The organism is Caulobacter segnis ATCC 21756, assembly GCF_000092285.1.
Taxonomy (GTDB): domain Bacteria; phylum Pseudomonadota; class Alphaproteobacteria; order Caulobacterales; family Caulobacteraceae; genus Caulobacter; species Caulobacter segnis.
Map to the genome: position 1 here is coordinate 718,429 of NC_014100.1, position 228,668 is coordinate 947,096.

At 68.5% G+C, this 228,668-nt stretch carries 184 protein-coding genes, 2 tRNA genes and 17 pseudogenes (2 of these 203 only partly in view); 116 read left to right on the plus strand and 87 right to left on the minus strand.

All coding sequences use genetic code 11. The features are described from left to right. Together CSEG_RS03445 and folP are read left to right on the plus strand one after the other, a co-directional pair. On the plus strand, positions 1-1,813 hold the 3' portion of the coding sequence (locus CSEG_RS03445) for a hybrid sensor histidine kinase/response regulator (protein ID WP_013077874.1). The gene continues 209 nt to the left of window position 1, outside the view; the window shows 1,813 of its 2,022 coding nt (coding positions 210-2,022); its start codon lies off the left edge, out of view; its stop codon occupies positions 1,811-1,813. Positions 1,814-1,823: 10 nt separating this feature from the next. Then, entirely contained in the window at positions 1,824-2,651 is an 828-nt protein-coding gene (folP, locus tag CSEG_RS03450; RefSeq protein WP_013077875.1) for a dihydropteroate synthase, read from the plus strand. Here folP and CSEG_RS23680 read toward each other — a convergent pair. Together CSEG_RS23680 and CSEG_RS23685 are read right to left on the minus strand one after the other, a co-directional pair. Beyond that, complete coding sequence (locus tag CSEG_RS23680) at positions 2,648-3,367, minus strand: glycoside hydrolase family 127 protein (RefSeq protein WP_208854796.1); 720 nt, start codon at positions 3,365-3,367, stop codon at positions 2,648-2,650. The two genes, folP and CSEG_RS23680, sit on opposite strands and share 4 nt — an antisense overlap. Before the next feature lie 73 nt (positions 3,368-3,440). After that, positions 3,441-4,580 (minus strand): annotated as a pseudogene (locus CSEG_RS23685) (beta-L-arabinofuranosidase domain-containing protein); the annotation flags it as partial. Between the two features lie 195 nt (positions 4,581-4,775). On the opposite strand from CSEG_RS23685, the gene thiD reads away from it, so the two are divergent. The 3 genes from thiD (at position 4,776) to CSEG_RS03470 (ending at position 7,095) form a co-directional block, all read left to right on the plus strand. Then, positions 4,776-5,606, plus strand: a complete 831-nt coding sequence (thiD, locus tag CSEG_RS03460) for a bifunctional hydroxymethylpyrimidine kinase/phosphomethylpyrimidine kinase (protein WP_013077876.1) — start codon at positions 4,776-4,778, stop codon at positions 5,604-5,606. Continuing rightward, positions 5,603-6,187, plus strand: coding sequence for a nucleotidyltransferase family protein (locus CSEG_RS03465; RefSeq protein WP_013077877.1), 585 nt, complete (start codon positions 5,603-5,605; stop codon positions 6,185-6,187). Before thiD ends, CSEG_RS03465 begins: the two co-directional genes overlap by 4 nt. Before the next feature lie 86 nt (positions 6,188-6,273). Next, a complete protein-coding gene (locus CSEG_RS03470) occupies positions 6,274-7,095 on the plus strand; it encodes a PhzF family phenazine biosynthesis protein (protein ID WP_013077878.1) in 822 nt (273 codons plus the stop codon). A 6-nt stretch (positions 7,096-7,101) separates the two neighbouring features. On the opposite strand, the gene CSEG_RS03475 is transcribed toward CSEG_RS03470, so the two are convergent. Beyond that, the gene (locus CSEG_RS03475) at positions 7,102-7,452 is read right to left on the minus strand and encodes an MATE family efflux transporter (RefSeq protein ID WP_013077879.1); all 351 of its coding nucleotides are present in this window, start codon (positions 7,450-7,452) and stop codon (positions 7,102-7,104) included. Positions 7,453-7,581: 129 nt separating this feature from the next. Next, positions 7,582-9,586, minus strand: a pseudogene (locus CSEG_RS03480) (ATP-binding protein). Here CSEG_RS03480 and CSEG_RS03485 point away from each other — a divergent pair. From CSEG_RS03485 to CSEG_RS03530, 9 genes and pseudogenes are all read left to right on the plus strand, one after another. Further along, on the plus strand, positions 9,558-9,992 hold the full coding sequence (locus CSEG_RS03485; protein ID WP_322348910.1) for a hypothetical protein: 435 nt from the start codon (positions 9,558-9,560) through the stop codon (positions 9,990-9,992). The pseudogene CSEG_RS03480 and the gene CSEG_RS03485 sit on opposite strands and share 29 nt — an antisense overlap. Positions 9,993-10,051: 59 nt before the next feature. Next, positions 10,052-10,468 (plus strand): hypothetical protein, encoded by a 417-nt coding sequence (locus tag CSEG_RS03490; RefSeq protein WP_013077882.1) that lies wholly within the window; start codon positions 10,052-10,054, stop codon positions 10,466-10,468. A 135-nt stretch (positions 10,469-10,603) separates the two neighbouring features. Next, positions 10,604-11,779: a phosphoserine transaminase gene (locus CSEG_RS03495; protein WP_013077883.1), complete on the plus strand. Its 1,176-nt coding sequence runs from the start codon at positions 10,604-10,606 to the stop codon at positions 11,777-11,779. Between the two features lie 132 nt (positions 11,780-11,911). Then, positions 11,912-13,492 carry a phosphoglycerate dehydrogenase gene (serA, locus tag CSEG_RS03500; RefSeq protein WP_013077884.1) on the plus strand — a complete coding sequence of 527 codons (1,581 nt, stop codon included), beginning with the start codon at positions 11,912-11,914 and terminating at the stop codon, positions 13,490-13,492. Between the two features lie 141 nt (positions 13,493-13,633). After that, complete coding sequence (locus CSEG_RS03505; RefSeq protein ID WP_013077885.1) at positions 13,634-14,002, plus strand: VanZ family protein; 369 nt, start codon at positions 13,634-13,636, stop codon at positions 14,000-14,002. Between the two features lie 78 nt (positions 14,003-14,080). Then, positions 14,081-14,867: pseudogene (locus CSEG_RS03510) on the plus strand (ImuA family protein). Positions 14,868-14,991: 124 nt separating this feature from the next. Next, on the plus strand, positions 14,992-16,446 hold the full coding sequence (locus tag CSEG_RS03515; protein ID WP_013077886.1) for a Y-family DNA polymerase: 1,455 nt from the start codon (positions 14,992-14,994) through the stop codon (positions 16,444-16,446). Positions 16,447-16,578: 132 nt separating this feature from the next. Further along, positions 16,579-19,827 carry an error-prone DNA polymerase gene (locus tag CSEG_RS03520; protein ID WP_013077887.1) on the plus strand — a complete coding sequence of 1,083 codons (3,249 nt, stop codon included), beginning with the start codon at positions 16,579-16,581 and terminating at the stop codon, positions 19,825-19,827. Between the two features lie 257 nt (positions 19,828-20,084). After that, on the plus strand, positions 20,085-21,101 hold the full coding sequence (locus CSEG_RS03530; RefSeq protein WP_013077888.1) for a Cif family virulence factor: 1,017 nt from the start codon (positions 20,085-20,087) through the stop codon (positions 21,099-21,101). A gap of 101 nt (positions 21,102-21,202) precedes the next feature. Here CSEG_RS03530 and CSEG_RS03535 read toward each other — a convergent pair whose 3' ends face one another. Next, a complete protein-coding gene (locus CSEG_RS03535; RefSeq protein WP_013077889.1) occupies positions 21,203-22,858 on the minus strand; it encodes a long-chain-fatty-acid--CoA ligase in 1,656 nt (551 codons plus the stop codon). Between the two features lie 208 nt (positions 22,859-23,066). On the opposite strand from CSEG_RS03535, the gene CSEG_RS03540 reads away from it, so the two are divergent. After that, entirely contained in the window at positions 23,067-24,830 is a 1,764-nt protein-coding gene (locus CSEG_RS03540) for a response regulator (RefSeq protein ID WP_013077890.1), read from the plus strand. A 1-nt stretch (position 24,831) separates the two neighbouring features. Here the strand turns inward: CSEG_RS03540 and CSEG_RS03545 are convergent, their stop codons facing one another. Together CSEG_RS03545 and CSEG_RS03550 are read right to left on the minus strand one after the other, a co-directional pair. Next, the gene (locus tag CSEG_RS03545; RefSeq protein ID WP_013077891.1) at positions 24,832-26,271 is read right to left on the minus strand and encodes a serine hydrolase domain-containing protein; all 1,440 of its coding nucleotides are present in this window, start codon (positions 26,269-26,271) and stop codon (positions 24,832-24,834) included. A gap of 88 nt (positions 26,272-26,359) precedes the next feature. Continuing rightward, entirely contained in the window at positions 26,360-27,859 is a 1,500-nt protein-coding gene (locus CSEG_RS03550) for a bifunctional aminoglycoside phosphotransferase/ATP-binding protein (RefSeq protein ID WP_013077892.1), read from the minus strand. A gap of 144 nt (positions 27,860-28,003) precedes the next feature. Between CSEG_RS03550 and CSEG_RS03555 the strand changes: the two genes are divergently transcribed. After that, positions 28,004-28,627 carry a TetR/AcrR family transcriptional regulator gene (locus CSEG_RS03555; protein ID WP_013077893.1) on the plus strand — a complete coding sequence of 208 codons (624 nt, stop codon included), beginning with the start codon at positions 28,004-28,006 and terminating at the stop codon, positions 28,625-28,627. 2 nt (positions 28,628-28,629) lie between these two features. Here the strand turns inward: CSEG_RS03555 and ilvD are convergent, their stop codons facing one another. Beyond that, positions 28,630-30,483 carry a dihydroxy-acid dehydratase gene (ilvD, locus tag CSEG_RS03560; RefSeq protein WP_013077894.1) on the minus strand — a complete coding sequence of 618 codons (1,854 nt, stop codon included), beginning with the start codon at positions 30,481-30,483 and terminating at the stop codon, positions 28,630-28,632. A gap of 98 nt (positions 30,484-30,581) precedes the next feature. Here ilvD and CSEG_RS03565 point away from each other — a divergent pair, with 98 nt between their 5' ends. After that, a complete protein-coding gene (locus tag CSEG_RS03565) occupies positions 30,582-31,475 on the plus strand; it encodes a LysR family transcriptional regulator (protein ID WP_013077895.1) in 894 nt (297 codons plus the stop codon). Positions 31,476-31,606: 131 nt separating this feature from the next. Here the strand turns inward: CSEG_RS03565 and CSEG_RS03570 are convergent, their stop codons facing one another. The 3 genes from CSEG_RS03570 to CSEG_RS03580 form a co-directional block, all read right to left on the minus strand. Beyond that, positions 31,607-33,496 carry a nucleoside-diphosphate sugar epimerase/dehydratase gene (locus tag CSEG_RS03570; RefSeq protein ID WP_013077896.1) on the minus strand — a complete coding sequence of 630 codons (1,890 nt, stop codon included), beginning with the start codon at positions 33,494-33,496 and terminating at the stop codon, positions 31,607-31,609. An 86-nt stretch (positions 33,497-33,582) separates the two neighbouring features. Beyond that, positions 33,583-34,803 (minus strand): molybdopterin molybdotransferase MoeA, encoded by a 1,221-nt coding sequence (locus tag CSEG_RS03575; RefSeq protein ID WP_013077897.1) that lies wholly within the window; start codon positions 34,801-34,803, stop codon positions 33,583-33,585. Between the two features lie 183 nt (positions 34,804-34,986). Beyond that, complete coding sequence (locus CSEG_RS03580; protein WP_013077898.1) at positions 34,987-35,826, minus strand: ferredoxin--NADP reductase; 840 nt, start codon at positions 35,824-35,826, stop codon at positions 34,987-34,989. Positions 35,827-36,247: 421 nt separating this feature from the next. Here CSEG_RS03580 and CSEG_RS03585 point away from each other — a divergent pair, with 421 nt between their 5' ends. Continuing rightward, positions 36,248-36,667 carry a hypothetical protein gene (locus CSEG_RS03585; protein WP_013077899.1) on the plus strand — a complete coding sequence of 140 codons (420 nt, stop codon included), beginning with the start codon at positions 36,248-36,250 and terminating at the stop codon, positions 36,665-36,667. Positions 36,668-36,677: 10 nt separating this feature from the next. Here the strand turns inward: CSEG_RS03585 and CSEG_RS03590 are convergent, their stop codons facing one another. Next, positions 36,678-36,866, minus strand: coding sequence for a hypothetical protein (locus CSEG_RS03590; RefSeq protein ID WP_013077900.1), 189 nt, complete (start codon positions 36,864-36,866; stop codon positions 36,678-36,680). Positions 36,867-37,204: 338 nt separating this feature from the next. Between CSEG_RS03590 and CSEG_RS03595 the strand changes: the two genes are divergently transcribed. The 6 genes and pseudogenes from CSEG_RS03595 (at position 37,205) to CSEG_RS03615 (ending at position 39,195) form a co-directional block, all read left to right on the plus strand. After that, positions 37,205-37,280: transfer RNA gene (locus CSEG_RS03595), tRNA-Trp, on the plus strand. 60 nt (positions 37,281-37,340) lie between these two features. Further along, complete coding sequence (secE, locus tag CSEG_RS03600) at positions 37,341-37,658, plus strand: preprotein translocase subunit SecE (protein ID WP_041538165.1); 318 nt, start codon at positions 37,341-37,343, stop codon at positions 37,656-37,658. Positions 37,659-37,668: 10 nt separating this feature from the next. After that, positions 37,669-38,226, plus strand: a complete 558-nt coding sequence (gene nusG, locus CSEG_RS03605) for a transcription termination/antitermination protein NusG (protein WP_010921038.1) — start codon at positions 37,669-37,671, stop codon at positions 38,224-38,226. 111 nt (positions 38,227-38,337) lie between these two features. Beyond that, positions 38,338-38,523: a hypothetical protein gene (locus CSEG_RS03610; protein WP_013077902.1), complete on the plus strand. Its 186-nt coding sequence runs from the start codon at positions 38,338-38,340 to the stop codon at positions 38,521-38,523. Between the two features lie 115 nt (positions 38,524-38,638). Continuing rightward, positions 38,639-38,725, plus strand: a pseudogene (locus CSEG_RS23110) (hypothetical protein); the annotation flags it as partial. An 83-nt stretch (positions 38,726-38,808) separates the two neighbouring features. Beyond that, positions 38,809-39,195, plus strand: a complete 387-nt coding sequence (locus CSEG_RS03615) for a hypothetical protein (protein WP_013077903.1) — start codon at positions 38,809-38,811, stop codon at positions 39,193-39,195. A 149-nt stretch (positions 39,196-39,344) separates the two neighbouring features. Here CSEG_RS03615 and CSEG_RS03620 read toward each other — a convergent pair whose 3' ends face one another. Together CSEG_RS03620 and CSEG_RS23115 are read right to left on the minus strand one after the other, a co-directional pair. After that, positions 39,345-40,874 (minus strand): serine hydrolase domain-containing protein, encoded by a 1,530-nt coding sequence (locus CSEG_RS03620; RefSeq protein WP_013077904.1) that lies wholly within the window; start codon positions 40,872-40,874, stop codon positions 39,345-39,347. Positions 40,875-40,999: 125 nt separating this feature from the next. Beyond that, positions 41,000-41,131 (minus strand): annotated as a pseudogene (locus CSEG_RS23115) (hypothetical protein); the annotation flags it as partial. Positions 41,132-41,452: 321 nt separating this feature from the next. Between CSEG_RS23115 and CSEG_RS22440 the strand changes: the two are divergent. The 3 genes from CSEG_RS22440 (at position 41,453) to CSEG_RS23120 (ending at position 43,008) form a co-directional block, all read left to right on the plus strand. Then, positions 41,453-42,187 (plus strand): hypothetical protein, encoded by a 735-nt coding sequence (locus CSEG_RS22440; RefSeq protein WP_157038965.1) that lies wholly within the window; start codon positions 41,453-41,455, stop codon positions 42,185-42,187. After that, complete coding sequence (locus tag CSEG_RS03630; protein ID WP_013077906.1) at positions 42,184-42,849, plus strand: hypothetical protein; 666 nt, start codon at positions 42,184-42,186, stop codon at positions 42,847-42,849. The genes CSEG_RS22440 and CSEG_RS03630 overlap by 4 nt, the downstream gene beginning before the upstream one ends. 66 nt (positions 42,850-42,915) lie before the next feature. Then, positions 42,916-43,008, plus strand: a complete 93-nt coding sequence (locus tag CSEG_RS23120; protein WP_227878917.1) for a hypothetical protein — start codon at positions 42,916-42,918, stop codon at positions 43,006-43,008. A gap of 80 nt (positions 43,009-43,088) precedes the next feature. On the opposite strand, the pseudogene CSEG_RS23125 reads toward CSEG_RS23120, so the two are convergent. Next, positions 43,089-43,211: pseudogene (locus tag CSEG_RS23125) on the minus strand (hypothetical protein); the annotation flags it as partial. A 119-nt stretch (positions 43,212-43,330) separates the two neighbouring features. Here CSEG_RS23125 and CSEG_RS03635 point away from each other — a divergent pair. From CSEG_RS03635 to CSEG_RS03650, 4 genes are all read left to right on the plus strand, one after another. Next, positions 43,331-44,674, plus strand: a complete 1,344-nt coding sequence (locus tag CSEG_RS03635; protein ID WP_013077907.1) for a KAP family P-loop NTPase fold protein — start codon at positions 43,331-43,333, stop codon at positions 44,672-44,674. A gap of 278 nt (positions 44,675-44,952) precedes the next feature. Beyond that, a complete protein-coding gene (gene rplK, locus CSEG_RS03640) occupies positions 44,953-45,384 on the plus strand; it encodes a 50S ribosomal protein L11 (protein ID WP_013077908.1) in 432 nt (143 codons plus the stop codon). A gap of 4 nt (positions 45,385-45,388) precedes the next feature. Beyond that, positions 45,389-46,075 (plus strand): 50S ribosomal protein L1, encoded by a 687-nt coding sequence (gene rplA, locus CSEG_RS03645; RefSeq protein WP_013077909.1) that lies wholly within the window; start codon positions 45,389-45,391, stop codon positions 46,073-46,075. A gap of 253 nt (positions 46,076-46,328) precedes the next feature. Next, complete coding sequence (locus CSEG_RS03650; RefSeq protein ID WP_053463720.1) at positions 46,329-47,621, plus strand: TIGR03862 family flavoprotein; 1,293 nt, start codon at positions 46,329-46,331, stop codon at positions 47,619-47,621. Between the two features lie 130 nt (positions 47,622-47,751). Here the strand turns inward: CSEG_RS03650 and CSEG_RS03655 are convergent, their stop codons facing one another. Both CSEG_RS03655 and CSEG_RS23130 read right to left on the minus strand, forming a co-directional pair. Beyond that, positions 47,752-49,098 (minus strand): alpha/beta fold hydrolase, encoded by a 1,347-nt coding sequence (locus tag CSEG_RS03655; protein WP_013077911.1) that lies wholly within the window; start codon positions 49,096-49,098, stop codon positions 47,752-47,754. Positions 49,099-49,164: 66 nt separating this feature from the next. Then, positions 49,165-49,297 (minus strand): annotated as a pseudogene (locus CSEG_RS23130) (hypothetical protein); the annotation flags it as partial. A 334-nt stretch (positions 49,298-49,631) separates the two neighbouring features. On the opposite strand from CSEG_RS23130, the gene rplJ reads away from it, so the two are divergent. From rplJ to CSEG_RS03670, 3 genes are all read left to right on the plus strand, one after another. Next, entirely contained in the window at positions 49,632-50,150 is a 519-nt protein-coding gene (gene rplJ, locus CSEG_RS03660; RefSeq protein WP_013077912.1) for a 50S ribosomal protein L10, read from the plus strand. Between the two features lie 44 nt (positions 50,151-50,194). Continuing rightward, complete coding sequence (gene rplL, locus CSEG_RS03665) at positions 50,195-50,578, plus strand: 50S ribosomal protein L7/L12 (protein WP_010918385.1); 384 nt, start codon at positions 50,195-50,197, stop codon at positions 50,576-50,578. Positions 50,579-51,025: 447 nt separating this feature from the next. Continuing rightward, the gene (locus tag CSEG_RS03670; protein ID WP_041538167.1) at positions 51,026-52,030 is read left to right on the plus strand and encodes an alpha/beta fold hydrolase; all 1,005 of its coding nucleotides are present in this window, start codon (positions 51,026-51,028) and stop codon (positions 52,028-52,030) included. Positions 52,031-52,040: 10 nt separating this feature from the next. On the opposite strand, the gene CSEG_RS03675 is transcribed toward CSEG_RS03670, so the two are convergent. Continuing rightward, entirely contained in the window at positions 52,041-53,135 is a 1,095-nt protein-coding gene (locus tag CSEG_RS03675) for a sensor histidine kinase (RefSeq protein ID WP_013077914.1), read from the minus strand. Positions 53,136-53,350: 215 nt separating this feature from the next. Between CSEG_RS03675 and CSEG_RS03680 the strand changes: the two genes are divergently transcribed. The 4 genes from CSEG_RS03680 to rpoC all read left to right on the plus strand — a co-directional run bounded on the left by CSEG_RS03680 (position 53,351) and on the right by rpoC (position 63,493). Beyond that, positions 53,351-54,382: a WD40/YVTN/BNR-like repeat-containing protein gene (locus CSEG_RS03680; RefSeq protein ID WP_013077915.1), complete on the plus strand. Its 1,032-nt coding sequence runs from the start codon at positions 53,351-53,353 to the stop codon at positions 54,380-54,382. Between the two features lie 218 nt (positions 54,383-54,600). Further along, entirely contained in the window at positions 54,601-54,759 is a 159-nt protein-coding gene (locus CSEG_RS03685; protein ID WP_013077916.1) for a hypothetical protein, read from the plus strand. A 295-nt stretch (positions 54,760-55,054) separates the two neighbouring features. Continuing rightward, positions 55,055-59,125 (plus strand): DNA-directed RNA polymerase subunit beta, encoded by a 4,071-nt coding sequence (rpoB, locus tag CSEG_RS03690; protein WP_013077917.1) that lies wholly within the window; start codon positions 55,055-55,057, stop codon positions 59,123-59,125. Between the two features lie 177 nt (positions 59,126-59,302). Next, a complete protein-coding gene (gene rpoC / locus CSEG_RS03695) occupies positions 59,303-63,493 on the plus strand; it encodes a DNA-directed RNA polymerase subunit beta' (RefSeq protein WP_013077918.1) in 4,191 nt (1,396 codons plus the stop codon). 130 nt (positions 63,494-63,623) lie between these two features. Here the strand turns inward: rpoC and CSEG_RS03700 are convergent, their stop codons facing one another. The 3 genes from CSEG_RS03700 to CSEG_RS22445 form a co-directional block, all read right to left on the minus strand. Then, positions 63,624-63,809, minus strand: a complete 186-nt coding sequence (locus CSEG_RS03700) for a DUF3008 family protein (protein ID WP_013077919.1) — start codon at positions 63,807-63,809, stop codon at positions 63,624-63,626. Positions 63,810-63,931: 122 nt separating this feature from the next. Then, a complete protein-coding gene (locus tag CSEG_RS22805; protein ID WP_013077920.1) occupies positions 63,932-64,297 on the minus strand; it encodes a DUF883 family protein in 366 nt (121 codons plus the stop codon). A gap of 115 nt (positions 64,298-64,412) precedes the next feature. Next, positions 64,413-64,868: a hypothetical protein gene (locus CSEG_RS22445; RefSeq protein WP_013077921.1), complete on the minus strand. Its 456-nt coding sequence runs from the start codon at positions 64,866-64,868 to the stop codon at positions 64,413-64,415. A 204-nt stretch (positions 64,869-65,072) separates the two neighbouring features. On the opposite strand from CSEG_RS22445, the gene CSEG_RS03715 reads away from it, so the two are divergent. The 4 genes from CSEG_RS03715 to CSEG_RS03725 all read left to right on the plus strand — a co-directional run bounded on the left by CSEG_RS03715 (position 65,073) and on the right by CSEG_RS03725 (position 68,816). Beyond that, positions 65,073-66,872, plus strand: a complete 1,800-nt coding sequence (locus CSEG_RS03715) for a methyl-accepting chemotaxis protein (RefSeq protein WP_013077922.1) — start codon at positions 65,073-65,075, stop codon at positions 66,870-66,872. Between the two features lie 178 nt (positions 66,873-67,050). Continuing rightward, the gene (locus tag CSEG_RS23135; RefSeq protein ID WP_244264921.1) at positions 67,051-67,476 is read left to right on the plus strand and encodes an NAD-dependent epimerase/dehydratase family protein; all 426 of its coding nucleotides are present in this window, start codon (positions 67,051-67,053) and stop codon (positions 67,474-67,476) included. Between the two features lie 54 nt (positions 67,477-67,530). Then, complete coding sequence (locus tag CSEG_RS23140; RefSeq protein WP_227878883.1) at positions 67,531-68,346, plus strand: SDR family oxidoreductase; 816 nt, start codon at positions 67,531-67,533, stop codon at positions 68,344-68,346. Beyond that, positions 68,346-68,816, plus strand: coding sequence for a DUF2269 family protein (locus tag CSEG_RS03725; RefSeq protein WP_013077923.1), 471 nt, complete (start codon positions 68,346-68,348; stop codon positions 68,814-68,816). The genes CSEG_RS23140 and CSEG_RS03725 overlap by 1 nt, the downstream gene beginning before the upstream one ends. A gap of 68 nt (positions 68,817-68,884) precedes the next feature. Here CSEG_RS03725 and CSEG_RS23145 read toward each other — a convergent pair. After that, positions 68,885-69,023: pseudogene (locus CSEG_RS23145) on the minus strand (hypothetical protein); the annotation flags it as partial. 11 nt (positions 69,024-69,034) lie between these two features. Then, positions 69,035-69,922 (minus strand): LysR family transcriptional regulator, encoded by an 888-nt coding sequence (locus CSEG_RS03730; RefSeq protein WP_013077924.1) that lies wholly within the window; start codon positions 69,920-69,922, stop codon positions 69,035-69,037. Between the two features lie 88 nt (positions 69,923-70,010). Between CSEG_RS03730 and CSEG_RS03735 the strand changes: the two genes are divergently transcribed. Next, entirely contained in the window at positions 70,011-70,961 is a 951-nt protein-coding gene (locus CSEG_RS03735; RefSeq protein ID WP_013077925.1) for an NAD-dependent epimerase/dehydratase family protein, read from the plus strand. Between the two features lie 12 nt (positions 70,962-70,973). On the opposite strand, the pseudogene CSEG_RS03740 reads toward CSEG_RS03735, so the two are convergent. The 3 genes and pseudogenes from CSEG_RS03740 to CSEG_RS21875 form a co-directional block, all read right to left on the minus strand. Continuing rightward, positions 70,974-72,037 (minus strand): annotated as a pseudogene (locus tag CSEG_RS03740) (alpha/beta fold hydrolase). Positions 72,038-72,079: 42 nt separating this feature from the next. Next, complete coding sequence (locus tag CSEG_RS03745; protein ID WP_013077927.1) at positions 72,080-72,850, minus strand: hypothetical protein; 771 nt, start codon at positions 72,848-72,850, stop codon at positions 72,080-72,082. A gap of 146 nt (positions 72,851-72,996) precedes the next feature. Then, a pseudogene (locus CSEG_RS21875) lies at positions 72,997-73,261 on the minus strand (hypothetical protein). Positions 73,262-73,284: 23 nt separating this feature from the next. On the opposite strand from CSEG_RS21875, the gene rpsL reads away from it, so the two are divergent. The 5 genes from rpsL to CSEG_RS21435 all read left to right on the plus strand — a co-directional run bounded on the left by rpsL (position 73,285) and on the right by CSEG_RS21435 (position 79,029). Then, positions 73,285-73,656, plus strand: a complete 372-nt coding sequence (gene rpsL / locus CSEG_RS03750; RefSeq protein ID WP_004624021.1) for a 30S ribosomal protein S12 — start codon at positions 73,285-73,287, stop codon at positions 73,654-73,656. Positions 73,657-73,668: 12 nt separating this feature from the next. Next, on the plus strand, positions 73,669-74,142 hold the full coding sequence (rpsG, locus tag CSEG_RS03755) for a 30S ribosomal protein S7 (RefSeq protein WP_004624018.1): 474 nt from the start codon (positions 73,669-73,671) through the stop codon (positions 74,140-74,142). A 116-nt stretch (positions 74,143-74,258) separates the two neighbouring features. Continuing rightward, the gene (fusA, locus tag CSEG_RS03760; RefSeq protein WP_013077928.1) at positions 74,259-76,337 is read left to right on the plus strand and encodes an elongation factor G; all 2,079 of its coding nucleotides are present in this window, start codon (positions 74,259-74,261) and stop codon (positions 76,335-76,337) included. Between the two features lie 120 nt (positions 76,338-76,457). Beyond that, complete coding sequence (tuf, locus tag CSEG_RS03765) at positions 76,458-77,648, plus strand: elongation factor Tu (protein ID WP_013077929.1); 1,191 nt, start codon at positions 76,458-76,460, stop codon at positions 77,646-77,648. Positions 77,649-77,907: 259 nt separating this feature from the next. After that, positions 77,908-79,029 (plus strand): alpha/beta hydrolase-fold protein, encoded by a 1,122-nt coding sequence (locus CSEG_RS21435; protein WP_013077930.1) that lies wholly within the window; start codon positions 77,908-77,910, stop codon positions 79,027-79,029. A gap of 494 nt (positions 79,030-79,523) precedes the next feature. Here CSEG_RS21435 and CSEG_RS03775 read toward each other — a convergent pair whose 3' ends face one another. Further along, entirely contained in the window at positions 79,524-80,576 is a 1,053-nt protein-coding gene (locus tag CSEG_RS03775; protein WP_013077931.1) for a DUF5694 domain-containing protein, read from the minus strand. Between the two features lie 541 nt (positions 80,577-81,117). Further along, positions 81,118-83,319 (minus strand): catalase, encoded by a 2,202-nt coding sequence (locus CSEG_RS03780; protein WP_013077932.1) that lies wholly within the window; start codon positions 83,317-83,319, stop codon positions 81,118-81,120. A gap of 226 nt (positions 83,320-83,545) precedes the next feature. Between CSEG_RS03780 and CSEG_RS03785 the strand changes: the two genes are divergently transcribed. Further along, complete coding sequence (locus CSEG_RS03785; protein ID WP_013077933.1) at positions 83,546-84,532, plus strand: sensor histidine kinase; 987 nt, start codon at positions 83,546-83,548, stop codon at positions 84,530-84,532. 5 nt (positions 84,533-84,537) lie between these two features. Here CSEG_RS03785 and CSEG_RS03790 read toward each other — a convergent pair whose 3' ends face one another. The 4 genes from CSEG_RS03790 to CSEG_RS03805 are packed head-to-tail and all read right to left on the minus strand — an operon-like array spanning position 84,538 to position 90,719. Further along, entirely contained in the window at positions 84,538-85,020 is a 483-nt protein-coding gene (locus tag CSEG_RS03790; RefSeq protein WP_013077934.1) for a GNAT family N-acetyltransferase, read from the minus strand. Position 85,021: 1 nt separating this feature from the next. Then, positions 85,022-88,144 carry an efflux RND transporter permease subunit gene (locus CSEG_RS03795; RefSeq protein ID WP_013077935.1) on the minus strand — a complete coding sequence of 1,041 codons (3,123 nt, stop codon included), beginning with the start codon at positions 88,142-88,144 and terminating at the stop codon, positions 85,022-85,024. Continuing rightward, positions 88,144-89,208 carry an efflux RND transporter periplasmic adaptor subunit gene (locus CSEG_RS03800; RefSeq protein ID WP_013077936.1) on the minus strand — a complete coding sequence of 355 codons (1,065 nt, stop codon included), beginning with the start codon at positions 89,206-89,208 and terminating at the stop codon, positions 88,144-88,146. Before CSEG_RS03800 ends, CSEG_RS03795 begins: the two co-directional genes overlap by 1 nt. A gap of 11 nt (positions 89,209-89,219) precedes the next feature. After that, positions 89,220-90,719 carry an efflux transporter outer membrane subunit gene (locus CSEG_RS03805; protein ID WP_407642852.1) on the minus strand — a complete coding sequence of 500 codons (1,500 nt, stop codon included), beginning with the start codon at positions 90,717-90,719 and terminating at the stop codon, positions 89,220-89,222. Between the two features lie 234 nt (positions 90,720-90,953). Between CSEG_RS03805 and CSEG_RS03810 the strand changes: the two genes are divergently transcribed. Beyond that, positions 90,954-91,634, plus strand: a complete 681-nt coding sequence (locus CSEG_RS03810) for an FABP family protein (RefSeq protein ID WP_013077938.1) — start codon at positions 90,954-90,956, stop codon at positions 91,632-91,634. Between the two features lie 143 nt (positions 91,635-91,777). Here CSEG_RS03810 and CSEG_RS03815 read toward each other — a convergent pair whose 3' ends face one another. The 4 genes from CSEG_RS03815 to CSEG_RS03830 all read right to left on the minus strand — a co-directional run bounded on the left by CSEG_RS03815 (position 91,778) and on the right by CSEG_RS03830 (position 97,156). Further along, positions 91,778-92,893 (minus strand): hypothetical protein, encoded by a 1,116-nt coding sequence (locus CSEG_RS03815; protein WP_013077939.1) that lies wholly within the window; start codon positions 92,891-92,893, stop codon positions 91,778-91,780. 128 nt (positions 92,894-93,021) lie between these two features. Further along, complete coding sequence (locus CSEG_RS03820; RefSeq protein WP_041538170.1) at positions 93,022-94,257, minus strand: TetR/AcrR family transcriptional regulator; 1,236 nt, start codon at positions 94,255-94,257, stop codon at positions 93,022-93,024. Between the two features lie 248 nt (positions 94,258-94,505). Continuing rightward, positions 94,506-94,754, minus strand: coding sequence for a hypothetical protein (locus CSEG_RS03825; protein ID WP_157038966.1), 249 nt, complete (start codon positions 94,752-94,754; stop codon positions 94,506-94,508). Between the two features lie 485 nt (positions 94,755-95,239). Next, entirely contained in the window at positions 95,240-97,156 is a 1,917-nt protein-coding gene (locus CSEG_RS03830) for a PAS domain-containing hybrid sensor histidine kinase/response regulator (RefSeq protein WP_013077942.1), read from the minus strand. A 120-nt stretch (positions 97,157-97,276) separates the two neighbouring features. Here CSEG_RS03830 and CSEG_RS03835 point away from each other — a divergent pair, with 120 nt between their 5' ends. The 5 genes from CSEG_RS03835 to CSEG_RS03855 all read left to right on the plus strand — a co-directional run bounded on the left by CSEG_RS03835 (position 97,277) and on the right by CSEG_RS03855 (position 104,479). Further along, positions 97,277-98,503, plus strand: coding sequence for a serine hydrolase domain-containing protein (locus CSEG_RS03835; protein WP_041538171.1), 1,227 nt, complete (start codon positions 97,277-97,279; stop codon positions 98,501-98,503). A 552-nt stretch (positions 98,504-99,055) separates the two neighbouring features. Then, positions 99,056-101,134, plus strand: a complete 2,079-nt coding sequence (locus CSEG_RS03840) for a 3-hydroxyacyl-CoA dehydrogenase NAD-binding domain-containing protein (protein WP_013077944.1) — start codon at positions 99,056-99,058, stop codon at positions 101,132-101,134. 134 nt (positions 101,135-101,268) lie between these two features. After that, complete coding sequence (locus CSEG_RS03845) at positions 101,269-102,819, plus strand: class I adenylate-forming enzyme family protein (RefSeq protein ID WP_013077945.1); 1,551 nt, start codon at positions 101,269-101,271, stop codon at positions 102,817-102,819. 119 nt (positions 102,820-102,938) lie between these two features. After that, positions 102,939-103,922, plus strand: a complete 984-nt coding sequence (locus tag CSEG_RS03850; protein WP_013077946.1) for a DegT/DnrJ/EryC1/StrS family aminotransferase — start codon at positions 102,939-102,941, stop codon at positions 103,920-103,922. A gap of 56 nt (positions 103,923-103,978) precedes the next feature. Then, the gene (locus CSEG_RS03855; RefSeq protein ID WP_013077947.1) at positions 103,979-104,479 is read left to right on the plus strand and encodes a DUF2199 domain-containing protein; all 501 of its coding nucleotides are present in this window, start codon (positions 103,979-103,981) and stop codon (positions 104,477-104,479) included. A gap of 210 nt (positions 104,480-104,689) precedes the next feature. Here the strand turns inward: CSEG_RS03855 and corA are convergent, their stop codons facing one another. From corA to CSEG_RS03870, 3 genes are all read right to left on the minus strand, one after another. Then, entirely contained in the window at positions 104,690-105,658 is a 969-nt protein-coding gene (corA, locus tag CSEG_RS03860; protein ID WP_013077948.1) for a magnesium/cobalt transporter CorA, read from the minus strand. A gap of 10 nt (positions 105,659-105,668) precedes the next feature. Further along, the gene (locus CSEG_RS03865) at positions 105,669-106,688 is read right to left on the minus strand and encodes an adenosine deaminase (RefSeq protein ID WP_041538172.1); all 1,020 of its coding nucleotides are present in this window, start codon (positions 106,686-106,688) and stop codon (positions 105,669-105,671) included. A 126-nt stretch (positions 106,689-106,814) separates the two neighbouring features. Further along, positions 106,815-107,711, minus strand: a complete 897-nt coding sequence (locus CSEG_RS03870) for a LysR family transcriptional regulator (RefSeq protein ID WP_013077950.1) — start codon at positions 107,709-107,711, stop codon at positions 106,815-106,817. 123 nt (positions 107,712-107,834) lie between these two features. On the opposite strand from CSEG_RS03870, the gene CSEG_RS03875 reads away from it, so the two are divergent. Then, on the plus strand, positions 107,835-108,578 hold the full coding sequence (locus tag CSEG_RS03875) for an SDR family oxidoreductase (protein ID WP_013077951.1): 744 nt from the start codon (positions 107,835-107,837) through the stop codon (positions 108,576-108,578). Positions 108,579-108,592: 14 nt separating this feature from the next. After that, positions 108,593-109,486, plus strand: a complete 894-nt coding sequence (locus CSEG_RS03880) for an SDR family oxidoreductase (protein WP_013077952.1) — start codon at positions 108,593-108,595, stop codon at positions 109,484-109,486. Positions 109,487-109,625: 139 nt separating this feature from the next. On the opposite strand, the gene CSEG_RS03885 is transcribed toward CSEG_RS03880, so the two are convergent. The 3 genes from CSEG_RS03885 to CSEG_RS03895 form a co-directional block, all read right to left on the minus strand. Beyond that, entirely contained in the window at positions 109,626-110,522 is an 897-nt protein-coding gene (locus CSEG_RS03885; protein WP_013077953.1) for a pirin family protein, read from the minus strand. Positions 110,523-110,618: 96 nt separating this feature from the next. Further along, positions 110,619-111,896, minus strand: coding sequence for an MFS transporter (locus CSEG_RS03890; RefSeq protein ID WP_013077954.1), 1,278 nt, complete (start codon positions 111,894-111,896; stop codon positions 110,619-110,621). Positions 111,897-111,964: 68 nt separating this feature from the next. Further along, positions 111,965-112,462: an Lrp/AsnC family transcriptional regulator gene (locus tag CSEG_RS03895; RefSeq protein ID WP_013077955.1), complete on the minus strand. Its 498-nt coding sequence runs from the start codon at positions 112,460-112,462 to the stop codon at positions 111,965-111,967. Positions 112,463-112,604: 142 nt separating this feature from the next. On the opposite strand from CSEG_RS03895, the gene CSEG_RS03900 reads away from it, so the two are divergent. Then, positions 112,605-116,045 carry an indolepyruvate ferredoxin oxidoreductase family protein gene (locus CSEG_RS03900; RefSeq protein ID WP_013077956.1) on the plus strand — a complete coding sequence of 1,147 codons (3,441 nt, stop codon included), beginning with the start codon at positions 112,605-112,607 and terminating at the stop codon, positions 116,043-116,045. A 223-nt stretch (positions 116,046-116,268) separates the two neighbouring features. On the opposite strand, the gene CSEG_RS03905 is transcribed toward CSEG_RS03900, so the two are convergent. Next, entirely contained in the window at positions 116,269-117,441 is a 1,173-nt protein-coding gene (locus tag CSEG_RS03905) for a DUF418 domain-containing protein (protein ID WP_013077957.1), read from the minus strand. A gap of 150 nt (positions 117,442-117,591) precedes the next feature. Here CSEG_RS03905 and CSEG_RS03910 point away from each other — a divergent pair, with 150 nt between their 5' ends. The 3 genes from CSEG_RS03910 (at position 117,592) to CSEG_RS03920 (ending at position 120,131) form a co-directional block, all read left to right on the plus strand. Next, positions 117,592-118,704, plus strand: a complete 1,113-nt coding sequence (locus CSEG_RS03910; RefSeq protein ID WP_013077958.1) for an NAD(P)/FAD-dependent oxidoreductase — start codon at positions 117,592-117,594, stop codon at positions 118,702-118,704. Between the two features lie 202 nt (positions 118,705-118,906). Further along, positions 118,907-119,950, plus strand: a complete 1,044-nt coding sequence (locus tag CSEG_RS03915; RefSeq protein WP_041538174.1) for a glycosyltransferase — start codon at positions 118,907-118,909, stop codon at positions 119,948-119,950. Between the two features lie 104 nt (positions 119,951-120,054). Then, positions 120,055-120,131 (plus strand) — tRNA-Met (locus CSEG_RS03920). Between the two features lie 42 nt (positions 120,132-120,173). On the opposite strand, the gene CSEG_RS03925 is transcribed toward CSEG_RS03920, so the two are convergent. Continuing rightward, entirely contained in the window at positions 120,174-120,455 is a 282-nt protein-coding gene (locus tag CSEG_RS03925) for a BrnA antitoxin family protein (protein WP_013077960.1), read from the minus strand. After that, entirely contained in the window at positions 120,406-120,687 is a 282-nt protein-coding gene (locus CSEG_RS03930; protein ID WP_013077961.1) for a BrnT family toxin, read from the minus strand. The genes CSEG_RS03925 and CSEG_RS03930 overlap by 50 nt, the downstream gene beginning before the upstream one ends. Before the next feature lie 143 nt (positions 120,688-120,830). Between CSEG_RS03930 and CSEG_RS03935 the strand changes: the two genes are divergently transcribed. Next, a complete protein-coding gene (locus tag CSEG_RS03935; protein WP_013077962.1) occupies positions 120,831-121,292 on the plus strand; it encodes a hypothetical protein in 462 nt (153 codons plus the stop codon). Here CSEG_RS03935 and CSEG_RS03940 read toward each other — a convergent pair. The 4 genes from CSEG_RS03940 to CSEG_RS03955 form a co-directional block, all read right to left on the minus strand. Next, positions 121,258-122,226: a glycerophosphodiester phosphodiesterase family protein gene (locus CSEG_RS03940; protein WP_106907283.1), complete on the minus strand. Its 969-nt coding sequence runs from the start codon at positions 122,224-122,226 to the stop codon at positions 121,258-121,260. The genes CSEG_RS03935 and CSEG_RS03940 overlap by 35 nt on opposite strands. Before the next feature lie 157 nt (positions 122,227-122,383). Beyond that, complete coding sequence (locus CSEG_RS03945) at positions 122,384-123,772, minus strand: glycoside hydrolase family 47 protein (RefSeq protein ID WP_013077964.1); 1,389 nt, start codon at positions 123,770-123,772, stop codon at positions 122,384-122,386. 172 nt (positions 123,773-123,944) lie between these two features. After that, on the minus strand, positions 123,945-125,348 hold the full coding sequence (locus CSEG_RS03950) for a sensor histidine kinase (protein WP_041538463.1): 1,404 nt from the start codon (positions 125,346-125,348) through the stop codon (positions 123,945-123,947). A 74-nt stretch (positions 125,349-125,422) separates the two neighbouring features. After that, positions 125,423-125,881, minus strand: a complete 459-nt coding sequence (locus CSEG_RS03955; RefSeq protein ID WP_013077966.1) for an Lrp/AsnC family transcriptional regulator — start codon at positions 125,879-125,881, stop codon at positions 125,423-125,425. A 107-nt stretch (positions 125,882-125,988) separates the two neighbouring features. Between CSEG_RS03955 and CSEG_RS03960 the strand changes: the two genes are divergently transcribed. Together CSEG_RS03960 and CSEG_RS03965 are read left to right on the plus strand one after the other, a co-directional pair. Further along, positions 125,989-127,194 (plus strand): methionine gamma-lyase, encoded by a 1,206-nt coding sequence (locus CSEG_RS03960; protein WP_013077967.1) that lies wholly within the window; start codon positions 125,989-125,991, stop codon positions 127,192-127,194. 85 nt (positions 127,195-127,279) lie between these two features. Further along, on the plus strand, positions 127,280-127,612 hold the full coding sequence (locus CSEG_RS03965) for a PilZ domain-containing protein (protein WP_013077968.1): 333 nt from the start codon (positions 127,280-127,282) through the stop codon (positions 127,610-127,612). A gap of 77 nt (positions 127,613-127,689) precedes the next feature. Here the strand turns inward: CSEG_RS03965 and CSEG_RS03970 are convergent, their stop codons facing one another. The 3 genes from CSEG_RS03970 to CSEG_RS03980 all read right to left on the minus strand — a co-directional run bounded on the left by CSEG_RS03970 (position 127,690) and on the right by CSEG_RS03980 (position 133,422). Then, positions 127,690-128,124, minus strand: a complete 435-nt coding sequence (locus CSEG_RS03970) for a helix-turn-helix domain-containing protein (RefSeq protein WP_013077969.1) — start codon at positions 128,122-128,124, stop codon at positions 127,690-127,692. 775 nt (positions 128,125-128,899) lie between these two features. Continuing rightward, a complete protein-coding gene (locus CSEG_RS03975; RefSeq protein ID WP_013077970.1) occupies positions 128,900-130,429 on the minus strand; it encodes an ATP-binding response regulator in 1,530 nt (509 codons plus the stop codon). A gap of 167 nt (positions 130,430-130,596) precedes the next feature. Continuing rightward, a complete protein-coding gene (locus CSEG_RS03980; RefSeq protein WP_013077971.1) occupies positions 130,597-133,422 on the minus strand; it encodes a TonB-dependent receptor in 2,826 nt (941 codons plus the stop codon). Between the two features lie 476 nt (positions 133,423-133,898). Between CSEG_RS03980 and queC the strand changes: the two genes are divergently transcribed. The 3 genes from queC (at position 133,899) to CSEG_RS03995 (ending at position 135,744) form a co-directional block, all read left to right on the plus strand. Beyond that, positions 133,899-134,630 (plus strand): 7-cyano-7-deazaguanine synthase QueC, encoded by a 732-nt coding sequence (gene queC, locus CSEG_RS03985; protein ID WP_013077972.1) that lies wholly within the window; start codon positions 133,899-133,901, stop codon positions 134,628-134,630. Positions 134,631-134,673: 43 nt separating this feature from the next. Then, positions 134,674-135,306, plus strand: a complete 633-nt coding sequence (gene queE, locus CSEG_RS03990) for a 7-carboxy-7-deazaguanine synthase (RefSeq protein WP_013077973.1) — start codon at positions 134,674-134,676, stop codon at positions 135,304-135,306. Between the two features lie 72 nt (positions 135,307-135,378). Beyond that, the gene (locus CSEG_RS03995; protein ID WP_013077974.1) at positions 135,379-135,744 is read left to right on the plus strand and encodes a 6-pyruvoyl trahydropterin synthase family protein; all 366 of its coding nucleotides are present in this window, start codon (positions 135,379-135,381) and stop codon (positions 135,742-135,744) included. Positions 135,745-135,897: 153 nt separating this feature from the next. Here the strand turns inward: CSEG_RS03995 and CSEG_RS04000 are convergent, their stop codons facing one another. From CSEG_RS04000 to CSEG_RS04025, 7 genes and pseudogenes are all read right to left on the minus strand, one after another. Beyond that, a complete protein-coding gene (locus CSEG_RS04000; RefSeq protein ID WP_041538464.1) occupies positions 135,898-136,110 on the minus strand; it encodes a hypothetical protein in 213 nt (70 codons plus the stop codon). 83 nt (positions 136,111-136,193) lie between these two features. Continuing rightward, the gene (locus tag CSEG_RS04005; RefSeq protein WP_013077976.1) at positions 136,194-136,730 is read right to left on the minus strand and encodes a response regulator; all 537 of its coding nucleotides are present in this window, start codon (positions 136,728-136,730) and stop codon (positions 136,194-136,196) included. 144 nt (positions 136,731-136,874) lie between these two features. Next, positions 136,875-137,966 (minus strand): chorismate synthase, encoded by a 1,092-nt coding sequence (gene aroC / locus CSEG_RS04010; RefSeq protein WP_013077977.1) that lies wholly within the window; start codon positions 137,964-137,966, stop codon positions 136,875-136,877. 169 nt (positions 137,967-138,135) lie between these two features. Continuing rightward, a pseudogene (locus CSEG_RS23150) lies at positions 138,136-138,237 on the minus strand (hypothetical protein); the annotation flags it as partial. Then, a complete protein-coding gene (locus CSEG_RS04015) occupies positions 138,234-139,562 on the minus strand; it encodes a M56 family metallopeptidase (RefSeq protein ID WP_013077978.1) in 1,329 nt (442 codons plus the stop codon). The pseudogene CSEG_RS23150 and the gene CSEG_RS04015, both read right to left, overlap by 4 nt. Positions 139,563-139,637: 75 nt before the next feature. Beyond that, complete coding sequence (locus CSEG_RS04020; RefSeq protein WP_013077979.1) at positions 139,638-140,981, minus strand: M56 family metallopeptidase; 1,344 nt, start codon at positions 140,979-140,981, stop codon at positions 139,638-139,640. Continuing rightward, the gene (locus tag CSEG_RS04025; protein WP_013077980.1) at positions 140,981-141,355 is read right to left on the minus strand and encodes a BlaI/MecI/CopY family transcriptional regulator; all 375 of its coding nucleotides are present in this window, start codon (positions 141,353-141,355) and stop codon (positions 140,981-140,983) included. The genes CSEG_RS04020 and CSEG_RS04025 overlap by 1 nt, the downstream gene beginning before the upstream one ends. Before the next feature lie 423 nt (positions 141,356-141,778). On the opposite strand from CSEG_RS04025, the gene CSEG_RS04030 reads away from it, so the two are divergent. Continuing rightward, positions 141,779-141,982: a hypothetical protein gene (locus tag CSEG_RS04030; protein ID WP_013077981.1), complete on the plus strand. Its 204-nt coding sequence runs from the start codon at positions 141,779-141,781 to the stop codon at positions 141,980-141,982. 62 nt (positions 141,983-142,044) lie between these two features. Continuing rightward, positions 142,045-143,007, plus strand: a complete 963-nt coding sequence (locus CSEG_RS04035; protein ID WP_013077982.1) for a bifunctional helix-turn-helix transcriptional regulator/GNAT family N-acetyltransferase — start codon at positions 142,045-142,047, stop codon at positions 143,005-143,007. Here CSEG_RS04035 and CSEG_RS04040 read toward each other — a convergent pair. Both CSEG_RS04040 and CSEG_RS04045 read right to left on the minus strand, forming a co-directional pair. Continuing rightward, the gene (locus tag CSEG_RS04040) at positions 142,940-143,686 is read right to left on the minus strand and encodes an EAL domain-containing protein (protein WP_053463723.1); all 747 of its coding nucleotides are present in this window, start codon (positions 143,684-143,686) and stop codon (positions 142,940-142,942) included. The two genes, CSEG_RS04035 and CSEG_RS04040, sit on opposite strands and share 68 nt — an antisense overlap. A gap of 125 nt (positions 143,687-143,811) precedes the next feature. Continuing rightward, a complete protein-coding gene (locus CSEG_RS04045; RefSeq protein ID WP_013077984.1) occupies positions 143,812-145,131 on the minus strand; it encodes an omega-aminotransferase AptA in 1,320 nt (439 codons plus the stop codon). Between the two features lie 78 nt (positions 145,132-145,209). Between CSEG_RS04045 and CSEG_RS04050 the strand changes: the two genes are divergently transcribed. The 21 genes and pseudogenes from CSEG_RS04050 to CSEG_RS04140 all read left to right on the plus strand — a co-directional run bounded on the left by CSEG_RS04050 (position 145,210) and on the right by CSEG_RS04140 (position 172,143). Then, positions 145,210-145,881 carry a GntR family transcriptional regulator gene (locus tag CSEG_RS04050; RefSeq protein ID WP_013077985.1) on the plus strand — a complete coding sequence of 224 codons (672 nt, stop codon included), beginning with the start codon at positions 145,210-145,212 and terminating at the stop codon, positions 145,879-145,881. A gap of 64 nt (positions 145,882-145,945) precedes the next feature. Next, on the plus strand, positions 145,946-147,436 hold the full coding sequence (locus CSEG_RS04055) for an aldehyde dehydrogenase (RefSeq protein WP_013077986.1): 1,491 nt from the start codon (positions 145,946-145,948) through the stop codon (positions 147,434-147,436). A 4-nt stretch (positions 147,437-147,440) separates the two neighbouring features. Beyond that, on the plus strand, positions 147,441-148,886 hold the full coding sequence (locus CSEG_RS04060) for an NAD-dependent succinate-semialdehyde dehydrogenase (RefSeq protein ID WP_013077987.1): 1,446 nt from the start codon (positions 147,441-147,443) through the stop codon (positions 148,884-148,886). After that, a pseudogene (locus tag CSEG_RS23690) lies at positions 148,883-149,045 on the plus strand (hypothetical protein); the annotation flags it as partial. The gene CSEG_RS04060 and the pseudogene CSEG_RS23690, both read left to right, overlap by 4 nt. 4 nt (positions 149,046-149,049) lie before the next feature. Continuing rightward, entirely contained in the window at positions 149,050-150,438 is a 1,389-nt protein-coding gene (locus CSEG_RS04065; RefSeq protein ID WP_053463724.1) for an aspartate aminotransferase family protein, read from the plus strand. A gap of 142 nt (positions 150,439-150,580) precedes the next feature. Continuing rightward, positions 150,581-151,960 (plus strand): glutamine synthetase family protein, encoded by a 1,380-nt coding sequence (locus tag CSEG_RS04070; protein ID WP_013077989.1) that lies wholly within the window; start codon positions 150,581-150,583, stop codon positions 151,958-151,960. 80 nt (positions 151,961-152,040) lie between these two features. Next, positions 152,041-153,147 (plus strand): ABC transporter substrate-binding protein, encoded by a 1,107-nt coding sequence (locus CSEG_RS04075; protein ID WP_013077990.1) that lies wholly within the window; start codon positions 152,041-152,043, stop codon positions 153,145-153,147. A gap of 148 nt (positions 153,148-153,295) precedes the next feature. Continuing rightward, positions 153,296-154,204 (plus strand): ABC transporter permease, encoded by a 909-nt coding sequence (locus tag CSEG_RS04080; protein WP_013077991.1) that lies wholly within the window; start codon positions 153,296-153,298, stop codon positions 154,202-154,204. An 85-nt stretch (positions 154,205-154,289) separates the two neighbouring features. Further along, positions 154,290-155,219: an ABC transporter permease gene (locus tag CSEG_RS04085; protein WP_083778348.1), complete on the plus strand. Its 930-nt coding sequence runs from the start codon at positions 154,290-154,292 to the stop codon at positions 155,217-155,219. Positions 155,220-155,379: 160 nt separating this feature from the next. Next, a complete protein-coding gene (locus CSEG_RS04090; RefSeq protein WP_083778349.1) occupies positions 155,380-156,531 on the plus strand; it encodes an ABC transporter ATP-binding protein in 1,152 nt (383 codons plus the stop codon). Between the two features lie 3 nt (positions 156,532-156,534). Continuing rightward, positions 156,535-156,633, plus strand: a pseudogene (locus tag CSEG_RS23155) (hypothetical protein); the annotation flags it as partial. A gap of 58 nt (positions 156,634-156,691) precedes the next feature. Continuing rightward, positions 156,692-157,462 (plus strand): gamma-glutamyl-gamma-aminobutyrate hydrolase family protein, encoded by a 771-nt coding sequence (locus CSEG_RS04095; RefSeq protein WP_013077994.1) that lies wholly within the window; start codon positions 156,692-156,694, stop codon positions 157,460-157,462. Further along, positions 157,459-158,862: an aspartate aminotransferase family protein gene (locus CSEG_RS04100; RefSeq protein ID WP_013077995.1), complete on the plus strand. Its 1,404-nt coding sequence runs from the start codon at positions 157,459-157,461 to the stop codon at positions 158,860-158,862. Before CSEG_RS04095 ends, CSEG_RS04100 begins: the two co-directional genes overlap by 4 nt. Next, positions 158,859-160,256 carry a glutamine synthetase family protein gene (locus CSEG_RS04105; protein WP_013077996.1) on the plus strand — a complete coding sequence of 466 codons (1,398 nt, stop codon included), beginning with the start codon at positions 158,859-158,861 and terminating at the stop codon, positions 160,254-160,256. The genes CSEG_RS04100 and CSEG_RS04105 overlap by 4 nt, the downstream gene beginning before the upstream one ends. Before the next feature lie 120 nt (positions 160,257-160,376). Next, on the plus strand, positions 160,377-161,618 hold the full coding sequence (locus tag CSEG_RS04110) for an NAD(P)/FAD-dependent oxidoreductase (RefSeq protein ID WP_013077997.1): 1,242 nt from the start codon (positions 160,377-160,379) through the stop codon (positions 161,616-161,618). Positions 161,619-161,808: 190 nt separating this feature from the next. Next, on the plus strand, positions 161,809-163,827 hold the full coding sequence (locus tag CSEG_RS04115; RefSeq protein WP_041538177.1) for a tetratricopeptide repeat-containing sulfotransferase family protein: 2,019 nt from the start codon (positions 161,809-161,811) through the stop codon (positions 163,825-163,827). Between the two features lie 131 nt (positions 163,828-163,958). Further along, positions 163,959-166,328, plus strand: a complete 2,370-nt coding sequence (locus CSEG_RS04120) for a TonB-dependent receptor (protein WP_013077999.1) — start codon at positions 163,959-163,961, stop codon at positions 166,326-166,328. Positions 166,329-166,461: 133 nt separating this feature from the next. Then, positions 166,462-167,748, plus strand: coding sequence for an APC family permease (locus CSEG_RS04125; RefSeq protein WP_083778350.1), 1,287 nt, complete (start codon positions 166,462-166,464; stop codon positions 167,746-167,748). Next, complete coding sequence (locus tag CSEG_RS04130; RefSeq protein WP_013078001.1) at positions 167,745-169,031, plus strand: Xaa-Pro dipeptidase; 1,287 nt, start codon at positions 167,745-167,747, stop codon at positions 169,029-169,031. The genes CSEG_RS04125 and CSEG_RS04130 overlap by 4 nt, the downstream gene beginning before the upstream one ends. 227 nt (positions 169,032-169,258) lie before the next feature. Beyond that, positions 169,259-171,595, plus strand: coding sequence for a TonB-dependent receptor (locus CSEG_RS04135; RefSeq protein WP_013078002.1), 2,337 nt, complete (start codon positions 169,259-169,261; stop codon positions 171,593-171,595). A gap of 311 nt (positions 171,596-171,906) precedes the next feature. Beyond that, positions 171,907-172,143, plus strand: a complete 237-nt coding sequence (locus tag CSEG_RS04140; protein WP_013078003.1) for a hypothetical protein — start codon at positions 171,907-171,909, stop codon at positions 172,141-172,143. A 290-nt stretch (positions 172,144-172,433) separates the two neighbouring features. On the opposite strand, the gene CSEG_RS04145 is transcribed toward CSEG_RS04140, so the two are convergent. The 5 genes from CSEG_RS04145 to CSEG_RS04165 form a co-directional block, all read right to left on the minus strand. Next, positions 172,434-173,033: a TetR/AcrR family transcriptional regulator gene (locus tag CSEG_RS04145; protein ID WP_013078004.1), complete on the minus strand. Its 600-nt coding sequence runs from the start codon at positions 173,031-173,033 to the stop codon at positions 172,434-172,436. A 151-nt stretch (positions 173,034-173,184) separates the two neighbouring features. Then, positions 173,185-174,324 (minus strand): aromatic ring-hydroxylating oxygenase subunit alpha, encoded by a 1,140-nt coding sequence (locus CSEG_RS04150; protein ID WP_013078005.1) that lies wholly within the window; start codon positions 174,322-174,324, stop codon positions 173,185-173,187. Between the two features lie 151 nt (positions 174,325-174,475). Continuing rightward, a complete protein-coding gene (locus CSEG_RS04155) occupies positions 174,476-176,119 on the minus strand; it encodes a phytoene desaturase family protein (protein WP_013078006.1) in 1,644 nt (547 codons plus the stop codon). Between the two features lie 195 nt (positions 176,120-176,314). After that, entirely contained in the window at positions 176,315-179,383 is a 3,069-nt protein-coding gene (locus CSEG_RS04160) for an efflux RND transporter permease subunit (protein WP_013078007.1), read from the minus strand. A 2-nt stretch (positions 179,384-179,385) separates the two neighbouring features. Further along, complete coding sequence (locus tag CSEG_RS04165; protein ID WP_041538179.1) at positions 179,386-180,471, minus strand: efflux RND transporter periplasmic adaptor subunit; 1,086 nt, start codon at positions 180,469-180,471, stop codon at positions 179,386-179,388. 75 nt (positions 180,472-180,546) lie between these two features. Between CSEG_RS04165 and CSEG_RS04170 the strand changes: the two genes are divergently transcribed. Continuing rightward, complete coding sequence (locus tag CSEG_RS04170; RefSeq protein WP_013078009.1) at positions 180,547-181,194, plus strand: TetR/AcrR family transcriptional regulator; 648 nt, start codon at positions 180,547-180,549, stop codon at positions 181,192-181,194. Between the two features lie 50 nt (positions 181,195-181,244). Continuing rightward, on the plus strand, positions 181,245-181,442 hold the full coding sequence (locus CSEG_RS04175) for a hypothetical protein (protein WP_013078010.1): 198 nt from the start codon (positions 181,245-181,247) through the stop codon (positions 181,440-181,442). Positions 181,443-181,465: 23 nt separating this feature from the next. Here the strand turns inward: CSEG_RS04175 and CSEG_RS04180 are convergent, their stop codons facing one another. Next, positions 181,466-181,828, minus strand: a complete 363-nt coding sequence (locus tag CSEG_RS04180; protein ID WP_013078011.1) for a nuclear transport factor 2 family protein — start codon at positions 181,826-181,828, stop codon at positions 181,466-181,468. A gap of 23 nt (positions 181,829-181,851) precedes the next feature. Beyond that, positions 181,852-182,607, minus strand: coding sequence for an SDR family NAD(P)-dependent oxidoreductase (locus tag CSEG_RS04185; protein WP_013078012.1), 756 nt, complete (start codon positions 182,605-182,607; stop codon positions 181,852-181,854). A 117-nt stretch (positions 182,608-182,724) separates the two neighbouring features. Here CSEG_RS04185 and CSEG_RS04190 point away from each other — a divergent pair, with 117 nt between their 5' ends. Beyond that, positions 182,725-183,630 carry a LysR substrate-binding domain-containing protein gene (locus CSEG_RS04190; RefSeq protein WP_013078013.1) on the plus strand — a complete coding sequence of 302 codons (906 nt, stop codon included), beginning with the start codon at positions 182,725-182,727 and terminating at the stop codon, positions 183,628-183,630. Here CSEG_RS04190 and CSEG_RS04195 read toward each other — a convergent pair. Beyond that, positions 183,620-184,984 (minus strand): aminotransferase-like domain-containing protein, encoded by a 1,365-nt coding sequence (locus tag CSEG_RS04195; protein ID WP_167535115.1) that lies wholly within the window; start codon positions 184,982-184,984, stop codon positions 183,620-183,622. The genes CSEG_RS04190 and CSEG_RS04195 overlap by 11 nt on opposite strands. A gap of 50 nt (positions 184,985-185,034) precedes the next feature. Between CSEG_RS04195 and CSEG_RS04200 the strand changes: the two genes are divergently transcribed. After that, complete coding sequence (locus CSEG_RS04200; protein WP_013078015.1) at positions 185,035-185,445, plus strand: DUF983 domain-containing protein; 411 nt, start codon at positions 185,035-185,037, stop codon at positions 185,443-185,445. A gap of 128 nt (positions 185,446-185,573) precedes the next feature. On the opposite strand, the gene CSEG_RS04205 is transcribed toward CSEG_RS04200, so the two are convergent. Beyond that, positions 185,574-186,020, minus strand: a complete 447-nt coding sequence (locus CSEG_RS04205) for a carboxymuconolactone decarboxylase family protein (protein ID WP_106907058.1) — start codon at positions 186,018-186,020, stop codon at positions 185,574-185,576. Positions 186,021-186,141: 121 nt separating this feature from the next. Between CSEG_RS04205 and CSEG_RS04210 the strand changes: the two genes are divergently transcribed. After that, entirely contained in the window at positions 186,142-186,999 is an 858-nt protein-coding gene (locus CSEG_RS04210; RefSeq protein WP_013078017.1) for a sigma-70 family RNA polymerase sigma factor, read from the plus strand. 116 nt (positions 187,000-187,115) lie between these two features. Here CSEG_RS04210 and CSEG_RS04215 read toward each other — a convergent pair whose 3' ends face one another. After that, complete coding sequence (locus CSEG_RS04215; RefSeq protein ID WP_013078018.1) at positions 187,116-187,424, minus strand: polyhydroxyalkanoic acid system family protein; 309 nt, start codon at positions 187,422-187,424, stop codon at positions 187,116-187,118. A gap of 118 nt (positions 187,425-187,542) precedes the next feature. Between CSEG_RS04215 and didA the strand changes: the two genes are divergently transcribed. Then, positions 187,543-187,749, plus strand: coding sequence for a DNA damage-induced SOS-independent cell division inhibitor A (didA, locus tag CSEG_RS04220; protein WP_013078019.1), 207 nt, complete (start codon positions 187,543-187,545; stop codon positions 187,747-187,749). Positions 187,750-187,789: 40 nt separating this feature from the next. Next, positions 187,790-188,791 carry an N-acetyl-D-Glu racemase DgcA gene (dgcA, locus tag CSEG_RS04225; protein WP_013078020.1) on the plus strand — a complete coding sequence of 334 codons (1,002 nt, stop codon included), beginning with the start codon at positions 187,790-187,792 and terminating at the stop codon, positions 188,789-188,791. Positions 188,792-188,947: 156 nt separating this feature from the next. Here the strand turns inward: dgcA and CSEG_RS04230 are convergent, their stop codons facing one another. Next, positions 188,948-189,889 carry a winged helix-turn-helix transcriptional regulator gene (locus tag CSEG_RS04230; protein ID WP_013078021.1) on the minus strand — a complete coding sequence of 314 codons (942 nt, stop codon included), beginning with the start codon at positions 189,887-189,889 and terminating at the stop codon, positions 188,948-188,950. Between the two features lie 98 nt (positions 189,890-189,987). Between CSEG_RS04230 and CSEG_RS04235 the strand changes: the two genes are divergently transcribed. Together CSEG_RS04235 and CSEG_RS04240 are read left to right on the plus strand one after the other, a co-directional pair. Further along, positions 189,988-191,211: an acetyl-CoA acetyltransferase gene (locus tag CSEG_RS04235; protein WP_013078022.1), complete on the plus strand. Its 1,224-nt coding sequence runs from the start codon at positions 189,988-189,990 to the stop codon at positions 191,209-191,211. A 196-nt stretch (positions 191,212-191,407) separates the two neighbouring features. After that, positions 191,408-192,193 (plus strand): DUF1295 domain-containing protein, encoded by a 786-nt coding sequence (locus CSEG_RS04240; RefSeq protein WP_013078023.1) that lies wholly within the window; start codon positions 191,408-191,410, stop codon positions 192,191-192,193. A 130-nt stretch (positions 192,194-192,323) separates the two neighbouring features. On the opposite strand, the gene CSEG_RS04245 is transcribed toward CSEG_RS04240, so the two are convergent. The 3 genes from CSEG_RS04245 to CSEG_RS04255 all read right to left on the minus strand — a co-directional run bounded on the left by CSEG_RS04245 (position 192,324) and on the right by CSEG_RS04255 (position 196,460). Continuing rightward, positions 192,324-193,076 (minus strand): DUF72 domain-containing protein, encoded by a 753-nt coding sequence (locus tag CSEG_RS04245; protein ID WP_013078024.1) that lies wholly within the window; start codon positions 193,074-193,076, stop codon positions 192,324-192,326. Between the two features lie 199 nt (positions 193,077-193,275). Next, complete coding sequence (locus CSEG_RS04250; RefSeq protein WP_013078025.1) at positions 193,276-194,664, minus strand: L-serine ammonia-lyase; 1,389 nt, start codon at positions 194,662-194,664, stop codon at positions 193,276-193,278. A gap of 140 nt (positions 194,665-194,804) precedes the next feature. After that, positions 194,805-196,460 (minus strand): M28 family metallopeptidase, encoded by a 1,656-nt coding sequence (locus CSEG_RS04255; RefSeq protein ID WP_013078026.1) that lies wholly within the window; start codon positions 196,458-196,460, stop codon positions 194,805-194,807. 104 nt (positions 196,461-196,564) lie between these two features. Between CSEG_RS04255 and CSEG_RS23695 the strand changes: the two are divergent. Next, positions 196,565-196,642 (plus strand): annotated as a pseudogene (locus CSEG_RS23695) (hypothetical protein); the annotation flags it as partial. Position 196,643: 1 nt separating this feature from the next. Here CSEG_RS23695 and CSEG_RS04260 read toward each other — a convergent pair. Together CSEG_RS04260 and CSEG_RS04265 are read right to left on the minus strand one after the other, a co-directional pair. Beyond that, positions 196,644-197,849, minus strand: a complete 1,206-nt coding sequence (locus CSEG_RS04260) for a DSD1 family PLP-dependent enzyme (protein ID WP_013078027.1) — start codon at positions 197,847-197,849, stop codon at positions 196,644-196,646. 144 nt (positions 197,850-197,993) lie between these two features. Continuing rightward, positions 197,994-198,971: a threonine ammonia-lyase gene (locus CSEG_RS04265; RefSeq protein ID WP_041538181.1), complete on the minus strand. Its 978-nt coding sequence runs from the start codon at positions 198,969-198,971 to the stop codon at positions 197,994-197,996. A gap of 155 nt (positions 198,972-199,126) precedes the next feature. On the opposite strand from CSEG_RS04265, the gene CSEG_RS04270 reads away from it, so the two are divergent. The 5 genes from CSEG_RS04270 to CSEG_RS04290 all read left to right on the plus strand — a co-directional run bounded on the left by CSEG_RS04270 (position 199,127) and on the right by CSEG_RS04290 (position 205,310). Next, positions 199,127-199,750, plus strand: coding sequence for an acyloxyacyl hydrolase (locus tag CSEG_RS04270; RefSeq protein WP_013078029.1), 624 nt, complete (start codon positions 199,127-199,129; stop codon positions 199,748-199,750). Between the two features lie 123 nt (positions 199,751-199,873). Then, positions 199,874-201,160 (plus strand): adenylosuccinate synthase, encoded by a 1,287-nt coding sequence (locus tag CSEG_RS04275; protein ID WP_013078030.1) that lies wholly within the window; start codon positions 199,874-199,876, stop codon positions 201,158-201,160. A 309-nt stretch (positions 201,161-201,469) separates the two neighbouring features. Continuing rightward, complete coding sequence (locus CSEG_RS04280; protein WP_227878884.1) at positions 201,470-203,116, plus strand: ATP-binding protein; 1,647 nt, start codon at positions 201,470-201,472, stop codon at positions 203,114-203,116. 155 nt (positions 203,117-203,271) lie between these two features. Next, the gene (locus CSEG_RS04285) at positions 203,272-204,420 is read left to right on the plus strand and encodes a hypothetical protein (RefSeq protein WP_013078032.1); all 1,149 of its coding nucleotides are present in this window, start codon (positions 203,272-203,274) and stop codon (positions 204,418-204,420) included. Positions 204,421-204,503: 83 nt separating this feature from the next. Beyond that, positions 204,504-205,310: a response regulator gene (locus tag CSEG_RS04290; protein ID WP_013078033.1), complete on the plus strand. Its 807-nt coding sequence runs from the start codon at positions 204,504-204,506 to the stop codon at positions 205,308-205,310. An 87-nt stretch (positions 205,311-205,397) separates the two neighbouring features. On the opposite strand, the gene CSEG_RS04295 is transcribed toward CSEG_RS04290, so the two are convergent. Continuing rightward, on the minus strand, positions 205,398-207,698 hold the full coding sequence (locus CSEG_RS04295; RefSeq protein ID WP_041538182.1) for a TonB-dependent receptor plug domain-containing protein: 2,301 nt from the start codon (positions 207,696-207,698) through the stop codon (positions 205,398-205,400). A gap of 123 nt (positions 207,699-207,821) precedes the next feature. After that, a complete protein-coding gene (locus CSEG_RS04300) occupies positions 207,822-208,538 on the minus strand; it encodes an alpha/beta fold hydrolase (protein WP_013078035.1) in 717 nt (238 codons plus the stop codon). Here CSEG_RS04300 and CSEG_RS22810 point away from each other — a divergent pair. Then, a pseudogene (locus CSEG_RS22810) lies at positions 208,518-208,700 on the plus strand (hypothetical protein); the annotation flags it as partial. The gene CSEG_RS04300 and the pseudogene CSEG_RS22810 overlap by 21 nt on opposite strands. 74 nt (positions 208,701-208,774) lie before the next feature. Here the strand turns inward: CSEG_RS22810 and rpoH are convergent. Together rpoH and CSEG_RS22455 are read right to left on the minus strand one after the other, a co-directional pair. Then, on the minus strand, positions 208,775-209,671 hold the full coding sequence (rpoH, locus tag CSEG_RS04305; protein ID WP_082769603.1) for an RNA polymerase sigma factor RpoH: 897 nt from the start codon (positions 209,669-209,671) through the stop codon (positions 208,775-208,777). After that, entirely contained in the window at positions 209,668-209,772 is a 105-nt protein-coding gene (locus CSEG_RS22455) for a hypothetical protein (RefSeq protein ID WP_106907060.1), read from the minus strand. Before CSEG_RS22455 ends, rpoH begins: the two co-directional genes overlap by 4 nt. Positions 209,773-209,860: 88 nt before the next feature. On the opposite strand from CSEG_RS22455, the gene CSEG_RS04310 reads away from it, so the two are divergent. Both CSEG_RS04310 and CSEG_RS04315 read left to right on the plus strand, forming a co-directional pair. After that, entirely contained in the window at positions 209,861-210,220 is a 360-nt protein-coding gene (locus CSEG_RS04310) for a phage holin family protein (protein WP_013078037.1), read from the plus strand. Between the two features lie 178 nt (positions 210,221-210,398). Next, complete coding sequence (locus CSEG_RS04315) at positions 210,399-212,231, plus strand: putative bifunctional diguanylate cyclase/phosphodiesterase (protein WP_013078038.1); 1,833 nt, start codon at positions 210,399-210,401, stop codon at positions 212,229-212,231. A gap of 12 nt (positions 212,232-212,243) precedes the next feature. Here CSEG_RS04315 and CSEG_RS04320 read toward each other — a convergent pair whose 3' ends face one another. Both CSEG_RS04320 and CSEG_RS04325 read right to left on the minus strand, forming a co-directional pair. After that, positions 212,244-213,266: a beta-eliminating lyase-related protein gene (locus CSEG_RS04320; protein WP_013078039.1), complete on the minus strand. Its 1,023-nt coding sequence runs from the start codon at positions 213,264-213,266 to the stop codon at positions 212,244-212,246. Positions 213,267-213,435: 169 nt separating this feature from the next. After that, positions 213,436-214,584, minus strand: a complete 1,149-nt coding sequence (locus tag CSEG_RS04325; RefSeq protein WP_013078040.1) for an epoxide hydrolase family protein — start codon at positions 214,582-214,584, stop codon at positions 213,436-213,438. 53 nt (positions 214,585-214,637) lie between these two features. Here CSEG_RS04325 and CSEG_RS23165 point away from each other — a divergent pair. Next, positions 214,638-214,727: pseudogene (locus CSEG_RS23165) on the plus strand (hypothetical protein); the annotation flags it as partial. A gap of 42 nt (positions 214,728-214,769) precedes the next feature. Here the strand turns inward: CSEG_RS23165 and CSEG_RS04330 are convergent. Then, positions 214,770-215,666 carry an EamA family transporter gene (locus tag CSEG_RS04330; protein WP_013078041.1) on the minus strand — a complete coding sequence of 299 codons (897 nt, stop codon included), beginning with the start codon at positions 215,664-215,666 and terminating at the stop codon, positions 214,770-214,772. Between the two features lie 153 nt (positions 215,667-215,819). Here CSEG_RS04330 and CSEG_RS04335 point away from each other — a divergent pair, with 153 nt between their 5' ends. Then, on the plus strand, positions 215,820-216,875 hold the full coding sequence (locus CSEG_RS04335; protein WP_013078042.1) for a DUF2855 family protein: 1,056 nt from the start codon (positions 215,820-215,822) through the stop codon (positions 216,873-216,875). Between the two features lie 214 nt (positions 216,876-217,089). Here CSEG_RS04335 and secA read toward each other — a convergent pair whose 3' ends face one another. Continuing rightward, positions 217,090-219,858, minus strand: a complete 2,769-nt coding sequence (gene secA, locus CSEG_RS04340) for a preprotein translocase subunit SecA (RefSeq protein WP_013078043.1) — start codon at positions 219,856-219,858, stop codon at positions 217,090-217,092. A 204-nt stretch (positions 219,859-220,062) separates the two neighbouring features. On the opposite strand from secA, the gene CSEG_RS04345 reads away from it, so the two are divergent. Beyond that, a complete protein-coding gene (locus tag CSEG_RS04345) occupies positions 220,063-221,052 on the plus strand; it encodes a peptidylprolyl isomerase (RefSeq protein WP_013078044.1) in 990 nt (329 codons plus the stop codon). A gap of 12 nt (positions 221,053-221,064) precedes the next feature. Next, the gene (gene argJ, locus CSEG_RS04350) at positions 221,065-222,540 is read left to right on the plus strand and encodes a bifunctional glutamate N-acetyltransferase/amino-acid acetyltransferase ArgJ (RefSeq protein WP_013078045.1); all 1,476 of its coding nucleotides are present in this window, start codon (positions 221,065-221,067) and stop codon (positions 222,538-222,540) included. Here argJ and CSEG_RS23700 read toward each other — a convergent pair. Next, a pseudogene (locus tag CSEG_RS23700) lies at positions 222,518-222,681 on the minus strand (hypothetical protein); the annotation flags it as partial. The gene argJ and the pseudogene CSEG_RS23700 sit on opposite strands and share 23 nt — an antisense overlap. A 35-nt stretch (positions 222,682-222,716) precedes the next feature. Between CSEG_RS23700 and CSEG_RS04355 the strand changes: the two are divergent. Together CSEG_RS04355 and CSEG_RS04360 are read left to right on the plus strand one after the other, a co-directional pair. Beyond that, on the plus strand, positions 222,717-223,199 hold the full coding sequence (locus CSEG_RS04355) for a hypothetical protein (RefSeq protein ID WP_013078046.1): 483 nt from the start codon (positions 222,717-222,719) through the stop codon (positions 223,197-223,199). 85 nt (positions 223,200-223,284) lie between these two features. Continuing rightward, positions 223,285-223,851, plus strand: coding sequence for a hypothetical protein (locus tag CSEG_RS04360; protein ID WP_013078047.1), 567 nt, complete (start codon positions 223,285-223,287; stop codon positions 223,849-223,851). A gap of 137 nt (positions 223,852-223,988) precedes the next feature. Here CSEG_RS04360 and CSEG_RS04365 read toward each other — a convergent pair whose 3' ends face one another. Continuing rightward, a complete protein-coding gene (locus CSEG_RS04365) occupies positions 223,989-226,538 on the minus strand; it encodes a glycosyl hydrolase 115 family protein (RefSeq protein WP_227878885.1) in 2,550 nt (849 codons plus the stop codon). Positions 226,539-226,708: 170 nt separating this feature from the next. Here CSEG_RS04365 and CSEG_RS04370 point away from each other — a divergent pair, with 170 nt between their 5' ends. Next, positions 226,709-227,473, plus strand: a complete 765-nt coding sequence (locus tag CSEG_RS04370) for an ABC transporter ATP-binding protein (protein WP_041538185.1) — start codon at positions 226,709-226,711, stop codon at positions 227,471-227,473. After that, positions 227,473-228,668, plus strand: the 5' portion of a protein-coding gene (locus CSEG_RS04375; RefSeq protein ID WP_013078050.1) for a hypothetical protein. The gene runs 355 nt beyond the window's last position; the window shows 1,196 of its 1,551 coding nt (coding positions 1-1,196); it begins with the start codon at positions 227,473-227,475; its stop codon lies beyond the right edge, outside the window. Before CSEG_RS04370 ends, CSEG_RS04375 begins: the two co-directional genes overlap by 1 nt.

Here is a 228,668-nt window from a genome sequence, read left to right on the forward strand (position 1 = left end):
CGAGGCCTTTCCGATCGCGCAGGGCGCCGAGCTGCTGGCGCGGGGGCGGCTGGGCGAAAGCGTGGTGCTGGAAGGCGTACCGTTCATCCGGTTGGGCCAGGAGGCGTGGTGCAACCTTCTGGCCTCGCCGGTCCGCGACGAGGACGGCGTCGTGCGCGGCGTTCTGGTCCACTGCAACGACATCACCACGCGCGTGCTCGACGATCGGGCGCGCCTGGCCGACGAGCGTCGCTACCGCGCGCTCTTCGAGTCGATGGACGAGGGCTTCTGCGTCATCGAGTTCCTCGACGGGCCGCATGGTCCGAACAGTGACTACATCCACATCATGGCCAACGCCGCCTATGAGCGGCACGCGGGCATTCCCAACGTGGTGGGCCAGAAGCTGCGCGAGATGGTGCCGGACGAGGCCGACGCCTGGGTCGCCCGCTATGGCGCGGTGTTGCGCACCGGCGAACCGATCCGCTTCGAGCAGGAACTGGTCGCCACCGGGCGTCATCTGTCTCTGTCATCGTTCCGGATCGAACCGCCGGAGCTGAAGCAGGTGGCGGTTCTGTTCCAGGACGTCACCGACCGCAAGCGCACCGAGGCGGCGCTGCGCCACCTGAACGAGACGCTGGAGGCGCGGATCGCCGAAGCGCTGGAGGAGCGCGAGCGCACCGAAGAAGCGCTCCGCCAAGCCCAGAAGATGGAGGCCGTGGGCCAGCTGACCGGCGGCTTGGCCCACGATTTCAACAACCTGTTGGCCGGCATCTCGGGCGCTTTCGAGATGATCGGCGCGCGGCTGGCCCAGGGGCGGACCGGCGATGTCGAGCGCTATCTCGCCGCCGGGCAGGGCGCGGCGCGTCGGGCGGCGGCGCTGACCCACCGTCTGCTGGCCTTCTCCCGCCGCCAGACCCTGGCCCCCAAGGCCGTCATCATCAACCGGCTGATGGCCGACTTCGTGGAGCTGGTCCGCCGCACAGTGGGGCCTTCCATCGAGGTCGACATGGTCGCCGCGACGGCGCTCTGGCCGACGCTGGTGGACGCCAACCAGCTGGAAAACGCGCTGCTGAACCTGTGCATCAACGCGCGTGACGCCATGCCGGACGGCGGGCGGATCACGATCGAGACCGGCAACCGCTGGCTCGACGACCGCAGCGCCCGCGAGCAAGGCCTGGAGCCGGGCCAGTACGTCTCGGCCTGCGTCAGCGACACCGGCTCGGGCATCGACAAGCAGACCTTGGAGCGCGTCTTCGATCCGTTCTTCACGACCAAGCCGATCGGCCAGGGCACGGGGCTGGGGCTGTCGATGGTCTACGGCTTCGCGCGCCAGTCGAACGGCCACGTGCGGATCTATTCCGAGGTCGGCCAGGGCACGATGGTGTGCCTCTATCTGCCGCGTCACTTGGGCGCCGAGGACGAGGAGCCGGCGCCCGCGCCGCTCGACGCCGTCCAGAGCCATGCCGACCGGACCGTGCTGGTGGTCGACGACGAACCGACCGTGCGGATGCTGGTCACCGACGCCCTCGGCGAGCTGGGCTACGCCTGCATCGAGGCGCAGGACGGCGCGGCGGGCCTGCGAATCCTGCAGGGCGGGCGTCGTGTCGATCTCCTGATCACCGACGTCGGCTTGCCCGGAGGGCTGAACGGTCGCCAGGTGGCCGACGCCGCCCGGGCGCTGCGGCCCGGTTTGAAGGTGCTGTTCATCACCGGATACGCCGAGAACGCCGTCCTGAACCACGGCCACATCGAGCACGGCATGGAGGTGCTGACCAAGCCGTTCGCGATCGCCGATCTGACCGGACGGATCGACCGGATGCTGCGCGAGGGCTAAACGTCGGGGCATGAGCCCCGCCGCCCGCCCCGCCGCTCCGCGCCCCCAGGTGATGGGGATCGTCAACGTCACGCCCGACAGCTTCTCGGACGGCGGACGGTTCTTCGATCCCGCCGACGGCGTCGAGCACGCCCGCCGGCTGATCGCCCAGGGCGCCGACATCCTCGACATCGGCGGCGAGAGCACCCGGCCTGGCGCGACGCCGGTGTCCGCGTTCGAGGAGATGCGGCGGGTGGTCCCGGTGATCGAGGCGGCGCGCGCCGCCAGCGCCATTCCGATCTCGATCGACACCCTGAAGCCCGACGTCGCCCGCGCGGCGGTCAAGGCCGGCGCCACGATCTGGAACGACGTCAGCGCCCTGCGCTTCTCGCCCGACGCCCCCGAGGTCGCCGCCGAGCTGGGCTGCGAGGTCGTCCTGATGCACATGCTGGGCGAGCCGGGCACCATGCAGGACGCCCCCCGCTATGACGACGTGGTCGCCGAGGTCGAGGCCTTCCTGCTGGCCCGCGCCTTCACCGCCATGGCCGCCGGGGTGGCCAAGGAGAAGATCTGGCTGGATCCGGGGATCGGCTTCGGCAAGACCCCCGCGCACAACCTGGCCCTGCTGGCGGCTCTGCCGAGGTTCGTGGCCCTCGGCTATCCGATCCTGCTGGGCGCCAGCCGCAAGCGGTTCATCGCCAGCGTCGACCCGTCGGCGCGTGAGGCCGACGACCGCCTGGGCGGCTCGCTCGCCGCGCACCTGGCCGGCGCCGCCGCCGGCGTGGCTGCGGTCCGCGTGCATGACGTGCGCGAGACGGTCCAGGCGCTGGCGGTGCGGGCGGCGATCGCGGAGGCTTAAGCCCCGCTCAGCCGCCAGTAGGTCGCGTACCGCTCGTGGGCGATGCGGTGATAGGGGACGAGGCGCACCGCGCCGCCCTCCGCCGAGGTCACGGTGAACTCCAGCGGCTTGCCCGTGGGGCGGATGCGAGCGGCCACCGAGGCGGGCTCGCCCGAGAGCGTCGGCGGCGTGAATGGCCCGTCGTTGTACTTCCCGTAGAGCCGCTCGTTGACGACGATGTCGGCGCCAGGCGCGAGGCCTTCGGTCCCCAGGGCGCCGGCCAGCACCAGCGGGCCGTAGGTGAAGGCGGCGATGTCTTTGGAGGCCGGATCGGTCTCGACGCCGGTCCGCATCTCCAGGCGAAGCTCGACCGTGTCGCCGTCCTTCCAGGTGCGCGCGACCTCGAGGAGGCCTGGGGTCTGGGAGCGTAGGGCGACCTTGCCGTTGACCAGCACCGTCGCCGTGCGGCTCCAGCCCGGGTGACGCAGCTTCAGCGTCAGGGCGGTCGGGCGTTTGAGGCCCCAGCGCAGGGTGGTGGTCGGCTCGTCCGGGAAGGTCGTGGTCTGGGTCAGGGTGGCGTCGTGAGCCTTCCAGGCGACCTTCGACGGGATCAGCAGGTTCACGTACAGCGTCTGGCCGTCGTGGAAGTAGATCGAGTCCCGGTACTTGGCGTGGTTCTCCATGCCCGTGCCGGTGCAGCACCAGAACGAGTCGACCGGGGTGCTGTAGAGCTTCATGTAGCCCGGCCGGCGCGCCTTGGAAGTAGGTGACCATGCCGCTGTCGGGGTCCTGCGAGGCCAGGATGCCGTTGTAGAGCCCGCGCTCGTAGTAGTCGGCGTACTCGGCCCGCGGGTCCTGAGCGAACAGGGCGCGGGTCAGTTTCAGCATGTTGTGCTGGCAGCAGGTCTCCGAGCCCTTGGCCGAGAAGACGTGTTTCTCGAAATCGGCCCTCGGGAAGAAGTGCTCGCCGTCGCCCGTCCCGCCGGTGGCGAACGAGCGTGTCCGCGTGACCGTCCGCCAGAAGTACAGCGCGGCGTCGCCATAGGGGCCCTGGCCGGTGACCTCGTGGACGCGCTGGAAGCCGATGATCTTTGGGATCTGGGTGTTGGCGTGCAGGCCGTCCAGGGTGTCGCGACCCTGGGACAGCGGCGTCAGCAGGGCCTTGTGCGAGAAGCGCTCGGCGGCGGTGCGATAGCGCGTGTCGCCGGTCAGGGCGAAGAGATCGGCGAAGACCTCGTTCATGCCGCCGTGCTCGGTGGCCAGCATGGTTTCGAACTGGGCGTCCGACAGGGGCGCGGTCGCGTTGACCGTCCAATCGGCGAGGCGCAGCAACACCACGCGGCTGGTCTCGCTGTCCGCCAGGCGCCAGCCGTCGCGCAGACCGGCGAACACCTTGTGCAGCGTGTACCAGGGCACGCCGGTGATCTTCTCGCCGCGGATGTGAGCCTCGACCAGGGCGGGGCCCTTCGGGAAGGCGCAGACCAGGCCCGAGTTCGAGGCGGCCTGGCAGGCGGCCAGCTCGTCGGCGACATAGTCCACCCGCTGCTTGAAGCGCGCGTCGCCGGTCGAGCGGTACATCAGGGCGCAGGCCGACTGGTAGTGGCCCAGGGTGTGGCCGTGGCAGTTGATGTCGGCCCAGATGGCCTCGGACTCCCAGCCGCCATAGGGCGGGGCCTTGGCTTGAAGACCGGCGTTGGTGCGGAAGGCGCTGAGGAGGCGGTCGGGCTCCAGCGACAGCAGATAGGCCTCGGTCTGGCGCTGAGCGTGCAGGAAGGGGCTGTCGAGAAGGTCGACGTCGCGCATGTCGAAGGCGGAGAGGCCGGCCTTGGCGCCCTTGCCGGCGGCCGCCAGGACCGGGGTCGAGGCCATCGCGCCCAGGGCGCCGGCGATCACGTAGCGCCGGGGCCATCCCGTCCGCGGGCCGCCAGAGCAGCAGTCACCATGGGCCATACGCGAACTCCCTGACGCGATGCGGTCGTCGCCGCTTATTAGTAGGAGTTATTAAGCGTTGAATGGCCGCGAGGAAAGCGGCACGGCGCGGATTTTCGCGCGAGCGCTCGCCAGGCTCGCATATTGGCAGTCGGAGTAATTTGGCGTTGTCGTCGGGGCCTCCCCATCGCCTCGATTCCCGCCTAAACCTCTTCCATGTCCCAAGCTCCCGCCCAGGCGCCGCAAGGCCGCGTTCTCGTCATCGCCGGATCGGATTCCGGAGGCGGGGCGGGGATCCAGGCCGACATCAAGACCATCACCGCTCTGGGTGGCTACGCGGCCACGGCGATCACGGCGGTGACGGTGCAGAACACCCTGGGCGTGACCGGCGTGCACCCGATCCCGCTCGACATCATCGCCGCCCAGGCCCGCGCGGTGCTGGACGACATCGGCGCCGACGCGATCAAGACCGGCATGCTGGGCGACGCGGGCGTGGTGGAGACCGTGGCCGCCGCGATCGACCATGCGGGCCAAGTCCCGGCGGTGATCGACCCGGTCATGGTCGCCAAGGGCGGCGCGCCGCTCCTGGCGCAGGCCGCCATCGGCGCGGTCAAATCGCTGATGATCCCGCGCGCCGCGCTGCTGACGCCCAACGCGCCCGAAGCCGCCGCCCTGACGGGCCTGACCGTCGAGACCACCGACGACCTGCGCCGGGCCGGCGAGGCCCTTCTGGCGCTGGGCGCGAAGGCGGTGCTGATGAAGGGCGGTCACATTCTTGAAGGTGATGGCGCTGGCGATCGCGTCGTCGACGTGCTGATGACCCCGGACGGCGAGACCACCTACGAGGGTGAGCGGATCGAGACCCGCCACACCCACGGCACCGGCTGCACGCTCGCCTCGGCCTGCGCGGTCGGGTTGGCCCAAGGCCTTCCCCTGGAGCAGGCGGTCGCCCGCGCCTGGAACTACGTCCATGAGGCCATGCTGCGGGCGCCGGGCTTCGGCGCTGGACATGGCCCGCTGGATCACGGCTGGACGCTGCGCGCATGACCGAAACGCTGGAAACCCGCCTGGCCGAAATCGTCCGCGCCACCCCGACGACCTGGGCGGTGCTGCAGACGGCGCGCGACCTCGACCTGCCCGACTGGATGATCTTCTCCGGCGCGGTCTATCAGCCGGTCTGGAACCACCTGACCGGGCGGCCTCTGGACTACGGCATCAAGGACTATGACCTGGCCTATCACGACGCCAGCGACGTCAGCTACGAGGCCGAGGACGTGGTCATCAAGCGCGTCGCCGCCGCCTTCGAGCCGCCGCTGCGGGAGCTGGTCGAGGTTCGCAACCAGGCCCGCGTCCACCTGTGGTTCGCCGACAAGTTCGGGGCCGATGAGCCCTATCCGCCGCTTGAGACCAGCGCCGCGGCCCTGAAGCGCTTCGTGGCGACGGCCTTCTGCGTCGGCGTGCGGCTGGAGGCGGACGACAGGCTGACGGTCCATGCGCCATTTGGCCTGGAGGACCTGTTCGCTCTGCGCCTGCGGCCCAACCCGCTGCGTCTGAAAGGCGCCGGCGGTTGGGAGCGCACCACGGGCTCGGCCAAGGCCCGCTGGCCGGAAATCTCGATCGAGCCCTGATTGTCACCGGGACAATAAAGGCTTTGCGCGGCGATGCGCGCCCGCATAACAGCGATGTCCATCGGAATTCCGGGAGATCGCCCGCCATGCGCCAATGGACCATCGACGCCTTCGCCACCGCCCCCTTCAAGGGCAACCCCGCCTGCGTGGTCGAGCCGTTCGAGGCCTGGCCCTCCGACATCTGGATGCAGGCGCTGGCGGCCGAGAACAATCAGGCCGAGACGGCCTATCTGCTGAAGACCAATGATCCGGCCCGCTTTGGCCTACGCTGGTTCACGCCCGCGCTGGAGGCGCCGCTGTGCGGTCACGCCACCCTGGCGGCGGCGCACGTGTTGTTCGACGAGTTGGGCGTCGAGGTTCCGCTTCTGACCTTCGACACCCTGTCGGGACCGTTGACGGTGAAGCGGGCGGAGCAGGGCCTGGAGATGGACTTCCCCGCCGATCCGCCGCGCCGGACATCCGTCCCAGGCGGTCTGGCCGAGGCGTTGGGCGCCACCCCGACCGAAGTCTGGGCGGGGGCCTATCTGATCGCGGTCCTGCAGGATGAGGCGACGGTGCGGGGCTTGAAGCCCGACCTTTCCGCGCTGAAGGCGATCGGCGGTGAGGCGACCGGCGGCCCGGGCCAGACGGTGGTCGTCGCGATGGCCGATCCTGGCCAGCCCTACGCGGTGGTCAGCCGCTTTTTCGCGCCGGGCTTCGGTATTCCGGAAGACCCGACCACGGGCTCGGCCCACTGCATCCTCATGCCGCTGTACGGCGACACGCTGGGCGCGGAGGTCCTGAAATTCCACCAGGCCTATCCTGGCCGAGGCGGTGACCTGGAATGCGAACGCCGCGGCGCGCGCGTCTTGCTGCGCGGCCGCGGCGTCACGGTGGTGGAGAGCCGGCTGCGGGTGCAGCCGGCCTAGTTCATGTTACCAGCGGCCGGGGCCACGGTGGTCGCCATAGCCGTAGCCGTAGTCGCGGTCATGACGCTCGTAGCGGATCTGGGCGCTGATGCGGTCGAAGCGGCGGTCGAGATCGGCGCGCTCCCAGTTGTTCAGGCCGTTGCGGCGATAGCGGTGCTCCAGGCGTTCGGTGTCGCGCAGCTCGGCGCGCAGGCGGTTGGCCTCCGAGCGGGTCAGGGCGCCGTTGCGCTGGCCCATGTCGATACGACGCTCCAGCTGGTCTTGGCGCTGGTTGACGGGTTGGGCCGAGGCGACGGCGGGAAGGGTGGCGGCCGCCAGGGCCGAGACCGTAACGATCGGGATCAGGATCTTTTTCATCGGTTCGGTTCCTCTTGAACATCTCCGCCGACCGCTCCCGGGGAGGTGGGAGGACGACGTTGAGGTAAGAGAAACACGCGACGGCTGAAGCGGTTCTGAGCCGCTCGTTATCTGCCGTTCAGGTGAAGATCAGGCGGCCTTGGCCATGCGGGCCGAGGCGATGGCGTCCTCGATCGCGCCATAGAGCTTGGTCACCTCCACCGGCTTGGCGACGTGGCCTTCCATGCCGGCGGCCAGATAGTCCTCGACCTGATGGGCCAGGGCGTTGGCGGTCACGGCGACGATCGGGGTGCGAGTGCGGCCTTCCTGCGCCTCGAGGGCGCGGATGGCCCGGGCGGCCTCGATCCCGTCCATGACGGGCATGTGGATGTCCATCAGGATGATGTCGAACTTCGTGGCCTTCCAGGCTTCGACGCAGGCCTTGCCGTCGGGGACCATCGTCACTTCGGCGCCCAGCGGGGCCAGCACCGCTTCGATGACCTTCTGGTTGGTCGGATTGTCGTCGGCCGCCAGAATCCGCAGCGCCGCCTTGGCTTTCCGCGCCGGCGCGCGGGCGACAACGGGCGCTTCGTCGTCGTCGATATAGTGGACCTCGGTCAGGGTCTCTTCGCGCGGCAGGGCGACCAGGACGGTGAAGGTCGAGCCGCGGCCTTCGCGGCTCTGGACCTTGATCGAGCCGCCCATCAGCGCCGCCAGCTCGCGGCAGATGGCCAGCCCCAGGCCCGAGCCGCCAAAGCGGCGGGTCGTCGAGCTGTCGGCCTGGACGAACTTGTCGAACAGGCGCGGCAGGATTTCCGGCGCGATGCCGATGCCGGTGTCGGCGACGTCGATGCGCAGGCCCGAGCCGTCTTCCGCGGAGGCGAAGCGGACGGCGACCGCGCCCTCCAGGGTGAACTTCAGGGCGTTCGAAATCAGGTTGCCCAGGATCTGACGCAGCCGATCGACGTCGCCGCGCCACAGGCCGTGCGCCTCGGGGGCCACGGCGACCTCGAAGGCCAAGCCCTTCTCGCGGGCCTGGGGGGCGTAGCTCTCGCGGATCGACTGGGCCAACTGGGCGATGTCGAAGGGGCGGTCCTGGATCTCGAGGCGGCCGGCCTCGATCTTGGACAGGTCCAGCACGTCGTTCAGCACCGCCAGCAGCAGGCCGCCCGATTCGCGGATGACCGCCAGGCGCTCGCGTTGGGCGGGCTTGAGGTCGTCCATGTCCATGACCTCGGCCATGGCCAGCACGCCGTTCAGCGGGGTGCGGATCTCGTGGCTCATATTGGCCAGGAAGTGCGACTTCAGGACGTTGGCGGTGTTGGCGTCGTCGCGCGCCTTGACCAGCTCGGCCATGGCCCCGCGCAGGTCCTGGTCGTTGCTTCGCAGCCGCGCGACCAGATGGTTGAAGCTGTCGATCAGGCTCTGGAAGACGTCGTCGTCGGCGGCTTGCTCCACCGGCATGAAGCGCCCGCCGACCGCGGTCTCGTGCATGGCTTCGGACAGCCGCTCCATCGGGCGGGCCATCCGGCGCGCGAGGCCGTTGGCCAGCAGGATGGCCAGGCCCGCGGAGCCGAAGAACAGCGCGCCGGTCAGGGCCAGGTCGCGCGCCAGGATCTGGCCGACCCCTGGGCGGCGGGCCACCAGAACGATGTCGCCGATCTTGCGGCCGCTCAGTTCAACGGGGCGGGTCAGGGTGTCGACGTCGGCGGGCGTGGGATCGCCGATCTGGGCGACGGTCCGGCCGCCGGTGTCGAGAATGCGCACGGCCGCGACGCCCGGCGCCTTGGCCACGGCGTCCAGCGCCCGATAGACGCCCGCCAGGTTGTTGTCGGCCAGGGGACCGGCGGCGCCCGCGGCCGCCATCTGAGCCAGCACCACGTGGTTGGCGCGTGATTCCTGCCGGGCCACGCTCCACTGCTGAAGCATGAAGCAGAGGCAGGCGGCCACAAGCGCCAGCACCGTGGTGGCCAAGGCCACACCGGCGATTCGCGCCTGGAGGGGCGCGTGGGTCGATTCGCGGCTCGCGCGCGGGCTGTGTCTGTCGCTCATAGGCGTCCAGGAACTCAATCGTAGCGGCACTTTGACGCAAGGTTCCTAACGCTTCGCTTCCAAAACAGCGGTGGTTGCGCGTTACGCCAACGATTGCGTGCATTTACGCGTTGCTTAACTTTAACTTTCTATTTACCTTCTTTGTTAGTGTTTCGTTAACGGAGGCGGGCGTGGAAAAAGTATTTGTTGCTCAACGAGTTGCGGCCAAGCTGTTTGCGTCGGAGAACGCGGTGGACGCGGCGATGGTCGAAACGGCCGAGCTGATGGCCGATCTGCTGAAGGCGCGTAAGGATCTGGGCGTTTCGGCCGTGGTCGGCGATCGCGCCGCCAGCAAGCTGGCCGAAGCCATGACGGCGCTCAGCGAAGCGCGCTCGGCGATGGTTGAGGCGCATACCGAGCTGAATGAGACCAAGCTGCGTCTGGGTATCCGCACGAAGATGGCTGGCGTCGAGGACAAGGGCGTCAACATCGACCTCCAGGGTCGAGCGGGGCTCCGAGAAGCTGTCTAAGGTTGCAATAGTTTAATCCAAAAGGCCTCTAATCTCGATTAGAGGCCTTTTTCATTGCCATGTCCGCTTTCATGATCCTCCCCTTGGCGGTGATTTTCGCCGTCTGCGCCTTGGCCTTGACCAAGGGAGCTCCGTCGGAGCGGTTCGGGGCGGTGATTGTCCTCGTCACCACCGTAGCTGTCGAGCTGATCCACCTTCTGGCGCCGCAGAAGAGCCAAAGCCTTATGCTGTTGGGCGTGGATGGCCTGGTGGCGGTCGGCTTTCTGGTCATCGCGCTGCGATACGCCAGCCTGTGGCTGGGGGCGGCGATGCTGTTCCAAGCCGTGCAATTCAGCTTGCACGCCTACTATCTGGTCACGCAGCAACCGCTCGACCGCAATTACAAGACGATCAACAACATCGACACCGCCGGCGTGCTGCTGTGCATCCTGATCGGAACGCTGGTCACCTGGCGTCGCCGAGCGCCGGGAAAATAATTTCGTCGCGCGGCCGTAAAAGCGCTGGCCGCGACAAATCTCTCCTTGCCTTTTGGCCGCGAACGCGGTTTCTCGCCGGCGGGCCACGCCCTCCCAACGGGGCGCAGTCCATCTGTAAGGATGGGAGACATCGCTATGACCACGACCCTCGCCAAGCCGGCGATCCGCCCGGCTCGCCCCGAGTTCTCTTCCGGGCCTTGCGCCAAAAGGCCAGGCTGGACCCCCGAAAATCTCAGAAACGCCGTCCTGGGTCGGTCGCACCGCTCCAAGCTGGGCAAGGCGCGCCTGAAGGCCGCCATCGACCAGACGCGCGAAGTGCTGGAAGTCCCCGCCGACTTCCTGATCGGCATCGTCGCCGGCTCGGACACCGGCGCCGTCGAAATGGCGATGTGGTCGATGCTGGGCGCTCGCCCGGTCCAACTGCTGGCCTTCGAGTCCTTCGGCAAGGACTGGGTCACGGACGTCACCAAGCAACTGAAGCTGCCCGACGTCGAGGTGCTGAGCGCCCCGTACGGCCAGCTGCCCGACACCTCCAAGGTCGATCCGGCCAAGGACCTGGTCTTCACCTGGAACGGCACGACCTCGGGCGTGCGCGTGCCCAACGCCGACTTCATCTCGGCCGACCGTGAAGGCATCACCATCTGCGACGCCACCTCGGCGGCCTTCGCCCAGGAACTGGACTGGGCCAAGCTCGATGTCGTGACCTTCTCCTGGCAGAAGGCGCTGGGCGGCGAGGGCGCGCACGGGATCCTGATCCTGTCGCCGCGCGCCGTGGCCCGCCTGGAAAGCTACACGCCGGCTTGGCCGATGCCGAAGCTGTTCCGCATGACGAAAGCCGGCAAGATCGCCGCCGACATCTTCGAAGGCGCGACGATCAACACCCCGTCGATGCTTTGCGTGGAAGACGCCCTCGACGCCCTGAAGTGGGCCGCCTCGATCGGCGGCCTGCAGGCCATGCAGGCCCGCGCCGACCAGAACCTTAAGGTCCTGGCAGACTGGGTCGCCAAGACCCCGTGGGTCGACTTCCTGGCCGCGACGCCGGAGATCCGCTCCAACACCTCGGTGTGCCTGAAGGTCGTGGATCCCAAGATCTGCGCCCTGCCGGAAGACGCTCAGGCCGACTTCGCCAAGAAGCTGGCCAGCCTGCTCGAGAAGGAGGGCGCGGCCCTCGACATCGGCGGCTATCGCGACGCTCCGGCCGGCCTGCGCATCTGGTGCGGCGCCACCGTCGAGGCTTCGGACCTCGAGGCCCTGACGCCCTGGCTCGACTGGGCCTTCGCCACCGTCTCGGCCGAACTGGCCGCCGCTTAACTCGCGCCCTCCCTCCCCCTTGATGGGGGAGGGGCAGGGGCGGGGGTGATCCCCCGCCGCCTAACAAAGCACCCCCAATCCCAACCCTTCGCCCATCGAGGCGGAAGGGTTCGATATCCGGAGACGACCTCCATGAACGCTCCCCGCGTCCTCATCGCCGACAAGCTCAGCCCCGCCGCCGTCGACATCTTCAAGAACCGCGGCCTCGCCTTCGACATCAAGGTCGGCCTGTCCAAGGACGAGCTTATCGCCGTGATCGGCGACTATGACGGCATAGCCATCCGCTCGGGCGCCAAGCTCGACAAGGACGTGATCGCCGCCGCCCACAAGCTGCGCGTCATCGCTCGCGCCGGCATCGGCGTCGACAACGTCGACATCCCGGCCGCCACGGCCAAGGGCATCGTCGTGATGAACACGCCCTTCGGCAACTCGATCACCACGGCCGAGCACGCCATCGCCATGATGTTCGCCCTGGCCCGCCAGATCCCCGCCGCCGACGCCTCGACCCAGGCCGGCAAGTGGGAGAAGAACCGCTTCATGGGCGTGGAACTCTACGCCAAGACCCTGGGCCTGATCGGCGCCGGCAACATCGGCGGCATCGTCGCCGACCGCGCGCTGGGCCTGAAGATGAAGGTCGTGGCCTACGACCCCTTCCTGTCTCCCGAGCGCGCCGTCGAGATGGGCGTCGAGAAGGTCGAGCTGGAAGACCTGCTGGCCCGCGCCGACGTCATCACCCTGCACACCCCGCTGACCGACAAGACCCGCAACATCCTGTCGGCCGAGGCCCTGGCCAAGACCAAGAAGGGCGTGCTGATCGTCAACTGCGCCCGCGGCGGCCTGGTCGACGAGGCGGCGCTGCGCAAGCTGCTGGACGAAGGTCACGTGGGCGGCGCGGCCTTCGACGTGTTCACCGTCGAGCCGGCCAAGGAAAACCCGCTGTTCGGTTCGGACAAGGTCGTGGCCACCCCGCACCTGGGCGCCTCCACCTCGGAAGCTCAGGAGAACGTCGCCCTGCAGGTCGCCGAGCAGGTCAGCGATTACCTGCTGACCGGCGCGGTCACCAACGCCCTGAACAGCCCCTCGATCACCGCGGAAGAAGCCCCCAAGCTGAAGCCGTTCGTGGCCCTGGCCGAGAAGATCGGCGCCTTCGCCGGCCAGATGGTCGACTTCGGCATCAAGGCCATCGACATCGCCTTCGAGGGCGAGGTCTCCAACCTCAACGTCAAGCCGATGACCTCGGCCGCCCTGGCCGGCGTGCTCAAGCCGATGCTGGCCGAGATCAACATGGTTTCGGCTCCGGCCGTGGCCAAGGAGCGCGGCATCACCGTCTCCGAGAGCCGCCAGGAAGTCAGCCCCACCTATGACAGCCTGATGCGCGTGACCATCACCACCGAAAAGGGCAAGCGCGCCTTCGCCGGCACGGTGATCGCCGGCGCGCCGCGCATCGTCGAGGTCAAAGGCATGGAGCTGGACGCGGCCTTCTCGCCGGCCATGCTGTACATCAACAACCTGGACAAGCCGGGCTTCATCGGCGCGCTGGGCATGATGCTGGGCGAGGCGGGCGTCAACATCGCCACCTTCAACCTGGGTCGCCTGGCCGCCGACGAGGACGCCATCGCGCTGGTGGGCGTCGACCAGGCTCCCAGCGCGGACCTGCTGGCCAAGATCGAGGCCCTGCCGCACGTCAAGGAATCGCGCGCGCTGACGTTCTGAGGATAGATGCTCCCCCGCCGTGCGGGGGAGCTGTCACGGAGTGACTGAGGGGGCTAATGCGGCATAAGTCCAGCTAGCCCCCTCCGGCCCTCTGGGCCACCTCCCCCGCGCGCGGGGGAGGAACTTGTCAAAGGCCCCCCAATGTCCCTGCTCGTTCCCCGCAAGATCAACTGGCTGGGCCTGGCCGCCTTCCTCGCCGCCGTGGCCTTCACGCTCTACGCGGCCCTGGCCCCGGGTGACGACACCAAGGGCCTGATCCCGTGGGACAAGGCCAAGCACTTCATCGTCTTCTACGGCCTGACTTTCCTGGCGACGATGGCCCTGCCCAAGAGCCGTTACTGGAAGATCGGCGTGGTGCTGCTGGGCTTCGGGATCGCCATCGAGATCCTCCAGGGCCTGCCCATCGTCGGCCGCGACGCCGACATCTTCGACGTGGTCGCCGACACCCTGGGCGTCGGCTTCTTCTTCGGGCCGATCATCGCCACCCAGTGGCTCAACCGCGAAGACTGACCGTCCGCCTGAGACACTCCAAGCCTTGACTCTCGTCGCGCCAAGCGTGAGAACAAAGTAAGAACTTGGAGTGTGGAGATGGCCGGATCGCGCGAGGCGCGTCTTGCGGCCCTGAGAGGCCGGATCGCCGCGATCGAAGCGGGGACTCGGACTCCGACTCCGGTCCTGCCGTTCGGCGATCCGGCCATCGACGGCTGCTTTCCCGGCGGCGGCTTGCCGCTGGGCGCCTGGCATGAGGTGGTCGGTGCGGGGCTGGAGGGCGAGACCGGCGCGGCCCCGGCGGCCTTCATCGGCCTGATGTTGCGGTCGCTGCTCACGACCGGCGTGGGGGTCTGGGTGGCGCGGCGCACCGACCTGTTCGTCCCCGGCCTGTTTGGTCTCGGCTTTCCCGCCCAGCGGCTGATCCAGGTCCGCGCCCGCGACGAGGCCGAGGTGCTGTCGGTGCTGGAGGACGCCCTCTCCACGGAAGGGGTCAAGGCGGCGATCGGCGAGGCCGAGGCGCCCGATCTGACCGCCGGCCGCCGGCTGCAGCTAGCCTGCGAGAAGCGCGGCGGCCTGGGGCTGCTGCTGCATCGTCGGCCCTATGGCGGCCGCGCGGGGGAGGGGCCTCGGACCGTGTCCGGCTCGGCCTCGTTCAGCCGCTGGCGCGTTGGCCCCCAGCCCAGCGGCGCGCCGCCCGACGACATCGGCCTTGGACCCCCACGCTGGCGGGTCGAACTCGAGCGCTGCCGGGGCGGACGTTCCGGCGGCTGGATCTTAGAAGCCCAGGAGGCCGGCCATGGCCCGCACTCCTTTCCGTCTGGTGTCCCAACTGGCCGATCACGACGTGGCGCCGGCGGAACCCGGATGGCGCGAAGCCGGGTGAGGGCGCGGAAAGATCCTCCCCCCAGAGGGGGAGGTGGTCCGAAGGACCGGAGGGGCAAGGCGCAAGGCCAGCAGGACTTCCCCCTCCGTCCGCTGCGCGGACACCTCCCCCGCTGGGGGGAGGATTGGCGTCTCCCCCCCTCGCCCTTCTCGTCTCCGAACGCGGGACCCGCCGTCTCGCCGCCGTCGACGACCGCGCCCGGGCCCTTGGCCTGTTCGCCGGCCAGAAGGCCGCCGACGCCCTGGCCCTGGTCCCGGACCTCGCCACCTTCGACCACGACCCCGCCGCCGACCGCGCGGCGCTGGAGGCGCTCTGCGACTGGTGCGTGCGGTTCTCGCCGGCCGTGGCGATCGACGGCGAGGACGGCCTGTTGCTGGACATCACCGGGACCGACCACCTGTGGGGCGGGGAAGGCGCCATGCTGGTCGACCTGGTGGCGCGGCTGGCGCGCTGGGGCGTGCCGGCGCGGGCGGCGATCGCCGACACGGCCGGGGCGGCCTGGGGGCTGGCGCGATTTGGCGAAGACCTCGCTGTCGTCCCGTCCGGCGGTCAGCGCCAGGCGCTGGCGGACCTGCCCGTCGCGGCCCTGCGACTGGACGAGGCGGCCGAGGCCCAGCTGCCGCGCCTGGGCCTGCATCGCGTGGGCCAGCTCTACGGCCTGCCGCGCGCCCAGCTGGCCAAGCGCTTTGGCCTTGGCTTCACCACGCGGTTGGACCAGGCCCTGGGGGCGGCGGCCGAGGCCCTGACCTTCCGCCGGCCGGCCAGCCCGTGGTTCGACCGCCTGGCCTTCTTCGAGCCGATCAGCGCGCCCGAGGACATGGCCCGCGTCGCCGCCGACGCCCTGGCCCTAATCTGCGCCCGGCTGGAGGCCGAGGAGCGCGGGGCCAAGCGCTTCGAGGTCGTGCTCCACCGGCTGGACGGCCAGGCCTTCCCGGTGCGCGCGGGCCTGGCGCGGCTTGGCCGCGACGCCAAGCGGCTGGCCAAGCTGGTCGTTCCCAAGCTGGACAAGGTCGATCCGGGCTTCGGCATCGAGGTCGTCACCGTCCACGCCGCCGGCGTCGAGCCCCTGGCCGCCGTCCAGAACGGGCTGGACAGCACGGCGGGCGCGGGCCTCGACGAGACCCTGGCGCCGCTGATCGACCGGCTGGTCAATCGCCTGGGCGAGGCTCGCGTCTGGCGGGCCGATCCTTATGAGAGCCACGTGCCCGAACGCTCGGTGGTCCGCGCCGCGCCGCTGGACCCGCCGCCCGCCGCGGCCTGGGACCCGGACCGTCCGCGCCCGGTGCGCCTGTTCAAGCGGCCCGAGGCGATCACGGCCCTGGCCAAGGTGCCCGACGACCCGCCGGTGTTCTTCACCTGGCGGGGCCGGTCTCACCGCGTCCGCCGCGCCGAGGGTCCCGAGCGCATCGCCCAGGAATGGTGGCGCGCAGGCGTGGCCGAGGGCGAGACGGGGCCCGGCAAGGTCCGCGACTACTACCGCGTCGAGGACGAGGCCGGCGGGCGGTACTGGATCTTCCGGCAGGGGCTGTTTGGCGGGGAAGACGCGCCGAAGTGGTGGATCCATGGCCTGTTTGGGTGAAGCGCGATCAGTTCCTCCCCCGCTCGCGGGGGAGGTGTCGGCGGAGCCGACGGAGGGGGCGAACTGGAGGTCGGCCGTGCTGGCCCCCTCCGGCCCGCTGGGCCACCTCCCCCGCGCGCGGGGGAGGAACTGATGCCCCGCCGCCCCGCCTACGCCGAACTCCAGACCACCAGCAACTTCTCCTTCCTGCGCGGGGCCTCGCACGCGGAGGAGTTGGCCATCGCCGCCGAGGCGCTGGGGCTGACCGCCGTCGGGATCGCCGACCGCAACAGCCTGGCCGGGGTGGTGCGGGCCTGGACGGCGGCCAAGCAACGGCAGGTCCGGGTGCTGACCGGCTGCCGGCTGGACTTCATGGACGGGACGCCCAGCCTGATCTGCTACCCGACCGACCGGGAGGCCTTCGCCCGCCTGACGCGCCTGCTGACCCTGGGCCAGCGAAGGGCCGAGAAGGGTCAGTGCCATCTGAGCTGGGCCGATTTCCTGGACCATTCGGAGGGGCAGATCGGCCTGATCGTGCCGCCCCGGACTTTGGATGAGACCTTCGAGCGGGACCTGACCCGCATGGCCGGCGATCTCTCCGGACGATCCTGGCTGGCGGCTAGCCGGGCCTACGCCGCTCAGGACCTCAAGCGCCTCTCGCGCCTCGACGCCCTGGGGCGGGACGCGGGCGCGCCGATCGTGGCGACCAACGACGTGCTCTATCACGGCCCCGAGCGGCGGCCGCTGCAGGACATCATCACCTGCGTGCGCGAGCATTGCGCGATCCACGAGGCGGGCTTCCGGCTGGAGGCCAACGCCGAGCGGCACCTGAAGTCGGCGGCCGAGATGGCGCGCCTGTTCGAGCGCTGGCCGCGCGCGGTCGAGCGCACGGTCGAGATCGTCGAGCGGATCGGCTTCGACCTCGGCCAGATCAAGGAGCAGTACCCCGACGAGCCGGTGCCGCCGGGCAAGTCGGCGATGCAGCACCTGACCGACCTGACCTGGTCGGGCGCGGCCTGGCGCTATCCGGGCGGCATCCCGGAAAAGGTGAAGGCCCAGCTGGAGGAAGAGCTGCGGCTGATCGCCAAGATGGACTACCCCAACTACTTTATCACCGTGCACGACATCGTGCGCGAGGCGCGGAAGATGGGCATCCTGTGTCAGGGGCGCGGCTCGGCGGCCAATTCCTCGGTCTGCTACTGCCTGGGCGTGACGGCGATCGACCCGACCGAGCATCGCCTGCTGTTCACCCGCTTCATCTCCGAGAACCGCGGCGAGCCGCCGGACATCGACGTCGACTTCGAGCACGAGCGGCGCGAGGAGGTGATGCAGTACGTCTACGAGCGCTATGGCCGCGAGTACGCCGCCATCTGCGGGACGGTGATCCACTACCGGCCGCGCAGCGCCATCCGCGACGTCGGCAAGGCCCTGGGCCTGACCGAGGACGTCACGTCACTGCTGGCCGGCACGGTCTGGGGCAGCTGGGGCAACGGCCTGCCCGAGGAGCACCTGCGCGACGCCGGGCTCGATCCCCAGGCGCCGGAGATCGCCCGCGCCGTCGCCCTGGCGACCGAGCTGCTGAAGTTCCCGCGCCACCTGTCCCAGCACGTCGGCGGCTTCGTCCTGACCAAGCGGCGGCTGGACGAGACCGTGCCGATCGGCAACGCGGCGATGAAGGACCGCACCTTCATCGAGTGGGACAAGGACGACATCGACAGCCTGTCCCTGATGAAGGTCGACATTCTGGCGCTGGGCATGCTGAGCGCCATCCAGCGGGCCATGACGATGCTGCGCGAGGACCACGGCCAGGCCTGGCTGAAGGACCTGGCCGACATCCCCAAGGAGGTCTCGGGCGTCTACGACATGCTGTGCAAGGCCGACAGCGTCGGGGTCTTCCAGGTCGAGAGCCGGGCCCAGATGTCGATGCTGCCGCGCCTGAAGCCGCGCGAGTTCTACGACCTGGTCATCGAGGTGGCGATCGTGCGCCCCGGCCCGATCCAGGGCGACATGGTGCATCCGTACCTCAAACGGAAGAACAACATCGAGCCGGTCGAGTGGCCCGCGCCCTCGCCCGAGCATGGCCCCGAGGACGAACTGAAGGGGATCCTGGGCAAGACCTTCGGCGTGCCGCTGTTCCAGGAGCAGGCCATGAGCCTGGCCATCGAGGCGGCCAAGTTCACGCCCGACGAGGCCGACGGCCTGCGCAAGGCCATGGCCACTTTCCGCAACCTGGGCACGCCGGCCGAGTACCGCGACAAGTTCGTCGAGGGCATGGTCCGGCGCGGCTACCAGCGCGACTTCGCCGAGCGCTGCTTCAAGCAGATCGAGGGCTTTGGCCACTACGGCTTTCCGGAGAGCCACGCGGCCAGCTTCGCCAAGCTGGTCTACGTCTCGGCCTGGATCAAATGGGCGTGGCCGGACGTGTTCTGCGCGGCCCTGATCAACTCCCAGCCGATGGGCTTCTACCAGCCGGCCCAGCTGGTCCGCGACGCGCGCGAGCACGGGGTCGAGGTGCTGCCGCCCGACATCCTGGCCAGCGCGTGGGACTGCACGCTGGAGAAGGGCGCCGCGTACGAGGGCTTCCGGCCCCGCGCCGACAAGATCGCCGACTACGCCAATCGCTCACAGTGGAAGGCCGTCCGCCTCGGGTTTCGCCAGATCAAGGGCCTGAAGCAGGTCGACGTCGCCGTGCTGGTCCACGCCCGCGCCGAGGGCGCGCGCACGCCGGGCGAGTTCGCCCAAGGCGGCGTTCCGCAGCGGGCGCTGGAGCTGCTGGCCGAGGCCGACGCCTTCGCCGGTGTGGGCCTGACGCGGCGCGAGGCGCTGTGGGCGGTCAAGGGCCTGAAGGGCGAGCACAGGGCGCCAGTCCAGGCCCCGCTGCTGGCCGGCCTGCCGCTGTTCGAGGACCGCGTCGCCCTGCCTGCCATGGCCAAGCCCCAGGATGTGGCCGAGGACTACCGCACCACCAGCCTTTCCCTGAAGGCCCACCCAATCGGCTTCTACCGGCCGATGCTGCAACGGCGCGGGGTGATCACGGCCGAGCGGCTGTCGACCCTGAAGGACGGCGCGCGGGTCTCGGTGGCGGGTCTGGTCCTCATTCGCCAGCGGCCGGGCACGGCCAAGGGCGTGGTGTTCGTGACCCTGGAGGACGAGACCGGCGTCGCCAACGCCGTCGTCTGGAAGGACCGCTTCGAGGCCGACCGCAACCTGGTGATGACCGCCTCGTTCCTGGTCGTCCACGGCCGGGTGCAGCGCGCCGACGGCGTCATCCACGTGGTCGCCGAAGGCTTCACGGACCTGTCGGCGCACCTCTCGGCGCTGAGGGATGAACCCGGCGCTCCGGCGCCCCGCGTGAGGCAGAAGGTGTCGGGGCGGCTGCTGCGGAGCCGGGATTTCCACTGAGGGGGCGTTGCGCAAACCCTCTCCCAGAGGGAGAGGGCGGGGCCCGCCGCGAAGCGGGGGGAGGGTAAGGGGGTACGAGGTTCGACGAGGCGCCGGCGCTCCGTCGGACGCATTACCCCTCACCCCAACCCTCTCTCCATGAGAGAGGGATTTGGAGCGTCCGCCATCCACCCGTAACGGACATTCACCCGAGCGTGAGTTACATTGCCAAGATCATGGCGTCTCACGTGCTCAACCGCGCGATCAGGGGGGCAATAATGGTTCACCAAACCTGTCTGGGTGGAACGATCCGAGCCGTCCTTGGCGGATCCCTGGCCGGATTGCTCGTCGCGCTAAGCGTTGCTGGCGCTCACGCCCAGCCAGTCCCCGCGCCCGCCGGCGAAAATCCGTTTTCAGCCCTGTTCGGCGAGTGGACGCTCAAGGACGACAAGTTCCAGTATGTCGGCGACGGGCGAACGGTCGAAACGCAGATCATACCCAATCACCACACCCAGTGCGCGAGAGTGAACACCGACCGCAGCATGCTTTGCGTCGTCAAGGCCGGCGCGTTGAACGGCCATATGTTGTGGACCTACGACGCGTCGAAACAGCGGGTGCATTGGCTCTCGCATTTCGGGACCGAGCGCACCGGCGTCGGCGTCGGAACGTTCGACAAGGCTTCCAACCTGACGTTCAAGGTGAGTTTCACGGACGAGCCCGAAGGCAGCTATCGCCAGTATCGCTACGAATGGGTGTCGCCTGACGAATATACCTTGAGATCGACACAGTACGATCGCCGCGGTCGTGCAACGGGGAACTGGTACGGTGGCGCTTTCGTCCGTCTGCCGGCCTCGGCGCTCGCTGTCGCAGGTCCAACTCGCCCGCCCGCCACCGGAATGGCGTATTCGGTGGAAGACGATATTCAGAAGGTGAAGGCCATCCTGAAAAAGATCGACGCGGACATCACTGACACCAGCATCTACAGCGAAGACGTCGTTCACATGGCGCAGGGAAGCCGCGCAATTACCAGTAAGGCTGCGCTGCAGAAGGTGCTTGCCGCCGAGGCGTCACATGGCCGATCCAACATGACCCATGAGATTGTGACACTTCACTCCTACTCCGACCTGGTCCTGACCAGGGGACGGGTCAAAGGCGCTTGGCATCCTGCGAACGGCGGAAGTCCTATCCCGTTCGAGACGAACAACATCATCACCTTTCGGCGAGCAGCGGACGGGTCGCTCAAGGTCTGGCACGTTATCTTCAACTGGGTTGAGCTTGAGCGATATCAGCCCTGAACTCTACGTGGCTTTCGAAATCCGCTCCCCAATGTCCGTTTTCCATCCTGAGCGGACCTCTACGCCTCTCCACGGGAGGGCGGTGCGCTCCGACCGCCTCTCTACCCCGGCAGCTCATACCCCTCCTCCGTCAGCCGCTTGCGGATCAGCTTCTTGTCGATCTTACCGGTCGCGCCGAGCGGGATGTCCTCGACGAACAGGACGTCGTCGGGGGTCCACCACTTGGCGATCTTGCCTTGCAGGAAGTCGAGGAACTCGACCCGCGTGGCCGTCTCCTCGGGCTTGAGTTTGACCAGCAGCACCGGGCGCTCGTCCCACTTCGGATGCGGCACGCCGACCACGGCGGCGAGGGCGGCCTTGGGGTGGCCGACGGCGATGTTCTCGATCTCGATCGTGCTGATCCACTCGCCGCCCGACTTGACCACGTCCTTGGCTCGGTCGGTGATCTGCATGAAGCCTTCCGGGTCGATCGTCGCCACGTCGCCGGTGTCGAAATAGCCCTCGGCGTCCAGGATGTTTCCGCCGGCGCCCTTGAAGTACTCGGCCGCGATGATGGGGCCGCGGATCTTCAGATGGCCGAAGGCCTTGCCGTCGTGCGGCAGGCGCTTGTCGTCGTCGTCCTTCAGGCAGATGTCGACGCCCAGCGGCGGGCGGCCCTGCTTCAGCCGCCAGGGCATCTGCTCCTCGTAGGGGAGCTTGGCCAGCTGGTCGGTCATCACCGACAGGGTGCCGACCGGCGAGGTCTCGGTCATGCCCCAGGCGTGGACGACCTCGACGCCGTAGTTGTCGTGGAAGGCGCGGATGATGCTCTCGGGGCAGGCCGCCCCGCCGATCACTACCTTCTTCAGGGTCGTGATCTTGCCGTTGGTGCTTTCCAGGTGATGCAGCAGCATCTGCCAGACGGTGGGCACGGCGGCCGAGAAGGTCACGCCCTCGGTCTCAAGCAGCTCATGGATCGAGGCGCCGTCCATCTTGGCGCCCGGCATCACCATCTTGGCCCCGGTCCCCGGGGCGGAGAACGCCACGCCCCAGGCGTTGGCGTGGAACATCGGCACCACCGGCAGGATCACGTCCTTCTGCGACAGCCCCATCACGTCGGGCTGCAGGGTGATGAAGGTGTGCAGGAAGTTCGAGCGGTGCGAGTAGAGCACCCCCTTGGGATCGCCCGTCGTGCCCGAGGTGTAGCAGAGGCCCGCGGCCGTATCCTCCGGGAAGCCGCCCCAGGCGACGTCGGGCGAGTGCTGCTCGACCAGGTCCTCAAAAGCCAGCAGGCCCTTGAAGCCCGGCGCGTCTCCGGCCAGGGCGAAGTCGGCGGGCATGTGGTCGCGGTCGGTGAACACCACCACGTGCTCGACGCTGGGGATGTGGTGCAGGATCTGCTTGAGGATCGGCAGGAAGGTCAGGTCGGTGAAGATGATCCGGTCGCCGGCGTGGTCGGCGATCCAGGCGATCTGCTCGGGGAAGAGGCGCGGGTTCAGGGTGTGGCAGACCATGCCGACGCCCATGATCCCGTACCAGGCTTCCATGTGCCGGCCGGTGTTCCAGGCCAGGGTCCCGACGCGGTCGCCGGCCTTCATGCCCAGGGCCAGCAGGGCGTTGGACACCTTCTTGGCCCGCTCGCGCATCTGACCGTAGGTGGTGCGCACGATCGGCCCTTCGACGGACCGGCTGACCACCTCGCGATCAGCATGCCAGCGCGCGGCGTGGTCGATGATCTTGTCGAGGGTCAGCGCCCCATGCTGCATCAGCCCATACATCGGCCGTTTCTCTCCCGGTAAATTATCGTTGTTCAGGAGAAGCTAGTGGGCCGCGCGGCATTGTGCAATGCAGCGCCACCGCAAGGCGAGACGCCGGCTCCGCCGCCAGCCGCGATCATCGGTCGCATCGCGTCTTCAGGGGCTTCTGATGTTTTAAAGGCTTAGTTCGAGCCCGGACCGACGTGGTTCGCCGTTCGGAGACGAGGGTTTGGGCTGGCTTAGCGATACATGGTCCGACACGCGGTTGGACGAGGTCGCGGCCGACACCTACCGGTTGACGCCTTCGCGCTTGGTGTCCGCGGCCGTGGCGGCGGTGATCGTCGGCTTGGGCCTAGGAGCCACGATCGCGGCCGGCTGGCTGGTCAGCCTGCTGGCCGGCGAGGGGCTGGCCTATCTGGTCACGCGCCGCTTCAGGTCGGGCCGCACAGGCACGGCGCGGCTGCGGGCCCTGTTCATATGGGCCTCCGTGCCGATCAACGCCAGCTGGGCCGCCCTGGCCGCCCTGCTCTGGCTGCAAGGTCATGGCGACACGCGCCTTGGGGCGGTGGCGATCTGGTGCGGCCAGCTGATCTACACCCAGAACTTCCGCCACCAGTCGGCGCCGCTGCTGGTGCTGAACGGCCTGGCGCCGATGGTCAGCCTGATCGTCTTTCCGTTCTTCTTCCTGCCGGGCGATGAGCTGGAGACCCTCACCGCCCGCTGGGGCCTGTTTCTGCTGGTGGCGACCACGATCAACGTCATGCTGCTGAACCGCGCGGCCGCCCGGCGGATGGACGACCTGACCCGCGACCTGCGCCAGGAGCGGGAGAAGGCCCTGGAGGCCGCCCGCGCCAAGTCGACCTTCATCGCCGTCGCCAGCCACGAGCTGCGCACCCCGATGAACGGCCTCCTGGGCATGGCTCACGCCCTGGGGCGCTCGGACCTCTCCGCCGCTCAGCGCGAGCAGGTCGACCTGATGATTCGGTCGGGCGACAGCCTGATGCACCTGCTCAACGACGTGCTGGACCTGTCGCGGATCGAGACCGGTCGGGTCGAGCTGGCGCCGGCCGACATCGCGCTGCCACGGGTCATGACCGAGGTCGTCAACGCCTGGCGCGACGCGGCCGCGTTCAAGGGCCTGTCGCTGAGCATCGATTTCGCGCCGGACTTGCCGGCGGCGATCCACGCCGACGATCTTCGCATCCGTCAGGTGATGACCAATCTGGTGTCCAACGCCATCAAGTTCACGGCCGAGGGCGGCGTGGCGATCGAGGTCGGCGCGACCACGGCGCCGGACGGCCGGCGGATGATCGCGATCACCGTCGCCGACAGCGGTCCGGGCGTGCCCGACCATGCTCGCGAGCGGGTCTTCGACAGCTTCACCCAGGCCGACGAGACCGTCTCGCGCGACTACGGCGGAGCGGGTCTGGGGCTCAGCATCGCCCGGGCCCTGGCGCGGCGGATGGGTGGCGACCTGGTCCTGGCGCCGAGCCGCATGGGCGCGCGGTTCCTCTTCACCTTCGAGGCGGTCGAGACCGTTCCGGTCCGGGAGCGGGCTGACGACACGCCTCCGGAGGCGCCGGCCCTGGATCAGCTGCGGGTGCTGATGGCCGAGGACAACGCCGTCAACCAGCTGGTCGTGCGCGCCATGCTGGAGCCGATCGGCGTCGCCCTGACCGTGGTCGAAAACGGCCAGGAGGCGCTGAAGGCCCTCGGCGAAGGGCGCTACGACTGCGTGCTGATGGACATCAACATGCCGGTGATGGACGGCGTCACCGCGCTGGAGGCGATCCGCGCCGGACGGGTCGGTCCGAGCCCGCCGCCGATCATCGCGCTGACCGCCTCGGCCATGGCCGGGGATCGCGAGCGTTTCCTGGAGATGGGCTTCGACGACCACCTGGGCAAGCCGATCCGTCCCGCCGACCTGGTCACGGCCATCGCCGCGGCGGCCAGCGGGGCGTCGGCCGGCGGACGGTTGAGGGGCGCGGCCTGACTCAAGGCTTGGCCTTGCGCTCGAAGGGCGCGCTGAAGGACCCCAGCGTCACCGTGCCGTGGTCGGGGTCGCTGAACACCAGCCGCAGGTCCTGCGACAGGATGAAGAACTCGCTCGCCGAGGCCGGATAGAGCGGATCGACCACGCCCTTCCAGATCTCCGCCACCAGGCGGTCGCCGTCGCGGCGGATCTCGAAGTCGCCCGGCCCCTTGATCGTGAAGGTCCCCGCGAACCGCGCCTGGTCGGCGATCGCGACCTTGGCGACCTCGCGTTCGACCGGGCGGTAGTCGGGCCAGCCGTATTCGGCGGCCACCGCGCGGACGACCTCCTCGCCCAGCTGATAACCCTGGTCGCCGTTGGTCATCACCACCACGCCGTCGCCGCCGGGATAGCCGACCAGGGTGGCCTTGTAGCCGGCATTGGAGCCGTCGTGAGCGAAGTACTTCTGGGCCCCCGCGCCGCCGATGTTCAGGCCAAGGCCATAGCCGCCCTTGACCGGGGTCAGCATGGTCTTGGCCATCTCGGGCGACAGCACGCCGTCGGCGCGTCCCTGGGCCGAATGCTGCAGGTCGATCACGAACCGAGCCAGGTCCTCGGCGGTGGTCCAGAGGCCGGCGGCGGCCATCTCCGGATAGGTATGCGGCCCGCCGGGGATGGGGACGCCCTGGGCGTCGTGGGGCCAGGCGACCTGGGCGAGACGCGCGGCGTCCAGCGGCTGGTCCTCGGTGCTGTGAGCCATGCCCATGGGCTTGAAGACGCGCTCGCGTACCAAGGCGGGGAAGGACTGGCCCGTGGCGTCGACCATCATCTGCTGGGCGATCGAATAGCCGCCGCCTGAATAGCGGTAGGCCTCGCCGACCGGCTGGTCGACGATCACGGGCTTGGAATTGGCGGGCGCGGCGCCGCTCAGCACCTGGGGCAGGGTGGGAACCGCCTCGCCCGCGGCGTAGCCGGCGAAGCCGTGCACCGTCGTCCCGGCCGTGTGCGACAGCAGCGCCCGCAGGGTCACGGGCTTGCTCGCGGTGAAGGCGCTGGGCGGCAGGGTCCAGGATTTCAGCGTCGCGTTGACGTCGCCGTCCAGCGACAGCTTGCCGTCCTGGACGAGGCGCAGCGCGGCCACGGCGGCGACCGGCTTGCTGACCGAGCCCGCCTGGAAAAGCGTCTCGGCCGTCACCGGCGCGCCGTCCTTTTGGGTGATCCCGAACCCGCGCGCCCAATCGATCTTGCCATTGTGGATCACGGCGATGCTGACGCCCGGCACCTTCAGGGCCGCCATTTCGTCGGCCAGGGCGCGCTTGGCCGGCGATCCCTTGATCGACACCGCCGGTCTCAGGCCCGAGGTCACCGCCTCGATCCGGCGCGACACATCCGGCGCGGCCATGGCGCTTGTCGAGGCCATCAACGCCGCGGCCAGGCAGAGGCGGATCAGAGGTCGGTTCATCTGGGATCCCTTTTGTACAAAGGGATTAGCCACGTCAGACGGATGGTCCGTCAATTTAGGGTTTTGTAATTCGCCGTCCGCGCGCGCTTTACCCCATCGCCTCGGCCAGGGCCCGGGCTTCGTCCTCGAAGGCGCTGACGGTGTCGACCTTATGCCAGGTGATCTCACCCGGGTCGCGGGCCAGCTGGGTCTCCAGCACCGCGACGTCGGCGTCCGAGGCGTCGTTGACGCGGGCGGCGACGCGGGCGCGCAGCACCTCGGGCGGAGCCTCCAGCCAGGCGCCCTGGAAGGCGACGTCGCAGGTCTGGGCCAGGGCCTCGGCGCGGGCGCGCTCCTCGGGCTTGAGGAACACCGCGTCCAGCACCACCGAGCGGCCGGCCTTCAGGCACAGCGCCGCGTCGTGGAACAGCTGGTCGTAGGTCCTGGCGCTCATCTCGGGGGTGTAGGCCTCCCGGGGCAGGCGTTCGAGGGAGGGCACGCCCCAGAGCCGCTTGCGGATCTCGTCGGTGCGCAGAACCACCGCGCCGGGGGCGGCGCCCAGGCCGGGCGCGCAGACCCGCGAGAAGGTGGACTTGCCCGAGCCGGACAGGCCGCCGGCGGCGATCAGGCTGACCGGGCGCGGGGCCAGATGCTCCAGCGCGGTCTGCAGGTAAGCTCGCGCGGCCTCGTCGTCGCCGGTATAGGCCCAGACGTGGGTGCGGACCGCTGCGCGGACGCTCAGCATCAGGGGCAGTGCCGCCAGACCGGTCCACAGACCGTCGCCGAACGACCGGGCGGCCTCGTCGAGATAGGCGTTCAGCACCCGGCCGGCGGCGTCGCGGCGACGACGGAAGTCCAGGTCCATCAGCAGGAAGGCTAGGTCGTACTGGATGTCGATGTCCGACAGGGTGTCGTTGAACTCGATGCAGTCGAACAGGATCGGCTGGCCGTTCTCGATCAGGATGTTCCCGAGGTGCAGGTCGCCGTGGCAGTGGCGGGCGAAGCCGTCGGTGGCGCGGGCGTCCAGCAGCGGACCCAGGCGCTCCAAAGCGGTGTCGGTCTCCTGCACGAGGCGCTCGACCGCCTGCTTGCCCAGGCGCGGCGCCAGGCCCCGCAGCAGGTTGGCGTTGGAGCGGATCGTGTAGCCCAGGGCCGAGACGCCGCCGCCTTGCGGCCGCAGGGACGAGCCGGCGTGGAAGCGGGCCACGGTGCGGCCGAGAGAATCCTCCAGCGCGTCGTCGATCGCCCAGGGTTGGGTGGCCAGCACGCCGTTTTGGTCGAAGCGGCGCATCTCCAGCAGGTACTCGACGATCTCGCCGTCGCCATCCAGCTCGACCCCGCCGTCGGCCGTGCGGGTCAGGCGGCGCACCTCGCGATAGATGTCCGGCGCGGCGGCGCGGTTGAAGGTCAGTTCGCGCTCCAGCGCCCAGCGGCGCAGCTCCAGCGTCGAATAGTCGAGGAAGCCGAAGTCGACCGGCCGCTTCACCTTGAAGGCCGAGCCGCCGATCAGGAACACGCGGGCGCACGAGGTCTCGATCGTGCTTTCCGCCCGCTCGCCGAACCAGGCGGCCACTTCCTGTTCGCGCGCGGCTTCCGCGTCCTTGATCACGCCGTCGATCCTATCTGTTCCGCCCACCAATCAGGCGAAGGCGCTGCATAACCGAAACGAAAGGCGAAGTCCTCTCGCGCGACCCTTGCTTAACCTCGATTTTCGCGGGTAGATTGCATTGAGAGTCAAACAGCGGGTTCCCCCATGCTCGTCGGCGCAGGTCTGAAGCGGTCGGGTCACAAGCGCGAGGAGATCCTCGCCTCAGCCAGGGCGCTTTTCCTACGCGAGGGCTACGCCGACGCCGGCATGGAGGTGGTGGCCCGCGCGGCCGGGGTCTCGACGGCCACCCTCTACGCCTACTTCCCGGGCAAGGCGGACCTGTTCCGCGCCATCGTGATGGAGACCGTGACCGGGGTCGCCGCGCCGGTCCGCGAGGCCGTACGGGTCAAGGGCGACGCCCGAACGCGCCTCACGGCGCTGGCCTGCGCCTACGCCAACTTCTTCTCCAACCCCGATGCGCGGGCGCTTTTCCGGGTGGTGACGTCCGAGCGCCGCCGGTTCGAGGACGTGGCCGAATATCTGCTGCAGAGCGCCCGCGACGAGCTGGGCGGCGCGGCGATCGCGGTGATCAACGACCTGGTCAAGACGGGCGAGCTGAAGGTCCAGAAGGCCTCGTGGGCCGCCAGCCAGCTGATGGGCATGCTGGACCACGTGACCCTGGTGCTGGGCCTCTCGGCCGGCGACGAGGTCCAGCCCCGCCGCCCGCTCCGCGAGATCGCCGAGGACGCGGTCGAGACCTTCCTGGCGCGGTATGGGACGCGGGGGTAGCCCTACCGCCGCTCCACCTGGCTGACATCGCGCACCGCGCCCTTGGCGGCGTTGGTGGTCATGGCGGCGTAGGCGCGCAGGGCGGGGCTGACCTCGCGCTTGCGGTCGAGCGGCTTCCAGGCGTCGGCGCCGCGGGCCAACTGGGCGGCGCGCCGCTCGGCCAGGACAGCGTCGGAGACCTCCAGCGTGATCCCTCGGTTCGGAATGTCGATCAGGATCGAGTCGCCGGTCTCCACCAGGGCGATCAGGCCGCCTTCGCCGGCCTCGGGCGAGACGTGGCCGATCGACAGGCCCGAGGTGCCGCCCGAGAAGCGGCCGTCGGTGATCAGGGCGCAGGCCGCGCCCAGGCCCTTCGATTTCAGATAGGTGGTCGGGTAGAGCATCTCCTGCATGCCCGGGCCGCCCTTGGGGCCTTCGTAGCGGATGACCACGACCTCGCCGGCCTTGACCTGGCCGCCTAGGATGCCGCTGACCGCCGCCTCCTGGCTCTCATAGACGCGGGCGGTCCCGCGGAAGGTCAGGATCGACTCGTCGACCCCGGCGGTCTTCACGATGCAGCCCTCGGGGGCCAGGTTGCCGAACAGGACGGCGAGGCCGCCGTCCTTGGAGAACGGATGCTCGACCGAGCGGATGACGCCCTTCTCGCGGTCCAGATCCAGCTCCTCCCAGCGGGCGGCCTGGCTGAAGGCGATCTGGGTCGGCTTGCCACCGGGCGCGGCGCGGAACAGCTCGTGGGCGACGGCGCTGTTGGTGCGGCCGATGTCCCAACGGGCCAGGGCCTCGCTCATCGTCGTGGCGTGGACGGTGGGCTGGCTGGCGTCGATCAGGCCGCCACGCTCCAGCTCGCCCAGGATGGCCATGACGCCGCCGGCGCGGTGGACGTCCTCCATATGCACGTCGGCCTTGGCCGGGGCGACCTTGGACAGGCAGGGCACGCGGCGCGACAGCCGGTCGATGTCGGCCATGCTGAAGTCGACCCCGCCCTCGTGGGCGGCGGCCAGCAGGTGCAGCACGGTGTTGGTCGAGCCGCCCATGGCGATGTCCAGGCTCATGGCGTTCTCGAACGCGGCCCGGGTGGCGATGCCGCGCGGCAGGGCCGTGGCGTCCTCCTGCTCGTACCAGCGCTGGCACAGGTCGACGATCAGGCGGCCGGCTTCCTTGAACAGCGCCTCGCGGTCGGCGTGGGTGGCCAGGACCGAGCCGTTGCCGGGCAGAGAAAGGCCCAGGGCTTCGGTCAGGCAGTTCATCGAGTTGGCGGTGAACATGCCCGAGCACGAGCCGCAGGTCGGGCAGGCGGCCTTCTCGATCGCCGAGACCTCTTCGTCGGAATAGCTGTCGTCGGCGGCCACGACCATGGCGTCGACCAGGTCCAGGGCGCGGATCTTGCCCTTCACCGTCACCTTGCCGGCCTCCATCGGCCCGCCGGAGACGAAGACGACCGGGATGTTCAGGCGCATGGCGGCCATCAGCATGCCGGGCGTGATCTTGTCGCAGTTGGAGATGCAGACGATCGCGTCGGCGCAGTGGGCGTTGACCATGTACTCGACGCTGTCGGCGATCAGGTCGCGGCTGGGCAGCGAGTACAGCATCCCGCCGTGGCCCATGGCGATGCCGTCGTCGACGGCGATGGTGTTGAACTCCTTGGCCACGCCACCGGCCGCCTCGATCTCGCGGGCGACCAGCTGGCCCAGGTCCTTCAGGTGCACGTGGCCCGGGACGAACTGGGTGAAGCTGTTGGCGATGGCGATGATCGGCTTGCCGAAGTCGCTGTCCTTCATGCCCGTGGCGCGCCAGAGGCCGCGGGCGCCGGCCATGTTGCGGCCGTGGGTCGAGGTGCGCGAGCGATAGGGAGGCATGATCAAATTCCAGTGTCGGTCGTGGGGTCTTTTACGGCAGTCGTGCTCAATCGAAAAATATATTAGTCGCGCCTGATTAGGTCGCTAAACCTATCGTCATGGATATCCGTCAGTTCCGCCACTTCGCCGCCGTGGCCGAGAGCCTGCACTTCGGGCGGGCCGCCGAGCGCCTGGGCATGACCCAGCCGCCGCTCAGCCAGTCGATCCTGGCGCTGGAGAAGGAGCTGGGCGCGCCGCTGTTCGCGCGGACCAAGCGAAGCGTCGAGCTGACCCCGCTCGGCCAGCAATGGCTGCCGCATGTGCTGGAGGCCTTGGCCGCCGTCGACGCCCTGTCCGAGACGGCGCGCCGGCTGCGCGATGGCCAGACGGGGTACCTGACCCTGTCGTTCGTCAGCACCGCCGACTACAGCGTCCTGCCCGACCTCGTGCGGCGCTACGCCGAGGCCTATCCGGACGTCGAAATCCGCCTGGTCGAGGCCACCAGCGACGTGCAGATCCCGGCGGTGGTGGCGGGCGAGCGGCACGCCGGCATCATCATTCCCCCGGCCGAGCGGGCCCTGCCCGAGGCCCTGGCCTATCACCGCCTGGTCTCCGAGCCGCTGGTCGCGGCGGCTCCGGCGGCGTGGGTCGAGGACGGGCGGCTGCCCATCGTGGACAGGGTGCTCTCGCCCGAGGCCCTGCTGGACGCGCCGCTGGTGCTGTTCCCGCGCACCGTGGCCCCGGCCTTCCACGACCTGGTCACCGGCTATTTCAGCGCCCGCGGCCATCCGGCCCGGATCGTCCAGGAGGCGATCCAGATGCAGACCATCATCAGCCTGGTGTCGGCGGGCCTGGGCCTGGCGCTGGTCCCGGCGTCGCTGAGAAACCTTGCGCGGGCGGGCGTAGCCTATGTGGAGCTGGCGTCTCCGCCGGTGCTGGAGACGGGGCTGGTGTGGCGGCGCGAGGACGAGGCGCCGACCTTGCGGGGGTTGTTGGGGCTGGTGGGGGTCTGAAGATCCTCCCCCGCGATGCGGGGGAGGTGGCCCAGAGGGCCGGAGGGGGCGAGCTGGGGTTGAAGCCGCACTAGCCCCCTCAGTCGCTCCGCGACAGCTCCCCCGCATCGCGGGGGAGCACTAGAGAACCCCTACGACGCCCGGATCTTCACGACCTTGGACGGACCCGTCTGGCGCAGCGACTCCACGAGCGCGAACAGCTCTTCGCGGATGCCGGCCTCGTCGCCGGCCTCGGCCAGGGCGTCGAGGGTCTCGAGGCGCGCGTCGGCGATCGGCGGGGCGGGGGACATCCGGACGGCTTCCATGATGCCCGGCGCCTTGGCGCGGGCGACCTCGTTCACGTCCACGAGGGTCTCGGTCAGTTTCTCGCCGGGGCGCAGGCCGGTGATCTTGATCTCGATGTCGCGCTCGGGGACCAGGCCTTGGAGCTCGATCATCCGCTTGGCCAGGTCGATGATCTTGACCGGCTCGCCCATTTCCAGGGTCAGCACGCCGTCCTCGTCGCCGTCCGAGGCGATCATGGACAGGGCCACGGCCCGCAGCACCAGCTGCACGGCCTCGGGGATGGTCATGAAGTAGCGTTCGACATTGGCGTCGGTCAGGGTGATCGGGCCGCCGCGGGCGATCTGGCTCTGGAAGATCGGCACCACCGAGCCGGCCGAGCCCAGCACGTTGCCGAAGCGGACGATGCTGACGCGCATGTCCCCGCCGCCGCCGTACTGGCGGGCCACGGCCTCGGCCACGCGCTTGGCCGCGCCCATGATGCTGGTCGGGGCCACGGCCTTGTCGGTGGAGATCAAGGCCAGGTGCGCCGCGCCGCAGGCCTTGGCGGCCACGGCGACGTTGCGGGTGCCCAGGACGTTGGTCCGCACGCCCTCGCAGGGGTGGTTCTCGACCAGGGTCACGTGCTTGAGGGCCGCGGCGTGGAAGACGATGTCGGGCTTCTGCTCGGCGAAGACGCGCTCGACGCGGGCGGCGTCGCGGACGTCGCACAGGATCTCGCGGCGCGGCAGCAGCGGGTGGCGCTCGGCGATCTCGCGGTCGATGTGGAAGAGGTTGTACTCCGAGGCGTCGACCATGGTCAGGTGGGCGCAGCCGCTGGCGGCGATCTGGCGGCACAGTTCCGAGCCGATGCTGCCGCCGGCGCCGGTGACCACCACGCGACGGCCCCAGACCAGCGCCCGGATCGGTTCGGGATCGAGGCGCACGGGCGGACGGCTGAGCAGCTCCTCGAGGCTGATCTCGCGCAGCATGGCGCCGCCGTCGGCCGAGGCGCCCATCTCGACCACGCCGTGGCGGCGCAGCAGGCGGACGCCCTCGGCCTTCAGCCGGCCCAGGCGCTCGGCCCCGAAGGTGCTCATGGCGCTGTCGGTCAGGAACAGGATCGCCGAGGGCGGCAGGCCGCTGTCGCGCAGGCGGGCCAGCACCCGGTCGAAGTCGGCGATGGCGCCCAGCACGCAGACGCCGCGCAGCTCGTCGCCGGTCTCGCGGTCTTGCGGCGAGACGACGCCGATCGGGGTGTAGCGCTCGCCAAGGCCCGCCGGGGCGCGCAGGAAGGCCTCGGCCTCGGCGGCCGAGCCGACGATCAGCAGGCGCGGCAGGGCCGGGTGCATCGAGGCCGGGCCCAGGCGCAGGACCGAGTCCAGCAGCTGGCGCTCGTGCAGGCTGCGGCGGATGACGCGCAGGGCCGACAGGAAGGTGCCTTGGATCAGGGCCGCGCCGGCCACCGTGCGCAGGCCGCCGTCGATGCCCGGGTGGACCAGGCGGGTGATGACCATGAAGGCCGCCGCCGTCAGCACGGCCGAGCGGAAGAGCCGCAGGTGATCGCTGGCCGAGACGAAGCGCCAGGGCGCGCGCTCGACCCGGAACACCAGCTCCACGATCAGGGCGCCCAGGGCGTAGTAGGTCGCCTGCAGCAGGGTGTCGCCCGTGAAGGGCATGTCGATGACGAGGTAGCGACCGACCAGCAGGGCCAGGAAGGCCAGGAGGACATTGGTCGCAATCTTCCCGACATGTCCCATGAACGAACCTCTCAGCAGCCAATCCGGGGGCGGAGCCCGGGAAGATTCGTGTCCAAGTAGCACGGCATTTCCGTGGCGTCGCCTTTTCAGCCCCGCCGCAGGGGCAGAACCTCGACTGTGTCGCCGGCTTGGGCGGCGGGCGCGCCGGGCCTGCGGCGCAGCAGGGCGTCGGCTTGCGAGAACACGCCGATCAAGGACGAATCCTGGTCGGGGAAGGCGTCGGCGGTCAGCCGGCCCTCGGCGTCGACGGCCAGGCGCGCCCGCATCCAGTGCTCGCGCGGGCCGGTGGCGGAGAGGGGCGCGACGAGGCGCGCGGCGCTGAGTCGGACCTGCGGATCGGCGCCGGTCAGGGCCGCCAGCGGGGGCTTGAGGAAGAGCTCGGCGCAGACCAGGGCCGAGGCCGGATTGCCCGGCAGGCCCAGCACGCGGCGGCCGTCTTCGAGCGTTCCAAACCAGGTCGGTTTGCCGGGGCGCACCGCCACGGTCTCCACGGCGAGCGTCAGGCCAAGCGTCCGGAGCGCCGGCTTGACCAGGTCGTGGTCGCCGACCGAGGCGCCGCCGATGGTGACGATCAGGTCGGCCTCGACGGGCCCCACGCTCGCGGCGATGGCGGCGGCGTCGTCGCCTTGGGCTTTCAGGCGAAAGGCCTCGCCGCCCCAGGCCTCGACCAGGGCCGCCAGGCTGAACGAGCCGCTCTCGAAGATCTGGTCGGCGCGCGGCGCGGCGCCGGGGGGGACCAGCTCGTCGCCGGTGGCCAGGATCGCCACGCGCGGCCGGCGGGCGACCGGGACTTGGGCCAGGCCCGCCGAGGCGACCAGCGACAGCCGCCACGGATCGATGACCGCGCCGGCCTCCAGCAGGGCGGCCCCCGCCTGGAAGTCGCCGCCGGCCGCGCGGATGTTGGCCTTGGGGGCCTCGCCGGCCTCGAAGCGGACGGCGCCACCCTCGCGGACGGCCTCCTCCTGGATGATGACGAGGTCCGCGCCCGCCGGGACCGGGGCGCCGGTGAAGATGCGGACGGCCTGGCCAGCTTCCACGACGCGCGGATAGGCCTTGCCGGCCGCGCTCTCGCCCGCGACCGCGAAGGCCTTGCTGGGTTCATAGTCCGCCCGCCGGATCGCCCAGCCGTCCATGGCCGAGGCGTCGAACGGCGGCTGGGCGCGGTCGGCGACCACCGGCTCGGCGAGGACGCGGCCGAGGCTTTGCTCCAGCGCGACGCTCTCGATCCCGAGGCGCGCGGCGCCGGCGAGAATGCGGGCGCGGGCGTCTTCGACGGTGAGGTTTCTGAGGGAGGGGGAGTCAGCCATGCGCCACAACCATATCCGTCATTCCCGCCCTTGTGGCGGGAACCCCTCTATCCGCCGCAGGTGCGGGAGGGGCGACCTGCTGAGCAGGTCGCTTGCGTCTCACGTGTAAGCTGAACCAGGGGTTCCCGCCACAAGGGCGGGAATGACGGGATTGGGGAGGGCGGAGAGAAAGGGCTAAACCCCCTACCCCACGAACGCCCGCTCGATCACGAAGTCGCCGGGTTCGGCGTTGGAGCCTTCCTTCAGGCCGTGGGCCTCGAGGAGGGCGGCGGTGTCCTTGATCATGGCCATCGAGCCGCACAGCATGGCGCGGTCGTGCTCGGGATCGAACTTGTCGCCTTCCAGGCCGAGGTCGCTGAACAGCTTGCCGCTCTCGATCAGGTCGGTGAAGCGGCCCTGGCGCTCGAACGGCTCGCGGGTCACGGTCGGATAGTAGGTGAGCTGGGCGCGGGCCTCGTCGCCGACCAGCGGGTCGTCGAAGATCTCGTGGGTGAAGAGGTCGCGATAGGCCAGCTCCTTCACCTCGCGCACGCCGTGGGCGACGATCACGCGCTCGAAGCGGCTGTAGGCGTCGGGGTCGCGGGCCACCGACAGCCAGGGCGCCAGGCCGGTGCCGGTGCCGAACAGGAAGAGGCGCTTGCCCGGACGGACGGCGTCCAAAACGAGCGTCCCGGTCGGCTTCTTGCCCAGCAGGATCTCGTCGCCTTCCTGAATCTGCTGCAGGCGCGAGGTCAGCGGGCCGTCCGGAACCTTAATCGAGAAGAACTCCAGCTCTTCGGCGAAGGACGGCGAGCCGATCGAATAGGCGCGCAGGATCGGCTTCTTCCCGCCCAGCTCCTCGCGCGGCGGCAGGCCGATCATCACGAACTCGCCCGAGCGGAAGCGGAAGCTGGCCGGGCGGGTGATGGCGAAGCTGAACAGCCGATCGGTCCAGTGCTTCACCCAAAGCACCTTCTCGACGAAGTAGGGGGCGTCCTTCACGGGCGTTGATGGCGCGGGGGCGGCGGGAGCGGCAGCCGTCATCTGAACTCTTCGGGATTTAGGCGCGGGGAGGCGCGGAAAAGAGCGAAACCGCCACGGCCCTGAGGCGGCGGGTGTCTCATGCGAGCAAGGCCGACTTCCTGTCAATGACGGTTGTCTAATGCGGGCGCCTGAAAATCTCAGCTCCGGGGACGATGGCGAGCACCGGGTGGCAGGGTTCGGAATGTCCGGTTGTCTTTAGTCGTCAGGCCGACATTGAAGATGTGAATGAGATCGCTTCGCATCGCAGCATGTCGTGAAAACAAGATCAGCGCCGCCGATAACTAAAAGCGAGGTTTTCTCGACTTTGTCGAAAACCGCGCACCGCTTTTCCGAATGCGTCAAAAATGTGATTGCCGCCCCCCGAAACGAGGCGCAGACTTCCTTTTGCTTCGTTCGCGGAGCCAACGATACGGAGGAACGTATGCGGGTATGGTTCGTAGGGGCCGCCGCGGCGGCCGGTTTAGTCGCGCTCGGCTTGTCGGGCTGCAGCGACGGCGGCGCGAAGACGAAGGTCGCGCAAGCCAATCAGGTGGTCGTCGAAGCCACGCCGGTGACGGCGTCGGGCTGCGTCCGCCCGGTCGAGAACACCGATTGCCTCGTCGTGAAGGGCCGCGGTGGCGGCTATTACGACATCAGCAGCGCCAGTCCGGCGCCGGACCTGTCCAAGGGCGTGGCGATCTCGCTGCGCGGCAAGGACCGGGGCAAGAACACCCAGTGCGGCCGGCAGCTGACCGACGTGAAGTGGTCCTATCTCGGCATCCAGTGCGGCGCGACCCTGCCCTCGACGGCTTCGACCGCCACCGACAAGGACGCCAAGGGCAAGACCGAGAAGGCGGGGTAGGGCCCCGCCGCTAGCTCTCGCCGGAGCCGGGATCGGTCTCGGTCTTCGGCGATCGGCTGCTGTCGGCCGCGCCGGGCGGTTCCGTCGCGGGTCGCGGCGGCTGGCCGTCGGGCGTGCCGGTCCGCTGGTTCTCCTGCTCGACCTCCTGATTCGACGGGCGGTCCGAGGGCGAGGGCTGTTGGCTGTTGATCGTGGGCATTGCGGAAAAACGCCTGGCGGGGCCGTTCGATCCGCGTTTCTTCTTCCTCCCCCACCGGGGGAGGGGGACCGGCGGACGCCGGTGGAGGGGGCTTCGCCGCGCCGAACCGCTCCGCGGACCCCCTCCGTCTCGATGCGTATCCGCATCGATCCGCCTCCCCCTGATGGGGAGGAAGACAGGCAAAATCCTCAATCCGCCGCGCCCCGCTTGCCCGCCGGGTGCGACCCTGCTAAATGGCGCGGCTCTGGCGACAGAACATGGCGCGCCGAGGCCTTGAGGCCTTCCGGCGCGCTGTCTGTCTCTGGATGTCCGTCGGCCCGAAAGGGCGGTCGGTCCGCAGGAGTGTAGCTCAGCTGGTAGAGCGTCGGTCTCCAAAACCGAAAGTCGTGGGTTCGAGTCCCCCCACTCCTGCCACTATATGTTTCCGACGGGTCGCTCTCTGGCCCGCAGTTGAAAGTCGTGAGCCTCAAGAGCATGGCCAGGAAACCGGGATCCAGCCCGTCCGCGATGAAGAACCGCGCCGCCAAGACGGCCGCGGCGATGTCGCCCGCCGGCGCCGCGACGGCCGCCGCCGCTCCCGCCACCCCCAAGAAGCGCACCAGCCCGGTCCAGTTCTTCCGCGAAGTCCGCGCCGAAGCCCGCAAGATCACCTGGACCACCCGTAAAGAGACCTGGATCACCTCGGTGATGGTCTTCATCATGGTGGTGATGGCGTCGCTGTTCTTCCTGGCGGTCGATGGCGGCCTGGGCTTTGCCGTGAACCAGCTTCTGAAGCTGGCCACCGCGAGATAAGATAGAGACGATGAGCACCGAAACCGCCTCGAACCCGAACCACAAGTGGTACATCGTCCACGCCTACTCGAACTTCGAGAAGAAAGTGGCCGAGAGCATCCGCGAGCAGGCCAAGAACCAGGGCCTGGAGGAGAACTTCTCCGAGATCCTGGTCCCGACCGAGGATGTCGTCGAGATCCGCCGCGGCCGTAAGGTCAACGCCGAGCGCAAGTTCTTCCCGGGTTACGTCCTGGTGAAGATGAACCTCTCGGACGAAGCCTACCACCTGATCAAGAACACCCCGAAGGTCACGGGCTTCCTGGGCAGCGGCTCCAAGCCGATGCCGGTCTCGGAAAAGGAAGTTCAGCGCATCATCGGCACGATCGAGGAGGGCGTCGCCGCTCCGAAGGCCGTGGTCCTGTACGAAGTGGGCGAGAACGTCCGCGTCACCGACGGCCCGTTCGCCAGCTTCAACGGCTCGGTCGAGTACGTCGACGAGGAAAAGGCCCGCCTGCGCGTCACCGTCTCGATCTTCGGCCGCGCCACGCCGGTCGAGCTGGAATATAATCAGGTCGAAAAGATCGCTTAAAAGCGGTCCATCGGTCCGAAGCTTTTCAAAGCCCCGCGCCCGCAAGGCGCGGGGCTTTTGCTTTGCGGGGCTCGCGAGGTTATCCACAGGGTGACCCGCGCGGAGGCCCTGATGTCCCAATCCTTGACACCGCAAGACGACCGCCAGACCGCCGTCGCCGAGTTCGAGGCCGGCCCGATCCGCGCCCGCGCCGAGGTCAGCGTCACGCCGGCGGGGCTGCTGGCGCTGGGCGCGCTGATGAGCGGGATCCTGCTGTCCAGCGCGGCGATCGTCTGGGCCGCGCGGCGGCGACGCTAAAAGTTATCCACAGGGGGCGGTTCTTCCTCCCCATTAGGGGGAGGTGGATCGCCGCGAATACGCGGCGAGACGGAGGGGGTCCGCGAAGCGGTGGTGAGGTCGCCATCGCTCAGGCCCCCTCCACCGGCGTTCGCCGGTCCCCCTCCCCCGGTGGGGGAGGAAGGAAGATCAATTCCCGTCCCTTTCCTCCGCCAGAAACTGACGTTTCTCTTCTTTCACAACCACTTATCCAAAAAATCCCGCCGTCCGTCCCCGGCGCCTCCACCGGCTCCATGCTTTGATCTCATGAGCCAGACCCAAACCCCCGCCGCCCCCTCGCCCCGCCAATGGTGCGACGCGATCCAAGCCAAGCTGATGGCCGCCCTCGACGAGGCCTGGCGCATCGCCGAGTCCAGCGACGACCCGGCCGTCCAGGCCCGGGCCCGCGACAAGGCCAAGCTGTGCGCCCAGATGGCGGCCGCGGCCCGCAAGATCGCGGCGATGAGCCCGCCGGCGAAGACCGGCAAGGCGGGCCCCGAGCATCCGCTGGACCTGATCCAGGACTTCGTCCGCCGCATGGACAAGGCGACGACGGCGATCGAGGCGGCGGAAGAGCCCGCGCCCGAGCCGCAGCCCCGCGCCGCCCAGGCCGTGGCCATGCAGGCTGCGCTGGCCAAGCTGAAGCGGCGGTAGTCTCTAGCGGACTTGCCCCCTCCGCGCCTGCGGCGCTCCTCCCCCTGAAGGGGGAAGAAGGGGGCTCCTTCCGCCCCCTTAGGGGGCGGACGACCACGCGGCGCGTGGTCAGGTGGGGGCGCGGCGGCGGCCGGATTTGGCGCCCCTTCTCATCGAAGAACCCGCCCATACGTCTGGCCGTCCAGCACCAGGCGCTCGACCCCGTCGAAGCGGAGGATCTGGCCCTGCAGCGGCACGAGCTCGATGCGGACGCTCTCGGGCGCTGAACCCGCCTCGGCCGTCGCGGACATCACGCCGGCCCGCGCGGTCATGCGCCCGTCGACCTCGCAGATCTCGATCCGGCCCATGTCGGGGTTCTCGTAGGTTCCGACATAGTCGCCGGTGGGGCGCGCCAGGGACCAGGGACGCGCGGCCCGCTCGGCCCGGCTCTTGGCCAGGCCGGCCTGGCGCTTGTCGCGGCGAGCCGCCAGCGCCGCCAGTTCGGCGTCGTAATGGGCCGCAAGGTCGGGCCGCCCGGCGAAGCGGTCGTAGGCGTAGTTCGCCACCAGGTCGACCAGCTCTCCGGCCATCAGGTCCTCGTTGGCCATCACCGCCACGCCCAGGCCCCGCGCCGGCATGAAGGAGACATGGGCCCGCGCGCCGGCGAAGTTGCCGAAATGGTGGATCAGCACTTCGTCGCCATAGCGGCCGGTCTGCCAGCCCAGGCCGTAGCCGTCGCGCGCGTAGGGGCCGAAGACGGTTTGCTGGGTCGCCACGGCGCGATGGGTCGAGGCCACGAGGCCGGCCGGAAAGACGCGCCGGCCGTCCAGCCGCCCGTCATTGAGCTGCAGCTCCAGCCACCGGGCCATGTCGCGCGCGGTGGAGACCAGGCCGCCGGCCGACTGCATGGTGGCGTCGACCTTCTGCAGCGGGCTGGGCGTCGGCCGCCCGTCGTCGGCGGGGACGTGGCTGGTGGCGACCACGCCTTGGCGTCGGGCCTTGGAGATCCAGCCCGTCGTGCGACGCATCCCGGCCGGGGCCAGGACCTCGCGCTGGACCAGCGCGCGCCAGTCGCGGCCGAACCGGCCCTCGGTCAGCGTCGTGGCCAGGTTGTAGCCGGTGTTCGTGTAGCGAAAGGTTCCATAGGGCGTGGTCGGGCTTCTGACCGTGGGCGCCAGCAGGGCCCGCATCAGCGCCGGGTCGTGCTGGCCCGTATAGGCCGCGCGATACGGGATCGGCGCGTTCTCCAGGCCGGACCGGTGGCTCAGGAGGTCGGTCAGGGTGATCGACCCGCCGATGTCGGCGGGCAGGGGACTGGCGCCGGCCCAGGCCGCGACGGGCGTGTCCAGGCCAAGCTCGCCACGGCCCGCCATGCGGGCCAGCGCCAGGGCGGTGAAGGCCTTGGTCGCCGAGGCGATGTAGAAGCCGGTGTCGGCGTCGACGCGCGTCCCCGTCCGGACGTCGGCCACGCCATAGCCGGCGACGAGCACCGCGGCGTCGCCCTTGACCACGGCCAGCGATAGCCCCGGGACGGTCTCGATCCGAGCCAGGGCCGCGCGGACGAAGGCGTCGATGTCGCCGGCCTCGGCGGGGGGCTTCGCGGGCGACGCGGCGCTCCCGGCGACGGGCGCGCCGCTGGACAACAGGGCGGCGAGCGCGCCGACGACGTGGCGGCGCGAGGGGTGTGCGAGGTCGGTCATGGGCTCTCCTGCAGGCAAGAGGCTCCGGCGACGCGATTTGGAGGCGGCGGGGCGGGATATTTTTCGCGGGAGGGGGCGGAGAAGACCCAGGAGGAGCGGCCGACAAGCCGCCACATATCTTCACGTCATTCCCGCCCTTGTGGCGGGAACCCCTGGTTCAGCTGACACGATAGGCGCAAGCGGACCGCCAGCGGTCCGCCCCTCCCGCCCCTGCGGCGGATAGAGGGGGTCCCGCCACAAGGGCGGGAATGACGGGGGTTATGGATGGCGGCGTCATCGCCCCTTCTCCCCGGAGAAGGAGCCATCCTTACATCTCACGGCGAGACGATCGCGGGGCTGACCGAGGATCCGCGTTGCGCTCCTTTTCGCGGCTCCTACGAGAAATGTGGATCACGATTTCATCCCCAGCAGCCTTATGCATTGACTTGAGGTTGAATTGGTACAACTTTTGAGTGAATTGCTGTGAGGGTATGAGTATGAGCGTGAGTTTTCCGGCGCCTGTTGCGTACTCGACGGTCTATGGGCCGAGGTTTTCCACGGTATCGTATAGCACCTCATCGAACACCGTTGATGAATTGGTGATCATCGGTCAAAGGCCTATCTCATGGCCTACCGATAATATTCCACCTGGGAGTATTGCATTCCAAGATGGATATTATGGAATGTGGAAGTTTAATCCTGATGGGAGTCCAAATCCAGAATACAATGTTGGTTTATACTCAAACGAACATATAATTAAATTCGATGTCAGTGCGGCAAACACCCCTCAGGCTGTTCTTCTTGCGCTGAAATTGGCTTCAAGCATCGCCACCATAGGTCACGGGCTAAGTTATCTGTCAGAAACCCAGAATATAAACACGGCTGGGGGTGTATTAAGGGGGGAGGATTTCAAGCTAAATTGGGATTGGGTAAATATCAAGATTGTTGATAATATGCCAGACGGATCGCACGGCTCTCCAATGGTTACGAGCTGGTCTCCTGATGGTACTGGAAATTACGCGCCGAATATATATGTCAATATTAATGCTCTTGATCATTATGGTCAGGCTGATGGGTCAGGCCTTAATTATGCGTTGATGCATGAAATTGCGCATATTACTACTCCAGGCCAGCAAACGGCCAATCAAATGATAATGGAATATATGAATGCAACGGGCGACACCGCTCTTGCTCACTGGGGAGAGTACGTTCCGGCGGAGAATCCGTGGCATGCTCACTTAGAGTATGTTGCGAACAATATCGCGATCACGGTGGCGGACATGCTCCAGATCCCCGTGATCCACGATCCCGTGAATGGGTGGATGTTTCCATGACCGTGCGTCCGATCGCTGTTTTCGTCGCGGCCGTTCTTTCGATTGGGAGCGTTGCAAAGGCGGATCAGCAGGCGCCCATCGCCTCGGTCGATCTGGGCTTCGCGCATGACGGATCGCTAGGCCCGTTTTACTACATCGGCGGCGTCTCAAGCCGGGTGGATTTGCACGCTTCGGCGAGGTTGGCGCGGCTGGAGGCCCCCGCGATCGCCCGCATGACGGACGGCGGGTGGGCGCGGTGGAAGGTCCAGGACCCGTTCGCCGAGACGCTGTCCCTGAGCTGGATACAAGCCGTTCCGAAGGCGGCGGGCGCTCCAGATTGGGCGCCCCCGCCCGGGCCCGCCCCTGCGCCTCCCCAGACGAAAGGCGCCGCAGGGTGCCGCTGGGCCAGCTTCAGCACGCGTCCGCTGGGGCGCTTTCTGGGGCTGCTGGATTGCAAGGGCGAGAGCGGATCGGTTCTCGCGACGCTGGGCGACGCGGACAAGACCGGCGCACGGCCTGTCGTGAAGCTGGCGTCGATGAAGATGCGGTTCGACGCGATCGACATAACGCTCAGCCGACCCCATTCCGACGGTGCGGTCGTGGTCCTGGCGGCCTACGACCCCAAGGCGCGCCGCTTCGACTATGTTCAACTGTTTTGGCCCTCGGCTGAACAATCCCGATGACCCCGGAGGGGGCGGATGGCCTCACGCGTCGTCGCCTCTTCTCCCCGGAGAAGGCGCCATCCTTACATCTCACGGCGAGACGATCGCGGGGCTGAGCGGGTTGCTCAAGGACGGCGCGCAGCGCCGCCGCGCGGCGGCCGGCCGGAGGCCGGTCCTTGACCAACCCGCTCAGCCCCGCACGCTCCAGCCTCCAAGAGATGTAAGGACAGCCCCGACCTGGGGAGGTGGTCGCTTTGAAACCCTCTCCCAGCGGGAGAGGGCGGGGCCCGCCGCGAAGCGGTGGGAGGGTGAGGGGTTACGAGGTCCGACGGCGTGCCGGCGCTCCGTCCGACGCCGTCGCCTCTTCGATCCTCGAAGTTGATCCGCCCTTATAGGAAGCGGCAAGAGAACGAAGCGATGTAAAGTCGCTGGAAGCGTAGCCTCATGAGTCTAATCATTGTTCTGAGAGACTAAATCCAGGCTGAAGTAGGGAGCGGTTGGAATGCGGCTTTTTCTGCGCGAGCCGGAGATCGGCGATCTAGAAGGCTTTACCACCGAAAACGACATCTTCGGGCGGAAGGCGATAGGCGATGGCCTCTCTTACCTCCTGGCTAACGTGGAAGACCCACTCGTGTTGGCGCTGGATGCGCCTTGGGGAGCGGGCAAGTCCGTCTTTCTTCGGCAATGGGCAGGAGAACTAAGGAACGCTGGCTATCCGGTCGTTCTCTTTGACGCCTTCAAACACGACTATGCGGAAGATGCGTTCGCCGCTTTGGCGGGGGAAATCATTGCGCTCGTCGACAAGTCCGAGAAAGAGCGCACTCCTCAAGCTGTTCAGCTCAGGCGCAAAGCTGTTCAAGCGCTAAAGGCGGTTGCACGTCCCGCGCTGAAGACTGTGGTGAAGGTCGCGACAATGAACGCTGTCGACACCGACGAGATCGGGAAAGAGGCAGCGAAAATCATCGCGGATGAGACTGCCTCGCTTGAAGACCGCTATCTGGGGGAGCTGATCACTCGCCAGAAAGAAAGGCAGGGCGCGATAGAGGATTTCCGCCAGGCGCTTGAACGATTGCCAAGCCTTCTTCGGTCGGAAACAGCCGTCAACGATCGACCTCTTGTCTTCATCGTTGATGAGCTGGATCGATGCCGTCCGCAGTTCGCACTGGAGCTCCTAGAGCGAATTAAGCACTTCTTCTCGGTCCCGAATGTCCATTTCGTGCTGGGGGTGCATCTCGCTCAGCTACGGAACTCGATGATCGCCGCGTACGGCGCGCAGATGGATGCAGCGACCTATCTGCAGAAGTTCATCCATTTTTCGATTCGGCTCGACGATACAGCTACCCACCAACACGAACGCTCACGCTCGAAAGCAATCAATCGGTTGCGGCACGAGTTAGCGTTGGGGCTGTCAGACCAGTATGTCGATCTGGTCCTTCATGTCGCCGAAGCTCGAACCCTCAGCCTCCGCACCATCGAGAAGGTTTTTACGACCTTGGCGCTTGCAGAGACGTTCTCGAAGGGCTTGGGCAGGGTTCCCGCGCCAGGATGCATCGTGGCCGGGCTTTGCATCCTCAAGGTCAATAATCCCGAACTCTATGATGTCGCTCGGCTGGGCCGTTTGGCTTGGGCCGATGTGGCGAAAGAGATGGCGCTTGAACTCGGCGATGGCCGTTCAGATTCGATCGCGTGGTTTGCGAAGGCCTGGGCCTACATAACAGATGGCCCGCTTGAGCAACCTGATCAGCTTCAGTTTCAATCCGTTTTCGACAATCGGCCGAAAGGCGATCGAACGCTGCTGCCGTTGTTAATCCGGCGCCATATCGAGTTGGTCCAACCACCAGCTTAGCTAAGCCCATTCCTTCTTATGTTTGTCCTGGCAGCCGGCTATCGATGACGGTGCCACCCATCTCGGAGCCTAGAGGCGTGGGCCCCCACACCCCCCATCCCCCTAGACTCCGTCCCCCCCGCCTGCTACACGCCCCGCCTCGCTCCCGGACCCCGCGTCCTGGGGCGTGCTTGTCGTTTGGGCTCACGCCCCCGCGACGCGCTCAAATCCGTGGAAGGGTCGCCAAGCCCGCACCACGGCTCACCAGCGAGGGCTCTTAGCCCTCACGAGAGGACACTATGGCTAAGAAGATCCTGGGCTACATCAAGCTCCAGGTGAAGGCTGGCTCGGCCACGCCTTCGCCCCCCATCGGCCCGGCTCTGGGTCAGCGCGGCGTCAACATCATGGGCTTCTGTAAGGAGTTCAACGCGCGCACCGAGAACGTCGAAAAGGGCACCCCCCTGCCGACCGTCATCACGGTCTATCAGGACAAGTCGTTCACCTTCGTCACCAAGACGCCGCCGGCCACCTTCTTCCTGAAGCAGGCCACGAAGCTGCAGTCGGGCGCCAAGCTGACCGGTCGCGAGACCGTCGGCGAGATCACCCGCACCCAGCTGCGCGAGATCGCCGAGAAGAAGATGAAGGACCTGAACGCCAACGATATCGAGGCCGCGGCCCGCATCATCGAAGGCTCCGCCAAGGCCATGGGCCTGAAGATCGTGGAGGCCTAAGATCATGGCTAAGCAACCCAAGCGCATCAAGGCCTGGACCGGCGATCGCGACGCGACGCACGCTCTGGAAGCCGCCATCAAGCTGGTCAAGGAAAACGCCAAGGCCAAGTTCGACGAGACCATCGAGATCTCGGTGAACCTGGGCGTCGACCCGCGTCACGCCGACCAACAGGTCCGTGGCGTCGTGAACCTGCCCTCGGGCACCGGCCGTGACGTCCGCGTCGCCGTCTTCGCCAAGGACGCCAAGGCGGCCGAAGCGACCGCGGCGGGCGCCGAGCACGTCGGCGCCGAAGACCTGTACGAAAAGATCGCCGGCGGCTTCATGGACTTCGATCGCGTCATCGCGACCCCGGACATGATGGCGCTCGTCGGTCGCCTCGGTAAGGTGCTGGGCCCGCGCGGCCTGATGCCGAACCCGAAGGTCGGCACCGTGACGCCGAACGTCGGCCAGGCCGTCAAGGACGCCAAGGGCGGCGCCGTCGAGTTCCGCGTCGAAAAGGCCGGTATCGTCCACGCCGGCATCGGCAAGGCCTCGTTCACCGAGGACGCCCTGCTGGTCAACGTCAAGGCTCTGATCGAAGCCCTGAACCGCTCTAAGCCCTCGGGCGCCAAGGGCGTGTTCATCAAGCGCGTCGGTCTGTCCTCGACGATGGGCCCGGGCTTCAAGGTCGACATCGCCTCGATCGGCTAAGCCACGTCTGTTTTAGTAAGCGTACCGCAGCGGGCGCTGGAGCAATCCAGCGCCCGTTTTGGCGTTTGGGGGATCGAACGACGACGGACAGGCGGAAGAGCGCCCCCTCCGTCACGATGCGTCTCCGCATCGCGCCACCTCCCCCGCCTTGCGTGGGAGGAGGAAGCAGACCCTCCTCACCCGTGAAACGGGGGAGGTGGATCGACGCCGATAGGCGGCGAGACGGAGGGGGCGCATTCGAGAGCCCCCTCACATTTTCCGCCTTGGCTCGCTACAAGGGCCGGGACCTTTCCCTGACCGGACATCGAGGCGGCCTGACGTGATTGACGAGACCATCCTCGATGTCGCCGTGATCGGCGGCGGGCCGGCCGGGCTGATGGCCGCCGAGACGGTCGCCCAAGCTCTCGGAAAGGGGGCCGGCAAGTCCGTGGCGGTGTTCGAGAAGATGCCGACCTTCGGCCGCAAGTTCCTGATGGCCGGGCGCGGCGGGCTGAACCTGACGCATTCCGAGGACCTCGAGCGGTTCGCGCGGCGCTACGCCGAGCGCTCGGGCGTCCTCTCGCCGATGCTGGAGGCTTTTCCGCCCCAGGACCTGGTGGCCTGGGCGCAGGGGCTGGGGCAGGAAACCTTCGTCGGGGCCAGCGGGCGGGTGTTTCCCAAGGCGATGAAGGCCTCGCCGCTGCTGCGCGCCTGGCTGGCCCGGCTGGAGGGGCTGGGCGTGGCCCTGAAGCCCCGCTCGACCTGGAAGGGCTGGGACGCCGTCGGCCACCTGCTGATCGAGGACCCCGACGGCCGCCACGTCGTGCGGGCCCGCGCCACCATCCTGGCCCTGGGCGGCGCCAGCTGGCCCAAGCTCGGCTCGGACGGCGCCTGGGTTCCGCTGCTGCGGGTGGGCGGCTGCGAAATCGCGCCGTTCCGCCCGGCCAATTGCGGCTTCGACATCGGCTGGAGCGACCTTTTCCGCGACCGCTTCGCCGGCGAGCCGCTGAAGAACGTGGCCCTCGGCCTGGGGGCGGCCAAGGCGCGGGGCGACGCGATGGTCGCCCGCTACGGCCTGGAGGGCGGGGCGGTCTACGCCCTGGGCGGGGCGGCGCGCGACGCGGCCCTGGCGGGCGGCGCCACCCTGACTGTCGACCTGCGCCCCGACATCCCGGTCGAGACCCTGGAGCGCCGCCTGCACGCCCCGCGCGGCGGCCAGAGCCTGGCCAACTTCCTGCGCAAAGCGGTCAAGCTCTCGCCGGTCGAGGTCAACCTGCTGCGCGAGGCCCATGGCCTGGACCTCCCCCAGTCGCCCGCCGCCCTGGCCGCCGCGATCAAGGCCGCGCCGCTGGCGGTGACCGGCGTCCAGCCGCTGGACCGCGCCATCTCGGCCGCCGGCGGCGTGCGCTTCGAGAGCCTGGACGGGCTGTTCCTGAAGGGCCGCCCGAACGTGATCCTGGCCGGCGAGATGCTGGACTGGGAGGCCCCGACCGGCGGCTACCTGCTGCAGGCCTGCTTCGCCATGGGCGTCGCGGCGGGCCAGGCGGCGCTGGGGCGGCTGGGGTGAGTTCCTCCCCCGCGATGCGGGGGAGGTGGCCCAGAGGGCCGGAGGGGGCGAGCGCGGTCGGCCTCCAGCTTGCCCCCTCAGTCGCTCCGCGACAGCTCCCCCGCATCGCGGGGGAGCATCTTATGTCGCCCTACTTCATCGCCGCCTTGATCCGCGCCGCCATCGCCTCCAGGTCCTTCGGATCGGCCGGCGCGTTCTCGGCGAGGTAGGCGGGCTTGCCGGCGATGCGGGGGATCACGTGGACGTGCAGGTGCGGCACGCTTTGGCCGACGCCGTTGTTCTGGATGATCATGAAGCCCTCCAGGCCCAGCGCCTCGACCTCGGCCCGGCCCACGCGCTGGACGACGGCCATGACCTTGGCCAGGTCCTTCGGATCCATCTCCAGGATCGTGCGGGCCTTGGAGGTCTTGGAGATCACCAGCACGTGGCCGGGCTCCATCGGCGCGCGGTCCATGAAGGCCAGGACGTCGGCGTCCTCATAGACCTTGTAGGCGGGCAGCTCGCCCCGCAGGATTTTGGCGAACGGGTTGGTCTCGTCATAGGCGGCCGTCAGCGGGATGCGGGCCCCGGCGGGCGTGATGGTGGGATCAAAGCGCGCCAGCCAGCGCAGGACCTCGCTTTCGAGCGCGATGCGCGAGTCCGAGAAGCTGTGGTCGGTCGGGTATTGGGCCTCGACCACGGTGTTGGGATGGGCGTCGCGGGCGGCCTTGGCGAGGGCGGTGGTCATCTGGCCGATGCCGCGCTCGGCGCCGATCATCAGCACCGGGCGCTCGGCGATGGTCCGCGACAGGGCGACGAGGTCCAGCTTGGCGCGGTCGCGGCCGACCTCGGCGATCAGGGCCTCGGGACTGGTCCCGGCCAGGGGCGCGGTGTCGGGCCGCATCTCCTCGGCCAGGACCTTGGGGTCCAGCGTCGTGAAGCGCGGGTCGGCGCCGATGTTCCAGGCGTCGATCAGGACGGTCCCGGCCACCGCCGACGAACGCGCGGCCGAGGCGCTGGCGGCCATGAACCCGCCCATGCTGTGGCCGGCGACCACGATGCGCCTGGGGTCGATCCGGTACTTGGCGATGTTGGCGGGGGCGGTGAGAAAGTCGACGGCGGCTTCCGCGTCTGTCCGCGCATGGGCGAAGCTGAACGCGCCCCCGCTGCCCCACGAACCGCGATAGTTGATCTTCAGCACGTTCCAGCCGGCCCGGCGCACGGCCTGCATCAGGTCGATATTGGTCTCGTTGCCGGGGAAGCCGTGCAGGAACAGCATCGTCGGATGCGGCTTGTCGCCGGCCGCCAGATAGATCAGGCCGTTGATCTTCGCGCCCTGCACGTCGATCTGGAAGGCGTCCAGCCCGGCCGGATGGGCGTTGTCCCTCGGCGGATCGGCCACCACGGCGCGGGGCGTCGGCGGCGCCTTCAGCTCGGCGAGGGCCGGTGAGGCGAAGGCCAGGAGGAGCGCGGTCAGGGCGGCGGCGAGGCGGTGCATGGATGGGGTCCGGCTGTTTTGAGCGAGCTTAAGCTGTAAGCGGGGACGATGACACGCCCTGTCAGCAGCGCCCCCTCCGTCACGCGGCTTCGCCGCGCGCCACCTCCCCCGTTGCACGGGTGAGGAGGAAGCCGCCCTCCTCCTGCCCCGCTCGCGGGGGAGGTGGATCGGCGCGAAGCGACGAGACGGAGGGGGCGTTTAGCGGCCCCTGTTGAAATCCCCCGCCGTTTCGTCTATACGGCGCGCCTCTCCGACGGACTCGTCCGCTGGAGAACCTGTTTGAGAACTGCGGGGCGTGGGGTCACCAACGCCGTAACCGAGGAAGAGCCCTTCCTCGCCGTCGGGAGACAGGGATAGAGACGCCAAGGTCTCCTGCTCGTGACGCCTTCTTTTAGAAGGCCTGTCCGAGACCGGAGCGCGGCCGACTTTCCTTGGAACAGGCATATGCGACTCGCACGCGGGAGCAATTCCGCATGGGACCGCATCTGGCTGCCGGAATGGTCCGGCCGCTGCTAACTGAGTAGGAGACCGCAATGGACCGCGCTCAAAAGCAGGAGTCGATTGAATCGCTGAAAAGCGTGTTCACCGACGCCGGCGCTGTCGTCGTGACCCACTACATGGGTCTGACCGTTGCGGAAATGACCGACCTTCGTCTTCGCCTCCGCAAGGAAGGCGCCGCGATCAAGGTTGTGAAGAACACCCTGGCCCTCAAGGCTCTGGACGGCAAGCTTGGTGACAAGGGCGAAAAGCTCTTCACCGGCCCGGTCGCCATCGCCTACGGCCCGGACGCTGTTTCGGCCGCCAAGGTCGCGGTCGCGTACGCCAAGGAAAACGACAAGCTCAAGGTTGTCGGTGGCGTGCTCGATCAGACCAACGTGCTGGACGAGAACGGCGTGCGCGCTCTGGCGACCCTGCCGTCGCTGGACGAACTGCGTGGCAAGCTCATCGGCCTCATCCAGGCTCCGGCGACCAAGATCGCTGGCGTCCTGCAGGCCCCGGCTGGCCAGCTGGCTCGCGTTTTCAACGCCTACGCGACCAAAGACGCCGCGTAACGGTCATCCCCGCATCTATCCCAATCTCTCTAAGGAACTGACACATGTCCAAGCTCGAAAAGCTGGTTGAAGAACTGTCCACCCTGTCGGTGCTGGAAGCCGCCGAACTGTCGAAGCTGCTGGAAGAAAAGTGGGGCGTCTCGGCCGCCGCTCCGGTCGCCGTCGCCGCTGCTGGCGGCGCCGCCGCTGCTCCGGCTGAAGCCGCCGAAGAGCAAACCGAGTTCACCGTCGTCCTGGTCGACGGCGGCGACAAGAAGATCAACGTGATCAAGGAAGTCCGCGGCGTCCGTCCGGACCTCGGCCTGAAGGAAGCCAAGGACCTGGTCGAAGGCGCTCCGCAGAACGTCGTCGAGAACGTCTCGAAGCAACAAGCCGAAGAGATCTCGAAGAAGCTCACGGAAGCCGGCGCCAAGATCCAAATCAAGTAATCTGGCCCCGGCTTTCGCCGGGACTAGGTTCCTTTTGGACCTGCCGAAGCGGCCTCGGAGGGAAACCTCCGGGGCCGTTTTCTTTTGGGCGCTCAGGGAACCCTCTCTCTTAGAGAGAGGGAGGGGCCCGCCGCGAAGCGGTGGGAGGGTGAGTGGTTTCGCCGTCGGCGGAAAATCCCAATTCCTTTGATTGAGCACGCCCACCGTTGCGCCCACGCTAGGCTCATGGACAAGACCGCCTATGCCCGCGTCTTCGCCCACAGCAGAGAGGCGGACACCCTAGCCGCCGAAGCCGCCCATGGCCGATCTGGCGACGCGCTCTCTCGGCCATTAAAGTCATTTAACTAGGGCCTGCACGCATTAAGGCCGACACCATCGCGCTGGTCGGAGTCGGAGATCTTGATGCGCGCGGGATTGAATTGTGCTCTTGGGGCCTTGGCGCTTTGCTTGGCCACCCAAGCTTTCGCCCAGTCCGCCGGCTCGATCACGGCGCGGGTGGAAGATCCGGCCTACGCCCATGCGCAGCGACGGGTTGATTTGGGAGGCGGCCGCAAGCTGAACCTCTACTGTATTGGTTCCGGCGCGCCGGTCGTGGTCTTCGAAGCGGGCCTCGGCGACGACACCAGCACCTGGGGACTAGTCCAGCCCGCGATCGCCAAGCGCACGACCGCCTGCGCCTATGATCGCGCTGGGATCGGTTTCAGCGACCCAGCGACGCGGCCAAGCTCGGCCAGCAACATCGTCGACGATCTGCATCACCTGCTGAAGAAGGCTGGCGTGAAGGGCCCCTACGTCCTGGTTGGTCACTCCTACGGCGGGCTGACGTCAGCCCTCTACGCTAGCCGCTATCCCAAGGATGTCGCCGCGTTCGTCGCCGTCGATCCCGCCAACGAGCGCCAAGTCGATGCTTTTCGGGAGGCCTTCCCGAACTACGAAGCCGACCTTCTGGCGCCGGCGCTAGCCCGAAAGCAGGACTGTGTCCGCAAGGCCGAACGGGGCTTTGGCCTGGATCCGGCGGCGGGCGCGGGATGTGTCGACAAGCCAGACCCGCGCATGGGCGATGCGCTAAACGCGATCCATGCCCAGATCCATCGCCAGCCAGCGTATCAGCGAGCGGCCTTCTCGGAATTTGAGAGCATGCGCGGCGGACTCAGCGGTTCCCAACTCGCCTCGGAGATCGGTTCGTTTGGATCGATACCGCTCATCGTGCTGACGCGTCCAAAGGACACGGTTCCGCTCGGCCCGAACGAAACGGCGCAGAGTCGAGCCATTCTCTGGGCCAACTGGACGACAATGCACGACAAGCTGGCCGCGCGCTCCACCCGGGGCGAGAACCGGCAGGTCGCCGCAACGGGCCATTACATTCAGCTTGATCAACCCGGCGCGGTTATCGACGCCATCGATACGGTTCTCGACGCCGTTGCCGTCTCGAATACGCCGGAGCCGAAATAGCCCGCCCCCCCTAAACCGCCGCCTGGTCGGGAACCGCTTCCACCTCCGCGTCCGGCGTGGCGTGGATCAGCGAGATCATGGTCCCCGGCCCCATGTCCGTCACCAGAACCTGGGCCTTCAGCTGGCGGGCCAGGGCCTGGATGATGCTGGTGCCCAGGCCGGCGGCGGGCGGGGTGTCCTTGGTCATGCCGACGCCGGTGTCGGCCACCGACAGCGTCCAGGCCGCGCCGTCGACGCGGTAGTCGACGACGATCCGGCCGGGCTGCTTGTCGGGGAAGGCGTGTTTGAGCGCGTTGATCACCAGCTCGGTGACGACCAGGCCGATGCTGATGGACGCGCCGCCGTCGATCGTGACCTCCTCGGCCACGACGACGAGGGCCAGGCGGCTGGGGTCGGGGATCATCGAGGCCGCGATCGTGGCGCACAGCTTGGTCAGATAGGCCCGAAGCTCGACCACGCCCGTGGTCGCCTCGGCCAGTTGCTGCTGCAGGTCGGCGATCGACATCACCCGCGCGTGGGCGTCGCGCAGCTTCTCCCGCGCCTCTTCCGACTGGGCGGCGCGGGCGTTCTGCATCAGGACGGCGGCGATGATCTGCAGGCTGTTGGCCACGCGATGGCGGATCTCCAGCAGCAAGGCCTGGTTCTCGATGGCCAATTCGTCGCTGCGGGCGGTGTTGGCCCGCAACAGGTCCTGGCTCTGCTTGGCGGCCGCCCTGGCCTCGGTGACGTCGGCGACGGACGCCAGGAGCCGGACCTCGTCGAGGTCGCTGTAGGCCAGCTTGCGAACGTTGATGACCAGGCGGCGGTCGGGGTGGCCTGGGCGCTTGAGGTCCATCTCGTAGGCGTCGATCAGCACGCCGTCGGCGGTGTTTTCCAGCAGCATCTTCAGCTGCGGCGCGCGCCACTCGCCGGCCCCGATCTCCATCATTTGACGGCCGATGGTCTGGCTGGCGTCGACGCCGAAGGTCCGTTCGAACGAGTCGCTGGCCGCGATCACCTTCAGATCGCCGCCGATCAGCAGCAGCGGCGTTGTCGACGCCGCGATCATGGCCAGAGCCAGGCTCAGGCCCGGCGCGTCCGGATGGGATAAAAGTCGGTCGGGCACGAACGGCCCTTTCAACGAACCCGAGGCTCGCGAGGCGAAAGCCGTACCCGGGGCGATTGATGGAACGCGCGAAGGGTCCCATCGCTTCAACCTTTAGCACATCGAGGGCCCGCGCGTTCGACTTATGTTCACTTGCGCGCATTCCTCGTCGAGGCGGCTTGCGCTCTCTCCCGTTTCGCCCGAAGCCAAGGCGTCGAACCCCGAAGCAGGCTTCCATGAATCGCAGAGACGTCATCCTCGCCGGCGCCGCCGCCCTGACCTCGGTCGCCGCCTCGCCCGCCTTCGCCGGGCAGGGGATCGGCGGCGTCCGCATCCCAGCCTCGGCCACCGACAGCGAGCTGCGCGGCCTGTCGCCGACGGGCGGCAAGACCTACTGGGCCTCGGGCTCCAAGGGCTGGATCATCCGGGGGCGAGGCGAGCGGCAGGACGCCATGCGGATCGTCGGGGCCGAGGGGCTGGACTTCCGGGGGCTGCACGCCTTTTCCGACGACCACGTGCTGGCCATGAGCGCCGGGCCCGGCCAGGCCTCGCAGCTGTGGCGCACCACCGACGGCGGCAAGCGCTGGGCGCAGGTGACGGTCAACCAGGACCCGAACGGCTTCTGGGACTCGATCGCCTTCGTCGACGACCGGCGCGGCTTCATCCTGGGCGACCCGACCGAGGGGCGCTTCACCGTGCTCTACACCGCCGACGCCGGGAAGACCTGGGCGCGGCTGCCGCCGGAGGGCGTGCCGCCAGCGGCGGACGGGGAGGGGGCCTTCGCCGCCTCCAACGGCTGCGTCGCCATCGGTCGCCACGGCCAGGTGGCGTTCTGCACGGGCGGGGCGGGCAAGGCGCGGGTCTATCTGTCGCGCGGCGGCGGCGGGGTGTTCGTGGCCCTGGACACGCCGATCCCGGCCGACGCCCCGTCCAAGGGTGCCTTCGCGATCGCCTTCGGCAAGCGCGGCGAGCTGTGGGTCTGCGGCGGCGACTACAAGAACCCGCGCGCCCAGGGCGTGAACCTGGCCTGGCTGGCGCCGGGCGCCCTGGCCTTCCAGCCGGTGGCCGCGCCGGCCGGCTATCTGTCGGGGATCTCGGTCAAGGGCGAGACGGTGATGGCCACGGGCCTGGCCGGCACGATCGTGGCCCGCGACGGCCGGACGTTCCAGCGGGTGTCGGAGGCGCCGATGAACAGCGTGCGCCTGACCTCGAAGAAGACGGGGGTGCTGTGCGGGCCGAAGGGGACGGTGGGGCTGTGGCGGGGGTAGTCTCCCAAGCCTTAACTCAACCAACTTCCGTCATTCCCGCCCTTGTGGCGGGAACCCCTGGTTCAACCCGCGAGGGCGGCGCAAGCGGACCGCCGGCGGTCCGCCACTTCTTCACCTGCGGCGGAAAGAGAGGTTCCCGCCACAAGGGCGGGAATGACGGATGTTAAGAGGCGAGCTTGGGTGCGGAACCTCTCCCCCACCACCCACGTTCACCCCACATGCTGAAGCTCGCCGCCGTTCTGCTCGCTCTGATGATCCTGTTCGGGATCCTGGGTTTCGTGGTCAATGTGGCGGGCGCGATCACCAAGGTGGCGTTCTTCGTCTGCCTGATCGCCCTGGCGGTCTCGCTGGTCATGAAGGCCATGCGGAAAGCCTGACCGCGCGTATTTACGCGCGCTAACGAATCCCCCTTTCCTTCCGCGTCTCCATCCCCTATATCCCCGCGTTCACGATTACATCGGCGGAGCGCTTTGTCGCGTCCGTATTACGCCCCGAGGCGCGGTCAGCCGCCCTCCGACCAGCGCGAAGGGGCGCCCGTCAGGCTTCCGGTCCCGGTCGCCCGACAGGGGAATTCGAGCGTCCGCGGCTCCCTCTAGCAGGCGAGCGGCGAGGGTGGACGCTAGGTACATTCGAATTCACGCGCGGATTCCGTCCGCGCCGCAGGGAAACAACATGGCGCAATCCTTCACCGGCAAGAAGCGGATCCGGAAGTCGTTCGGCCGCATTCCCGAGGCTGTGCAGATGCCGAACCTCATCGAGGTTCAGCGCTCCTCCTACGAGCAGTTCCTTCAGCGCGAGGTCCGTCCGGGCCAACGCCGCGACGAGGGCGTCGAGGCGGTCTTCAAGTCGGTGTTCCCGATCAAGGACTTCAACGAACGCGCCGTCCTGGAATACGTTTCGTACGAGTTCGAAGAGCCCAAGTACGACGTCGAGGAATGCATCCAGCGCGACATGACCTTCGCCGCGCCGCTGAAGGTCAAGCTGCGCCTGATCGTCTTTGAAACCGAAGAAGAAACCGGCGCCCGCTCGGTCAAGGACATCAAGGAGCAGGACGTCTACATGGGCGACATCCCGCTCATGACGGACAAGGGCACCTTCATCGTCAACGGCACCGAGCGCGTCATCGTCTCGCAGATGCACCGCTCGCCGGGCGTGTTCTTCGACCACGACAAGGGCAAGACCCACGCCTCGGGCAAGCTGCTGTTCGCCGCCCGCGTGATCCCGTACCGCGGCTCGTGGCTGGACTTCGAGTTCGACGCCAAGGACATCGTCTACGTCCGCATCGACCGCCGCCGTAAGCTGCCGGCCACGACCTTCCTCTATGCCCTGGGCATGGACGGCGAAGAGATCCTGACCACGTTCTACGACGTCGTCCCGTTCGAAAAGCGCGCGGGCGGCTGGGCCACCCCGTACAAGCCCGAGCGCTGGCGCGGCGTGAAGCCGGAGTTCCCGCTGGTCGACGCCGACACCGGCGAGGAAGTCGCTCCGGCCGGCACCAAGATCACCGCTCGCCAGGCCAAGAAGTTCGCCGACGGCGGCCTGAAGACCCTGCTGCTGGCGCCGGAAGCCCTGACGGGCCGCTACCTGGCCCGCGACGCGGTCAATGTCGGCACCGGCGAGATCTACGCCGAAGCCGGCGACGAGCTGGACGTCCCGACGATCCAGGCCCTGGCCGATCAAGGCTTCAGCACCATCGACGTGCTGGACATCGACCACGTCACGGTCGGCGCCTACATGCGCAACACCCTGCGCGTGGACAAGAACGCCATCCGCGAGGACGCGCTGTTCGACATCTATCGCGTCATGCGTCCGGGCGAGCCGCCGACGGTGGAAGCCGCCGAGGCGATGTTCAAGTCGCTGTTCTTCGACTCCGAGCGCTACGACCTGTCGTCGGTGGGCCGCGTGAAGATGAACATGCGTCTCGAGCAGGACGTGTCGGACGAAGTCCGCATCCTGCGCAAGGAAGACGTCCTGGCCGTGCTGAAGGTCCTGGTGGGCCTGCGCGACGGTCGCGGCGAAATCGACGACATCGACAACCTGGGCAACCGCCGGGTCCGCTCGGTGGGCGAACTGCTGGAAAACCAGTACCGCGTCGGCCTGCTGCGCATGGAACGCGCCATCAAGGAACGCATGTCGTCCGTCGACATCGACACCGTGATGCCGCACGACCTGATCAACGCGAAGCCCGCCGCCGCCGCCGTTCGTGAATTCTTCGGCTCCTCGCAGCTGTCGCAGTTCATGGACCAGACGAACCCGCTGTCGGAAATCACCCACAAGCGTCGTCTGTCGGCCCTCGGCCCGGGCGGTCTGACCCGCGAACGCGCCGGCTTCGAAGTCCGCGACGTGCACCCGACCCACTACGGCCGGATCTGCCCGATCGAGACGCCGGAAGGTCCGAACATCGGTCTGATCAACTCGCTGGCCACGCACGCCCGCGTGAACAAGTACGGCTTCATCGAGAGCCCGTACCGTCGCGTGAAGGACGGCAAGCCGCTGGACGAAGTCGTCTACATGTCGGCGATGGAAGAGTCGAAGCACGTCATCGCCCAGTCGAACATCAAGGTCGACGCCGGCGAGATCGTGGAAGACCTGGTTCCGGGCCGCATCAACGGCGAACCGACCCTCCTGCAAAAGGAGACGGTGGACCTGATGGACGTGTCGCCGCGCCAAGTCGTGTCGGTCGCCGCCGCCCTGATCCCGTTCCTGGAAAACGACGACGCCAACCGCGCCCTCATGGGCTCGAACATGCAACGTCAGGCCGTGCCGCTGGTGCAGTCCGACGCCCCGCTGGTCGGCACCGGCATGGAAGCCGTCGTCGCCCGTGACTCGGGCGCCGTCGTGATCGCCAAGCGCACCGGCGTGGTCGAGCAGATCGACGGCACGCGTATCGTCATCCGCGCCACCGAAGAAACTGACGCGGCCCGCTCGGGCGTCGACATCTACCGGATGTCGAAGTTCCAGCGTTCGAACCAGTCGACCTGCATCAACCAGCGTCCGCTGGTGAAGGTGGGCGACAAGATCGTCGCCGGCGACATCATCGCCGACGGTCCGTCGACGGAGCTGGGCGAACTGGCCCTGGGCCGCAACGCGCTCGTCGCGTTCATGCCCTGGAACGGCTACAACTTCGAAGACTCGATCCTGATCTCCGAACGCATCGTCCGCGACGACGTCTTCACCTCGATCCACATCGAGGAATTCGAGGTCATGGCCCGCGACACGAAGCTGGGTCCGGAAGAAATCACCCGCGACATCCCGAACGTCGGCGAGGAAGCCCTGCGCAACCTCGACGAAGCCGGCATCGTGGCGATCGGCGCCGAAGTCCAGCCGGGCGACATCCTGGTCGGCAAGGTCACGCCGAAGGGCGAAAGCCCGATGACGCCGGAAGAAAAGCTTCTGCGCGCCATCTTCGGTGAAAAGGCTTCGGACGTCCGCGACACCAGCCTGCGCCTGCCCCCGGGCGTCGCCGGCACGATCGTCGACGTGCGCGTCTTCAACCGTCACGGCGTCGACAAGGACGAACGCGCCCTGGCCATCGAACGCGCCGAGATCGACCGTCTGGGCAAGGACCGCGACGACGAGTTCGCGATCCTGAACCGCAACATCTCGGGCCGCCTGCGCGAACTGCTGATCGGCAACGTCGCTCTGTCGGGCCCCAAGGGCCTGTCGCGCGGCGAGATCACCGCCGACGCGCTGTCGCAGATCCAGCCGGGCCTGTGGTGGCAGATCGCCCTGGAAGACGAAAAGGCGATGGGCGAACTGGAAAGCCTGCGCCGCCTGTTCGACGAGAACCGCAAGCGCCTCGACCGTCGTTTCGAAGACAAGGTCGACAAGCTGCAGCGCGGCGACGAACTGCCTCCGGGCGTGATGAAGATGGTCAAGGTCTTCGTGGCCGTGAAGCGCAAGCTTCAGCCGGGCGACAAGATGGCCGGCCGTCACGGCAACAAGGGCGTCATCTCGCGCATCCTGCCGATCGAGGACATGCCGTTCCTCGCCGACGGCACGCACGTCGACGTCGTTCTGAACCCGCTGGGCGTGCCTTCGCGCATGAACGTCGGTCAGATCTTCGAAACCCACCTGGGCTGGGCCTGCGCCAATCTCGGCAAGCAGATCACCAACCTGATGGAAGACTGGCAGGCCGGCGGTCAGAAGCAGGCGCTCATCGATCGCCTGCGCGACATCTACGGTCCGGACGAAGAGCTGCCGGAAACCGAAGAAGAGCTGATCGAGCTGGCCAAGAACCTGGGCAAGGGCGTTCCGATCGCCACCCCGGTGTTCGACGGCGCGCGCATGAGCGACATCGAGGACCACCTCGAAATGGCCGGCGTCAACAAGTCGGGCCAGTCGATCCTGTACGACGGTCTGACCGGCGAGCAGTTCAAGCGTCCGGTCACGGTCGGCTACATCTACATGCTGAAGCTGCACCACCTGGTCGACGACAAGATCCACGCCCGTTCGATCGGTCCGTACTCGCTCGTCACGCAACAGCCGCTGGGTGGTAAGGCCCAGTTCGGCGGTCAGCGCTTCGGGGAAATGGAAGTGTGGGCTCTGGAAGCCTACGGCGCGGCCTACACCCTGCAGGAAATGCTGACGGTGAAGTCCGACGACGTGGCCGGCCGGACCAAGGTCTACGAGTCGATCGTCCGCGGCGACGACACGTTCGAAGCCGGTATCCCGGAAAGCTTCAACGTGCTGGTCAAGGAAATGCGCTCGCTCGGCCTGAACGTCGAGCTGGAGAACAGCTGAGTCGATTGAGGCTCCTCCCCCGCGGCGCGGGGGAGGTGTCCCGGAGGGACGGAGGGGGCCAGTTCGGCCGATCTCCAGCTAGCCCCCTCCGACGGCTCCGCCGCCACCTCCCCCGCACGCGGGGGAGGAGCGCTCTAAAGAGAATTTTTCGCGGGAAACCCCGCAGAAGGAACCAAGATGAACCAGGAAGTCCTGAACATCTTCAATCCGGTCCAGGCCGCTCCGACCTTCGACCAGATCCGCATCTCGCTGGCCTCGCCCGAAAAGATCCGCTCGTGGTCGTTCGGCGAGATCAAGAAGCCCGAGACCATCAACTACCGCACGTTCAAGCCCGAGCGTGACGGCCTGTTCTGCGCCCGTATCTTTGGCCCGACCAAGGACTACGAATGCCTGTGCGGCAAGTACAAGCGCATGAAGTACAAGGGCATCATCTGCGAAAAGTGCGGTGTTGAAGTCACCCTGGCCCGCGTCCGTCGCGAGCGCATGGGCCACATCGAACTGGCCTCGCCGGTCGCCCACATCTGGTTCCTGAAGTCGCTGCCCTCGCGCATCGCCATGATGCTCGACATGCCGCTGAAGGACATCGAGCGCGTCCTTTACTTCGAATACTACATCGTCACCGAGCCGGGCCTGACGCCGCTGAAGCAGCACCAGCTGCTCAGCGAAGACGACTACATGCGCGCCCAGGAAGAGTACGGCGACGACAGCTTCACCGCCGAAATCGGCGCGGAAGCCATCCAGAACCTGCTGAAGGCGATCGACCTCGAGAAAGAGGCCGAGAAGCTGCGCGAGGAGCTGGCGGGCAACCCGTCGGACATGAAGCAGAAGAAGTTCTCCAAGCGCCTGAAGATCCTGGAAGCCTTCCAGGAAAGCGGCAATCGTCCGGAATGGATGATCATGACCGTGGTGCCGGTGATCCCGCCGGAACTGCGTCCGCTGGTGCCGCTGGACGGCGGCCGCTTCGCGACCTCGGACCTGAACGACCTGTATCGCCGGGTCATCAACCGTAACAACCGCCTCAAGCGCCTGATCGAGCTGCGCGCCCCCGACATCATCATCCGCAACGAAAAGCGGATGCTGCAGGAGTCGGTCGACGCCCTGTTCGACAACGGCCGTCGCGGCCGCGTGATCACGGGCGCCAACAAGCGTCCGCTGAAGTCGCTGGCCGACATGCTGAAGGGCAAGCAAGGCCGCTTCCGTCAGAACCTGCTGGGCAAGCGCGTCGACTACTCGGGCCGTTCGGTCATCGTGGTCGGTCCCGAGCTGAAGCTGCACGAGTGCGGCCTGCCCAAGAAGATGGCGCTGGAGCTGTTCAAGCCGTTCATCTACGCGCGTCTGGACGCCAAGGGCCTGTCGGGCACCGTCAAGCAGTCCAAGCGCATGGTCGAGCGCGAGCAGCCGCAGGTGTGGGACATCCTCGAAGAGGTGATCCGCGAGCACCCGGTGCTGCTGAACCGCGCGCCGACGCTTCACCGTCTGGGCATCCAGGCGTTCGAGCCGAAGCTGATCGAGGGCAAGGCCATCCAGCTGCACCCGCTGGTCTGCGCCGCGTTCAACGCCGACTTCGACGGCGACCAGATGGCCGTGCACGTCCCGCTGAGCCTGGAAGCTCAGCTGGAAGCGCGCGTCCTGATGATGTCGACCAACAATATCCTGTCGCCCGCCAACGGTCGCCCGATCATCGTGCCGTCGCAGGACATCGTCCTGGGCCTGTACTACCTGTCGGTCGCTCGCGAGGGCGAGCCGGGTGAAGGCAAGATCTTCGCCGACCTCGGCGAAATCGAAGCCGCGCTCGACGCCGGCGTCGTCTCGCTGCACGCCAAGATCAAGTCGCGCTTCACGGAAGTGGACGCCGATGGCGTGGCGCGTCGCCGCGTGATCGACACCACGCCGGGCCGCATGAAGATCGCCGCCCTGCTGCCGCGTCACCCGCAGATCGGCCACCGCCTGATCGAAAAGGCGCTGACCAAGAAGGAAATCGGCAATCTGATCGACATCGTCTACCGCCACTGCGGTCAGAAGGCGACGGTCATCTTCGCCGACCAGGTCATGGGCCTGGGCTTCAAGGAAGCCGCCAAGGCGGGCATCTCGTTCGGCAAGGACGACATCATCATCCCGGCCCGCAAGACCGAGATCGTGGAAGAGACCCGCAAGCTGGCCGAGGAGTACGAGCAACAGTACGCCGACGGCCTGATCACCAAGGGCGAGAAGTACAACAAGGTCGTTGACGCCTGGGCCAAGGCCACCGACCGCGTCGCCGACGAGATGATGGCCGAGCTTCAGATGAAGCATAAGGACGAGAACGGCCGCGAGAAGGAAATCAACGCCATCTACATGATGGCCCACTCCGGCGCCCGTGGTTCGCAAGCCCAGATGAAGCAGCTGGGCGGCATGCGCGGCCTGATGGCCAAGCCCTCCGGCGAGATCATCGAGACCCCGATCGTCTCGAACTTCAAGGAAGGCCTGACCGTTCAGGAGTACTTCAACTCCACCCACGGCGCCCGTAAGGGTCTGGCCGACACCGCGCTGAAGACCGCCAACTCGGGTTACCTGACCCGTCGTCTGGTCGACGTCGCGCAGGACTGCATCATAGTCGAGGAAGACTGCGGCACCACGCGGGGCATCACCCTGCGCGCCGTCGTCGAAGGCGGCGACGTGCTGGTCTCGCTGGGCACCCGCGTCCTGGGCCGCTTCACGGCCGAGGACGTCAAGGATCCGGCCACGGGCGAGCTGGTCGTGCCGGCCGACACCTATATCGACGAGAACATCGCCGACGCCATCGAGGCGGCGGTCGTCCAGTCGGTCAAGGTCCGCTCGGTCCTGACCTGCGAGGCCAAGGTCGGCGTCTGCGGCGCCTGCTACGGTCGCGACCTGGCGCGCGGCACCCCGGTGAACATCGGTGAAGCGGTCGGCGTCATCGCCGCCCAGTCGATCGGTGAGCCCGGCACGCAGCTGACGATGCGTACGTTCCACATCGGCGGCACCGCCCAGGTGGCCGAGCAGTCGTTCTTCGAAGCCTCCAACGAGGGTACGGTCCGCGTGATCGGCCCGACCGTTGTCGGCGCCGACGGCGCGCTGGTCATCATGAGCCGCAACACCACCGTCAGCGTGCTGGTCGACGGCAAGGAGCGCGAAACCTACAAGCCGCCGTACGGCGCCCGCCTGCGGGTCAAGGACGGCGACACGGTCAAGCGCGGCCAGCGCCTCGGCGATTGGGACCCCTACACCACCCCGATCATCACCGAAGTGGCCGGCAAGATCCGCGCCGAGGACCTGGTGGATGGCCTGTCCATTCGCGAGGAAGTCGACGAAGCCACCGGCATCGCCCAGCGCGTGGTCGCCGACTGGCGCACCTCGGCCCGCGGTTCGGACCTGCGTCCGGCCATGGGCGTGCTGTCGGAAGACGGCTCGTACAAGCGCCTGTCGAACGGCGGCGAGGCGCGTTACCTCCTGTCGGCCGGCGCCATTCTCTCCGTCGCCGACGGCGACGAAGTGAAGCCGGGTGAAGTGATCGCGCGTATCCCGACCGAAGGCGCCAAGACCCGGGACATCACCGGTGGTCTGCCGCGCGTCGCCGAACTCTTCGAAGCCCGCCGTCCGAAGGACTGCGCGGTCATCGCGGAAATGGACGGCCGTGTCGAATTCGGCAAGGATTACAAGAACAAGCGCCGGATCAAGATCACACCGGACGTCGACGCCGACGGCAACCAGCCCGAAGCGGTCGAGTTCCTGATCCCGAAGGGCAAGCACATCGCCGTCCACGACGGGGACTACATCACCAAGGGCGAGTACATCATCGACGGCAACCCGGATCCGCACGACATCCTGCGCATCCTCGGCGTCGAGGCCCTGGCCAACTTCCTCGTCGACGAGATCCAGGAGGTCTATCGTCTGCAGGGCGTGCCGATCAACGACAAGCACATCGAGACGATCGTTCGTCAGATGCTGCAGAAGGTCGAGATCCTCGAGCCCGGCGACACCGGCCTGATCAAGGGTGACCACCTTGATAAGCCGGAGTTCGACAAGGAACAGGACAAGGCGATCGCCCGCGGCGGCCGTCCGGCTGTGACCCAGCCGGTGCTGCTGGGCATCACCAAGGCCTCGCTGCAAACCAAGAGCTTCATCTCGGCCGCCTCGTTCCAGGAAACGACGCGCGTCCTGACCGAAGCCTCGGTGCACGGCAAGACCGACACCCTGGAAGGCCTGAAGGAAAACGTCATCGTGGGTCGCCTGATCCCCGCTGGTACGGGTTCCTACCTGCGCAGCCTGCAACGCGTCGCCGCCAAGCGCGACGAACAGCTGGCCCAGCAGCGCGAGGAAGCGATGGAGCCGCTGCCGGCCGAAATCGCGACCGCGGACGCCGAGTAAGGCGTCCGCGCCACTCGGTAACTCGGATGCCGAAGGCATCCGGGCGACGCGGAATAAGCCTTTCGGCTTGAGCAACTACGGAAAGGCCCGGGAGCGATCCCGGGCCTTTTTCGTTGGGGCCGCCGCTGACCTACTTCTCGTCGACGTGCTCGGGCTTGCCCTTGCGTTTGGTGTGGGCGAACGCCTCGAGCTCCTTCTGGCTCATCGACAGCATGGATTTCGACGCGCCCTTGAGCTTGCTCTTCGGGGTCTCTCCGCGCTTGGCGGACAGGGCCGCGCCGGCGGCCTTCTGTTGGGCGGCGGACTTGGCGGGCATGGGATCCTCCTTCGATGTCCGCGACTTCAACGCGCGCCGCGTCGCCGCGTTCGCGAAGGCTACAAATGGAAAGAGGCCCGGGATCGCTCCCGGGCCTCCAGCGCTGGGCGCGTCCAGGCCGTTTAGGCTTGCGGGCGCACGTAGATGGTCTTGGTCGAGCGGCCGCGCAGCAGCAGGCCCAGGACCAGGCCGACGCCGGCGGCGACGCCCAGGGCGCGAACCGGCTTCACGCTGGCCCAGGTTTCCAGTTCGGCGTAGCGGCGCTGGAACTGGTCGCCGGCCTGGGCGGTGATGTCCTTGACCCGGGCGCGGGTCTCGCCCACGGCCTCGGCGGCCACTTCCTTGAGGCTGTCATAGGCTTCGTGCGCGGCGCCGCTGACGGCCTTGAGCTTGGGCTCGACCTTGGCGCGGGCGCTGTCGGCCTTGTTCGAGAGGTCCTGGCGGAAACCGTTGTCGGTGGGGGTCAGGCTGTCGGAATAGTCGGTCATGGTGAAACCTCGGGGCGGGGGAGGAGGGGCGGCGACGAGCGCCGGTGAGACGTTCTCACAACCCCGCGCGTCGAAGACCGTTCCGTCCCGACGGCCCGAAGCGACCACAGGCCGGCTATTTCGGCTGGATCGGCGTCTCCTGCGAAAGCGCCGCGCGCTGGGCGGCGCGCCGCGCGGCCTGCGTCCTGGCCTCGGGGTTCTTGAGGCGCTCCTTGATGAACTGGACCAACTCATGCGGCGGCCCAAGCGCTGGGGAAGTGTCGCCGGTCGCTTCGCCCTTGATCTGGCTGACCAGGTACTGCGTGTCTCGCGCCGTCTCGATGGCGTACCACTGACTCAGCGACGCGCAGACATTCCGGGGAATGAGCGAGCCGAGGTCTCGTTTCGTGAGGCAGATGACCAGGTTTGGCTGGGCTTTGCGCAGCGCGTTCAGCTGAGCCACGATCTCGCCGTCCGGAAGCGTGAACGGCTGCTCCTTGACGGCGGGCCGGATCGTGAGCGGGTCCACGAGGGTGGCGTCGTCGGCCGCGGCTTGGCCCGACAGGGCGGCGATGAGCGCGATCACAAGCATCTTCGAGGCTCCTTGGGCGGACTGTCGCTGAAGCCTCGCCGCGGCGCAACCTCCGGTCGCAGGGGGATGCGTGTGGCCGGCGGTCACTCGCATCCCCCTGCGACCGAGTGTCGCGCCCAGACCGAATAGCAGCGTTCTCGCATTGATCTTAATCAGTTTTCAGCCCGTTTCCCGCATTCTGGCTCCGAATTTGGGACCGGTATCATGCGCGCCAGCATCTCCACCAAGGTCAGCCTGACCATCGCCCTGGCCTTTCTTGTCCTGACCCTCGCGGTCCTGGGCATCGTGGCCAAGAGCTCGCTCGACTTCGCCCGCCGCCAGGCGACGCAGAACCAGGAAGCCAGCATGCGGGTGGCCTGGGATGTGATCGGCGAACGGGGCAAGGCGTTCCGGCGCGAGGGCGACACGCTGCTGGTCGGCGATCACGCCCTGAACGGCGACTTCGACGGCGTCGACCGCGTCAAGGGCCTGGTCGGCGGCACCGCCACCGTCTTCATGGGCGACAAGCGCATCACCACCAACGTCACCAAGCCCGACGGCTCGCGCGCGGTCGGCACCGCGCTCGCCAAGGGCCCCGTCTATGACGCGGTGCTGGGCAAGGGCGAGCCCTATCGCGGCGAGGCCAAGATCCTGGGGCGGCCGTTCTTCGTCGCCTACGACCCGATCAAGGACGCCTCGGGCCAGGTGATCGGCGTGCTCTATGTGGGCGTGCCGCAAGCCGACTACTTCCAGCCGGTCTATCGGCAGTTGGGCGTGCTGGCCCTGGCCTGCGTGCTGCTGGGCGCGGCCGGCGCGGCGGCCTCGGTCGTCATGGCCCGCCGCCAGCTCTCGCCGCTGGCGACGCTGCGCGACGCCATGGGCAGGCTGATGGGAGGCGACCTGCGGGTCGAGCTGCCGTTCGCCGGCCGGCCCGACGACATCGGCCTGATGGCCGACGCCGTGCACCGTTTCCGCGACGAGGCGCTGGAGAAGGACCGCCTGGCCGGGGAGGCCGCCGCCGCCCGGGCCTCGGCCGAGGCCGAGCGCGAGGCCGCCGGGGCCGAGGGCGCGCGCCGCGCCGCCGATCAGGCCCAGGTCGTTCGCCGCCTGGCCGACAGCCTGCAGCGGCTGTCGGACGGTGACCTGACCGTGCGCCTGACCGAACCCTTCGCCCACGACTACGAAGGCCTGCGCGCCGACTTCAACCGCGCCGTCGAAGGCCTGGAAGGCGCCATGTCCGCCGTGGTCTCGGCCGTGGCCGGGCTGAACGCCGGGGCCGGCGGCATCGCCGACGCCGCCGACGACCTGTCGCGCCGCAGCGAGGCCCAGGCCGCCAGCCTGGAAGAGACCGCCGCCGCGCTCGACGAGATCACCGCCACGGTGCGCAAGACCGCCACGGGCGCCCAGGAAGCCTACCAGGCCGTCAGTCAGGCCCAGAACGAAGCCGGCCGCTCGCGCGAGGTCGTCGCCTCGGCCGTCGAGGCCATCAGCGGCATCGAAGCCTCGTCGCGCCAGGTCGCCCAGATCATCACCGTGATCGACGAGATCGCCTTCCAGACCAACCTCCTGGCCCTGAACGCCGGGGTCGAGGCGGCGCGGGCCGGCGAGGCCGGTCGCGGCTTCGCCGTCGTCGCCCAGGAAGTGCGGGCCCTGGCCCAGCGCTCGGCCGAGGCCGCCAAGGAGATCAAGACCCACATCGGCGACTCCGAGCGCCAGGTGGAGTCGGGCGTGTCGCTGGTCGGCGCTGCGGGCGAGACCCTGCAGCGTATCGCCGGCCAGGTCAGCGCCATCAGCACCGTGATCACCGAGATCGCCGCCAGCGCCCAGGAGCAGGCCGCGGGCCTCTCCCAGGTCAACACCGCCGTCAACAGCATGGACCAGGGCACTCAAGCCACCACGGCCATGGCCAGCCGCTCGGCGTCCTCCAGCCAGGCGCTGCTGGACGAGGTGCGGGGCCTGGCCGAATTGGTCCAACGGTTCAAGGTGGGCGGCGGCGCGGCCAGCCAGACGCGGCGGGCGGCCTGAGGCGCCCTTCAAATTCCACCGTCATTCTCGCCCTGAAAAGACAGGGATACACCGACGCGGGCAATGTCCACCGCTGGCGCCTGAAGCGGCCATGTTGGTCGACTGTTCGGGGTGGATCGCCGACGGCGGGCGATCGACGGTGATGCTTCCCCCTCCATGGTTGAGACGCTAAGCGTCGATGATGCGCATTGCCATTATCGGGGCCTATGGGCTCATCGGTTCATATGTGTCCGCCCGATTGGCGGCTGACGGTCATGTGGTCGTCGGCGTTGGGCGCGACATCGAGGCGGCCCGCCGCCGCTTCCCCGCCGTGGAGTGGAAGCGCGCCGATGTAGCCAAAGCCTCGGTCGCAGATTGGGCCGCCGTGCTCGCCGGCGCTGAGGCCGTGGTCAACTGCGCTGGCGCCTTACAGGACAGTCCCCGCGACGACTTGAAGGCCGTCCACGTCGAGGGGGTTCGTCGCCTGGCCAAGGCTTGCGAGGGGATCGGTGTCCAGCGTCTCGTGCATGTCTCGGCGGCGGGGGTCGAGCCAGGGCGGGAGACAGCCTTCAACGCCACGAAACTGGAGGCCGAGACCCTTCTAGCTCAAAGCTCGCTAGATTGAATCATCCTGCGCCCCGGCCTCGTATTCGCCCCGGCGGCCTATGGGGGCACGGCCTTGTTGCGCGGCCTGGCCGGGTTCCCCGGCGCCAGCCCCGTGGTCTTCGGCGACAGCCTAGTCCAGACGATCGGAGCCGAGGACCTAGCGGTCGCGGTCGCCCGCTGCCTGGCGCCGGACGCGCCAACGCGCGTCAGCCTAGACCTCGTCCACGACGAGGCCTTGACCCTGATCGACCTTGTCGGCCGACTGCGCGGCTGGTTGGGACTGAGGCCCGTGCGCACGATCCGCCTGCCACTCGGTCTGGCCCGCGCGACCGCCGCCGCTAGCGACGCCTTGGCATGGTTGGGCTGGCGCAGCCCAATGCGCACCGCCGCATTGGAGCAACTGCGGATGGGCGTTCGCGGCCGGGCGGAAGACGCTACGCGCCTGGGATGCGCGCCGCGATCCTTCGACGCCCTGCTCGCAGCCGCCCCCTCAGGCGTTCAAGAGCGCTGGTTCGCCCGCGCCTATTTCGCCAAGCCCGCCATCCTGGCCTGCCTGTTCGCCTTCTGGCTACTGTCAGGGTTGATCGGCCTGACGGTTGGATTGAAGGACGCCATCGCCGTGCTGACGGCCTCCGGGATGGACGCCGGGCTGGCGACCACAGCCGTGATCGGAGGCAGTCTGGTAGACATCGTCCTGGCCCTGCTGCTGATCTGGCGACCGACCGCCGCCCGCGCCTTGCAGGGTATGCTGCAGATCACGGTTGGCTATCTGCTTGGCGGCGCCCTGGTGCGCCCCGACCTGTGGCTCGATCCGATGGGGCCGCTGCTCAAGAGCATTCCCGCCGCTTTCCTGGCCCTGGCGGCACTGGCCACGCTGGACGAACGCTGATGGACCTCTACGCCCTGCTGAAGATCGCGCACGTGGTTGGCGCGACGGTGCTGCTTGGCACGGGAGCCGGCATCGCCTTCTTCATGCTGATGGCTCATCGCACGCGCGAGCCAGCTCTGATCGCCCACACCGCTAGGATCGTGGTGCTGGCCGATACGGTGTTCACGGCCTCGGCGGTGATCCTGCAACCCATCACCGGCGCGGCCCTGGCCCACCTAGTCGGCTATCCGCTGTTCTCGGGATGGATCGGGCTGAGCCTAGTTCTCTATGTGGTCACTGGCCTATGCTGGCTGCCGGTTGTGTGGATCCAAATCCGCCTGCGGGACCTAGCACTTCAAGCCGCCGCCACAGGCGCGCCATTGCCTGAGCGCTATTTCCGCCTGTTCAAGCTGTGGTTCGTGCTCGGCTTCCCGGCCTTTGCTGCGGTCTTGGGCATAGTATGGCTGATGGTGGTCAAGCCCGCCTTTTGAGCCTGCAATGTGCGGCCTGCTGGCAGGCTTCTTTAGATAGCCACCGCCAGCAATTGTCGGTTTCGGTAAACACGCGCCCTTGTGGCGAGAACCCCTGGTTTAGCTGGCACGTGAGATGCCAGCGGACCGCCAAGCAGCCCGCCCCTCCCGCACCTGCGGCGGATAGAGAGGTTCCCGCCACAAGGGCGGGAATGACGGATGTTGAATTGTAGGCGGCCTTAACCGCCCCCGACCCGTCCCAGCCCCTCGACCAGGGCGTCGAACACCGCCCGGTAGCGCGCCCCGCCGCGCAGGTCCTCGTGCATCACCACCCAGAGCGGCAGCTCGAAGCTGAACAGGTCCGGCGTCACGCGGACCAGCGCCGGATCGCGGCGGGCGATCTCGACCTGGCAGACGCCGATCCCGTAGCCGGCCCGGATCGCGGCCAGCTGGGCCAGGTCGCTGTCGGTGCGCAGGCCGAAGGCCTCGCGCGTCAGGCCCGGCATGCGGCTCAGCACCGCGCGGACCGCCGGCGTCTCGGTGTCCACGCCGATCAGGTCGTGCGCCAGCAGGTCCTCGGCGGTGCGGGGGACGCCGCGCGCGGCCAGGTAGTCGCGATGGGCGTGGAAGCCCAGGGTCACCGCCCCGACCTTACGCGCGACCAGCGCCTGCTGCGTGGGCTCGACCATGCGCACGGCGATGTCGGCCTGGCGTTGCAGGAGGTCGCTGACGGCGTTGGACAGCACGAGCTCGATCGCCAGGGCGGGATGGGCGCGGCGCAGGGCGGCCAGGATCGGCGGAAGGTGCTCGGCGCCGACCACTTCGCTGGCGGTGATCCGCACGGTTCCGGAGGCGCCTTCCGTCCCCGACGCCGCGCGCAGCAGCGCCGCCGAGGTGGCGACCAGGCTCTCGGCGTGGCTTCGGAGCGCCAGGCCGCGATCGGTCGGCGAGAGGCCGCGTTGCGATCGCACGAACAGCTTGGCGCCGACCGCCGCCTCGAGGGCGTCGATGTGGCGGGCGACGCTGGGCTGGGTCATGCCCAGCACCCGCGCCGCGCCCGACAGCGAGCCTTCGCGCAGCACGACGGCGAAGGTTCGGAAGAGGTCCCAGCTCGGCTCGGTGCTCATCTATTTATGTATAGCTGACCTTCGAAGTTCCGCAATTTATGAAGAGGCTGCCCGCCGCCATCTTGGCCTCACGCGAATGGAGGCGAACATGAACGGCAAGACGGCTCTGGTGCTGGGGGCGACCGGCGGGATCGGCGGAGAGATGACGCGGCGGCTGCTGGCCGGCGGCTGGCGCGTGCGGGCCCTGGTGCGCACCGTGGAGGCCAGCGGGCGGCTTCCGGGCGTCGACTGCCATGTCGGCGACGCCATGGTCCGTGAGGACGTCGTGGAGGCCGCCGCGGGCGCCGCGGTGATCGTCCACGCGGTCAACCCGCCCGGCTATCGCAACTGGGGCCAGCTGGTGCTGCCGATGATCGACAACACCCTGGCCGCCGCGCGGACCCATGGCGCCCGCATCGTGCTGCCGGGCACGGTCTACAACTACGGCCCCGACGCCCTTCCCCTGATCGCCGAGGACGCGCCGCAGAGGCCCGCCACCCGCAAGGGCGCGATCCGGGTGGCGATGGAGCGCCGCCTGGAAGACGCCGCCCAGGCGGGCGAGGCGAGGGCGCTGATCGTGCGGGCCGGCGACTTCTTCGGTCCTCGCGCGGGCAATAACTGGTTCAGCCAGGGGATCGTCGCGCCGGGCGCGCGGCCCACGACGATCCAGGACCCCAACACCCCTGGCGTCGGCCACCAGTGGGCCTATCTCCCCGACGTCGCCGAGACCATGGTCCGTCTGATCGAGCAGGACGGCTTGGAAGACTTCGCCCGCTTTCACATGGCCGGCCATTGGGACCCGGACGGGAGGGCGATGATCGCGGCGGTCGTGCGCGCGCTCAGCGCCCCGGCCGTGCGGGTCAAGCCGCTGCCCTGGGCGCTGCTGCGGCTGGCGGCGCTCGTGGCCGAGACGCCCAGGGAGATGATGGAGATGCGCTACCTCTGGAAGCAGCCGGTGCGGCTGGACGGCGCGAAGCTGGCCGCGCGCCTGGGCGGGGAGCCGCACACGCCGCTGGACGTGGCGGTGCGCGAGACGCTCAGGGGGATGGGGTGTGTTTGAGGCGCTGGAGCCCTACTCCCGCAACAACCTCGCCAGGTCCGCCTTCCAGAACTTCGCCGCCGTGTGGGTGCCGTGGCCGCGGGTCTCGGTCGAGGCGGGGATCAGGACGAAGCGGGCGTTGGGCATGCGCTTGGCCAGCGGCTCGGCGAGGCCCAACTCCGGCGGGTTGATGAAGTCGTCGGCCGAGTTCACCCACAGCACCGGCACGGTGATCTTCTCCAGCGCCCGCGAGGGATCGTAGTTGCGCGAGGCGTCCAGGTAGTAGAGCGCGTCATTGGCGTCGATCGTCCCCGCGCGGGCGGCGACCATCTGCTCCACGGCCCTGTCGCTGGCCTCGCGGGTCGGATAGCGCGCCTGCAGCGCCAGCGGGTTGCCGCCGGCCAGGATCAGCAGGTCGGTCACGGTGAGCAGGCCCGCGGTCGGCTGGGTCGTGTAGTCGCCGCCCTTCCAGGCCGGGTCGGCGCGAATCGCGTCCATCGCCATCTTGCGCCACATCCGGTTGCGGCCGGCCAGCGGGACGGCGTTGCAGGCGAACGGCGCCAGCCGCTCGGCGAAGCCCGGATAGGTCTCGCCCCAGACGAAGGCGTGCATGCAGCCCATCGAGGTCCCGAGAATCAGCTTCAGCCGCGTCACGCCGAGGCCTTCGGTCAGCAGGCGATGCTGCAGGGCGACCATGTCGTCGTAGTCGTAGCGCGGGAAGGCCATCCGAAGCCCGTCGCTGGGCTTGGACGAGCCGCCGTGGCCGATGTTGTCGGGCATGATCACGTAGGTCGTGGCCAGGTCTAGCGGCTGGCCGGGCCCGAACAGCTCGTCGGCGAACAGCGGCGACAGGAAGTTCTTCCCCGAACCGCCGGTGCCGTGCAGCAGCAGGACCGCGTTGTCGATCTCGCCCTTGGCGTTGCGGTGCGGCGTTCCCAGCGTCGAATAATGCATGCGCGCTTTGGCCAGGCGCTCGCCCGACTTGAATGTCACGCCCTGGAGGGTGACGTCCCCCTCCTTGATCGGCCAGTGTCGGCGGCCTGGGCGGCGGAGGCGGCGAGAGTCAGGGCCAGGGCGGCCAGCAGCGCTTTGATCATGGACCGACGGTATTCGACGACGGGACGCGGTCAAGCGTGCCGCTACGGCTCCTGGCCGGCCTTCTTGCGGAGCTCCAGGTACTTGCGCGCGCGGTCCTCGACGTCCTGCTTCCTGCGGATCTGGTCGACCACGTCCTTGCGGGCGCGGCCCAGGCCGTCCTGCTCGGCGCCGAGCACGAAGGGGATCTCCTTCATCGTGCCGGGCTGGTCCTTGCTGCGGTGGTCGACGCCGGGACCCATGGGGCCGTCGACATAGTCCTTATAGGCCCGCTGGGCGGCGCCTTGAGCCTCGAGCGCCTGGCGCTTGGCCGCGTCCATGCCGTCCAGCGGGCCGCCCTTGGCCTTGGCGGCGCCGAAGCGTTCGTCGCACTTCTCGCGTTCGCGCCGATTGAGGCCCACGGCGTCGGCGCTGACGCAGCCGGTGCTGGTCCGCAGCGCCGTGCGCAGGTCGCCGGCGCCCTCGCCGGGCAGGGGGGCGGGGCGGATGGCGGTTCCGGGCTTGGCGATTCCCGCGGCGGGGACCGCGAGGGTCGGGACGCCGGCCGGGGCGGGGCGGGCGGGCTGGCGGACCTGGAACGGCAGGACCGGGGAGGGGGCGGTGGTCGCCTGGGAGGCGGCGGGGCGTGGCAGGGGCTGCTCCTGCTGGTCGGGGCGGATCAGATCCACCTGCACGGTGGGCAGGTCGTCGGCCAGGATTCGCTCCAGCAGCGGCGGAACGGGCAGGGCCAGCCAGGCCAGCACCAGCGCATGCAGCAGCAGCGAGCCGGCCACGATCGCCGCCTTCCGCCCGTCCCCCCGGCGCCTGTCCGCCATGCTGGTCCCGAGGCTGATCGCCAAACGCCCTTCCCAAGCCTGCCTGTCGTTCCCACATGGCGATAGCGGCCGGCCAAACAAGCCGCTCTCCCCCAAGATGAGCGTGCACAGCTTGGAGTGGCGGAATCTTGGCCGTGGCGCCAGCCTTAAGGCCGCGTTAACCGACGCGGGAACAGGCGATTGACGCGAGGCTCCTTCGCGAGTAAATACCGCGCTCTTTTTCGAGGCGGTCGTTCGCGTCCGTCCTGATGAGCCTACGTTCCTGACGGGCCAATTGGTCCGGGAGGAGCCTGACCCGCCGGTATGCATCCCGCGTCCCGGCGAGTTTCGTGTTTATCGGGTCTCCAAGCGGAGCCTTGAACCAAGAACAACAAAGACAAGGACCTGAAGCGCCTCGGCCGAAAGGCACACGCTTCCATCAGAGCAGAGACTTAATGCCTACCATTAACCAGCTCATCCGTAAGCCGCGCTCCCCGAAGCCGGTCCGGAACAAGGTGCCCGCCCTGAAGGGCTGCCCGCAACGTCGCGGCGTTTGCACCCGCGTTTACACCACGACCCCGAAGAAGCCGAACTCGGCTCTCCGTAAGGTCGCCAAGGTCCGTCTGACCACCGGCATCGAAGCCGTGTGCTATATCCCGGGCGAAGGTCACAACCTGCAGGAGCACTCGGTGGTGCTCATCCGCGGCGGCCGCGTCAAGGACTTGCCCGGCGTCCGTTATCACATCCTGCGCGGCGTCCTCGACACCCAAGGGGTCAAGGATCGTAAGCAGCGTCGTTCGCTCTACGGCGCCAAGCGTCCGAAGTAAGGAAAAAGAAGAATGTCCCGTCGCCGTCGCGCCGAGAAACGCCAGGTTCTGCCGGATCCGAAGTTCGGGGACCTGGTCGTCACGAAGTTCATGAACTACGTGATGTACGAAGGTAAGAAAGCTGTCGCCGAAAACATCATCTACGGCGCTTTCGATATCCTGGAAGCCAAGCGCAAGGACCAAGGTCCGCTTGAAACCTTCCACTCCGCTCTGGACAACGTCGCTCCGGCGATCGAAGTCCGTTCGCGCCGCGTCGGCGGCGCCACGTACCAAGTGCCGGTTGAAGTCCGTCCGGACCGTCGCCGCGCCCTGGCCATCCGTTGGCTGGTGACCGCCGCTCGCAAGCGTGGCGAAAACACCATGACCGAAAAGCTGGCCGGTGAGCTGCTCGACGCCTCGAACAACCGCGGCACCGCCGTGAAGAAGCGCGAAGACACCCACAAGATGGCGGAAGCCAACCGGGCGTTCTCGCACTATCGCTGGTAAGCTTTTCGCTTCCAGCACTCTTTCAGGCGCGGGCGGTTTGAGATAAACCGCCCGCGCCGCACGTTTAATCCCGGTCGTGTCCGTCCAGGGCCGCCCCGTTTCGCAGAGCGATCGCTATGCCCCGCACGCATAAAATCGAAGACTACCGCAACTTCGGCATCATGGCGCACATCGACGCCGGTAAGACGACGACGACCGAGCGGATCCTGTATTACACCGGTAAGTCCCACAAGATCGGCGAAGTCCACGACGGCGCCGCGACCATGGACTGGATGGAGCAGGAACAAGAGCGCGGCATCACGATCACCTCGGCCGCGACGACCGCGTTCTGGCAAGAAAAGCGCCTGAACATCATCGACACCCCCGGGCACGTCGACTTCACCATCGAAGTCGAGCGCAGCTTGCGCGTCCTCGACGGCGCCGTGACGGTGCTGGACGGCAACGCCGGCGTCGAGCCGCAGACCGAGACCGTCTGGCGTCAGGCCGACAAGTACAAGGTTCCGCGGATCGTGTTCGTCAACAAGATGGACAAGATCGGCGCCGACTTCGACAAGTCGGTCGAGTCGATCCGCGACCGTCTGGGCGCCAAGGCCGTGCCGATCCAATTCCCGATCGGTTCGGAATCGAACCTGAAGGGCCTCGTCGACCTGGTCCGCATGAAGGCCGTGGTCTGGGACAATGACGGCCTGGGCGCGACCTACCGCGACGAAGAAATCCCCGCCGACCTGATGGCCAAGGCCGTCGAGGCCCGCGCCTACCTGGTCGAGAACGCCGTCGAGCTCGACGACGAGGCGATGGAAGCTTACCTGGGCGGCGAAGAGCCGACCGAAGCCACCATCAAGAAGTGCATCCGTAAGGCCGTGCTGACCGGCGCCTTCTATCCGATCCTCTGCGGCTCGGCCTTCAAGAACAAGGGCGTCCAGCCCCTGCTCGACGCCGTCGTCGACTACCTGCCCTCGCCGGTGGACATCCCGCCGACCAAGGGCATCGACTTCAAGACCGAAGAAGAAGTGGTCCGCAAGGCCTCGGACGAAGAGCCGCTGTCGGTTCTGGCGTTCAAGATCATGGACGACCCCTTCGTCGGTTCGCTGACCTTCTGCCGCATCTACTCGGGCAAGCTGGAAACCGGCATGTCGCTGCTGAACTCGACGCGCGACAAGCGCGAGCGCGTCGGCCGCATGCTGCTGATGCACAGCAACAACCGCGAAGACATCAAGGAAGCCTATGCCGGCGACATCGTCGCCCTGGCCGGCCTGAAGGAAACCCGCACCGGCGACACCCTGTGCGATCCCCTGAAGGCCCCGGTCATCCTGGAGCGCATGGAATTCCCGGCCCCGGTTATCGAAATCGCCGTCGAACCCAAGTCGAAGGCCGACCAGGAAAAGCTGGGCGTCGCCCTGCAGAAGCTGGCCGCCGAAGATCCGTCCTTCACCGTCTCGACCGACTTCGAAAGCGGCCAGACGATCCTGAAGGGCATGGGCGAACTGCACCTCGACATCAAGATCGACATCCTGAAGCGGACCTACAAGGTCGAAGCCAACATCGGCGCGCCGCAGGTGGCCTATCGCGAAAGCCTGGGTAAGAAGGTCGACATCGACTACACCCACAAGAAGCAGACCGGCGGTACGGGCCAGTTCGCCCGCGTCATGATCACCTTCGAACCGGGCGAGCCGGGTTCGGGCTTCGTGTTCGAAAGCGCGATCGTCGGCGGCGCGGTGCCGAAGGAATACATCCCGGGCGTCCAAAAGGGCCTGGAATCGGTCAAGGACAGCGGCCTGCTGGCCGGCTTCCCGCTGATCGACTTCAAGGCGACCCTGACGGACGGCAAGTACCACGACGTCGACTCGTCGGTCCTGGCCTTCGAAATCGCCTCGCGCGCCGCCTTCAAGGAGCTGCGCGAAAAGGGCGCTCCGAAGCTGCTCGAGCCGATCATGAAGGTCGAGGTCGTGACGCCGGAAGAATACCTGGGCTCGGTCATCGGCGACCTGAACAGCCGCCGGGGCATGATCCAGGGTCAAGACATGCGCGGCAACGCCACGGTGGTGAACGCCTTCGTGCCGCTGGCCAACATGTTCGGCTATGTGAACACGCTGCGCGGCATGTCCCAAGGCCGCGCCCAGTTCAGCATGGTCTATGACCACTACGAGCCGGTGCCGCAGCACGTCGCCGACGAAGTGATCAAGAAGTACGGCTGAGCCTTTCCTTCGGGAAAAGCCTAGACGCGGAACCGGAGAGGGCCCACAAGCCCTCTCCTGCTCACCCCAGAAGTAGTCCAATCAAACTGAAGGCCCCTCTGGGGTCCTGGAGCTAAGAAGATGGCCAAGGAAAAGTTCGAACGTAATAAGCCGCACTGCAACATCGGCACCATCGGTCACGTTGACCATGGCAAGACGACCCTGACGGCCGCGATCACGATCGTGCTGGCGAAGTCGGGCGGCGCGACCGCCAAGAACTACGCCGACATCGACGCCGCGCCGGAAGAAAAGGCCCGCGGCATCACGATCAACACCGCCCACGTCGAGTATGAGACGCAAAACCGTCACTACGCTCACGTCGACTGCCCCGGCCACGCCGACTACGTGAAGAACATGATCACCGGCGCCGCCCAGATGGACGGCGCGATCCTGGTCGTGTCGGCCGCCGACGGCCCGATGCCGCAGACCCGCGAGCACATCCTGCTGGCCCGTCAGGTCGGCGTGCCCGCCCTGGTCGTGTTCATGAACAAGGTCGACATGGTCGACGACGAAGAGCTGCTCGAGCTCGTCGAAATGGAAGTTCGTGAGCTGCTGTCGTCCTACCAGTTCCCGGGCGATGACATCCCGATCGTCAAGGGCTCGGCCCTGGCCGCCGTCGAAGGCCGTGACCCGGCCATCGGCGAAGACCGCATCCTCGAGCTGATGACGCAAGTCGACGCCTACATCCCGCAGCCCGACCGTCCGGTCGACCTGCCCTTCCTGATGCCGGTCGAAGACGTGTTCTCGATCTCGGGCCGCGGCACCGTGGTCACCGGTCGCGTCGAGCGCGGCATCGTGAAGGTCGGTGAAGAAGTCGAAATCGTCGGCATCCGTCCGGTCCAAAAGACCACCTGCACGGGCGTCGAAATGTTCCGCAAGCTGCTGGACCAAGGTCAAGCCGGCGACAACGTGGGCGTGCTGCTGCGCGGCACCAAGCGTGAAGACGTCGAGCGCGGCCAAGTGCTCTGCAAGCCGGGCTCGATCACCCCGCACACGAAGTTCGTGGCCGAAGCCTACATCCTGACCAAGGAAGAAGGCGGCCGTCACACCCCGTTCTTCACCAACTACCGTCCGCAGTTCTACTTCCGCACGACGGACGTGACGGGCATCATCAAGCTGCGCGAAGGCGTGGAAATGATCATGCCGGGCGACAACGCCGAGCTGGACGTCGAGCTGATCACCCCGATCGCCATGGAAGAGAAGCTCCGCTTCGCCATCCGTGAAGGCGGCCGCACCGTCGGCGCCGGCGTCGTCGCGAAGATCGTCGAGTAATCGATCGATCTCAGCACACGCTGAACTGATCTAAGCGAAGGCCCCGGAGAGCAATCTCCGGGGCCTTTTGCTTGGGGGCTATAGCGACGCGGCGATGGTGAGCGGGCATTCCCCTAGCGTCCGTCATTCCCGCCCTGAAATGACGGAGATGCACCGTTACCGGCAATCCGAGCGCCGCTGGTTAATCCCCGATTGAGCAACTCAAGATTGACGACGCGTTGTACAGCGGTAAATCTCGCTGGTAGTGGCGGGGGATTCCATGAAGACGCACCTGATCGCAGTTTCGCTGCTCGCCTGCGCCTTCTCCTTGCCCGCCTCTGCGGAGTCCTCATCCTTATCAGTCAAAGCTGAAGGGCCGGTTGTCATCAGCGGTGCCACTAGCCTGACGGTTCACTCCGCGATCGTGGGGCGCGACTTCGTCGTCGAAGTTACCGTGCCACGCACGCCCCCGATCCTGCCTGGACAGACTGCGCCGGTCATTTACGTGCTCGATGGGGGCTATGACTTGGCTGGCCCTGCCGGCTGGTTGCTTGGCGCCGCAGGGACTATGGCGCCGGCCTATGTTGTAACGGTGGGGTATCCCGCAGGAGCTTCGGCTCGGGGTGTCGATCTCTTGTCCGCCCCCGCGACCAGCCCCGACGGCATCGCCCAAAAAGGAGGTGGCGCGGAGACCTTCCGCCGTTTCCTCGTCGAGGAACTGAAGCCATTCATCGAGGCTCGCTACCCGGTGGATGGCAATAGATCGATCCTGTTCGGTCATTCCCTGTCCGGGATCTTCACGGCGAACGCCCTTGCTAGCCACCCCATGGACTTTGCTGGCTACCTCATCGCCAGCCCTTCTGTTTGGGCCGACCCCGGCGTCATCGACCGTTTGCACGGCCTGCAGCTAGGCGTTCCGCCGCGCCGCGTCTTTGTCGGGTATGGCGCAAAAGAGGAAGCCTACATGATCAGCGGCGCACGGCAGGTCGTGCAGGCGCTCAGCGGCCTTCAGGGCATCCTCATCCAGGCTAAGGCCTTCGAGGGCGAACAGCATATCTCCTACTATCCAGTATTGCCCAACGCCGCGTTTCCCTTCCTGCTGCCGCGCGACAACGTCATGCGTCGCCCTAGCCCCATTGAACTTCCGGTGGGACGATTGAAGCGATACCTAGGCGTTTACGAGTTGGCCGATCATCGACGCGTGGCGATTACCGAGGATGAAGATGGTCTTGTCTTCAAGGTCGACGGGCGTGACGAGGCCGGCTTGCTGGCAGAGGCCGTGGATCGGTTCTTCATCCGAGGCGTGGACGCAAATATCGTCTTCGACGCTGGCGATGGTGCGGCCAAGGAGATGGCGATTAGCCTGAACGGCAGGACAGCTCGCGCACTGCGCGTCCAATAGAAGTTCAAACACGGCGGCTGCGCTACTTCATATCGCCACGGCGAGTAATTGTCGGTCTCGGGTGATACCCGCCCTTGTGGCGGGAACCCCCGGTTCAGCCGACACGTGAGACGCAGGCGGACCGCCCGCGGTCCGCCCCTCCCGCCCGTGCGGGTGATGGCGGGTTTCCCGCCACAAGGGCGGGCGCTCACCAGATCCGACAATGGCTGACGGCGGCGGTCCGAGGAGTCAGGATACGGCGCCCGCGCTGATGTCAGACTCATCCAAGAAGTTCTGAGCGCCGCTTGAGGTGCGCAAACCGGTCAGAGCTCGGCCCTTCTGCGGCGCTCGGTGAGATTAAGGCGGAGATCCCCAGCCCAGCGTTCAATAACGCCTTGCGGGTCGAGAGCGACACCGGGGCAGCCGCACAGTTTCCGATGCGGGACGCAGGCCTGGCGGGCCTGCCGAGATCGCCGCCGTGCTCAATCGTCGATACCTGTCGCCCTCACGCCATTTCAGCGCAGCACGGCGTCGGCGCTGATTAGGCGCACGTCGTGCATCTGGTTCAAATAGGCCTCGTAGTAGCCCTTGTGCGATGCGCCGACGATGGCGAGCATCCGCATACCCGGGTGTTGGCCCAACACGTCGCGGATATTGCCGACCATGCGAAGGTTTCGGGTCTCCCAGAAACCAAGATATTGCCGGCCGAAGCCCTCGGGCGAGGGTTCGACGAACGCCGCGCCGAAGTCGCCCTTGTAGGCCATCAACTGGGCCTCGGCGGCGTTGTAGGCCCGGTAGAGGTTCAGCACGCCGTCCGGCTTGTCGAGGTTCGCCCGCAGTGTCTGGTCTTGCGCCCGGCGGGCATGGCTGACGGGGTTATCCCAGGCCTTCATGATCGCGGCCTCGAAGGCCTTCTGCCCGGCCGGGTCGCTGTTGTCGGGCGCGTCCGCTGAGTGGTCGTCGACGCTCCACAGGCGTTCAAGGCCCAGCCGCGCGGCCAGCACGGCGGCGATCACGGTGCTCTCGTTGCGACGGGTCTTGAACGTCTCCAGGAAGGCGGCCTGTTCGTCGTTGAGGCTGTCGCCGGCGCGCCGCTCGGCTTCCGGCAAGCGCAGCCATTGCACCAGGGCCGAGTTGCGCTCGCCCGCCGCGATGAACACCGCCGCCAAACGCCGGCGCTGTGCGGCCGTGGGCTGGGCCGGCCAGGCAGCCAGAAGGCGCTCGGCCTCGGCGTTGGCGGCCGGCACGTCGAGGCCGATCGCAAGGCCGGCGTTGCTGGGGTCGTAGCAATAGCTCTCAACGGTCGCGGCGTAGCGGGCCGGATAGCGGCGCAGGGCGTCGCACTGCAGACCCGACAGGTCCTCGGTGGCGATGCCGGTCGGCTTCCAGGCCGCCAAGCGGTCGATCAGCGGCGCCAGCAGCGCCATGTCGAAGGTCTTGGGCAGGCCGGAGAGGTGGGGCGTGCCCAGCACCAGCACTTCGTTGGCCCTGCCAATGGGCGGCCCCTTCAGCGTGTCGGGATGGAAGGTGGGTCGATAGTCCTGCGCCTGGGCGGCGCCCGCGATCATGACCACAGCGCCGGCGCTCGCGACGAGAAGGCGAAGGAAGGGCTGGCGTATTGCGTGGAACATGAGACGCTTTCAATGGCTGCTGAAGCTTTTCAGTCCCAAGGGTGGCGAATGGTGTCACCTGAAATTTATTTAATAAGTCGACGGCGTCGTCTTGCCTATTACTTCAAGGCGTCGAGCTGGTTGCGGGAGTCCATCGTACCAGCCCGGCCGTTCGCTCGCCGCCCCGAACAGACGGTCACCATGCCCTTCCGGCGGGCGGGGCCGACGATTGCCGGCGTCGGTGTTTCCCTCATTTCAGGGCGGAAATGACGGGCGTTTGGGCCCGAGTAGGGTGGTTAGCGGACGCAATCCGGCCTCCAGGGCCGGTGCGGACCTGGAGGCCGGAGCGTGCCGGACTGACCAAGTCAGTCAAGCAGCCATGGTTTAAGACAAGTCCAAGGCCGGCGCATTGCGGTCGCCCCGCGGTCCCGGCCCGCTACGCGGTCTTCCGGCCGGGATGACGAGGGAAAGGGATCTACCTGCTGGTTGAGTGAGGACCCTACGCCGCGACCACCAATGGCTTGGGCGGCGGACGCACCCGGGGCTCGCGCGCCCAGACGCGCCCGGCCGAGGCCGCGGCGATGAAGTCGTCGAGGCTGGCGTGGGGCAGGGCGATCAGGCCCGCGTCGTCGTCGGGTCCGACCTCGGTGATCCCGCCCGCCGCGAACAGCGGCGCGGCCGAGGGCAGGTAGGCGATGACCTTCAGGTGGCCATAGGCGTCGCGCAGGAAGTTGACCGCCGCCGCCTCGAGGGCCAGCTGCTCGCCGCCGTCCTCCGAGGGCAGGATCGCCACCGCGTCGAACAGCACCGAGGGACCGCCGTCGATCTTGTGGTCGGCGGGCAGGACCTGGCCGCCGGCCGTCGTCACGCCATAGATGGTCGGGGCGATGACCTGCAGGCGCGCGCCGGCGGCTTCGACGGCCGCCTTGAGATTGGCCACCAGCTTGTCGTCGCAGCCGTCGCTGACCATGACCCCGACCTTGCGGCCTTCCAGGGTCGGCTCGGCCTTGGCCAGGATGCTGAGCATGGGCGAGGGATCCATGTCCTTGGCCGGGATCGGCGCCGGCGCCGGGACGATCTGGCCGGTGAAGCCCAGGCCCTCGGCCACCGACTGGGCCAGGAACGCGTCGATGTGGACGAGGCGCGACAGCACCGCCTCACGGACGCGCGGCGTCACGCACTTGCTGAGCTCGAAGACCAGGGCGGCGATGATGTGGTCTTGCTCGGGCTTGGTCTGGCTGGCGAAGAACAGGCGCGCCTGGGTGTAGTGATCGGCGAAGGTCTCGGGCCGCAGGCGCAGCTGCTCGCCCGCCTCGGGATTGGGGAAGGTGTGATAGCCCCGCTCCAGCGACTCGCGCGCCACGTCCGCGCCGAGGCTCGAGGGTTCGTAGTTCACCTGGCCCTTCGGCACGCCCATCTGCATGTGCCCGTCGCGCTGCAGGTTGTGGAACGGGCACTTGGGCTGGTTGATCGGGATCTGGTGAAAGTTGGGCCCGCCCAGGCGCTTGAGCTGGGTGTCCTGGTACGAGAACAGCCGGCCCTGCAGCAGCGGGTCGTTGGTGAAGTCGATCCCCGGCACGACGTGGGACGCGCAGTAGGCGACCTGCTCGGTCTCGGCGAAGAAGTTGTCCGGGTTGCGGTCCAGCACCATGCGGCCGACCACGCGCAGGGGAATGATCTCCTCGGGGATCAGCTTGGTGGCGTCCAGCACGTCGAAGTCAAAACCGTCGGCCTGCTCCTGGGTGAAGGTCTGCAGGCAGAACTCCCACTCGGGGAAGTCGCCGCCCTCGATGGCCTCCCACAGGTCGCGACGATGGAAGTCGGGATCGGCGCCGTTGATCTTCAGGGCCTCGTCCCAGACCACCGACTGCGAGCCGAGCTTGGGCCGCCAGTGGAACTTCACGAAGGTGCTGTCGCCCTCGGCGTTGATCAGGCGGAAGGTATGGACGCCGAAACCCTCCATCATCCGCAGCGAACGCGGGATGGCCCGGTCGCTCATCGCCCACATGATCATGTGCATGCTCTCGGGCGTCAGCGAGATGAAGTCCCAGAAGGTGTCGTGCGCGGTCTGGGCCTGGGGGAACTCGCGGTCGGGATCCTGCTTGGCCGCGTGGATCAGGTCGGGGAACTTGATGGCGTCCTGAATGAAGAACACCGGGATGTTGTTGCCGACGAGATCGAAGTTGCCCGCCTGGGTGTAGAACTTGACCGCGAAGCCGCGCACGTCGCGCGGCAGGTCGGCCGAGCCCTTGTTGCCGGCCACGGTCGAGAAGCGGGTGAACACCGGGACGCGCTCGCCCGGGCGCTGCAGGAAGTCGGCGACGGTGACGTCGGCGCAGGAGTCGAGGCACTCGAAGAAGCCGTGCGCGGCCGAGCCACGGGCGTGGACCACGCGCTCGGGGATGCGCTCGTGGTCGAAGTGCATGATCTTTTCGCGCAGGATGAAGTCCTGCAGCAGCACGGGGCCGCGCGCGCCCGCCTTCAGCGAGTTCTGGTTGTCGGCGATCGGCACGCCCTGGTTGGTCGTCAGCTGGGTGTCCGGACCGTCGGCCTGCTGGTGCGTCTCGCCGCCCGGCGCGACCAGACTCTCGCCCTCGGTCGAAGGACCGGCGGGCTGGGGAACCTTGGTCGGGTTCGGGGCCGCGGACTTCGCGCCGCCGCGCGGGGCCGTGCTGGCCTTGGTCTTCGCCGGGATGGCCATGGGGCGTCTTTCGGTTGTGGGGAAGTTGGCGGGATAACGTCCCCGCGAGATCGAAGGTTGCGGTCGCCGACCCGACATAGGGGCGGGTGCGCGCGGGTCGCTCGCGCGAGCTCACGACGCGCCTCTTCCTCGCGCCTCAGGGACGGAGCTTCGTCCGCAATGTCGGGTAGCCGCTTGACGGCCTTCGCCGAAAAGGCGAGCACCGTTTTCTAAACGGAGGCGACGCTTGGACCTGAGAGGCAAGATCAAGACAAGTCCGGGCGCGCGCTATGCCTTGGCGCTGCTGATCGCGACGGCGTCTTTCCTTCTCCGGCTGGGCCTGGACAGCGTCTTTCCGCCCGGTTTTCCCTATGTGACCTTCTTTCCGGCCGTTGTCGTCTGCGCCTATTTCCTGGGCCTCAGGCCAGCGATCCTGTGCGCCACGCTATGCGGCGCGGCGGCCTGGTACTTCTTCATCCCGCCGGCGCGCGGTTTCAATCTCAGCTTTCCGGTCCTGCTGACGCTGGCCTTCTACGTCTTCGTCGTGGCGGTCGACATCTTCTTCATCGACGGCATGCGCGGGGCGCTGGATCAGCTGCGCGAGGAGCGCGAGCGCTATCGGAACCTCGCCGAGAGCCGGGACCTGCTGTATCGCGAGCTGCATCACCGGGTGAGCAACAACCTGCAGGTCGCCGGCGCCCTGCTGCGGCTGCAGGGTCAGGGCGTCAGCGACGTCGACGCCCGCCAGGTCATCGACCAGGCGGGCGCGCGGATCGAGGTGATCGCCCAGATCCAGCGCGAGCTGCACAACGCCGTCGGCGAGCCCGTGCCCTTCCGCGTCTTCGCCGAGGCCCTGCTGGCCAGCGCCGCGGCGGCCGCCGGGGCGCGGGTGGCCCTGACCCTGGAGGGCGGCGACGAGCCCCTGCATCCCGATCAGGCCACGCCCGTCACCCTGGTCATGCTGGAGAGCTTCAACAACGCCCTCGAGCACGGCTTCGGCGAGGGCGGGGAGGGGCGGGTGCGGGTGTCCCTGGACCAGTCCGGCCTCACGCATCTGCTCAGCGTCTGCAACGACGGCGCCGCGCCGCCGACGGGCTTCGACCCGGCGCGCTCCAAGAGCCTGGGCCTGCGCATCGTCCGCGCCATGGCCCAGCAACTGGGCGGCCGCTTCGAGATGGCGCGCGAGGACGACTGGACCGTGTGCCGGTTGAGCTACGCGCCGCGGCGGGACTGAGGGGCCTAGAGCCCCAGCCGATAGAACCGGGTGTCCACGGCCATGCGCGGGAAGGCCGGCGGGAGGTCGGCGATCTCGACGAGGGAAAAGCCGTTCCGCTCGTAGAACCGATGGGCGGCCTTGAAGGCGTCGGTCGTGCCCAGCCAGATGGCGGAGACGCCGTGGGCGCGGGCGTGGGCGAGGGCGCCGTCCAGCAGGGCCTGGGCGACCCCGCCGGGACCGCGCGCCTCGGCCCGGACGAACATCTTGCGCAGGGCGACCGCGCCGCCGCCGATGTCCTTCAGGGCGATCGTGCCGACCACGCGGCCGTCCAGCTCGGCCAGCCAGAACTGGCCCGCCCCCACCTGATACCAGCCGGGAATGTCGGCCAGGTCCGGCTGGTCGGCGGCGGTGATGGCGACGCCGAACTCCTCGCGCTGGATCGGCAGGATCACGGCGATCACCGCGTCCTCGTCGCCGGGCGCGAAGGGGCGAAGGACGACCGCCATCCTAGGCCCGCTCGATTGGCTCGGCTTGGGCCTTCGCCTCGCGCGGCGTCGTCAGGCGCGAGAGCTTCGGGGCCAGCCACTTCTCGAAGTCGTCGACGATCTCGTAGACCACCGGGACCAAGACCAGCGACAGCACTGTCGAGGTGATCAGGCCGCCGATCACGGCCACGGCCATCGGCTGGCGGAACTCCGAGCCCTTGCCCAGGCCCAGGGCCGTGGGGAGCATGCCGGCCATCATCGCCAGGGTGGTCATGATGATCGGCCGGGCCCGCTCGCGGCAGGCGTCGAGGATGGCGTCGCGCTGGCTGACGCCCGCGCGCTCCTCCTCGATCACGTACTCGACCAGCAGGATCGAGTTCTTGGCCGCCAGGCCCATCAGCATCAGGAAGCCGATCAGCGAGGGCATCGACAGCGACTGGCCGGTGACGACCAGGGCGGCCAGGGCGCCGCTGATCGCCAAGGGCAGCGCCGAGAGGATGGTCACCGGCTTGAAGAAGCTGCGGAACAGCAAGACGAGCACGCCGTAGACCAGGCCGATGGCCGACAGCAGGGCGACGGCGAAGCCGGTGAAAAGCTCGACGAACGCCTCCTGGTCGCCGGCGGCGGCGGGGGCGACCCCGGCCGGCAGTTTCTTCATCGTCGGGGTGTTGTTGACCTCGTTCAGCGCCTGGCCCAGCTGGGCGCCGCCGGCGAGGTCGGCCTCGACGGTCAGCTGACGCTTGCGGCCGAAGCGGTCGATCTTGGCCGGGCCGGCCTCGAAGCTGACGTCGGCGACGGTGTCCAGGCGCGTGAAGCCGCCGGACTTGGTCGGCAGCAACAGGGCCTTGATCGACTCCAGGTCGCCGCGTTCGTCGCGCGGCAGGCGCACGCGGATCGGCACCCGGCGCTCGCCCTGGGTCATCTTGGCGACGTTGGCGTCGATGTCGCCGACCGTGGCCACGCGAGCCGCCGTGGCGATGTCGGCCGAGCTGACGCCGAGGCGCGCGGCCTCGTCGGCGCGGGGGCGGATCAGGATCTCCGGACCGCTGGGCGGGCTGGAGGGGCGCGGGTCGGCGACGGTCTTCAGCTTGCGCATGTCGCGCTCGAGCTGCAGGGCGGTCTTCTCCAGCGCCGGGCCGTCCTCGGAGGTCAGGATCATCTGGACGTCGGCCGCGCCCCAGTCGCTCTGCAGGTTCACGCGGGCGTCGGGGATGTCGCGCAGGGACGCACGGACGGCCTGCTTGATCTCGGTGACGCGCAGGTCGCGCTTGTCGTGCAGCACGATGGTGACGGTGGCGTCGCGAACGTCGGCGCTGCTCTGGCCGCCCCAGCCGCTGCCGATGTTCGAGCCGACCTGGGCGAAGACGTGGGCGGTCTCCTCGCGCTGGCGGAAGCTGCGGGTGATGGCCTGGACCGTGCGGTCCATGTCGTCGGTCGTCGCGCCGGGCGGGCCCTGGACCTTCAGATAGTAGTAGTTGGCGTTGCCGGGCGGCTGGAAGCCGACCGCCAGCACCCCGATCGAGGCCAGGAAGCCGGCGCCGACCAGCGAGCCGAAGGTGATCAGTCCGCCCAGCACGAAGGCCAGGAACTTGTGGTCCAGCGCCCAGTCCAGCGAGCGGCGATAGAAGCCCGAGAACGGCTTCTGCGGTTGCGGCGCCTTGGTCGGCTTCAGGAAATAGGCGGCCAGCAGCGGCGTCAGGAAGCGGGCCACGACCAGCGAGAACAGCACCGCCACGGCGACGGTCAGGCCGAACTCCTTGAAGAACTGGCCCGGCGTGCCCGGCATGTACGAGACCGGCACGAAGACGGCGACGATCGAGAAGGTGGTCGCGACCACGGCCAGGCCGATGGCGTCGGCGCCCTCCATCGCCGCCTCGAACGGCCGCTGGCCTCTGCTGACGCGCTTTTCGATGTTCTCGATCTCGACGATGGCGTCGTCCACGAGAATGCCGATGACCAGGGTCAGGGCCAGCAGGGTCACGACGTTCAGCGAGAACCCGACCATGGCCATGAAGGCGAAGGTCGGGATCAGCGACACCGGCATGGCGATGGCGGTGATCAGGGTCGCCCGCCACTCGCGCAGGAACAGGAACACCACCAGCGAGGCCAGCAGCATGCCTTCCAGCAGGGTATGCTCAGTGGCCGTGAAGCTGGCGCGGGTGTCGTCGACGGTCGAGTAGATCTTGGTGAAGGTCACGCCGTTCTGGGCGGCCTGCAGCGTCTCGATCGCCTTGGTGACGCGTTCCTCGACCTGGACGTCGCTGCTCTCCTTGGTCTTCATGACCTGGAAGGCGACGACGGGCTTGCCGTCGAGGCGCGCGAAGCCGCGCTCCTCGCCCGCGCCCTGGCCGACCTCGGCCACGTCCGTCAGCTTCACATAGCGGCCGCCGGCGGTGGGGATGGTCAGGGCGCGCAGCTCGTCCAGGGTCTGGGCGGCGCCCAGCACCCGCAGGGTCTGCTCGCGTCCGCCCACCACGGTGCGACCGCCGGGCGCGTCGACGCTGAAGCTGGCCAGGGCCGTGTTCAGCTGGGGCGCGGTGACGCCGAAGGCCGCCATGCGGGCGGGGTCGATGATGACGTTGATCTCGCGGCCCACCCCGCCGACGCGGGCCACCTGGGCGACGCCCTTCTGGCCCTGCAGGGTGCGGGTGACGGTGTCGTCGACGAACCACGAGAGCTCGGTGTTCGACATGGTCGGCGCGGCGACGGCGTAGGTGATGATCGGCGCGCTGTCGATCTCAAGGCGCGTGACCGTCGGCTCGTCCACCTCGCGCGGGAGCTGCTGGCGGACCTGGTCGATCTTGGAGCGGACCTCGTCGGTGGCCTTCTGCAGGTCCTCGCCCAGCTCGAACTCGATCGTGGTGGTCGAGGCGCCCTGGACCACGGACGAGCGGATCGTCTTGACGTTGGAGATGCTGGCCACCGCGTCCTCGACGGGACGGGTGATCTGGGTCTCCATCTCGCCCGGCGCGGCGCCGCTCTGGGTGACGGTGACCGTGACGGCCGGGAACGAGACGTTCGGGAACTGCTTGACCGGCAGGCCGAGATAGCAGCCGACGCCGGCGATGATCAGGGCGATGAAGACGACCGCGACCGGGATCGGGTTCTTGATCGCCCAGGCGGAGACGCGAAGTTGCGAGGCCATCAGCGCGCCGCCTGCTCGATCGGCTTCACGCGGTCGCCGTCCAGGGTGAAGGCCGCGGCGTTCTTCACGATCCGCGCGCCGGGGGCGGGGCCCTGCAGCAGCTGCACCCAGCCGCCGCCGCGCTGGCCGGTCTTGATCGCGACCTGGCGGGCGCGGTTGTCGCTGTCGACGGTGACGACCGAGGCGCCTTCCGCGTCATAGCGGATGGCCGACTCCGGGACGGCGGTGACCTGGACGCCCGAGGCGCCGAACACCGCGCTGGCCATGCCGCCGGCGCGAAGGGCCTCGTTCAGCGGCAGGCGCACGCGGACGCGGCCGAGGCGCGTGTTGGCGTCGATCAGCGGGCTGACGATGCGGACATCGCCCGAGACCGTCGCGCCGCCGGGCACGGTGACCTGGACCGGCTGGCCGACGCGGACATTGGCCAGATCCGCTTCGTTGACCTCGGCGTTCAGCTCGACGAGGCCGTCGCGGGCGATGCGGAACCAGGGCGTGCTGCCGCCGGCCACGTCGCCGGGGCGCACGGTCCGCTCCAGCACCCGGCCCGAGACCGGGGCGGTGATGGTCATGCGGCGGTCGCGGGTCTGCAGTTCGGCCAGGGCGGCGGCTTGGGCTTTCGCCGCATAGCGGCGGCTCTCGATCTGCTCTTGGCTGAGGATGCCCTGGCCGTCGAGGCCGGTGACGCGCTTGGCTTCGGCCTCGGCCTGGGCGGCGACGGCGGCCTGCTGGGCCAGCTGGGCGCGCAGCAGGGTGTTGTCCAGCTGGGCCAGGGGCTGGCCGGCCCGGACCCAGGCGCCTTCCTCGACATAGACGTTGGCGACGCGGTAGCCCGAGAGCTCCGAGCCCACGGCCGCTTCCTCGCGCGGGATCAGCTGGCCGGAGGCCTTGAAGCCGCCGCCTAGCGCGCGGGTCTCGACCCGGGTGACCGAGACGGCGCGGGCCTGGTCGGTGGCGGCGGCCTTGGTGTCGGCCTCAGGCTTCTTGCCGCAGGCGGACAGGGTTCCTCCGGCGCCGACAAGGGCGGCGCTGACCAGGGCGGTGGCGATCAGGGAGCGGGTCGTCATCGGGGCGGGTCTCATTGCGCGGAAGGCTTTTGGGGAAGGCTCTGCGGCGACCATCCGCCGCCGAGCGCCTTGTAGGTCTGGACGGCGCGTTGCAGCGCCTGGGTCTGGGCCCCGGTCAGCGCCGTGCGGGCGCCGCGCCAGGACTGTTCGGCCTGCAGGGCCGTGGTCAGGTCGGTCAGGCCGGCGGCGTAGCCCTTGCGGCTGGCCTCGTAGGCGACGGCGGCGCGGCGCTCGCCGGCCTCAAGCAGCGCCACGCGCCGCTGGTCGGCGTCGAGCTGGACCAGCGCGTTCTCGGCCTCGCCGAACGCCTGCTGGACGGTCTGTTCGTAGGTGATCGCGGCCTGCTCGACGCGCGCGCCCTGGGCCTTGATGTCCGACAGCAGCTTGGGGATGTCGAGCACCGGGATCGACAGGTTGGCGCCGATCGTCCAGGCCGAGCTGGTGGTCGAGGTGCTGGCGCCTTGCTGCAGGAAGCTGGGGCTGACCGACTTCGACAGGCCCACGCCCGGCGTCAGGGTCAGGGTCGGGAAGAGCGCCAGCTCGTTGACGTTCAGATTGCCCGAGGCCGAGGCCAGGCGCGCGGCGGCCTCGCGCACGTCGGGGCGGCGGGCCAGCAGTTCGCCCGGCGCGGCGGCGGGAATCGGCGGGGTCTTGGCCAGCACCGGCGTGATCGGCAGGGTCGCCAGCGGATCGACGCCCTTGCCGACCAGGATCAGCAGGCTGCGGCGCGCGGTCTGCAGCTGGGCTTCCAGCTGGGCGACTTGCGCTTGCGCCTGGGCGAGGTCGGCGGCGGTGCGCTCCCCCTCGGAGGTGGCCGACAGGCCCCGGCGGCCCTTTTCGGCGGCGACATCGTAGAGGCCTTGGGCGATGCGGGCGTTCTGGCGGGCGTCCTCCAGCTGCACGGCGTAGCCGCGCGCCTCGAAATAGGACTGGGCGACATTGGCGGCCAGGGCCGCGCGGGCGCCTTCGTAAGAGAAGCGGGCGGCGGCCAGATCGTTGTCGACGACGCGGCGAGCGGCGCGGCGGCGGCCGATCAGGTCCAGCTCCCACGAGACGTCGAAATTGGCCGAATAGGTCTTGCTGACGCCGCCCTGGGTGAAGCCGCCCGTACCGCTCTGGTCTATGATGTCGGTGTCGGTGCGCTGGGCCGAGCCGGTCAGCGGCGTCGACGGAATATAGAGCTGGCGGATCTGGCCCTGGCGCACGGCGCGGGCTTCCTCCAGCCGCGCGGCGGCCAGGCGCGCGTCGGGCGCCTGGGCCAGGGCCGTCGTGACCAGATCGTTCAAGACCGGGTCGTCGAAGCGGGTCCACCACTGGTCCAGCGCCTCGGCCGGAAGGGACGTTCCGGCGGGCGCTTCATAGGCGGTGGGCAGTCGCGCGTCGATCTTGGGCGCGGGGGTCACGCAGCCGCTCAGCGCCGCCGCCGTCACGGCCAGCACCGCGCAGCGCGCGCCAAGAAAGGAGCCAGAGCGCCCGGCGAGGCCGGTCATGGCGAGACGCATGAAGATCAGATCCGATTGTTGCGGCGCCTGGGCGTGAGGCGGCGACCGATGTTTTCCCACTTAAAACTTCCCCGCCCGATACGAAACCCACCCTGCAACGTGTCGGCGAAGCTTGTGTTGCGACGATTTCAGGTTCGCCATGAACAGTGTCCTATACGCAACCCAGGCGTCGCCGGACGAAAGCCAGCCCTTCGCCCGTCGCCAAGCTTGACCTTGGCGGGGATGTGATAGACCCAAGGACGCATGAGCGAGTTCCCAGCCGACATTTTCACTGAACCGGAAGACGTTGATCCGGACACCCTTGCCAACCTGGGGCCGCTGACGCGGCTGGCCGGGGTCTGGGAGGGGCGCAAGGGCGTCGACGTGAACCCCAAGGCCGAGGGGGCCGAGCGCCGGGAGTTCCTGGAGCGGATCGAGTTGCATCCGATCGACCCGCAGGCCAACGGGCCGCAGCTGCTGTACGGCCTGCGCTACCATATCCACATCGTCGCCTCGGACGAGGACACGACCTTCCACGACCAGATCGGCTACTGGCTGTGGGAGCCCGCCACGGGCCTGATCATGCAGACCCTGGCGATCCCGCGCGGCCAGGTGGCGCTGGCCAAGGGCCAGGCCAATCCCGACGGCTCGGGCCTGTCGGTGCGCGCCGAGCGCGGCGGACCCGGCTACGGCATCTGCTCGACCGACTTCCTGGAGTGGGCGTTCCGCACGGACTCCTACCAGCTGGACGTCCGCTTCGACGCCGACGGCGGCTGGTCCTACGTCTCCACCACCATGCTGCAGGTCCGGGGGCGCGACGAGCCGTTCCGCCACATCGACCGCAACACCCTGGTCAAGGTCGGCGAGCCCAAACCCAATCCCAGCGCCCGCATCGCGGCCGGCGAGAGCCTGGTCCAGGCGCATGGGTTCCTGACGCTGGGGTGATTTAGAGACCCTCTCCCATGGGGAGAGGGCGGGGCCCGCCACGAAGCGGTGGGAGGGTGAGGGGGTAAGCCCTCACCAGGATAGTCGAAGTCCGTAACCCCTCACCCCTACCCCTCTCCCTCTGGGAGAGGGAGGCCGGAAGCCTACAAGTAATCCAACAGCGTCGGCGGTCCCGCCATGGACCCATCGGCGTTGAATATCTCGCCCAGCTTGTCGCGCGAGGCCTGTAGTTCGACCATCTTGGCGTAGGCGGCCGGGGTCCAGCCGGAGGCCTGGCGCTCCTCGGTCGTCATGCCGGCGTAGCGGGTGATCATCGCCTTGCCGAAGCCGCCGGCGTCCTCGCTGGTCGACTGGTAGCTGGCCTTGATCGCGGCGCTGTCGCGCGAGCGGATCTCGATCTGGGCCATGTGGGCTTCGTGGGCCGAGAACTGGTCGCCCTGGTTCAGGGCCACGGCCGCCAGCGAGCGGTCGTCGAAGCGGCGGAAGTCGATGTCGCCGCGGTCGGGGCTCTTGGCCGCGTCGGGATGCACGGCCAGCGAATACTGCTTGTCCAGCGCGGCGCGGACGTCGGTGGCGACCTTGCCGAAGTCGCGGGTCTTGGCGCCGGCCACGACGCCGCCCGCCTCGTGCATATAGGCCGCGACGGTGTCGTTCTGGACGCCCATGGGCGCGAGGCCGGGGCGCGCGATGGCCTGGCCGCGGGCCTCGACCAGGGCGGCGCGGTCGCGGCTCCAGGCGGCCGACGCCTTCTCCTCGGGTCCGGCGGCGTCCATCTGGTCGAGGGCGGTCTGGTAGAGGGTGGCGTAGTCGCCGGTCAGCCGCGCCTGGGCGGCGGGAGCGGCCAGGGCCTGGTCGCTCTGGGCCTTCAGGGTCAGGGAGGCCACGACCTGCTGCTCGATCGGGAAGCCGCCGCCCTGGTTGCTGGCCACGGCGTAGAGGGTGCGGCGGTCCAGGGCCGAGACGTCGATCGTCGGATCGCCGTCCTTCAGCGCGCTGGTGGTCTTGGCCGCCTTCAGCAGCGTGGCGATCTGGGCCTTGGCCTCGGCGACCACGCCCTCGATCGTGCGAGAGTCGGTCTGGGCCTTCAGCGCCGCCTGGGCGGCGGGCGAGAGGGTGACGTTGACCGCCGGAGTGTTGATGGTCGGGCTCTGGTCACGGGTCTGGCCATAGCCGGCGGCCTGGTTGGCGCGCTGCGTCGCCGTCTGGCCGGCGGTCAGGCCGGGCGCGTAGCTCGACGAATACGGATTGATCGTCGTCATGCGGCGAGACTCGAAACGAATCAGTGCCTTGAGGGTAGCAGGCGACGACGGCGCGACCCAGCTTATGGTTAATGTGTCGCAACACTTTGCAAGGTTGAGGCTCCCTCTTCCGCGAAGGGAGAAGGGAACTACCCCAGCACCCCCGTCAGCAGCGGCCGGGCGAAGAGCTCGGCGGCCTCGTCCCGCTCGAGGCCGGGGACCCAGATCGGCAGGGACGCGGCCGCGTTCAGCATCGAGTTGATCATGTGGGCGGCGATGCTGGGATCGATCGGGCGGATCGAGCCGTCGGCGATCCCGTCGGAGATGATCGAGGCGAACCGCTGCCAGCCGCGCATGTAGCCGTCGGCCATGTCGCCGCGCAGGGGTTCGGGCAGGGCGCCCAGCGAGGAGGCGCGCAGCAGCGGCCCGTGCTCCGACAGCTGGTAGCTGGTCAAGCCGGCGGCGGTCGAAACCAACTGGGTCCAGCAGTCGGCGTCGAGGTCGCGCGCGTCCAGCTGCGAGCGGCGGGTGACGGTGAAGGTGCGCTCGAAGCACTCGGCGACCAGGGCGTCCTTGTCGTCGTGGTGGTGGTAGAACGAGCCCTTGGTCACGTTCAGCGCCGCCGAGATCTCCTCGACCGAGGCCCCGCGATAGCCGCGCTGGTTGATCAGGCGGGTGGCGGCCACCAGGAAGGTCTCGCGCCACTCCAGGCCGTCGAGAGACGTCGGGGTCGGGTCGGGCAGGGCTTGCGGCGCCCAGTTCCGGCCGGCGGCCGGCAGGCCGTTCAGCAGGATGTCGCCCATCCGGTCGCGGACCCGGCCATAGTCCTCGACGTCGTAGCGGCGCAGCCACCGGCCCGACCAGAACACCTGCTCCATCAGCAGGTGGGCGCGGGCGTTGCGCTGGCGCTTGTCCAGGTGGGCCAGGGACGGGTCGTCGAAGAAGCCGCGCACGCGGCGGAACAGGTTGTTGAACGCCTCGACCACCGAGCCGCGCAGGGGCTCCTTCAGCGCCTTGACCTCGGCGAAGCTGGTCAGGGGCGTGGCCTGGCCCAGGCGCACATTGCGGTGCAGCTCGAGATAGAGATCCAGGAACTTGACGATGCGGTCGGCGGGCGAGGCTTGGGCGGCGGCCTCCTCGACCATGGCCTCGAACCGCTCCAGCCCGCGCATGAAGCAGGCGGCGGCCAGGTCGTCCTTCTTGCGGTAGTAGTAGGTGACGCTGGTGGTGTTCAGCCCCACCTGGGCGGCGACGTCGGCCAGGGTCATGCCGCGCACGCCCTGCCGGTTCAGGATCGCCGTGGCCGCGGCCAGGATCGTCTCCTTCTTGCGGGCGTAGCGCGCCGTCGCCGCTCCGCCGATCCGACCATCGTCCATCGAACTCACCCCAAAAACACGCGGGCCCACCGGCCGGCGCGATCGGACGTCCCGCCTATCTAGGCGCCCGAAGTCCGGCCCGAAAGGCCATCCCCTCCGTGGAGGGACAATCTGGACTCCCTAGCGCCAGGGTTTGTCAGGAATGTTGCAGGGGGTGGCGATACCTGGACGGCGCCGGTCGTTGGGCGTGTCGTGCGAACCTGTCGGCGCCGGAGGCTGACAGGCCGATGGTCGGCAATGGGTGGTTTTCGGACTTTCTAGAAGGCCGCTTTCAGGTCCTCGATCGAGATAGTTTGCGCGGGAGCGTCTGGACCTTCTAGCAAATCAAACAGCTCGACACGCCCATCAACCTTGTAGACGTCGATCTGAAGCGTGTTGCCGGCGGCCCGCCATTCGGTAGTGCCCGGGTCGTTCAAAGCGTGAACCAGGCTCTGTTTCACCTGGACGGACAATTCACCCTCCCCAAGGAGGCGACGCAGCAATGGATAGTCGGGCGCCGAGTTCATTCAGCTACGCTAGGGGGTGCGGCAAGGTCTGGGAAGGGGGTGGGGAGCGGTCAGCTCGTCACCGCCCAGAGCAGAATGATGGCAGGCAGTCCCAGCATGCTCAAACGCGATATCCACGCATAGCGGGTCAGCCGTCGATCTGCATACTCACGATGTTCGCCGGTCCATATGACCAACAGGCCAAACGTGAGCGACGCCCGTGATGATGAAAACGGATACTCGTTCGGTGGCGATCGGGGCCGCATCAGCGGATATTCGGGCTGAGTTGCCTGAGACAGCCTGAAGCTGGCTAGCCGATGCCGAAAAGCTTCTGCGGACACAGCTATGGCGAGCACGTCGACTAGAACCGCGACTAGGATCACCATCTCCATACAGTGACCCGAAGGCGGGAACACTCGATCCGACAAGTAGACCCTGTCGCCGTCCGACTAGGGTCGCAAGCGCCCCTTCAGATCGCCGCCACAACCGGGCCTGCGGCGCGCCGCCTACGATGCCTTAAGCGTCCCAGTCCGATCGCTGGTCAGCACCTGGATGATGGCGCGGGCCAGGGCGGTGGGCGACAGGGGCTTGGCGATCGCGCCGTCCATGCCGGCCGCGACGTAGGCCGCCTGCTGGTGGGCCATGGCGTTGGCGGTCATGGCCAGGATCGGCGCGGTTCCGATCGGGGCGGGCAGGGCGCGGATGCGCTGGGTGGCCTCGACCCCGTCCATGCCGGGCATCTGGATGTCCATCAGGATCAGGTCGAAGCCCTCGCGGGCCATGGCCACGCCCTGGACGCCGTCCTCGGCGAGGCTGACCTGGGCCCCCAGCGCCTCCAGCATCCGGCCGGCGATCAGACGGTTGGTCGCGTTGTCCTCGACCAGCAGCACCCGCAGGCCCGCGAACAGCGGCGTGTCGTCGTCTTCGTGGGTCTCGACCGGTGGAGCGCCGACCTCGGCCTCGATCTCGATCCAGAAGGTCGAGCCCTTGCCCAGGACGCTCTCGAAGCCGACGTCGCCGCCCATCAGTTCGGCCAGGCGCCGGCAGATGGCCAGGCCCAGGCCCGAGCCGCCGAAGCGCCGGGTCGTCGAGCCGTCGCCCTGCCGGAACCGCTCGAACAGCTTCGCGGCGGCCTCGGGCGCGATGCCGACGCCGGTGTCCGCGATCTCGTAGCGCAGGCGCAGCCGATCGCCCTCGCGCCGGCCCGTCAGCCGCGCGACGACGCCGCCCGCCAGGGTGAACTTCACCGCGTTGCCCAGCAGGTTGAACAGGGCCTGGCGCAGGCGCAGCGGATCGGTGATGGCCCAGCCGAGGTCCCCCGCAGTCTCGACGCGCAGGGAAAGACCCTTGGCCTCGGCCTGCGGGCGCAGCATCTCCGCGACGCCCCGCAGCAGCTCCGCCGGCTCGGTCGGCTCGGCCGCCAGGTCCAGCTTGCCCGCCTCGATCCGCGACACGTCGATGATGTCGTTGAGCAGCTGAGACAGCATCTCGCCGCAGTCCAGCGCTTCGTTCAGCAGGCGACGCCCGTCGGCGGAAAGCCGCTCCTTCTTCAACAGGTGCAGCACGCCCAGCACGCCGTTCATCGGCGTGCGGATCTCGTGGCTCATATTGGCCAGGAACTGGCTCTTGGCGTCGGCGGCGGCCAGGGCCGCGTCGCGGGCCTCGACCAGCTCGGTGACGTTCTGGCTGATGCCGATCACGTCCCAGGCGGCGGGGCTGGCGCCACGCACGCCGCGCCAGGCCGAGTGGATGTGCGCCCAAAGCCCGGTGGGCGGATCCAGATAGCGGTAGTCGATCTCGACATGCTCGCCGGTGCGCAGGGTGTGCGACAGGGCCTCCCAGGCGCGGTCACGGTCTTCGGGATGGATCGACTGGGTCATCTCCGAGACGGTCATGGTCCGCGCGCCGCCTTCGGGCTGGCTGGGCGTGGGGATGTCCTGGTCGAAGACGTAGATCCCCTTCCGCGGATTGAAGCGCCACACGAAGATGCCCGTGGCGGTGCGCAGCAGCTCGTTGGAGCGCTCGGCCTGCTGGCGGGCGATGTTGCGGGCGCGCTCCTCGGTGCGATCCTGCAGCACGATCAGGAGGTCGCCGCCCTCCAGCACCTTGGACTGCGAGCGCACCCACAGCCAGCCGCCGCCCTTGCGCGCCAGCCGGTGCTCGCCGGTGGCCTGGCCGCGGGCCTCGAGGATGCGGCCGATGTCCTGGATGATCGGCGTGTCGTGCAGATGGAAGAAGTCGTGCAGGTGCCGGCCCAGCGAGTCCTCGGGGCTCCAGCCGGTCGATTGGGTCCAGGCCGGATTGACGCGGGCGATCGTGCGTCCGTGCAGCACGACGAACATGTCGAGGCTGTTCTGGAAGAACCAGTCGGCCGCCGCGGCTTCGATTCTGGAGGCAGCCCCGGAGTCCAAGTGCTTGCCCATCCTGATTCCCTCGTCTTCAATCAGGATGCGCCCATGTGGGTAAAGTTTGGGTTGCGACGCAATGTCGCGCTCGCCTTCAGTCGCGGCGCCAAGAAAGACATCGCAGCAGGGGAGAAAATCTTGAGCACGCCAGAAGCCGTCGGAATGTCGTCCGAGCGCTTGCAGCGCATCGATCGCTTCATCCAGTCCAAATATATCGACAGCGGAAAACTACCGTGCGCCCTGACCCAGGTCTGGCGGCGCGGGCAGCTGGCCTACACCTCGGTGCTGGGTCATGCGGATGTCGAGCGCGGCAAGGCGCTGAAGGCCGACAGCCTGTTCCGCATCTATTCGATGACCAAGCCGATCACCAGCGTCGCCTTTATGATGCTGGTCGAGGACGGCCTGGTGGCGCTGGACGATCCGGTGCACCGCTTCATCCCGGCCTGGCGTGACTTGGGCGTGTTCAACGGCGGCGTGCCGGGCGCCTTCCTGACCAAGCCGACCACCGAGCCGATGCGGATGATCGACCTGCTGCGCCACACCGCCGGCCTGACCTACGGCTTCCAGCAGCGCACCAATGTCGACGCGGCCTATCGCAAGCTGAAGCTGGACGGCGTGGACAGCGAGGGCGGCCTGCAGGCCTTCGTCGACGCGCTGGGAACCGTGCCGCTGGAGTTCTCGCCGGGCGAGTCCTGGAACTACTCCGTCGCCACCGACGTGCTGGGCTATCTGGTCGAGGCGATCTCGGGCCAGCCGTTCGACGCCTTCCTGAAGAGCCGCATCTTCGACCCGCTGAAGATGGGCGACACCGGCTTCTTCGTGCCGGAGGGCCAGCGCGCCCGCTTCACCGCCTGCTACGCCCTGACGCCGTCGGGCAAGGTCGTGCTGCAGGACGACCCGGAAAAGAGCCGCTTCCTGTCCGACCCGTCGCTGAAGTCCGGCGGCGGCGGCCTGGTCTCCACGGCCGACGACTACATGCGCTTCTGCCGGATGCTGCTGAACGGCGGCGAGCTGGACGGCGCGCGGCTGCTCAGCCCCAAGACCATCAAGCTGATGACCATGAACCACCTGCCGGGCGGCCAGGAGCTGACCCAGCTGTCCAAGTCGCTGTTCAGCGAGGCGGTGTTCGAGGGGCTCGGTTTCGGTCTCGGCTTCGCCATGACGGTCAATCAGGCGCGCACCAAGAACCTGGGCTCGCTGGGCGAGTACTTCTGGGGCGGCATGGCCTCGACCGCCTTCTGGATCGACCCCGTCGAGGACCTGGCGGTGGTGTTCATGACCCAGCTGATGCCCTCCAGCGCCTACCCGATCCGTCGCGAGCTGCGGACGCTGGTCTATTCCAGCCTGACGGAAGCGGCGGGGTAGACGTAAGGAAGCGCCCCCTCCGTCACGCGGCTCCGCCGCGCGCCACCTCCCCCGCGATGCGGGTGAGGAGGATGTTCATCCTCCCCCGTGCAACGGGGGAGGTGGATCGGCGCCAAGGGCGACGAGACGGAGGGGGCGCTCCTTTCCCTCTAAAAATCCGGCGCGGGAGGGGGGCTCCCGCGCCGAGTAGGGCTTACCGAAGTCGGGCGCGCCGGGGGGACGCGCGCCGCGCTCGCGGATCATGGGCTTCGAAACGTTGGGACGCGTGCAAGGCGCGTCCAAAGCCCGTGTCTCACCGCGAACGCCCTGAACAGCCCTGGTCATTATCGCGGAAATACAATCGCTAGAAGGCGGCGATCGACGCGTCGGCGCCCCGCATGACCACGACTGAAACTATCGTTCGAATTTGTAGTATGTCATCGCCGTCCGTCAACGGCGGGCGCCTTCAAAATGGGCGCCGTTACGGCGGTCTGGACATCTTCGCCGGAGCGTGCAGGGTTTCTCAAACGGTTGTTCAAGCCGATAAATCAACAGAGCAAGGGTGGAAGCCGCATGGCCGCGATCAACGCCGTCACTGATTTCTCCGTGGAAGGCGACGTCGGCGTCGTCACGCTGAACTCGCCGCCGGTCAACGCGCTGTCGGCCGTGGTCCGCGAGGGGCTGAAGGGCGCCTTCGACGCCGCCATCGCCGACCCGGCGGTCAAGGCGATCGTGCTGATCTGCGACGGCAAGACCTTCATCGCCGGCGCCGACATCACCGAGTTCGGCAAGGCCATGACCGGCCCCTCCCTGCAGGACGTGCAAGGCGTCATCGAGAATTCGCCCAAGCCCGTGGTCGCGGCGATCCATGGCACCGCCCTGGGCGGCGGCCTCGAGGTGGCGCTGGTCGCGCACTATCGCGTCGCCGTCCCCTCGGCCAAGGCGGGTCTGCCCGAGGTCAATATCGGCCTGCTGCCCGGCGCCGGCGGCACCCAGCGCCTGCCGCGCATCGTCGGCGTCGAGAAGGCGCTGGAGATGGTGACCAGCGGCCAGCACGTCCCGGCCAAGGCCGCCCACGCCATGGGCCTGTTCGACGAGCTGGTCGAGGAGGGGAGCCTGCGCGCCGGCGCCATCGCCTTCGCCCGCAAGGTCGTGGCCGAGAACCGCCCGCTGAAGAAGGTCCGCGAGCTGAACGACAAGGTCGAGGCCGCGCGCGGCAAGCCCGAGATCTTCGAGAGCTTCCGAGCGGCCAACGCCAAGAAGTTCCGCGGCTTCATGGCCCCCGAGAACAACATCAAGTGTGTCGAGGCGGCGGTGAACCTGCCCTTCGACGAGGGGCTGAAGGAAGAGCGCCGCCTGTTCATGGAGCTGATGACCGGCAGCCAGTCGGCCGCCCAGCGCTATGTGTTCTTCGCCGAGCGCCAGGCCGCCAAGATCCCGGACGTGCCGGACGACACCCCGACGATCCCGGTCAAGAAGGTCGGCGTCATCGGCGCCGGCACCATGGGCGGCGGCATCGCCATGAACTTCCTCAACGCCGGCATCCCGGTGACGATCATCGAGGCCAAACAGGAGAACCTTGAGCGCGGCGTCGGCGTCATCCGCAAGAACTACGAGAACACCGCCAAGAAGGGCCGCCTGACCCAGGACGACGTCGAAAAGCGCATGGGCCTGCTGACGCCCTCCATGGAGATGGAGGCGTTGGCCGACTGCGACATGATCATCGAGGCCGTGTTCGAGCTGATGGAGATCAAGAAGGAGGTCTTCGCCAAGCTGGACAAGATCGCCAAGCCCGGCGCGATCCTGGCGACCAACACCTCGTACCTGGACGTCAACGAGATCGCGGCGGTGACCAGCCGTCCGGAAAGCGTGATCGGCACCCACTTCTTCTCGCCGGCCAACGTCATGCGCCTGCTGGAACTGGTGCGGGGCGACAAGACCTCGAAGGAGGTCATCGCCACCTGCATGAAGCTGTCGAAGACCATCGGCAAGGTCGCGGTGCTGGTGGGCGTCTGCTACGGCTTCGTCGGCAACCGCATGCTGGCCCAGCGCCAGCGTGAGGCCCAGAAGCTGATCCTGGAAGGCGCCATGCCCTGGGACGTCGACCGGGTGCTGTACGACTTTGGCCTGCCGATGGGGCCGTTCGCGATGAGCGACCTGGCCGGCCTCGACATCGGCTGGGACGCGTCCAAGACCAGTTCCTCGACCGTGCGCGAGGTGCTGTGCGAGATGGACCGCCGCGGCCAGAAGAACGGCAAGGGCTTCTACGACTACGACGAGAACCGCAACGCCAGCCCCTCGCCGGTCGTCGAGCAGGTGATCCGCGACTTCGCCGAGAAGCGCCAGATCCAGCGCCGGACGATCACCGACCAGGAGATCCTGGAGCGCTGCCTCTATCCGATGGTCAACGAGGGCGCGAAGATCCTGGAAGAGGGCAAGGCCATCCGCGCCTCGGACATCGATATTGTCTGGATCAACGGCTACGGCTGGCCGGTCTATCGCGGCGGCCCGATGTTCTGGGGCGAGCTCGTCGGCCTCGACAAGATCCTGGCCAAGATGAAGGAATTCCAGGCCCAGTACGGCGACGACTTCAAGCCGTCGGCCCTGCTGGAGCGGCTAGTGGCCGAGGGCAAGGGCTTCAAGGACGCTTAGTTGGATTCCCCTCCCCTAGATGGGGAGGGGTAGGGGTGGGGTGATCGCGGCGGCAGAAGCCGCGCCCCCACGTCTAACGGTGTCACCCCATCCCCAGCCCTTCCCCATCCAAGGGGAAGGGAGGAGTTCTTAGAATGTCCACCCTCGCCGCCATGATCGCCGCCGACTACGGGACCATCGGCGACATCCTGCGTGAGCGGGCGCGGGAGACCCCCGAGCGCCTCGCCGTCGTCATGGAGACCGGCGAGGCCGTCACCTACGCCCAGTTCGACGCCCTGGCCGACCGTGTCGCCGCCGCGCTGCAGCGCGACGGGATCCAGCCCGGCGAGGCCGTCGCCGTCTGCGCCCTGTCCTCGATCCCCTACGCGGCGCTGTTCCTCGGCGCCCTGCGGGCCGGCGTGGCGGTCGCGCCGATCGCGCCGTCGTCGACGCCCGGGGCGATCGCCGGCATGGTCGCCGACTGTGGGGCCAGGCTCTTCTTCCTCGACGCCGGGGTCGCCGAAGCCCAGAAGCCCGCGCCGGTCCCCGCGCGCCAGATCGCGCTGGACGGCTCTGCAGTTGGAGAGGCCTTCGACGCCTGGCTGGCCCCCGAGGGCGCGACGCCGGCGCCGGTCGAGATCGGGCCGAAGCATCCGTTCAACATCATCTATTCCAGCGGCACGACCGGCACGCCCAAGGGCATCGTCCAGTCGCACGGCATGCGCTGGAAGCACATCTTCGTCGGCGACACGATCGGCTATGCCCACGCGCCGGTCAGCCTCTTGTCGACGCCGCTCTATTCCAACACCACGCTGGTCTGCTTCTTCCCGACCCTGGCGGGCGGCGGGACCGTGGTGCTGATGAAGAAGTTCGACGTCGTCCGCTATCTGGAGCTGGCCCAGACGCATCGCGTCACCCACACCATGCTGGTGCCCGTCCAGTACCGCCGCCTGATGGAGCACCCCGACTTCGACCGCTACGACCTGTCATCGACGCGGATGAAGTTCTGCACCAGCGCGCCGTTCTCGGCCGAGCTGAAGGGCGAAGTGCTGCGCCGCTGGCGAGGTGGGCTCGTGGAGTATTTCGGCATGACCGAGGGCGGCGGAACCTGCATCCTGATGGCCCACGAGCATCCGGACAAGCTGCACACCGTGGGGCGTCCGGCGCCGGGCCACGACATCCGCCTGATCGATGAGGATGGCCGAGAGGTCGGCCCCGGCGTGGTCGGCGAGATCGTCGGCCGCTCGGCCTCGATGATGAACGGCTATCACGGCCGGGCCGACAAGACGGCCGAGGCGACCTGGACCTCGCCGGAAGGCCTCTCCTTCATCCGCACCGGCGATGTCGGCCGCTTCGACGAGGACGGCTTCCTGACCCTGATGGATCGCAAGAAGGACATGATCATCAGCGGCGGCTTCAACATCTATCCGTCCGACCTGGAGGCGGTGCTGGCGACGCATCCGGCGGTGGTCGAGGCGGCGGTGGTCGGCGTGCCCTCGGACGCCTGGGGCGAGACGCCGGTGGCCTTCGTGGCGGCGCGCGGGCAGGCCGATCCGGAGGCCATCCGCGCCTTCGTCAACGACAAGGTCGGCAAGACGCAAAGGCTGGCGGAGGTTCGTTTCGTCGACGCCCTGCCGCGCAGCCATATCGGCAAGGTGCTGAAGCGCGAACTGCGCGAAACCTGGCAAAAATCGCCCACTACCTAGACAATTTTGCCGCGACGGCGCGCCGCATTAGGGGCGGCGGAATCGCTGGATACGTTTGCTTAACCATAAGGCGCGGCCCCATGGGGTCGCCTGGTTCTTAGCGGATCCAAGTTCACGCCATGATGCCCACGCCGTTCGCCGCCTCGACGCTGTCCACGCCCGTTCTCGAGCCCGCCTCGATCGGTCTCGAGCCGGTGGATTTCGACGTCGTCGCCAAGGCCCTGGGCGAGCGCGGCTACGCGTCGGATCTCGAACAGCGCCTGGCCGGCCGCTTCGCGCGTCCCGTCCGCGCCCGCGCGTTCACCGACCGCACCACGACCGTGGCCGCGACCCTCAAGGCGCTGGGCGTGCGTCCCGGCGGTGTCTGCGTCGTCTCGGCGCTCGCCGACCTCGAGACCCTGGCGGGCGTCGCCGCGTTGGGGCTGAAGCCCTGGCTGGTCGACGTCGATCCGTTCAGCGCCATGTTCGACCCGCGTCACCTGCGCGAACGGCTGCCCCACGCGCCGGGGCCGCTGGCCGCCATCGTCCCCGCCGCCGCCCACGGACGCGCGCCGGACATGCGGGCCTGGGCCGCCTTCCGCGACGAGACCGGCCTGCCGATCCTGGTCGATGCGTTCGGCGCCTTCGACGTGATGATCGAGGCCCCCGTGCCGGTGCTGATCGGCCTGCCCAGCGGTGAAGGGGTGTTTGTGGCCTGCGAGGACGCCAGCCCCGTCAACGCCATCGAGGCTCGGCCCTTCGTCGGCGACGACGGCGTGGTCGCCTGGTCCCGCCTGCGCCACCGCCTCTGCGCCACCGCCCAGCAGCTGCGGGTGCTGCTGCTGGACAGCGGCGTCAGCTTCCAGCCGGGCTGGGGCATGAGCTGGATTTCGCCGACCTGCGCCCTGACCCTGCCCAGCGACGACGCTGGGACCGTGGCCTGGAAGCTGCGCCAGGCGGGCGTGGCCGCCAGCTGCGCCGTGCGGGATCTCACCGTGAAGGCCGACGACACGCCGATCGCCGACCACATCGCCGCCTCGACCGTGGTGATCCAGCTGGATCCCGGCCTCGACATCGAGGGCCTGGACCGCCTGTGCGACGCCTTGCGGGAAGCGCTGGCCTAGAGTCCGCGCCCGACTTGGCCTAATCCTCGGCGCGTCTGTCACGCCCGAAGGTTCCGATGGCCAAAGCGTTCGATTGCCCGACCTGCGGCCGCCGCCACGAAGACCTGTCGCGGGACCACGGCTTCACCCTGCCTGACGAGGTCTGGGCCCTCCCGGAAGACGAGCGCGAAAGCCAGGCGCGCTACAGCGACGATCTCTGCCAGTGGGGCGATCGGTTCTTCATCCTTTGCATCCTGCCCGTGCCCCTGATCGGCGAGGACGACTATTTCGGCTGGGGTGTCTGGGCCGAGGTCGAGCCCGAGGTGTTCGAGCGCTATCTCGACCTCTACGAGGAAGACGGCCGGGACGAGCCGCCGCACCCCTGCAAGCTGGCCAACAGGCTGGAGCCCTATCCGGGCACGTCGCTGGGCACCCGCCTGCTGGTCCAGTTCCAGGCCCCCGACGAGCGCCCGACCCTGATCCTGCCCGAGGGCGACAAGAGCCGCCTGGCCCAGGAGCAGCGCGACGGGATCGACGCCGCGCGTCATCACGAGCTGCTGGGGCTCGATCTAGCCTAGAGCGCTAGGGTCGGCCCTCATTGCGGAGGCGGAAAGCTTTGGGTCATTCAAAGGCTAAGCTTTCGTCATCCCGGAAGCCTCGCAGAGGCTATCCGGGACCCAGGGGCCGGCGCATCGCGGTTGCCCCTGGGTCCCGGCGCTACAGACCGCAACGCGGTCTTCCGGCCGGGATGACGAAAGAAATTGATCTCAGCGGATTGAATATGGACTCTAGAGCCAGCCCGTCCGCTTGAACCGCCGGTACAGCAGGCCGCAGATGAGGGCGATGCCGGCGAGCACGGCCGGATAGCCGTAGGTCCACTTCAGCTCGGGCATGTGCTCGAAGTTCATGCCGTAGACGCCGGCCACCGCCGTCGGCACGGCCAGGATGGCGGCCCAGGCGGCCAGCTGGCGGGTGATCAGGCCCTGGCGCTGCTGCTCCAGCAGGCTGCTGATTTCGAAGACCGAGGTCAGCACTTCGCGCAGGCCGTCGACCAGGATCTCGGTGCGCTGGATGTGGTCGCGCACGTCGCGGAAATAGGGCCGGACCTCGCTGTCGATGCACGGCAGGTCGTGGTGCTCCAGCGCGCTGACCACCTGGGTCATGGGCCCCAGCAGCTTCTTGAACTTCATCAGCGCCCGGCGAAGGTTGAAGATCCGGGCGATCTCGGCGCGGCTGAGGAAGGCGTCCAGGGCGCGACGCTCGAAGGCGTGCAGGTCGTCCTCGATGGTGTCGACGATCGGCATGTAGCCGTCGACGATGAAGTCCAGCACCGCGTGCAGCACATAGTCGACGCCGTGCGCCAGCAGGACCGGGGCCGCCTCCAACTGGGCGCGCAGCTCGGTATGGGCCCGGGCCGAGCCGTGGCGGACGGTGATCAGGAAGCGCTGGCCGACGAAGAAGTCCGTCTCGCCATAGACGATGTTGTCGTTTTCCAGGTGCGCGGTCTTGGCGACGACGAACAGCTGCTGGCCATAGACGTCGACCTTCGGCGTCTGGCGGGCGGTCAGGGCGTCCTCGACCGCCAGCGGGTGCAGGCCGAAGGCCTGCTGCAGCACGCGCAGCTCGCCTTCATCGGGCTCGACCAGGCCGATCCAGACGAACTCGCCCTCGTGCGGCTTCAGGCCGTCCGGATCATCCAGGCTGAGAGGCCGGGCGAGCTTGCCCTGGACATAGGCGCTGGCGGCGACGACGGTCATCGGCGGGCGCTCAATGGGCCGCCGCGTAGGCCTCGACCTTCGCCACGCGCTCGGCCTTCTCGGCCTCCGACAGGAACGAGCCCGTGAAGCTGTTTTTGGCCAGGGTGACGACCTCGTCGCGGGTCAGGCCGACGGCGTCGGCGGTGGCCAGGTAGTTCTCCAGCAGGTAGCCGCCGAAATAGGCCGGGTCATCGGAATTGACCGTGGCCTTCAGGCCCAGGCTCAGCATCCGCTTCAGCGGGTGGACGTCGAGGCTGGGCACGCCGCACAGCTTCAGGTTCGACAGCGGGCAGACCGTCAGGGTGGTCCCGTCCTTGACCAGGCGCGCGGTCAGGGCCTCGTCCTCGAGGGCGCGGTTGCCGTGGTCGATGCGGTCGACCTTCACCAGGTCGATGGCTTCCCAGACGTATTCCGGCGGGCCTTCCTCGCCGGCGTGGGCCACGACCTTGAGGCCGAGGTCCCGGGCGGCCTGCATCACGCGGGCGAACTTGGCCGGCGGATGGCCGACCTCGGAGCTGTCGAGACCGACGCCGGCCAGCGAGGACAGCCACGGCTTGCCCTGCTCCAGGGTCTCGAAGGCGGACTCTTCGGACAGGTGGCGCAGGAAGCACAGGATCAGCTTGGAGGTGACGCCCAGCGTCTTTTCCGCCTCGTCCATGCCGGCCAGCAGGCCCTTGATCACCGTCTCGAAGGCGATCCCGCGGTCGGTGTGGGTCTGGGGGTCGAAGAAGATCTCGGCGTGCGTCCCGCCGTCGGCCGCCAGGCGCTGGAAGTAGGCCAGGGCCAGGTCCTTGAAGTCGGCCTCGGTGATCAGCACGCCCGCGCCCTGGTAATAGATGTCCAGGAAGTCCTGCAGGTTCGAGAACTCATACGCCGCCCGGATCTCCTCGACCGACTTGTAGGGCAGGGTGATCCCGTTGCGCTGGGCGAGAGCGAACATCAGCTCGGGCTCGAGGCTGCCCTCGATGTGCATGTGCAGTTCGGCCTTAGGCAGGCCGCGAACGAAGTTGGCGAAGGCTGTGTCGGTCATGGGGGAGTTATGGGCCCCGGAGCCGGAGCCTTTCAACCGTCTCCTTCTCCCCTTGAGGGAGAAGGTGTCGCCCCGGACCTGATCCGGGGCGACGGATGAGGGGTTTCCCGGCGCCGCGAGGCAGGCTCAGACGAGGCGCTCGTCGGAAAACCGCCTGGCCGTCCAGTCGATGAACACCCGCACCCGCGGCGACAGTTGGCGGCTTCGCGGATACAGCAGCGACACCGGCGTCGGCGTCGGCGGATAGTCGGCCAGCACCTCGATCAGCCGGCCGTCGGCCAGGAAGTCCTCCACCCGGTAGCGCGGGACCTGGATCAGGCCCAGGCCCAGCAGCCCCATGGCCACGGTGTTCTCGGCGGAGTTCACGGTCACGTCGGCCGCCACGGGAACGGCGCGGACATTGCCGCCCTCGGTGACCTCCAGCGGGTAGGGATGTCCGGTCGCGGCCTGCAGGAAGCCCACCATCCGGTGGCCCCCGAGGTCGTCGGGCGTGCGCGGCGTCCCGAACCGCGCCAGATAGGCTGGGGCGGCGCAGGTGACCTCCGGCAGCAGGGCCACGCGGCGGGCGACCATGGCGCTGTCCGTGAGGTCGCCCATCCGCAGCACGCAGTCGACGCCGTCGCGCACCAGGTCAACCAGCCTGTCGCCCTCGGTGAGCTGCAGCTTCAGCTCGGGGTAGGCGGCCAGGAAGTCCGGCAGGTCCGGCAGCACGAACCGCCGCGCGAGGGCGCCTTGCACGTCCACCCGCAGCAGGCCGCGCGGCGTGCGCTGGCGAAAGGCGCTTTCGGCGTCGTCCAGATCGTCCAGCAGGCGCAGGCAGCGCCGGTAATAGGCCTCGCCGTCCAGGGTGGGGCTGACCTGGCGCGTGGTCCGTTGGAGCAGCCGCGCGCCCAGGCGGGCCTCCAGTTGCTGCACGGCTTCGGTGGCGGTCGAGCGCGGCAGATCCAGATCGGCGGCGGCCTGGGTGAAGCTGCGGCGCTCCACGATCCGGACGAACAGGCGCATCGCCTCGAACCGATCCACGTCCTACGCCTCCATTATTCGATACAGCGAATAGTAATGTCGTTCTTTCCCAAATTATTCAATGAGGGCGAAGGCGCATGGTCTCCGTGCCGACACCAAGTCGGCCTGAACCGGAGACCTTCCATGACCCAAGAGACTCCAACCAAGGTGGCGCTGGTGACCGGCGCCTCGGGCGGCATCGGCGCCGAGGCGGCCAAGCGCCTGGCCCGCGACGGCTTCACCGTCATCGTCAACTACGCCGGCGGCGCCGCGGCCGCGGAGGCGGTGGTCCGCGACATCGAGGCCGCCGGCGGCCGGGCGATCAGCGCCCAGGCCAATGTCGCCGATCCGGCCGCCGTTCGGCGACTGTTCGACCATGCCGAAACCGCGTTCGGCGGGGTGGACGTGCTGGTCAACAACGCCGGGATCATGAAGCTGGCCAGCCTGGCCGACACCGACGACGCCCTGTTCGACCAGACGATCGCGGTGAACCTGAAGGGCGTCTTCAACACCCTGCGCGAGGCCGCGCGCCGCCTGCGCGACGGCGGACGGATCATCAACCTCTCGTCCAGCGTGGTGGGGCTGCGTCCCGAGACCTACGGCGTCTACGCCGCCAGCAAGGCCGCGGTCGAGACGCTGGGCGAGATCCTGACCAAGGAGCTGCGCGGCCGGAACATCACGGTCAACGCCATCGCGCCCGGACCGACGGCCACCAAGCTCTTCTTGGACGGCAAGCCGGTCGAGGCCGTCGAGCGCCTCGCCAAGGCCCCGCCGCTGGAGCGTCTGGGGCGGCCCGAGGATATCGCCGCGACCATCGCCTTCCTGGCCGGGCCGGACGGCGCCTGGGTGAACGGCCAGGTCCTGCGCGTCAACGGCGGCATCATCTGAGGCGGGAGCTGATCATGACAAAGCAAGTCATCCTCGTCACCGGCGCCTCCTCGGGCTTCGGCGCCCTCACAGCCCGGGCCTTGGCCGACGCCGGCCACACGGTCTACGCCTCGATGCGCGAGACCGCAGGCCGCAACGCCCCGCAGGTCGCCGCCGCCGCGGACTATGCCCGCGACCACGCCGTCGACCTGCGGACGGTCGAGCTGGACGTGGCGTCCGAGGCCTCGGTCGCGGCCGCGATTGACCAGATCGTCGCCGAGGCCGGCCGCCTGGACGTCCTGGCGCACAACGCCGGCCACATGAGCTTCGGCCCGGCCGAGGCGTTCACGCCCGAGCAGTACAGCCAGCTCTTCGACGTCAATGTCCTGTCCACTCAGCGGGTCAACCGCGCCGCCCTGCCGATCCTAAGGAGACAAGGGCGGGGCCTGTTGGTCTGGGTCTCGTCCAGCTCGACGCGCGGCGGGACCCCGCCGTTCCTGGCGCCGTACTTCGCGGCCAAGGCGGCGATGGACAGTCTGGCGGTGTCCTACGCCAGCGAGCTTACCCGGTGGGGGATCGAGACCTCGATCATCGTGCCGGGCGCCTTCACCAAGGGCACCAATCACTTCGCCCATGCCGGCAAGCCCGCCGACGCGGCGGTGGAGGCGGCCTATATGGATGGCCCCTATGCCGGCGTCGCCGACAAGGCGCTGGGCGGGCTGGCGGCGCTTGAGCCCGCCGACGCCGACGCGGGCGAGGTGGCGCGGGCCATCGCACGGGTGGTCGATACGCCCTTCGGCAAGCGGCCGTTCCGTGTTCACGTGGACCCGTCCCAGGACGGGGCCGAGGTGGTCAACGGCGTCGCCGACCGCGTGCGCGCGGAGATGTTCCGGCGTATCGGCCTGGACGACCTGCTGAAGGTGAAGTGATCCTGCCTCCCTCGTGGAGGGCCGGCGAGGCGTCCTCTCTCCCGCGACGGGAGAGGGGACGTTGGCGTCAGTGCGCGGCGTCCTTGGCCTTGTCGCCGAGGTCATCGGATAATCCGGAGGCCCCCGATCGGTTGCGGCCTCACGACATCGGCGGCGCCGGCGGCGGCGGGCCTTCGGGCAGCGGGATGAATTCGTCGTGGTCGAGGTCGGGCAGCTTCATGCGGCCCGCGCGCCAGTCGGCCTTGGCCTGCTCGATGCGGTCCTTGGACGACGAGACGAAGTTCCACTCGATGAAGCGCGGGCCGATCGGCTCGCCGCCCAGTAGCATGACGGTCGAGCGCTCGATGGCCTTGAAGACCACCGTGTCGCCCGGCGCGAAGACGGCCATCTGGGCGGTGGTCAGCTCGCGGTCGCCCACCTCGACCCGGCCCTCGGCCACATAGGCCGCGCGCTCGGCGTATTCGGCCGGCAGGGCCGCGACCGTGCCCGGCTCCAGCTCCCAGTGGACATAGAATAGCGGCGAGTAGACCGGCACGTTCGACTTGGCGCCGAAGGCCTCGCCGGCGATCAGCCGCGCCTTCAGCCCGCCCTCTTCGTAGTAGGGCAGGTCGGCCGGGCCCTCGTGGTGCGTGAAGCTGGGATCGATCTCCTCGTATTCCTGGGGCAGGGCGATCCAGGCCTGCATGCCGTCCATGCGGCCACCGTTGGCGCGCAGGCCCTCGAAGCGCTCGGAGTGGGTGATGCCGCTGCCGGCGGTCATCCAGTTGACCTCGTTCGGCTTGATCACCGCCAGCGAGCCGACGCTGTCGCGGTGGGTGATCTCGCCTTGGAACAGATAGGTCAGGGTCGACAGGCCGATGTGCGGGTGCGGGCGCACGTCGGCGTCCTTGGCGAAGCCGGGCTGGAAGGTCGCCGGACCCATGTGATCGAGGAAGGTGAACGGCCCGACCATCCGGTGGGCGTGAAACGGCAGCACCCGGCCGACCTCGAAATTCCCGAGGTTCTTGCGGCGGGCTTCGATGACGAGGTCGATCATGGGAACTCCAGCGGTGGATCGGCCGGAGCTTAGCGGGGCGAGGCGGCGCTCGTCTTGTCCAAAAGAATGGTCTCGGCGCCGTCCCGCCGGGGGCGTCTACAGCGTGTCCGGCGTCTTCTTCAGCGGCCACAGCGCCAGGAGGCTGATCGCGCCGGCCGCGGCCAGGTAGAGGCCCACCAGCTTCAGCCCGCCGTGGGTGGCCAGGGCCTGGGCGATGGCCGGGGTCATGCCGCCGCCGATCACGCCGCCGACATTGAAGGCGATCGAGGCGCCGGTGTAGCGCACCCGGGCCGGGAACAGGCTGGGCAGCCAGGCGCCCAGCGGGCCGTAGACCAGGCCCATGACCACCAGGGCCAGCGAGAGAAAGACGCCGATCAGCCAGAGCGAGCCCGACCCCATCATCGGCGCCAGGGCCGCGCCCGCGACGATGGTCAGCAGGGAGCCGGCCATCAGCACCCGGCGCGGGCTCGACTTGTCCGCCCAGTACCCGGCCCAGACGATGCCGGCGGCCATGAACAGGATGGCGACCAGCAGAACGCTCAGGAACTGCTGGCGGCCATAGCCCAGGGTCGTGACCCCATAGCCCAGCGAGAAGGCGGTGGTCAGGTAGAAGAGCGCGAAGCAGGCCACGACCGCGAAGGTGCCGCCTATGGTCTCGCGCGCGTGGGTCTTCATCAGCTCGGCGACCGGCACGTGCGGCGGCGGGGCTTCGTGGGCCGCGGCGACGAACGCGGGGGTCTCGGTCAGCTTCAGGCGGATCCACAGGCCCACCCCGACCAGCAGGAGGCTGCCCAGGAACGGCACCCGCCAGCCCCAGGCCTGGAACTGCTCGGGCGTCAGCACCGCGCCGAGAATGAGAAAGAGGCCGTTGGCGGCGATGAAGCCGACGGGCGCGCCCAGCTGCGGGAACATGCCAAAGCGCGCGCGGAAGCCGGGCGGGGCGTTCTCGACCGCCAGCAGGGCCGCGCCGCCCCACTCGCCGCCCAGGCCAAAGCCCTGGCCAAAGCGCAGCAGGCACAGCAGGAACGGCGCGATCCAGCCGGCCTGGTGATAGGTCGGCAGGAAGGCGACCAGGAGCGTCGAGCCGCCCATGATCAGCAGCGAGGCGACCAGGGTCGACTTTCTGCCGATGCGATCGCCGAAGTGGCCGAACACGATCGAGCCCAGCGGCCGGGCGATGAAGGCCACGCTCAGGCTGGCGTAGGAGGCCAGCAACTGCATGGCCGGCGAGCTGGCGGGGAAGAACAGCGGCCCGAACACCAGCGAGGCGGCGGTGGCGTAGATATAGAAGTCGTAGAACTCGACCGCCGTGCCGATCAGGCTGGCGGCCAGCACGCGTCGCGTCGACGCGCCGCCAGCGCTCGATTGGGCCATGTGGCCTCTCCCCAAATTGTCGGAAGATCGACGCGCGACGGCCCCGGCCGCCACGCGTCGTCGTCGGATTAGCCCAGCGGGCTCACATACGGGCTGATCAGGCCCAGCGGCACGGCGGTCGAGTTCTTGACGCCGCGGATCACGATGCGGCTCTCGATGTTGCTCACCAGGCCCAGCGACAGCAGCTTGTCGCGCAGGAATTCGTCGAAGGCGCGCATGTCGCGGGTGACGATGCGCATTTCGTAGTCGGCCGCGCCGGTCACGGTGGCGCACTGGACGACCTCGGCCCACTTGGCGACGGCCTGTTCGAACGTGTCCAGATTATCCTTGGTCGGAAGGGACAGCTTGACGGTGCAATAGACCTCGAAGCCCAGGCCCAGCTTCTCGCGGTCCAGGATGGTCACGCGACGCTGGATGACGCCGGCGTCCTCCAGGCGCTTGATCCGGCGCCAGCACGGGCTGGACGACAGGCCGACCCGTTCGGCGATCTCCGCGACGGACAGTCCGGCGTCGTGTTGGATGAGATCCAGGATCTTGGCATCCACGGCGTCGAGTTGTTCGGACAAGAAATTCCTCCCCCCAGCGGGCGTTGGCGCTCACTTCTTGCGCAAAACGGCCACGAGTCGGGCACGCCTTGGGCAAACAATTTCCGCGCTTCTATAAGATATTGCGTTACGGGCGGGAAGACCCGGGAGGAAAATTTTTGCCATGCGGCACTCGGAAGTCACGCTCGACGACAAATATGTGCTCGAAGATGGTCGAGCTTTCATCACTGGCGTGCAAGCGCTGCTGCGGGTCCTGTTGGATCGCAAGCGTCTCGATCGCAAGCTAGGATTGAATACGGCGGGCTTTTTGTCCGGCTATCGCGGATCCCCGCTCGGCGGACTCGATCAGCAGGCCGCGCGGATCAACAAGCTGCTGACCGCGCACGACGTCGTCTTCAAGGAAGGCGTCAACGAGGACCTGGCCGCCACCGCCGTGTGGGGCAGCCAGCAGGCGAATCTGTTCCCGGGCGCCCTCTACGACGGCGTGTTCGGCATGTGGTACGGCAAGGCGCCCGGGGTCGACCGCACCGGCGACGTCTTCAAGCACGCCAATTTCGCCGGCGTCTTCCCGACCGGCGGCGTGCTGGCGGTGGCCGGCGACGACCACAACTGCAAGAGCTCGACCCTGCCGTCGCAGTCCGAGTTCGCCTTCCAGGACTTCGAGATGCCGGTGCTGGCGCCGGCCGATTTGCAGGAGGTGCTGGACTACGGCATTCTCGGCCTGTCGCTGTCGCGGTTCTCAGGGCTCTGGACCGGCATGATCGCCCTGGCCGACACCATGGATAGCGGCGTGACCATCGACGTCTCGCTGGATCGCCACAAGCTGGTCATCCCCGACTTCCCGTTCCCGCCCGGCGGCCTTGGCATCCGGCTGAAGGACCAGCCGATGGAGAAGGAGCGGCGGATGCGGCTCCACAAGATCCCGGCGGCGCTCGCCTTCGCCCGCGCCAACGGAATCGACCGCGTGGTGCTGGGCGCCTCGCACGTTCGCGTCGGCAAGGCGCGGCTGGGCATCGTCTGCCAGGGCCAGGCCTACAAGGACGTGTTGGAGGCCTTCACCGCCATGGGGATGACCCTGCAGGAGGCCGCCGACCTGGGCGTGTCGATCTACAAGGTCGGCATGCCCTGGCCGCTAGAGCCGCTGGGCCTGCGCGCCTTCGCCGCCGGCCTCGAGACCCTGATGGTCATCGAGCACAAGCGCGCCCTGATCGAGCCGCAGGCCCGCGCCGCGCTCTATGACCTGCCCGCCCACGCCCGTCCGCGCGTGATCGGCAAGACCGACGAGAAGGGCGGGCCGCTGCTGTCGGAGCTGGGCTCGCTGTCGGTCGCCGAAGTCGCGCTCGCCATCTACGACCGCCTGCCCGACGGCCCGCACATGGAGCGGGCGCGGGCCTATCTGAACCGCGTCAGCGCCGCCGGCGTCGCCGCCGTCAGCCTGGCCGCGGACCAGGCCCGCAAGCCGTTCTTCTGCTCGGGCTGTCCGCACAACACCTCGACCAAGCTGCCCGAGGGTTCGCGAGCCCTGGCCGGCATCGGCTGCCACTACATGGCCAGCTTCAACGACCCGTCGACGGACCTGAACACCCACATGGGCGGCGAGGGCCTGACCTGGGTCGGCGCCTCGCCGTTCACCAGCGAGAGGCACGTCTTCCAGAACCTGGGCGACGGCACCTACAACCACTCGGGTTCGCTGGCGATCCGGGGCGCGATCGCGGCCGGGACCAACATCACCTACAAGCTGCTCTATAACGACGCCGTCGCCATGACCGGCGGCCAGCGCGCCGAGAGCGGCTTCACTCCGGCCCAGATCACCCGCCAGCTGGCGGCCGAGGGCGTCAAGAAGACCGTCGTCGTGGTCGATGACCTGAAGCGCTACGAGGGCGTCGAGGGCCTGGCGCCCGGCGTCGAGATCTTCCCGCGCTCGGACCTGATCCGCGTGCAGGAGATGCTGCGCGACACGGCGGGCGTGACGGTGCTGCTCTACGACCAGACCTGCGCCACCGAAAAGCGCCGCCGCCGCAAGCGCGGCTCGATGCCCAAGGCCACCCAGCGCGTCTTCATCAACCCGCTGGTCTGCGAAGGCTGCGGCGACTGTTCGGTCAAGTCCAACTGCGTCTCGGTCGAGCCGCTGGCCACCGAGTTTGGCCGCAAGCGCAAGATCAACCAGTCCAGCTGCAATCAGGACTATAGCTGCGTCCAGGGCTTCTGCCCGTCGTTCATCACCCTGGAAGGCGCCGAGAGCGCGCAGGGGAAGAAGACGCCGGCGGCCCTGACCGCCGAGTCGACGCCGCTGCCGGACTTCGAGCCGCTGACCGGCGTGCGCAAGATCCTGTTCACGGGCGTCGGCGGCACGGGCGTCACGACCGTCGCCTCGATCCTGGCCATGGCCGCCCACATCGACGGCCGCGCCGGCAGCGTCGTGGACATGACGGGTCTCGCGCAAAAGGGCGGCTCGGTGTTCAGCCACGTCAAGATCGGCGAGACCGAAGAGACCGTGGTCGGCGGCCGCGTGCCGGCGGCCAGCACCGACGTGCTGATCGCCTGCGACCTGCTGGTGGCCGCCTCGCCGGAAGGCCTGTCGCTCTACGCCAAGGACCGCACCCGCGCCTTCGGCAACAGCGACTTCGCGCCGACCGCCGACTTCGTCACCAGCCGCGACATCCGCTTCGACAGCGGCTCCATGGCTCGGCGGGTCAAGGGCGCGACCCAGACCTTCGACGCCTGCCCGGCCCAGCACCTGGCCGAGAGCCAGTTCGGCGACGCCATCTACGCCAACATGATCATGGTCGGCTTCGCCTGGCAGCGCGGCGTGATCCCGGTCTCCAGCCGCGCTCTCTATCGCGCGATCAAGCTGAACGGCGTCGACGCCGACGCCAACCTGCAGGCCTTCGAGCTGGGCCGCCGCGTCGCCCATGACCCGGCTTCGATCGAGGTGAAAGAAGACAAGGTCGCCACGCCCGAGACCATGCCGCTGGACGACCTGATCGCCCATCGCATCCGCGAGCTGACGGCCTACCAGAACGCCGCCTACGCGCAGCGCTATGCGGACAAGGTGGCCAAGGTCCGTAGCGCCGAGACCGCCATGTCCGGCGCGGACTCGGCCCTGCCGCTGACCCGGGCGGCGGCGACGAACCTCTACAAGCTGATGGCCTACAAGGACGAGTACGAGGTTGCTCGTCTGTATACGGATGGTCGTTTCGCGGCCGAGCTGGCCGGAACCTTCAAGGGCGGCAAGGCCAAGGTCTGGCTGGCCCCGCCGCTGCTGGCCCCGAAGGGCCCGGACGGCAAGCCCAGGAAGATCGCCTTCGGCGGCTGGATGCTGGATCTGGCCTTCCCGGTCATGGCCAGGATGAAGGGCCTGCGCGGCGGCGCGCTGGATATCTTCGGCAAGACCGAGGAGCGCAAGATGGAGCGCGGCCTGATCGCGTCCTACGAGGTGGCTCTGGATCGCCTGGTCGCCGGCCTCTGCGTGGAGAGCCTGCCGCTGGCCCTGAAGATCGCCGAGATCCCGCAGCAGATCCGCGGCTACGGCCACGTCAAGGACGCCTCCGTCCAGACGGCCAAGGCGGCGGAGGAGAAGCTGTGGGCGCAGTGGGAGGGGTAGAGGGAGGGATGGTTCCGACCCTGGTCGGACGTTAGAGCGCCCCCTCCGTCACGTCGCCTATCGGCTCCGCGCCACCTCCCCCGTTTCACGGGTGAGGAAGAAGCCGGACCCTCCTGCCCCGCTCGCGGGGGAGGTGGATCGCCGCGGAACGCGGCGAGACGGAGGGGGCGCTTGCGAGCCAGCCCGCCAACCATTCCGAGCGACCGCTCGGAACGCCCCCTCCTCACCGCACGAACGGCACCTTCGTCGTCCGGTACGTCGCCGCGCGCCAGACCCACTCCAGCGGGCCGTAGTGGAAGCGCTTGAACCACAGCGTCGCCACGATCCCCTGGAGCACCAGGAAGCCCACGCCCAGCCACAGCGCCGTCGACTGCGGCAGCCACTTCCAGGCGCCCAGGCCAAAGCCGTAGAAGATCGGCACCCAGATCAGCGACTGCAGGACGTAGAAGGTCAGGGTCATGCGGCCCATCGGGGCCAGGCGGTCCAGCGCCTTGCGGAACGGGCCCGTGTAGAGCTCGACGATCAGCAGCACGTAGACGCCCATCAGCGAGACGTCGAACCAGCCGCCCAGCAGCGTGCCGATCAGCTTGCGGGCCATCGGCGCGGTCGCGGCGTCCGGCGCCAGGCTCTGCAGAGGCCCGACGCCCAGGTGGCAGGCGATGGCGATGGCGGCCAGCGCCGTCAGGGCCGCGCGGCGCTCGGCCTTGAAGCGGTCGGGATTGTCGAAGAAGCCGGCGCGGCCCAGGCGCAGGCCGACCATGAACAGGGCCAGGATCTGGAACAGTCGCCCGGTCTCCAGGAAGAACCACCACTTGAAGCTCTGCCCCTGCCAGACGTTCCAGACCAGCATCTGGCCCAGCGGCGCGGTGCGGTAGAAGACGGGTCCGGTGTCGCCGTAGTGGTGCGGCGGCTGGTTGGCCCAGGGCTCGCCGGAAAGGGCGCCGGCCAGCTGGAACAGGAGGCCCGGCTGGGCCAGCAGAACGGCGGCCACGCCCAGGATCATCTGGTTGCTGGCCCGGTGATAGGGGATCAGGACGAGACCCAGCGGCGCCAGGACCATCAGGATGTCGCCGCGATAGACCAGGCTGTGAACCAGGCCGATAAAGGCCAGCACGACCATCCGCCAGGCGAAGCGCTTCGAGAAATCGACCCCGCGCTGGTCGGCCTTTTCCATCAGCAGGAAGAAGCTCAGCCCAAAGCACAGGGTCAGCAGGCTGAAGGCCTTGCCCATGAAGAAGGTGGTGAAGATCGTGTGGGTCAGGTTCTGCTGCGGCGCGGCCCAGTAGATCTCGTACTGCTCGAACATGTGGACCATGTAGACGCCGATCAGGGCGAAGGCGCGCAGCGTGTCGATCAAGAGATTGCGCGCGGGCGCGGCCGTCATGGCGTTGGTCATGGTTTCCCCACCTCGTCCCCCCAAAGGACGTCCCCGGAGCGTCTTGGCGCTCCTTACGAAAGCGCGACCTTGGCCAATCCGACGGCGCTGTCAATCGGTCGTGGCTTCGCGGCCGCTGGCGCGGCGGCGAGGGCGGGCTAAGGTGGCGGGATGAGCGAGTTCGATTTCGACGCCGTCGTGGTGGGGGCCGGGGCCGTGGGCCTGGCCTGCGGCTATGCGCTGGCCCGGCGCGGCCTGATGGTCGTGGTGCTGGAGGCGGAAGGCCACATCGGCCAGGGCGTGTCGTCGCGCAATTCCGAGGTGATCCACGGCGGGCTCTACTATCCGACCGGCTCGCTGAAGGCGCGGCTGTGCGTGCAGGGCCGGCGGCTCCTGTACGCGTTCCTCGACGCGCACGGGATCGCCTACAAGCGCTGCGGCAAGCTGGTGGTGGCGACCAGCCAGGAAGAGATTTCCCGCCTCGACGCCATCTGGGACCAGGCCCTGGCCAACGACGTCGAGGGGATGGAGCGCCTGACCGGCGAGCAGGCCCGGGCGATCGAGCCGGGCCTCAACGCCCACGCGGCGCTGCTGTCGCCGGAGAGCGGCGTCTTCGCCAGCCACGACTACATGCTGGCCCTGCAGGGCGAGATCGAGGCGACCGGCGGGACGGTGGTGCTGTCGACGCCGTTCGAGGGCGCCGAGCCGTTCGCCGGCGGCGGCTTCAAGGTGCGGGCCGGCGGGGCCGACCCGACCAGCCTGACCTGCCGGTATCTGGTCACCGCGCCGGGACTGTCCGCGCAGGACGTCGGGGGCCGGATCGAGGGCTATCCCGCCGACCGCATTCCCAAGGCCCACTACGGCAAGGGAGTCTATTTTCGACTGACCGGCAAGGCGCCGTTCTCGCGGTTGATCTATCCGCCGCCGATTCATGGCGCGCTGGGCACCCACTACCGCAACGACCTGGGCGGCCAGGCGGTGTTCGGGCCGGATCTGGAGTACGTGCCCGCGCCCGACTATTCGGTGGATCCGGCGCGCGCCGAGGCCTTCGCCGCCTATATCCGCAAGTTCTGGCCGGGCCTGCCGGACGGCGCCCTGACGCCCGACTACGCCGGCGTGCGGCCCAAGCTGCACGGTCCGGACGCGCCGCAACCCGACTTCCAGCTGCGCGGGGCCGAGGATCATGGATTCGAAGGCCTGATGACCCTGTTCGGCATCGAGAGCCCCGGCCTGACCAGCTCGCTGGCGATTGGGGAAGAGGTGGCGGCGCGGTTGGGAGCGTAAAATCCTGCTCGAAACAGGATTGCCGAACTTACCGTAGGCGCAAAGAGTCCGCCTTCCTGGGCACAAGGCCCAGGAAGGCGAAGCTTGTTGGCATGCGATCGCGCTCCCCGCTAGGAGGAGGATCGTTGCCTTTTGTCCCGCGTTGACACCATGGCCGGGCGCCACGATGGTCCCGGCCCGCAACGTCGCCCCGGAGCCCCCCTTGAGCAACATCCTGCACGCCATGCTGGGCAAGGGGCTGGGCGGTCTCGAGCAGGTCTTTCTCGACTATCAGCCGATTTTAGAGGCCTGGGCCGCGCGGCATGGCGGCCGTTGCGTGGGCGTGGTGCGCCAGGGCGGCAAGGTCGCCGCCGCGCAAGGCGCGCGGACGCCCCCGTTCGCGACCATGCCGGCCTATACCGACTGGGATCCGCTGACCGTCGGCGCGGCCAGGGCCCTGGTCCGAGACGCGCGGCCCGACCTGATCCTCAGCCATGGCCAGCGTCCGGCGCGGGTCTTCGCCAAGGTCGCGCCCGCCGGGGCGGTGCAGGCGATCTGCGTGCACAAGCCGGTCTTCGACATCCGTCCGGGCGTCCACTATCTGTGCGTCGGCCGGCATCTGGCGCGGCTGGCGATCGAGCGCGGCGCGCCCGCCGACCACGTTCACTTCATCCCCAACGCCGTGACGCCGCCGACCGCGCGCGCCGAGCCTTTCACGCGGGCCGAAGGGCCGGTCCGGATCGTCGCCGCCGGCCGCCTGCACCCCAAGAAGGGCTTCGACGTCCTGATCCGCGCCGTCGGCAAGCTGCGCGCCTGGGACCTGGACGTGGTCTGCGAGATCGCCGGCGAGGGCGACGAGCGCGGGGCGCTGGAGGGCCTGATCCGCGAACTCGACCTTGATCCCTGCGTGAAGCTGGTCGGCTGGCGCCAGGACGTGGCCGATTTCCTGGCCACGGGCGACCTGTTCGCGTTCCCTTCGCACCAGGAGGGCTTCCCGCTGACCCTGCTGGAGGCGATGGCCGTCGGCCTGCCGGTGGTCGCCTCGGAGATCGAGGGACCGATCGAGATGATCAAGGACGGCGTCGATGGCCGCCTGGTCCCGGAAGACGACGCCGACCGCCTGGCCGAGGCGCTGGGCGAGCTGATCGGCGACCGCGACGGCGCGCGCCGGCTGGGCGAGGCGGCCCGGGCGCTGGTGCTCGAACAGTACGGCCCAGACCAGCTGGCGCGACGCTTGGAGGCCGCGCTGGACGGAATGCTTTCGTAGAGCGCGCCGGGTGAAAGTGCGCCGTTTCGCCGTCCTGCGGACTGGAACTCTAAGGCTTGATGCGAAGCGCGCTTGGGCGTATGACCCCCGTCCGTCCTGGCGATGGCTGGGTAGCTCAGATGGTTAGAGCGGTGGATTCATAACCCACAGGTCGGCGGTTCGATCCCGCCCCCCGCCACCAGGACGGACTGATTTTCCTTTAAAATCAAAGCTGATCGGCGTGTCAGGCGCCGACCGCCTTTTTGAGGATTTCGTTGGCTCGGCTCTGCCAGCCGGGACCGCTTTCGCGCAGCTTATCCAGCACGTCCTGATCCAGTCGCAGCGTGACCTGCCGCTTGGGGCGTTCGGACTTGGGACGACCGGGCTTGGTCAGCGTCCCGTTGGCGGGGCGAATGACGCGGTCGCCGATGCTGAATTCGGCGCGTTCGAACATATCGTCGGTCCATTCGGGGGCGTCATCCGGATCGGCCCACGAACCGCCTGAATTTCCTTCGTTCCCGGTCAATACACTTTCTCATCGATATGACGCGTCGAGCTGCGCCGCGAGGTGTCCAGATGATGGCGACCAAACGATCGCCGAGATATCCCAAGGTCAAGAAACGTTCTTCGCCGTAGTCCTCTCGGTCATCGAGAACCGTGAACTTCGGGCCATCGAAAACGAGGGTCGCGTCAGCGAAGTCTAGCCCGCGATCCGCAAGGGTCCTTTGCCGCTTCTCTTCGTCGAACTCGATCTTCATGCCGGCTCCATCGCGCCAACACGAATAACCTAGGATTGTTTTTCTGAAAACATCTCCTATGAGGAGAGTCATTTATGTAGTTACGAAAATACCCGAATGCGTGCTAAGGCGCAACGCCGCCCCGCGTCGCCCGTTGTCGCGTCATGGCGCGCGCCCCCAAGGTCTTCACCTGGTCGGACGGTTTCCACCGCTACACGGTGGCGGCGACCTCGCGCGTCAAGGCGCTTGAGGCCTGGGAGACCGACCGCGACCTCTTCAAGGAAGGCGTCGCGCAGGAAGCGCCGGACGCGCCCGACGCCAAGGCGGCCCTGGCCGCGCCGGGCGCGGTGATCCGCCGGGCCGAAGGCGGGCTGAAAGCCGCCGTCGACCGGCTGCCGAAACCCAAGCCGAAGAAGCCCGACGCCTCGGCGGAGGCCGAACGGAAGAAGGCGCTCGCGGACGCTCAGGCCGCGCTCGAAGCCGCCGAGACCGAGCAAAGGGACGCCGAGGCCGACATCGAGGCGCGCCGTCGGGGGCTGGAGGCAGAGGCCAAAGCGCTGGCGCGGTCGTGGACCGCTCGCCACGCCAAGCTCAGAGCGACGGTGGAGCGCTTGCGGCCGCGATAGAGGTCGGCGCGTGACCGCGCAGGCCACGGCGCTCCAGATAGTCCAGCAGCACGGCGGGGTGGTCGGTCTGGACGATGCTGGCGCCCTGGGCGATCAGCCTGCCCCAGGCGCGGTCGGGATCGCGCAGGGCCTGGCGGTCGCCGGACTGGTCGAGCACGCCACGCCAGCCCCTGTTCGCCAGGGTGTTGATCCAGACGCGGATCCGGGCGGCGCGAGCCGCGTCGCGGACGGCGGTGAAGCCCTGACCCTTGAGCGCCACGGTCTCGACCGCGGGAATCTGGCGGGCGCCGGAAGCCTGGCGAAGGGTGATGCCGGCCAGATCGCGGGGCGTCTTGGCCGCCTTGGCCGCGACCATCGGCATGAAGGCCAGGTCCTGATAGGGCGCCTGGTCGGCGATCGGCGGCGCGCCGAACCGGGCCTTGGCCTTGAACAGCACCCAGTCGGCGGCGTCGACGCGACGGGTGATCTCGGCCGCCTCGGCGGCGTGCGAGCCCTTGAGGTCGATATTGACCAGGATGCGGCCACGCGCGGCGGTGAGCACCGCTTCGAGGGTGGGCGGGGCCTCGCCTTCGCCGCCCTTCAGGCGCAGGGCCTGGATTTGCGCCAGGGTCAGCTTGGCGACGTGACCCGAGCCGTTCGTCGTCCGGTCGACCTTGGCGTCGTGCATGACGACCAGCTGGCCGTCGCGCGTGCGGCGCACGTCGATCTCGACCAGGTCGACGCCCAGGGCGATGCAACGCTCCAGCGCGGCCAGGGAGTTTTCCGGGACGGCGTGCTCGAAGCCGTGGCTGGGCGCGGCGCGATGGCAGGCGCGGTGAGCCACCACCAGGACGCCGTCGCCCGGGTCGTAGAGACGCTCGCGCAGCCCGGCGGCGGACGCCGGCCAGGCCGCGGCGCAGAGCGCCAGGACGATCGGGATAGACAGCAGTCGCACGGTCAAGGCCCCCCAGCCTTCAAGCTCCATGACCGACTCACGCGACAGGCGTGCGGCGGTTTGGGCTCACGGATGTGACGGCGCCGGCGCGGCCGGCCCTCATGTGGGCCTCGCGGGATGTGTTGTCCAATTAAGCTTTGTTCAGCGCCGGGGCGCTTCAGGGCTTGCGGAATCCGCGCAGGACGTTGGCCTCGGTGCTGAGCTGGAGCTTGGCGTAGTCGATGCGCGGCGTGTCCGAGAACAGCAGGTAGTAGTACTTCATCTGCTCGGACCACCAGTAGCCGGGGCAGTTGTCGCCCTGGGTCATCGGCTTGGTCGTGATGTCCTTCAGCGCCGTGTAGCCGAAGGCCGCGCGGCTGGTGGCCTTCATCTGCCGATAGTGGATCGCCGCCAGCTGGCGATAGCGCTCGTCGCGATCGATCAGCCAGAGGTTCAGGCAGGCGTCGGGGTATTCCGGGCGCAGGCCGGTGTGCTTGCGGCGCGGCTGGCGGGTGGCGACGTCGATCGACTCCGGGATCACGCCGAACGTCGCCTGCATCTCGGTGAAGGAGGCCAGGTAGTCGTCGCCTTCTTTCTTGTGGCCGACCTGTCCCAGCAGGCCGGCGTAGTAGGCGGCCAGTTCGCTCTGGGCGGTGTTCACCACCGCGCCGGTCTCGTAGTCGACCATCGGGAACCACAGGCGGCCGTCGTAGCGCTTGGCCTGGTGGGCCAGCTGGGCGGCGGTGCATTCCTGCGCCCAGCGCTTGCAGTCCTGGTCGCCGAACAGCTCCCAGGCGTCCCACAGGTACTCGTAGAAGCTGTCGGCATAGACGTCGATGCTGGCCGAACGGCTGGTGTAGGCGCCGGTGCGGGCGTCGATATTGGCGGCCATCAGGCCGATCTTCGAGCGCCGATCCAGGGCGTGCTTCATGGCGCGCTTGGCGATGTCGAAATAGCGCGGCTCGCCGGTCAGCTGGCTCAGCACCCCGAACTCGGTGATGTAGGTGCCGATCTCGGCCAGGTTCGTCTCGGGGTCGCGGACGGCGCCGGTCTTCAGGTTCACATAGCGCCAGGGCAGGCCGTGCGGCGAGGCCTCGAACGCCTTCAGCAGGCGGTCAGCCAAGTCCTTGGCCTTGGCCAGCAGCACGGGGTCGCCGCAGGCCAGGTGCGCCGCGATCAGGCCGCCGACCAGCCGGATGTTGGTCTCGAAGACCTGCGCCTCGCCGTCGACGTCGAAGTCGAGCGAGGTCTTCACCCAGTCGACGCCCGCCTGGAACTCGGCGTCCAGGCCCATGATCCACAGGGTGTCCAGCGCCTCGACCAGCGACAGGCCCAGGTCGTGCCCTTCGATGAAGAACGAGCGCGAGGTCCCGCTGACCGGATTGATCTCGTCCTTGCCCCAAGCCTTGGCGACATAGCCGCGCCAGGCCCACTGGAACTCGGACCGCACGTCGGCGGCCAGGGCCTTCCAGTCCTCGGCAGGCGCGGCGGCGAGGGCGGGGGCGTAAAGGCCCGCCGCGCCCAGCGAGGCGAGAGCGGAGCGGCGCGTGAGTCGGGCGAGGGTCATGCGCCGAGCTTATCGGGCGACGTCGACAGCGGAAAGCGGCCGGCCGGGGTCACGACACCCCGGCCGGTAAAGAGGTCGACGGGTGGGGACGCCGACTAGCTCTTGTGGGGAATGACGCCACCACGGACGACGGACCGCCATGCGGCATGTCAAATGACGTTGAGCCGGCGCCTCAACCCTGGCCCATCATGCCGCCCTCGTGGGCTTCGGGCAGGCGGGCGACCAGGCGGCACTCCAGGCCTTCGCGGCGATAGTCCATCGCCGCTTCGCCCTTCAGCTCGCCGCGCAGGCTGCGCTCGATCAGGCGCGAGCCGAAGCCCTTGCGCGTCGGCGGCGACACCGGCGGACCGCCGGCCTCGCGCCAGGTGACGTCTAGCGCGCGGGTGTCGGGATCGTAGGTCCAGCCCAGCCGCACCCGGCCCGTCGCGCTGGAAAGGGCGCCGTATTTCAGCGCGTTGGTCGCCAGCTCGTGAAAGGTCAGCGCCATGGTCAGGGCGCCGCCGGGTTGCATCCAGACGGGAGGACCCTCGATGCTGACCCGCGCGCCGGCCTCGTCGAACGGCTGCAGGGCGCGCTCGGCCACCTCGCGCAGTTCGGCCCCGTGCCAGCTCTCGCGAGTCAGGATGTCGTGCACCCGCGACAGGCCCAGCAGGCGGGCCTCGAACTTCTCGAAGGCGACCATCGGGTCGGGCTCGTTGCGCAGGGTTTGCGAGGCCATCGACTGGACCGTGGCCAGGGTGTTCTTCACCCGGTGGTTCAGCTCGTTGATCAGGAGGCGCAGCTGGGCCTGGTAGCGGCCTTGGGCGTCGTCGGCCTGTTTGCGGGCGCTGATGTCGGAGATGATCGCCAGGATGTAGGCGGGCTGGCCGTCGACCTTGACCATCGAGGCGGTCAGATGGATCCACAGGTCGCCGCCGGGGACCAGCACGCGCCGCTCGGCCGAGCAGGTCTCGGCCTCGCCCGACAGCAGCTTGGCCGCGCTTTCCAGGGTGGCCTCGACCGAGTCGGGGTGCATCAGGTTCTGCAGCGTCGCGCCGACCAGCACATCGCGGTCCCGGCGCAGCAGGGCGCAGAAGGCGTCATTGGCTTCCAGCACGGCGCCGGTGGGCGTGAGGCGCGCAACGCCCATCGCCGCCTGGTCGAACACCGCGCGATAGCGGGCCTCGGCGGCCTCCAGCTTCAGCCGCGCCTGGATGTTGGCGGTGACGACCTCGGTGTAGAGGACGAGCCCGCCGATCTCGCCCGTGTCGGTGCGCCAGGGGGCCATCGACCAGCGGATCCACTCGGTGCGGCCGTCGCGGTCGACGTAAGGGTCGCCTTCGTGATGCAGCTCGACGCCCTCGGCCAGGACCCGCGCATGCAGGTCGCGCCACTTCTGGGGGACTTCGGGAAAGGCGTCGTAGTGGCGGCGACCGATCAGCGGCATGTCGGCGGGCAGGCGCTGGTCGGTCAGATACTGACGCGAGGCGGCCAGGTAGCGCATCTGGCTGTCGAAGATGGCGATCCCCAGCGGCGCGTGCTTCAGCGCGGTGGTCACGCTGGGAGACGCGGACAGAGGCGGGGCTTCGTCGATCATTCCGGTCATCGTATCGGCGTCGGGGCTCCCTACGACTGACTTTCCCGTGAGGCTTACCGATAACGCGGTTCGCGTCATCCCGTTACCGGAAACACGCGAGTCTGTTTCACGACGCCGTAGGCGAAGCTGGTGTCGATCGAGGCGATGCCCGGAATGGCGTGCAGCTTGCGCCGCATGAAGTCCTCGTAGGCCTCCAGGCTGTCGACGATGACGCGCAGCAGGTAGTCGTCCCCGCCGGCCAGCAGGAAGCAGTCCAGGATCTGGTCGATCCGGGCCACCGCCGCCTCGAATCCCTGGATCAGGTCCTGGCCGTGGCGGTCCAGCCGCACCCGGACGAAGACGGTGATCGGCAGGCCGTAGGCCTTCTGGTCGACGAGGGCGGTGTAGCCCTTGATCACGCCCTCGGCCTCGAGGTTGCGCACCCGGCGCAGGCAGGGCGAGGGCGACAGGTTCACCCGCTCGGCCAGCTCCTGGTTGGTCAGGCGGCCGTCCTTCTGCAACTCGCGGATGATCTGGCGATCCTTGGCGTCCATGGGCGGCCTCTTGAGCAGAATCTGCTAAAATAGAAGCCCATCGTGGCAGACTTCGCAATCTGTCGCGGCGCTTCGAGGATCACAGTAGCTCCAAAAGGGAGCGATCCATGCGCGGCGATCAAGGCGGCTTTTCCACCCGGGCCATCCACGCGGGCTACGACCCCGCCAACGAGCATGGGGCGCTGACCCCGCCCGTCCACCTGACCTCGACCTTCGCCTTCGACAGCGCCGAGGCCGGCGGCGAGATGTTCGCCGGGACGCGGGAGGGACACTTCTATTCGCGCATCTCCAACCCGACGACCGACCTGTTGGAGCGTCGCCTGGCCAGCCTGGAAGGCGGCGAGGCGGCGGTGGCGACGGCCTCGGGCATGGGGGCGATCACCGCGGTGCTGTGGAGCTTCCTGCAGGCCGGGGACGAGGTGATCACCGACCAGACCCTCTACGGCTGCACCTTCGCCTTCATGCGCGACGGCCTGACGCGCTTTGGCGTCACCGTGCGCCAGGTGGACATGACCGATCCGCGCGCCCTGGCGGCGGCGATCTCGGACAAGACCCGGATCGTCTATTTCGAGACGCCCGCCAATCCGAACATGCGCCTCGTCGACATCGCCGCGATCAGCCGGATCGCCCGGGCGGCCGGCGCCAAGGTGGTGGTCGACAACACCTACGCCACGCCAGTCCTGACCCGGCCGCTCGCCCTCGGCGCCGACATCGTCGTCCACTCGGCGACCAAGTACCTGGGCGGCCATGGCGATCTGGTCGGCGGGATCGCCATCGGCGGCGTCGAGGACATGCGCCGCGTGCGCATGGTGGGGGTCAAGGACATGACCGGCGCGGTGATGTCGCCGTTCACCGCCTTCCTGGTGATGCGCGGCCTGAAGACCCTGTCCCTGCGCATGGCGCGCCACGGCGAGAGCGCCTTGGCGGTCGCGCGCTGGCTGGAGACCCATCCGGCGGTGACGGGTGTCTTCTATCCAGGCCTCGCGAGCTTCCCGCAGCACGCCCTGGCCGCGCGGCAGATGGCGCACGGCGGCGGCATGATGGCGTTCGAGCTGAAGGGCGGCCACGCGGCCGGGGTGGCGATGATGAACCGGCTGACCCTGATCCGCCGCGCCGTCTCGTTGGGCGACGCCGAGACCCTGATCCAGCACCCGGCCAGCATGACCCACTCGACCTACACGCCGCAGGAGCGCGCCGAGGCGGGAATCGGCGAGGGGCTGGTGCGGCTGTCGGTCGGTCTGGAGGACGTGGCCGACATCCTGGGCGACCTGGAGACGGCGCTGGAGCCGGAGCGCGTGGCGGCGTCCGCTTAAGGGCGCGACATCGCTCTAGAAACCTTCATTTTGAACAGCCGATTAACCGCGTCGTGCCTTTATCGACGTCATGGCGAAACCTGGCATGGACCCTGACCGGCGAAGCGGCGCGCGGCTGCCGACGAACCGCTCGGGCAAGATCCTGTGCGGGGCCTTCGCCTGGGACTGCGTGATCCGCGATCTCTCGAGCCAGGGCGCCAAGGTCCAGATGCTGGCCAGCGCCGCCCCGCCGACCCAGGCGCAACTGGTCGATCTGGTCGCCGGCCAGGCCCACGACGTGATGGTCGCCTGGCAGAAGGAGCGCGAGGTGGGGATGCGGATCGTGCGGACCTACGACCTGCGTGGTCTTTCTCCGGCGGCGGTGGGCGCGGCCAAGCGGATCTGGCAGGCCTTCCGCGCCGCCCCGCCGGCCCCCTGACAGACCTCCAGATATGACAAAGACCTCGGTTGAGCAGGCCGAGGTCTCGTCAAATCGCGGTGGATCCTGTCGCCGCTTTAAGCGACTTCGGGCCGCTGGGCTTCGTCGGCCATGGCGCGGACCAGGTCGAGCACCTGGCGGCGCACGCGGCCGCGACCGATGCGCGGGAACACCTCGGCCAGTTCCAGGCCTTCCGGCGTGGTCAGGAATTCCTGCACGACCTTTTCGGCGTGCTGGGCGGTAGCGTCGATCTCGGCGCCGCTCATCGGATCGGCCAGGCCTTCGAAGAAGAACGACACCGGGACCTGAAGGGTCTTGGCGATGTCGTACAGCTTGCTGGCGCTGACGCGATTGGCGCCGCGCTCATATTTCTGGACCTGCTGGAAGGTCAGCCCCAGGGAGTCCGCAAGCTGTTCTTGGCTCACGCCCATCAGCTTACGGCGCATCCGCACCCGGCCGCCCACATGCAGGTCGACGGGGTTGGGGCGTCGGCCTTCGGTGTCTTCGCTCATTTGTAAATCCGCCTCCAACGGTTGTCGGGGGAAAATGACACGACCGTGACGTCGGTGGAAGCGAGCGTGGCCAGGCGCGGCGTTAGGTCGCGATGGCGAAGCTTTTTGCGAAACATCCGCAGAATCGCAGGCGGGGCTGGGTTTTTCGCTCTTGATCATCCGGCGTCGGCGCCGCGCCGGGAGCATTCGACCAGTCCGAATTTTCGCGGCGAAAGCCTGGTCCGGAGCCGTTCGGAGCGGCTTGGAATCACCCGATATCGCCCCGCGCCGGCGGGGTGGAGATGCCGAGGTGGAGGCGATCAGGAAGGGCGTGGCCGCCATGGCCGCATCAAAGCCGAACACATTGATCGGCGTCGACCGATGGCCAGCGTCGATCTCACGACCGCGTCGTGGAGGTCACCCACGCCCCGTCACGTCAATTGGTCTTTATCTTCCTTTTCCTTCTTGGCCTGGTCGTGGTGCCATTTGATGGAGAAGAACATGCCAACTCCCAGAACTATGATCTTAAAAGGAAAGAAAATAAAAGGAAACCAATCTACCCAATTCACAATTCTGCTCCCGGATGGCATCGGAAGAATGCTCATCGTTTTGTAAGTACAGGAGTTCTATCAAGTCTGTGCGTTTTGGTGTCCTGGACAAAGTGTCCAGGCGCAACGCTAAGCTTGATGCTGGTTCGAGCGCGGGCCGACGGAAGGGGCGGTGGAGCAGGTGGGCGGCCCAGGGGGCAGCCGATCAACGCGCCAGCGCGCTGATCAAGCCTGTCCGTCGCGGCGCGCTAGGCCGCCTCGGTTTCGGCCTCGTCCTCGCCACCCAGCAGGGCGCTGAGCACCACCGCGAGGCGTTCGGGCTTGATCGGCTTTTCGACGACGTCCTGCATGCCGGCCGCCAGATAGGTCTGGACGTCGAGAGGGTCGGCGTTGGCGGTCAGGGCGACGACCGGGGTCTGGCCGACCCGACCGCCCATCTCGCGGATCGCGCGGGTGGCGGCCACGCCGTCCATGCGCGGCATCTTGATGTCCATCAGGATCAGGTCGAAGCGGCCGCCGCGCGCCATCTCGACGGCTTCCATCCCGTCGACGGCCTGTTCGGAGGTGCAGTCGAACATGTCGCACAGCGCCTCGGCGACCATGCGGTTGGTGGCGTTGTCGTCGACGATCAGGATGTGGGCGGCGCGCGCGGAGACGGTCGGCTCGCTGCCGTGCGCCTCGAGCGTCGTGGCCGGCCGGGCGATCAGCGAGAAGCCGACGGTGACGCCGGCGCCGCGATTGGCCTCGGCGTGCAGCGGCGCGCCCATGGCCCGCATGATGCGCCGGGCCAGGGCCAGGCCCAGGCTGAGGGCGATCTCGCCGCGGTCCTGCAGGTTGGTCTGGCCCATCGGGCCGGAGAGCCGCGCCAGGCGCTCCTCGGCGTCGTGGCCGGCGGTGTTGTCGCGCACCTGACCGTCCAGGCGCACGAGGTCGCCTTCGGGCCGCGCGGTCAGGCGGATCTCGATCATGCCGCGGCCGGCGGCCAGGGCGTTCTCGACCAGAATGTCGAACACCTGCATCAGGCGCTCGCCGTCGGCCTCGACGCCGCATTCGGGATCGCCGTCGTAGGAGACCAGCAGGGTCGAGCCGGTGTCCTGGGCTCGGCTGGCCCAACGGCTCTCGACCGCGTCGGCCAGGTCGCGCAGGCGTAGGGGCGAGGGCTTGAAGACGAGATGGCCCTGGGACGAGCGGTGCAGGTCGATCGCGCGACCGACCGTCTCGTTCATGTCGCGGCTGGTGTCGCCGATCGCGCGGACGAAGGCCGCGGCGTCCGGGGTCAGGCGCTGCTGCTCCAGCCGCGCGGTGATGGCCAGCACCCCGTCGAGGTGGTCGCCGATGTCCATGGCCATGCGCTCGATCAGGGCCCGGGCGTCGCGCGCCTCGTTCAGGCGGCGCTGATGGACGATAAGCAGCGAGGTCAGGCCGCCGACGCCGACATAGTGGCCGGCGGCGTCGATCGCGACATAGCCGGTGCGGTATACGGGCTGGGCGCTGTCTCGCAGCGAGATGACGAAGGCGTTGGCGTCGCTGTCGGCCAGGACGAGGCGCGGGGTGGTGTCCATCACGTCGCCGATCGGCTTGTCGCCCAGGCTGTCGCCGGCCACCCGCATCATGCCCTGCAGGACGTCGCGATAGACCGCGCCGATCGGGCGCTCATCCCGGACCACGGCGATGGCGGAGGCCGTCGGATCGGCGTCGAACATCGCGGCGACCTCGGCGCAGGGCGCTTCGGGCGCGATGGGCGCGCGCTTCTCGATCAGACGTGAAAGCGTTTCCATTCGAGACTTCGCCAGGACCTACAGGCGGGCAACTTGCCCTTCGCGGCCTTGCAGAGTCGTTAAGTCCGCCGCTGGCTTGGTGTCGCGGACACCTTAAGGGCGGAGCGGCGAAAAAGAAGGCGACGCTCCAGGAGCGCCGCCTCGTCAGTTCCGGGGTTACGCTTTGGCTACCAGGACTTGGTGATCGCGACGCCGTACAGGCGCGGCTCGCCGGTGATCACGTTGGTGAACAGGCCCGAGCTGTCGTCGGTGGTGTAGGCGTCGACGATGGGCAGCTTGTTGCCGATGTTCTTCACATAGGCGTCGATCGACAGGCCCCATTCGGGCTTTTCGACCTTCAGGGTCAGGTTGCCGTTGTCCCAGGCCTTCAGGCGGTCGTACTCGGTGTTGTAGGCCCGGGCGAACTGCTTGCTCTGGCGGTAGTAGTCGCCGCGCAGCGTCGCCGACCAGCCGTCCGACAGTTCGAAGGTGTACTGGGCGCCGATCGAGGTGGTCCAATGCGGCGAGTTGGGCAGCTCGTTGCCCGACAGGTCCGCCGCGACGCCCTCGATCGAATAGCCCGCGCCATAGGTGTAGAGGCCTGTGGCGTTGGCCAGGAAGGCGGCGGTCGGAGCCGGCAAGCCCGCGCCGCCGGCCGCGGCCGGGGTGGACAGGAACGCCTGATAGGCCGCCGCGCCCGAGCAGGCCCAGGGCAGGGTCGCCCCGGCGCCGGCGCCCAGGATCGTCGCGACGCCGGCGGTGGCCAGCACGCAGTTGGCGCCGACCGCCGACGAGTTCGGCCCCACCTTCACGACCGTATAGGCCGGGTTGGACTGGGTCCGGTTCATCGTGTCGATCGAGGTGACGCCCGAGCCGATCTTGGTGTGCAGATAGCCGACATTGGCGTTGAGCTTCAGGTTGCGCACCGGCGACCAGATCGTTTCCAGCTCCAGGCCGTAGATCTTGGCGTCGACGTTCTCGTTCACCGAGGTCCGGTTCACGATCTTCGAGATCTGGTAGCCCTTGTAGTCGTAGGCGAAGCCGGTGGCGTTGAAGAGCAGGCTGCCGCCCATCAGGGTGTTCTTGGTCCCCAGCTCGAAGGCGTTGACGAACTCGGGATCGAAGGTCTGGCGGATGCCGACCGAGTTGGCGGGCACGCCGGGATTGATGCCGCCGCCCTTATAGCCCTTGGAATAGAAGGCGTAGAGCAGGGTGTCGTCGGTGAAGCCCAGGTCGGCCTTGTAGTCGAAGCCGACGCGGCCGGTCGTCTCGGTGAAGCGGGCGCGCTGATCCGGGTTGGTCGGGTTCAGCGTCAGGCCGTAGCCGGCCGCCAGCAGCACGGTCGAGTAGTTCTTGACCGCCTTCTTGTCGCGGGTCTGACGCAGGCCCAGGGTGAACTTCAGGTCCTCGTTGATCTGGTAGTAGACCTCGCCGAACAGGGCGTCGGACACCAGGGTGTAGGGCGTGCGGTTCAGATAGTAGTTGTGGCCGTCGCCGGTCGGATCGGCCGAGGTGTCGATCCCGATGCAGCGGGCGGTGGTCGCCGGGTTGCAGTTGGGATTGCCGGTGTTGGAGAAGTTCAGCGCCAGCGACGACAGGGTCAGCGAATTGCCGATCACGTAGTAGTCGGTCAGCGTCCGATAGGTGAAGTGGATGCCGCCGACGTTGAAGTTGATCGGCCCGTCGAAGGCCGACTGCAGGCGCAGTTCCTGGCTGAACTGCTCGGCCGTGGCCGACGAGACGTCGATGGTGGTGAACTTGTTGGTGTTGCCGACCTGCGGGTCGTTGAAGAAGCCGCCCGGCGTGAACGGCGTGTTGTTGAAGGCGATCGGCGAGACGTTCCGGTTGTAGTCCTGCTTCGTATAGACCTTGCCCTTGCTGTAGGCGGTCATCGACGTGAAGGTCAGGGTGTCGGACAGGTCGTAGTTCAGGGTGAACTGATAGACGTTCGACGACGACCGATAGAGCGGATCCAGCGCCGTCTCGATCTCGCGCAGGTTGGTCGAGGTGTTGTCGCCCTGGTTCGCGTCGCCGCCGGTGAAGCCGAAGATATTGCCCAGCAGGCCCGTCAGGGTGCCCGAGGTGTTGACCGTCCCGTAGGCGGCCGGCTTGTAGATCGACGCCGACAGACAGCCTTGGGTCAGGTAGCGGCGGGCCGCGCCGGTGGGGACGCCGCCGACCGTGGCGGGGCCGTCGTCCTTGGTGCAGAGCTGCTTGCCGGTGCGGGCCCGGCTGTCGTCCTCGTGGAAGCGCTCCCACAGGAAGTTGGTGCGCAGCTTCTCGGTCGGATTGAACATCACCTGGACGCGGGTCGAGTAGAGGTCCCGGTCATCGACCGTGTGGCCGTTGAAGGTGTTGGTGACGAAGCCGTCGCGCTTCAGCGTGGCGCCCGACAGGCGCACGGCCAGCTTCTCGCCGAAGATCGGCACGTTCAGCATGCCGCGCAGGCGGATGGCGTTGTAGTTGCCGTACTCGGCGCGGGCGTTGGCCTCGAAAATCTCGGTGGGCTTGGCGGTGATCACATTGACCACGCCGCCGGTCGCGTTGCGGCCGTAGAGGGTGCCTTGCGGGCCGCGCAGCACTTCCACCCGCTCGACGTCGTAGAACTCGGCCTCGAACAGATTGCCCGACTGCATGGGCGCGTTGTTCATGTGCACGCCGACGCCCTGGTCGGCCGAGGCCCCGACGGCCTTGTAGCCGACGCCGCGGATCTGGAAGTTGAAGCTGTTGGTGAAGTTGCCCTTGGCGAAGCTGACGTTCGGGATCGCCAGCTGCAGGTTGGGGCCCCCGTCGATCTTCTGCGCTTCCAGCGAGTCCTGGCTGAAGGCCGAGACCGCGATCGGCACGTCCTGGAGCGCCTCTTCTCTCTTCTGGGCGGTGACGACCAGTTCCTCGATGACCGTCCCGCCCTGCTGGGCGGTCTGTTGAGCGAAAGCGGGGACGGCGAGAGCCGAAAGCACGGCCGCCGAAGCGCCCATGACCAGCAGGCTCCGCGTACGCAGAGTTTGCGACATTGAATTCCCTCCCAGACGCAAGCGGCGCCTTATGGGTGGGCCTGCCGCGTCGATGTTTCCTCGACGCCGTACTGTTTTTCACCACGCGGGCGTACGGCGAACCCATCGCAGCATTGCAAGATTGCATACTTGCGTTCTCTGACTGTCAACTGGCGCCGCGGTAAGTGATCGTCGATAGGTTATAGCTTTTCACTTGAAAAGCGCACTTGTTGTCGCTGGACGTGTAAGTCGATCCAAAATTAGAAGATCGGGTTTGTGGCTTCCGTAACGGAAGTCTTGCCTCATATCCGGCATAAGGCCTCGCTATTCATGAGTCGAGGCGTGACAGCGCTCCCAAGAATTCGACTCACTTCGTGAACTGAGTATCGCTCTCGAGGCGCGGCGCCTTGGCCGCGCGGCCGGCGCCGGTTCCGGCGAGCCCCTGGCTCGTGTAGAGGAGGGCGCATGGTCCCTTTCCCGAAAAGCGAGCGCCGCGCATGAGCCCGCCAGAGCGAACCGACGCCGCCCTGGTCCTGTTCTCCGGCGGTCAGGACAGCAGCGTCTGCCTGGCCTGGGCGCTGGAGCGCTATGGCCGCGTCGAGACCGTCGGCTTCGACTACGGCCAGCGCCATGTCGTCGAGATGGAGGCGCGCCAGGCCGTGCGCCGCGAAGTGGCCGCGCGCTTCCCGCATTGGGCCGACCGCCTGGGCGAGGACCACGTCCTGGATATCCGCAGCTTCGGCGCGGTCGCCCAGTCGGCCCTGACCGCCGACCGCGCCATCGAGATGACCGAGCGCGGCCTGCCCTCGACCTTCGTGCCGGGGCGCAACCTGGTGTTCCTGATCTACGCCGCGGCCCTGGCCGACCGGCGGGGCGTCGACGCCCTGGTCGGCGGCATGTGCGAGACCGACTTCTCGGGCTATCCGGACTGTCGCCGCGACACGCTGGACGCCATGCAGAGCGCGCTGAACCTGGGCATGGACCGCAATTTCCGGGTCGAGACCCCGCTGATGTGGCTGACGAAGGCTGAGACCTGGGCGCTGTCCAAGGCCCTGGGCGGCGAGGACCTCGTTAAGCTGATCGTCGAGGAAAGCCACACCTGCTACCAGGGCGAACGCGGCGTGCTGCACGCCTGGGGCCACGGATGCGGCGTCTGCCCGGCCTGCGAGCTGCGCGAAAAGGGCTACGCCGAGTGGGACGCGGCGGGGCGCGAGGCGCTCGTACAATGAGCGGCGATCTGCAGTTTCCCTCCCCCTCAATGGGGGAGGGGGCATGACCTATTCGGTGAAAGAGATCTTCCTGACCCTGCAGGGCGAGGGCGGGCAGGCGGGCAAGGCGGCGGTGTTCTGCCGCTTTTCCGGCTGCAACCTGTGGAGCGGTCGCGAGCAGGACCGCGCCAAGGCCGTCTGCACCTTCTGCGACACCGACTTCGTGGGGACCGACGGCGAGAACGGCGGCAAGTTCGCCACGGCCGATGATCTCGCGGCCGCCGTCGAGGCCCAGTGGACCGGCGGGCCGGACGATCGCCTGGTGGTCTGCACCGGCGGCGAGCCCTTCCTGCAGCTCGACGAGGCCGCCATCGCCGCCCTGCACGCGCGCGGTTTCCAGATCGCCGTCGAAAGCAACGGCACCATTCAGGCGCCGCCCGAGATCGACTGGATCTGCATCAGCCCCAAGGCCGACGCCCCGGTCGTTCAGACCTCGGGCCAGGAGCTGAAGCTGGTCTTCCCGCAGGAAAAGGCCATGCCGGAGCGTTTCGCGGACCTGGATTTCGAGCGGTTCTACCTGCAGCCGATGGACGGTCCGGACCGCGACAGGAACACGCAATTGGCCGTCGCCTATTGCCTTTCCCACCCACAATGGCGTTTAAGCGTCCAAACGCACAAATATCTCGGCCTGCCCTGACGGATAAGGCGCTCGACTTGGTGACAGGGTCGTTGCGCTAGAGCCTCCCAGGCCTAGTCAAAGAAGCTACAGATGAAGCCCGTCTTCGAGATCACGAAGGCCGCGTATTTCGACGCGGCCCATTACATCGAGCAAGGTCCGGCGGACCATCGCTATCGCAAGCTGCATGGCCACTCGTTCAAGGTCGAGGCCAGCGTGAAGGGCGAGATGGCGCCGGCCGGTTGGGTCGCCGACCTCGACAGCCTGGACGCCGCCCTGAAGGCCGTCGCCGCCGAGCTGGATCACGGCCTGCTCAACGACAAGCCGGGCCTGGAGACGCCGACCCTGGAGCGCCTGTGCCTCTATTTCGCCGAGCGCCTGAAGGTCCAGTTCCCGGGCCTGTCGCGCGTGGAGCTGTCGCGCCCGACCATCGGCGAGCGCTGCGTCCTGGCGCTGTAACGATTTTCTTCCTCCCCCCTAATGGGGGAGGGGTACCGGCGAACGCCGGTGGAGGGGGCTTACGGCCAGTTCGGCGCGCCGCTACGCGGACCCCCTCCATCTCGATGCGTATTCGCATCGATCCACCTCCCCCTAATGGGGAGGAGGGGGCTTTTACCGCTCGTCCTTATCCTTGCGGCTGTCGCCCGGGATCACCGCTCGCCCCGCGGCGCCGACGGCCTTGCCGCTGACCTTGGCCGCGCCGCCCACCACGGCGCCGGTGACGCCGATCGCCGTGCCGGCCACGGCGGCGGCGACGCATCCGGTCTGGGTGAAGGCGGCCGCGAGAAGCGCGGCGGTCAGGAAGGCTTGGCGAGGGGTGGGCATGACGACGCTCATGAGGACCTGAGTGTCCCCTTCATGCGCCTTCATTCCCTAAGATTGCGCCTACGCGATGGCGGCGCCCGCCGTCAGGCCCGCGGCGTGAACTTCGTTTCCGAAGGCGCGTCCACATAGGTCGAGCGGTTCTCCTCCCCGCGCCGCCAGGGGCCGGGGTGGCGGGGGCTGTCGCGACGGCGGCGGTCGGGACCGAAATAGTTGCCGCTACGCACGAACGGGCGCGGGTTCTCGATCAGCTGGGTCAGGCGGTCGATCACCGAGCGCGCGGTGACGGGCTTGGCCAGGAACTCGTTGACCCCGACGTCGCGGGCCTCGTTGACGCGCCGCTCGGTCGAATGGCCGGTGATCATGATCACCGGGGTGTAGGGATTGGGGCTTTCGGGCGCCCTGCGCAGCAGCTGGACGAAATGCAGGCCGTCCAGCGGGCCCATGGAGAGGTCGGTGATCACCACGTCGATGGCGGTCTGGCGCATCACCGCCAGCGCCTCGACGCCGTCCGTCGCTTCGAAAACATGGCGAACGCCGACGGCCCGAAGGATCTCCATCAGCAGAATCCGCATGTGCTGGTTGTCGTCGACCAGCAGGACTTTCAGCAGCTCGAACCGCACGAGGCCCACTCCCCTATTGGGCGAGTGTTACCGGCTTGTAATAACACCGGTCAACCAAAAAGCTTTTGTATTACAATGAAAATGGCAATTTCAGTCACTGAAGCCATGTTAGGTTGAAACGCACTCACACGTTATGCGTGAAATTCAACCTCCGGTTTGAGCCCGGTGGCGCAGGAAGGCGTCGGCGAGCACGCATGCGGTCATGGCCTCGACCACGGGGACGCCCCGGATGCCGACGCACGGATCGTGGCGACCCTTGGTGCGCAGGTCGATTTCCTCGCCCGCCTCGTTCAGCGTCTGACGCGGTATCAGGATCGAAGATGTCGGTTTGAAGGCCACGCGGGCGACGACCGGCTGGCCCGTCGAGATGCCGCCCAGGATTCCGCCGGCGTGGTTGGACAGGAACATCGGCTGGCCGTCGGGACCCCGGCGCATGGCGTCGGCGTTGTCCTCGCCGGTCAGGGCCGCGCTGGCGAAGCCCTCGCCGATCTCGACGCCCTTGGCGGCGTTGATCGACATCAGGGCGGCGGCCAGCTCGGCGTCCAGCTTGCCATAGAGCGGCGCGCCCCAGCCGGCCGGGACGCCGATCGCCTCGACCTCGACCACGGCGCCGGTCGACGAGCCGGCCTTGCGGATCTTTTCCAGGTGCTCTTCCCAGACCGGCACGACGGCCGCGTCGGGGGACCAGTAGGGGTTCTCTCCGACCTGGTCCCAGTCCCAGTTGTCGCGATTGATGGCGTGCGGGCCGATCTGGGTGAGGGCCGCGCGGACGGTGACGCCGGGGATCACGAGGCGCGCCACGGCGCCGGCGGCCACCCGCGCGGCGGTCTCGCGCGCCGAGCTGCGTCCGCCGCCGCGATAGTCGCGCACGCCGTACTTGGCGAAATAGGCGTAGTCGGCGTGGCCCGGGCGGAAGGCCTGGGCGATCTCGGAATAGTCCTTGGAGCGCTGGTCGGTGTTCTCGATCATCAGGCTGATCGGCGTGCCCGTCGTGCGCTGGCCGTTCGTGCGCTCGTCCTCGAACACGCCCGACAGGATGCGCACCGCGTCCGGCTCCTGGCGCTGGGTCACGAACTTGCCGCTGCCGGGGCGGCGCTTGTCCAGGAACGCCTGGATCATCTCGGCCGTCAGCGCGATCCCCGGAGGGCACCCGTCGACCACGCAGCCCAGCGCGGGCCCATGGCTCTCGCCCCAGGTGGTGACGCGGAACAGATGACCGAAGGTGTTGTGCGACATGGCGCGGCTTCTAGCGGAAACCGGGCGGGGGAGCAAAAGGGGGGATGAGCTTGCTCACTTGCCCCCTCCGGGCCTACGGCCCTCCTCCCCCAGAGGGGGAAGAAGGGCGCCTTCCGCCCCCGCCGGGGGCGGACGACCCGTGAAACGGGTCAGGTGGGGGCTTGCTGAGCTAGCCGCGCACCTCCGCCGCATCCGCCAGGTAGAGCTCCAGGTTCGTCCAGCCCGATCCGTCCTTGGCGAGGACCGCGCCGTCGGCCTTGCGCGGCTTTAGGGTGTGGGGGTGGCCAAGATGATGTTGATCGCGGTCTTGCCGTCCTGCGTGGCCTTGCGGTGGATGACCTCCATGCGTTGGATCGCGCCGTCGGGAAGGGTTTCGATCCGGAAGCCCGCAGGGGCTGGGGCCCCGTTGACCCGCAGGGTGTAGGTCGCGGGATCGGGGTCGCCGCGCACGGTGACCGCGCCATTGAACGTGACCTTGTTCGAGGAGGTCTCCTGGGTGTTGGCCATGACGTCGAAGAAGCCCGGTCGGGCGGGCGCGGCGGGCTCCGCCCTTGGTGGGGCCTGAGGCGGCTGCGATTGCCGCGCTTCCCGGGCTAGCGCGAGCGAGCCAGCGCCCGTGGCGGTGGTCAGGACGCCGCTCAGCGCCAGGGTGAGGGCGAGGCGAGTCGGGGAGGCCGCTTGGCGCGGCTGAAGAATGGCGGATAGGCGCATTTCGACGAGGCTCCGTTGGCGGCCGGTGAAGGCCGATTGCGCGGCGGGAAGGGCGTTGGCGCGTAAGGCGTCGACCAGCAGGCGAGCGTAGTCGCGGCGGGCCTGAGGCGGCGCGCCGTCCAGCGCGGCGAGGTCGCAGACAGCCTCGCGAGCGGCCGTCATCCGAGCGCGCAGAGCGCTGACCGGCGGCGCCAGCCAGAAGAGGCCGGCGAGGGCGTCCTCGATCGGAAGCCGCCAGTTGTCGCCTCGGCGCAGGTGGGCCAGTTCGTGGGCGCAAACCAGGGCTAGGCGGGCCGGATCCCCGGCCTCGGTCAGGGCCTTGGGCAGCAGGATCGCTGGGCGCGCGGTTCCCGCGAGCAGGGGCTCGCCGATCTCGTGGCTGATCAGAACGGGCGCCGGCGAAACGTCAAGGCGCGCGGCGTGGGCGGCCACGGCCGCTGTCAGCGCCGGATCGGCCGCCAGCGACGCCTTGGCGCGGATCGCCTTCAGGCGGCGTCTTCCACGCGCTCCGACCGCCACGCGCGCCGCCAGTCCAACGCCCGACAGGGCGACGAGACACCAGGCCGCCCCCTCGGCCAGCAACGGGTGCGGACGCCAAGCCGAGGGCAGCGGCGCGCCGGGGAGGTCCAGGGAGGCGGCGAGGCGATGGGCTGGATCTCCGCCGCGCGCCAAGGCGCCTGGGAGGGCGGCAGGCGCCAGGGTCAGCGCCACCGTCGCGGCCAGGGCGCCGACGGGGAGCGCATAGGCCAGGCTCCAGGCGGCGGCGCGCGGGCGAGGATCATCGGTGAGCCGCTCGACCAACCGGCCTAGGCCGAGCCCTAGCGCGCCGACAGGCCAGGCGGAGAGCAGACCCAAAGCGGCTGAGGCGAGCAGAGGGGATGGCATTGAGCCTCCGTTGGATCAGGGCGAACGCGACAGCGGCCGTGGCCGTCTTCGTCCGTCATCAAACTTGGTCCCGCGTCACAAAGCCGGCTTGGTGATGACGTTCAGCTCGATCGAAGGGGTCTGGTCGCGCTGGTGGTGGGTGACTTGCAGCGACTGGATCGCGCCCTTGGGGAGGGCGGTGGCGTCGAAGCCTGGAGGCGGCGCTTGTCCGTCCAGCAGCACGCGGACCTGCGGGGAGTTCAGCCGGCCCTTGACCCGGACATCGCCGTGATACGTCCAGACCTGCCCGTCCTCGGGCCTGAGCCGGCCGTCGACCACCTCGGTGTTGGTCACGCGGACATAGTCGGAGCGGATGTCGAGGCGCAGGCCCTTTCCGTCGGTGATCACGCTGCGGCTGCTCGCGCCGCCGCCGTCGGCCTGCTCGGCCAGGGCCATCGAGCCGGTGGCGGTGGCTCCGGCGGCCAGCAGGCCGATCAGAGCGATGAGGGCGCGACGGGCGCGGCTGGCCCGCGCGCGGGGCTCGGTGATGGCTTGCAGGCGCATGAGGGTCAGTCTCCGTCCCCGGCCGGTGAAGGCGGGATGCAGGGTGGGCGCGGCGCGGGCGCGCAGCACGGTGATCAGGGTCTCGGCGTAGGTCTTGCGGACCGCGGGCGCGGCGCCGTCCAGCGCCAGGGCGTCGGCCACTTCTTCGCGGGCGGCGGCGGCGCGAGCGCGCAGGAGAGCGTAGGGCGGGGCCATCCAGAACAGGCCGCCCAGCAGGTGCTCGAACAGCATCCGCCAGTTGTCGCCGCGCTTGAGGTGCGCCAGCTCGTGGGCGCAGACGGGCACGAGGCGGTCGATGTCCAGGGGCTCGGCCAGGGCGCGGGGCAGCAGGATGACCGGCGTCGACAGGCCCGCCAGCAAGGGCTGGTCGAGGTCGTCGCTGATCCTGACCTCCGGTCGGCCGGTGTCGAGGCGGCGCGCGGCGGCGCGGACGGCCAGGGTGAGGTCGTTCGGCGCCGGGCGGGCGGCCTTGGCGATCCGCCGCAGCCGCACGCGCCCCATCACATCGCGGGCGCCCGCGACGACCAGGCCGCCCAGGGCGCCCAGGATCAGGGCCGCGCCGAGCGTCTCGGCGGCGTCGAAGCCGGACAGCGCCCGTCCCGAGACCGCGCTGAGCGTCGAGGCCGCGCTGGCGAAGGTGCTGGAGGCCATGGCCGCCTGGTAGACCGGGGCGGTGGCTTCTTCGGGCAAGGCCGCCACGCCCACCATCAAGGCCAGCGCCGCCGGCGGCAGACACACAGCTTGGCTCCAGGCCCGCGCGCGCGCCTGAGGATCGGCGGTCAGGGTCTCGGCCGCCCGTCCCAGCAGCCAGCCCAGGCCCGACGCTGGCCAGGCGGCGACCAGGCCCAGGGCGGTGGAGGCGAGAAGCGCGTCCATCAGCGAAGCTCCCCTGGCTTGGCGGCGTTGAGCAGGGCTTCCAGCTCCTCGATCTCGTCCTTGGACAGGATCTGGCTGCCGGCGAAGGCCGAGGCGGGCAGGCGGCCGTCGATCTCGAGCAGGCCGCGCAGGCGGTTCAGCACCCCGCCGATCACGTCGACCTTGCCCGTCTTGGCTTCATAGACCGCCAGGCCATGGACCGAGCGGCGAACCAGCAGGCCCTTGGCCACCATCCGCTCCAGCACGGTGCGCGTGGTCGAGGCGCTCCAGCCCAGCTCGGGCTCGATCAGGCCTTGCGCCTCGCGCGCGCTCATCGCGCCGCCGCGCCAGAAGGCTTTCAGCACTTCCAGCTCCAGGTCGGACGGTTCGGTCATCCGGCGTCTCCTTGATGTCGCGAGTACGTTACAAATGTAGCGCGTGCGCGTCAAGCGTGGTGATCGTTGTTCGATGATGACAGCCAAGTCTGTTTGATTTACGACTGTAGAATAAATTTATAGACGTGAGTTTTTCATGGCTACTGGACCCTCTCTGGTCGGCAAGCTGCCTGTCGAAGTTCGGGCGCATCAGCGCTGGCGACGCGTGGGGCTCGCGGTCGGCCTGGTGGTTGTGCTGGTCGCGGGCGCTCAGGTCATGGCGCGCCGGGACCGCGCGGAGGGGAGGCCCGCAGGGACGCTGCCTGGCGGCGGCTCGCCGGCCCGTCATGTCCCGCGCTCGAGCCGAAAATCTTCCGAGCCCAGGCGCGGTATCCCCAGGCGACACCTTACGACGAGGTGCTTTACCGGCGATTTGGCGGGGCGATGACCTGCACCCACCTGGTGGATCGTGTTGGCGGCGCCAAGCTCCGCTACCAGGTTTGCAAGTTCAGCGCGCCTGAGTATCTCGCCGTGGCCCAGGAGGGAATGGAGCGGTTCTACGACCTGTCGAACGGACGATCCGCCGCGATCACCGTGAAGAAGGACCAGATCAGCTGTATCGTCATCTCGCCGTTCAAGGTGAAATAGCGCTTGCCTCGCCCGCAATGTCATAGCTAGCTATATAGCGTGCTATTGATTGGAGGTTGCGGGTGAAGGCCGATCTTCTGGCGAGCTATGGCGTGGGTTTCCTGGGCAGCCGGCTCAAGCGTCTGGCCGAGCGGATGCAGGCGGACGCCGCCGAGGTCGCGCGGTCGCTGAACCTGCCGGTGCAGCCGGCCCAGATGTCGCTGCTGCTGACGATCCGGCTGCATGGCCCGATCGCCGTGGGCGAGCTGGCCGAGCGGCTGCAACTGGCCCAGCCCACCGTCACCCGCGCGCTGAAGACCCTGGAGGACGACGGCTTCGTCGAGGCCCGCCGCGCGCCGGGCGATGGCCGCACGCGGCGGCTGGCGCTGACGAAGACGGGCGAGGCCCTGTTGGTTCGGGTCCAGACGCAGCTGCTGCCGCGCATCGAGCCGGCGGCGGCGGAGCTGGTCGAAGGCCTGGACGGCGACTTCATGCAGGGCCTGGCCAAGGTCGAGCGGCGCCTCGCCGAGGCCTCGCTGCTGAAGCGCATCGAGGCGGCCGGTCCGCCGTCCATGTGGGCGCGCGATTTCTCCGACGACCTGGCCGAGGCCTTCCACCGCATCAACGCCGAATGGATCGAGGACATGTTCACCCTCGAGGAGAACGACATCGCTCTGCTGTCACGGCCGCGGGAGCTGATCCTCGAAAAGGGCGGGGTGGTGCTGTTCGCCGAGACGCCGGCGCTGGGCGTGGTCGGGACCTGCGCCCTGATGGTCTCCAAGGACGGCTGGGTCGAGCTGACCAAGATGGGCGTCTTGAAGAGCGCCCGGGGCCTGAAGGTCGGCGAGTTCCTGCTGGCCAAGACCCTGGAGCGCGCCGCGAGCCTCGGCATGGACAAGATCTATCTGCTGACCAACAGGAAGTGCGCCGCGGCCATCCACCTCTACGAGAAGCTGGGCTTCGTCCACGACGCTGAGATCATGCGGACTTTCGGGGCGCGCTATGAGCGGTGCGACGTGGCGATGGCGTATCGGCCGACGCGATAGGGGCGGGGACGGCCAGTCCTTCGAACAGCGGCCGGGCCAGCACGTAGCCCTGCATCAAGTCGACGCCCACGTCGCGCAGGGCGGCCAGCTCGCCGTGGGTCTCGACACCCTCGCAGACGGCCAGGACATCGAGGTCCTTCAACATGGCCAGCAGGTGCGAGACGATGGCGCGCTTGGCCCGGTCGCGATCGATGTCGCGGATCAGCTCCATGTCCAGCTTGACGATGTCGGGCTGGTACTTGGCCAGCAGGTTCAGGCCCGCATAGCCGGCGCCGAAGTCGTCGATCGCCGTCTTGAAGCCCATGGCGCGATAGGTGCGCAGGATTTCCAGCACGTGCTGGGTGTCCAGCGGCTCGTTCTCGGTGAATTCGAAGATCAGCTTGTCCAGCGGAAAGCCCGTGCGCATCGCCGTCGCCAGGGTCAGGCGGATGCAGGCGCGCGGCTCGTACACGGCGTTGGGCATGAAGTTGATCGACAGACGCGCGCCGGTCGTGGCCAGCCCCAGGCTCGTCGCCAGCTCGATCGCCTTCACCCGGCACTGCTGGTCGAAGACATAGCGGTTGTGCTCGGACACCGTCGACAGCACCGACCCGGCGCCCTCGCCGCCAGCCCCGCGCACCAGGGCCTCATGGGCGAAGACCTGGCCCGTCGAGACGTCGACGATGGGCTGGAACGCCATGGAGAAGGGCGTCTCGAAATCCTGGCCGTCCCGACAGCCGCCACACCCTTGAGCCACGTCCGATCTCCGCTGCGATCGCGCAGGATGGGGAAGAAGGGTTGAGGTCGGGTTTAGAAGCTTTGCCGCTAGTCCACCCGGCCCAGCACGGTCCGGATCGTCTCGACCATCCGGTCGATGTGGCTCTTCTCCAGGATCAGGGGCGGGGACAGCGCGATGATGTCGCCGGTCACGCGGATCAGCAGGCCCTCGTCGAAGCAGGTCTCGAAGACCTCCATCGCCCGGGCGGTCGGGGCGCCGGGGCGGGGGGAGAGCTCGATGCCGGCGACAAGGCCGAGGTCGCGGACGTCGATCACGTGGCGGGCGTCGGCCAGGCTGTGGACGGCGTCCCGCCAGTAGCCCTCGATCCCGGCGGCGCGGGCGAAGAGGTCGTCCTCCTGGTAGGTCTCCAGCGTCGCCAGGCCCGCCGCGCAGGCCAGCGGGTGGGCCGAGTAGGTGTAGCCGTGGAAGAGCTCGATGGGGGCGTCCGCGCCCTCCATCAATGCGTCGTAGATCTGGCCTGAGGCGGCGACCGCGCCGCAGGGCACGGCGGCGTTGGTCAGGCCCTTGGCCATGCAGATCAGGTCGGGCGTGACGCCGAAGCGGTCGGCGGCGAAGGGCGCGCCGACGCGGCCGAAGCCGGTGATCACCTCGTCGAAGATCAGCAGGATATCGTGCTTGTCGCAGATCGCCCGCAGGCGCTCCAGATAGCCCTTCGGCGGGATCAGCACGCCGGTGGAGCCGGCCACCGGCTCGACGATCACCGCGGCGATGTTGGAGGCGTCGTGCAGGGCGACGATCTTCTCCAGTTCGTCGGCCAGGTGCGCGCCGTGCTCCGGCTGGCCCTTGGCGAACTGGTTGCCGGGCAGGCCGTGGGTGTGGGGCAGGTGGTCGACGCCGGTCAGCAAGCCGCCGAAGTACATCCGGTTCTTGGGGATGCCGCCCACCGAGATGCCGCCGAAGCCGACGCCGTGATAGCCGCGCTCGCGGCCGATCAGCCGGGTCTTGGTCCCCTTGCCGCGAGCGCGGTGGTAGGCCAGGGCGATCTTCAGGGCGGTGTCGACCGACTCCGAGCCGCTGTTGGTGAAGAAGATGCGGTCCAGGCCCTTCGGCGTGATCTGCGCCAGGCGCGAGGCGAACTGGAAGGCCAGCGGATGGCCCATGTTGAAGCAGGGGGCGTAGTCCATCTCCGCCGCCTGTTTCTGGATCGCCTCGCGGATCTTCGGACGATCGTGGCCGGCGTTGACGCACCAGAGGCCCGAGGTCGCGTCCAGCACCTCGCGGCCCTCGGGCGTGCGGTACCACATGCCGCTGGCCGAGGAGAGCATACGGGGATGGGCTTTGAACCGCCGATTCGGCGTGAACGGCATCCAGAAGGCGTCGAGGTCGTTGGCGCCGAAGTCGGGCATGGCGAACTTCCTTGGAGATCTCTTGCATTGTGATCGCAATTACGCGTCAACTTGCAAGCCCTTCACGGAAAGTCCGGGATGAAGACCCGCAAGCCGCTCGCCGATCAGACAGCCGTGCACGACCAGGTCTACGAGGCGATCCGGCAGGCGCTGATCACCGGCCGGATCGCGCCGGGCAAGGGCGTGTCCCTGCGCAGCCTGGCCGCGGAGCTCGGCGTCTCGCCGATGCCGGTGCGCGACGCCGTGCGGCGGCTGGCGGCCGAGCGCGCCCTGGCGATCAACCCGGCCAACAAGCGCCTGTCCGTGCCCTCGCTCACCGCCGACCGGCTGGAGCAGCTCTCGCTGGCCCGCCTGTGGGTCGAGCCCGAGCTGGCCGCCCGGGCCGCCGCGCGCGCCGACGCCAGCCTGGTCCGCCAGCTGCAGGCCATCGACGCCGACGTCGACGAGGCCCTGCGGCTGGGCGACGTCGACCGCTACATGACCGCCAACCACGCCTTCCACTTCGCGATCTACGAGCGCGCCGGGGCCGAGGTGCTGGAGGCCATGGCCGGCGGGCTGTGGCTGCAGGTCGGGCCGTTCATGCGCGTGGTGTTCGGCCGGGTGGGGGCCGACGGCCTGGCCGCCGACCGCCACGCCGAGGCGATCGCCGCGCTCAAGGCCAAGGATGCCGACGGCGCCCGGCGCGCCATCGCCGCTGACCTTTCCGAAGGCATGGATAAGATGCGCGCCGCCGTGGAGGCCATCACGTGAGCGGCCGGCTTGACAGCGGCCAAGCCCGCGCAAACTGTGATCACAATAAAAGGGATCAGCCCCAGTGACCCTGCCCGCCGACATCACCGAACGCCTCGCGCGCCTCGCTCTGCCGAGCCAGGCGGTGATCGACGGCGCTCACGTCGACGCGCTGTCGGGCGAGACCTTCGACAATGTCTCGCCGCGCGACGGTCAGCTGCTGAACAAGGTCGCCGCCTGCCAGAAAGAGGACGTGGCCCTGGCGGTGTTCGCCGCCCGCACGGCCTTCGAGGACGGCCGCTGGCGCGACCAGGGCCCGCGCGCCAAGAAGGCGGTGCTGTTCCGCCTGGCCGAGCTGATGGAGCGCGACGCCGACGAGCTGGCCCTCTTGGAGAGCCTCGACGTCGGCAAGCCGATCAGCGACGCCCGCAACGTCGACATCCCCCTCGCGATCAACACCTGCCGCTGGTACGCCGAGGCGCTGGACAAGGTCTATGGCGAGGTCGGGGCTTCCCCCGTGGATCGCCTGAGCTACGCCGTCCACGAGCCGCTGGGCGTGATCGGGGCGATCGTGCCGTGGAACTTCCCGCTGCACATGGCGATGTGGAAGGTCGCCCCGGCCCTGGCCATGGGCAATTCGGTGGTGCTGAAACCCGCCGAGGAGTCGCCGCTGACAGCCCTGAAGCTGGGCGCGCTGGCCCTCGAAGCGGGGCTGCCGGCGGGGGTCCTGAACGTCGTCCCCGGCTTTGGCGCGGTCACCGGCGAGGCCCTGGCTTTGTCGATGGACGTCGACATGATCGCCTTCACCGGCTCGGGCCCGGTGGGCCGCAAGCTGATGGAATATTCCGCGCGCTCGAACCTGAAGCGGATCAGCCTGGAGTTGGGCGGCAAGTCGCCCCAGATCGTGTTCGCCGACTGCCCCGACCTGGAAGCCGCCGCCCAGGCCGCCGCCTGGGGCGTGTTCTATAACCAGGGCGAGGTCTGCACCGCCGCCTCGCGCCTCTTGGTCGAGGCCTCGATCAAGGAGGCCTTCGTCGAGCGCGTCGCCGAGGTCGCCAAGGGCATGAAGGTCGGCGATCCGCTGGATCCCTCGACCCAGTTCGGCGCCATGGTCAGCGAGCGGCAGATGAACACCGCGCTGGGCTACATCGCCATCGCCGGCAGCCAGGGCGCGCGGCGGGTGCTGGGCGGCGGCCAGGTGCTGAAGGAGACCGGCGGCTTCTATGTCGAGCCGACCATCTTCGACCGCCTGCAGCCCAGCCACGCCCTGGCCCGCGAGGAGGTCTTCGGGCCGGTGCTGGGGGTGATGAGCTTCACCACCGAGGACGAGGCGATCGCCCTGGCCAACGACACTGTCTATGGCCTGGCCGCCGGCCTCTGGACGTCCGACGTCAACCGCGCCCTGCGCGGCGCGCGGCGGCTGAAGGCCGGGCTCGTCTGGGTCAACGGCTGGGACGCCTGCGACATCACCATGCCGTTCGGGGGCTTCAAGCAGTCGGGCTTCGGCCGCGACCGCAGCCTTCATGCGTTGCACAAGTACGCCGACCTGAAGTCGGTGTCCGTGACGCTGAGGTAGCCCCATGACCACTCTGAATCTCGTTGAAACCGACGCCTTCATCGACGGCCTCTGGGTCCAGGGCGACAAGACCTTCGACGTGCTCAATCCCGCCGACGGAACGGTGATCGCCAAGGTCGCCGACCTCGGTGAGAGCGAGACGACCCTGGCCATCGACGCCGCCCATCGCGCCTTCCCGGCCTGGGCCGCGCGGACGGCCAAGGAGCGCGGCGCGATCCTGCGCAAGTGGAGCGACCTGATGCTCGCCCACGCCGACGACCTGGCCCGCCTGATGACCGCCGAGCAGGGCAAGCCGCTGGCCGAAGCCAAGGGCGAGGTGTCCTACGGGGCGGCGTTCATCGACTGGTTCGCCGATGAGGCCAAGCGCGCCTACGGCCACACCATCCCGACCCCAATGCCCGGCAAGCGCCTGGCCTCGATCAAGCAGCCGGTCGGCGTGTGCGCGGCCATCGCGCCGTGGAACTTCCCGATCGCCATGATCACCCGCAAGGTCGGGCCGGCCCTGGCCTCGGGCTGCACCGTGGTGGTCAAGCCGGCGGCCGAGACGCCGCTGTGCGCGCTCGCCATCGCGCGCCTGGCGATCGAGGCGGGCGTGCCGGCCGGCGTGCTGAACGTGGTGACGACCACCCATTCCAGCGCCGTCGGCAAGACGCTGTGCGAGGACGGCCGGGTGCGGAAGCTGTCGTTCACTGGCTCCACCCCGATTGGCAAGGTGCTGTACGAACAGTGCGCCGGCACGATGAAGAAGCTGTCGCTGGAGCTGGGCGGCAACGCGCCCTTCATCGTCTTCGACGACGCCGATCTGGAGGCCGCCGTCGACGGCGCCATCGCCTCCAAGTACCGCAACACCGGCCAGACCTGCGTCTGCGCCAATCGCCTCCTCGTGCAGTCGGGCATCCACGACGCCTTCGTCGCGCGCCTCGCGGAAAAGGTCGCGGCGATGAAGGTCGGGCCCGGGACCGGCGAGGGCGTCCAGATCGGTCCGCTGATCAACGAGAAGGCCATCCAGAAGGTCGAGGCCCTGGTCCGCGAGGCCGTGGCCGGCGGCGCCAAGGCGGTGGTCGGCGGCGACCGCCATTCGCTGGGCGGCCTCTTCTACCAGCCTACCGTGCTGTCGGGCGCGACGCCCGAAATGCGCCTGTTCAACGAGGAGATCTTCGGCCCGGTCGCGCCGGTCGTGAAGTTCGAGACGGAGCAGGAAGCGATCGATCTAGCCAACGCCACGCCCTTTGGCCTGGCGTCCTACTTCTACAGCCGTGATGTCGCCCGCTGCTGGCGCGTGGCCGAGAAGATCGAGGCCGGCATGGTCGGGATCAACGAAGGCCTGATCTCCACCGAGGTCGCGCCGTTCGGCGGGGTCAAGGAAAGCGGCCTGGGCCGCGAGGGCTCGTCCGAGGGGCTCGAGGAGTATCTGGAGACCAAGTACCTGTGCTTTGGCGGGGTGGGATGACGTTCTCTCAGCCCCAACAAATACACCCGTCATTCCCGCCCTTGTGGCGGGAACCCCTCTGTCCGCCGCGAGGGCAGGAGGGGCGGACCGCAGGCGGTCCGCTGGCGCCGTACGTACGGGCTGAACCAGGGGTTCCCGCCACAAGGGCGGGAATGACGGTTGAATGGGGAGGGACGGTGGAATGATCACCGAACTCTCCAGGCCTCTCGCCGATCTGCTGAACCAGGAACGCGCCCGCTTCGCGGCCGAGCATCCTCGCTCCGCCGCCATGGCCAAGGCGGCCGCCGCGCACTGGCGGGGCGGCGCGCCGATGCACTGGATGAACGATTGGGCGAGCCCGTCGCCCATCTTCGCCGCCCAGGGCGTCGGAGCGCAGATCACCGACGTCGACGGCAAGCTCTATGACGACTTCTGCCTGGGCGACACGCCGTCGATGTTCGGGCATGGCGACGCGTCGGTGGCCGCCGCCGTGTCCGACCAGATCAAGCGCGGCGCGGGCTTCATGCTGCCGACCGCTTCGGCCGCCATCGTCGGCAAGCTGCTGGCCGAGCGCTTCGGCCTGCCGCTGTGGCAGACGGCGACCACGGCCAGCGACGCCAACCGCGCGGCGATCCGCTGGGCGCGGGCGGTCACCGGCCGTCCGGTGATCCTGGTGTTCGACGGCTGCTATCACGGCATGGTCGACGACGCCTTCGTGGTGCTGAAGGACGGCCCAGGGGGAGCAGAGCCGGTGATGAAGCCGGGCCTGCTGGGCCAGGTCCACGACCTGACCGCCACCACCTGGGTGGTCCCGTTCAATGACCTCGCCGCGCTGGAGATGGCCCTGGCCTCGGATCAGGTCGCCGCCGTCCTGGCCGAGCCGGTGATGACCAACTGCGGGATGATCCTGCCCGAGCCTGGCTTTCATGAGGCCCTGCGCCGACTGACCCGCGACGCCGGGACCCTGTTGATCATCGACGAGACCCACACGATCTCGACCGGCCCCGGCGGCTACACCCGCGCCCATGGGCTGGAGCCCGACGTCTTCGTGCTGGGCAAGGCCATCGCCGGCGGGGTGCCGGCGGCGGTGTGGGGCGTCACCGCCGAACTGTCGGCGCGGATGGACGAAGCCCAGCTAAGGATCGGTCCCGGCCAGTCCGGCATCGGCACGACGCTGTCGGGCAATGCGCTGGCCATGGCCGCCATGCGGGCCATGCTGACCGAAGTGATGACCGACGCCGCCTACGCCCGGATGCTGGCCGGCGCCGAGCGGCTGGTGGCGGGCCTCAAGGGCGTGATCTCGGCGCGTAAGCTGGCCTGGTCGGTCGTCCATGTGGGCGCGCGGGTGGAGCTGGTCTTCGCCGATCCGCCGCCCAGGAACGCCGGGCAGATGCGAAAAGTGCTGGACCACGAGGCCGTGGAAGCGCTGCACTTGTGGCTGATCAACCGAGGGGTGCTGATCGCGCCCTTCCACAACATGATGCTGGTCTCGCCCGTCACCGAAGACGCGGCGATCGACCGGCTGGTCGCGGCCGTCGACGGCTTCGCGGCGGAGATGGGGAATATGGAATGAGTTTTTCGCGATTTGAGCGCCCCCTCCGTCTCGATGCGTATTCGCATCGATCCACCTCCCCCGCTTTGCGGGTGAGGAGGGGCATCATCCTCCCCCGTGCAACGGGGGAGGGGGACCGCGAAGCGGTGGAGGGGGCGTCCGCATGAGCGCCGTCGCCGATATCCAGGAATGCCGGGACTTCCTGGCCGCCAATCCGCAGGTGCGGTTCGTCGAGGTGTTCTTCACCAGCATGACCGGCGTGCCGCGCGGCAAGCGGCTGCGGGTGCATGAGCTTGAGGCGATCTACGCCTACGGCCGCTTCCTGCCCGGCTCGATCCTGGTGGTCGACACCACCGGCGCCGACTGCGAGGACACGGGCCTGGTCTGGGAGGACGGCGACGCCGACCGCCGCGCGCGGCCCGTGCCGGGGACGCTGACCCTGGCGCCGTGGCTGGGCCCCGACGTCGCCCAGGTGATGCTGTCGCTGTACGAGCTGGACGGCACGCCCAACGACCTCGACCCGCGCCACGTGCTGCAACGGGTGCTGGATCGCTACGCCGCCGACGGCCTGACGCCGGTCGCCGCCTGCGAGCTGGAATACTATCTCGTCGACCTGCAGCGCGGTCCCCGAGGCGAGCTGCTGCCCGCCAAGTCGGCCCTGACCGGCATGGCGCCCACGGGGATCCAGGTCTACGGCCTGCCCGAGCTTGAGGCCCACGCCCCGTTCCTGCGCGAGCTGTGGGACACGGCCGATACGATCGGCGTGCCGCTGGAAGGCGCGATCTCGGAGTTCGCGCCGGGCCAGGTCGAGCTGACCCTGATGCACAAGCCCGACGCCCTGCGCGCGGCCGATGACGCGGTGCTCTACAAGCGCGCCGCCAAGGGCGTGGCCTTGCGCCACGGCTGCGAGGCGACCTTCATGGCCAAGCCGTGGAGCGACCGCGCCGGCAACGGCTTCCACGTCCATCTCAGCGTCAACGACGCGGCGGGCAACAACCTCTGCGCCAGCGAGGACCTCGAGGGCTCGGACCTGCTCAAGCACGCGATCGGCGGCATGAAGGCGCTGCTGGGCGAGGGCATGGCGATCCTGGCCCCGAACGCCAACAGTTATCGTCGCTTCAAGGCCAACAGCTACGCGCCCGTCGCGCCCACCTGGGGCGTCAACAACCGCACCGTCAGCCTGCGGGTGCCGGCCGGTCCGCCCAAGACCCGCCACGTCGAGCACCGCGTCGCCGGGGCCGACGGCAATCCGTATCTGGTGCTCGCCGTGCTGCTGGCCAGCGCCCACCACGGCATCACCCACAAGATCGATCCCGGCGCGGCCGTGGTCGGCGACGGCTACGCGGCGGCGGCCAAGGAGAACATCCGCCTGCCCAACAACTGGTTCGCGGCGGTCGACCTCTTCGAGCAATCGACCGTGCTGCGCGACTATCTCGGCGACCGTTTCGTGGACATGTTCGTGTCGGTGAAGCGCACGGAACAGGCGCGTTTCTTCGAGGTGGTCACCGAACTGGATTTCGACTGGTACCTGCGCAACGCCTGACGGCGCGGCGCTGTAGCGTGAACTCAGCCGCGGGCCCTGGGCCCCGCATTGGACGAAGCGATAAGGGGAGTTTCGAGACGATGAGCACGATCACCCAGCGGGGACTTCAGAAGGCGGGCCTCAGCCGCCGCTCGCTCCTGACGGCCACCGGCGCGGCCGCGATTGGCCTGACCTTCACCGCCTGCGGCGAGAAGCCCAAGGCCACCCCGGGCGGCGAAGAGCCCAAGCTGAACTTCTACAACTGGGACACCTATATCGGCGAGACGACGCTGGGCGACTTCAAGAAGGCCACCGGCGTCGACGTGAACATGAGCCTGTTCGCGACCAACGACGAGCTGTTCGCCAAGCTGAAGGCCGGCAATCCCGGCTTCGACGTGATCGTGCCGTCGAACGAGTTCGTGACCCGCATGAGCCAGGCCGGCCTGCTGGAGCCGCTGGACCACGCCAAGATCCCGAACATGAAGAACATCGACCCGTCGTTCCTCGATCCGGAATACGACCCGGGTCGCAAGTTCTCGATGCCCTACACCTGGCTGCTGCTGGGCATCGGCTATCGCAAGAGCAAGGTCCAGGGCGTGCCCGACAGCTGGAAGTGGCTGTTCGACAGCGACAAGTACAAGGGCCGCATCGCCCTGCTGTCCGAGAGCGCCGACCTGGTGCGCCTGTGCGCCAAGTACCTGGGCCACTCGGTCAACAACATCCCCGAGGACATGCTGCCGAAGATCGAGCAGATGCTGATCAAGCAGAAGCCGTTCGTGAAGGCCTTCCACGACGACAACGGCCAGGACCTGCTGGTCTCGGGCGAGGTCGATCTGGTGCTGGAGTACAACGGCGACATCGCCCAGGTGATGAAGGACGACCCGGACCTCGACTTCGTGGTGCCGAAGGAAGGGTCGCTGATCAACAGCGACACCCTGTGCATCCCGAAGGGCGCGCCGCGTCCGAACAACGCCCACGCCTTCATCAACTACCTGCTGGACGCGCAGGCCGGGGCCGAGATCAGCAAGACGATCCTGTACCCGACCCCGAACGCGGCGGCCAAGGCGCTGATGCCGGACGACTACAAGAACAACAAGGTCATCTTCCCGCCCGCCGACGTCATGGCCAAGTGCGAGTACGGCGCCTTCGAGGGCGCGGAGAAGGCCAGCCAGTACGAGGAACTGATCACCCGGGTGCGGGCGGCCTGAAGAAGCTCCCTTCCCCTTGATGGGGAAGGGCTGGGGATGGGGTGACGCCGGCGGCGGACGTCACTCCGGCCTCGCCTTGTTCTGAACGGCTGTCACCCCCAACCCCGCCCTTCCCCCATCAAAGGGGGAAGGGAGAAGGACGAGCTCCATGGAACAATCCTGGAAACAGGCCAAAGCCGTCTTCGCCGCGGCGCTGGGACCGCCGTTGGTGTGGCTGGTGCTGTTCTTTCTCGCGCCCATGGCGATCGTCTGGGCCTACAGCTTCGGCCACAACGCGGGCCTGACCGAGATCGAGATCACCGGGACGTTCCACAACTACGCCCGGGCGATCGAGCCGCTGTACCTGAAGATCTTCCTGAAGTCGGCCTGGGTGGCGGCCCTGACCACGGCGCTGTGTCTGGTGGCCGGCTTCCCGGTGGCGCTGGCCATCACCTTTGCCTCGGACAAGGCCAAGGCCTGGCTGCTGCTGCTGATCATGCTGCCGTTCTGGACGAACCTCTTGATCCGCACCTACGCCCTGATCGCCGTGCTGCGCACCGAGGGCTATGTGAACCAGGGCCTGGAATGGCTGTGGAACGGCGGCAGCGGCCTGGCCGCCTTGGTGGGCCTGCAGCCGCTCGGCGACTTCCAGCCGCTGGGCCTGCTGCACAACAATTTCGCGGTGATCCTGGGCCTCGTTTACGTCCACCTGCCATTCATGGTGCTGCCGCTCTATTCGGCGCTGGATCGGCTGGACAAGTCGCTGCTGGAAGCCAGCCTGGACCTTGGCGCCGGGCACCTTCGGACCATCTTCAAGGTCGTGGTTCCGCTGGCCATCCCGGGCATCGCCTCGGGCGTGCTGATCACCTTCATTCCGGCGCTCGGCGCCTATCTGACGCCGGACCTGCTGGGCGGTCCCGACAGCCAGATGATCGCCAACGTCATCGAGCGCCAGTTCAAGCGCGCCAACGACTGGCCGTTCGGCGCGGCGATGTCGTTCCTGCTGATGTACCTGACCTTCATCGCCATCGCGATCCAGGCCGTCCTGGCCAAGCGCACGCCGGAGGCCAAGGGATGAGCTTCTCGATCCGAGCCCTAGCGCCCCCTCCGTCACGCCGCGTATCCGCGGCGCGCCACCTCCCCCGCTCCGCGGGTGAGGAGGGATGTCATCCTCCCCCGTACAACGGGGGAGGTGGATCGGCGCCGATAGGCGACGAGACGGAGGGGGCGCTCTGATGACCAAACGCTCGCCCCCCGGTCCGCTGGAGTACCTGCGCCGCTGGCCCATGCGCCTGTGGCTGGCCGCCGTCGGGATCTTCCTTTACGCGCCGTTGATCGCGCTGATGGTCTTCAGCTTCAACGACAGCCGGCGCAACATCGTCTGGAAGGGCTTCACGCTCAAATATTACGAGAAGCTGTTCAACGATTCCGCGCTGCTGGAGGCTTTCGCCAACAGCCTGACGATCGCGGCGGTCTCGACGGTGGTCAGCCTGGTGATCGGCGCCCTGGCGGCGCTGGTCCTGTGGCGCTTCCGCTTCCCGGGCAAGACGGCCCTGGACGGCGCCCTGGCCCTGCCGATCGTGGTGCCCGAGATCTGCATGGGCGTGGCCATGCTGGTGTTCTTCGCCAAGGTCATGCCCTGGCCGCAAGGCCTGCCGTGGCCGCTGAACCTGGGCGCGATCATCATCGCCCACGTCTCGTTCTCGTTCCCGTTCGTGGCGGTGGTGGTGCGGGCCCGCATGGCCAGCTTCAATCGCGAGATGGAGGAGGCGGCCCGCGACCTGGGCGCCGGCGAGTTCCGCACCATCAGGGACGTGATCCTGCCGCACATGGCGCCGTCGTTGATCGCCGGCGCGCTGCTGGCCTTCACGCTGAGCCTGGACGACTTCGTCATCACCTTCTTCACCGCCGGGCCCGACACGGTGACCTTCCCGGTGAAGGTCTATTCGATGGTCCGCTTCTCGGTGACGCCCGAGGTCAACGCGGCCTCGACGGTGCTGATCGTGCTGACCGTGCTGCTGACGGCGGCGGCGCTGAAACTGCAAGGCAACCCGGCCGCCGCGGCGGGGCATGGGGCGGGGGACGCGAAATGAGCGTGCTCGCAGCGCCCCCTCCGTCTCGCCGCTTCGCGTCGATCCACCTCCCCCGCTTCACGGGTGAGGAGGGTGCGGCTTCTTCCTCCCACGCAACGCGGGGGAGGTGGCGCGATGCGGATACGCATTGTGCCGGAGGGGGCGCTTTGTTCGGAAACTTGTGTGTCGGGGGACAATCGAAGTGACCAAACCCATCATCACCTTCGAGAACGTCACCAAGCGCTTCGGCAAGCTGGCGGCGGTCGACAACGTCTCGCTGACCGTCAACGAGGGCGAGTTCTTCGCGCTGCTGGGACCGTCCGGCTGCGGCAAGACCACCCTGCTGCGGATGCTGGCCGGTTTCGAGACGCCGACCGAGGGGCGGATCCTGATCGACGGCCAGGACATCTCGAACATCCCGCCCAACAAGCGGCCGGTGAACATGGTGTTCCAGTCCTACGCCGTGTTCCCGCACATGACCGTGGCCGACAACGTCGCCTACGGCCTGAAGGTCGACCGCGTGCCCAAGGCCGAGCGCGACCAGCGCGTGGCCGAGGCGCTGGAGCTGGTGCAACTGGGCGGCCTTGGCGAGCGCAAGCCTGATCAGCTGTCCGGCGGCCAGCGCCAGCGCGTCGCCCTGGCCCGGGCCCTCGTCAAGCGGCCGCGCGTGCTGCTGCTGGACGAACCGCTGTCGGCCCTGGACGCCAAACTGCGCGAGCAGATGCGCACCGAGCTCTGCACCCTGCAGGAGAAGGTCGGGATCACCTTCATCATGGTCACCCACGACCAGGACGAGGCCCTGGCCCTGGCCACCCGCTGCGCGGTGATGAGCAAGGGCGTGCTGCAGCAGGTGGCCACGCCCAGTGATCTCTACGAGTTCCCCAACAGCCGCTTCGTCGCCGACTTCATCGGCCAGGTGAACCTGTTCGAGGGCGTGCTGGCCGTCGACGAGCCCAGCCACGCGGTGATCAAGTCGCCGGACCTGCCGGTCGACATCTTCCTGGACCACGGCGTCACCGGCCCGCGCGGCGGTACGGCCTGGGCGGCGATCCGCCCCGAGAAGATCGAGCTGCACAAGAAGGAAGGCGACGAGCCGCCGAACCTGGGCGATTGCCCCAAGGGCTTCAACGCGGTGCCGGGCGTCATCAAGCACGAGGCCTATCTGGGCGGCTCCTCGACCTACGAGGTCGAGATCGCCACGCCCTCGGGAAGCGGGCGGCGCGTGAAGGTCCAGCGCTCGAACCTGACCCGCTGGGATCAGGAAGACTTCAAGCTGGGCGAGACGGTGTGGCTGTGCTGGCACGCCTGCTCGCCGGCGGTGCTGCTGTCGTGACCCATGCCCTTCAAGCCAACCAAAGCTTGTCATCCCGGCCGCAGCGAAGCGGAGAGCCGGGACCCAGGGGCGACCGCGATGCGCCGGCCCCTGGGTCCCGGATAGCGCTACGCGCTTCCGGGATGACGAGCGAAAGGGAGCGAGAGAGGGCGCTGCGCCCATGACCCGCCCCGTCGCCGGGATCATCTGCTGCACGCGCACGGTCGGGATCGAGCCGGCCCAGGCGGTGATGAGCCGCTATGTCGAGGCGACGATGGCCCACGCGGACGTGGCGGCGCTGCTGGTGCCGTCGCTGCCGGGCCGGATGCGGGCGGCAGAGGTTGTCGGTCGGCTGGATGGGCTGATGCTGACCGGCAGTCCCTCGAACCTCGACCCCGCGCTCTATGGCGAGGAGATCGGCGACGCGCCGGGCCCGTTCGACACCGCGCGCGACGGCATGACCGCCGATCTGATCAAGGCCATGCTGGACCTGGGCAAGCCGGTGTTCGGGATCTGCCGGGGCTTCCAGGAGATCAATGTCGCGTTCGGCGGCACGCTGCGGCGGGACATGGCGGCCAATCCCGACCTGATCGCTCACCACGCCCCCGACGACGTCGACTTCAACGGCATGTTCGACCACACGCACGAGGTCGCCCTGACCCCGGGCGGCGTGCTGGCGCGGGCCTTCGGGGCCGAGGCGGCGGTGGTCAATTCGGTCCACTACCAGGGCGTCGACCGGCTGGGCGAAGGCCTCGCCGTCGAAGCCCGCGCCCCCGACGGCGTGGTCGAAGCCTTCTCCGCCACCGTCAACGGCGCGCCCGTGCTGGCTGTCCAGTGGCACCCCGAATGGAAGCCGGCCCAGAACCGGCAATCACAAATCTTCTTCGAAATCTTCGGACGCGCCCTCAGAGGCGCGCCGCTCGTCGTCGATACCCCAGGAGCTTCAAGATGACCGTCCCGATCCGCAACCACGACGTCGCCGAGCTCAAGCGTCTCGACCTCGCCCACCACCTGCCGGCCCAGGCCGACCACAAGGTGATCTTCGAGCTGGGGGGCAGCCGGATCGTGACCCGCGCCGAGGGCTGCTACATCACCGACGGCGACGGCCATCGCATCCTCGATGGCATGGCCGGCCTGTGGTGCGTCAATGTCGGCTACGGGCGCACCGAGCTGGCCGAGGCGGCCTACGAGCAGATGCTGGAGCTGCCGTACTACAACACCTTCTTCAAGACGACGACGCCGCCGACCGTGAAGCTGGCGGCCAAGATCGCCGAGAAGATGGGCGGGCATCTGACCCACGTCTTCTTCAACTCGTCCGGCTCGGAGGCCAACGACACGGTCTTCCGCCTGGTCCGCCACTATTGGAAGCTGAAGGGCCAGCCCAGCCGCACGGCCTTCATCAGCCGCTGGAACGCCTATCACGGCTCGACCGTGGCGGGCGTGTCGCTGGGCGGCATGAAGCACATGCATGTGCAGGGCGACCTGCCGATCCCCGGCGTCCACCACGTGATGCAGCCCTATCCGTTCGGCGACGGCTTTGGCGAGGATCCCGCCGCCTTCCGCGATCGGGCCGTCAAGGAGATCGAGGACAAGATCCTCGAGATCGGCCCCGAGAACGTCGCGGCCTTCATCGGCGAGCCGGTGCAGGGGGCGGGCGGGGTGATCATCCCACCGGACGGCTACTGGCCCGCGGTCGAGGCCCTGTGCCGCAAGTACGGCATCCTGCTGGTCTGCGACGAGGTGATCTGCGGCTTCGGGCGCCTGGGCCAGTGGTTTGGCCACCAGCATTACGGGATCAAGCCGGACCTGATCGCCATGGCCAAGGGCCTGTCGTCCGGCTACCTGCCGATCTCGGCCGTCGGCGTGGCCGACCACATCGTCGCCGAGCTGCGCGAGAAGGGCGGCGACTTCATCCACGGCTTCACCTATTCGGGCCACCCGACCTGCGCGGCCGTGGCGCTGAAGAACATCGAGATCATCGAGCGCGAGGGCCTGGTCGAGCGCGCCCGCGACGACGCCGGTCCTTATCTGGCGAAGGCGCTGGCGCGGCTGAACGGCCACCCGCTGGTCGGCGAGACCCGGTCGCTGGGCCTGATCGGCGCGGTCGAGATCGTGCGCGAAAAGGGGACCAACCATCGCTTCCTGGACAAGGAAGGCGAGGCGGGTCCGATCGTCCGCGACATCTGCATCAAGAACGGCCTGATGGTCCGCGCCATCCGCGACAGCATCGTCTGCTGCCCGCCGCTGATCATCACCCACGCCGAGATCGACGAGCTGGTCGGGATCATCGAAAAGTCCCTGACCGAAGCCGAACCCATCCTCCGCGCGTTGAAACTGGAGGCGGTGTCATGAAGCCCAAGCACAACAAGGCCAAGCGCGACCAGATCCTGGATCGCGGCGTCTCGACGATCGAGGAAGCCAAGGACTGGTTCGCCCGCCAGCACATCGAGGAGATCGAGTGCGTGGTGCCCGACCTGGCGGGCGTGGCGCGCGGCAAGATCATGCCGGTGCGCAAGTTCCTGGGTACGCCGTCGATGAACCTGCCGCTGGCGGTGTTCTACCAGACCATCACCGGCGACTTCCCCGAGTTCGAGGGGGCGGTGAACGCGGTGCAGTCCGACACCGACATCTTCCTGACCCCGGACTTCGCGACCCTGGCCGCCGTGCCGTGGGCGCAGGACCCGACCGCCCAGGTCATCCACGACGCCTTCCACCCCGACGGCCGCCCGGTCGAGGAGTCCCCGCGCCAGGTGCTGCGCCGCGTGCTGGCGTTGTATGACGAGAAGGGCTGGAACCCGATCGTCGCGCCGGAGATCGAGTTCTATCTCGTCGACCGCAACACCGACCCGGACTATCCGCTCAAACCCCCGATCGGCCGCTCGGGCCGTCCGGAGACGGGCCGCCAGGGCTATTCGATCAGCGCGGTCAACGAGTTCGACGCCCTGTTCGAGGACATGTACGAGTACTCCGAGCGCCAGGGCCTGGAGATCGACACCCTGATCCATGAAAGCGGCGTGGCGCAGATGGAGATCAACCTGCGCCACGGCCATCCGCTGGAGCTGGCCGACCAGGTCTTCATGATGAAGCGCACCATCCGCGAGGTGGCGCTGGAGCACGAGATCTACGCGACCTTCATGGCCAAGCCGATGGCGTCCGAGCCCGGCAGCGCCATGCACATCCACCAGTCGATCGTCGACCGGAAGGGGCGCAACCTGTTCTCGGACGAGAAGGGCGAGGAGACCGAACTCTTCCACGGCTTCATCGCCGGCCAGCAGACCTTCCTGCCGGCGATCATGGCGATCCTGGCGCCGTACGTGAACTCCTACCGCCGCATCGCCAAGGACTCCGGCGCGCCGGTCAACACCCAGTGGGGCTACGACAACCGCACCTGCGGCCTGCGCGTGCCGCCGTCCGATCCGGCCAACCGGCGCCTGGAGAACCGCATCCCCTCGTCGGACGCCAATCCGTACCTGGCGATCGCGGCCTCGCTGGCGGCCGGGTATCTGGGCATGGTCCAGGGCCTCAAGCCCTCGGAGCCGGTCGCCACCGACGCCAGCGTGCTGGGCGTGCAACTGCCGCGCAGCCTGTCGGACTCGCTGAAGCTGTTCGAGGCCTGCGAGCCCCTGGTCGACATCCTCGGTCCGACCTTCTGCGCCGCCTATGACCGCGTGAAGCAGGCCGAGTACGAGACCTTCATGCGCACGATCAGCCCGTGGGAGCGGGAGTTCCTGCTGCTGAATGTGTAGTTGCTACTCGCCCCCTCCGGGCCTGCGGCCCTCCTCCCCCAAAGGGGGAAGAAGGCTGGTGCGCACCTTCCGCCCCCTCCGGGGGCGGACGACCGCGAAGCGGTCAGGTGGGGGCAAGTGATGACGGGGAACTGGTACGAGGCCACCGCTTCCGATCGTCCTGACCTGCCGCCGCTATCCGGCGACGCCTTCGCCGAGGTCTGCGTCGTCGGCGCCGGCTTCACCGGTCTCGGCGCGGCGCTGGCGCTGGGGAGCCGCGCGATCGTCCTGGAAGCCGCCCACGTCGGCGCCGCCGCCACGGGGCGCAACGGCGGGCAGGTCCATACCGGCCAGCGGCGCGACCAGGCGTGGCTTGAAAAAGCCGTCGGCCGTGACGACGCGCTCTCGCTGTGGCGGCTGGCCGAGGACGCCCGCGCTCACTTCAAGACCCTGACCGACACGGTTCCTTGCGACTGGCGGCCGGGCATGATCCACGCCCGCCACAAGCCGAACGGCGAGGCCGAGGACGCCGCCTATGCCGACCTGATGAGCGGCCGTTACGGCTATGACCAACTGGCGCTGATCGACGAGGCCGAGCTCGCCCATGAGCTGGGAACCGACGTCTATTTCGGCGGCCTGATCGACCGCGGCGGCGGCCACGTCCACCCGCTGAAGCTGGCCCAAGGCATGGCGCGCCGGGCCATGGCCGCGGGCGCGGTGATCCACGAACACACCCGCGCCGAGACCTGGCGACGCGAGGGCGGCAAGATCGTCGTCGAGACCGCGCGCGGCCGGGTGACCTGCGAGCGGCTGATCCTCACCGGCGACGGCTGCCTCAACGCCATGGCCGGGACGGCGCGTTCGCGGGTCATGCCGATCAACAACTTCATCGCCGTCACCGCGCCGCTGGGCGCCCTGGCCGACGAGATCATCCGCTCCAACGCGGCGGTCTCCGACAGCCGCTTCGTCGTCAACTACTTCCGCAAGACGCCGGACGGGCGGCTGCTGTTCGGCGGCGGCGAGAACTATCGCCCCGGCTTCCCGCGCGACATCGCGGGGATGGTCCGAAAGAACCTCGCCAAGGTCTATCCGCGCCTGGCCGCGGTCGAACTGACCCACGCCTGGGGCGGGACCCTGGGCATCACCATGAGCCGCATGCCGTTCGTCGGCGAGGTCGCGCCGGGCGTGCGCGTGGCGTCCGGCTATTCGGGGCAGGGCGTGATGCTGGCGCCCTATGTCGGCAAGCTGCTGGCGGAGGAGAAGGCGGAGGCCTTGGACCTGCTCGCGCGCGTTCCCACCCCGCCGTTCCCGGGCGGGCGGTGGCTGCGCTGGCCGCTGACCGTGGCGGGGCTCAGCTGGTACGCGCTGCGGGATCGGTTGTGAGCTAAGCCCGCCTTCCTCCCCCATCGGGGGAGGGGGACCGGCGAACGCCGGTGGAGGGGGCTTGCCGACGCCGTACGCTTGCGCGACCCCCTCCGTCACGCTGCGTATTCGCAGCGCGCCACCTCCCCCTAATGGGGAGGAAGGTTGGTACGCATTGACACCCCCGCCGTCCGCCCGCTCTCCTCGCCCGATGACCACCACGACCGCTCCCGCCGCCAGTCTCGCCGACGCGTTCGCCAACGCCGAGCGCCTGCTGGAGAGCGATCCGCGCCTCGCCGCCGAGCAGGCGCGGGCGATCCTGGAGGTCGTGCCGCGCCACGCCGACACCACGCGGCTGCTGGCCACGGCGCTTCGCTTGGCCGGCGAGACCGAGGCCGCGCTCGAGACCATCGCGCCGCTGGCCAAGGCCTTGCCGAACCTGCCGCTGGCCCAACTGGAGCTTGGCCTGTGCCTGGAGCGCCTGGGCCGCACGGCCGAGGCCGCCCAGGCCTTCGACCGCGCCAGCGCCTTGGAGCCGCGCCTCTCCGAAGCTTGGCGGGGCCTGTCCGAAAACCTGGCGCTGCTCGGCGACGAGGCCGGCGCCGAGCGGGCCCTGGCGCGGCAGCTGCGCGCCTCGACCCGCGATCCGCTGCTCATCGAGGCGGCCACGGCGCTGGGCGAGGACCGCCTGGGCGAAGCCGAGCGCCTGCTGCGCGAGCGGCTGAAGGCCGATCCGGCCGACGTCGCCGCCATCCGCATGCTGGCCGAGACCGGCGCGCGCCTGGGCCGCTACGCCGACGCCGAGGGCCTGCTGACCCGCTGCCTGGAGCTGGCCCCGAACTTCGCCGCCGCGCGCCACAACCTGGCGACCATGCTCTATCGCCAGAACAAGAACGCCGAGGCGCTGGCCGAAATCCAGCGCCTGACCGACAAGGAGCCGCGCCACCCCGGCTACGCCAATCTGCGCGCGGCGATCCTGGCGCGCCTGGGCGAGTACGAGCAGGCCATCGCGGTCTGCGAACGGATGCTGGCCGACTATCCCAACCAGCCGAAGGGCTGGATGAGCTATGGCCATGCGCTGAAGACGGTGGGCCGCCAGGCCGACTCGATCGCCGCCTACCGCCAGGCGCTGGACCAGGCGCCGACCTTGGGCGAGGCCTGGTGGAGTCTGGCCAATCTGAAGACCGTGACCTTCAGCGCCGAGGACGTCGCGGCCATGACCGCCGCGCTCGACGTCGCCGGACTGTCGGACGACGACCGCCTGCATCTGCGCTACGCGCTGGGCAAGGCGCACGAGGACGCCGAGGCCTGGGACGAGTCGTTCGCCCACTACGCCGCCGGCGCCGCCATCCGCCGCAAGCAGTTGGACTACGACCCCGAGGAGAACGCCGCCGAGACCGCGCGGACCAAGGCTCTGTTCACCCGCGAGTTCCTGGCGGCGCGAGCGGGGCAGGGCGCGGACGCTCCGGATCCGATCTTCGTCGTCGGCCTGCCGCGCGCCGGCTCGACCCTGATCGAGCAGATCCTGGCCAGCCATTCGATGGTCGAGGGCACCATGGAGCTGCCCGACCTGATCGTCATGGCCCGCCGCCTGGGCGGCAAGACGGTCCACCGCGCCGAGTCCCGCTATCCCGAGGTGCTGGCCGAGCTGTCACCCGAGCAGCTGCGCGAACTGGGCGAGGAGTTCATCGAGCGCACGCGGGTGCAGCGCAAGACCGACAAGCCGTTCTTCATCGACAAGATGCCCAACAACTTCGCACATGCGGGCTTCATCCACCTGATCCTGCCGAACGCGAAGATCATCGACGCCCGGCGCCATCCGCTGGGCTGCTGCTTCTCGGGCTTCAAGCAGCACTTCGCGCGGGGCCAGGCGTTCAGCTACGACCTGACCGACATCGGCCGCTACTACGCCGACTATGTGGAGCTGATGGCGCACTTCGACGCGGTTCTGCCGGGCCGCGTCCACCGGGTGATCTACGAGGCGATGATCGCCGATCCGGAAGCGGAGATCCGCGCGCTGCTCGACCACTGCGGCCTGCCGTTCGAGGCGGCCTGCCTGACGCCGCACAAGACCGAGCGGGCCGTGCGCACGGCCAGTTCGGAGCAGGTCCGACGCCCGATCTTCAAGGACGCGGTCGAGCACTGGCAGAAATTCGAGTCGCACCTGGGACCGCTCAAAGCGGCGTTGGGCCCAGTCCTCGACGCCTATCCGGATGCGCCCGTTATTTGACCATCTGTCGCGGTTCTTGCCATTTCTGCAACACTCCCGCGAATTGACACGGGACTGTAATTTCCAAGCTTGCCGGACTCTTCGGCGCGGGTCGAACATCGTTCCCTCAAATGGGGTTAGGGGAGCGAATGATGTCGCTGGGAACGGTTCGTTCGAGGAGGGTCGGCGTCTATTCCGCGGCCCTCATGGCCTCGACCATGATGACGGGTCTGGCCCACGCCCAGAGCCAGGCCGCGCAAAGCGCCACCGCCTTGGAAGAGGTGGTCGTCACCGCCCAGAAGCGCTCCGAAAACCTGCAGGACGTGCCGGTCAGCATCCAGGCCCTGGGCGGCGAGAAGCTTGAGCAGCTGCAGGTCGGCGCCTTCGTCGACTATGTGAAGTACCTGCCCAGCGTGTCGTTCACGACCAGCGGGCCGGGCTTCGGCCAGGTCTATATGCGCGGCGTCGCCAGCGGCGGGGACGGCAACCACTCCGGCTCGCTGCCCAGCGTCGGCGTCTATCTGGACGAACAGCCGGTCACCACCATCCAGGGCGCGCTGGACGTCCACGTCTACGACATCGCCCGGGTCGAGGCCCTGGCCGGTCCGCAAGGCACGCTGTACGGCGCCAGCTCCCAGGCCGGCACGATCCGCATCATCACCAACAAGCCCACCTCGACCGGCTTCAAGGCCGGGGTCGACGTCGAGGCCAACAAGGTGGACGGCGGCGGGACCGGCCACACCCTGGAAGGCTTCGTCAACATCCCGCTGTCGGACAAGATCGCCGTGCGCCTCGTCGGCTGGGACGTCCGCGACGCCGGCTATATCGACAACGTGGCGGGCACGCGCACCTACACCCGCGGCGACGACGATCCGACCAACGACGTCACCATCAACAACAACAACCGGGTCGAGAAGAACTACAACTCGGTCTACACCCAGGGCGGCCGCGCGGCCCTGCGCATCGAGCTGGACGACAACTGGGTGGTCACGCCCCAGGTCATGGGCCAGGTGCAGAAGGTGGGCGGCCTGTTCGCCTACGACCCCAAGGTCGGCGACCTGAAGGTCTCCCACTTCTATCCGGAAAGCAGCAAGGACAAGTGGGTCCAGGCGGCCATGACCATCGAGGGGCAGGTCGCCAATCTAGACGTCACCTATTCCGGCTCGTATCTGAAGCGAAACGACGTCGTCAATTCGGACTACACCGACTACTCGTACTTCTACGACCAGCTGGGCTCGGGCTTCTACTGGACCGACAACGCCGGCAACCTGGTCAATCCCTCGCAGTACATCCAGGGCAAGGATCGCTATCGCAAGGAAAGCCACGAGATCCGGATCGCTTCGCCCCAGGACCAGAAGCTGCGGTTCGTGGTCGGCGGCTTCTACCAGAAGCAGAAGCACCACATCTTCCAGAACTACAAGATCGACGGCCTGGGCAGCGACTACTCGGTGCCCGGCTATACGGGCACGATCTGGCTGACCAAGCAGGACCGCGTCGACCGCGACAAGGCCGTGTTCGGCCAGGCCGAGTACGACATCACCGACCAGCTGATGCTGACGGCGGGCATCCGCTTCTTCAAGGCGCGCAACACCCTGGTCGGCTTCTACGGCTACGGCGCGGGTTACGGCTCGACCGGCGAGCGGGCCTGCTTCAAGCCCGCCGTGGTCGAGGGCTCGCCCTGTACGAACCTGGACAAGGCCGTGAAGGAGAGCGGCAACGTTCCCAAGGTGACGCTCACCTACAAGATCGATGGCGACAAGCTGGTCTACGCCACCTACTCCAAGGGCTTCCGGCCTGGCGGCATCAACCGCCGCTCGACCCTGCCGCCCTACCAGGCCGACTACCTGAAGAACTACGAGGCCGGCTGGAAGACCACCTGGTTCAACAACAGCTTCCGCTGGAACGGCGCGGTGTTCATGGAGGACTGGAAGAACTTCCAGTTCTCGATCCTGGGCGCCAACGGCCTCACCGAGATCAAGAACGCCAACCAGGCCCGCATCAAGGGCGTCGAGAGCGACATCACCTGGGTTCCGGCGCCGGGCCTGACGATCAACGCCTCGGCCGCCTACACCGACGCCAAGCTCAGCGCCAACTACTGCGGCTTCACCGACACTGCGGGCAACCCGATCACCGAGTGCGCCTCGCCCCAGGCCCCCGACGGCCAGGTCCTGCCGGTGACGCCCAAGTTCAAGGGCAATGTCACGGTCCGCTACGACTTCAATCTCGGCGACTGGGACGCCTTCGCCCAGGGTTCGTATGTCGGCCAGACCAGCAACTGGACCGACCTGCGCACCGAGGAGCGCGGCCTGATCGGCAAGCAGCCGGGCTACTCGACGGTCGACGCCTCGACGGGGATCGACAAGGACGGCCTGTCGCTGTCGGTCTACATCAAGAACATCTTCGACAAGCGGGCCAGCCTCAACCGCTACGCCGAGTGCTCCGAGAGCCTCTGCTATCCGATGACCTACACCGTCCCGAACCAGCCGCGGACCTTCGGGATCAAGCTGGGCAAGACGTTCTAGTTCAAGGTGGGAAGACGAGGGGCGGTCCGACGGGCCGCCCCTTTTCGTTTCGCCTTTTCCCCGCGTGGCCGGGGAGAATGGATTTGATGTGAAGACCTCCGGTTCCAAGCCCCCCAAGCCCTTAGGCCTTTGGATGTGCGTGGCTCTGGTCGTCGGCAACATGATCGGGTCGGGCGTATTCATGCTGCCGGCGTCGCTGGCGCCCTATGGCTGGAACGCCGTCTTCGCCTGGCTGATCACCATTGGCGGCGCGATGTGCCTGGCCCTGGTCTTCGCGCGGCTGGCCCAGGCCTTTCCGCGCGCGGGCGGGCCGTTCGCCTATACCGAGGAGGCGTTCGGGCGGCCGGCGGGCTTCCTGGTCGCCTGGTCGTACTGGATCTCGGTGTGGGTCGCCAACGCGGCCATCGCCATCGCCAGCGTCAGCTACGCCAGCGTCTTCGTTCCCGCCCTGGCCAAGACGCCGGGCCTTGCCGCCCTGGTCACCGTCGCGGTGGTGTGGGCGGTCACCGCGATCAACTGCGTCGGCGCGCGGGCGGCCGGCTGGACCCAGCTCCTGACCACGGTGCTGAAGCTGCTGCCGCTGGCGGCGGTGGCGGGCCTGGCGGGCCTGATCCTGCTGCGCAAGGGGCCGGCGGCGATCGCGCCGTTCGAGCCCTCCGCCCTGTCGGCCGGCGGCGTCACCGCCGCGGCCGCGCTCACCCTATGGGCCCTGCTGGGCGTGGAGTCGGCGACGATCCCCGCCGAGCAGGTCGACCGCCCCCAGCGGACCATTCCGCGCGCCACCCTGCTGGGCGCGGCCTTCACGGGCCTTGTCTATCTGCTGGTGTCGTCCGGCGTGCTGCTGCTGACCCCGGTCGCGGTGCTGCAGACCTCGAACGCGCCGCTGGCCGACTTCGTGGCCTTCCACGGCGGCGGCGACCTGCGTCTGGTGCTGGCGGCCTTCGCCTCGATCAGCGCCCTGGGCGCCCTGAACGGCTGGGTGCTGCTGCAGGGCGAGCTGCCGGCGGCCATGGCCCGCGACGGGGTGTTCCCCGCCTGGATGGCCAAGACCTCGGCGAACGGGACGCCGGTGCGCGCCCACCTGCTGTCCAGCGCGCTGGTGACGATCCTGGTGCTGGCCAACTACGCCAAGTCGCTGGCCGACGCCTTCACCTTCATGGCCCTGCTGTCCACGGCCTCCAGCCTGTTCGCCTATCTCTTCTGCTCGCTGGCCGTGCTGAAGCTGGGGCGCGAGGGCAGGATGCCGCTGTCGCCCGGGCTGGCGATCGTCGCGGGCGTCGCGGCCATCTATTCGGCCTGGACCTTCTATGGCGCCGGCTGGTCGGTGACCTTCTGGGGCCTGGTGCTGCTGGCGGCCGGCGCGCCGCTCTATGTCTGGATGCGGCATGTGGGCCGCCGATCCTCGGAGTCCGTGGAATGATCGCGCGTTTCGTCCTGGCCGCGCTGGCGGCCGCCTTCGCCACCGCCGCAAGCGCGGGCGAAGTTTCCTATGTGCGCGCCGGGCGGTTGATCGACCCTCAGGCGGGCAAGGTCGCGACCGACCGCCTGATCCGCATCGAGGATGGCAGGATCACCGCCGTCACCGCCTGGACCACGCCGCCGACGGACGGTCCGGTGACGGACTGGAGCAAGCTCACCGTGCTGCCCGGCCTGATCGACATGCACACCCATCTGGTCGACGACGAGCAGAGCGAGAACATCGCCCTGCCGCTGCTGCGCAGCGCCGCCCAGCAGGCCTATATCGGCGCCGCCCACGCGCGCGAGACCCTGATGGCCGGCTTCACCAGCGTGCGCGACGTCGGGACCTGGCGGGCGTTCGGCGACGTCGCCCTGCGCGACGCGATCGAGGCCGGCTATGTCCAGGGGCCGCGCATGTCGGTGGCCGGCGCCTATGTCACCGCGCCGGGCGGGGGCGGGGAGCTCACCGGGATCGCGCTGGATGTCACCATCCCCGCCGAGATGCGGCGGGGCGTGGTCGAGGACGCCGCCGACGTGCATCGCAAGGTCCGCGACCTGCTGGTCCATGGCGCCGACTTCATCAAGCTGATCGCCACCGGCGCGGTCCTGACCGAGGGCACCGAGCCCGGCCAGCTGGAGCTCTCCGAAGACGAGATCCGCGCCGCCGTCGAGGAGGCCGCCAAGCGCGGGACCTACGCCACCGCCCACGCCCACGGCGCCGAGGGGATCAAGACCGCCGTCCGCGCCGGGGTCCGCTCGATCGAGCACGGCTCGCTGATCGACGACGAGGGGATCGCCCTGATGAAGGCCAAGGGCGCGTTCCTGGTGGCCGACATCTACAACGGCGACTTCATCGACACCTATGGCCGCGAGCACCACTGGCCCGACGGCATGATCCGCAAGAACCGCGAGACCACGGACGCCCAGCGCGAGGGCTTCCGCAAGGCCGTGAAGGCGGGGGTCAAGATCGCCTACGGCACCGACGCCGGCGTCTATCCGCACGGCTGGAACGCGCGCCAGATGCCCTACATGGTCAAGTACGGCATGACGCCGATGCAGGCGATCCAGTCGGCGACGACCGTGGCGGCCGAACTGATGTCGAAGACGGGTCAGGTGGGGTGCGACGCGCCGGGCTGCTACGCCGACCTGATCGCCGTGGCGGGCGATCCGCTGGCGGACATCTCGGTCCTGATGGCCGCGCCCAAGGTGATGAAGGGCGGCGTCGTGGTGAAGGACGAACGCTAGAGCCCTGTCTCACGCTGGTCGGAAAACGCTCTAGGCGCGAGGCGCGGGGCGGTCTCGTGCATGGGACGCATGGTCCTGGCCTTCGGGCGCCCACACCCGGACGGCGACAGGTTAAAAAACGGTCATAAACGAGCAATTCCTTATATAGACCTATAAGTCATTCTCGTTATCGCCAGGCATTGGCGAATGATACCCGAGGCGTCCAAAACATTCGCTGGGGGTATAGCGTGAATTACAACAAGTTACGTGATGGAAATATCGGCGTTAGAAACCTAATCACGCCCATTATTTTGGCATCTGTGCTTGGTCTGGCGGGTGTCGCCCAGGCCCAAGAGACTAAGAACGAAGTGGACTCGGTGGTCGTCACCGGCAAGCGGGTGTCCGAGGCCGCGATCGCCGTGGGCACCGACCAGGCCACCGCGACGGTGTCGATCACCCGCGAGGCCCTGCTCTCGGCCCCGGCCGGCATCACGGGCCTGAAGATGCTGGAGTCCCTGCCGGGCTTCAACGTCCAGGCCAACGACGCGCTGGGCATGTACGAGTTCGGCAACTCGGTCACCGTCCGGGCCTTCAACTTCCAGCAGGTCGGCTTCCTGCTCGACGACATTCCGATGGGCCGCAGCGACCAGTTCGGCGGCAGCCCGATCTATCGCTATGTCGACAACGAGAACCTGCTGCGGGTGACGGCTTCTTCGGGCGCGGGCGATGTCTCGCTGCCCAGCTACGCCTCGCTGGGGCCGATCGTGGACTACTTCACCCAGCAGCCCGGCGAGACGGCCGGCGGCAAGGTCAGCCAGACCTTCGGCGAGGACAACCTGACCCGCACCTTCCTGCGGCTGGAGACCGGCGAGCATAAGGGCTTCTCGGCCTACGCCAGCGGTTCGGTCATCAACAGCGACCAGTGGCGCGGCCCGGGCACGATCGACCGCGAGCACTACGAGGGCAAGATCCGCTGGGAATTCGAGTCCGGCGACCTGAGCTTCCAGACGGTGCACAACGACTATTTCGACTACGACTCCCCGTCGTTCACGATCGCCCAGTACAAGGGGACGGCCAACGACATCTATGGCCGCAAGGGGCGTGACTTCGGCTATGTCGGCTATATCGCCAACCTGCCGCCGACGGCGAGCGGCCTGAAGTATTCGAACGCCAACTACGCCCAGTACTACAAGTTCGGCCTGAACGCCCGGAGCGACCACCTCTATGGCGTGACCCTGCACAAGGACCTCGCCGACAACCTGCGCTTCACCGGCACGGTCTATTACGAGAAGAAGGACGGCTGGGGCTCCAGCGGCGTCGGCTACGACACCGCGCTGGGCTACTATAACCAGCAGAAGGCCGTGGTGCCGGGCCTGAACGCGCCGCTGGGCCTGCAGTTCGGCATCTCGCAGATCGACGGCATCCGCAAGGGCGCGACCAGCAAGCTGAGCTGGACCCTGGGTGATCACAAGATCGAGGGCGGCGTCTGGTACGAGGACGACGACTATCACCAGCTGTCGAACACCTACAACGTCGCCGGCGGCTCGCCGGAAGGCGCGCCCGACTTCAGCCAGCCCGTCTATCGGACGCGCAACTACACGTCCAAGCGCGACACCTGGGAGGGCTTCCTGAAGGACACCGTCGTGCTGGCGGACGGCAAGCTGAAGGTGGATGCGGGCTTCCGCATGCTGAGCGTCGACTACCAGATGCTGGGCAAGCGCAACCGCGAGGACTTCCGCTTCAGCCAGACCGCCAATCTGCGGACCACCTGGGAGGACCTCTTCCTGCCGCAGGTCGGCGCGGTCTACACGATCGGCCGTGGCCAGGTCTTCACGTCGTACTCGGAGAACATGTCGCTGCCGCGCGGCGCCGACGCGGTCTACTACACCCCGGCGACCGCGAACGTGCCGGCGCCCAAGGCCGAGACCTCGAAGAACATCGAGCTGGGCTATCGCGCCAACCATCCGACCTTCAACGCGTCGGTGGTCACCTACTACACCAGCTTCAAGAACCGCCTGCAGTCGTTCAGCGAATACCTACCGGGCACCACCACCCTGGAAACCTACTATCAGAACGTCGGCGGCGTGCACGCCTACGGCCTGGAGTTCAGCGGCCAGTGGAAGCCCGAGGCGCTGGGCGGCAAGATCTACTTCAACACCAACGCCTCGTATAACAAGTCGGTGTTCGAGGACGGCTTCTCGATCCGTAGCGCCACGGGGGTCACGGACTACCCGCTCAAGGGCAAGAGCGTCCCGGACTTCCCCGAAATCGCTATCCAGGCGGGCGTGACGTTCGAGCCGACCGAATGGGCGGTGATCAATCTGTCGGCGCGCCACATCAGCGATCGCTACAGCAACTTCATGAACAACGAGAAGACCAAGGGCTACACGCTCTTCAACGCCTACATCGACCTCGGCGAAGGCTTCAACTACGGGCCTCTGAAGGACATTAAGGCTCGCATCAACGTCGATAACATCTTCGACAAGGACTATCTGGGCACGATCTCGACCGTCGTGACCGGCGCGGCCAACTACCGCTCCGGCCCGCACCGCACGGCGCAGATCACCCTCTCGGCGGGCTTCTAGCGCGCTCCGGGATGAGACGGGTCGTCTCGTCCGAGTCCTGATTTGAGACCCCTATCCGGGCGAAAGGTCGCTCCTGGCCCGGATAGGGACGTCCATCCAGCTGGTCGTCGCGGGGCGGGACCAGTGTTCAAGCCCAAGCTGCACAAGGGATGGCTAAAATAGCCATTACTCGTCGACGGTGAAAAACCGCACATCTTCGACTGGCGCGGATCGTGCATTGTGCATCGCAGCACAATTTGATTGTGCGATCGCGAAACAACTGTCATGTCAGCGTGGTTAGTACCACGTTAAGTCGTCCCAGGAGGTCTCCCATGACCGAGAATCACTACTACGTCCGACCCGTCGCCGGCGTCTGGCACGTGACTTGGAACGACTCGGCCGAGCTGATCGGCTGCTATTCCTCGCAACATGAAGCCGGGGCTCTCGCTCAACTGCTGGCGCGTCACATGCGCGAGCAGGGCCGCAAGGCCGAGGTCCACGTGTTCGAGCCGGAAGTCCGCACCCCGGCCTGGGGGCGCAATCGCGCCGCCAACCAAGCCGCGGCGTAGACTTTTTGCGCTTGCGCGGAGTCGTGCAGGGCGTGCAAAAGTTTGTCGACCAAGCGTTTAGAGTGTGGTCGCCGCGCACCGCGTAACGGGCGGCGGACAGACCCAAGAAGGATCGAGCGTAGCGTCGCCTCAAAAAAGCCGAGGGCGGACGTTACGGTCCAAGAGAAGGGGGCGCCCGGTCTTCCCGGCGAAAGCCGAAACCGAAGCGCAGGGGTGGTGGGATTGGCGCTGCAACGACAGCGAGCCCCGGCGTCTTCCATTCCCGGCTTTCGCTGGGAAGACCGGAAACTTTAAGCCTCTTCAGGAAGCCAGGCTTCCAAGGCGCGGGCGATGATCGCCGCCGCTTCGTCCGGGCCGAAGGTCGCCGGGTCGAGGCACAGTTCAAGCCATAATCCGTCCACGGTCGCGGTCAGCGCGATCGCCGCCGTGCGCGTGTCGCGCGCGCCCGCTTCGGCGAGCAGCCGCTCCAGTCGCGCCCGGAAATCGGCGTAGGAGCCGGCGTGGATCGCCGCGATGCGCGGCTTGGTCTTCACCAGACTCCAGAAGCCGATCCAGGCGGCCAGCAGGTTGGGGTCCAGCACCGGTGGCGCGAAGCTGGCGGTCAGATAGGCCAGGAGCCGTGCGCGCGGCGCCGGCGGCGCGGCGGCCAGGGCGGCTTCCAGCGCCGCGTCGATCCGCTGGCCGACGGCCTCGTAGGCGCAGGCGATCAGCTCGTCGACGCCCTCGAAATAGTGGCGCAACAAGCCCGGCGAGACCCCGGCCTGGGCGCAGATCGCCCGCACGGATGTCCCGCCCACGCCCTCACGCGCCAACACCACCTCGGCGGCGGCGACCAGGTCTTGGCGGCGGACATCGGGGGCGGCGCGAGTGAAGGCGACGCGGGACCTCACTTGAGATTTCCAGCCAAACAAATCGTGTCATCCCGGAAGCGCGAAGCGCTATCCAGGACCCAGGGGCAGATGCAGTGTGGTGGCCCCTGGGTCCCGGCTCTACGCTTCGCTACGGCCGGGATGACACTGGAATTTTGCGTGAAACGAGACCTCACCACCCCTCCGGCGGCGTCGGCAGTCGGCTCTCCGGAACCAGCGCCCGCAGTTTCCGGCCAAAGCTCCTCAGGGACACCTCGCCGGTGGCCAGCGGGCCCGCCGTGAACGTCCGCGAGGCCATGCCCTGCTGCACGCGGGCCACCAGCTCGGTGTCCTCGGCGTTGACCTGGCGGTTGATGCGCCAGTTCAGATAGCGCGCCGCCTTCATCTCGCGCCGCTCGTCGGGCAGGGCGTAGGCGATCTCGCGGATCATGGTCTGCGTGGCCGAGATCGGGATGAACTGCATGAAGTCCACCTGGTCCGGATAGATGTCGAAAGCGAAGTTCGGCCAGAGCTTGAAATAGGTCCAAAGCCGCTTGCGGTCCTCGGGCAGGTGCGGGACGTCGGGCAGCAGGTCCTGGTACAGCCGCTCGGACGGATTGCGCGACGGCTCGTCGATCAGCTGGCCCCACATCTTGTCGACGAAGGTGTGGGCCTCGACGCCATAGCCCTTGCCGAACAGCCGGGTCAGGCCGGGGTGGGCGACCGGGATGTGCAGGCCGTCGGAGTAGTTGTCGCTGATGTTCTTCCAGTTCACCGCCCGCGGCCGCAGGGTGACGCGGCCGAACGGCTGCAGGTCCTCGAAGCGGTAGGGGGCGACCTCGTGCTCATAGGGCGCCATCATCGTCGCGACGCTGGGGCCTTCTCCCTCCAGGCGCACGAAGACGAAGCCGCGCCAGATCTCGACCTCGACCTTGGCCAGACCCTCCTTGGCCATGTCGAGGGCCGGATAGTCCTCGCGCATCGGCACGCCGATCAGGCGGCCCTCCAGGTCGTAGGTCCAGGCGTGGTAGGGGCAGACGATCCGCCCGCAGTGGCCGACCGGCCCGTCCAGCAGCCGCGCGCCCCGGTGTCGGCAGACATTGGCGAAGGCCCGCGCGCCGCCGTCCTTGCCGCGCACGACCACCAGGCTCTCGCCGACGAACTCGAAGGTGTGGAAGTCGCCGGCCTTGGGGATGTCGTTCAGATGGCAGACGATCTGCCACGAGGGCCGGAAGATCTTCTCCTGCTCTTCGCGGAAGAACCGCTCGGAGTGGTAGGTCCAGCCGGGCAGGCCCCAGTCTGCCTGGGGGTCGTCGTTGGGGATCTGGGTCATGATCTTCCAACCCAAACCAAGCTCGTCATCCCGGCCGGAGCGCACAGCGCGGAGAGCCGGGACCCAGGGGCCGCGCGCACCGCCCCTGGGTCCCGGGTCTTCGCTTCGCTACGCCCGGGATGACGAGAGAATTTGCACGAGAGGCCCGCCATCACCGCCCCTCCACCGACAGCTTCACCGCCATCGTGAAGTCCTTGTCGCGCAGAATCTCGCGCGCGGCGTTGCGGCCGGGATTGCCTGACACCCCGCCGCCCGGGTGCGTGCCCGCGCCGCACATGTAGAGCCCGGCGATCGGCGCGCGGTGGCTGGCGTGGCCCAGGAACGGCCGGGTGGCCCACAGCTGATCCAGCGACATGTGGCCGTGCATGATGTCGCCGCCGATGAGGCCGAACTTCCGCTCCAGATCCAGCGGCGACAGGATCATCCGCCCCAGGACCGAGGCCTTGAAGCCCGGCGCCCAGCGCTCGACCGTGTCGATGATCAGGTCGGCGGCCGCCTCGCGCTCGTCGTCCCACGATCGCCCGTCCGGCAGGGTCGGCGCGAACTGCTGGCAGAACAGGCTGGCCACGTGCTGGCCGGGCGGGGCCAGGGTGGGGTCGATGGTCGAGGGGATCAGGATCTCGACGATCGGCGCCTTGCTCATTCCGCCCGCCTTGGCGTCGCGATAGGCTGCGTCCATGTAGTCCAGGCTCGGCGCGATCACGATGCCCGACTGGTGGTGCTCGGCCGCGTCCTTGCCGGGCAGACAGGTGAAGCTGGGCAGCTCGGACAGCGCGACATTCATCCGGAAGGTGCCCGAGCCGTTCTTGTAGCCGTCGACCGTCTTGCGGAAGTCCGGCGCCAGGGCCGAGGGCGGGACCAGCTTCTTGTAGAGCAGGGCCGGATTGACGTTGGCGCTGACGATCGGGGCCATGATCTGGCGGCCGTCGACCAGTTGCACGCCGACGGCTTTCTTGCCCCCAGGGGCGCTTTCGACCTGGACGGCCTCGACCGGCGCGTCGAGCAGGATCTCGACCCCGGCCGCCTCGCACGCCTTGGCCATCGCCTGGGTGATCGCGCCCATGCCGCCGACCGCGTGGCCCCAGGCGCCCTTCTTGCCGTTCACCTCGCCGAAGGTGTGGTGCAGCAGCACGTAGGCGGACCCCGGCGTGTCGGGGCTGGCGAAGTTGCCGACCACGGCGTCGAAGCCGAAGGCGGCCTTGACCGCATCGCTCTCGAACCAGCCGTCCAGCACGTCGCGGGCGCTCTTGGTGAAGAGGTCCAAGAGGTCGCGCTTGCGCGCGCGCGGCAGCAGGGCCAGGCGCCCGCCCTGGCGCAGAGCGCGCAGGAAGCCGGGCAGGCCGTCGCCCAGGTTCGGCGGCGTCTCCTGGGCGAAGGCGCGCAGCACGTCGCCGATCTCGTCCAGCATGGCGTAGTAGGCCGGCAGCACCTCGGCGTCGCGACGGCTGTACTTGCGGAACGCCTCCTGGGTGCGCTCCAGCCCCCCGCCCAGCTTGATATACTTGTCGTCGCTGATCGGCAGGAAGTTCGAGATCGGCCGTTCCAGGAAGGTCAGGCCGTAGTCGCGCAGGCCCATGTCGGCGATCACGCGCGGGTTCAGCAGGCTGACCGTGTAGCTGGCCACCGAGTTGCGGAAGCCCGGGTGGAATTCCTCGGTCACCGCCGCCCCGCCGACCACGCCCCGCGCCTCGCAGACCGTGACCTTCAGCCCGGCCTTGGCCAGGTAGAAGGCGCAGACGAGGCCGTTGTGCCCTCCGCCGATGATGACGGCGTCGCGGGTTTGGATCGTGGACATCGGCGCGCTCTCCCCAGAGGTGGGAGAGTGTTGCTGTACGATCGTATAATAGGCAAGGGGGCGGAGAGGCAGATGCTCCCCCGCGTCGCGGGGGAGCTGTCGCGGAGCGACTGAGGGGGCGAGCGCCGAGAAGGCCGAGCTAGCCCCCTCCGGCCCTCTGGGCCACCTCCCCCGCGTCGCGGGGGAGGAACACGATCAAGCCGCCTCGGCCTTCCCGCGCGCCGTCAGCCAGTACATCACCGGCGTCGCCACCCGGCTCAGCAGCGTTGACGTGATCAGGCCGCCGATGATGGCGATGGCCAGGGGCGAGTAGAGGCCCGAGCGCTCCAGGGCCAGCGGCAGCAGGCCGCCGATCGCCGTCACCGAGGTCAGCAGCACCGGCAGGAAGCGGACCTCGCCGGCCTTTTCGATGGCGTCGTGCAGGGTCATGCCCTCGCGCCGCAGCTGCTCGGTGAAGTCGACCAGCAGGATGGAGTTCTTGATCTCGATGCCGATCAGGGCGATCACGCCGATCGTCGCGGTGAACGATAGCGAATGGCCGGTCAGGGCCAGGGCCAGGACCGCGCCGAACACCCCGAACGGGATGATGCCGGCCACGACGATGGCGGTCTTGAACTTCTGGAACTCCAGGACCAGCACGGCCAGGATCCCGAACACGGCCACCAGCACCGCCGCGCCTAACCCTGCGAAGCTCTCCGAGGCGGCCTCGGCCTCGCCGCCCAGCGATAGGCGATAGCCGGGCGGCAGGGGCAGGTCCCGCTGCAGCCGCGCCACGGCGTCCTGGGTCACGCCCGAGGCCAGGAACCCGGTCTGGACGTAGGCCGTGATCGTCACCGTCCGCTCGCGGTCGAAGCGGTCGATGCGCGAGGGGCTGGACTTGAGCCTCGGCGTCGCGATCGCGTCCAGCGGCGCGGCCAGGCCGTCGGCGGTCGGGACATAGACCCCCTTCAGGGCCGACAGCGGATTGCGCGGCGCGCCGTCGACCTGGTCGGTCGGCAGGCGCACGCGGACGGCGTAGTCGTCGCCGTCCGGATCGCGGAAGCGGCCGGTCTCCTCGCCCGACAGCGCCAGGCGGGCGACGCGGCGGGTGGCGCCGGCCGGCACGCCCAGGGCGGCGGCCTTGGCCTCGTCAACGCCCAGATCGAGGTCCGTGCGGTCCAGGCGGATCGGGTTGGTGACGTCGCGCGCGCCGGGCGTGGCCTTCAGGATCGTCTCGGCGCGGGCGGCCAGGGCTTTCAGCACGTCCAGGTTCTGGCCGGTCAGGCGAATGGCCACCGGCGCCTCGATCGGCGGGCCGTTCTCGAAGGTCAGCACGCTGATCCGCGCGCCGGGGAAGTTGGCGAAGTCGCGGCGCAGGCGGTCCAGCACCAGCTCGCTCTTGCCCGGCTCCCAACGCTTGAGGCTGACGAACAGCTCGGCGAAGGTCGTGGCGCTCTCGCGCTGGCTGCGGTTGTAGAAGATCTGCGGATTGCCCCGGCCCAGATTGGCGGCCACCCAGGCCACGTCGGGCTCGGCGCGCACGCGCTGCTCGACATAGCGCAGCGCCCGGTCGGTGCGGGCCAGGGACGAGCCGTCCGGGGTCTCGACGCGGATCAGGAACTGCGGCGTCTCGGCCGAGGGGAACAGGGAAGAGCCGATCAGCTTCACCAGCGGCAGGGTGGTCAGGCAGATCGCCAGCAGGATGGCTAGGGTCAGCCACGGCCGGGCCAGGGCCCGATGCAGCACCGGCCGGTAGAAGTGATGGATGCCGTTGTTGACCGCGCGCAGCAGGGCGTTGCCCTCGGGGTCGGAATGCTTGTCCAGCAGGCGGCTGGCCAGGAACGGGATGATGGTCATCGAGACCAGCAGCGAGGCGGCGATGGTGCACAGCACCGTCACCGGCAGGGACTTGATGTAGGCGCCCGAGCCCGCCGGCAGGGCCATCAGCGGCAGGAAGGCCAGCATCAGGGTCGCCGTGCAGCCCAGCACCGCCAGGCTGATCTGGCGCGTGCCGTTGATCGCCGCCGCCGTCCGCTCCTCGCCCTCTCGGATGCGGCGCGCGATGTTCTCGGTGATGACGATGCTGTCGTCGACCAGCAGGCCCAGGGCCAGCACGAAGCCGGCGATCGACAGCTGGTTCAGGGTGAAGCCGAACGCCTGCAGCATCGTCAGGCCGATCAGCAGGCTGAGCGGGATCGAGACCATCACCACCACGCCGGCGCGCGGGCCCAGCGGCAGCAGGGTGATCAAGACGAGGGCCAGGGCGATGCCGAAGTCGCGGAACAGGTTGTTCAGGCGATGCTTGACGTTCTCGGCCTGCACGAAGCCGCGCTCCAGCTTCACGCCGGCGGGCAGGGTCTTCTCGTAGTCGTCCAGCACCGCCTGCACCGCCTGGGTGATGCGGGCGACGTCCTGGCCGTCCTTCTGGGTGACGGTGACGAACACCGCCCGCTTCCCGTTGAAGCGCGCCAGGTGCGAGGGCTCCTGCTGGGCCCAGGCGACGGTGGCCACGTCGCGCACGCGGGTCACCTGGCCGCCGACCGCGCGGACGGGCGTGTCGGCGATGGTGTCCAGCGACCGGAAGGCCCCGCCGGACTTGACGTTGAAGCGTCGCTCTCCCGCCTGCACGGCGCCGATCGGCGCCTCGGCCCCGGCTGACTTCAGCGCGTCGGCGACGGCGGTGGCCGGCAGCTTCAGGGCCGAGAGGCGAGCCAGATCCAAGGTCACCTGCACCTCGGACGGCGGCGCGCCCCAGTACTTGGATTCGCGCACGCCCGGCACGCGGTCCAGCCGCTCGCGCAGCCGGTCGGCGGTCTTTTCGAGCCGGCGCATGGGCAGGATGTCCGAGGTCAGGGCCACCTGGACGATGGCCACTTCGGAGGTCCGCACCCGCTGGATGTCCAGGCGGGTCAAGCCGGCCGGCAGATTGCCCCGGATGGCGTTCACCTCGCGGACCACCTGGTCGTACTTGCGCTCGGGGTCGACGTCCCAGGTGAAGTGCACCGAGATCACGGCCGCGCCGTCGCCGCTGAACGACTCGATCTTGTCGATGTTGTCGAGGCCGTCGACCGCGTCCTCGATCGGGTCGGTGATCAGCTGCTCGATCTCGGTGGGCTCGGCCCCCGGCAGCACGGCGCGCACCACCACGATCGGCACCGGGAAGTGCGGGTCCTCCGAGCGCGGCACGGTGTTGAACGCGTTGATCCCCAGCATCACCAGCAGGCCGAAGGCGACCAGGGTGAACTGCCAGCGGCGGACGGCGAAAGTCGCGAGATCGAACCTCACGGTCAGCGACCCCCGGGGGCGTCGAGTCGGGCGGGATCGATCACCCGCACGGCCTCGCCGTCGGCGACGAAGCCGGCCCCGGCGGTGATCACCTGGGCGCCTTGGGGCAGGCCCGCCACCAGGGCGTCGTCGCCATCGAAGCCGCCGAACGCGACGGCGGTCCGTATGGCCTTGCCGCGATCGAAGCGTAGGACGAAGGCTTGGCGGCCGTTGGCCTCCAGCACCGCCTCGGCGGGGATGCGGGCGTAGGGCTGGGCCGCGTCGGGCGCGGCGCGCACCGAGAGCGTGGCGTGGGCCACCTGGCCGCTGCGCAGGGCCGGCGGCGGGGCGGTGAGCTCGATCTCGACAGAGACCGCGCCGGTGCGGGTGTCGGCGGCCTCGCCCACGCGGGTGACGCGGCCCGCCAGGGCCTGGGCGCCGAGGTCGTCGACCCGGACCTGGGCGGCGTCGCCGACGCGGACCCGGGCGGCCTCGCGCGCGGCCAGCGGCAGGCGCAAGACCAGCGGGCTGGAGAGGTCGGCGACCCGCGCCACGACCTGGCCGGCGGCGACCACCTCGCCCGCCTGGGCGCGGCGCTCCAGCACCACCCCAGACACCGGCGAGACCAGGCTGGCCCAGCGGCGGTCGAAGCGGGCGGCGTCATAGGCCGCCTGGGCGGCCTTCAGCGCGCTCTGACGGTCGTCGATCCGCTGGCGGCTGACGTAGCCCTTGTCGAACAGCGCCTTGTCCCGCTCGACGTCGCGACGGGCGCGCTCAAGGTCGGCGGCGGTCTGTTGCTGGCGGGCGTCGACGCCGGCGGGGTCGATGGAGGCGATGACCTGGCCCGCTCGAACGCTGTCGCCGGCCTCGACCCGCAGGGCGGTCAGGACGCCCGGGATGCGGAAGGACAGCGCCATCTCGCGTCGGCGCTCCAGCGTGCCGGCGCCGCCGACCGTCGCGGCCGCGCCCGGCGCGGCGACCGCCACCGCCTCGACCGGAGTCGGGGCGGGCGGCGCGTCTTCCTTGGACTTGGCCCCGCAACCGGCCAGCGTCGCCGCGAGCAGGGCCGTGGACGCGAGCAGCAGGGTCCGCCACATGGGGTGTTCCAAATCGATCAGTGATAAGTTATCAGTGATCGACAATGCTCGCTTGTCAAGCTTCGACGGCGATGGTCAAGGACCGTGATGACGTCAGCCAGTCCACTCTCCCCGGGCGTCCGTTCCCCTCGCAAGCCCAAGGGCCAAGGCGCCGAGCGCCGCGAGGAGATCCTCGACGCCGCCCAGGCCCTGTTCGCCCAGAAGGGCGTCCACGCGGTCTCGACCCGCCAGATCGCCGAGCTCGCCCGCATCTCGCAGCCGGCCCTCTACGCCTATTTCGCCACCAAGGACGACATCGCCGCCGAGCTGTGCGTGCGGGCCTTCGCGATCCTGGGCCAGCGGATGGCGGCCGCGCGCGCCGCCTACGTCCTGACGCCCGAGAACTTCGAGCGCTGCCTGCGGGTCTATATCGACTTCGGCCTCGACCATCCGGACGCCTATCGCGTGGCCTTCATGCTGGAAAAGAGCGTCGACGGGAGTTTCCTGGAGAAAACCGGCGGCCGGCCGATGCTGGCGGGCAGGGAGGTGTTCGCCGTGTTCGTCGAGATGATCGGCGAGCTGTACGCCCAGGGGGCGATGGCGGGCGAGGACGTCATGGCCGCCGCCCAGTCGCTGTGGGCGGGGCTGCACGGCCTGGTCTCGCTGCTGATCGCCCGGCCCGAGTTCCCCTGGATCGAGCGCGAGGCCCTGATCGCCGCCCACGTGGCCATGCTGCGGCGAGGCGCGTTGAAATAGGGCCGCCGGCCCTTTAGATCAGCGCCTTCGTATTCCGGGAAGGATCCCCCATGGCCAAGCTCCTGCCGCTCCAATCGTTCAGCCTGCAGGAGACCGAGGACGGCTACCGCCTGCTGGTCTCGGCCATCGGCGGGGAGTCGCTCTACGTCTCGATCACGCCCGACCAGATGGACGACATCATCGACAGCCTCGAGAACGCCATGGGCGGCGAGGAAGGCGGCGAAGGCGAGGACGACGTCGAGTACTGAGACCCGACGCCGTCCTGGGTCGATTATTTGTCCTCGCCGTCGAGGAACACGTAGATCACCGCGATCTTGCCGTCGCGGACCAGGATGAAGTCGTGGCCGGCGTAGCGCGGCGGCTCGCCGGGCGGGCCCGAGACCCACGACAGCCGGCCGGCGTCATGGCTGGCCTGGGCCGGCGAGGTCTCGGTGTAGGCGAAGGTCGGGTGGCCGGATCGGATGATCCCGGCGATGCGGTCGATCGCCTCGCGCCCGTGATGGCCCACCCCGTCGGGGCCGTAGAAGACCGCGTCCTCGGCGTAGAGCTCGTCGATCGCGGCCCGGCGGCGGGCGGGATCGCCTTCGCCGAACACCTCGTGAAGATTGCGGATCAGCAGTTGTTCGATGGTCATGGCGTCTCTCCTCGGACTTGGCCTCAGACCTGGGTCATGCCGCCGTCGACGAACAGCTCGGCGCCGGCGATGAAGCTGGCGTCGGCCGACGCCAGGAAGGTGACCGCCTTGGCGATCTCGGACGGGTCGGCGACCCGGCCCAGAGGGATCTGGCTAGCCATGAAGTCCAGCAGGCCTTGCTGGGCGGCGGCGTCGGGTCCGGCCAGCTCGACCAGGCCCGGGGTCTTCACCGGTCCCGGCGAGACGACGTTGACGCGGATGCCGCGCTCCCTCAAGTCGGTCGTCCAGCCGCGCGCCAGATTGCGCACGGCCGCCTTCGAGGCGCTGTAGACGCTGAAGGCCGGCGTGCCTTGCACCGCCGCCGTGGAGCCGATCAGCACGATCGCGCCGCCGTCGCGCAGCAGGGGCAGGGCCTTCTGCACCGTGAAGATCACGCCCTTCACATTGCGGCCGAAGGTGTCGTCGTAGTGCTCTTCGGTGATCGCGCCGAGGGGCAGCATCGAACCGCCGCCGGCGTTGGGGACCAGCACGTCGATGTGGGCGTGGCGCTGCTGGATCGTGTCGTACAGGGTGTCGAGGTCGGCCAGCTTGGAGGCGTCGCCTCGGACGCCGGTCACGTCGCCGCCGATCGCTTTCACGGCGGCGGCCAGTTCGGCCTCGCGGCGCCCGGTCACGTAGACCGAGGCGCCGAGTTCGGAAAAGCGCTTGGCCGTGGCCAGGCCGATGCCGCTCGCGCCGCCGGTCACCACCACCACCTTGCCTTGGAAAGTCTTGCTCATCGTCGTTCTCCTTCATTCGCCGGCGGGGCGTCCGTCGGTGACAAAGGAGATGCGCCTGGAACGCAAATCGGAGTAGACGGGTAAATCGGCCCTCAGCGTTCCATGAATGGGACAATTATGGCGGTAGACCTCAACGACTACGTGCTGTTCGCTGAGGTCGTGGCGCACGGCGGCTTCGCGGCCGCGGGCCGGGCCCTGCGTCAGCCGAAGTCGACCCTAAGCCGCCGCATCGCCGCCCTCGAGGCGCGGCTGGGCGTGCGGCTGATCGAGCGCTCGACCCGCCGCTTCCGGGTCACCGAGGTCGGCCAGGCGTTCCACGAACGCTGCCGCCTGCTGATGCTGGACGCCCAGCAGGCCGACGCCGTGGTGGCCGAGGCGCTCAGCGAGCCGCACGGCCTGGTGCGCTGCAGCTGCCCGGTCGGGCTGGTCGAGGCGCTTTCGCCGACCTTCCAGACCTATATGGCGCGGTTTCCCAAGGTGCGGCTGCAGGTGGTGGCCATCGACCGGCCGGTGGACCTGATCGCCGAGCGTATCGACCTGGCGGTGCGCGTGCGGCTCAGCCTGGACACCGACGCGGCCCTGACCTTGCGCACCCTGGGCCGCTCGACCCGCATCCTGGTCGCCGATCCGCGTCTGGCGATGCGGACGGTGGGGCAGCCGCTGGAGGCCCTGGCCGAGCTGCCGACCCTCAGTCCCACCGACCAGATCGGCGAGCTGGAGTGGGAGCTGGTCGACGCCGAGGGCGAGGCGCGAACGGTCAAGCACACGCCGCGCATGACCTGCGGCGACTTCGGGGCCTTGCGCGACGCGGCCGCCGCCGGCCTGGGCGTGGCCTTCCTGCCGGACCATGCCTGCCGCGACCTGCTGGAGAGCGGGCGGCTGGTGCGGGTGTTTCCGGAGTGGAGCAGCCGGGTCGGCATCGTCCACGTGGTCTTCACCACCCGGCGCGGCCTGCCGCCGGCCGTCCGGGCGCTGATCGATCAGCTGGCCGACGCCTTCCGGCGCGGCGGCGTCACGGACTGACCAGGGACCGCAGCGCCGAGAGCGCTCGCGCCAGGGTCTGACGCTTGGCCGTCGCGCCGAGCGAGATCCTCAGGCCCTCGCCCGCGACGCCCGGCGCCCGGAACGCCTCGGCGCCGACCAGGGCCAGGCCCTGGCGCCGCGCGGCCTCGTCGGCCTTCGCGCCCGGCAGCCAGACGTGCAGGCTCTCGGGTCCGCCGACGGCCGTGGGCAGCAGCTCGGCCGCCAGGGCGCGCCGCGCCGTCGCCTCCGCGCGCACGCCGGCGAGCACGCGACCCGCCACGCCCTCGCGGATCCAACTGGTCGTCACGGCGGCCATCAGCGGCGGAGGCATCTGGGCGATGGCGTGCAGGGCGCTCGCGAAGCCCTCCGCGCGCCCTGGCGGCGCGACGACATAGGCCACGCGCAGGCCCGGCGAGAGCGTCTTGGCGGTGGTGGCGACGTGGAACACGCCCTCGGGCCACAGGCTGGCCAGGGCGGGGAGGGGCGCGGCTGGCAGCAGGCCGTAGGCGTCGTCCTCGATGATCGTCACCCCGGCCGCGCGGGCGACCCCCACGACCGCCTCGCGCCGCGCCAGGCTCATGGTCGCCGCCGTCGGGTTCTGGAAGGTCGGGGTGCAGCACAGCAGGCGAGGGTGGTGCTCGGCGATCAGGCGAGCCAGGGCTTCCGGCTCCAGCCCCTGGTCGTCCATCGGGCAACCGACGACGGTCACCCCGCGCCGGACGGCGGTCGCCAGCAGGCCCGGATAGGCGAAGGCCTCGGCCAGGATCACATCGCCCGGCGCGGTCAGGTGGTCCAGCAGGGCCGAGAGCGCCGTCTGGGCGCCGCTGGCGACGACGATCCGGGCGGGATCGACCTCGCCCAGGCCCGGCGCCAGCCAGGCCGCGCCGGCCGTCCGCTGCGCCAAGGAGCCCGCGCCCGGGTGATAGGCCATCAGCGTCGCCGGATCGGTGCGGGCCAGGATCGCGCCGGTCGTCTCGCGCAGCAGCGCGCCGAGGTTCAGGCCGACGGGCGGCGGCGGCAGGTTCATCGACAGGTCGACAAGACCAGCGTCGCCCTCCTCGGTTCGTGACCGGATGAAGGTGCCCCGTCCCGTCGTCCCCTCGATCAGTCCCCGCTCGCGCGCCAGGGCGTAGGCTCGGGTGACGGTGGTGAAGTCGATTCCGACAAGACGCGCGACTTCCCGCTGGGCTGGGATCTGGTCGCCGGGCTGCAACTCGCCTTCGGCCACCGCCTGCTCCAGCGCCTCGGCGATCCGGCGATAGGCGGGGCCTGGTAACGCGTCAGTGCGCCGCAGCCAGGCGGCCGCCGGATTCGGTGAACCCCTAGTTGCTTCCATGCGTCCAGATCCATACATTATCTGACAAATGTATGGATCAATCCTGCGATTGTAGGAAGGGGTCTTCGATGACCGACGACGTGTTCTATGACTCTCCGACCCCGCTCGAGGCCGGCCTCAAGTGCTGCTGCCCGCGCTGCGGCCAGGGCAAGCTGTTCCAGGGCTTTCTCAAATTGGCGCCGAAGTGCGACCAGTGCGGCCTGGACTATGGCTTCGCCGACCCGGCGGATGGCCCGGCCTTCTTCGTGATGAGCGGCGTCGGCATCGTGGTGACGGCGTTCTTCGCCTGGGCCGAGGTGGCCTGGCAGCCGCCGATCTGGGTGCACCTGGTCACGACCTTCCCGGCCCTGATCCTCGGATGCCTGGCCACCCTGCGGCCGGTGAAGTCCTGGCTGGTGGCCGCGCAGTACATCAACAAGGCCGAGGAAGGCCGCTTCGAGAGCCTGGGCCGGCACGACTTCGACGAGCGGCGGTTGTGACCATCATCGTGTCATCCCGGCCGTAGCGAAGCGGAGAGCCGGGACCCAGGGGCGGCCTCACCGCGCTTGGCCCCTGGGTCCCGGCTCGGCGCGCTGTCGCGCTTGGCCGGGATGACAGCTTTAAAGGCTTACACCCCCAGCGTCCCCGCCACCTGCCGCGTCGCCGCGTTCAGGCGGTTCCAGACATTGATCGCCGAGATGCTGATCAGCAGGCCCGCCAGCGCCTTTTCGTCATAGTGACGCGCGGCCTCGTCCCAGACCTCGTCCGAGACCGGATCGGCCTTGTCGGCGACGCGGGTCACGGCTTCGGCGAGGGCGAGCGCGGCGCGTTCGGCGTCGGTGAAGTAGGGCGTGTCGCGCCAGCCGGCGACGGTGGCCACGCGTTCGGGGCTCTGGCCGGACTTCAGCGCGCCGCGGGCGTGCATCTCCAGGCAGACCCCGCAGCCGTTGATCTGGCTGACGCGCAGGTGCAGCAGTTCGTGCAGGGTTTCCGGCACGCCCTCGACGTGCGCGGACTTGGACAGCGCCATCATCGCCTTCATGGCGTCGGGCAGCAGATAGGCGGGTTGGCTCATCCTGGCGTTTATTTGGCGGGCTTGCATCGCGGGCTCCTTCGGTTTTGCTGACGCCGCCGGTCACATCCGGCGATTTCCTTTCGTCGAAGAGGTGACGAAGCCCGACGGAGCGATGTGACCGATGCCGCCAGAAAATTATCTCGCCGAGCGTTTCGAGGCCGACCGCGCCCGCCTGCGGGGCGTGGCGTACCGCATGCTGGGCTCGCTGCCCGAGGCCGAGGACGCCGTACAGGAGGCGTGGCTGAGGCTGTCACGCACCGGCGCGGACGGCGTCGACAACCTGTCGGCCTGGCTGACGACGGTCACCTCCCGCGTGTGTCTCGACATGCTGCGCGGGCGCAAGGCGCGGCGCGAGGACGCTATCGACGAGGGCGCGCCCGAGCCGTCGGTCGCCGCCGAAGATGTCGTCGAACGCGAGACGATCCTGGCCGACTCCGTGGGTCTGGCGCTCTTGGTGGTGCTGCGCAGCCTGACGCCGGCCGAGCGGATCGCCTTCGTGCTGCACGACCTGTTCGACATGCCCTTCGAGCAGATCGCCCCGATCGTCGAGCGCACGCCCGAGGCCGCCCGTCAGCTGGCCAGCCGCGCCCGTCGCCGCGTGCGGGGCGGCGAGGCGCTGGAGGCGACCCAGACCGCCCAGAAGAGCGTGGTCGACGCCTTCCTGCTGGCCTCGCGCACCGGCGACCTGGCGGGGCTGATGGCCGTCCTGGCGCCGGACGTGGTGGTCCGCTCCGACGTCCTGGGCGGCGGCGGCCAGGTGCGCGAACTGCGCGGCGCCGAGAAGGTGGCCAACTTCTACAATGGTCTCGCCCAGACCGCCCGCACGGCCCTGGTCGACGGCGCGATCGGCGCGGTGGTTGCGCCGCGGGGTCAGCTGGCTCGCGTGCTCGATATCCGCGTCGAGAACGGCCGGATCGTCGAGATCTTCGTCGCCGGCGATCCGGAGCGGTTGGAAACGGTGGAAGTGGCGCTCGTATGATCCCTCTCCCCCTGCGGGAGAGGGGGGCCCGAAGGGCCGGGTGAGGGGTCTCTCCGCCTGTGCGACCCCTCATCCGTCGGCTGCGCCGACACCTTCTCCCGCAAGAGGAGAAGGAATTACTTCAACAGCAGCTGCCCGCGCCGGCTCAGCTCGTCCTTGATCTTGCCGGCGGCCATGCCCAGCAGGCCCGGCAGGCTGACGTCGAGGCGGGCGTGGTCGTCCAGCACCTGGACGATGCCCGTGATCGTCTGGCCCATGGCGGCGGCCGAGAAGTTCAGGGTGTCGCCCGACCAGCTCTGGGTGAAGCGGCTGGGATCGCCGCCGGGGATCTGGCCGGCCATCTGCGAGAACCCTTCCTCCAGGCGGCGCTTGGCCTCGGCCGCGCCCAGCTGGTGGGGGATGTTGATGCTGACGGTCTTGGCCATGACGATCCTCTGAAAGCTCGCCCGGTGAAACGCGAACCGGACGCCCCGGTTCTATACGTCCGTTTCTGGCGCAGGCGAAGGCCAAGGTGTCCTCAGTGACATGAGGGACGCAGACGACATGACCGACTTCGCCATCACCCCGCCCTTCGCCGCGCCGCGCCGTTTCACCCGCCCGGGCCGTCCCGCGGGCCTGCTGGGCGCGATCCACTATGCCGGTGTTCTGCTGGTCTGGGCGGCGCTGTTCGTCGTCGACCGCCCCCTGGCGCTGAAGGTGATGGCCGAGCGTCGCGCGGACTCGCCGATCCCGCGTCGCTGGGGCTGGTAGGGGCTGTTCGGAAAGGCCGAACGGCGCCATCCCTGCGGGCATGTCGATCGTCGTTTCCGCCCGCCCGGTCTCGCATCCGCTGAAGGCCCCGTTCCGCATCTCGCGCGGGGTCAAGACCGCCGCCGAGGTGGTCGAGGTGACCGCCGCCGCCGACGGCCATGTCGGGCGCGGGGAGAGCGTGCCCTACGCCCGCTACGGCGAGACGGTCGACAGCGTACTGGCCCAGCTGGCGCCGGCGCTCTCCGCCGCCGATCCCGAGGCGGCCTGCGCGGTTCTGCCGCCGGGCGCGGCCCGCAACGCCCTCGACCTCGCGCTCTGGGACCTGCGCGCCCGCCGCACCGGCGTCAGCGTCGCGACGGCCACCGGCCTTCCGATCCCGACCGACCTCGTCACCGCCGTCACGGTCAGCCTCGATACGCCCGAGGCCATGGAGGCCGCCGCCCGCGCCGTGGCCGACGCGCCGCTGATCAAGATCAAGCTGTCGGCCGAGAACCCCGCCGCCCGCCTTCGCGCCGTGGCGGCCGCCGCGCCGAACGCCCGCTTCATCGTCGATCCGAACGAGGGCTGGACCTTCGACATCCTGCGCGACCTCAAGCCTCTGTTGGGCGACCTGCCGATCGCCCTGGTCGAGCAGCCGCTGCCCGCCGGCCAGGACCAAGCGCTGGAGGGCTGGGACCCGCCGTTCACGGTCTGCGCCGACGAAAGCGTCCATGTCGGCGGCGATCTGGCGGCCCTGCGCGGTCGCTACCAGGCGGTCAATCTGAAGCTCGACAAGACCGGCGGCCTGACCGAGGCGCTCGCCCTGCTGAATGCCGCGCGGTCGCTCGGCTTCCAGGTGATGACCGGCTGCATGGTCGCCTCGTCCCTGGGCGTCGCGCCGGCGCTGCACCTGGGCGGGGCCAGTGACTTCGCGGACCTGGATGGGCCTTGGTGGCTGGCCGTGGACCATCCCGGCGGCCTGCGGGTGGACCGGGGCCGGATCACGCCGCCGAAGCCGGGGTTCTGGGGGGATGGGGTGCAGGCGGAAGGGCTGTGGCTGTAGCTTAGTTTGCCTTCCTCCCCCTCTGGGGGAGGGGGACCGCCGAACGGCGGTGGAGGGGGCTTTGGCTCGCAGACCCGCTTCGCGGACCCCCTCCGTCTCGATGCGTATTCGCATCGAGCCACCTCCCCCTAATGGGGAGGAAGGTTGTCAGTCAGCTCACGCCAGCCGCGTATTCCCCACATCCACCGCGCCCTCGCACGCGCCACACCGCACCACCGGCTCCAATCGCGCCCCACAGCGGTGTGTCAGGATTTCCGGACTTCCCTCGCTTCCCGCCAGCCAGCGATCGCCCCAAGCCATCAGCGCCGCGATGAGCGGAAAAAGGTCGCGGCCTTCCCGGGTCAGGCGATACTCCCAGCGCTCCGGCCGTTCCTGGTAGCGAACCCGCTCCAGCATGCCGCGCTCGACAAGGCGTCCCAGGCGGTCGGTCAGGATGTTGCTGGCGACCTTCAGCTCCGCCTGGAAATCGGTGAAGCGGCGATGGCCGTAGAAGGCCGCGGCCAGGACGTGGGCGGTCCAGCGGTCGCCCAGCACCTCGATCCCGCGCTCCAGCATCGGATGCAGCGACGGGCCGCCGACATCGTCGTGGCGGGCGCGGCGCGAGTGGCGGGCGGGCGGGGCGGGCTCCAGGCCCGCGCCGGGACCCGGAGAGACCGTGACGTCGCGCACCTTCACCGCTTCGCCACAGGCCTTGCAGACCAGGACCGGGCGCAGAGGCTGGCCGCAGGTCTGGTGGACGATCTGGTGCGACGGACACTCCGGATCGAAGCGCCAGCGCATCTCCCAGCCCAGCAGCATCAGCGCCGAGTCGTAGAGATCGCGGCCCATCGGCGTCAGGCGGTACTCGTGGCGCGGCGGGCGGGCCTGATACTGGACCCGCGCCAGGACGCCCGCGGTCTCGAGCCGCTTCAATCGGTCGGTCAGCAGCGAGCGCGCCACGCCGGTCATCGCCGCGAAGCCGTCGAAGCGCTTCACGCCCATGAAGGCGGCGTACAGGATCAGCAGGGTCCAGCGGTCGCCGATCAGGTTCAGCGCGCGGGCGGCTGAACTGCGGCGGACCAGGGCCGTCGTCGCGGCGGGGACCTCTTGAGGGGCCATGCTGCTTGGTGGGACGCTTCGGCGCGGCGTGTCAACGGCGTGGACTTCGGAGAGGTCGCTTGTATAATCGAACTAACTAGAAAACGGGAGGAGCCGGCATGGTCTATGTGCTGGGCGGCTGGCAGAGCGACTTCGCCGCCAACTGGGCCCGCGAGGGCAAGGAGCTGGCCGACGCCTTCGCGGAGGCCGTGGGGCAGGGGCTGGCGGCCGTCGACCTCGACCCCGAAGACGTCGAGACCGGCCACGTCGGCAATTTCGCCGCCGAGCTGTTCGCGGGTCAGGGCCTGCTGGGCGGCATGTTCGGCCTGGTCCACCCCGCCTTCGACGGGCTGCCGACCGCGCGGCACGAGGCGGCCTGCGCCTCGGGCAGCGTCGCGGTGCTGGCCGCCACCGCCGAGATCGAGGCCGGGCGCTACGACCTGGCCTGCGTCGTCGGGATCGAGCAGATGCGCAACGTCCCCGGCCAGAAGGCGGCCGAGAACCTGGGCAGCGCCGCTTGGGCCGGCCACGAGTTCCAGGACGCCCGCTTCCTGTGGCCGCGCGCCTTCTCAGACCTCGCCGACGAGTACGACCGCCGCTATGGCCTCCGTTACGAGCACTTGATGGGCATCGCCGAGGTCAATTTCGCCAACGGCCGGCGCAATCCCAACGCCCAGACGCGCAGCTGGAATTTCGGCCCCGAGGCCTTCACCGCCGACGACGCCGCCAATCCCGTGGTCGAGGGCCGCACGCGCAAGCAGGACTGCGGCCAGGTCACCGACGGGACCGCCGTGGTGTTCCTGGCCTCCGCGGCGCGCGCCAAGGCCTATGCCGACGAGCGCGGCATCGCGCTGGACAGCATCCCGCGCATCAAGGGCTGGGGCCATCGCTCGGCGCCGCTGAGCTACGCCCGTAAGGTCGAGGCCAGCCGCGACGAGCCTTACGTTTTCCCGCAGGTGCGGCGCGCCATCCTCGACGCCCGCGCCCGGGCTGGCATCGCGCCGGACGTCTCCGGGATCGACGCGGTCGAGACCCACGACTGTTTCACCGCCACCGAATACATGGCCATCGACCACCTGGGCCTGACCGCGCCCGGCGAGAGCTGGAAGGCGATCGAGGCGGGCGACATCGCGATGGGCGGCAAGCTGCCGATCAATCCGTCTGGGGGCTTGATTGGCACGGGGCATCCGGTCGGCGCGACCGGGGCGCGGATGCTGCTCGACGCCTGGAAGCAGACCTCGGGCCAGGCCGGCGACTATCAGGTCGAGGGCGCGCGGACGGTGCAGACCCTGAACATCGGCGGCTCGACCACGACGACGGTGAGTTTCGTCGTGGGGACGTGAGCCGTTCTTCCTCCCCATTAGGGGGAGGTGGCGCGGCGCGAATACGCGCCGTGACGGAGGGGGTCGCGAAGCGCCCGCCCTGCGGCGGCCGACCCCCTCCACCGCCGTTCGGCGGTCCCCCTCCCCCTAATGGGGAGGAAGAAATCCGTTTCGCCCCGCCGCCCGTATCAACCGCATCTTCCGCCCAGAGCCCTCCATGCCCCTCCTGACCGTCCTCGCCGTCAACGCCGCCGTCTCGGCGGTCGCGTTCCTGGTCCTATGGGCCGTCAGCCTGAGGACCCGGGACGTCAGCTTCATCGACGCCTGGTGGGGGCCGAGCATGGCGCTGCTAGCCTGGAGCACGCTGTTGCAGGGGCCGCATACCCCGCACGGGCTGCTGTTGACCGGGCTCTGCACCCTGTGGGCGGCGCGGCTGGGCGGGTATCTGTTCTGGCGCTGGCGCAAGCACGGCGCGGACCGCCGCTATGTCGCGATCTTCGCCCACTACGAGAAGACCAAGCGGTGGAACTTCGCCACCACCTCGCTGATCATCGTTTTCGGCCTACAGGCGGTGCTGGGCTATGTCGTCGCCCTGCCGGTGCAGTTGGGGCAAGGGCCGGGCGCGCTGGGCGCGCTGGCCTATGCTGGCGCGGCGCTGGCCATCGTCGGCATCCTGTTCGAGACCATCGGCGACGCCCAGCTCACCGCCTTCAAGGCCAATCCGGACAACGCCGGCAAGGTCATGGACCAGGGCCTGTGGCGCTACACTCGCCACCCGAACTATTTCGGCGACGCCTGCGTCTGGTGGGGTCTCTACCTGATCGCCGCCGAGACGGGCCTGGGCGCCTGGGCGCTGCCGGGTCCGGTGCTGATCACCTTCCTGCTGACCAAGTGGAGCGGCGTGCCGACCACCGAGGGCAAGATGAAGAAGTCCAAGCCGGGCTATGCGGAGTACGTGGCGCGGACCAGCGGGTTCGTGCCGTGGTTTCCGAAGAAGGTCTAGCGCCCCCTCCGTCGCGCCGCGTATCCGCGTCGCGCCACCTCCCCCGCTTGGCGGGTGAGGAGGACCCTGCATCCTCCCTCGTGTAACGGGGGAGGTGGATCGGCGCGAAGCGCCGAGACGGAGGGGGCGCTTACGCCGCCCGCAGCTTCCCGATCAACGCCATCGCCGCCGCCGGATTGCGCACCTTCGCCCCGGCGATGAAGTAGGCGAACACGTCCCCGCGCTGGGCCCATTCCCGGGCCTGCTTGGCGATCCCGTCCAGCTCGTCCGAGGTCATGCCCGTCGGCTCGTCCGGCTTGCTCGACATCAGGCGGGCGTAGGTGAAGTCGGCGGTGGGCTGGTCGATGCAGGGCCAGGTCGGCTCCTCGTCGTCGACGGCGTAGACGATGGCCGCGCCGTACTGGGCGGCCAGATCGTAGAACTCCTGGCAGGCGAAGGTCGGGCTGCGGACCTCCAGCGCGTGGCGCAGCCGCAGGCCCTTCAACTCCTTCGGCAGCAATTTGAGGAAACCCTCGAAATCCGCCGGATCGAACTTCTTGGTCGCCATGAACTGCCAGTTGATAGGGCCAAGCTTCGGGCCCAGTTCCTCGAGCCCCTGGGACAGGAATTTCTCGAGCGAGTCGTTGTTCTCCGACAGCACGCGGCGGTTGGTGCAGAACCGGCTGGCCTTGACCGAGAACACGAAGTCGTCCGGCGTCTCGTCGCGCCACTTCTGCCAGCTGTTGGGCTTGCAGGTCGAATAGTAGGTGCCGTTGATCTCGATGCTGGTCAGCTTGGACGAGGCGTATTTCAGCTCGTCCTTCTGCTTGAGATCGTCGGGATAGAAGGTCCCGCGCCAGGGCTCGAACGTCCAGCCGCCGATGCCGGTTCGGATCTTGCCCATGTGCGGATGTTCCCTTGATGTTCTCGCGGAAATTAGGCGAGGTTTCGCGGGGCGTCGAGAGACAATAGCGCCCCCTCCGTCACGATGCTGACGCATCGTGACACCTCCCCCGCGATGCGGGTGAGGACGAGCTTCATCCTCCCCCCGTGCAACGGGGGAGGGGGACCGCGAAGCGGTGGAGGGGGCGCTCACGAGGTCCTCAACACTCCACCCGGTTCACCGACAGCCCCACGGCCAGACCCCCCATCGAGGTCTCCTTGTAGATCTCGTTCATGTCCTCGCCGGTGCGCTTCATCGTGGCGATGACTTTATCCAGAGACACCGAGTGCTGGCCGTCGCCCAGCAGGGCTAGGCGGGCGGCGTCGATGGCCTTGATGGCGCCCATGGCGTTGCGTTCGATGCAGGGGATCTGGACCAGGCCGCCGATCGGGTCGCAGGTGAGGCCGAGGTTGTGCTCCATGCCGATCTCGGCGGCGTTCTCGATCTGGGCGTTGGTCCCGCCCAGCGCAGCCGCCAGGCCCGCCGCCGCCATCGAACAGGCCACGCCCACCTCGCCCTGGCAGCCGACCTCGGCGCCGCTGATCGAGGCGTTGCGCTTGTAGAGCGCGCCGATCGCCGCGGCCGTCAGCAGGAAGGTCCGCACCTGCTCGGGCGAGCCGTTGTGGAAGCGGACGAAGAACCGCAGCACCGCCGGGATCAGCCCGGCCGCGCCGTTGGTCGGGGCGGTGACGACGCGGCCGCCGGCGGCGTTCTCCTCGTTGACCGCCATGGCCCACAGGTTGACGAAGTCCATGGCCGCCAAGGGATCGCTGATCTGGCGCTCCATCCGGCCCTGGATGGTCTGGTGGATCTGCCGGGCGCGGCGCTTGACGGTCAGGCCGCCGGGCAGGACCCCGTCCTGGCGCATGCCGCGATCGATGCAGGCCTCCATGGCCCCGAAGACGCGGTCGAGCCCGGCGTTCATCTCGCCTTCGCTCATCCGCGCCTGCTCATTGGCGGCCATGACCTGGGCGATGGTCAGCTTGGCCCCCTCGGCGCGTTCCAGCAGGTCGGCCGAGCTCTCGAACGGGTAGGGGACGGCGGGGCCGTCCTCGGGCGGGGTGTTGCGGCCCATCTCGCTCTCGTCACGGACGAAGCCGCCGCCGATCGAGAAATAGGTCCGCTCGGCCAGCGGCGCGCCGGCCTTATCATAGGCCACGAAGGTCAGGCCGTTGGGATGCTGCGGCAGCCGTTCGTGGCCCAGCCAGACGATGTCCTTGGCCTCGTCGAAGGCGATGTCGACCTCGCCGCCCAGCTTCAGCGACTGGTTGGCCTGCACGTCCAAAAGCGCCGCCTCGCCCGCGTCGGGATCAAGGTCGGCGGGGATGAAACCCAGCAGGCCCAGGATCACCGCGCGGTCGGTGGCGTGGCCACGCCCGGTCAGGGCCAGGGACGCGTAGAGGCGCGTTTCGACCCTTGCGATCTTCTCCAGGTCGCCCGCCGCCCGCAGCCGCGCCACGAACAGCCCGGCCGCTGTCATCGGCCCCATGGTGTGGCTGCTCGACGGGCCGACGCCGAGTTTGAAGAGGTCGAAGACGGAGGTGGTCATGGGGTGCTTCGCGTCAAAATAAACTTGTCATCCCGGCCGCAGCGAAGCGGAGAGCCGGGACCCAGGGGCAACCGCGGTGCGCCGGCCCTGGGTCCCGGATAGCCTCTACGAGGCTTCCGGGATGACAAGAAAAGTTAGGCCTACTTCCGCTGCGCCGCCGTGGCGTCGCGCAGGGCCTTGAACTCCGAGCCGGCCTGCCACTGCGGCCAGACGCGGCTGTTGGCGAGGTCGGCGCCGATCTCGTAGACGAGGCCGATATCGGCGGCCTGGCCGGTGAGATCCCAGTCGGGCGACCATTCGTCGGCCGGCTGGTGGTAGCGCTTCTCGACGTAGTCATCTTCGGCCTTCTGACCGGCTTCCTTGCCGCCGTTGACGAGGTCCGTGCCCGAGCCGATCGAGATGGCCGGCACGCCGCGCTTGGCGAACGGGAAGTGGTCCGAGCGGTAGAAGTGGCCGGCCTGCGGGACCGGATCGGGCGAGAAGTAGCGGCCCTTGGCCGTGGCCTTGGCGACCAGCATGTCCTGCAGATCAACCTTGCCGTCGCCCGAGGTGGTGACGTCCTTGGCCGGACCGGCGGCCGACAGGGCGTCGATGTTGATGTCGCCGACCGTCGTGGCCAGCGGGAACAGCGGATTGGCGCTGTAGTACTCCGAGCCCAGCAGGCCCTTCTCCTCGGCGGTCACGGCCAGGAACAGGATCGAGCGCTGCGGGGCGGGCTGGCTCTTGAAGGCGCGGGCCAGCTCCAGCAGGGCGGCGATGCCATCGGCGTTGTCGACCGCGCCGTTGTAGATCTTGTCGCCACGCGCGTCCGGGGCGCCGACGCCGAGGTGGTCCCAGTGGCCGCTATAGATGATGGTCTCGTCCGGATACTTGGTCCCGACGATGCGGCCGGCGATGTTCTTGGAGACGATCGTCTCGTGCTTGACCTTGTAGTCGGCCGAGAAGGTCGCGCCGGTCAGCGTGACCGGCTTGAAGTCGCGGGTCTGGGCCTGCTTCTTCAGGGCCTCGAAATCGAGGCCGGCCTGCTTGAAGAGGTCGACGGCGACGTCGCGCTGGATCCAGGCCTCCATCGACGGGTGCGACTTGGCCGGCTCCTTGCGGACGATGTCGAACATCACGTTGGTGTTGGAGTTCTTGACCGTGTTCCAGCCGTACGAGGCCGGGGCGGTCTCGTGGACGATCAGCACGCCGGCGGCGCCCTGGCGGGCGGCCTCCTCGTACTTGTAGGTCCAGCGGCCGTAATAGGTCATGGCCTTGCCGCCGAAATCACCCGAACCGGTCTCGAAGTCCGGATCGTTGATCAGCACGACCAGGATCTTGCCCTTCAGGTCCATGCCCTTGAAGTCGTCCCAGTTCCGCTCAGGGGCCTTGACGCCATAGCCGACGAAGACCAGCGGGGCGTCCTTGATCGAGACGGCGTCGACATTGGTCATGGCCGCGCGGATCGCGACCTGCTCGCCTTGGGTCAGGGCTTGAGCCTTGCCGCCGACGGTGACGCTGGCGGCGACCGGGCCGTCGATCTGGAACTTGCCCAGCGGCACGTCCTGGGTCCAGGCGCGCTTGCCGTCCTTCTGCACGTCGCCGGCGGGCGTGAGGCCGATGGCCTTCATCTGGTCGGTGATGTAGGCGACCGTCTTCTTCTCGCCTTCGGTGGCGGGCCCGCGGCCCTCGAACGCGTCCGATGACAGCACCTTGATGTGGGCCGAGAGCTTGGCGGGGTCGATCTTGGGCGCGTCGGCGGCGTGCCCCAGCATGGGCGCGGCGAGAAGGGCGGTGGCGAGCAGCAGGCGTTTCATCGCAACTCCATCCGGGAGCAAATTTTGTCGTCGAGCGGGGGAACGTAGCTGGCGTTTTTGAAGGTCGCCAGCGCTACTTGCCCCCACCTGACCGCTTCGCGGTCGTCCGCCCCCGGAGGGGGCGGAAGGCGCGCGTCCTTCTTCCCCCTCCGGGGGAGGAGCGCGAAGCGCGGAGGGGGTGAGTCAGGAACTCACCCGTCGCCCATCCACCGCCCACCGCTCCAGCCGCGTCCCGTCCCAGACGTGCAGGGCGTCGTAGAGGTTGATGGTCGGGTCGCAGTGGCCGGGCTGCAGCCAGACGACCTCGCCGACCTTGGGCGCGTCGGCGGGCCAGGCGCGGGACGGGTCGGCGTCGGCGCCGGCGACGGCCTTGTCGAAGCCCAGGGGCGAGCCGCCCGAGGCCTTGAGCACGTCGAAGGTCGCGGGGTGGGCGATCATGCCGTGCTCGTCGCCCATCGGCCGCCACAGCGAGCCGGGCGCCGCGCCGGAAACCACCCGGGCCGGAGGGCCGTCCATCGACATCGCCTTGAAGCCCGCGTCGCAGACGACGTGGCTCTTGTGGCGGGCCGAGACGATGGTCGAGGCCACGAACAGGGACGGCTCGAACGGCCAGTCGCCGCCGCCCGGGGCGCCGCAGACGTCGTACTCAACGTCCATCACCGCGTACGAGCCGGCCTGCAGTTCGGTGAAGACTCCCGAGGCCAGGTCGAAGGCGTGGGTGCCGGTGCCGCCGCCCGTCACCACCGGCGGCGGCAGACCCGCGGCGGTAAGTTCGGCGACCAGGGCCTTCAGGGTGGCGAAGGCGGCCTCGTCGGCGCTCTTCCGCACCGCGCCGTCGTCCAGATGCTGCAGGTGGCCCAGATAGGCCTGGATCCCGCCAAAGCGCAGGCCGGGCGCGGCGTCGGCGGCGCGGGCCAGGGCCAGGGCCTCGTGCGGATAGACCCCGGCGCGGTGGGTGCCGAGGTCGAGGTCGATCACGACGTCCAGCGTGACGCCGGCGGCGACGGCGGCGTCCGAGAGCCGGTCGACCTGCCCCTCGTCATCGACGACCGCGCCGATCGTCACGCCCATGGGGATCCCGGTCCTGGCCAGGGCCGCCAGGCGCGGCGGGCCCCAGGCCGGGACGGGCGCGGTGACCAGCACGTCCTTGATCCCGCCGGCCACGTAAGCCTCGGCCTCGCCCACCGTCTGGCAACAGAGACCCACGGCGCCGCGCGCGACGATCAGCCGGCCGAGTGTGGAGCACTTGTGAGTCTTGCCGTGGGCGCGGAGCCGGACCCCGGCCGCGTCGCAGAGGGCCTGCATGCGGTCGATGTTGCGCTCGAGGGCGGCGCGGTCGACGACGAGGAGCGGCGTCTGGGGGAGGGCGGTCGCGGGCGGCAGGTTCATGGGGCTTCCTCTTTTTCGAAGACCCTAGCGCCACCACCGTCACGCGGCTACGCCGCGCGCCACCTCCCCCGCTTCGCGGGTGAGGAGGAGTTCCATCCTCCCCCGAGCAACGGGGGAGGTGGCCCGGAGGGCCGGAGGGGGCGCTTAGAGTTCGCCCCGCAGCACGCTGGCGAACAAGCCCGGATCGACATTGCCGCCCGACAGCACGATCGCGGCCATCTTGCCCTTGAGGTCCACCTTGCCCGTCAGCGCCGCGGCCAGGGCCACGCAGCCGCCGGGCTCGACGACCAGCTTCAGCACCGAGAAGGCGTAGCGCATGGCCTCGGCGACCTCGGGATCGGTGACGGCGACGCCGCCGGCGAGGTTCTTCTGGTTGATCGGCCAGGTCAGCTCGCCGGGGATCGGGGTCAGCAGGGCGTCGCAGAACGAGCGGGCGTCCTTGTCGATGGTCTCGCGCTGGCCGCTCTCCAGCGAGCGCCGGGTCTCGTCGAAGCCCGCCGGCTCCACGCCCCAGATCTCGGTGGCCGGGGACAGGGCCTTCACCGCCGTCGAGGTCCCCGCCATCAGCCCGCCGCCGCCGACGCAGCAGACCAGGATGTCGAGCTTGGCGCCGCGCGCGGCGGCCTGCTCGACGATCTCGATCCCCAGCGTGCCTTGACCGGCGATGATGTGCGGATCGTCATACGAGGGGACCACGACGCAGCCGCGCTCGGCGGCGATCTGGTCGGCGATGGCGACGCGGTCCTCGGTGAAGCGGTCGTAGAACCGGATCTCGGCGCCGAACCCGCGCGTCCCCTCGACCTTCACCGCCGGCGAGTCGCTGGGCATCACGATCAGGGCCGGGCAGCCGACCAGCTTGGCCGCCAGGGCCACGCCCTGGGCGTGGTTGCCGGACGAGAAGGCCACGACCCCGCGCGCCTTCTCGTCGTCGGTCAGCTGGCTGAGACGGTTATAGGCGCCCCGGAACTTGAAGGCCCCGGCGCGCTGCAGCGTCTCGGGCTTGAGAAAGATCCGGCCGCCCAGGCGCTCGTTCAGCGCCGGACTCTCGATCAGCGGCGTTTCGACGGCTAGGCCCTTCAGGCGTTGGGCGGCGGCTTGGATGTCGGCGAGGGTGATGCTCATGCGGCGAAGTTCTACGGGCGCGCCGCTAGCTTTTGAAGCCTTGCGCCCCATTTGAACGTCCACGCGGCGTTGTCGCCTGCAAGGTTTCGAAACCCTTTGCGAGCTTCGCCGTTCACGACATAAGAGCCGTCGGGGGCTCAGATCAGGACGACTCGATGAAGACCGCCAACTTGGCCTCCGCGGCCTGCCTTACGCTCGGGGCCGCCGGGCTGGCTTTCGCCGCGCCCGCCGCCGCCGGAGAGGCTTTCGTCGGCGTCTACAAGCACGACGTCACCTTCATCGGTAAGGCCGTGGGTCTGGGCGCCGCCGGCCGCGAGGACGGATACGACGTCCACCTGGGCTATCGCACCGACAAGATCGAAAGCCTTGGCTGGCTGGGCAAGCCGCAGGCCCATGCGATGGTCTCGATCAACAGCGAGAACACCTCCAACTTCGCCGCCGCCGGCCTGAACTGGAAGATCGATTTCGGCCAGCCGGGCGGGTTCTACCTGCGGCCGGGCATGGGCCTGGCCTATACCGACGGCAAGGCCAAGCTGCCGCCCGCCAACGCGCCAAACATCAGCGACGAGGAACGCGCTCGCCGCACCTATCTCTACTATCACCGCATCGAATTCGGCTCGCGCGTGCTGTTCGAGCCGGAGCTGGCGCTGGGCTATCAGGTCAGCGACCGCGTGTCGGTGGAGCTCAGCTACACCCACCTGTCGAACGGCCAGATCTTCCACCAGGGCAAGAACCAGGGGCTTGACGACGCAGGGGTTCGGCTGGTTTACGCCTTCTGACTTCGCGACGGGCCGATTTGACGGCTGGCGTGACGCCGCCCAAAACTGATTGAACGCTCGGGGTCGAGTCCTGTCGAAGGACCTCGCGGCGTCACCCGGCAGGCGACAAGGCATATCTCAACCATGGCCAACGTGACCGTTGTCGGCGCCCAGTGGGGCGACGAGGGCAAGGGCAAGATCGTCGACTGGCTCAGCAACCGCGCCGACGTCGTGGTGCGCTTCCAGGGCGGCCACAACGCCGGCCACACGCTGGTGGTCGACGGCAAGGTCTACAAGCTGGCGCTGCTGCCCTCGGGCGTGGTGCAGGGCAAGCTGTCGGTGATCGGCAACGGCGTCGTCGTCGACCCGTGGCACCTGCTGACCGAGATCGACAAGATCGCCGACCAGGGCGTGGCCATCACGCCCGAGCTGCTGATCCTGGCCGACAACGCCTGCCTGATCCTGCCGCTGCACCGCGACCTCGATCAGGCGCGCGAGGCCGCCTCGACCCAGAAGATCGGCACCACCGGCCGCGGCATCGGCCCGGCCTATGAGGACAAGGTCGGCCGCCGCGCCATCCGCGTCGCCGACCTGGCCGATCCGGAAGCCCTGAAGCCCAAGATCGACCGCCTGCTGGCCCACCACGGCGCCCTGCGTCGCGGCCTAGGCCTGCCCGAGGCGAGCGCGCAGGAGCTGTTCGACGCCCTGATGGCGCTGGCGCCGCGCATCCTGTCCTACGCCCAGCCGGCCTGGCGGGTGCTGGACCAGGCCCACAAGGCCGGCCGCCGCATCCTGTTCGAAGGCGCGCAAGGCTCGCTGCTGGACGTCGACCACGGCACCTATCCCTTTGTGACCTCGTCCAATACGGCGGCGGGCCAGGCCTCGGCCGGTTCGGGCATGGGTCCGTCGGCGACCGGCTATGTGCTGGGCATCGTCAAGGCCTACACCACCCGCGTCGGCGAAGGCCCGTTCCCGGCCGAGCTGTTCGACGAGGTCGGCAAGCACCTGTCGACCGTCGGCCGCGAGGTCGGCGTCAATACCGGCCGCGCCCGCCGCTGCGGCTGGTTCGACTCGGTGCTGGTGCGCCAGTCGGTGGCCATCAACGGCATCCACGGCGTGGCCTTGACCAAGCTGGACGTGCTGGACGGCCTGGAGACCCTGAAGATCTGCGTCGGCTACAAGATCGGCGACAAGGTCCTCGACTATCTGCCCGCCGGCCTGCGCGACCAGGCCGCCGCCACGCCGGTCTACGAGGAGCTGGAAGGCTGGAGCGAAAGCACCGCCGGCGCCCGCTCGTTCAAGGACCTCAACGCCAAGGCCATCAAGTATGTCCGCCGCGTCGAGGAGCTGATCGGCGCGCCGGTCGCCTTGCTGTCGACCAGCCCGGAGCGCGACGACACCATTCTCATGCGCGATCCCTTCCAGGGATAGCCTGGCCTGACGCGCCATCCCTGGAAGGGGAGGGCGCGTCAGCAAACGCCGTGGAAGGCTTCCCGCGCGGCAAAGCTTGGTGAGCCTTCGCGCCCAGGATTCTCCTGGATTGCCTTGGGCGGTTGTTCGTTGACCATCGTGGCCCCGTGCTCACTGAAACACGCATCGGCGCCGTCGGACGATGTCCGTCCACGAACGGAACGGACCGTTGGATGAATCCTGTTATGGTCCAGCCAGTGGCGATCCAGGGGGCGGCGTTTGGGCCTTAGTGAGCTTCTCAACGACGGGATCGATGGCGCCTCGCTGGAGATGAGCCGACGCGGAATGGCGGGCCGGCTGGTCATGACCACCCTGGTCGGCGTTCTGCTGGCCTATGCCTTCGGTCCCTACGCCCTGCTGCCCTGGATCGTCGTCAACGCGGGGCTGGAAGGCCTGCTGCTGCTGATCAAGGCCCAGTTCCGTCCCGCCTCGGAGCGGCGCTTTCCGATGATCCGACGCCTCGGGCCCGGCATGGCGTTCAGCGTGACGTGGTCGATCACGGCTTGCCTGCTTTGGATCCACGGTTCGGCGGGCCTGAAGTTCGCCGCCCTGATGGTCATGTTCGGCCTGCTGATCGAAGGGCTGAAATACGCCGTGGTCAGCCGCGCGCTGCTCCTGGCCTTGGCGCCGCCGCCGTTCGCCGCGCTGATCTTCGCCGCCGTGACGTCACAGCACTGGCAGGGCTGGGAGTACGTGGTCCTGGCGGTGGTGATGGTCGGCGTCCTCAGCTTCTCCATGGACGCCGTCCGCCTGCTGCGCGCCAACGCCCAGGCGCTGGAGGAAGCCCAGGCGGAGGCCCAGGAGGCCAGTCGCTCCAAGTCCGCCTTCGTGGCGATGATGAGCCATGAGCTGCGGACGCCGATGAACGGCGTTCTGGGCCTGGCGCACGCGCTGAGCACGACCCGGCTGGACGTCCGGCAGGCCGAGTATGTCGACATGATCATCCAGTCGGGCGACGGCCTGATGACCATCCTCAACGACATTCTCGACCTGTCGAAGATCGAGGCGGGCAAGCTGGAGCTGGAGATCGCGCCGTTCGACATCCGCGCGCTCGCCGGCCAGATCCGGCTGCTCTGGAGCGAGACGGCGCGGGGCAAGGGCGTCGAGTTGGCGCTGGAGGTCGATCCCGCCACGCCGGCCTGGCTGCTGGGCGACGCCGCGCGCGTGCGCCAGATCCTGATGAACCTGGTGTCCAACGCCCTCAAGTTCACCTTGGCCGGCCGCGTCGTGATCGGCGTCGCGCCGGCGGAGGGCGAGATCGTCCTGTCGGTCACCGACACGGGCGTCGGCCTGACCGCCGAGCAGCGGGCGCGGCTGTTCGCGCCCTTCGCCCAGGGCGACCGCTCGACGGCCCGACGCTTCGGCGGCACCGGCCTGGGCCTGGCGATCTGCCGCCATCTCGCCGAGCTGATGGGCGGCGCGATCGGCGTCGAGAGCGAGCCCGGCGTGGGATCGACCTTCACCGTCCGCCTGGCCTTGCCGACGGCGGCCGCGCCCTTGGCGGAGGAAGACGCGCCGGCGACGGCGCTCGGTCTGGCCGGGCTGCGGGTGCTGGTGGTCGACGACAACACCGTCAACCAGGTGGTCGCCCGCGCCGTGCTGGAGGCGGTCGGGATCGAGGTCGCCGCCGTGGGCGACGGCCGCGCCGCGCTGGCCCGCCTGGGCGCCGAGCCCTTCGACATGGTGCTGATGGATGTCCACATGCCCGTGATGGACGGCGTCGAGGCGGTCCGTCGGATCCGGGCGGGCGAGGGCGGGCGGATCGACATGCCCGTCATCGCCCTGACCGCCGACGCCATGGTCGGCGACGCCGAGCGCCTGATGGCCCAAGGCTTCGACGACGCCCATCCCAAGCCGATCGCGCCCGCGGGCCTTCTGGCCACGGTGGCGCGGCTGTCGTCGGCCGGGGCGGCCTGAACCGTTCGGTTTCCGGAGACCCGTTCGGTCAGGCTTTGTTAGCGCGCAGGCGCGTAAGACGCTGGCACGTTCTAAGGGTTAGAAAGAGAGCCTGTTCATCCGTTTCTGATGTTTTCATCGGAAACTGACGGCTCTCGAGTGTTCCGAGGGAAGTCGTGTCCGCCATCGCGCCCCGTCGCAAAACCAAGCCCATCAATGCGGCTGACCGCCTGGCGCGCAGCCTGCGGGCCCTGGCCCATACCGGCTCGACCAGCCGGGTGCTGAACCTGGTGGAGATCGAGGCCAAGAGCGGTCACCGCCCCGAATACGCCGAGCATCCGCTGTTTCGGAACCGCATCCTCAACAGCGCCCTGATCCTCAAGCACCGCGTGCGCAACGACGATGTCTACCTGTTCGACGAAGTCCGCCCGCTGGCGACCAAGATCATCATCCCGTTCGACCGTTCGGACCTGGGCCTGGGCGGCCGGTCGGTGTTCGTCGGCCAGCGGGGCTGGATCGAGATGCTCGCCGACGCGTGCAACGCCTCGGGCCGACTGACCCGCGACCTCACCGTGCTGAACGCCATCGACGCGCTGCCCTCGCTGGATCCCTTCCTGCTGCGCGAGCACCTGCGCCAGCACGACCTGACCGTCGCGCACTGCTACTTCACGCTGTCACCGGCCGACTACGACGCCATGCAGGGCTTCGTCGGCATGGAGATCGGTCATCTGATCGAGCTGGCCTTTGGCGACCACGGCGGGTCGCGACGCGCTCAGTCCGGACGGATGGTCGAGGCGCTGCTGGCGGCGGACTTCGGCGAGCGCCTGTCGCCTCTGCGCCAGACCCTCGGCATGGAAGGCCACAGCTTCAAGGACGGCGTCTTCGCCTGGAAGGGCCTGCTCTACTACAAATGGATGCTGACCCGGCTGTGGCCGCGTCTGACCGAGATCTGCGACGAGCTTGGCCGTCTGGAGGTCACGGGGCTGCGCGACGAGGCGGACGAGCGCTACGTGGCCGTGGCCCGGCGCAGGCTGCAGGGAGCGCTCCCCGTCGAACGCCACGCGATCCTGCGCACGCTGAAGATCTACGACGACGCCTTCGAGCAGTTGGTTCACAACCGCCGGCCGCAGGCGTTCCGTGACTTCCTGCTGGGCGCGCCGGAGCTGTTCCTGAACCTCGGCGAGCGGGTCGGCGCGATCGCGCACGTCGCCAGCTATTGGCGCTACCGCTTTCCCGAAGGCCAGCCCCTGACGGCCGGCGCGGAGGAGGCGATCGACATCCTGCAGGACTTCGAGACCAGCCTGGCCATCCCCCTCCACCCCTGAAGCGACGCCCGGGCGGCTTGGCGAGCGGAATCTTAACGTTCCGCGCCTAGGGTCGCTGTCCTTATCAGGGAGCCTCGGGTCTGGTGTTCGACGGCAACGTCCGCACTCTCCAACGTGTCGCCGCCAAGGTGCAGCGGGTTCTGGTCGTCGATCCGAACCCCGCCATGGCGCGCCTGCTGGCCGAGCACATGCGTCCGCTGGGCGCTGTCGAGATGTTCGCCGCCCCGACCGCCGAGAAGGGCTACGCGATGGCCCGCGCGGTCGATCCGCAGCTGATCTTCGTCGAGCACGCCCAGTCGGGCGTCGACGGCCTGGCCTTCACCCGCAAGATCCGCCGCAGCGATCTGGTCTGCCGCGAGGCGCCGATCATCATGTGCGCCGCCGACGCCACCGCCGACATCATCTTCGGCGCCCGCGACGCCGGCGTGCACGAGTTCATGCGCAAGCCGTTCAACATCAAGGATCTCGAGCGCCGCCTCGAGGCCGTGACCTTGAAGCCGCGCGACTGGATCGAGGGCGTGGGTTATGTCGGCCCCGATCGCCGCCGGTTCAATTCGGCCGACTATCGCGGACCCCGCAAGCGCAAGGCCGACGCCGCGGCCGACACGCCCGCCGCGCGCCTCTCGCAGGCGCTGCGCATCGTCAAGTCGGCCGCCGCGGCGCTGGACACCGATCCGGCCCAGGCCCGCCGCGCCCTGGCCGCCCAGGCCGAGGAGCTCCGTCGCGTGGGCGAGGCGGTCAAGGACAACCGCCTGCTGCAGGCCGCCGCCGCCCTGGCCACCTGCACCCAGGCCGACCTCGCCGGTCCTGGCGGCCGCGTCGACCTGGTCAAGCGCATCGACGCGCTGATGGGCTTCATGTCGCCGGAAGACAAGGGCCGGGCGGCGTAGAGCCGTCGGGGCGCTTAGACGGCTCGACAAAAAAAGGCGGCGCCCCGGTCAGGGCGCCGCCTTCTCTATCTGGCCTTGGCGGACGCCTTAGAACGCCATGCGCGCGGTTAGCTGCACCACCGGACCGGCCTTTTCCCGCTCCAGCTCGTACTCGTCGAACGAGCGGCCGCGCTGGTCGGCGATGGTGGTGAACTTGTTGAAGGTTTCCTTCTTGTCGGCGTCGAGCAGGTTCGAGCCGGTCAGGCGCACGACCATGGTCTTGCCGATGCGCTTCTCGATGAAGGCCTCGAGGTCGGCGCCATAGGTGGTGGTCACCTCCTCGCCGACGACGCGGCTATAGGCCTCGCCCTGCTTGCGATAGGTCATGCCGAAGGCGGCGCCGAACGCTGGGATGTCCTGGATGAAGCCGACGTTGAACACCGACTCCGCCTGGCTGTTGAAGCGACGCTTGCCGAACTCGTCCTTCACCTCGCTGTCGAGGTAGGAGTAGTTCAGGAACACCCCGGTGTTGTCCAAGCCGATGAACGACAGCGGCGTCGAGAGGTCGAACTCGATCCCGTACACCTTGCCGTCGCCGGTGTTGCGGGCCGAGTACAGCCAGGTCACGTCGTCCGGCGGATCGTTGGCCGAGCCGGGCGCGCCGGTGTTGTAGATCTCGATCAGGTCCTTGATGTCGCGATAGAACAGGTTGACGCCGAACACGCCGTCGCGACCCATGCGGCGCTCGTAGCCGACGTCGACGCCCCAGGCCTTTTCCGGCTCCAGGGTCGGGTCGCCGCGGAAGTCGTTGTCGCCGAGTTCTTCTTCGAGCGTCACCGGCGACAGATATTCAAAGCCGGCCCGGCGGACGGTGCGGGCCATCGAGGCGTAGATCTGGTCGACGCCGGTCAGGTTGTAGCGGATCGAGGCCGACGGCAGCAGGACGCTGTAGTCCTTGTCGGTCTTTTCGTTGATCACGAAGTCCTGGACCGTGACGTCGGTCGTCTCGTAGCGCAGGCCCGCTTCCCACTTCAGGCCGTTCGAGCGGCCCGACAGCATCACGTAGGGGTCGATGCGGGTCTGTTCCAACCGCGCCTTGCTAGTGATGTCGAACGGCTTGTAGGCCGGCGGGGTCGCGGCCGGCAGGTTGTAGCGGTTGCGCGGAACCTCGCTGACGCGCGAGTCGCGGCGCTTGCCTTCGTACTGGACGCCGAACTCCAGGTCGGTCCCCGCGGCCAGCTCGCGCTTGTGCTCCAGCTTGGCGCTGACTTCATCGTCGGTGATGCGCGTCTTGGCGCGGTCGCCGGTGAAGCGATCGCCGTCCGGGAACGGCGTGGAGTCGCGCAGATATTCGGTCTCGTACTCGAACTCGTACTCATCGTTCTGGAACGCGGCGTAGCCCAGCTTGATGCTGGTCTCGCCGCCGGCCATCGGGAACTTGTACTTGCCGTTCAGCGCGTAGCTGTCTTGCTGGATGTCGACGTTGTTGTCGTTGATGGTCAGGAGGTTGGCGGCGGTCTCGACGCCATTCCTGTACTCGATCGAGTCTTCGTTCTGATAGCGATCGGTGTGGACGTAGAACCCGTTCACCGACAGCTGGCCCGGGCCGACTGGGACGTCGTAGGCGATGTTGAACGAGCTGTCCGTGCCGTTGCGCACGTCGGTCTGGACCTCGTTGTTGTTCAGGCTGGCGCCCGGCTCGTCATAGCGGAGGCTGAGCTTTTCCTTGGGGTTGCGGCGGCCTTGGACGTTGGCCCCGATCAGCAGCCGGCCGGGGCCGACCTGGCCGCCCCACACCGCGCCGATGACCTCGCGCACGCGCTTGTCGTCGAAGCGAAGGGCGCCGACGCGGACATAGCCGCCGTCCAGCGCCAGAGCGTCGCGCAGGACGATGTTGAGGGCGCCGGCCACCGCGTCGCCGCTACGGTTGGCGCTGTTGCTACGCACGATCTCGATGTGGTCGATCAGTTCGGCCGGAATGCGGTCGACGAAGAAGGCCTGGTCGGCGCCGGCGCCGAACGCGCCCGAGCTGGAGCCCGAGCCTGGGACCTTTTCGCCATTGATCAGGATCTGGGTGTAGGCCGGGTCGAGGCCGCGCAGGCGCACGCCGTCCGACTCCAGCACGTCCGACAGGAACGACACGCTGGGCACGCGCTTCAGCGCGTCGCCGACGGTCAGCGGCTCGAAGCGCTGGAAGTAGTCGAGGCCGTAGTCGAGAACCGGCGCGGTCGATTCGCTGCGGTTGCGATAGGCGATCTTGGCCTGCACCACGACCGCGGAGGCCAGGGTCGGCTCGTCGGCGGTGGCGATCGGCGCGTCGGCCGGCGCGCTATCCGGCGCGGCGCTGACGGCCGACGCCAGGGCCAGCGGCGCGAACGCCGCCAGCGCGAAGAGCATGGTCTTCTTCATCCTAATCCCCTTGTTGGCCGCGCGCTCTTGAGCAGGCGCGCCTGGACAGCCCTAGGGGTCGGCATAGTTTTGGGACGCGATGTTTCGCTGACGCTTTTGTTGCAGAATCTTGAAGGCGCCCGGCTACCGCTTGCCCGCCGGGCGCGCCAGCCAATGGCGCAGCGCGCCGTTGACGGGGCCTGGGGCCTCCATGGGCGCCATGTGGCCGGTGTCGGGGATCACCACCAGGTGCGTGCAGCCGATGGCGGCGGCCATGGCCCTATGACCCTCGGCCGGGGTGATCTGGTCGTTCTCGCCGACGATGATCACCAGCGGGACCCGCAGCGCCCTCAGCGCCGCCTCGCCGTCCTCGCGCTCCAGGCTGTTCTGACGCAGGAAGACCTCGCGGCCCAGGCGTTGGGTCATGTCGACGATGCGGCCGGTGAGCTCTGCGTCGTCCAGGCGCGAGGCGTCGATATAGCTCTTCATGATCGCCTGGCCGATGCCCAGGAACGTGCCGCCCTTGGCCGCGGCCTTGTTCAGCGCCTGACGCTGGGCGGCGCGCTGGGGCGTGTCGACATGGATCGAGGTGTCCAGCAGGGCCAGGCGCTCGATGCGCTCCGGCGCGATCCGGGCGATGTCCTGGGCGACGTAGCCGCCCATCGAGAAACCGGCCAGGGCGAAGGTCGGCTCGGCGCCCGCCAGCACATGCTCGGCCATCTCGCGGATGGTGGCGTAGGGCGTCAGGTCCGGAACCCAGACCCGCGCGACGTCGGAAAGGCCGCTGATCTGGTCACGCCATAGCTCGGCGTCGTTCAGCAGGCCGGGGAGGAGGATCAGTTGGGGGAGGTGGGAGGGCATAACTCGCTCATAACCCATAAATCTCCGTCATTCCCGCCCTTGTGGCGGGAACCCCTCTCTCCGCCGCAAGGGCGGGAGGGGCGGACCGCTGGCGGTCCGCTTGCGTCTCTTGTGTCAGCTGAACCAGGGGTTCCCGCCACAAGGGCGGGAATGACGGATGGTGCTGGAAATGACGGCGGAAACAAAAAGGGCGCTCCGAGGAGCGCCCTTTCGTCTTAATGCGGTGAACCGAAGCCTCAGGCCTCGACCATGTTCTTGGCGATCGCCGCCTCGCGCATGGTCTTCTGCAGCTTTTCGAACGCCCGGACCTCGATCTGGCGAACCCGCTCGCGGCTGACGCCGTACTGGGCGGCGAGTTCTTCCAGGGTGGTCGGGTCGTCCTTCAGGCGGCGTTCGGTCAGGATGTGGCGCTCGCGGTCGGTCAGTTCGACCATCGCCTCTTCCAGAAGCGACATCCGCAGCGACTTTTCCTCGTCCTCGGCGACCCGGGTCTCCTGGGAGACCTGTTCCTCGTCGGCCAGCCAATCCTGCCACTCGCTCTCGCTGTCCGAACGCAGAGGCGCGTTCAGCGAGGCGTCGGGGCCCGACAGGCGGCGGTTCATCGAGATGACCTCGCTGTCCAGCACGCCCAGCTTGGTGGCGATGGCGCTGACCTGTTCAGGGCGCAGGTCGCCTTCCTGGAAGGCGGCGATCTGGCTCTTGGCCTTGCGCAGGTTGAAGAACAGCTTCTTCTGCGCGGCGGTCGTGCCCATCTTCACCAGCGACCACGAGCGCAGGATGTATTCCTGGATCGAGGCGCGGATCCACCACATGGCGTAGGTGGCCAGGCGGAAGCCCTTGTCGGGCTCGAACTTCTTGACCGCCTGCATCAGGCCGACATTGCCTTCGGAGATCACTTCGCCGATCGGCAGGCCATAGCCGCGATAGCCCATGGCGATCTTGGCCACGAGGCGCAGGTGCGACGTCACCATCTTGTGGGCGGCTTGCGGGTCCTGATGCTCTTTCCAGCGCTGGGCGAGCATGAACTCTTCGTCCTTGCTCAGCATCGGGAACTTGCGGATCTCGGTTAGGTAACGAGACAGGCCGCCGTCCGGCGACATCACCGATAGAGAATTCACGGCCATCGTACTTATATCCCCTTGCGTGCGGATCCGCTCGCCAATCGCGCGCGATCATCCCCCACACGAGGGGATAGATAGTTCGCGAAACGACGGGTGGAAGAGCGGTAACGCATTTGTAATGTCCGAGTTGCCTGCTTGGGTATTGTACGAATGCGGCGACAGTTTGGACGCGTGGCTTTCGTAAGGGAAAGAGGGCTTGAGATGATCCGCTTCGTTCTTCGCATCCTGATCGCCGCCGCCGGCCTCTGGCTGGCCGCGCGCATCGTGCCGGGCGTCACCGCCGACGGCTGGACGACGCTGATCATCGCCGGTTTCCTGCTGGGTGTCGTCAATGCGGTGGTGCGGCCGGTGGTCACGGTGCTGACCTTCCCCCTGACCCTCGTCACGCTGGGGCTGTTCCTGCTGGTCGTGAACGCGGCGATGATCGGGATCGTGGACTGGCTGCTGGACGGCCTTCGCGTCCCGGGCCTGTGGGCGGGGATCCAGGTCGCGATCGTGACGGGCGTCGTCAGCTGGATCGGCCAGGCGTTCCTGGGCGAGGCGCGGGCGGAGCGGGACTAGAAGGCCCCAGCAGCCCCAGGCGCCGTTTTGCGTGATTTCGCCAAGATCACGGTAAACAGGCCTGCAAACACTGTGACATGGCCATGAAGATTTCGCGAAATGATCCCTCGAGAGCACGTCCATTAGCGCGGCGTTAGCCGAGAAATGGTCCTTCGCCGCCTGTAGTGGAGGCGTATGTATGTTCACTTTGCGGGACACGGTTTCTTCGCTGGCGCCGGCGCGCCAGGACGATTTGGGCAGGACGCTGTACGAGCGTTTTCGCGAGGAGCCGGACACCCTGATCGTGCCGGTGGTCGATGGCGAGGATCGGCCGATCGGCATCGTCGAGCGCAACGCCTTCTTCCTCCGCATGGCGGCTGAGTATGGCCGCGCCCTCTACGCCAATCGGCCGATTTCGGCCCTGATGGATAGCGAGCCGCTGATCGTCGACGCCGACACCGAACTCTCCGAGTTCACCACCGATAGTCTCTCTTATCGCGCCTCGGACCTGCTGCGGGGCTTCATCGTCACCGAACGCGAGCGCTATCTCGGGGTTGGCACCGTGCTGGCCCTGCTGCAGGCCAGCAACGAGACCAACCGTCGGGGCGTGGCCCAGATCGCGCGGCTGGCCCACTACGACCCGCTGACCGACCTGCCCAACCGGGTGCTGTTCCAGAAGTCGCTGACCGAGGCCCTGGCCCGCAGGGCGCGCAAGGGCGACCAGCTGGCGGTGCATTTCATCGATCTCGATCGCTTCAAGACCGTCAACGACACCCTGGGCCATCCGCTGGGCGATGCTCTGCTGCGCGAGGCGGCCGAGCGGTTGCGACGCTGCGTGCGCGAGGGCGACACCGTCGCGCGCCTGGGCGGCGACGAGTTCGCGGTGGTGCAGACGGGGCTGACGGACATGGCCGGCGCCACGCGCCTGGCCGCCCGCATCGTCACGGCCATGGCCGCGCCGTTCGACCTGGCGGGTCACCAGGTGGTGATCGGCGCCAGCGTCGGCGTCTCGGCCGCGCCCTACGACGGCGAGGACGTCGACGAACTGCTGAAGAAGGCCGACATGGCCCTCTACCGCGCCAAGGGCGACGGCCGGGGCGCTTTCCACTTCTTCGAGCAGGCCATGGACGAACAGCTGCAGGCGCGTCGGGCGCTGGAGCTGGACCTGCGCCGCGCGCTGCAGGACGGCGAGTTCGAGCTGTTCTACCAACCGCTCTATCACCTGGGCGACGAGCGGGTGACGGGCTGCGAGGCGCTGCTGCGCTGGCGCCATCCCGAGCGCGGCATGGTCTCGCCCGCCGACTTCATTCCCCTGGCCGAGGAGATCGGCCTGATCGTGCCGTTGGGCGACTGGGTGCTGCGCGCCGCCTGCGCCGAGGCCGCCCGCTGGCCCGACCATGTGCGGCTGGCCGTGAACCTGTCGCCGGCCCAGTTCCGCGACCGCAGCCTGGTCGCCACGGTCGTCTCGGCCCTGGCGACCTCGGGCCTGCCCGCTCAGCGCCTGGAGCTGGAGATCACCGAGTCGGTCCTCCTGCAGGACAACGCGGCCAACATGACCATGCTGCACGACCTGAAGGCGCTGGGCGTGCGGATCTCGATGGACGACTTCGGCACGGGCTACAGCTCGCTGAGCTATCTGCGCAGCTTCCCGTTCGACAAGATCAAGATCGACCAGACCTTCGTCCGCGACATCCTGCACGACAGCGACGCCCTGGCGATCATCAAGGCGGTGCTGGACCTCGGCGCCTCGATGGGCGTCACCACCACGGCCGAGGGCGTCGAGACCCAGGCCCAGCTGGACGCCCTGCGCGGCCAGGGCTGCGCCGAGATCCAGGGCTACTTCATCAGCCGCCCGGCGCCGGCGGACGAGATCGCGAAGATGCTGGGGGCTGAGGGGGAGCGCCAGAGCGCCCCCTCCGTCTCGCCGCAAAGCGGCGATCCACCTTCCCCGCAGGCGGGGGAGGATGGGATGTCATCTTCCTCACCCGTAGCGGAGCGTACGGGGGAGGTGTCGCGCGGCGCGGCCGCGTGACGGAGGGGGCGCTTAGGACGCCACCCGCTTCAGCGCCGCGCCCAGCTCTTCCACCATCTCCGACGTCGTGGCCCACGAGCACATGAAGCGCACCGTGCCGTCCAGGAAGCGGTAGACGAACCAGCCTTCGCCGCGCAGGCGCTCCAGGGTGGGTTCGTCCATCTCGACGAAGACGCCGTTGGCCTCGACCGGGTGCTTGATCGGAAAGGGCATCAGGCCGGCCAGCTTTTGGGCCATGGCGTTGGCGTGGGCGGCGCGGGCGGCCCAAGGCCCCGCGCCGCCGTCCTCGCCCAGCAGGCCCAGCCACGGAGCGGCCAGGAAGCGGCCCTTCGACACCAGCTGGCCGGCATGCTTGAGACGCGCATCCAGGCGGCGGGCGTGGGCGGGATTCAGGAACACCACGGCCTCGGTCGGGGTCGAGCCGGCCTTTGTGCCGCCCATGACCAGGATATCGACGCCCATCTTCGCCACGCTCTTCAGGTCGAAACCAGCGGCCGCCGCGTTGGCCAGCCGCGCGCCGTCCAGGTGGACGCCGTAGCCCTTGGCCTTCACCGGCGCGACGAGGGCTCGCAGGTGCTGCTCCGAATAGACCGTGCCGTACTCGGTGGCGGTGGTCAGGGAGAGGGCGTTGGCCGGCTGGTTGTACGACACTTCGGGCCTGGCCAGCGCCGCCTCCAGCGCCGCGACCTCGATCTTGCCCGAGGCGCCCGGCAGGCCGATCAAGCCGACGCCCTGGCCGAAGAAGCCGGGGGCGCCGGTCTCGTCGGTGCAGATGTGGGCGTGCTCGTGGGCCAGAACCGCTTCGTGCGGCTGGGCCAGCAGGGTGAGCGCGAAGGCGTTGGCGGCCGTGCCCGAGGCGGTGAACCGGACCTCGGCGTCGGCGTCCAGCAGGGCGCGGATGCGGTCGCCGGCGGCGCGGCTGACGTGGTCGGTCCCGTAGCCCGAGGCCGTCCCGGCGTTGGCGGCGACCAGGGCCTCCATCACCTCGGGCATGGCGCCGGCGACGTTGTCGGACGCGAAATCGTAGCGGGCCATGGCGACGCGGACTCCTGGATACGGGCCGCGCCCGCATGCCACGACGAAAGAGGCCCGTCCAGAATCTCCCTTCCCCCTTGATGGGGGAAGGGCGGGGATGGGGGTGACTGCCGCGCTGACCGCCCGCGTGACGTCTACCGCCGCATCACCCCACCCCTACCCCTCCCCATCAAGGGGAAGGGAGCTCGCGCGCCCACGCCCGTACGTCCTCGACGAACAGCCCTGGCTCCTCCATCGCCGCGAAGTGGCCGCCGCGCGGCATCTCGCTCCAGCGCGTGATGTTGTAGGCCCGGTCCGCCCACGAGCGGGGCGGGGGCTTGTAGATGCTCTCGCCGGGGAAGTTGGCGAAGGCGGTCGGCGTCTCGCAGCGCTGCCCCTCGGCCAGCACCGGCCCGCCTTCCTCCAGCAGGGCGCGATAGTACCAGGCGCCGGTCGTGAAGCTGCCGGTCATGACGTAGATCATGACGTTGGTCAGCAGCTGGTCGCGCGTGAACACCTGCTCGAAGGGCTTGGTCGACAGGTCCGCCCAGTCGTGGAAGCGCTCCAGGATCCAGGCGGCCTGGCCGACCGGGTTGTTCGCGCCCAGCCAGGCGACGGACTGCGGCTTGCTGGCCTGCAGGCGGAAATAGGCGCCCCACAGGTCCATCTGGGCGCCGAAGCCGGTGATCCAGGCGATCTCCTCCGGCGTCTGGGGCGGGCCCGCGGGGCGCAGGCCGATCATGTTCAGGTGGATGGCCTTGGCGTGGGCGCCGTGATCGAGGCCCAGCCACGAGGTGACCAGCCCGCCCCAGTCGCCGCCTTGAGCGAGGTAGGTATCGTAGCCCAGCTCTTGCGTCATCAGGGTGTTGAACAGCCGCGCCGTTGCGCGCTGGCCCAGCGGCCGCTTGGGCTTGCCCGAGAAGCCGAAGCCCGGCAGCGACGGGATGACCAGGTCGAAGGCGTCGGCCGGATCGCCGCCGTGGCGCGAGGGGAAGGCCAGCGGCTCGATGGCGTCCCAGAACTCGAAATGGCTGCCCGGCCAGCCGTGGGTGATCAAGAGCGGGCGTTTGCCCTTCGCCTCGCCGACCACGTGGACGAAGTGGATGTCGAGGTCCTCGATCGTCGCGGTGAACTGCGGGAAGCGGTTGAGGTTGACCTGGACCGCGCCGACGTCGAAGCCGTCGGTCCAGTAGCCGCAGAGGTCCTTCAGGAAATCGGCGTCGCAGCCATAGCCCCAACCGCCGCCCTCTGGGGCGGGCGGGAACTCGTAGGCGCGGACCTGGCCCAGGACCTTGTCGACCTGGTCGCGGGTCCAGTTCACCTCGAACGGCGTCGCCATGGCGGCCTCCCTGTTTTGCGGGAGGGTCCTTCGATTTCCCCGACGGAGGTCAAATCAAACTGTGTCATCCCGGCCGCAGCGCAGCGGAGAGCCGGGACCCAGGGGGTGCGGGAACTCAGCGCTTGTCGCCCCTGGGTCCCGGATAGCCTCTGCGAGGCTTCCGGGATGACACGGAAATTGGGAGGTCAAGCCGCCGTGGCGAACCGCATGCGCACCTTCGGCCACAGCATGTTGACCGCCAGGCCGGTCAGCACCAGGGCCGCGGCGATCAGCTTCCAGGCGGGCAGGGCCTCGTGCAGCAAGAGGGCCGAGGCGCCCATGCCGAACACGGGGACCAGCAGGGCCATCGGGGTGATGGTGGCGGCCGGGTGGCGGGCCAAGAGCCAGCCCCAGGCGGCGTAGCCGAACATGGTGTTGCCCACCGCCTGCCAGGCGACGGCCGCCCAGGTCAGGGCGTCGGCCTGGGTCACGCCCTTGACGATGGCCGGCCAGCCCTCCAGCCACAGCGACATCGCGAAGAGCGGCGGGATCGAGAACAGGCTGGCCCAGACCACATAGGCCAGCATGTTCACCGTCCCAGCCTGGCGCGCGACGATGTTGCCGCCCGACCAACTGGCGGCCGCCAACAGCACCAGGACGACGCCGAGCGGCGTCGCCGAGCCGCCGCCGTGCGCGGCGATCAGCACGATGCCTGAGGCGGCGAGGAGGAGGGCGGCGATCTGGAAGGGCTTGATCGGCTCGCGATTGATCCGCATCGCCATGCCGATCGTGAAGAACACCTGGGTCTGCACGACCAGCGAGGCCAGGCCCGGCGAGATGTGGCCCTTCATGGCCACGAACAGCAGCCCGAACTGCCCCGCGCCGATCAGCACGCCATAGGCCGCGAGGTTGGCCCAGGAGACCGGCGGGCGCTTGACGAAGAACGCCATTGGCAACAGCACCAGGGTGAAGCGCAGGGTGGCGAACAGCAGCGGCGGCAGGTGATCCAGGCCCACGCGGATGACCACGAAGTTCGTGCCCCACACCGCCACCACGGCCAGGGCCAGCAGGAAGTGGCGCAAGGGCAGGGACGCGTGGGACATGGGCGCTCCGTCGGCGGGGATGGCTTGGATTGCTACGTCGGACGCCTCCGAGCAATGGAAACATTGTCCTCGTGACAATGCTTGCCGACGAACGCGCGTTTGACGCTTTTCGCGCCTCCGCCTAGCCTCCCCGACAAACAGGGAGAGAACGCCATGGGCTGGGACCTGCTGGTCGCCAAGGACGACTTGCGCCGCGCCGAGATCCGCGAGACCGCGTCCGCGCCGCTGACCGACGGCGAGGTGCGGCTGGCGATCGAGAGCTTCGCCCTGACCGCCAACAACATCACCTACGCCGTGTTCGGCGAGATGATGCGGTACTGGGACTTCTTCCCGGCGCCGGAGGGCTTTGGCCGGGTGCCGGTCTGGGGGCACGCGCGGGTCGAGGCCAGCGCCCATCCCGAGATCGCCGTGGGCCAGCGGTTCTACGGCTACTGGCCGATGTCGACGCACCTGACGGTTCAGGCGAGGGCGGGCAAGTCCGGCTTCCTCGACGCCGCCCCGCATCGTCAGCCGATGGCCGTGATCTACAACCAGTACGCCGTCGTCGGGGCCGAGGAGCCGCTGGAGGCCTATCGCGCCCTGCTGCAGCCCTTGTTCATGACCTCGTTCCTGATCGAGGACCAGCTGGACGAGGCCAGCTTCCACGGCGCGGCCAGCGTGGTGCTGTCCAGCGCCTCGTCCAAGACCGCCATCGCCCTGGCGGCGCTGCTGAAGCGGCGCGGCGGCGTCAAGGTCGTCGGCCTGACCTCGCCCCGCAACAAGGCCTTCGTCGAGGGGCTCGGGTTCTACGATCAGGTGGTCCTCTACGACGACATCGCCAGCGCGCCGATCGCGACGCCCGCGGTGTTCGTCGACTTCGCCGGCGACAGCCAGGTGCTGGGCGCGGTGCACCGCCGGTTCGGCGATGACCTGAAGGCCTCGATCCTGGTCGGCGGCACGCACTGGGAGGTCCCGCGCGAACAGGCGCAGCTGCCGGGCCCGACGCCGGCCTTCTTCTTCGCCCCCGACCGAATCGCCAAGCGTCGCCAGGACTGGGCGGGCGGCGCGTTCGAGCAACGCTACGGCGCGGCCTGGACGCCCTTCGTCGCCGACGCGGCGCGGTGGTTGACGGTGAAGGAAGGGCGAGGCCCCGAAGCGATCCGCGCGGCCTATCTGGAGCAGGTCGACGGCGGGGCCGCGCCGGACGTGGGCGTGGTGCTGCGGCCTTAGGGCGCAAGAGCGCGCCCTCCGTCACGGCGCGTATCCGCCCGCGCCACCTCCCCCGTTTTACGGGTGAGGAGGAAGCGGCTCCATCCTCCCTCGCGAAGCGGGGGAGGTGGATCGCTGCGGATACGCAGCGAGACGGAGGGGGCGCAAACCCCAAACAAAAACGCCCGCCCTGGTCTCCCGGGGCGGGCGTCTTCGTCTTAGGGGCAGCCCCGCCTCAGATCAGCGAGCCGTGGCACTGCTTGAACTTCTTGCCCGAGCCGCAGGGGCAGGGGGCGTTGCGGTTGGTGCGTTCCCAGTCTTCGGGCAGGGCCGAGACCGGCAAGCCCTGGCGCTGTTCGGGCGACAGGCCGTCCGGGATGGCGCCGGCCACGGCCGCGTTCTCGCCGGTCAGCGGGTCGAGGTGGACTTCCTGCAGGCCTTCCAGCGACTGGTGCGGAAGCTCCGGCTCGGCGTAGGCGATCTCGACCGTCATCAGCCAGCGGGTGGTGTTGGTGCGCAGGTCGCCCAGCAGCTTCTCGAACAGCGAGAAGGCCTCGGTCTTGTACTCGTTCAGCGGATCGCGCTGGCCGTAGCCGCGCAGGCCGATGACGTTGCGCAGGTGGTCCAGGTGCATCAGGTGCTCGCGCCACTGCAGATCGATCATCTGCAGCAGGAAGTTCTTTTCGACCTGGCGCATCTGCTCGGGCGTGATGATCACCTCGCGCTGGGCGGCGTACTCGTCGGCCGCCTTGGTGATGCGATCCTTGATCTCCTCGTCGGCGATGCCCTCTTCCGCGGCCCACGCCGCGATGGGGAGATCCAGGCCCAGGATCGACTTCGCGCGCTCGGTCAGGCCCTCGACGTCCCACTGCTCGGCATAGGCCTTGGGCGGCAGGTGGCGGGCGACCAGGTCGTCGATCGTGTCGTGACGCATCTCGACGATGATGTCGGAGAGGTCGCTGGACTCCATGAACTCCTGGCGCTGCTCGAACACGGCCTTGCGCTGGTCGTTGACGACGTCGTCGTACTTCAGGAGGTTCTTGCGGATCTCGTAGTTGCGCTGCTCGACGCGCTTTTGCGCCGTGGCGATGGCGTTGTTCAGCCACTTGTGGGTGATGGCCTCGCCTTCCTGGACGCCGAAGGTGCGCATGATCGCGTCCAGACGGTCGCCGGCGAAGATGCGCAGCAGATCGTCCTCGCACGACAGGAAGAACTTCGAGCGGCCCGGGTCGCCCTGACGGCCGGTGCGGCCGCGCAGCTGGTTGTCGATCCGGCGGCTTTCGTGGCGCTCGGTGCCCAGCACGAACAGGCCGCCGGCGTCCAGGGCCTGCTTCTTGCGGTCGGCGATCTCGGTTTCCAGACGGGCGCGCTCTTCGACCTCGTCCTCGTGGGTGATCTCGAGGCCCATGCCCTTCTGCTGCTGGCGCCAGTTGAACAGGCGCATGTCGATGCTGCCGCCCAGCTGGATGTCGGTGCCGCGGCCGGCCATGTTGGTGGCGATGGTCACCGCGCCGGGCACGCCCGCGTCGGCGACGATCACGGCTTCCTGCTCGTGGAAGCGGGCGTTCAGCACCTGGTGCGGGATGCCCTTCACCTTCTTGCCGTCCTTCTCGAAGGAGAAGTTCGTCAGCAGCTTGGACAGCTCTTCCGACTTCTCGATCGAGACGGTGCCGACCAGGATCGGCTGGCCGCGCACGTGGCAGTCGGCGATCTGCTTGAGGATGGCCTCGTTCTTCTCGCGCTCGGTGCGATAGACCTCATCGTCGTCGTCGATGCGCTGGATCGGACGGTTGGTCGGGATTTCCGACACGCCCATCTTGTAGATGTCGTCGAATTCCTGCGCCTCGGTCGAGGCCGTGCCGGTCATGCCCGACAGCTTCTTGTAGAGGCGGAAGTAGTTCTGGATCGTCACCGAGGCCAGGGTCTGGTTCTCGGGTTGGATGTCGGCGCCTTCCTTGGCCTCGATGGCTTGGTGCAGGCCTTCCGACAGGCGGCGGCCGGTCATCATGCGGCCGGTGAACTCGTCGATCAGGACGACCTCGCCGCCCTTGACGATATAGTCCTTGTCGCGCGTGTAGAGCACGTTGGCGCGCAGGGCCTGGTTGACGTGGTGCACCACCGAGACGTTGGCGGCGTCATAGAGACCGGCCGAATCCTCGGCCAGATGGCCGCCGGCCATCAGGATCTCCTCGATCCGCTCCTGGCCGTCCTCGGTCAGGATGACCTGCTTCTGCTTCTCGTCGTGGTCGTAGTTGGTCTTGTCCTTAATCAGCTCCTTAACCAGCACGTCGATGGTCTTGTAGAAGCTGCTGCGGTCCTCGGTCGGGCCCGAGATGATCAGCGGGGTGCGGGCCTCGTCGATCAGAATCGAGTCCACTTCGTCGACGATCGCGAAGTTGTGGCCGCGCTGGACCATCTCCGAGACGTCGTAGACGAGGTTGTCGCGCAGGTAGTCGAAGCCGAACTCGTTGTTGGTGCCGTAGGTGATGTCGCTGCGGTAGGCGCGCTGACGCTCACCCTGGGAGAGGCCGTTGACGATCACGCCGTAGGACAGGCCCAGGAAGTTGTAGACCTGACCCATCCAGTCGGCGTCGCGACGGGCCAGGTAGTCGTTGACGGTGATGACGTGGACGCCCTTGCCTTCCAGGGCGTTGAGGTAGGTCGGCAGGGTGGCGACCAGCGTCTTGCCTTCGCCGGTGCGCATTTCGGAGATGCCGGAGAAGTGCAGCACCATGCCGCCGACCATCTGCACGTCGAAGTGGCGCATGCCCAGCACGCGCTTGGAGGCTTCACGCACGACGGCGAAGGCCTCGTTCAGGATGTCGTCGAGAGTCTCGCCCTTTTCCAGACGCGCCTTGAACTCGGCGGTCTTGCCCTTCAGGGCTTCGTCGGAAAGCGCGCTGTATTCGGCTTCGTAGGCGTTGATCTTCGCCACGCGCGCGGCCAAGGCCTTGACCTTGCGTTCGTTGGAAGAGCCGAAGAGCTTTTTGGCGAAACCAAGCATGAAGAGGAAATCCGAAGCGATTATTATTGAAGCCGACGCAAAGGCTTTGTCGGCCTCGACCACGGGGGTTTTTCGGGGCGTGTTGACCGACGGAAAAACCGCTCGACTTGCACGCGCGCGAGACTTAAGCACCGGTCAAGGGCCTGTCAACGCGACGGGGTTTTTCCTGTTCCCCTTGGATTTTACGTAACACGGGCAGCGCGCATGGCGAATACGCAGGGCCGGGCATCGGGTGGGCAAGGCGGTTTCTTCTCCCTCGGCCGCGTCGGTCTGGCGGTCGCGCTGGCGCTTCTGGTCGCCGCCTGTGGCCAGAACAAGGTCGCCGACAAGCCGCCCGAACCGGGCGACACGGCCGTGGCCCGCGTCAACGGCCAGGTGATCTGGGCCAGCGACGTCAAGCGTGAGGCCGTCGCCCAGGGGCTGATCAGCGAGGGCGAGCCGCTGGACATTTCCAGCGAGGTGTTCCGCCAACGCCTCGACGAAGTCATCGACCAGAAGCTGCTGGCCGCCGAGGCCATGAAGCGCAAGATCGACAAGGATCCGATGGCCCAGCGCCGCCTGGCGGCCGCGCGCGAGCGGATCCTGGGCGACATGCTGGTCGAGGGCGTGGTCGAGAAGGCCGTCACCGAGGACGCCATCCGCAAGCTCTACGCCGAGCAGCAGAAGCTCTCCAAGCGTTCTGAGGAGATCCGCGCCCGCCAGATCATCGTCGGCAGCCAGGCCGAAGCCGAAAGCGTCAAGAAGCTGCTGGCCACCGGCGCCTCGTTCGATGCTCTGGCCATGGAGCGCTCGACCGACCAGGCCACCCGCTTCAACGGCGGCGACCTGGGCTATTTCACCCTGGACGTGATGCCCGAGCCCTATGGCGTGGCCCTGAAGGACGCCCAGAAGGGCGCGCTGGTCGGCCCCTTCGCCGCCGAGGGCGGCTGGGTTCTGGTCCGGGTCGAGGACAAGCGCGTCGAGGAGCCGATCACGCTCGAGGCGGCCCGTCCGCAGATCGTGCGTTTCCTGACCTATGACCAGGTCCGCGACATCCTCGAGAAGCTGCGTGGCTCGGCCAAGGTCGAAATGCTGATCGGCAAGCCTCAGGACGCGCCCATGACCAGCGCCCAGGAGCCGGCTTCGGCGCCTGCGGACATTCCAGGCGGCCCGCCGGCCTCGGCGCCGCCTCCCGCTCAACCCGCCAAGAAGTAAGACGCGGTTCCGATGACCAAGACCCCCAAAGCCTCCGGCAAGAAGATCGCCGTGAAGGCGCAAGAGACCGCGTCCGGTCCCGTCGAGCGCGCGGGCGCCGCCATCGAGCGCGCCCTGGTCGATCCGCTGACCTCGGCCCTGAAGCGCGCGGGTCTGCGCCGCGCCCAGAAGAACGCCGGTGAAACCGCCTCGGCCGCGTCCGCGACCCCGGCGCCGGCCTCCAAGCCGGCTTCGGGCGGCGCGGGCAAGCCGGGCCTGGCCATCTCGCCCCTGGCCGTGCCGTTCCCCAAGATCCCGCCGATCGCCGGCGTCGAGATCGCCACCGGCCGCGCCGGCTTCTACAAGCACGAGCGCGAAGACCTGCTGCTGATGCGCTTCGCCGAGGGCACCTCGGCCGCGGGCGTCTTCACCCGCCACGGCGTGGGCTCGGCCCCCGTGGACTGGTGCAAGCGGCAGCTGGCCGCCTCGGGCGGGGCGGACGTGCGAGCGCTGGTCGTCAACGCCGGCTGCGCCAACAGCTTCACCGGCAAGCCCGGCGCCGACGCGGTGCGCCGCGTGGCCACGGCCGTCGGCAAGCGCTTCGACTGCCGCCAGCGCGACGTGATGATGGCCTCGACCGGCGTCATCGGCGTCATCCTGGACGACAGCAAGATCACCGCGCGCCTGCCGGAAGTGGAAACGCGCCTGACCGCCGACGCCTGGGCCCAGGCCGGCCGGGCGATCATGACCACCGACACCTTCCCGAAGGGCGCGTATGCGACGGCCGTCATTGATGGTGTGGAAGTCAAGATCGCGGGCGTCGCCAAGGGCTCGGGCATGATCGCGCCGGACATGGCCACCATGCTGGCCTTTGTCGCCACCGACGCGGCCATCGCGCCGGCGGCGCTGCAGACCCTGGTCTCTCTTTATACCCGCACGACGTTCAACTGCGTGACGGTGGACGGCGATCGCTCGACCAACGACACCCTGTTGCTGTTCGCCACCGGCCAGTCGGGCGCGCCCAAGATCAGCCGTCCGGGCGACAAGCGCCTGGCCGATTTCCGCGACAAGCTGGAGCACGTGCTGCTGGATCTGGCCCTGCAGCTCGTTCGCGACGGGGAAGGGGCGACCAAGTTCGTCAAGATCACCGTCAACGGCGCCGAGAGCCCCGCCTCGGCGCGCAAGATCGCCCGCACCATCGCCGAGAGCCCTCTGGTCAAGACCGCCTTCGCCGGCGAAGACGCCAACTGGGGCCGCATCGTCATGGCCGTCGGCCGCGCCGACGAGCCGGTCGCGCGCGAGAAGATCAGCGTCAAGTTCGGCGACCTCTACGCCGCCCGCGACGGCCTGATCTCGCCCGAGTACGACGAGGCCAAGATGAGCGCCTACGTCAAGAACCAGGAGTTCGAGGTCAGCGTCGACGTCGGCGTCGGCAAAGGCTCGGCCACGGTGTGGACCTGCGACCTGACCAAGCAGTACGTGGCGATCAACGGGGATTATCGGAGCTAGGGCTTAAAGCGCCCCCTCCGTCACGCGGCTTCGCCGCGCGCCACCTCCCCCGTTTCACGGGCGAGGAGGACGCGACCATCCTCCCTCGCGACGCGGGGGAGGTGGATCGGCGCCGATAGGCGGCGAGACGGAGGGGGCGCTTGTGCTAAAAGCCCCAACCAACCCGGAGCCTCCCCATGACCGACCTCACCCCCGACCAGGAAGCCGCCCAGCTGGCCAAGCTGACCGAGGTCTGCCGCGCGGCCGGCTATGTGGTCGAGGCCATCGATCGCGGGCTGGAGGTCTCGGGCGAGGACGACGAGGACGGCGCGTTCTACCTGCTGCCCGACCATGGCTGGGTGCAGGCGCGCTGCCTGGTGCTCGATCCCGAGGACCTCGATCAGGCCCGTGATCTGACGGCGCTGTTCGAAACGATCGCCCGCGTCCAGTTCCGTTTGATCGGCTGTCGTTTCGCCTATGACGCCGGATCCGGCCTGTGGCTGGTCGAGGATCTTTATCCCGGCTTCGACCTGGCCGGCGTTCCCGCCGTGCTGGAGCAGCTGACCTATGTCTGGGACGCGCTGGAGCCGCTGTTCGCCTCGGCCCTGCTGGGCGAAATCCCCGGCGAAGACGCCCTGGACGCCGCGTTCGATCTGGAAGCGGCCAGCCTCCCGAACTAAGCTTGGCCGGAAACCCCGCCGAAAGCGGAACCGCTCGCCTCGCGCGCCGTTCCTGATCAGTGTTTAGCTGGGTGGAGGGCGTGAGATGTCAATGAAACGATCAGTTCTGTTCGGGGCGATGGCCCTGGCCCTGGCGACGACTCCAGTGATGGCGGCCCAGGCGACCAAATCCCAGACCGCCAAGGAACAGTCCAAGTCCGACGCGTCCAAGACGCCGCAGGAGGCCGAGCCTGGCCGTTGGGACGACGCGCGCAAGAAGGCGATCGACATCGGCGCCCAACCGGCGCGCGATGTCGGCATGTCCAAGCGCGAGATCCCTCCGATCCTGCAGAAGGCCTATGACCACCCCTACAGCCTGGCCGGCCTGAAGAGCTGCAAGGCCCTGGCGGCCGAGGTCACCAACCTGAACGGCGTGTTGGGTCCGGACTACGTCGTCGGTAACGCCTACAAGGAAAACCGCGCCGGCAAGCTGGCCGAGGCGGGCGGCAAGACGATCATCAACAGCATCATCCCGTTCCGCGGCCTGGTGCGCGAAGTGACCGGCGCCGCGCCCGCCGACCGCCAGATGAACGCGGCGGTCGACGCAGGGTTGGCCCGCCGCGGTTTCCTGCGCGGCGTCCACCTGAAGCAGGGCTGCAAGACCAAGTTCTAGCGTTAAATGCCCTCGTCATCCCGGGCGGCGAAGCCGACCCGGGACCCAGGGGCGAGCGGCAGCGCGGCGGCCCCTGGGTCCCGGCTCTCCGCTACGTTGCGGCCGGGATGAAGCGCGATGTAAGTGGCGCGATCGCTTCACCGCAGATCCACCGACACCGTCTCCAGCACCGCGTTGTCGTCGAGGCGCCAGACCTTGACCACGTGACGGCCGGCCGAGACGTCGGGGAAGCGGGCCTCGACCGTGTGGACGTGGTTTTTCACCGCCTCGATCCAGGCCGCCTGCTCCGGACGGCTGGCCGCGCCGGGGGTGGGGATCAGGTCAGACTTCACCACCTGCATGGGGCCATCGTCGATCGAGATCCCGATCTTGATGCCGTCGCCGCCGGTCGCGTCCAGCGTGGGCGCGAGGGCCAGGCGCACCGTGGCCGGACCCGAGCGCGGAACCTGCACGCCGTACTCCAGCCGCACGCCGTCGGCGGCGGTGGTCGAGGCCCGGCCCTGCGGCAGGGCCAGGACCGCCTCGCCATGGCCCAAGCGCGGGACCACCGTCCAGGACAGGCCCTTGCCGCCGACCGCGCGGTCGAACTTGGCGGCCTCGACCGTGACGAGGTTCGGATCGGTCGCGCCAGAGCGGGCGAAGACGACCTTGGCCTTCAGCTTCTCCGGCGGAGTGTCGGCCGAGACGCGGGCGACGCTGGGCATGGTCTGCTGGGTCGGGTCGTTCCAGATCACATAGCTCATGTGGACCTGGTTCATCATGCCGTCCCACTTGCCGCCGTTCAGGGCGTGGTATTGGGCGGTCAGGTCGGTGTCGCGCTTGAAGGCGGCTTCGACCTTGTCGGCGAAGACGTTGGCGCGGGCGTCGTTGCGCGCCGAGAGGCGCCGGTTCCAGGCCGTGGCGTAGTACATCTCGTGGAGGTTGGCGAAGGCCGTCACCGGGTATTCGACCAGTTGGTAATAGGCGTCCTGCTGGTCGGGCCGCAGCTTGGTCTTGATCGCCGCGACCTTGGCGTCCAGCGCCCGCCAGCGCTCGACGATGTCGCCGAACTCTCCGCCGTCCAGCGGTCCGGCGCCGTTGTCGGGACCCAGCGGGAAGGTATCCTGGTCGATCAGTTCGGGCTTCCGCCGCGAGGCCAGGGTCTCGTATTCCGAGAGCGCCTCGCCGATCTCGCCGCCCAGCGCCGGGCCAAAGGTCTCGCCCGCCCAGTCGCGCGGGAAGGCGGCCAGGGCCTTGGGCGTCATGGCTTCCGGGTTCCAGGCCATGCGCAGGAAGAAGCTGAGCGGATACTCCATCGGCTTGATGTCGCCGACATTGACGATCCACAGGTTCCGCGCCTCGCGCTGGTAGGCCAGGTCCATCTGCTGCCAAACCTTGGCGACCTGGTTGGTGTTGATCCACTTGTAGTTCCGCGGACCGCCGACATAGTCGAAGTGGTAGTAGACGCCATAGCCGCCGGCGCGCGGCAGCTTGTCCTTGCCGGCCACCGGCAGGCGGCGGATCTGGCCCCAGTTGTCGTCGGCGAACAGCAGGGTGACGTCGTCCGGGACCCGCATGCCGTGGTCGTAATAGTCCTGGACCTCCTTGTAGAGCGCCCAGATTTGCGGGGTCTGATCGGCGGGCTTGCCGGTGACGTCGGCGATGATCTGGCGCTGGTCGGCGACGATCTTTTCCAGCAGCTGGGTCGCCGCGCCCTCGGCCATCGGCTCGTCGCCGTCGCCGCGCATGCCCACGGTCACGACGCTCTCGTAGGGCGTCCCATCGCCCTTCGACATCATCCGCTCGATGCCGCCGCGCCAGAAGGTCCGCAGGTTCTCGGCGTTGGTCGTGTAGTCCCAGCGCCCACCGGTCACGCCCTTGTCCTTGTTGCGATGCCATTCGTCCTGGGCGCGGGTCATCGGCTCGTGGTGCGAGCTGCCCATCACCACGCCCATCTCGTCGGCGATCACCTTGCTCTGGGGATCGTCGTCGTTGAACGCCTTGGGCGCCCACATGGCCGGCCACAGGTAGTTACCCTTCAGGCGCAGCATCAGCTCGAAGACGTGGGCGTAGGCCTTGGAATTGACCCCGCCGAACTTGGCCTTGGTCCAGCCGCTGAAGGCCGGGTTCTCGTCGTTGATGAAGAAGCCGCGATACTTGACGCGCGGGTGGTCGGCGCGGGCCCCGGCGGTCAGGAAGAGGTCGCTCTTGCGGGTGACCGGGACGTCGGCCCACCAGACCCACGGCGAGACGCCGATGCGCTCGGAGAGGTCATAGGCGCCGAACACCGCCCCGCGCCGGTCCGAGCCGACGATCACCAGGGCGCGCGGGATATTGGGGGCGGGGCGCTCGACCACCACCTGGCGGAAGCCCTCCCACTGGCCCTGAAGGTCCTCGACTTTCAGCTTGCCGGCTTTCACCAGGCCGTCGATCACCGGGCTCTGGCCCAGAACGCCGAGGATCACCACGGGGCCGTTGGCCTTGGAGAGGTCATCGAGCTTCACGGCCTCGCCGCCGCCGACGCGGGCGAGGTCGCCGCGCAGGCTGTCGGCGGCGTGGCGCACGGCGGGGTTGGCGTTGGCGTCGATATAGACGGCGGCCGGGCGGCCCTTCTGGATCAGGGCCAGGCTCGAGGCCTTGCCGGTGGCGCAGACGCTGACCGGCGTGTCGCAGGCGAAGGCCGCCGAGGCTGAAAAGGCGAGGACCAAGCCGCACGCCGCTCCCAACTTGAACCCGAAGTCCCTCACGCTTTCTCCCCGTTCGGCTGTTACCGTTATCATCTGACCAATAAGCCCTTTGGTCAGACCACATCAACCCTTAACGCGCCGGCCTTGTCGTCGCCGCGCAATCGCGCTCAACTCGCGCCTCGCAAGAGTTTCTGGGGGCGGGTTTGACCGAAGCGTTGATTGTAAAGGGCTTGAGCAAGACGTTCGCCAAGCCCGCGGTGTCGGACCTCGACCTGACGGTCCATGCGGGCGAGCTCTACGCGCTGCTGGGCCCCAATGGCGCCGGCAAGACCACCACCTTGCGGATGGTGGCGGGCCTGACCCAGCCGGACAAGGGCGAGGTCTCGATCTTCGGCGTCGACGCGCGCAAGGACCCCGCCGCCGCCAAGGCCCTGCTGGCCTGGGCGCCGGACGAGGCGATGATCTACGACAAGCTGACGCCTCTGGAATATCTGGAGTTCGTCGCCGGCCTCTGGAACATCGATCCGACAACCGCCAAGGCGCGGGCCGAGGCGTTGTTGGCCACGCTTGGGCTGACGGCCGAGGCGCGGCGGCGCTGCGAGGGCTTCTCGCGCGGCATGAAGCAGAAGGTCGCCCTGGCCGGGGCGCTGATCCACGAGCCGAAGCTGCTGATCCTGGACGAGCCGCTGACGGGTCTGGACGCCGCCGCGGCGCGCCTCGTCAAGGACATGCTGCAGGCCCGCGTCGACGCGGGCGGCACGGTGATCCTGACCACCCACATCCTGGAGGTCGCCGAGCGCATGGCCGATCGCATCGGCATCATCGCCGGCGGCCGTCTGCTGGCCGAAGGCACGCTGGACGAACTGCGCGGCAAGGCCGGCGAGGCCGTCGGCGGCGCATCCGGCGGCGGCACCCTCGAAGACATCTTCCTGCAGCTGACCGCCGAGGACGCGTAATGGCGCTGTTCAAGCCGGCCAGCACGCCCTGGCTGCTGGTCCACGAGCTGCGCCTGACCTGGCGCGGCGCCATGTCGGGACGCAAGCACGGCGCCGTCGGAAGCATCATCGCCTTCTCGGTGCTGGGGGTGATGATCCTGATCGGCGGCGTGTTCCTGGCCCTGGGCATGAGGGGACACGAGGTTCCGATCCAGCCGCTGTCGATCACGATCGCGGCGCTCGCCCTGGCGGTGATCCTGACCCTGATGCTGGCCAGCACCCTGGCCGGGGCGGCCGACGCCCTCTATGTGCGCGGGGATCTCGACCTTCTGTTCTCCTCGCCCTTGTCGCCGCGCAAGGTGCTGTTCGTCCGGGCGCTGGGCCTGGCGGTGTCGGCCTTGCTCTGGTTCCTGGTCCCGGCCGTGCTGCTGCTGACCCCGGCGATCGTGATGGGGCATCCGGCCTGGGCGTCCTTGTTCGTGGTGCTGATCGCCGCCGCGCTCGCGGCGGCCGGCGTCGGCCTGCTGCTGGCCATGGTCCTGTTCGCCCTGATCGGCCCGCGCCGCACGCGCACCGTGGCCCAGGTCATGGCGGCGCTGATCGGCGCGGCCTTCTTCCTGGGCAGCCAGTACCGCAACCTGATGGGGGAGAAGGCCAGCGAGAGCCTGTTCGCCCGCATCGCCCTCGACGCCAAGGAAGGCCGCCTGCGGCCGCCGCCCCTGGCCGACCTGCCGCTGCGAGCGGCGTTGGGCGAGCCTCTGCCGCTGCTGGCCCTGGTCGCGGTCGGGACGCTGATCTTCCTGCTGGCCGCCTGGACGCTGGGCCGCCGCTTCGCCGACGCCGCCGCCGCCACCCAAGGCGCCGAGACCCGCAAGGCCGCCGTCGGACCTGGTCGCGCCTTCGCCGCCGGCGCCTTCCGCGCGACGCTGCGCAAGGAGCTCCGGCTGATGGGACGCGACGCGGCCCTGCTGTCGCAGGTGCTGCTGCGGGTGCTCTACATGCTGCCGCTGGCCCTGGTGCTGGCCCGCAACGCCGCCCACCAGCCCGCCTGGATGCTGGCCGGCGGCGCGGCGGGCGTCGCCTTCCTGGCCGGCCAGGTCGCCGGCAGCCTGATCTGGATCACCGTCTCGGCCGAGGACACGCCCGACCTGCTGGCCCTGGCGCCGACACCGGTCTCGGTGCTGAACCGCGCCAAGCTGACGGCCGCGCTGATTCC

Bases quoted from the DNA above. Each gene is read 5' to 3' on its own strand.
- CSEG_RS03775 (WP_013077931.1), bottom strand. From the start codon at position 80,576: ATGATCGCGGGCGCCGCCCAGGCGCAGGACTATCGACCCACCTTCCAT.
- CSEG_RS04250 (WP_013078025.1), bottom strand. From the start codon at position 194,664: ATGACCACCTCCGTCTTCGACCTCTTCAAACTCGGCGTCGGCCCGTCG.
- rpsL (WP_004624021.1), top strand. From the start codon at position 73,285: ATGCCTACCATTAACCAGCTCATCCGTAAGCCGCGCTCCCCGAAGCCG.
- CSEG_RS04075 (WP_013077990.1), top strand. From the start codon at position 152,041: ATGAGCACGATCACCCAGCGGGGACTTCAGAAGGCGGGCCTCAGCCGC.
- CSEG_RS04300 (WP_013078035.1), bottom strand. From the start codon at position 208,538: ATGCCCTCCCACCTCCCCCAACTGATCCTCCTCCCCGGCCTGCTGAAC.
- CSEG_RS03790 (WP_013077934.1), bottom strand. From the start codon at position 85,020: ATGGCGGTCGTCCTTCGCCCCTTCGCGCCCGGCGACGAGGACGCGGTG.
- CSEG_RS03900 (WP_013077956.1), top strand. From the start codon at position 112,605: ATGCGGCACTCGGAAGTCACGCTCGACGACAAATATGTGCTCGAAGAT.
- rplJ (WP_013077912.1), top strand. From the start codon at position 49,632: ATGGACCGCGCTCAAAAGCAGGAGTCGATTGAATCGCTGAAAAGCGTG.
- CSEG_RS04030 (WP_013077981.1), top strand. From the start codon at position 141,779: ATGACCTGCACCCACCTGGTGGATCGTGTTGGCGGCGCCAAGCTCCGC.
- CSEG_RS03855 (WP_013077947.1), top strand. From the start codon at position 103,979: ATGGCCAAAGCGTTCGATTGCCCGACCTGCGGCCGCCGCCACGAAGAC.
- CSEG_RS03905 (WP_013077957.1), bottom strand. From the start codon at position 117,441: ATGACCAACGCCATGACGGCCGCGCCCGCGCGCAATCTCTTGATCGAC.
- CSEG_RS04065 (WP_053463724.1), top strand. From the start codon at position 149,050: ATGGGGAGGGACGGTGGAATGATCACCGAACTCTCCAGGCCTCTCGCC.
- CSEG_RS03580 (WP_013077898.1), bottom strand. From the start codon at position 35,826: ATGACGGCTGCCGCTCCCGCCGCCCCCGCGCCATCAACGCCCGTGAAG.
- CSEG_RS04315 (WP_013078038.1), top strand. From the start codon at position 210,399: ATGTTCACTTTGCGGGACACGGTTTCTTCGCTGGCGCCGGCGCGCCAG.
- CSEG_RS03730 (WP_013077924.1), bottom strand. From the start codon at position 69,922: ATGAGCACCGAGCCGAGCTGGGACCTCTTCCGAACCTTCGCCGTCGTG.
- CSEG_RS03585 (WP_013077899.1), top strand. From the start codon at position 36,248: ATGCGGGTATGGTTCGTAGGGGCCGCCGCGGCGGCCGGTTTAGTCGCG.
- CSEG_RS03800 (WP_013077936.1), bottom strand. From the start codon at position 89,208: ATGACGACCCGCTCCCTGATCGCCACCGCCCTGGTCAGCGCCGCCCTT.
- CSEG_RS04185 (WP_013078012.1), bottom strand. From the start codon at position 182,607: ATGAGCAAGACTTTCCAAGGCAAGGTGGTGGTGGTGACCGGCGGCGCG.
- fusA (WP_013077928.1), top strand. From the start codon at position 74,259: ATGCCCCGCACGCATAAAATCGAAGACTACCGCAACTTCGGCATCATG.
- CSEG_RS03575 (WP_013077897.1), bottom strand. From the start codon at position 34,803: ATGGCTGACTCCCCCTCCCTCAGAAACCTCACCGTCGAAGACGCCCGC.
- CSEG_RS04125 (WP_083778350.1), top strand. From the start codon at position 166,462: ATGTGCGTGGCTCTGGTCGTCGGCAACATGATCGGGTCGGGCGTATTC.
- rplK (WP_013077908.1), top strand. From the start codon at position 44,953: ATGGCTAAGAAGATCCTGGGCTACATCAAGCTCCAGGTGAAGGCTGGC.
- CSEG_RS03590 (WP_013077900.1), bottom strand. From the start codon at position 36,866: ATGCCCACGATCAACAGCCAACAGCCCTCGCCCTCGGACCGCCCGTCG.
- CSEG_RS04320 (WP_013078039.1), bottom strand. From the start codon at position 213,266: ATGGCCCGCTACGATTTCGCGTCCGACAACGTCGCCGGCGCCATGCCC.
- didA (WP_013078019.1), top strand. From the start codon at position 187,543: ATGACCGACTTCGCCATCACCCCGCCCTTCGCCGCGCCGCGCCGTTTC.
- CSEG_RS04210 (WP_013078017.1), top strand. From the start codon at position 186,142: ATGCCGCCAGAAAATTATCTCGCCGAGCGTTTCGAGGCCGACCGCGCC.
- CSEG_RS03930 (WP_013077961.1), bottom strand. From the start codon at position 120,687: ATGAAGATCGAGTTCGACGAAGAGAAGCGGCAAAGGACCCTTGCGGAT.
- CSEG_RS04175 (WP_013078010.1), top strand. From the start codon at position 181,245: ATGGCCAAGCTCCTGCCGCTCCAATCGTTCAGCCTGCAGGAGACCGAG.
- CSEG_RS03910 (WP_013077958.1), top strand. From the start codon at position 117,592: ATGAGCGAGTTCGATTTCGACGCCGTCGTGGTGGGGGCCGGGGCCGTG.
- CSEG_RS04045 (WP_013077984.1), bottom strand. From the start codon at position 145,131: ATGCCCGACTTCGGCGCCAACGACCTCGACGCCTTCTGGATGCCGTTC.
- CSEG_RS04335 (WP_013078042.1), top strand. From the start codon at position 215,820: ATGGGCTGGGACCTGCTGGTCGCCAAGGACGACTTGCGCCGCGCCGAG.
- rplL (WP_010918385.1), top strand. From the start codon at position 50,195: ATGTCCAAGCTCGAAAAGCTGGTTGAAGAACTGTCCACCCTGTCGGTG.
- CSEG_RS03615 (WP_013077903.1), top strand. From the start codon at position 38,809: ATGAGCCAGACCCAAACCCCCGCCGCCCCCTCGCCCCGCCAATGGTGC.
- CSEG_RS23135 (WP_244264921.1), top strand. From the start codon at position 67,051: ATGATGCGCATTGCCATTATCGGGGCCTATGGGCTCATCGGTTCATAT.
- CSEG_RS04095 (WP_013077994.1), top strand. From the start codon at position 156,692: ATGACCCGCCCCGTCGCCGGGATCATCTGCTGCACGCGCACGGTCGGG.
- CSEG_RS03685 (WP_013077916.1), top strand. From the start codon at position 54,601: ATGCTGAAGCTCGCCGCCGTTCTGCTCGCTCTGATGATCCTGTTCGGG.
- CSEG_RS03470 (WP_013077878.1), top strand. From the start codon at position 6,274: ATGCGCCAATGGACCATCGACGCCTTCGCCACCGCCCCCTTCAAGGGC.
- CSEG_RS04240 (WP_013078023.1), top strand. From the start codon at position 191,408: ATGCCCCTCCTGACCGTCCTCGCCGTCAACGCCGCCGTCTCGGCGGTC.
- CSEG_RS04355 (WP_013078046.1), top strand. From the start codon at position 222,717: ATGACCGACCTCACCCCCGACCAGGAAGCCGCCCAGCTGGCCAAGCTG.
- CSEG_RS03520 (WP_013077887.1), top strand. From the start codon at position 16,579: ATGCCCCGCCGCCCCGCCTACGCCGAACTCCAGACCACCAGCAACTTC.
- CSEG_RS03960 (WP_013077967.1), top strand. From the start codon at position 125,989: ATGCGCGGCGATCAAGGCGGCTTTTCCACCCGGGCCATCCACGCGGGC.
- CSEG_RS04205 (WP_106907058.1), bottom strand. From the start codon at position 186,020: ATGAGCCAACCCGCCTATCTGCTGCCCGACGCCATGAAGGCGATGATG.
- CSEG_RS23680 (WP_208854796.1), bottom strand. From the start codon at position 3,367: ATGAAGCTCTACAGCACCCCGGTCGACTCGTTCTGGTGCTGCACCGGC.
- CSEG_RS03845 (WP_013077945.1), top strand. From the start codon at position 101,269: ATGTCCACCCTCGCCGCCATGATCGCCGCCGACTACGGGACCATCGGC.
- CSEG_RS03475 (WP_013077879.1), bottom strand. From the start codon at position 7,452: ATGAAAAAGATCCTGATCCCGATCGTTACGGTCTCGGCCCTGGCGGCC.
- CSEG_RS04280 (WP_227878884.1), top strand. From the start codon at position 201,470: ATGAGCCGACGCGGAATGGCGGGCCGGCTGGTCATGACCACCCTGGTC.
- CSEG_RS04060 (WP_013077987.1), top strand. From the start codon at position 147,441: ATGACCACTCTGAATCTCGTTGAAACCGACGCCTTCATCGACGGCCTC.
- CSEG_RS03680 (WP_013077915.1), top strand. From the start codon at position 53,351: ATGAATCGCAGAGACGTCATCCTCGCCGGCGCCGCCGCCCTGACCTCG.
- CSEG_RS04215 (WP_013078018.1), bottom strand. From the start codon at position 187,424: ATGGCCAAGACCGTCAGCATCAACATCCCCCACCAGCTGGGCGCGGCC.
- argJ (WP_013078045.1), top strand. From the start codon at position 221,065: ATGACCAAGACCCCCAAAGCCTCCGGCAAGAAGATCGCCGTGAAGGCG.
- CSEG_RS04000 (WP_041538464.1), bottom strand. From the start codon at position 136,110: ATGCCCACCCCTCGCCAAGCCTTCCTGACCGCCGCGCTTCTCGCGGCC.
- CSEG_RS03950 (WP_041538463.1), bottom strand. From the start codon at position 125,348: ATGATCGACGAAGCCCCGCCTCTGTCCGCGTCTCCCAGCGTGACCACC.
- CSEG_RS04105 (WP_013077996.1), top strand. From the start codon at position 158,859: ATGAAGCCCAAGCACAACAAGGCCAAGCGCGACCAGATCCTGGATCGC.
- CSEG_RS03620 (WP_013077904.1), bottom strand. From the start codon at position 40,874: ATGACCGACCTCGCACACCCCTCGCGCCGCCACGTCGTCGGCGCGCTC.
- CSEG_RS04325 (WP_013078040.1), bottom strand. From the start codon at position 214,584: ATGGCGACGCCGTTCGAGGTGAACTGGACCCGCGACCAGGTCGACAAG.
- ilvD (WP_013077894.1), bottom strand. From the start codon at position 30,483: ATGCCTCCCTATCGCTCGCGCACCTCGACCCACGGCCGCAACATGGCC.
- CSEG_RS04190 (WP_013078013.1), top strand. From the start codon at position 182,725: ATGGCGGTAGACCTCAACGACTACGTGCTGTTCGCTGAGGTCGTGGCG.
- CSEG_RS04200 (WP_013078015.1), top strand. From the start codon at position 185,035: ATGACCGACGACGTGTTCTATGACTCTCCGACCCCGCTCGAGGCCGGC.
- CSEG_RS22455 (WP_106907060.1), bottom strand. From the start codon at position 209,772: ATGCGTTACCGCTCTTCCACCCGTCGTTTCGCGAACTATCTATCCCCT.
- CSEG_RS03535 (WP_013077889.1), bottom strand. From the start codon at position 22,858: ATGTATGGGCTGATGCAGCATGGGGCGCTGACCCTCGACAAGATCATC.
- CSEG_RS03880 (WP_013077952.1), top strand. From the start codon at position 108,593: ATGACAAAGCAAGTCATCCTCGTCACCGGCGCCTCCTCGGGCTTCGGC.
- rpoC (WP_013077918.1), top strand. From the start codon at position 59,303: ATGAACCAGGAAGTCCTGAACATCTTCAATCCGGTCCAGGCCGCTCCG.
- CSEG_RS03530 (WP_013077888.1), top strand. From the start codon at position 20,085: ATGGTTCACCAAACCTGTCTGGGTGGAACGATCCGAGCCGTCCTTGGC.
- CSEG_RS04015 (WP_013077978.1), bottom strand. From the start codon at position 139,562: ATGCCATCCCCTCTGCTCGCCTCAGCCGCTTTGGGTCTGCTCTCCGCC.
- CSEG_RS03980 (WP_013077971.1), bottom strand. From the start codon at position 133,422: ATGTCGCAAACTCTGCGTACGCGGAGCCTGCTGGTCATGGGCGCTTCG.
- queE (WP_013077973.1), top strand. From the start codon at position 134,674: ATGACCTATTCGGTGAAAGAGATCTTCCTGACCCTGCAGGGCGAGGGC.
- CSEG_RS04130 (WP_013078001.1), top strand. From the start codon at position 167,745: ATGATCGCGCGTTTCGTCCTGGCCGCGCTGGCGGCCGCCTTCGCCACC.
- CSEG_RS04330 (WP_013078041.1), bottom strand. From the start codon at position 215,666: ATGTCCCACGCGTCCCTGCCCTTGCGCCACTTCCTGCTGGCCCTGGCC.
- CSEG_RS03830 (WP_013077942.1), bottom strand. From the start codon at position 97,156: ATGGGCAAGCACTTGGACTCCGGGGCTGCCTCCAGAATCGAAGCCGCG.
- CSEG_RS04050 (WP_013077985.1), top strand. From the start codon at position 145,210: ATGAAGACCCGCAAGCCGCTCGCCGATCAGACAGCCGTGCACGACCAG.
- CSEG_RS04255 (WP_013078026.1), bottom strand. From the start codon at position 196,460: ATGAAACGCCTGCTGCTCGCCACCGCCCTTCTCGCCGCGCCCATGCTG.
- CSEG_RS04310 (WP_013078037.1), top strand. From the start codon at position 209,861: ATGATCCGCTTCGTTCTTCGCATCCTGATCGCCGCCGCCGGCCTCTGG.
- CSEG_RS03745 (WP_013077927.1), bottom strand. From the start codon at position 72,850: ATGGCGGACAGGCGCCGGGGGGACGGGCGGAAGGCGGCGATCGTGGCC.
- secE (WP_041538165.1), top strand. From the start codon at position 37,341: ATGGCCAGGAAACCGGGATCCAGCCCGTCCGCGATGAAGAACCGCGCC.
- CSEG_RS03965 (WP_013077968.1), top strand. From the start codon at position 127,280: ATGGACCCTGACCGGCGAAGCGGCGCGCGGCTGCCGACGAACCGCTCG.
- CSEG_RS04040 (WP_053463723.1), bottom strand. From the start codon at position 143,686: ATGGCGTTCCAGCCCATCGTCGACGTCTCGACGGGCCAGGTCTTCGCC.
- serA (WP_013077884.1), top strand. From the start codon at position 11,912: ATGAACGCTCCCCGCGTCCTCATCGCCGACAAGCTCAGCCCCGCCGCC.
- CSEG_RS03545 (WP_013077891.1), bottom strand. From the start codon at position 26,271: ATGAACCGACCTCTGATCCGCCTCTGCCTGGCCGCGGCGTTGATGGCC.
- CSEG_RS03865 (WP_041538172.1), bottom strand. From the start codon at position 106,688: ATGACCGACACAGCCTTCGCCAACTTCGTTCGCGGCCTGCCTAAGGCC.
- CSEG_RS03840 (WP_013077944.1), top strand. From the start codon at position 99,056: ATGGCCGCGATCAACGCCGTCACTGATTTCTCCGTGGAAGGCGACGTC.
- dgcA (WP_013078020.1), top strand. From the start codon at position 187,790: ATGTCGATCGTCGTTTCCGCCCGCCCGGTCTCGCATCCGCTGAAGGCC.
- CSEG_RS03465 (WP_013077877.1), top strand. From the start codon at position 5,603: ATGACCGAAACGCTGGAAACCCGCCTGGCCGAAATCGTCCGCGCCACC.
- CSEG_RS04230 (WP_013078021.1), bottom strand. From the start codon at position 189,889: ATGGCCCCTCAAGAGGTCCCCGCCGCGACGACGGCCCTGGTCCGCCGC.
- CSEG_RS03715 (WP_013077922.1), top strand. From the start codon at position 65,073: ATGCGCGCCAGCATCTCCACCAAGGTCAGCCTGACCATCGCCCTGGCC.
- CSEG_RS03630 (WP_013077906.1), top strand. From the start codon at position 42,184: ATGACCGTGCGTCCGATCGCTGTTTTCGTCGCGGCCGTTCTTTCGATT.
- CSEG_RS04150 (WP_013078005.1), bottom strand. From the start codon at position 174,324: ATGACCCAGATCCCCAACGACGACCCCCAGGCAGACTGGGGCCTGCCC.
- CSEG_RS04345 (WP_013078044.1), top strand. From the start codon at position 220,063: ATGGCGAATACGCAGGGCCGGGCATCGGGTGGGCAAGGCGGTTTCTTC.
- CSEG_RS04085 (WP_083778348.1), top strand. From the start codon at position 154,290: ATGTCATCCTCCCCCGTACAACGGGGGAGGTGGATCGGCGCCGATAGG.
- nusG (WP_010921038.1), top strand. From the start codon at position 37,669: ATGAGCACCGAAACCGCCTCGAACCCGAACCACAAGTGGTACATCGTC.
- CSEG_RS04020 (WP_013077979.1), bottom strand. From the start codon at position 140,981: ATGGACGCGCTTCTCGCCTCCACCGCCCTGGGCCTGGTCGCCGCCTGG.
- CSEG_RS03890 (WP_013077954.1), bottom strand. From the start codon at position 111,896: ATGGCCCAATCGAGCGCTGGCGGCGCGTCGACGCGACGCGTGCTGGCC.
- CSEG_RS04170 (WP_013078009.1), top strand. From the start codon at position 180,547: ATGACGTCAGCCAGTCCACTCTCCCCGGGCGTCCGTTCCCCTCGCAAG.
- CSEG_RS03825 (WP_157038966.1), bottom strand. From the start codon at position 94,754: ATGAACTCGGCGCCCGACTATCCATTGCTGCGTCGCCTCCTTGGGGAG.
- CSEG_RS04295 (WP_041538182.1), bottom strand. From the start codon at position 207,698: ATGAAGAAGACCATGCTCTTCGCGCTGGCGGCGTTCGCGCCGCTGGCC.
- CSEG_RS04235 (WP_013078022.1), top strand. From the start codon at position 189,988: ATGGTCTATGTGCTGGGCGGCTGGCAGAGCGACTTCGCCGCCAACTGG.
- CSEG_RS04260 (WP_013078027.1), bottom strand. From the start codon at position 197,849: ATGAACCTGCCGCCCGCGACCGCCCTCCCCCAGACGCCGCTCCTCGTC.
- CSEG_RS03610 (WP_013077902.1), top strand. From the start codon at position 38,338: ATGTCCCAATCCTTGACACCGCAAGACGACCGCCAGACCGCCGTCGCC.
- rplA (WP_013077909.1), top strand. From the start codon at position 45,389: ATGGCTAAGCAACCCAAGCGCATCAAGGCCTGGACCGGCGATCGCGAC.
- CSEG_RS04110 (WP_013077997.1), top strand. From the start codon at position 160,377: ATGACGGGGAACTGGTACGAGGCCACCGCTTCCGATCGTCCTGACCTG.
- CSEG_RS04080 (WP_013077991.1), top strand. From the start codon at position 153,296: ATGGAACAATCCTGGAAACAGGCCAAAGCCGTCTTCGCCGCGGCGCTG.
- CSEG_RS03725 (WP_013077923.1), top strand. From the start codon at position 68,346: ATGGACCTCTACGCCCTGCTGAAGATCGCGCACGTGGTTGGCGCGACG.
- CSEG_RS03780 (WP_013077932.1), bottom strand. From the start codon at position 83,319: ATGGCCATCCCGGCGAAGACCAAGGCCAGCACGGCCCCGCGCGGCGGC.
- CSEG_RS04265 (WP_041538181.1), bottom strand. From the start codon at position 198,971: ATGAGCATCACCCTCGCCGACATCCAAGCCGCCGCCCAACGCCTGAAG.
- CSEG_RS03505 (WP_013077885.1), top strand. From the start codon at position 13,634: ATGTCCCTGCTCGTTCCCCGCAAGATCAACTGGCTGGGCCTGGCCGCC.
- CSEG_RS03970 (WP_013077969.1), bottom strand. From the start codon at position 128,124: ATGAGCGAAGACACCGAAGGCCGACGCCCCAACCCCGTCGACCTGCAT.
- CSEG_RS03955 (WP_013077966.1), bottom strand. From the start codon at position 125,881: ATGGACGCCAAGGATCGCCAGATCATCCGCGAGTTGCAGAAGGACGGC.
- CSEG_RS03700 (WP_013077919.1), bottom strand. From the start codon at position 63,809: ATGCCCGCCAAGTCCGCCGCCCAACAGAAGGCCGCCGGCGCGGCCCTG.
- CSEG_RS03815 (WP_013077939.1), bottom strand. From the start codon at position 92,893: ATGACGACGATCAATCCGTATTCGTCGAGCTACGCGCCCGGCCTGACC.
- CSEG_RS03935 (WP_013077962.1), top strand. From the start codon at position 120,831: ATGGCGCGCGCCCCCAAGGTCTTCACCTGGTCGGACGGTTTCCACCGC.
- CSEG_RS03555 (WP_013077893.1), top strand. From the start codon at position 28,004: ATGCTCGTCGGCGCAGGTCTGAAGCGGTCGGGTCACAAGCGCGAGGAG.
- aroC (WP_013077977.1), bottom strand. From the start codon at position 137,966: ATGTCGCACAACACCTTCGGTCATCTGTTCCGCGTCACCACCTGGGGC.
- CSEG_RS03975 (WP_013077970.1), bottom strand. From the start codon at position 130,429: ATGGAAACGCTTTCACGTCTGATCGAGAAGCGCGCGCCCATCGCGCCC.
- CSEG_RS03655 (WP_013077911.1), bottom strand. From the start codon at position 49,098: ATGCACCGCCTCGCCGCCGCCCTGACCGCGCTCCTCCTGGCCTTCGCC.
- CSEG_RS22445 (WP_013077921.1), bottom strand. From the start codon at position 64,868: ATGCTTGTGATCGCGCTCATCGCCGCCCTGTCGGGCCAAGCCGCGGCC.
- rpsG (WP_004624018.1), top strand. From the start codon at position 73,669: ATGTCCCGTCGCCGTCGCGCCGAGAAACGCCAGGTTCTGCCGGATCCG.
- CSEG_RS04120 (WP_013077999.1), top strand. From the start codon at position 163,959: ATGTCGCTGGGAACGGTTCGTTCGAGGAGGGTCGGCGTCTATTCCGCG.
- CSEG_RS03850 (WP_013077946.1), top strand. From the start codon at position 102,939: ATGATGCCCACGCCGTTCGCCGCCTCGACGCTGTCCACGCCCGTTCTC.
- queC (WP_013077972.1), top strand. From the start codon at position 133,899: ATGAGCCCGCCAGAGCGAACCGACGCCGCCCTGGTCCTGTTCTCCGGC.
- thiD (WP_013077876.1), top strand. From the start codon at position 4,776: ATGTCCCAAGCTCCCGCCCAGGCGCCGCAAGGCCGCGTTCTCGTCATC.
- CSEG_RS04245 (WP_013078024.1), bottom strand. From the start codon at position 193,076: ATGGGCAAGATCCGAACCGGCATCGGCGGCTGGACGTTCGAGCCCTGG.
- CSEG_RS03635 (WP_013077907.1), top strand. From the start codon at position 43,331: ATGCGGCTTTTTCTGCGCGAGCCGGAGATCGGCGATCTAGAAGGCTTT.
- secA (WP_013078043.1), bottom strand. From the start codon at position 219,858: ATGCTTGGTTTCGCCAAAAAGCTCTTCGGCTCTTCCAACGAACGCAAG.
- CSEG_RS03795 (WP_013077935.1), bottom strand. From the start codon at position 88,144: ATGGCCTCGCAACTTCGCGTCTCCGCCTGGGCGATCAAGAACCCGATC.
- CSEG_RS04100 (WP_013077995.1), top strand. From the start codon at position 157,459: ATGACCGTCCCGATCCGCAACCACGACGTCGCCGAGCTCAAGCGTCTC.
- CSEG_RS03875 (WP_013077951.1), top strand. From the start codon at position 107,835: ATGACCCAAGAGACTCCAACCAAGGTGGCGCTGGTGACCGGCGCCTCG.
- CSEG_RS03565 (WP_013077895.1), top strand. From the start codon at position 30,582: ATGGATATCCGTCAGTTCCGCCACTTCGCCGCCGTGGCCGAGAGCCTG.
- CSEG_RS03810 (WP_013077938.1), top strand. From the start codon at position 90,954: ATGAGCGAGTTCCCAGCCGACATTTTCACTGAACCGGAAGACGTTGAT.
- CSEG_RS04195 (WP_167535115.1), bottom strand. From the start codon at position 184,984: ATGTATGGATCTGGACGCATGGAAGCAACTAGGGGTTCACCGAATCCG.
- CSEG_RS03570 (WP_013077896.1), bottom strand. From the start codon at position 33,496: ATGGGACATGTCGGGAAGATTGCGACCAATGTCCTCCTGGCCTTCCTG.
- CSEG_RS04155 (WP_013078006.1), bottom strand. From the start codon at position 176,119: ATGTCCACGATCCAAACCCGCGACGCCGTCATCATCGGCGGAGGGCAC.
- CSEG_RS04360 (WP_013078047.1), top strand. From the start codon at position 223,285: ATGTCAATGAAACGATCAGTTCTGTTCGGGGCGATGGCCCTGGCCCTG.
- CSEG_RS04025 (WP_013077980.1), bottom strand. From the start codon at position 141,355: ATGACCGAACCGTCCGACCTGGAGCTGGAAGTGCTGAAAGCCTTCTGG.
- CSEG_RS03490 (WP_013077882.1), top strand. From the start codon at position 10,052: ATGTCCGCTTTCATGATCCTCCCCTTGGCGGTGATTTTCGCCGTCTGC.
- CSEG_RS03995 (WP_013077974.1), top strand. From the start codon at position 135,379: ATGAAGCCCGTCTTCGAGATCACGAAGGCCGCGTATTTCGACGCGGCC.
- CSEG_RS04115 (WP_041538177.1), top strand. From the start codon at position 161,809: ATGACCACCACGACCGCTCCCGCCGCCAGTCTCGCCGACGCGTTCGCC.
- rpoB (WP_013077917.1), top strand. From the start codon at position 55,055: ATGGCGCAATCCTTCACCGGCAAGAAGCGGATCCGGAAGTCGTTCGGC.
- CSEG_RS03885 (WP_013077953.1), bottom strand. From the start codon at position 110,522: ATGATCGACCTCGTCATCGAAGCCCGCCGCAAGAACCTCGGGAATTTC.
- corA (WP_013077948.1), bottom strand. From the start codon at position 105,658: ATGACCGTCGTCGCCGCCAGCGCCTATGTCCAGGGCAAGCTCGCCCGG.
- tuf (WP_013077929.1), top strand. From the start codon at position 76,458: ATGGCCAAGGAAAAGTTCGAACGTAATAAGCCGCACTGCAACATCGGC.
- CSEG_RS03945 (WP_013077964.1), bottom strand. From the start codon at position 123,772: ATGACCCTCGCCCGACTCACGCGCCGCTCCGCTCTCGCCTCGCTGGGC.
- CSEG_RS03735 (WP_013077925.1), top strand. From the start codon at position 70,011: ATGAACGGCAAGACGGCTCTGGTGCTGGGGGCGACCGGCGGGATCGGC.
- CSEG_RS22805 (WP_013077920.1), bottom strand. From the start codon at position 64,297: ATGACCGACTATTCCGACAGCCTGACCCCCACCGACAACGGTTTCCGC.
- CSEG_RS04270 (WP_013078029.1), top strand. From the start codon at position 199,127: ATGAAGACCGCCAACTTGGCCTCCGCGGCCTGCCTTACGCTCGGGGCC.
- folP (WP_013077875.1), top strand. From the start codon at position 1,824: ATGAGCCCCGCCGCCCGCCCCGCCGCTCCGCGCCCCCAGGTGATGGGG.
- CSEG_RS21435 (WP_013077930.1), top strand. From the start codon at position 77,908: ATGAAGACGCACCTGATCGCAGTTTCGCTGCTCGCCTGCGCCTTCTCC.
- CSEG_RS04275 (WP_013078030.1), top strand. From the start codon at position 199,874: ATGGCCAACGTGACCGTTGTCGGCGCCCAGTGGGGCGACGAGGGCAAG.
- CSEG_RS04140 (WP_013078003.1), top strand. From the start codon at position 171,907: ATGACCGAGAATCACTACTACGTCCGACCCGTCGCCGGCGTCTGGCAC.
- CSEG_RS04070 (WP_013077989.1), top strand. From the start codon at position 150,581: ATGAGCGCCGTCGCCGATATCCAGGAATGCCGGGACTTCCTGGCCGCC.
- CSEG_RS04180 (WP_013078011.1), bottom strand. From the start codon at position 181,828: ATGACCATCGAACAACTGCTGATCCGCAATCTTCACGAGGTGTTCGGC.
- CSEG_RS03495 (WP_013077883.1), top strand. From the start codon at position 10,604: ATGACCACGACCCTCGCCAAGCCGGCGATCCGCCCGGCTCGCCCCGAG.